This window comes from Hymenobacter sp. PAMC 26628 (assembly GCF_001562275.1).
Taxonomy (GTDB): domain Bacteria; phylum Bacteroidota; class Bacteroidia; order Cytophagales; family Hymenobacteraceae; genus Hymenobacter.
This window is the reverse complement of sequence record NZ_CP014304.1, coordinates 1,077,338-1,305,237: the sequence shown is the minus strand read 5'-3', so window position 1 is coordinate 1,305,237 and position 227,900 is coordinate 1,077,338. Positions and strand designations below refer to the sequence as shown.

General features: G+C 62.6%; 209 protein-coding genes, 3 tRNA genes and 1 pseudogene (2 of these 213 running past the window's edge). 117 read left to right on the top strand and 96 right to left on the bottom strand.

The genetic code is table 11. From position 1 onward, the window contains the following. From AXW84_RS06030 to AXW84_RS05940, 19 genes are all read right to left on the bottom strand, one after another. A protein-coding gene (locus tag AXW84_RS06030; RefSeq protein ID WP_068230057.1) for a DUF2961 domain-containing protein crosses the window boundary here: on the bottom strand, nt 1-396 show its start. 1,611 nt of this gene lie to the left of the window's left edge; the window shows 396 of its 2,007 coding nt (coding positions 1-396); its start codon is at nt 394-396; its stop codon lies off the left edge, out of view. 2 nt (nt 397-398) lie between these two features. Further along, on the bottom strand, nt 399-914 hold the full coding sequence (locus AXW84_RS06025) for a hypothetical protein (RefSeq protein WP_068230051.1): 516 nt from the start codon (nt 912-914) through the stop codon (nt 399-401). A 4-nt stretch (nt 915-918) separates the two neighbouring features. Then, a complete protein-coding gene (locus AXW84_RS06020) occupies nt 919-2,451 on the bottom strand; it encodes a hypothetical protein (protein WP_068230050.1) in 1,533 nt (510 codons plus the stop codon). Nucleotides 2,452-2,521: 70 nt separating this feature from the next. After that, entirely contained in the window at nt 2,522-3,190 is a 669-nt protein-coding gene (locus AXW84_RS06015) for a hypothetical protein (protein WP_068230048.1), read from the bottom strand. Between the two features lie 59 nt (nt 3,191-3,249). Beyond that, the gene (locus AXW84_RS06010) at nt 3,250-3,765 is read right to left on the bottom strand and encodes a hypothetical protein (protein ID WP_068230045.1); all 516 of its coding nucleotides are present in this window, start codon (nt 3,763-3,765) and stop codon (nt 3,250-3,252) included. Nucleotides 3,766-4,702: 937 nt separating this feature from the next. Continuing rightward, nucleotides 4,703-5,161, bottom strand: coding sequence for a hypothetical protein (locus AXW84_RS06005; protein ID WP_068230042.1), 459 nt, complete (start codon nt 5,159-5,161; stop codon nt 4,703-4,705). Nucleotides 5,162-5,322: 161 nt separating this feature from the next. Further along, nucleotides 5,323-7,713: a primase-helicase family protein gene (locus tag AXW84_RS06000; RefSeq protein ID WP_068230039.1), complete on the bottom strand. Its 2,391-nt coding sequence runs from the start codon at nt 7,711-7,713 to the stop codon at nt 5,323-5,325. A 12-nt stretch (nt 7,714-7,725) separates the two neighbouring features. Then, the gene (locus AXW84_RS05995) at nt 7,726-8,097 is read right to left on the bottom strand and encodes a hypothetical protein (RefSeq protein ID WP_068230037.1); all 372 of its coding nucleotides are present in this window, start codon (nt 8,095-8,097) and stop codon (nt 7,726-7,728) included. A 3-nt stretch (nt 8,098-8,100) separates the two neighbouring features. Next, the gene (locus tag AXW84_RS05990; protein ID WP_157886843.1) at nt 8,101-8,310 is read right to left on the bottom strand and encodes a hypothetical protein; all 210 of its coding nucleotides are present in this window, start codon (nt 8,308-8,310) and stop codon (nt 8,101-8,103) included. An 11-nt stretch (nt 8,311-8,321) separates the two neighbouring features. Next, the gene (locus AXW84_RS05985) at nt 8,322-8,711 is read right to left on the bottom strand and encodes a hypothetical protein (protein ID WP_068230031.1); all 390 of its coding nucleotides are present in this window, start codon (nt 8,709-8,711) and stop codon (nt 8,322-8,324) included. Continuing rightward, complete coding sequence (locus AXW84_RS05980; RefSeq protein WP_068230028.1) at nt 8,708-9,139, bottom strand: hypothetical protein; 432 nt, start codon at nt 9,137-9,139, stop codon at nt 8,708-8,710. Before AXW84_RS05980 ends, AXW84_RS05985 begins: the two co-directional genes overlap by 4 nt. Nucleotides 9,140-9,141: 2 nt before the next feature. Beyond that, nucleotides 9,142-9,366 (bottom strand): hypothetical protein, encoded by a 225-nt coding sequence (locus AXW84_RS05975; RefSeq protein WP_068230026.1) that lies wholly within the window; start codon nt 9,364-9,366, stop codon nt 9,142-9,144. Then, nucleotides 9,363-9,671 (bottom strand): hypothetical protein, encoded by a 309-nt coding sequence (locus tag AXW84_RS05970; RefSeq protein WP_068230024.1) that lies wholly within the window; start codon nt 9,669-9,671, stop codon nt 9,363-9,365. Before AXW84_RS05970 ends, AXW84_RS05975 begins: the two co-directional genes overlap by 4 nt. Next, nucleotides 9,664-10,140, bottom strand: coding sequence for a hypothetical protein (locus AXW84_RS05965; RefSeq protein WP_068230021.1), 477 nt, complete (start codon nt 10,138-10,140; stop codon nt 9,664-9,666). The genes AXW84_RS05970 and AXW84_RS05965 overlap by 8 nt, the downstream gene beginning before the upstream one ends. Nucleotides 10,141-10,251: 111 nt before the next feature. Then, entirely contained in the window at nt 10,252-10,518 is a 267-nt protein-coding gene (locus tag AXW84_RS05960) for a hypothetical protein (protein WP_068230019.1), read from the bottom strand. Between the two features lie 35 nt (nt 10,519-10,553). After that, nucleotides 10,554-10,817 (bottom strand): hypothetical protein, encoded by a 264-nt coding sequence (locus AXW84_RS05955; protein ID WP_068230016.1) that lies wholly within the window; start codon nt 10,815-10,817, stop codon nt 10,554-10,556. Continuing rightward, entirely contained in the window at nt 10,814-11,140 is a 327-nt protein-coding gene (locus AXW84_RS05950; protein ID WP_068230015.1) for a hypothetical protein, read from the bottom strand. The genes AXW84_RS05955 and AXW84_RS05950 overlap by 4 nt, the downstream gene beginning before the upstream one ends. 67 nt (nt 11,141-11,207) lie before the next feature. Then, on the bottom strand, nt 11,208-11,498 hold the full coding sequence (locus tag AXW84_RS05945) for a hypothetical protein (RefSeq protein ID WP_157886842.1): 291 nt from the start codon (nt 11,496-11,498) through the stop codon (nt 11,208-11,210). 5 nt (nt 11,499-11,503) lie between these two features. Beyond that, nucleotides 11,504-11,755: a helix-turn-helix domain-containing protein gene (locus AXW84_RS05940; RefSeq protein ID WP_157886841.1), complete on the bottom strand. Its 252-nt coding sequence runs from the start codon at nt 11,753-11,755 to the stop codon at nt 11,504-11,506. Nucleotides 11,756-11,989: 234 nt separating this feature from the next. Between AXW84_RS05940 and AXW84_RS05935 the strand changes: the two genes are divergently transcribed. The 6 genes and pseudogenes from AXW84_RS05935 to AXW84_RS23905 form a co-directional block, all read left to right on the top strand. Beyond that, nucleotides 11,990-12,298, top strand: coding sequence for a hypothetical protein (locus AXW84_RS05935; RefSeq protein ID WP_236943263.1), 309 nt, complete (start codon nt 11,990-11,992; stop codon nt 12,296-12,298). Continuing rightward, nucleotides 12,295-12,771 carry a hypothetical protein gene (locus AXW84_RS05930; RefSeq protein ID WP_068230003.1) on the top strand — a complete coding sequence of 159 codons (477 nt, stop codon included), beginning with the start codon at nt 12,295-12,297 and terminating at the stop codon, nt 12,769-12,771. Before AXW84_RS05935 ends, AXW84_RS05930 begins: the two co-directional genes overlap by 4 nt. A gap of 939 nt (nt 12,772-13,710) precedes the next feature. Next, nucleotides 13,711-17,487 (top strand): ATP-binding protein, encoded by a 3,777-nt coding sequence (locus tag AXW84_RS05925; RefSeq protein ID WP_068230000.1) that lies wholly within the window; start codon nt 13,711-13,713, stop codon nt 17,485-17,487. 69 nt (nt 17,488-17,556) lie between these two features. Continuing rightward, on the top strand, nt 17,557-17,976 hold the full coding sequence (locus AXW84_RS05920) for a response regulator (RefSeq protein WP_068229998.1): 420 nt from the start codon (nt 17,557-17,559) through the stop codon (nt 17,974-17,976). Between the two features lie 204 nt (nt 17,977-18,180). Continuing rightward, the gene (locus AXW84_RS05915; protein WP_157886840.1) at nt 18,181-18,612 is read left to right on the top strand and encodes a hypothetical protein; all 432 of its coding nucleotides are present in this window, start codon (nt 18,181-18,183) and stop codon (nt 18,610-18,612) included. A gap of 541 nt (nt 18,613-19,153) precedes the next feature. Next, nucleotides 19,154-20,108, top strand: a pseudogene (locus AXW84_RS23905) (integrase core domain-containing protein); the annotation flags it as partial. A gap of 309 nt (nt 20,109-20,417) precedes the next feature. Here the strand turns inward: AXW84_RS23905 and AXW84_RS23900 are convergent. The 3 genes from AXW84_RS23900 to AXW84_RS23890 all read right to left on the bottom strand — a co-directional run bounded on the left by AXW84_RS23900 (nt 20,418) and on the right by AXW84_RS23890 (nt 21,352). Beyond that, entirely contained in the window at nt 20,418-20,840 is a 423-nt protein-coding gene (locus AXW84_RS23900; protein WP_157886839.1) for a transposase, read from the bottom strand. An 80-nt stretch (nt 20,841-20,920) separates the two neighbouring features. Further along, nucleotides 20,921-21,043, bottom strand: a complete 123-nt coding sequence (locus AXW84_RS23895; RefSeq protein WP_082773727.1) for a helix-turn-helix domain-containing protein — start codon at nt 21,041-21,043, stop codon at nt 20,921-20,923. Nucleotides 21,044-21,079: 36 nt separating this feature from the next. Beyond that, nucleotides 21,080-21,352: a helix-turn-helix domain-containing protein gene (locus tag AXW84_RS23890; protein ID WP_157886838.1), complete on the bottom strand. Its 273-nt coding sequence runs from the start codon at nt 21,350-21,352 to the stop codon at nt 21,080-21,082. Nucleotides 21,353-21,420: 68 nt separating this feature from the next. On the opposite strand from AXW84_RS23890, the gene AXW84_RS05895 reads away from it, so the two are divergent. The 3 genes from AXW84_RS05895 (at nt 21,421) to AXW84_RS05890 (ending at nt 24,327) form a co-directional block, all read left to right on the top strand. Further along, nucleotides 21,421-22,752, top strand: coding sequence for a Zn-dependent hydrolase (locus AXW84_RS05895; protein ID WP_236943262.1), 1,332 nt, complete (start codon nt 21,421-21,423; stop codon nt 22,750-22,752). A gap of 577 nt (nt 22,753-23,329) precedes the next feature. Next, the gene (locus AXW84_RS26185; RefSeq protein ID WP_257722078.1) at nt 23,330-23,455 is read left to right on the top strand and encodes a hypothetical protein; all 126 of its coding nucleotides are present in this window, start codon (nt 23,330-23,332) and stop codon (nt 23,453-23,455) included. After that, nucleotides 23,452-24,327 carry an IS3 family transposase gene (locus AXW84_RS05890; RefSeq protein WP_071891040.1) on the top strand — a complete coding sequence of 292 codons (876 nt, stop codon included), beginning with the start codon at nt 23,452-23,454 and terminating at the stop codon, nt 24,325-24,327. The genes AXW84_RS26185 and AXW84_RS05890 overlap by 4 nt, the downstream gene beginning before the upstream one ends. Nucleotides 24,328-24,826: 499 nt before the next feature. Here AXW84_RS05890 and AXW84_RS24555 read toward each other — a convergent pair whose 3' ends face one another. Next, a complete protein-coding gene (locus tag AXW84_RS24555) occupies nt 24,827-24,967 on the bottom strand; it encodes a hypothetical protein (RefSeq protein ID WP_157886837.1) in 141 nt (46 codons plus the stop codon). Nucleotides 24,968-25,059: 92 nt separating this feature from the next. On the opposite strand from AXW84_RS24555, the gene AXW84_RS25740 reads away from it, so the two are divergent. Next, nucleotides 25,060-26,394, top strand: coding sequence for a DNA/RNA non-specific endonuclease (locus tag AXW84_RS25740; RefSeq protein ID WP_236943261.1), 1,335 nt, complete (start codon nt 25,060-25,062; stop codon nt 26,392-26,394). 1,156 nt (nt 26,395-27,550) lie between these two features. Next, entirely contained in the window at nt 27,551-30,991 is a 3,441-nt protein-coding gene (locus AXW84_RS26290) for a cellulose binding domain-containing protein (protein ID WP_442905608.1), read from the top strand. An 821-nt stretch (nt 30,992-31,812) separates the two neighbouring features. Here the strand turns inward: AXW84_RS26290 and AXW84_RS05875 are convergent. Next, entirely contained in the window at nt 31,813-32,148 is a 336-nt protein-coding gene (locus AXW84_RS05875; RefSeq protein WP_157886835.1) for a hypothetical protein, read from the bottom strand. 726 nt (nt 32,149-32,874) lie between these two features. Here AXW84_RS05875 and AXW84_RS05870 point away from each other — a divergent pair. Then, nucleotides 32,875-34,017 (top strand): AI-2E family transporter, encoded by a 1,143-nt coding sequence (locus AXW84_RS05870; RefSeq protein WP_068229975.1) that lies wholly within the window; start codon nt 32,875-32,877, stop codon nt 34,015-34,017. A gap of 6 nt (nt 34,018-34,023) precedes the next feature. Here AXW84_RS05870 and AXW84_RS05865 read toward each other — a convergent pair whose 3' ends face one another. After that, complete coding sequence (locus AXW84_RS05865; RefSeq protein ID WP_157886834.1) at nt 34,024-34,437, bottom strand: hypothetical protein; 414 nt, start codon at nt 34,435-34,437, stop codon at nt 34,024-34,026. Nucleotides 34,438-34,587: 150 nt separating this feature from the next. On the opposite strand from AXW84_RS05865, the gene AXW84_RS05860 reads away from it, so the two are divergent. From AXW84_RS05860 to AXW84_RS05805, 12 genes are all read left to right on the top strand, one after another. Further along, on the top strand, nt 34,588-34,944 hold the full coding sequence (locus AXW84_RS05860; RefSeq protein ID WP_068229969.1) for an S-adenosylmethionine decarboxylase family protein: 357 nt from the start codon (nt 34,588-34,590) through the stop codon (nt 34,942-34,944). A 203-nt stretch (nt 34,945-35,147) separates the two neighbouring features. Next, nucleotides 35,148-36,248, top strand: coding sequence for a DUF4178 domain-containing protein (locus AXW84_RS05855; protein ID WP_157886833.1), 1,101 nt, complete (start codon nt 35,148-35,150; stop codon nt 36,246-36,248). 10 nt (nt 36,249-36,258) lie between these two features. Further along, nucleotides 36,259-36,462 (top strand): hypothetical protein, encoded by a 204-nt coding sequence (locus AXW84_RS05850; RefSeq protein ID WP_068229964.1) that lies wholly within the window; start codon nt 36,259-36,261, stop codon nt 36,460-36,462. Nucleotides 36,463-36,472: 10 nt separating this feature from the next. Continuing rightward, complete coding sequence (locus tag AXW84_RS05845; RefSeq protein ID WP_068229961.1) at nt 36,473-36,688, top strand: DUF350 domain-containing protein; 216 nt, start codon at nt 36,473-36,475, stop codon at nt 36,686-36,688. Next, nucleotides 36,681-38,249, top strand: a complete 1,569-nt coding sequence (locus AXW84_RS05840) for a polyamine aminopropyltransferase (RefSeq protein ID WP_082773725.1) — start codon at nt 36,681-36,683, stop codon at nt 38,247-38,249. Before AXW84_RS05845 ends, AXW84_RS05840 begins: the two co-directional genes overlap by 8 nt. A gap of 186 nt (nt 38,250-38,435) precedes the next feature. Continuing rightward, entirely contained in the window at nt 38,436-40,055 is a 1,620-nt protein-coding gene (locus AXW84_RS05835; RefSeq protein WP_068229958.1) for a glycerol-3-phosphate dehydrogenase/oxidase, read from the top strand. Nucleotides 40,056-40,154: 99 nt separating this feature from the next. Continuing rightward, on the top strand, nt 40,155-41,687 hold the full coding sequence (glpK, locus tag AXW84_RS05830) for a glycerol kinase GlpK (protein ID WP_068229956.1): 1,533 nt from the start codon (nt 40,155-40,157) through the stop codon (nt 41,685-41,687). Further along, nucleotides 41,684-42,427 (top strand): MIP/aquaporin family protein, encoded by a 744-nt coding sequence (locus AXW84_RS05825; protein WP_068229953.1) that lies wholly within the window; start codon nt 41,684-41,686, stop codon nt 42,425-42,427. The genes glpK and AXW84_RS05825 overlap by 4 nt, the downstream gene beginning before the upstream one ends. 237 nt (nt 42,428-42,664) lie before the next feature. Continuing rightward, entirely contained in the window at nt 42,665-44,302 is a 1,638-nt protein-coding gene (locus AXW84_RS05820) for an NAD(P)-binding protein (protein ID WP_068229950.1), read from the top strand. Nucleotides 44,303-44,556: 254 nt separating this feature from the next. Then, nucleotides 44,557-45,663 (top strand): hypothetical protein, encoded by a 1,107-nt coding sequence (locus AXW84_RS05815; RefSeq protein ID WP_071891037.1) that lies wholly within the window; start codon nt 44,557-44,559, stop codon nt 45,661-45,663. A gap of 104 nt (nt 45,664-45,767) precedes the next feature. Then, complete coding sequence (locus tag AXW84_RS05810) at nt 45,768-46,871, top strand: tetratricopeptide repeat protein (protein WP_068229948.1); 1,104 nt, start codon at nt 45,768-45,770, stop codon at nt 46,869-46,871. Between the two features lie 34 nt (nt 46,872-46,905). Further along, on the top strand, nt 46,906-48,972 hold the full coding sequence (locus AXW84_RS05805; RefSeq protein WP_082773724.1) for an OmpA family protein: 2,067 nt from the start codon (nt 46,906-46,908) through the stop codon (nt 48,970-48,972). 160 nt (nt 48,973-49,132) lie between these two features. On the opposite strand, the gene AXW84_RS05800 is transcribed toward AXW84_RS05805, so the two are convergent. The 3 genes from AXW84_RS05800 to AXW84_RS05790 form a co-directional block, all read right to left on the bottom strand. Next, on the bottom strand, nt 49,133-51,160 hold the full coding sequence (locus AXW84_RS05800; RefSeq protein WP_162268247.1) for an RICIN domain-containing protein: 2,028 nt from the start codon (nt 51,158-51,160) through the stop codon (nt 49,133-49,135). Between the two features lie 303 nt (nt 51,161-51,463). Next, nucleotides 51,464-52,768, bottom strand: coding sequence for an amidohydrolase family protein (locus AXW84_RS05795; protein ID WP_068229939.1), 1,305 nt, complete (start codon nt 52,766-52,768; stop codon nt 51,464-51,466). Nucleotides 52,769-52,892: 124 nt separating this feature from the next. Beyond that, a complete protein-coding gene (locus AXW84_RS05790; protein WP_068229936.1) occupies nt 52,893-56,033 on the bottom strand; it encodes an amidohydrolase family protein in 3,141 nt (1,046 codons plus the stop codon). Nucleotides 56,034-56,192: 159 nt separating this feature from the next. On the opposite strand from AXW84_RS05790, the gene AXW84_RS05785 reads away from it, so the two are divergent. After that, on the top strand, nt 56,193-56,405 hold the full coding sequence (locus AXW84_RS05785) for a DUF2945 domain-containing protein (RefSeq protein ID WP_068229935.1): 213 nt from the start codon (nt 56,193-56,195) through the stop codon (nt 56,403-56,405). A 47-nt stretch (nt 56,406-56,452) separates the two neighbouring features. Beyond that, nucleotides 56,453-56,890, top strand: a complete 438-nt coding sequence (locus tag AXW84_RS05780; RefSeq protein WP_068229931.1) for a hypothetical protein — start codon at nt 56,453-56,455, stop codon at nt 56,888-56,890. Nucleotides 56,891-56,968: 78 nt separating this feature from the next. Here AXW84_RS05780 and AXW84_RS05775 read toward each other — a convergent pair whose 3' ends face one another. After that, nucleotides 56,969-58,549, bottom strand: coding sequence for an amino acid permease (locus tag AXW84_RS05775; RefSeq protein ID WP_068229930.1), 1,581 nt, complete (start codon nt 58,547-58,549; stop codon nt 56,969-56,971). Nucleotides 58,550-58,753: 204 nt separating this feature from the next. Between AXW84_RS05775 and AXW84_RS05770 the strand changes: the two genes are divergently transcribed. From AXW84_RS05770 to AXW84_RS05745, 7 genes are all read left to right on the top strand, one after another. Beyond that, nucleotides 58,754-59,191, top strand: a complete 438-nt coding sequence (locus AXW84_RS05770; RefSeq protein WP_068229929.1) for a hypothetical protein — start codon at nt 58,754-58,756, stop codon at nt 59,189-59,191. A gap of 204 nt (nt 59,192-59,395) precedes the next feature. Beyond that, complete coding sequence (locus AXW84_RS05765; protein ID WP_082773722.1) at nt 59,396-60,757, top strand: MBL fold metallo-hydrolase; 1,362 nt, start codon at nt 59,396-59,398, stop codon at nt 60,755-60,757. A 48-nt stretch (nt 60,758-60,805) separates the two neighbouring features. After that, the gene (locus tag AXW84_RS23885; RefSeq protein ID WP_082773721.1) at nt 60,806-61,495 is read left to right on the top strand and encodes a homing endonuclease associated repeat-containing protein; all 690 of its coding nucleotides are present in this window, start codon (nt 60,806-60,808) and stop codon (nt 61,493-61,495) included. Nucleotides 61,496-61,525: 30 nt separating this feature from the next. After that, nucleotides 61,526-61,750: a hypothetical protein gene (locus AXW84_RS05760; protein ID WP_068229927.1), complete on the top strand. Its 225-nt coding sequence runs from the start codon at nt 61,526-61,528 to the stop codon at nt 61,748-61,750. 112 nt (nt 61,751-61,862) lie between these two features. Beyond that, nucleotides 61,863-62,144 (top strand): putative toxin-antitoxin system toxin component, PIN family, encoded by a 282-nt coding sequence (locus tag AXW84_RS05755; protein ID WP_236943260.1) that lies wholly within the window; start codon nt 61,863-61,865, stop codon nt 62,142-62,144. A 35-nt stretch (nt 62,145-62,179) separates the two neighbouring features. After that, nucleotides 62,180-63,445 carry an exonuclease SbcCD subunit D C-terminal domain-containing protein gene (locus AXW84_RS05750; protein ID WP_068229924.1) on the top strand — a complete coding sequence of 422 codons (1,266 nt, stop codon included), beginning with the start codon at nt 62,180-62,182 and terminating at the stop codon, nt 63,443-63,445. Nucleotides 63,446-63,518: 73 nt separating this feature from the next. Beyond that, on the top strand, nt 63,519-64,028 hold the full coding sequence (locus tag AXW84_RS05745; RefSeq protein WP_157886832.1) for a hypothetical protein: 510 nt from the start codon (nt 63,519-63,521) through the stop codon (nt 64,026-64,028). Between the two features lie 108 nt (nt 64,029-64,136). Here AXW84_RS05745 and AXW84_RS05740 read toward each other — a convergent pair whose 3' ends face one another. After that, nucleotides 64,137-65,066: an alpha/beta fold hydrolase gene (locus AXW84_RS05740; RefSeq protein ID WP_068229921.1), complete on the bottom strand. Its 930-nt coding sequence runs from the start codon at nt 65,064-65,066 to the stop codon at nt 64,137-64,139. Nucleotides 65,067-65,298: 232 nt separating this feature from the next. Between AXW84_RS05740 and AXW84_RS05735 the strand changes: the two genes are divergently transcribed. Then, nucleotides 65,299-69,012, top strand: coding sequence for an AAA family ATPase (locus AXW84_RS05735; protein ID WP_068229919.1), 3,714 nt, complete (start codon nt 65,299-65,301; stop codon nt 69,010-69,012). A gap of 69 nt (nt 69,013-69,081) precedes the next feature. Here AXW84_RS05735 and AXW84_RS05730 read toward each other — a convergent pair whose 3' ends face one another. Together AXW84_RS05730 and AXW84_RS05725 are read right to left on the bottom strand one after the other, a co-directional pair. Beyond that, nucleotides 69,082-70,143 carry a DUF6687 family protein gene (locus AXW84_RS05730; RefSeq protein WP_068229916.1) on the bottom strand — a complete coding sequence of 354 codons (1,062 nt, stop codon included), beginning with the start codon at nt 70,141-70,143 and terminating at the stop codon, nt 69,082-69,084. 17 nt (nt 70,144-70,160) lie between these two features. Next, a complete protein-coding gene (locus AXW84_RS05725) occupies nt 70,161-70,487 on the bottom strand; it encodes a restriction endonuclease (protein WP_068238960.1) in 327 nt (108 codons plus the stop codon). 177 nt (nt 70,488-70,664) lie between these two features. Between AXW84_RS05725 and AXW84_RS05720 the strand changes: the two genes are divergently transcribed. The 6 genes from AXW84_RS05720 to AXW84_RS05695 all read left to right on the top strand — a co-directional run bounded on the left by AXW84_RS05720 (nt 70,665) and on the right by AXW84_RS05695 (nt 76,078). Continuing rightward, entirely contained in the window at nt 70,665-71,120 is a 456-nt protein-coding gene (locus AXW84_RS05720) for a hypothetical protein (RefSeq protein ID WP_068229914.1), read from the top strand. 287 nt (nt 71,121-71,407) lie between these two features. Then, on the top strand, nt 71,408-71,719 hold the full coding sequence (gene trxA / locus AXW84_RS05715; RefSeq protein WP_068229911.1) for a thioredoxin: 312 nt from the start codon (nt 71,408-71,410) through the stop codon (nt 71,717-71,719). A gap of 127 nt (nt 71,720-71,846) precedes the next feature. Further along, complete coding sequence (locus tag AXW84_RS05710) at nt 71,847-74,246, top strand: TonB-dependent receptor (protein WP_068229909.1); 2,400 nt, start codon at nt 71,847-71,849, stop codon at nt 74,244-74,246. 179 nt (nt 74,247-74,425) lie between these two features. Further along, nucleotides 74,426-75,259, top strand: a complete 834-nt coding sequence (locus tag AXW84_RS05705) for a DUF4249 domain-containing protein (protein ID WP_068229908.1) — start codon at nt 74,426-74,428, stop codon at nt 75,257-75,259. Nucleotides 75,260-75,284: 25 nt separating this feature from the next. Continuing rightward, a complete protein-coding gene (locus tag AXW84_RS05700; RefSeq protein ID WP_068229905.1) occupies nt 75,285-75,542 on the top strand; it encodes an antitoxin family protein in 258 nt (85 codons plus the stop codon). Nucleotides 75,543-75,619: 77 nt separating this feature from the next. Beyond that, nucleotides 75,620-76,078, top strand: a complete 459-nt coding sequence (locus AXW84_RS05695; protein WP_068229902.1) for a type II toxin-antitoxin system VapC family toxin — start codon at nt 75,620-75,622, stop codon at nt 76,076-76,078. Here AXW84_RS05695 and AXW84_RS05690 read toward each other — a convergent pair. Next, nucleotides 76,041-76,859, bottom strand: a complete 819-nt coding sequence (locus tag AXW84_RS05690) for a purine-nucleoside phosphorylase (RefSeq protein WP_068229900.1) — start codon at nt 76,857-76,859, stop codon at nt 76,041-76,043. The two genes, AXW84_RS05695 and AXW84_RS05690, sit on opposite strands and share 38 nt — an antisense overlap. Before the next feature lie 90 nt (nt 76,860-76,949). Here AXW84_RS05690 and AXW84_RS05685 point away from each other — a divergent pair, with 90 nt between their 5' ends. After that, nucleotides 76,950-77,504: a DUF3575 domain-containing protein gene (locus AXW84_RS05685; protein ID WP_068229897.1), complete on the top strand. Its 555-nt coding sequence runs from the start codon at nt 76,950-76,952 to the stop codon at nt 77,502-77,504. A gap of 38 nt (nt 77,505-77,542) precedes the next feature. Here the strand turns inward: AXW84_RS05685 and AXW84_RS05680 are convergent, their stop codons facing one another. From AXW84_RS05680 to AXW84_RS05670, 3 genes are all read right to left on the bottom strand, one after another. Beyond that, the gene (locus AXW84_RS05680) at nt 77,543-79,420 is read right to left on the bottom strand and encodes a M1 family metallopeptidase (RefSeq protein ID WP_068229894.1); all 1,878 of its coding nucleotides are present in this window, start codon (nt 79,418-79,420) and stop codon (nt 77,543-77,545) included. Between the two features lie 137 nt (nt 79,421-79,557). Next, nucleotides 79,558-81,348: a signal peptide peptidase SppA gene (gene sppA, locus AXW84_RS05675; protein ID WP_068229890.1), complete on the bottom strand. Its 1,791-nt coding sequence runs from the start codon at nt 81,346-81,348 to the stop codon at nt 79,558-79,560. Nucleotides 81,349-81,535: 187 nt separating this feature from the next. Beyond that, nucleotides 81,536-82,864 carry a replication-associated recombination protein A gene (locus AXW84_RS05670; protein ID WP_068229887.1) on the bottom strand — a complete coding sequence of 443 codons (1,329 nt, stop codon included), beginning with the start codon at nt 82,862-82,864 and terminating at the stop codon, nt 81,536-81,538. 96 nt (nt 82,865-82,960) lie between these two features. On the opposite strand from AXW84_RS05670, the gene AXW84_RS05665 reads away from it, so the two are divergent. Both AXW84_RS05665 and AXW84_RS05660 read left to right on the top strand, forming a co-directional pair. Beyond that, nucleotides 82,961-83,890: a DMT family transporter gene (locus AXW84_RS05665; protein ID WP_068229886.1), complete on the top strand. Its 930-nt coding sequence runs from the start codon at nt 82,961-82,963 to the stop codon at nt 83,888-83,890. Between the two features lie 161 nt (nt 83,891-84,051). Continuing rightward, nucleotides 84,052-84,936: an energy transducer TonB gene (locus AXW84_RS05660; protein WP_157886831.1), complete on the top strand. Its 885-nt coding sequence runs from the start codon at nt 84,052-84,054 to the stop codon at nt 84,934-84,936. Nucleotides 84,937-84,942: 6 nt separating this feature from the next. Here the strand turns inward: AXW84_RS05660 and AXW84_RS25730 are convergent, their stop codons facing one another. The 3 genes from AXW84_RS25730 to lpdA all read right to left on the bottom strand — a co-directional run bounded on the left by AXW84_RS25730 (nt 84,943) and on the right by lpdA (nt 87,443). Next, nucleotides 84,943-85,197: a Fic family protein gene (locus tag AXW84_RS25730; protein ID WP_335339485.1), complete on the bottom strand. Its 255-nt coding sequence runs from the start codon at nt 85,195-85,197 to the stop codon at nt 84,943-84,945. Then, nucleotides 85,130-85,933, bottom strand: a complete 804-nt coding sequence (locus tag AXW84_RS05655) for a virulence RhuM family protein (protein ID WP_236943258.1) — start codon at nt 85,931-85,933, stop codon at nt 85,130-85,132. The genes AXW84_RS25730 and AXW84_RS05655 overlap by 68 nt, the downstream gene beginning before the upstream one ends. Before the next feature lie 115 nt (nt 85,934-86,048). Further along, nucleotides 86,049-87,443, bottom strand: coding sequence for a dihydrolipoyl dehydrogenase (gene lpdA, locus AXW84_RS05650; RefSeq protein ID WP_068229879.1), 1,395 nt, complete (start codon nt 87,441-87,443; stop codon nt 86,049-86,051). Nucleotides 87,444-87,653: 210 nt separating this feature from the next. Between lpdA and AXW84_RS05645 the strand changes: the two genes are divergently transcribed. Next, nucleotides 87,654-88,487: a tetratricopeptide repeat protein gene (locus tag AXW84_RS05645; RefSeq protein ID WP_068229873.1), complete on the top strand. Its 834-nt coding sequence runs from the start codon at nt 87,654-87,656 to the stop codon at nt 88,485-88,487. A gap of 453 nt (nt 88,488-88,940) precedes the next feature. Here AXW84_RS05645 and AXW84_RS05640 read toward each other — a convergent pair whose 3' ends face one another. From AXW84_RS05640 to AXW84_RS25720, 3 genes are all read right to left on the bottom strand, one after another. Then, the gene (locus tag AXW84_RS05640; RefSeq protein ID WP_162268246.1) at nt 88,941-89,507 is read right to left on the bottom strand and encodes an FkbM family methyltransferase; all 567 of its coding nucleotides are present in this window, start codon (nt 89,505-89,507) and stop codon (nt 88,941-88,943) included. A gap of 458 nt (nt 89,508-89,965) precedes the next feature. Next, entirely contained in the window at nt 89,966-90,448 is a 483-nt protein-coding gene (locus AXW84_RS25725) for an NAD(P)/FAD-dependent oxidoreductase (RefSeq protein ID WP_236943257.1), read from the bottom strand. A gap of 26 nt (nt 90,449-90,474) precedes the next feature. Then, nucleotides 90,475-91,209: an NAD(P)/FAD-dependent oxidoreductase gene (locus tag AXW84_RS25720; RefSeq protein ID WP_236943256.1), complete on the bottom strand. Its 735-nt coding sequence runs from the start codon at nt 91,207-91,209 to the stop codon at nt 90,475-90,477. A 109-nt stretch (nt 91,210-91,318) separates the two neighbouring features. On the opposite strand from AXW84_RS25720, the gene fabG reads away from it, so the two are divergent. Continuing rightward, nucleotides 91,319-92,068: a 3-oxoacyl-[acyl-carrier-protein] reductase gene (gene fabG, locus AXW84_RS05630; RefSeq protein WP_068229864.1), complete on the top strand. Its 750-nt coding sequence runs from the start codon at nt 91,319-91,321 to the stop codon at nt 92,066-92,068. 441 nt (nt 92,069-92,509) lie between these two features. Here fabG and AXW84_RS24550 read toward each other — a convergent pair whose 3' ends face one another. Together AXW84_RS24550 and AXW84_RS05625 are read right to left on the bottom strand one after the other, a co-directional pair. Beyond that, entirely contained in the window at nt 92,510-93,187 is a 678-nt protein-coding gene (locus AXW84_RS24550; RefSeq protein ID WP_157886830.1) for a hypothetical protein, read from the bottom strand. A gap of 195 nt (nt 93,188-93,382) precedes the next feature. Next, nucleotides 93,383-94,048, bottom strand: coding sequence for an HAD family hydrolase (locus AXW84_RS05625; RefSeq protein WP_068229860.1), 666 nt, complete (start codon nt 94,046-94,048; stop codon nt 93,383-93,385). Nucleotides 94,049-94,209: 161 nt separating this feature from the next. On the opposite strand from AXW84_RS05625, the gene AXW84_RS05620 reads away from it, so the two are divergent. The 5 genes from AXW84_RS05620 to AXW84_RS05600 all read left to right on the top strand — a co-directional run bounded on the left by AXW84_RS05620 (nt 94,210) and on the right by AXW84_RS05600 (nt 100,285). Then, complete coding sequence (locus tag AXW84_RS05620) at nt 94,210-96,285, top strand: VWA domain-containing protein (protein ID WP_236943255.1); 2,076 nt, start codon at nt 94,210-94,212, stop codon at nt 96,283-96,285. Nucleotides 96,286-96,488: 203 nt separating this feature from the next. Continuing rightward, nucleotides 96,489-97,172, top strand: coding sequence for an NAD-dependent epimerase/dehydratase family protein (locus AXW84_RS05615; RefSeq protein WP_068229856.1), 684 nt, complete (start codon nt 96,489-96,491; stop codon nt 97,170-97,172). Nucleotides 97,173-97,379: 207 nt separating this feature from the next. Continuing rightward, complete coding sequence (locus AXW84_RS05610) at nt 97,380-98,477, top strand: MBL fold metallo-hydrolase (RefSeq protein ID WP_068229853.1); 1,098 nt, start codon at nt 97,380-97,382, stop codon at nt 98,475-98,477. A 182-nt stretch (nt 98,478-98,659) separates the two neighbouring features. Further along, nucleotides 98,660-99,316, top strand: a complete 657-nt coding sequence (locus tag AXW84_RS05605; protein ID WP_082773718.1) for a pseudouridine synthase — start codon at nt 98,660-98,662, stop codon at nt 99,314-99,316. 30 nt (nt 99,317-99,346) lie between these two features. Further along, a complete protein-coding gene (locus tag AXW84_RS05600; protein WP_157886829.1) occupies nt 99,347-100,285 on the top strand; it encodes an alpha/beta hydrolase in 939 nt (312 codons plus the stop codon). A 24-nt stretch (nt 100,286-100,309) separates the two neighbouring features. Here the strand turns inward: AXW84_RS05600 and AXW84_RS24545 are convergent, their stop codons facing one another. Beyond that, on the bottom strand, nt 100,310-100,729 hold the full coding sequence (locus AXW84_RS24545) for a tetratricopeptide repeat protein (RefSeq protein ID WP_157886828.1): 420 nt from the start codon (nt 100,727-100,729) through the stop codon (nt 100,310-100,312). A 344-nt stretch (nt 100,730-101,073) separates the two neighbouring features. Between AXW84_RS24545 and dnaK the strand changes: the two genes are divergently transcribed. Both dnaK and AXW84_RS05590 read left to right on the top strand, forming a co-directional pair. Beyond that, nucleotides 101,074-103,008: a molecular chaperone DnaK gene (gene dnaK, locus AXW84_RS05595; RefSeq protein WP_068229848.1), complete on the top strand. Its 1,935-nt coding sequence runs from the start codon at nt 101,074-101,076 to the stop codon at nt 103,006-103,008. A 307-nt stretch (nt 103,009-103,315) separates the two neighbouring features. Further along, entirely contained in the window at nt 103,316-103,966 is a 651-nt protein-coding gene (locus AXW84_RS05590) for a hypothetical protein (protein ID WP_068229846.1), read from the top strand. Nucleotides 103,967-104,098: 132 nt separating this feature from the next. On the opposite strand, the gene AXW84_RS05585 is transcribed toward AXW84_RS05590, so the two are convergent. Beyond that, nucleotides 104,099-105,205: an endonuclease/exonuclease/phosphatase family protein gene (locus AXW84_RS05585; protein WP_068229840.1), complete on the bottom strand. Its 1,107-nt coding sequence runs from the start codon at nt 105,203-105,205 to the stop codon at nt 104,099-104,101. 99 nt (nt 105,206-105,304) lie between these two features. Here AXW84_RS05585 and AXW84_RS05580 point away from each other — a divergent pair, with 99 nt between their 5' ends. The 5 genes from AXW84_RS05580 (at nt 105,305) to AXW84_RS05560 (ending at nt 108,370) form a co-directional block, all read left to right on the top strand. Further along, nucleotides 105,305-105,925 (top strand): MarC family protein, encoded by a 621-nt coding sequence (locus AXW84_RS05580; protein WP_068229838.1) that lies wholly within the window; start codon nt 105,305-105,307, stop codon nt 105,923-105,925. A gap of 64 nt (nt 105,926-105,989) precedes the next feature. After that, nucleotides 105,990-106,376, top strand: a complete 387-nt coding sequence (locus tag AXW84_RS05575) for a GxxExxY protein (protein WP_068229835.1) — start codon at nt 105,990-105,992, stop codon at nt 106,374-106,376. Between the two features lie 114 nt (nt 106,377-106,490). Continuing rightward, nucleotides 106,491-107,516, top strand: coding sequence for a uroporphyrinogen decarboxylase (gene hemE / locus AXW84_RS05570; RefSeq protein ID WP_068229833.1), 1,026 nt, complete (start codon nt 106,491-106,493; stop codon nt 107,514-107,516). Nucleotides 107,517-107,585: 69 nt separating this feature from the next. Next, nucleotides 107,586-107,795, top strand: a complete 210-nt coding sequence (locus tag AXW84_RS05565) for an alkylphosphonate utilization protein (protein ID WP_068229831.1) — start codon at nt 107,586-107,588, stop codon at nt 107,793-107,795. Nucleotides 107,796-107,806: 11 nt separating this feature from the next. After that, the gene (locus tag AXW84_RS05560) at nt 107,807-108,370 is read left to right on the top strand and encodes a sugar O-acetyltransferase (protein WP_068229828.1); all 564 of its coding nucleotides are present in this window, start codon (nt 107,807-107,809) and stop codon (nt 108,368-108,370) included. A 10-nt stretch (nt 108,371-108,380) separates the two neighbouring features. On the opposite strand, the gene AXW84_RS05555 is transcribed toward AXW84_RS05560, so the two are convergent. The 5 genes from AXW84_RS05555 to AXW84_RS05535 form a co-directional block, all read right to left on the bottom strand. Next, on the bottom strand, nt 108,381-109,376 hold the full coding sequence (locus tag AXW84_RS05555; RefSeq protein ID WP_068229824.1) for a bifunctional heptose 7-phosphate kinase/heptose 1-phosphate adenyltransferase: 996 nt from the start codon (nt 109,374-109,376) through the stop codon (nt 108,381-108,383). Nucleotides 109,377-109,545: 169 nt separating this feature from the next. Then, a complete protein-coding gene (locus tag AXW84_RS05550) occupies nt 109,546-110,760 on the bottom strand; it encodes a pyridoxal phosphate-dependent aminotransferase (RefSeq protein ID WP_068229823.1) in 1,215 nt (404 codons plus the stop codon). Nucleotides 110,761-110,825: 65 nt separating this feature from the next. Continuing rightward, nucleotides 110,826-112,847 (bottom strand): glycosyltransferase family 2 protein, encoded by a 2,022-nt coding sequence (locus AXW84_RS05545; RefSeq protein WP_068229821.1) that lies wholly within the window; start codon nt 112,845-112,847, stop codon nt 110,826-110,828. Between the two features lie 123 nt (nt 112,848-112,970). Then, nucleotides 112,971-113,585 carry a recombination mediator RecR gene (gene recR / locus AXW84_RS05540; protein WP_068229819.1) on the bottom strand — a complete coding sequence of 205 codons (615 nt, stop codon included), beginning with the start codon at nt 113,583-113,585 and terminating at the stop codon, nt 112,971-112,973. 110 nt (nt 113,586-113,695) lie between these two features. Then, complete coding sequence (locus tag AXW84_RS05535) at nt 113,696-113,977, bottom strand: ATP-dependent Clp protease adaptor ClpS (RefSeq protein WP_068229815.1); 282 nt, start codon at nt 113,975-113,977, stop codon at nt 113,696-113,698. 250 nt (nt 113,978-114,227) lie between these two features. On the opposite strand from AXW84_RS05535, the gene AXW84_RS05530 reads away from it, so the two are divergent. Together AXW84_RS05530 and AXW84_RS05525 are read left to right on the top strand one after the other, a co-directional pair. Beyond that, complete coding sequence (locus tag AXW84_RS05530; protein ID WP_068229811.1) at nt 114,228-114,785, top strand: hypothetical protein; 558 nt, start codon at nt 114,228-114,230, stop codon at nt 114,783-114,785. 69 nt (nt 114,786-114,854) lie between these two features. Continuing rightward, nucleotides 114,855-115,541 (top strand): hypothetical protein, encoded by a 687-nt coding sequence (locus tag AXW84_RS05525; RefSeq protein ID WP_068229808.1) that lies wholly within the window; start codon nt 114,855-114,857, stop codon nt 115,539-115,541. Between the two features lie 92 nt (nt 115,542-115,633). On the opposite strand, the gene AXW84_RS05520 is transcribed toward AXW84_RS05525, so the two are convergent. Beyond that, entirely contained in the window at nt 115,634-116,242 is a 609-nt protein-coding gene (locus tag AXW84_RS05520) for a YceI family protein (RefSeq protein ID WP_068229806.1), read from the bottom strand. A gap of 78 nt (nt 116,243-116,320) precedes the next feature. Continuing rightward, the gene (locus AXW84_RS05515; protein ID WP_068229803.1) at nt 116,321-116,782 is read right to left on the bottom strand and encodes a MarR family winged helix-turn-helix transcriptional regulator; all 462 of its coding nucleotides are present in this window, start codon (nt 116,780-116,782) and stop codon (nt 116,321-116,323) included. A 155-nt stretch (nt 116,783-116,937) separates the two neighbouring features. On the opposite strand from AXW84_RS05515, the gene AXW84_RS05510 reads away from it, so the two are divergent. Continuing rightward, nucleotides 116,938-117,510 carry a DUF6799 domain-containing protein gene (locus AXW84_RS05510; protein WP_157886827.1) on the top strand — a complete coding sequence of 191 codons (573 nt, stop codon included), beginning with the start codon at nt 116,938-116,940 and terminating at the stop codon, nt 117,508-117,510. A gap of 121 nt (nt 117,511-117,631) precedes the next feature. Here the strand turns inward: AXW84_RS05510 and AXW84_RS05505 are convergent, their stop codons facing one another. Beyond that, on the bottom strand, nt 117,632-118,636 hold the full coding sequence (locus tag AXW84_RS05505; RefSeq protein ID WP_157886826.1) for an enolase C-terminal domain-like protein: 1,005 nt from the start codon (nt 118,634-118,636) through the stop codon (nt 117,632-117,634). A 170-nt stretch (nt 118,637-118,806) separates the two neighbouring features. On the opposite strand from AXW84_RS05505, the gene AXW84_RS05500 reads away from it, so the two are divergent. From AXW84_RS05500 to AXW84_RS05485, 4 genes are all read left to right on the top strand, one after another. Further along, a complete protein-coding gene (locus tag AXW84_RS05500) occupies nt 118,807-120,219 on the top strand; it encodes a dicarboxylate/amino acid:cation symporter (RefSeq protein WP_068229796.1) in 1,413 nt (470 codons plus the stop codon). 181 nt (nt 120,220-120,400) lie between these two features. Then, a complete protein-coding gene (locus tag AXW84_RS05495; RefSeq protein WP_068229792.1) occupies nt 120,401-121,024 on the top strand; it encodes a hypothetical protein in 624 nt (207 codons plus the stop codon). Between the two features lie 23 nt (nt 121,025-121,047). Then, nucleotides 121,048-121,689, top strand: coding sequence for a hypothetical protein (locus AXW84_RS05490; RefSeq protein WP_157886825.1), 642 nt, complete (start codon nt 121,048-121,050; stop codon nt 121,687-121,689). A 69-nt stretch (nt 121,690-121,758) separates the two neighbouring features. Next, a complete protein-coding gene (locus AXW84_RS05485) occupies nt 121,759-124,134 on the top strand; it encodes a GAF domain-containing protein (RefSeq protein WP_068229783.1) in 2,376 nt (791 codons plus the stop codon). A gap of 94 nt (nt 124,135-124,228) precedes the next feature. Here AXW84_RS05485 and AXW84_RS05480 read toward each other — a convergent pair whose 3' ends face one another. Together AXW84_RS05480 and AXW84_RS05475 are read right to left on the bottom strand one after the other, a co-directional pair. Further along, complete coding sequence (locus AXW84_RS05480; RefSeq protein ID WP_068229782.1) at nt 124,229-124,918, bottom strand: phosphatase PAP2 family protein; 690 nt, start codon at nt 124,916-124,918, stop codon at nt 124,229-124,231. Between the two features lie 127 nt (nt 124,919-125,045). Continuing rightward, a tRNA-Leu gene (locus AXW84_RS05475) sits at nt 125,046-125,127 on the bottom strand. Nucleotides 125,128-125,297: 170 nt separating this feature from the next. Here AXW84_RS05475 and AXW84_RS05470 point away from each other — a divergent pair. The 3 genes from AXW84_RS05470 to AXW84_RS05460 all read left to right on the top strand — a co-directional run bounded on the left by AXW84_RS05470 (nt 125,298) and on the right by AXW84_RS05460 (nt 129,210). Further along, nucleotides 125,298-126,014: a class I SAM-dependent methyltransferase gene (locus tag AXW84_RS05470; protein ID WP_068229779.1), complete on the top strand. Its 717-nt coding sequence runs from the start codon at nt 125,298-125,300 to the stop codon at nt 126,012-126,014. 136 nt (nt 126,015-126,150) lie between these two features. Further along, nucleotides 126,151-128,124, top strand: a complete 1,974-nt coding sequence (locus AXW84_RS05465; RefSeq protein WP_068229774.1) for a M61 family metallopeptidase — start codon at nt 126,151-126,153, stop codon at nt 128,122-128,124. 69 nt (nt 128,125-128,193) lie between these two features. Further along, nucleotides 128,194-129,210 (top strand): MBL fold metallo-hydrolase, encoded by a 1,017-nt coding sequence (locus tag AXW84_RS05460; protein WP_068238956.1) that lies wholly within the window; start codon nt 128,194-128,196, stop codon nt 129,208-129,210. A 1-nt stretch (nt 129,211) separates the two neighbouring features. Here the strand turns inward: AXW84_RS05460 and AXW84_RS05455 are convergent, their stop codons facing one another. Next, nucleotides 129,212-129,523, bottom strand: coding sequence for a hypothetical protein (locus AXW84_RS05455; protein ID WP_068229771.1), 312 nt, complete (start codon nt 129,521-129,523; stop codon nt 129,212-129,214). A gap of 7 nt (nt 129,524-129,530) precedes the next feature. Continuing rightward, nucleotides 129,531-130,409: a thioredoxin family protein gene (locus AXW84_RS05450; protein WP_157886824.1), complete on the bottom strand. Its 879-nt coding sequence runs from the start codon at nt 130,407-130,409 to the stop codon at nt 129,531-129,533. A 163-nt stretch (nt 130,410-130,572) separates the two neighbouring features. On the opposite strand from AXW84_RS05450, the gene AXW84_RS05445 reads away from it, so the two are divergent. From AXW84_RS05445 to rpiA, 8 genes are all read left to right on the top strand, one after another. Beyond that, nucleotides 130,573-132,075, top strand: a complete 1,503-nt coding sequence (locus tag AXW84_RS05445) for a sodium:solute symporter (RefSeq protein ID WP_068229761.1) — start codon at nt 130,573-130,575, stop codon at nt 132,073-132,075. A 38-nt stretch (nt 132,076-132,113) separates the two neighbouring features. Next, nucleotides 132,114-132,563 carry an energy transducer TonB gene (locus tag AXW84_RS05440; RefSeq protein WP_082773717.1) on the top strand — a complete coding sequence of 150 codons (450 nt, stop codon included), beginning with the start codon at nt 132,114-132,116 and terminating at the stop codon, nt 132,561-132,563. A 188-nt stretch (nt 132,564-132,751) separates the two neighbouring features. Further along, nucleotides 132,752-134,590 (top strand): ABC transporter ATP-binding protein, encoded by a 1,839-nt coding sequence (locus tag AXW84_RS05435; RefSeq protein ID WP_068229750.1) that lies wholly within the window; start codon nt 132,752-132,754, stop codon nt 134,588-134,590. Between the two features lie 31 nt (nt 134,591-134,621). Further along, nucleotides 134,622-134,834: a type II toxin-antitoxin system HicB family antitoxin gene (locus AXW84_RS05430; RefSeq protein ID WP_068229746.1), complete on the top strand. Its 213-nt coding sequence runs from the start codon at nt 134,622-134,624 to the stop codon at nt 134,832-134,834. Continuing rightward, nucleotides 134,835-135,023 (top strand): type II toxin-antitoxin system HicA family toxin, encoded by a 189-nt coding sequence (locus AXW84_RS05425; RefSeq protein WP_068229743.1) that lies wholly within the window; start codon nt 134,835-134,837, stop codon nt 135,021-135,023. 33 nt (nt 135,024-135,056) lie between these two features. After that, nucleotides 135,057-135,731, top strand: a complete 675-nt coding sequence (locus tag AXW84_RS24540; RefSeq protein WP_162268245.1) for a hypothetical protein — start codon at nt 135,057-135,059, stop codon at nt 135,729-135,731. 77 nt (nt 135,732-135,808) lie between these two features. Then, nucleotides 135,809-136,693, top strand: coding sequence for a DUF2911 domain-containing protein (locus tag AXW84_RS05420; RefSeq protein ID WP_068229740.1), 885 nt, complete (start codon nt 135,809-135,811; stop codon nt 136,691-136,693). Between the two features lie 202 nt (nt 136,694-136,895). Then, on the top strand, nt 136,896-137,696 hold the full coding sequence (rpiA, locus tag AXW84_RS05415; RefSeq protein ID WP_204248425.1) for a ribose-5-phosphate isomerase RpiA: 801 nt from the start codon (nt 136,896-136,898) through the stop codon (nt 137,694-137,696). A 170-nt stretch (nt 137,697-137,866) separates the two neighbouring features. Here rpiA and pgl read toward each other — a convergent pair whose 3' ends face one another. The 6 genes from pgl to AXW84_RS05385 form a co-directional block, all read right to left on the bottom strand. Then, a complete protein-coding gene (gene pgl / locus AXW84_RS05410; protein ID WP_068229737.1) occupies nt 137,867-138,589 on the bottom strand; it encodes a 6-phosphogluconolactonase in 723 nt (240 codons plus the stop codon). Between the two features lie 3 nt (nt 138,590-138,592). Then, nucleotides 138,593-140,107, bottom strand: a complete 1,515-nt coding sequence (gene zwf, locus AXW84_RS05405) for a glucose-6-phosphate dehydrogenase (RefSeq protein WP_068229734.1) — start codon at nt 140,105-140,107, stop codon at nt 138,593-138,595. Beyond that, nucleotides 140,108-141,637 (bottom strand): NADP-dependent phosphogluconate dehydrogenase, encoded by a 1,530-nt coding sequence (gndA, locus tag AXW84_RS05400; protein WP_236943254.1) that lies wholly within the window; start codon nt 141,635-141,637, stop codon nt 140,108-140,110. It lies immediately after the preceding gene. Nucleotides 141,638-141,817: 180 nt separating this feature from the next. Further along, nucleotides 141,818-143,785, bottom strand: coding sequence for a CocE/NonD family hydrolase (locus AXW84_RS05395; RefSeq protein ID WP_068229732.1), 1,968 nt, complete (start codon nt 143,783-143,785; stop codon nt 141,818-141,820). A 66-nt stretch (nt 143,786-143,851) separates the two neighbouring features. Continuing rightward, nucleotides 143,852-145,234, bottom strand: a complete 1,383-nt coding sequence (locus AXW84_RS05390) for an aspartate kinase (RefSeq protein WP_068229729.1) — start codon at nt 145,232-145,234, stop codon at nt 143,852-143,854. A gap of 226 nt (nt 145,235-145,460) precedes the next feature. Then, nucleotides 145,461-148,103, bottom strand: coding sequence for a PIG-L family deacetylase (locus AXW84_RS05385; protein WP_068229726.1), 2,643 nt, complete (start codon nt 148,101-148,103; stop codon nt 145,461-145,463). 146 nt (nt 148,104-148,249) lie between these two features. Between AXW84_RS05385 and AXW84_RS05380 the strand changes: the two genes are divergently transcribed. The 4 genes from AXW84_RS05380 to AXW84_RS05365 all read left to right on the top strand — a co-directional run bounded on the left by AXW84_RS05380 (nt 148,250) and on the right by AXW84_RS05365 (nt 152,377). Then, complete coding sequence (locus AXW84_RS05380) at nt 148,250-150,007, top strand: S8 family peptidase (RefSeq protein ID WP_236943253.1); 1,758 nt, start codon at nt 148,250-148,252, stop codon at nt 150,005-150,007. 112 nt (nt 150,008-150,119) lie between these two features. After that, nucleotides 150,120-150,602, top strand: a complete 483-nt coding sequence (locus AXW84_RS05375; RefSeq protein ID WP_157886822.1) for a hypothetical protein — start codon at nt 150,120-150,122, stop codon at nt 150,600-150,602. 87 nt (nt 150,603-150,689) lie between these two features. Continuing rightward, nucleotides 150,690-151,517 (top strand): MOSC domain-containing protein, encoded by an 828-nt coding sequence (locus tag AXW84_RS05370; protein WP_071891028.1) that lies wholly within the window; start codon nt 150,690-150,692, stop codon nt 151,515-151,517. Nucleotides 151,518-151,696: 179 nt separating this feature from the next. Beyond that, on the top strand, nt 151,697-152,377 hold the full coding sequence (locus AXW84_RS05365) for a DUF2461 domain-containing protein (protein ID WP_068229715.1): 681 nt from the start codon (nt 151,697-151,699) through the stop codon (nt 152,375-152,377). A 125-nt stretch (nt 152,378-152,502) separates the two neighbouring features. Here AXW84_RS05365 and AXW84_RS05360 read toward each other — a convergent pair whose 3' ends face one another. Continuing rightward, the gene (locus AXW84_RS05360) at nt 152,503-153,123 is read right to left on the bottom strand and encodes a deoxynucleoside kinase (RefSeq protein ID WP_068229710.1); all 621 of its coding nucleotides are present in this window, start codon (nt 153,121-153,123) and stop codon (nt 152,503-152,505) included. Nucleotides 153,124-153,323: 200 nt separating this feature from the next. Here AXW84_RS05360 and AXW84_RS05355 point away from each other — a divergent pair, with 200 nt between their 5' ends. Beyond that, complete coding sequence (locus AXW84_RS05355) at nt 153,324-153,776, top strand: hypothetical protein (RefSeq protein WP_068229708.1); 453 nt, start codon at nt 153,324-153,326, stop codon at nt 153,774-153,776. On the opposite strand, the gene AXW84_RS05350 is transcribed toward AXW84_RS05355, so the two are convergent. After that, on the bottom strand, nt 153,773-154,216 hold the full coding sequence (locus tag AXW84_RS05350) for a hypothetical protein (RefSeq protein ID WP_068229705.1): 444 nt from the start codon (nt 154,214-154,216) through the stop codon (nt 153,773-153,775). The genes AXW84_RS05355 and AXW84_RS05350 overlap by 4 nt on opposite strands. Before the next feature lie 126 nt (nt 154,217-154,342). On the opposite strand from AXW84_RS05350, the gene AXW84_RS05345 reads away from it, so the two are divergent. Both AXW84_RS05345 and AXW84_RS05340 read left to right on the top strand, forming a co-directional pair. After that, nucleotides 154,343-154,879 carry a GNAT family N-acetyltransferase gene (locus AXW84_RS05345; protein WP_068229698.1) on the top strand — a complete coding sequence of 179 codons (537 nt, stop codon included), beginning with the start codon at nt 154,343-154,345 and terminating at the stop codon, nt 154,877-154,879. A gap of 46 nt (nt 154,880-154,925) precedes the next feature. Then, a complete protein-coding gene (locus AXW84_RS05340; RefSeq protein WP_068229695.1) occupies nt 154,926-155,150 on the top strand; it encodes a CDGSH iron-sulfur domain-containing protein in 225 nt (74 codons plus the stop codon). 159 nt (nt 155,151-155,309) lie between these two features. Here the strand turns inward: AXW84_RS05340 and AXW84_RS05335 are convergent, their stop codons facing one another. From AXW84_RS05335 to AXW84_RS05325, 3 genes are all read right to left on the bottom strand, one after another. Continuing rightward, a complete protein-coding gene (locus AXW84_RS05335; protein ID WP_068229691.1) occupies nt 155,310-155,678 on the bottom strand; it encodes a hypothetical protein in 369 nt (122 codons plus the stop codon). Between the two features lie 62 nt (nt 155,679-155,740). Next, nucleotides 155,741-156,787, bottom strand: coding sequence for a hypothetical protein (locus AXW84_RS05330; RefSeq protein ID WP_068229689.1), 1,047 nt, complete (start codon nt 156,785-156,787; stop codon nt 155,741-155,743). Nucleotides 156,788-156,906: 119 nt separating this feature from the next. Then, nucleotides 156,907-157,161, bottom strand: coding sequence for an acyl-CoA-binding protein (locus tag AXW84_RS05325; RefSeq protein WP_068229685.1), 255 nt, complete (start codon nt 157,159-157,161; stop codon nt 156,907-156,909). Nucleotides 157,162-157,267: 106 nt separating this feature from the next. Between AXW84_RS05325 and AXW84_RS05320 the strand changes: the two genes are divergently transcribed. The 4 genes from AXW84_RS05320 to AXW84_RS05305 all read left to right on the top strand — a co-directional run bounded on the left by AXW84_RS05320 (nt 157,268) and on the right by AXW84_RS05305 (nt 162,211). Beyond that, nucleotides 157,268-158,566, top strand: a complete 1,299-nt coding sequence (locus tag AXW84_RS05320; protein ID WP_068229682.1) for a metal-dependent hydrolase family protein — start codon at nt 157,268-157,270, stop codon at nt 158,564-158,566. A gap of 407 nt (nt 158,567-158,973) precedes the next feature. Then, on the top strand, nt 158,974-160,188 hold the full coding sequence (locus tag AXW84_RS05315; protein WP_068229680.1) for a zinc dependent phospholipase C family protein: 1,215 nt from the start codon (nt 158,974-158,976) through the stop codon (nt 160,186-160,188). A 224-nt stretch (nt 160,189-160,412) separates the two neighbouring features. Continuing rightward, nucleotides 160,413-161,336, top strand: coding sequence for a manganese catalase family protein (locus AXW84_RS05310; RefSeq protein ID WP_068229677.1), 924 nt, complete (start codon nt 160,413-160,415; stop codon nt 161,334-161,336). Between the two features lie 131 nt (nt 161,337-161,467). Continuing rightward, the gene (locus AXW84_RS05305) at nt 161,468-162,211 is read left to right on the top strand and encodes a peptidylprolyl isomerase (protein ID WP_068229674.1); all 744 of its coding nucleotides are present in this window, start codon (nt 161,468-161,470) and stop codon (nt 162,209-162,211) included. Nucleotides 162,212-162,267: 56 nt separating this feature from the next. Here the strand turns inward: AXW84_RS05305 and AXW84_RS05300 are convergent, their stop codons facing one another. Further along, entirely contained in the window at nt 162,268-162,663 is a 396-nt protein-coding gene (locus AXW84_RS05300; protein WP_068229671.1) for a BLUF domain-containing protein, read from the bottom strand. A gap of 195 nt (nt 162,664-162,858) precedes the next feature. Beyond that, the gene (locus tag AXW84_RS05295) at nt 162,859-164,928 is read right to left on the bottom strand and encodes a M13 family metallopeptidase (RefSeq protein ID WP_068229668.1); all 2,070 of its coding nucleotides are present in this window, start codon (nt 164,926-164,928) and stop codon (nt 162,859-162,861) included. Nucleotides 164,929-165,132: 204 nt separating this feature from the next. Between AXW84_RS05295 and AXW84_RS05290 the strand changes: the two genes are divergently transcribed. Continuing rightward, entirely contained in the window at nt 165,133-166,209 is a 1,077-nt protein-coding gene (locus AXW84_RS05290; RefSeq protein WP_068229665.1) for an acyltransferase family protein, read from the top strand. Between the two features lie 132 nt (nt 166,210-166,341). Here the strand turns inward: AXW84_RS05290 and AXW84_RS05285 are convergent, their stop codons facing one another. After that, nucleotides 166,342-168,456, bottom strand: a complete 2,115-nt coding sequence (locus AXW84_RS05285; RefSeq protein WP_068229662.1) for a M13 family metallopeptidase — start codon at nt 168,454-168,456, stop codon at nt 166,342-166,344. 157 nt (nt 168,457-168,613) lie between these two features. On the opposite strand from AXW84_RS05285, the gene xseA reads away from it, so the two are divergent. The 5 genes from xseA to AXW84_RS05260 all read left to right on the top strand — a co-directional run bounded on the left by xseA (nt 168,614) and on the right by AXW84_RS05260 (nt 174,578). Continuing rightward, nucleotides 168,614-169,945: an exodeoxyribonuclease VII large subunit gene (gene xseA / locus AXW84_RS05280; protein ID WP_068229659.1), complete on the top strand. Its 1,332-nt coding sequence runs from the start codon at nt 168,614-168,616 to the stop codon at nt 169,943-169,945. Nucleotides 169,946-169,987: 42 nt separating this feature from the next. After that, nucleotides 169,988-170,347, top strand: a complete 360-nt coding sequence (gene xseB / locus AXW84_RS23060; RefSeq protein ID WP_071891025.1) for an exodeoxyribonuclease VII small subunit — start codon at nt 169,988-169,990, stop codon at nt 170,345-170,347. A gap of 873 nt (nt 170,348-171,220) precedes the next feature. Then, nucleotides 171,221-173,260: a S9 family peptidase gene (locus tag AXW84_RS05270; RefSeq protein WP_068229655.1), complete on the top strand. Its 2,040-nt coding sequence runs from the start codon at nt 171,221-171,223 to the stop codon at nt 173,258-173,260. A 113-nt stretch (nt 173,261-173,373) separates the two neighbouring features. After that, a complete protein-coding gene (locus AXW84_RS05265; RefSeq protein ID WP_071891022.1) occupies nt 173,374-173,895 on the top strand; it encodes a YybH family protein in 522 nt (173 codons plus the stop codon). Nucleotides 173,896-174,083: 188 nt separating this feature from the next. Continuing rightward, on the top strand, nt 174,084-174,578 hold the full coding sequence (locus tag AXW84_RS05260; protein ID WP_068229649.1) for a hypothetical protein: 495 nt from the start codon (nt 174,084-174,086) through the stop codon (nt 174,576-174,578). A 64-nt stretch (nt 174,579-174,642) separates the two neighbouring features. On the opposite strand, the gene AXW84_RS05255 is transcribed toward AXW84_RS05260, so the two are convergent. From AXW84_RS05255 to AXW84_RS05245, 3 genes are all read right to left on the bottom strand, one after another. Next, nucleotides 174,643-175,053, bottom strand: a complete 411-nt coding sequence (locus AXW84_RS05255) for a DUF983 domain-containing protein (protein WP_071891020.1) — start codon at nt 175,051-175,053, stop codon at nt 174,643-174,645. 91 nt (nt 175,054-175,144) lie between these two features. Then, a complete protein-coding gene (locus tag AXW84_RS05250) occupies nt 175,145-176,017 on the bottom strand; it encodes a helix-turn-helix transcriptional regulator (protein WP_068229645.1) in 873 nt (290 codons plus the stop codon). Nucleotides 176,018-176,085: 68 nt separating this feature from the next. After that, complete coding sequence (locus tag AXW84_RS05245; protein ID WP_068229641.1) at nt 176,086-176,469, bottom strand: MGMT family protein; 384 nt, start codon at nt 176,467-176,469, stop codon at nt 176,086-176,088. A gap of 213 nt (nt 176,470-176,682) precedes the next feature. Here AXW84_RS05245 and AXW84_RS05240 point away from each other — a divergent pair, with 213 nt between their 5' ends. The 3 genes from AXW84_RS05240 to AXW84_RS05230 all read left to right on the top strand — a co-directional run bounded on the left by AXW84_RS05240 (nt 176,683) and on the right by AXW84_RS05230 (nt 182,466). Then, complete coding sequence (locus AXW84_RS05240) at nt 176,683-177,747, top strand: efflux RND transporter periplasmic adaptor subunit (protein WP_082773715.1); 1,065 nt, start codon at nt 176,683-176,685, stop codon at nt 177,745-177,747. A 149-nt stretch (nt 177,748-177,896) separates the two neighbouring features. Next, the gene (locus AXW84_RS05235) at nt 177,897-181,013 is read left to right on the top strand and encodes an efflux RND transporter permease subunit (RefSeq protein ID WP_068229638.1); all 3,117 of its coding nucleotides are present in this window, start codon (nt 177,897-177,899) and stop codon (nt 181,011-181,013) included. Between the two features lie 88 nt (nt 181,014-181,101). Beyond that, nucleotides 181,102-182,466 carry a TolC family protein gene (locus tag AXW84_RS05230; RefSeq protein ID WP_068229634.1) on the top strand — a complete coding sequence of 455 codons (1,365 nt, stop codon included), beginning with the start codon at nt 181,102-181,104 and terminating at the stop codon, nt 182,464-182,466. Nucleotides 182,467-182,573: 107 nt separating this feature from the next. Here the strand turns inward: AXW84_RS05230 and AXW84_RS05225 are convergent, their stop codons facing one another. The 10 genes from AXW84_RS05225 to mltG form a co-directional block, all read right to left on the bottom strand. Then, on the bottom strand, nt 182,574-184,910 hold the full coding sequence (locus AXW84_RS05225) for a xanthine dehydrogenase family protein molybdopterin-binding subunit (RefSeq protein ID WP_068229631.1): 2,337 nt from the start codon (nt 184,908-184,910) through the stop codon (nt 182,574-182,576). Nucleotides 184,911-184,939: 29 nt separating this feature from the next. Beyond that, nucleotides 184,940-185,923 carry an FAD binding domain-containing protein gene (locus AXW84_RS05220; RefSeq protein ID WP_068229628.1) on the bottom strand — a complete coding sequence of 328 codons (984 nt, stop codon included), beginning with the start codon at nt 185,921-185,923 and terminating at the stop codon, nt 184,940-184,942. A gap of 126 nt (nt 185,924-186,049) precedes the next feature. Next, on the bottom strand, nt 186,050-186,670 hold the full coding sequence (locus tag AXW84_RS05215) for a (2Fe-2S)-binding protein (RefSeq protein WP_068229626.1): 621 nt from the start codon (nt 186,668-186,670) through the stop codon (nt 186,050-186,052). 151 nt (nt 186,671-186,821) lie between these two features. Further along, nucleotides 186,822-188,093, bottom strand: a complete 1,272-nt coding sequence (locus tag AXW84_RS05210) for a zinc dependent phospholipase C family protein (protein WP_068229623.1) — start codon at nt 188,091-188,093, stop codon at nt 186,822-186,824. Nucleotides 188,094-188,316: 223 nt separating this feature from the next. After that, nucleotides 188,317-188,401, bottom strand: a tRNA-Ser gene (locus AXW84_RS05205). A gap of 73 nt (nt 188,402-188,474) precedes the next feature. Next, nucleotides 188,475-188,561: transfer RNA gene (locus tag AXW84_RS05200), tRNA-Ser, on the bottom strand. 104 nt (nt 188,562-188,665) lie between these two features. Next, nucleotides 188,666-189,640: a YihY/virulence factor BrkB family protein gene (locus tag AXW84_RS05195; protein WP_068229620.1), complete on the bottom strand. Its 975-nt coding sequence runs from the start codon at nt 189,638-189,640 to the stop codon at nt 188,666-188,668. 10 nt (nt 189,641-189,650) lie between these two features. Further along, on the bottom strand, nt 189,651-190,139 hold the full coding sequence (locus AXW84_RS05190) for an acyl-CoA thioesterase (RefSeq protein ID WP_068229617.1): 489 nt from the start codon (nt 190,137-190,139) through the stop codon (nt 189,651-189,653). Nucleotides 190,140-190,454: 315 nt separating this feature from the next. Continuing rightward, nucleotides 190,455-190,649, bottom strand: a complete 195-nt coding sequence (locus AXW84_RS24535) for a hypothetical protein (protein ID WP_157886821.1) — start codon at nt 190,647-190,649, stop codon at nt 190,455-190,457. Then, nucleotides 190,649-191,737 carry an endolytic transglycosylase MltG gene (gene mltG, locus AXW84_RS05185; RefSeq protein WP_082773714.1) on the bottom strand — a complete coding sequence of 363 codons (1,089 nt, stop codon included), beginning with the start codon at nt 191,735-191,737 and terminating at the stop codon, nt 190,649-190,651. Before mltG ends, AXW84_RS24535 begins: the two co-directional genes overlap by 1 nt. A 183-nt stretch (nt 191,738-191,920) precedes the next feature. Between mltG and AXW84_RS05180 the strand changes: the two genes are divergently transcribed. After that, nucleotides 191,921-192,553: an L-threonylcarbamoyladenylate synthase gene (locus tag AXW84_RS05180; RefSeq protein ID WP_068229615.1), complete on the top strand. Its 633-nt coding sequence runs from the start codon at nt 191,921-191,923 to the stop codon at nt 192,551-192,553. A 98-nt stretch (nt 192,554-192,651) separates the two neighbouring features. Here the strand turns inward: AXW84_RS05180 and AXW84_RS05175 are convergent, their stop codons facing one another. Together AXW84_RS05175 and AXW84_RS05170 are read right to left on the bottom strand one after the other, a co-directional pair. Continuing rightward, nucleotides 192,652-193,554 (bottom strand): lysophospholipid acyltransferase family protein, encoded by a 903-nt coding sequence (locus tag AXW84_RS05175; protein WP_236943252.1) that lies wholly within the window; start codon nt 193,552-193,554, stop codon nt 192,652-192,654. Continuing rightward, on the bottom strand, nt 193,551-194,411 hold the full coding sequence (locus tag AXW84_RS05170) for a hypothetical protein (protein WP_068229612.1): 861 nt from the start codon (nt 194,409-194,411) through the stop codon (nt 193,551-193,553). The genes AXW84_RS05175 and AXW84_RS05170 overlap by 4 nt, the downstream gene beginning before the upstream one ends. A 33-nt stretch (nt 194,412-194,444) precedes the next feature. Between AXW84_RS05170 and AXW84_RS05165 the strand changes: the two genes are divergently transcribed. The 7 genes from AXW84_RS05165 (at nt 194,445) to AXW84_RS05140 (ending at nt 203,932) form a co-directional block, all read left to right on the top strand. Next, complete coding sequence (locus AXW84_RS05165; RefSeq protein ID WP_068229610.1) at nt 194,445-195,023, top strand: WbqC family protein; 579 nt, start codon at nt 194,445-194,447, stop codon at nt 195,021-195,023. Then, complete coding sequence (locus AXW84_RS26495) at nt 194,975-195,079, top strand: WbqC family protein (protein ID WP_157886820.1); 105 nt, start codon at nt 194,975-194,977, stop codon at nt 195,077-195,079. Before AXW84_RS05165 ends, AXW84_RS26495 begins: the two co-directional genes overlap by 49 nt. A 157-nt stretch (nt 195,080-195,236) precedes the next feature. Then, on the top strand, nt 195,237-197,840 hold the full coding sequence (locus tag AXW84_RS05160) for an ATP-dependent Clp protease ATP-binding subunit (protein ID WP_068229607.1): 2,604 nt from the start codon (nt 195,237-195,239) through the stop codon (nt 197,838-197,840). Between the two features lie 127 nt (nt 197,841-197,967). Continuing rightward, nucleotides 197,968-200,106: a S9 family peptidase gene (locus AXW84_RS05155; protein WP_082773713.1), complete on the top strand. Its 2,139-nt coding sequence runs from the start codon at nt 197,968-197,970 to the stop codon at nt 200,104-200,106. Between the two features lie 77 nt (nt 200,107-200,183). Next, nucleotides 200,184-201,752, top strand: coding sequence for an acyl-CoA carboxylase subunit beta (locus AXW84_RS05150; protein ID WP_068229604.1), 1,569 nt, complete (start codon nt 200,184-200,186; stop codon nt 201,750-201,752). A gap of 121 nt (nt 201,753-201,873) precedes the next feature. After that, the gene (locus tag AXW84_RS05145) at nt 201,874-202,944 is read left to right on the top strand and encodes a M42 family metallopeptidase (protein ID WP_068229601.1); all 1,071 of its coding nucleotides are present in this window, start codon (nt 201,874-201,876) and stop codon (nt 202,942-202,944) included. A 175-nt stretch (nt 202,945-203,119) separates the two neighbouring features. Continuing rightward, nucleotides 203,120-203,932 carry a helical backbone metal receptor gene (locus AXW84_RS05140; protein ID WP_236943251.1) on the top strand — a complete coding sequence of 271 codons (813 nt, stop codon included), beginning with the start codon at nt 203,120-203,122 and terminating at the stop codon, nt 203,930-203,932. On the opposite strand, the gene AXW84_RS05135 is transcribed toward AXW84_RS05140, so the two are convergent. Together AXW84_RS05135 and AXW84_RS05130 are read right to left on the bottom strand one after the other, a co-directional pair. Beyond that, nucleotides 203,916-205,166, bottom strand: a complete 1,251-nt coding sequence (locus AXW84_RS05135; RefSeq protein ID WP_236943250.1) for a 3-phosphoshikimate 1-carboxyvinyltransferase — start codon at nt 205,164-205,166, stop codon at nt 203,916-203,918. The genes AXW84_RS05140 and AXW84_RS05135 overlap by 17 nt on opposite strands. Before the next feature lie 59 nt (nt 205,167-205,225). Then, nucleotides 205,226-206,266, bottom strand: a complete 1,041-nt coding sequence (locus tag AXW84_RS05130; RefSeq protein ID WP_068229594.1) for a 3-dehydroquinate synthase — start codon at nt 206,264-206,266, stop codon at nt 205,226-205,228. A gap of 277 nt (nt 206,267-206,543) precedes the next feature. Between AXW84_RS05130 and AXW84_RS05125 the strand changes: the two genes are divergently transcribed. Both AXW84_RS05125 and AXW84_RS23055 read left to right on the top strand, forming a co-directional pair. Further along, nucleotides 206,544-209,546 carry a SusC/RagA family TonB-linked outer membrane protein gene (locus tag AXW84_RS05125; protein WP_068229591.1) on the top strand — a complete coding sequence of 1,001 codons (3,003 nt, stop codon included), beginning with the start codon at nt 206,544-206,546 and terminating at the stop codon, nt 209,544-209,546. A gap of 27 nt (nt 209,547-209,573) precedes the next feature. Beyond that, nucleotides 209,574-210,995 carry a RagB/SusD family nutrient uptake outer membrane protein gene (locus AXW84_RS23055; protein WP_162268244.1) on the top strand — a complete coding sequence of 474 codons (1,422 nt, stop codon included), beginning with the start codon at nt 209,574-209,576 and terminating at the stop codon, nt 210,993-210,995. 81 nt (nt 210,996-211,076) lie between these two features. Here AXW84_RS23055 and AXW84_RS05120 read toward each other — a convergent pair whose 3' ends face one another. The 4 genes from AXW84_RS05120 to AXW84_RS05105 all read right to left on the bottom strand — a co-directional run bounded on the left by AXW84_RS05120 (nt 211,077) and on the right by AXW84_RS05105 (nt 213,434). Beyond that, nucleotides 211,077-211,307 carry a chorismate mutase gene (locus AXW84_RS05120; RefSeq protein WP_068229588.1) on the bottom strand — a complete coding sequence of 77 codons (231 nt, stop codon included), beginning with the start codon at nt 211,305-211,307 and terminating at the stop codon, nt 211,077-211,079. A gap of 6 nt (nt 211,308-211,313) precedes the next feature. Next, the gene (locus tag AXW84_RS26490) at nt 211,314-212,012 is read right to left on the bottom strand and encodes an IS630 family transposase (RefSeq protein ID WP_082773711.1); all 699 of its coding nucleotides are present in this window, start codon (nt 212,010-212,012) and stop codon (nt 211,314-211,316) included. Beyond that, nucleotides 212,009-212,371 (bottom strand): helix-turn-helix domain-containing protein, encoded by a 363-nt coding sequence (locus AXW84_RS26485; RefSeq protein ID WP_442905548.1) that lies wholly within the window; start codon nt 212,369-212,371, stop codon nt 212,009-212,011. The genes AXW84_RS26490 and AXW84_RS26485 overlap by 4 nt, the downstream gene beginning before the upstream one ends. Nucleotides 212,372-212,438: 67 nt before the next feature. After that, nucleotides 212,439-213,434, bottom strand: a complete 996-nt coding sequence (locus AXW84_RS05105) for a hypothetical protein (RefSeq protein ID WP_082773710.1) — start codon at nt 213,432-213,434, stop codon at nt 212,439-212,441. A 112-nt stretch (nt 213,435-213,546) separates the two neighbouring features. On the opposite strand from AXW84_RS05105, the gene AXW84_RS05100 reads away from it, so the two are divergent. From AXW84_RS05100 to lysS, 6 genes are all read left to right on the top strand, one after another. Then, nucleotides 213,547-214,740 carry a proline dehydrogenase family protein gene (locus AXW84_RS05100; protein ID WP_068229578.1) on the top strand — a complete coding sequence of 398 codons (1,194 nt, stop codon included), beginning with the start codon at nt 213,547-213,549 and terminating at the stop codon, nt 214,738-214,740. Between the two features lie 202 nt (nt 214,741-214,942). Further along, nucleotides 214,943-215,311: a hypothetical protein gene (locus AXW84_RS05095; RefSeq protein WP_068229576.1), complete on the top strand. Its 369-nt coding sequence runs from the start codon at nt 214,943-214,945 to the stop codon at nt 215,309-215,311. Nucleotides 215,312-215,454: 143 nt separating this feature from the next. Further along, nucleotides 215,455-216,291, top strand: a complete 837-nt coding sequence (locus AXW84_RS26380) for a hypothetical protein (protein WP_335339484.1) — start codon at nt 215,455-215,457, stop codon at nt 216,289-216,291. Nucleotides 216,292-216,568: 277 nt separating this feature from the next. Next, nucleotides 216,569-218,686, top strand: a complete 2,118-nt coding sequence (locus tag AXW84_RS05085) for a carboxy terminal-processing peptidase (RefSeq protein WP_236943249.1) — start codon at nt 216,569-216,571, stop codon at nt 218,684-218,686. Between the two features lie 232 nt (nt 218,687-218,918). Further along, nucleotides 218,919-220,010 carry a hypothetical protein gene (locus AXW84_RS05080; protein WP_204248424.1) on the top strand — a complete coding sequence of 364 codons (1,092 nt, stop codon included), beginning with the start codon at nt 218,919-218,921 and terminating at the stop codon, nt 220,008-220,010. A gap of 245 nt (nt 220,011-220,255) precedes the next feature. Then, complete coding sequence (gene lysS / locus AXW84_RS05075; protein WP_236943248.1) at nt 220,256-221,785, top strand: lysine--tRNA ligase; 1,530 nt, start codon at nt 220,256-220,258, stop codon at nt 221,783-221,785. Between the two features lie 196 nt (nt 221,786-221,981). Here the strand turns inward: lysS and AXW84_RS05070 are convergent, their stop codons facing one another. Together AXW84_RS05070 and AXW84_RS26375 are read right to left on the bottom strand one after the other, a co-directional pair. Continuing rightward, nucleotides 221,982-222,251: a YtxH domain-containing protein gene (locus AXW84_RS05070; RefSeq protein WP_068229568.1), complete on the bottom strand. Its 270-nt coding sequence runs from the start codon at nt 222,249-222,251 to the stop codon at nt 221,982-221,984. An 83-nt stretch (nt 222,252-222,334) separates the two neighbouring features. After that, nucleotides 222,335-222,769 carry a CsbD family protein gene (locus tag AXW84_RS26375; RefSeq protein WP_071891015.1) on the bottom strand — a complete coding sequence of 145 codons (435 nt, stop codon included), beginning with the start codon at nt 222,767-222,769 and terminating at the stop codon, nt 222,335-222,337. A 170-nt stretch (nt 222,770-222,939) separates the two neighbouring features. On the opposite strand from AXW84_RS26375, the gene AXW84_RS05060 reads away from it, so the two are divergent. Genes AXW84_RS05060 through AXW84_RS05045 form a run of 4 tightly spaced genes read left to right on the top strand, consistent with a single transcriptional unit; the run spans nt 222,940 to nt 226,023 of the window. Next, the gene (locus AXW84_RS05060) at nt 222,940-223,878 is read left to right on the top strand and encodes a GNAT family N-acetyltransferase (protein WP_068229566.1); all 939 of its coding nucleotides are present in this window, start codon (nt 222,940-222,942) and stop codon (nt 223,876-223,878) included. Nucleotides 223,879-223,898: 20 nt separating this feature from the next. Then, nucleotides 223,899-224,273, top strand: a complete 375-nt coding sequence (locus AXW84_RS05055; RefSeq protein ID WP_068229564.1) for a cupin domain-containing protein — start codon at nt 223,899-223,901, stop codon at nt 224,271-224,273. After that, on the top strand, nt 224,273-224,701 hold the full coding sequence (locus AXW84_RS05050) for an ACT domain-containing protein (protein WP_068229562.1): 429 nt from the start codon (nt 224,273-224,275) through the stop codon (nt 224,699-224,701). Before AXW84_RS05055 ends, AXW84_RS05050 begins: the two co-directional genes overlap by 1 nt. After that, nucleotides 224,698-226,023, top strand: coding sequence for a Xaa-Pro dipeptidase (locus tag AXW84_RS05045; protein ID WP_068229560.1), 1,326 nt, complete (start codon nt 224,698-224,700; stop codon nt 226,021-226,023). The genes AXW84_RS05050 and AXW84_RS05045 overlap by 4 nt, the downstream gene beginning before the upstream one ends. Here the strand turns inward: AXW84_RS05045 and AXW84_RS05040 are convergent. Then, entirely contained in the window at nt 226,020-226,790 is a 771-nt protein-coding gene (locus AXW84_RS05040) for a DUF1223 domain-containing protein (RefSeq protein ID WP_082773708.1), read from the bottom strand. The two genes, AXW84_RS05045 and AXW84_RS05040, sit on opposite strands and share 4 nt — an antisense overlap. Nucleotides 226,791-227,005: 215 nt before the next feature. On the opposite strand from AXW84_RS05040, the gene AXW84_RS05035 reads away from it, so the two are divergent. Next, nucleotides 227,006-227,728 (top strand): cytochrome b/b6 domain-containing protein, encoded by a 723-nt coding sequence (locus AXW84_RS05035; protein ID WP_068229555.1) that lies wholly within the window; start codon nt 227,006-227,008, stop codon nt 227,726-227,728. Nucleotides 227,729-227,740: 12 nt separating this feature from the next. After that, nucleotides 227,741-227,900 carry the beginning of a molybdopterin-dependent oxidoreductase gene (locus tag AXW84_RS05030; protein WP_071891012.1) on the top strand. It continues 653 nt past the right edge of the window, so the window shows 160 of its 813 coding nt (coding positions 1-160); the start codon lies at nt 227,741-227,743; its stop codon lies off the right edge, out of view.

The window sequence follows — 227,900 nt, the reverse complement described above, 5'->3', positions numbered from 1 at the left end:
AAAGTTGGCGGCGCTGTTGGCCGACACGTTCATGAAGTCGTTCTCGTAGCGAATGCCAGTGGTCGCGCTCAGCTCCGGCAGGCAGTACCACTCGCGCATGGTGGCCCCGCCGGCCCCGAACACGCTGGCCGTGCTTTCGCCGTCCACGCGCACCCGCATGCGGCAGTTGCTCACCTCGCCGCCGGCCACGGCCTGGCTGGCGTCGGTACGGCCACCATAAATAGCTATCCAATATTTCGTGATAACTCCGGCTCCGCTGTACGTGCCGATGCTGGTCCAGACGCCTGGCTGAATCACAAACCGCTGGGTGGGCTTGCAGAGCAGTTTGTCGGGGGTGATGATGCCGGCTGGCGCACTGCTAACGACCGTCGTATCCTTTTTAATTAAGGCAATCATTATTACTGAGGAGTTAGGGTTAAAATACCGGTGAAGGGGGCCGCGTTAACGATTCTGAATTGTGCCGTGATGTTGACGCCCACCACGGCGGCCGGCACCCAGGTGCCGGAGCCGTCCAGTTGCATTTCCAACGTGCCGGTGCCGGCGGTGAAGGCGAAGCTGGGCAGGTAGGCTTGCGAGCTATTCACCTCGCCGGCAATCTCTGTGGTGGGTCCGTTGCCGGTGTCACCGAAGGGCGGCCAGCTGATGGCCCCGCCGCCGGCGCCGGCCGTCTGCACCGGAAAATCCATCGGCAGTGCCTTGGCGTTGACCAGTACCACGTCGCCCGGGTTGAGCACTTTTTTTGTGTTCAGATAATCGGCCTTGGTGGGGTCAAACAGCTTCCAGCCCCGCGCCGCGCCGCTGCCTTCGCGCACCAGCAGGGACTTGAGGTTATTGCCCAGGTCGGAGCCGAGCAAGGTGAGCACGGGGCCGCGGTAGGGCACCAACTGGCCAATTTCGGTGATTTCGTTTGCCATTGCCTTAGAGGTCGATGCGCCCGGGGGCGAAGTTTTTGGTGTATTTCTGGCCGCTGTGCGTGAAGCGGAAAGGCTTGCCGGTATAATAATTTTCGTAGGGCACGGCGGCCACCTGCGAACCGCTCAGCCACAGCTCCATCGTGATGGGGCTGTTGTCGGTGCCGCTGGCGTTGTTGAACTCCAGCTGATCGGCCGCTTCCGCGCCGAGCGTCACGCCCTTGTAGCTGTTGCCGCCCGTCACGGTGTTGTCGTAGCTGACCGGGGCCGTGACCACGTTGCACGTGATGGCGGCCAGGGCCGCGGTGCGGGCCGCGGTGTCGGCGGCGTTTTGGTTGTCGGTGCTGGTGCGGGTGGTCAGCTGGCCGTTGCCCCCAGCGCTGCCGCAGGCGGCGGCGATGTCGTTGGCCGTGGGCGTGTAGTTGCCGGTGTAGGGCGTCGTGGCGGGGGGCGGTGTCACTACCGCGCTGCCAGTGAAGGCCTCGGGGTTGGTGGCGCTGGCCCCGGCGGGGCGGTTGCCGCTGGCGGCCACGCGGGCCCCCACGGTGCCCACCAGATGTGAGCCCGTCAGCCCGCGCATAACGAGCCGCCCACTTTGAATATTCGCCCCGGCGGTACTGGCCGGCACGGTGCCCGGGAAGCCCGTCACGCCAAATACTTCGTAGTCGGCCAGGCTTAGGAAGCCGGGCACCAGCACCATGCTCATCGTGTCGGCCGTGTCGTCCACGAGCACGCCGGTGGGCGCCGGTGGGGCTTTCACCACCTGCCCGTTCTGTACCGCAGCCACCGCTTTCAGCAGCCAGATCAACAGCCCATCCTGCTTGTACGCCGATTTAAATTCCGGGTGAACTCCGTAAGCATTGGCGGCAATGCTGAGCTTGTCCACCAGGCCCAGCTGGGCGGCGGCCGAGGCGGCCGTGAGCATGGCCCGGCCGGCATCGGTGGCGTCCTGGATGCTGGTGGCGTTGATGGTCGGATTGCTGGCCAGTTGGCCCGTGAAGCTGGCCACGGGCTGCCAGTCGGCCCCGGTGGTGGGGCTCACCGTCGCGGCGAAATCGTGCTGGGCCTCCCAAATACCGTCGCCAGTCAAGTACCACTGCCCGCCGTGCACGGCCATTGGCAGTGCCAATTTGCTGAGCGGGTGCCCAGCGGCATCGGCCAGGCCGGCGAAAGTGCCAGCGGCCACACTCACGCTCACCTGGCTCACCTGGCCGCCCGCGGCCAGCACGCCCCGCGTGTCGAAGGCCGCGGGGCCCAGGCCGCGCACATACACGGTTTGCGGGTGGCCAGCACTGTCAGCCCCGAAATCGATAGCGTAGTACAGCGGCTGCACCGTGCCGGCGGTGAGCAAGGCTTTGGCTGCCCCCAGCGCGATGCTCTGCTGGAGCGCGGGCACGTTGGCCAGGGCGGCGAACGACGCGTCGATGTCGGCCGCAAACTCCCGGAATGTGCCCTCGTTGATGATTTCAAACGAGTTGTCGTCGAACCGCACGGTCCACTTGCTCAAAAAGTCGGGAGCCGAAAGCGGGGTGCTGGGCATGGATTGGCGGGATATTCAGCCAAAATTCCCCGTTGCCGAACCCCGGAAAAAGGACAGTACCGGGCCGGAATTACCGAATGTCCAGCGCTACCCGGAAGCCGCTGGTGAGCGTGACGCGCTGGCCCACGCGGGCCACGCCGGCCAGGCGGCCGTCGCGGTGGTAGATTTCCACCTGGCCGGCGCCGGCGGCTGGGGCCCCGGATTGGGGGCCCGCGCCGGCCACGTCGAACGCGCCGGTGTAGAACAGGGCCGGCCGCAGCGTGCGGCCGGTTAGCTCCAGGCTGTAGCCGGCGCGGCCGGCCGTGGTTTGGTCGGTGGCCAGGCCGTAGCCCAACGTGTACCAACTCACGGTGTCGCCGGCCAGCTTCAGCCGGTCGTTGCCGTCGCGGTATAGCAGCACCAGGCGCACGTTGCGGTAGGTGAGCAGCGCCGCGGCCAGCGCGGGCGTGTCTTCCGCCACGAAGCCGGCCAGCTTGCCGGCGTAGAGGCCTTGTTGCCGGTCTTGCGCAAAACTCTGGTCGAAGCCCGCGGTGTCGAGCACGGCCCGCACCGGTTGCCAGCGGGCCCCCGGCCGCAGGGCCAGGTCGCCGACAATGGCCGGGCCCCGGCGCACCGGGTCGCGCAGCAGCGCCGCCTGGGGCAACAGGTAAATCTCCTGCACGCCGCCCAGGTTGTCGCCCACGGGCTGGCCGATGGGGGCCAGCGGCGGCAACGGGTCGGTGGGGTTCAGGAACGGCACGGGCTAAGGAGGTTAGGGGACAAACGGCAACAGGATTTAGGCGAAATCAGCGGGGTTTTTCAGGCCGCCAGGTGCGTCCGGAGTGGGGGACAAATGGCAACAAGTTTCCGTCCTATTCCCGGCGCGGCCGGCTCCTGCTTGTGGCGCTGCCACGACTTCTTCAGCGTGTCGAAGGAAATGTCCTCGTCCTGGAAATCGTACTTGGCGCGGAAGCGCTGGATGGCGCCGTACTCGCTCATGCCGAACTCGCAGCCGGCGGCCACGAACCCGTGGAACTCGGTTTTGATGACGGCTTCCACGAAGTTGTTGAAGTCGATGACGTCTTTCGAGCTGAGCGAACGGAACCGCTTCTCTAACAGCAAGCTACCCTTCACCAGCAAGGCAAATTTGGCGGTGTAGCGGGCGGTGTAGGCGTCCAGCTCCTTTTTCACCCGGGGCTGTTGCAGCAGCATGCGCAGGTGCCGCCCCAGCGGGTCGAGGGTGCTCAGCTTGTACGCCGCCCCCAGGTGGTGGAGCATGTACTTCTGGACGTGGGGCTTGACGGGGATTTCAAACTTGCGTAGCGGAGAGGGCATGCAGGAAAACGGACGGGTGAGTGATGGAAGGTAGCCCGTGCCTGCCCTGCCCTTCAAGGACGTGAAAAGGCCGGCCGGGGGCCCCAGCGGGACCGTTGTACTCCGCAATTTAATCCCCAAAATCACACTAGTGTTCAGCTTATTAAGGCAAAATATGACGATTATTCACAAAATCCACAGATTCCACAACATGATACTATCCCAAGAAATAAAAAGTGTAATTATGGGTGCTCAACCCTGGCAAATCTTCCCCGTCGTTGCCACCAAGGGCGATTTCTGCGCTGCCTGTCCAGGGTGAAGTTTTGGTATTCCGGCGCCCCGGGCCCGAAAAAAGGGCGGCGCACTGCGCCGCCCTTCCCACCAGGCTGCCCGCCCGGCTCGGTTCCGCTGCTGAGAGGAAGCCAGCAACAAATTTCCACCCGGCCGGGGGCCCCTACAACCGCGACCGCGCATTATTTGCCGCGCCTATGGGCGATAATAGTATTATGCGGAGAATTTACCGCATTCAGGCCCGCTAGACGGCCCAAAAGGACCGGATTTGGGGCGCTATTTCCCCGTGATTTGCCGGGATTTTCATTTTTGTGACACATTTGTAACAAACGCGACACTACCGTTTTTACGCGCTCGTATTCAATGTTATATCTATCAAAATACGGTTACAAAGCCCTTGTAATCGATGTATTTTTTGTAACCAAAATGTGTCGCTACGGTCGAGCTTGGCTACAAATGCTTCGGAGCGCTATTTTTTGTAACCGACCTGTAACCGGCCAAAAACCGTCTCCACGTGCTCTATTCTTATTTTTTAATAAATGTTATAAATGTTACAAAAGTTACTGAGTTTTTTTGCAGCAGCCCATCCCTACCCCCACTGCACAAAAAAAGCGGGCCGAAGCCCGCTTTGTAATATTTGTAGATTAATTCTTTGGGTGCTGAAGTGCTATAGCTGATCGAGCCGGGGAATAGGCCAGGTGGTATCACTGATTTCCACGAGCAGTTTCTTCACTTCCTGCTGCTCCAGGTCTTCCAGCGTGCGCTCCTCGCCCTCCCACTGGTCGAGGGCGTAGCTGGCGTTGCGGCGCATGCCGGCAGCCACCACGCGCAGGTCGGTCCAGCCGGCTTCCGCGGCCGCCAGCTGCTGCTGGGCCAGGCCCGCCTCCAGCGTCATGTCGTTGATGATGTCGGCGCCGTAGGCACGCCGGGCTTCCAGCGTCTGATTTTCCTTCACCAGGCGCTTCACCGCATCGAGCAGCACCGGCACGTCGACCTCGCTACAGTCGGCCCAGGCCCCGCCGTGGGTGTCATCCTCGTCGGCATATAGCACGGCTTCAATCGCCGCAATGGCTTTTTGCTCCCGTTCGACAAGTGGCGTGGGGGCCCGAAGCTGAGCCTGTGCCATGCGGATTAAAATTAGCGTTCCCAGTGGATTGGGCATTGCCTCATCAAGAATTTCAACGAGGGCATCCCGCTCTTTTTCAGAACCAATAATTTCAGCACGACGCGCTATCTGGCCATCTGCTTTGAGATTGACATTCAGTTTCAGTTTCATAGTTGAAAAAATTAAAAAGGTAATTTTTCTTCATTGCCGTCATCCTCGACTGGCTCGGGAATTAGGCCGAACTCCGCCAGCTGCTCGCCGCTCAGCCAGTCCTGCACCTTAAAAAGATAAGGGCGGCTCGTGCTCTCGGTCAGGTACACCACGTCCGGGCGGCCCAGCTTGTCGAGGCGGTCCATGTCCAGGCCGATGGGGATGCGGTTGCGCATGGGCACGGGGTGGGGGTCCATCGCCCGCTTTTCCTTCAGGTAGGTGCGCACCTCCAATTCATCTGTGCGGTACTTGCCCTCCTCGTTGAGCTGCTTGGTGAGCCACTTGATGGGCAGCCGGAACTGCTCCAGGCGGTAGGTCAGGAACATGTCCTTGATGAAGTGCTCGATGCTGCGGTCGAGGCGGGTTTTGGTGGCCTCGCGCACGATGTGGAACTGCTCGGTGATGAAATCTTCGGGCCGGAACCAGAGGCGGCTCACCCGTTCGTGGTGGGGCTTGCGGTGGTGCAAAAAGTGCAGCCAGGCCGGGATTTCGGCAATCAGCTTGGCCTGCATGTCGGCGTCCTCGGTCCCCAGCGGCGGCACTTTCACCACGAACCAGCGGGTGTCCTCCTCGTCGATTTTCATCACCTTCTCCGCGTCGTTGCTGGTGAAGGCCAGCTTGGCGTAGAACGGCACCGGCTTGAGGTCCACGCCCTTGCGCTCGATCATGATTTCGTCCGACGTGACCATGTGCTTGAGGCGGTCCTTCTCGGTCGACTTGTCCGAGTTCTGCATGGCCTCGTCCAGGCCGATGAAGAATTTGCTGGCGTAGTGGTTGTTGAACTTCATCTGGAACTGGGACTGGTTGAGGATGGTGGCGTTGCTGCCGTATATCCAGGTCATCCACTTCAGGAAGGTCGATTTGCCGGTCTTGTTCTCCTTGCTCACCAGGATGACGACGGGCAGCTGGTGCTTGGGGTGGTTGTGGGCGATGGTGAGCCAGTCCAGGGCCACGGTGAAGGTGTCGGCCGTGACGCCGGTCTCCAGCGTGCCCTCGCCCCCGAAGATGTGCTTGAGGAAGGCCGCCGTGTTGGGGAAGGGCCCCTCCTTCAGCTCCCAGGGCAGCGGGGTGATGAGGTTGAGGTTGTTCTTCACCACGCGCTGGTACTCGCCGTTGAAGTTGGGCTCCACCGTGAAGCCGTCGTACTTGGGGCACTCGTCGAGGAAGTTGGGAAACTTCTTGTAGTCGCGCTGGATTTCGCCCACCTTGAAGTTCTCCAGCACCTCGCGCATGCCGCCGATGCCGTTGGGCTGGTAAATCCACTTGTACCAGTCGGAGCCGATGCGGGCGAAGCGGGCCGCGTCCTGGTGCTTGACGTAGCTCACCTCGTCGCCGTCGGGGTAGTAGCAGCGGCCGCGGTACACGAACTCGCGGTGGCCGATGTAGTCGGCGTAGAGCTTGTAGAAGACGGTTTCGGCGTTGAGCACCCGCCCCACGCCGAAGTAGTTGCGCACCAGGTCGTAGTGGGGCGTGGTGATGTTGCGGCCGGCGAAGTACTTGGTGGCCTCGGTGTGCAGGGCCAGGTCGTCGAGGATGGCCTGCTGCTGGTCGGGAAAGGCCTGGAACAGGTCGTCGAGGCCCTTGGCATTCTTCTCGCACAGCTCGCGCTTGCCGTGCAGGTAGAAGGCCCGCTTCAACGCGCACGCCTCGTCGTCGAGCAGCGGCTGGAGCATTTCCCGGAAGCCGATGACGGCCTGGGCGAACGAGGACGGCCGCAGGGCCAGGTCTTTGTCGGGGGCCCACTTCACGGTCAGCGCGTCGGCGTCGTGCAGCAGCACGATGGTTTCGACTTTGCAGGTGCGCAGGAAGGCCGTGAGGCTGCCTTCGAGCACGCGCACGTCGTTGTGCTTGTCGCTCACCACGGCGTTGGATGGCATGCCCACCACGGCCAGGCCCCGGGCGAAGGCGGCGGCGGCCTTCAGCTCGCCCTCCACCAGGTAGAGCACCGGCACCACCTCCGCGGCCTGGAACTTGGCCACCATGCCGGGCATCCAGAACGGCCGCGGCCGGGTGCCCTTGGTTTGGGCGTACTTCTGGGTTTGCTGGTGGCCCTCCAGGTCGGTGTAGGTGCGTGGCACCTTCAGGCGCACGCGCTCAAAAATGCTATCGGGGTTGTTCTTAGTGCCGTTGTCGTAGGTTTCCACCTCGCCGCTGAGCGTCGGGTAAATAATCACCAGGTTGTCGTCGGCGTCGCCGTACATCACGCTGAACGACTGCTTCATGTGCTGGTCGGGGCTGCGCGGGTTGGGGGCGCTGAACTGGAGCAGGCCGGCCGGCACGCCGGCAGCGGCCAGGCGCTGCTCGGCGTAGGAAATCGCAGCGGGTGGGGCGGGTGGGGCGGTATCGGTAGCAGCGGAAGGCATATCGCGGGAGGGCTAGGACAGGAAGGGCAGCGTAGCGGTGGCGGCCGCGCCGGGGTATTTGTGGGTGTAGGCGGCCTGCCGGGCCGTGATGGGCTTGTCGTAGCGGGCGTGGCAGCGCTGGCACATCAGGCCCAGGTTGTGGTCGCCGTGGTCGACCAGGGCATGGTCGAGATGCACCACGTTGAGCAGGATGCGGAAGGCGCGGAAGCCCGGCGGCGCGGGCTTCCGCTGGGGCAGCGAGCGGAACTTGCCGCCGGCGTCGCGGTAGCCCCAGAGGTGGTTGCCCAGGCCGCAGCACCGGCACTGGTGGCCGTCGCGGGCCAGGATGCGCGGCCGCACCTCCTTATGCCAGCCCTTGGGATAGTTGGAGTAGTCGATGGGCATGGCTTATTCCTTCCACTCCTTTAGCTCCTGGTAGCAATGCAGCATGGCCACCACGTCGCGCCGGCCGGCGGCGGCTTTGGCCAGGTTGAGCTGGATGCGCATCAGCATCGCCGCAACAAAGCCGGCGTTACCATCCAGGCCACAATAGAGTTGCTCCAATCTTTCGACGCGAACAATCTCATCTAACAGGCCTTCGGCGAGGTTCTGACTCATAGCGATGCGCATTAGTAGCGTAAATCGGTCCAGCCCACCAGCTGGCCCACGAACGGCAGGCTGTGCATCCGGTGCAGGAACTGCACCAGCTCCACCACGTCCTGAAAGCCGTCGCGGCGGCTCAGCTCCTGGCACTCCAGGGGCGTCAGCTCACGGCCGTCGACGCGGACGATGGGCTGCACCGGGGGCCCCAGGTAGCGTTCCCGGGGCCGCGGCACTTCGATCACCTGCACCACGCGCACCACGGCATCGGGCCGAATCTTGGTCATGTCGCGTTGGCGCACGTTGCGGTAGAACTGGATGGGCAGGCCCACGCGCCAGCGGGTGCCGCGGCGGATGGTGTGGGGCTTGGTGCCGTTGGCTACGGCCGCCACGAAGGCGGATTGAAAACCGAGGATCATAGCGCCGACACCTCCTCCCCCATCAGCTCGCGCAGCACCGACTCCAGCATCGCCTGCCCCGCCGGGTTGAGGGTGGCCAGCTCGGCTTCGTTCTTGCGCAGGTAGAGCATGTGCGTTTGGATCTGCTTTTTCACGCTTTCCACTTCCTTGCGGATGCCGGCCTCCAGCAAGCGGCGCTTGGGGTTGGTGAGCGCCGTCCAGGCCCCCGGCGAGAAGTACTGCTGCACCGTGTCGAGCCGGATGCCGGCGGTGTCCAGCGCGTCGTAGTAAGCCTGGTAGAGCGGATGGATGAGCTTCAGCAAGGCCCCAATTTTCATCAGGTCGCGGGCCCCGGCAGGCCCCAGGATGCGCGTGACTTCCTTGCTGACGATGATTTCCGCTATTTGGCCCACGGCGTCGTTGTTGGGCGTTTTGGGGGTTGGGCTCATGCTCACAGGATCAGGCGCAAAGGGTACACTTCCAGCGCGGCAGAAGGCGTGCGCTGGGCTCGCAACTCCCGCTCAAATTCATCGATGCGGGTTTCATTCTGGTCAATGGCCACGCGGGTGATGAAGCAGTGCACCACGATGCCAGAATCCGTTTTCCCTTCCCAAATGCGGGCCGGCACGCCGTTTAGTTCGACGGTTTTAGAGGTGCTTTCGACGGTGATTATCATGCTAGCCCGTCAATTGTGTTCTCAGTAAGGAATTCGGCCACCTTGGCCAGGGCGGCGGGCGTGCAGGCCACCACCTCGAAGGCCTGCTCGTCGCCCCCGACGTCGCGGATGTCGAATTCGACCCAGCCGCCGCACGCCATTCTCACCCAGTACCAGTACATCAGCCCGACTCCATTTTTGTGGCCGTGCGCGACAACAGTTTCCCGGCCGCTGGGCAGTTGCACGGCGGCGGTTTCGCAGCCCCTGGTGTACTTGTCGCCGCCCGCCTTATAGCCACAACCCAGGCTTTTTGCTTGCTTAGCCATTGTCCTGCCCTCCTTCCTGCCCTCTACTTACATCCAAAACCCACTCCAGGGCCTGAATGCGCACGTCGTAATCTTCGGCCCGACGCTTCATACCCAACCACTCATCATTCAACTCCTGCCACCTTTCTTCGCTGGTACGAAGCGCACCCATTTTCTCCAGCAGTGCCTGTCTTCCAAGTTCATTGCGCCGCTTGTTGTCCAGCAGTCGGGAAATATCGGCTTTTATTTCCACGGCCGATTTGCGCCGCCATTCGGCGCGCTGGGTGGGCGTGGACTGGTACAACTCCTCCGGCCAACCCAGCAGCTTTTTGAGCTTGTTGCCGTACTGGCATGCCTCGTGCGCCTGCTGCTCCGATTCGCCGTGCGTGGCCACGTTCTGGCCGCCTTCGCTATCGGCCGTAAACATGATGAGGTGGGTGGCCTTCAGTTCCTTCCGGATACTCTTGGCTTGTTCGATGGTAACGTCCATTGTATGAATGAATTGAACGACTTAAAAAATCAACTCAGCAGCTTCACCCGGCCACCTTTCACTTGGTCGTAAAAGGTGGCGTCGGCACCGTGGAGGTGTAGTTGTTGATGTTCACTTGCCAAAGCGGCCAACGGCCCCGCGGAACGCCCCGACGAGCATCTCAAATTGGTTGGCGGTGCACTCGCCCACCACCGCTTTACCGTGGGCGTCCTGGAGGATGAACATGAGCGAGGTAGCCCCGCTGACGGTGCCGGCTTCCAGGATGCCAACCGTGATGGCGGTGGCGTGGCGCATGTTGTCCACGTCCACGTCGGCCGCAATGGGCTTGCCGGCGGCTACGTCTTGTAAACTCTGAATGGTAACGGAAAGGGCTGCCATGTTGTGGGTAAAGGCTTGGGTGGGAAGGATAAAGACTAGGCGCTGGGCCCGAAGGCGGCGAAAAACTTGGGGAACAGCTCCTGCGCTGGGGCCCACACGGCCGTGACGCCTTCGCCCTGGCAGGTGCGGCACGGCACGAGCAGCGGCGGGTGCGCCTCGCCGGGCACGTAGCCCAGGTCGAAGAAGTACTCGGTGGGCGTGTAGCTCAGGCGCACGGCGTGGTAGTTGTCCCAGAAGCGGTGCAGCTGCTGGCGCTGGCCGTCGCAGGCCGGGCAGGGGCGTTGGGTGTAGAGCATCATGCCGCTTGCCCTCCTTCCGGCTGCTCGGCGTAGTAGGTGCGCACCATGGTGCGGGCCACCTCGAACAGGTCGTTGGCCTCGGCCAGCGAAAGGGTGAAGTAGGCCAGGCGGTTGGCCCCGGCGGCGGGCCACTGGCTCAGCACCTGGCCGCCCCATTCGGCTAGGGCCCGGCGCAGCGCCGGCTGCATGTCGTCGAACACCCAGACGTCGGTGGTGCAGCGGGCCCGGGGGCCCACGGCGGCGGGCGTGGGTAAGAGGTAGGGGGCGTGGCCGAGGTGGTGCAAATCGTGCACCAGCTGGGCGGCCGGTTGGGGGTGGTTCATGGCAGCAGCGAAAAGAAAAAGGGTGGAAAACGAGCGGTCGGGCGGGCAGCACCGGCCGCGGAAAAAGTCAGGCGGGGCGCTCCAACTCGGCCAGCGCGGCGGCGGCCTGGTCGTGGTTGTACTGCCAGGCGTCGGCCTGCCCGGTTTCGTGGGCAGCCAGCTTCCAGCGGTTCAGGTCGCGGCCCAGGCGTTCGATGGTTTGCTTGACCTGGGCGATCTGGGCGAGCAGGGCATCCTTGCGGGCCGCGTAGCCGGGGCCCTGCACCAGCCGGTCGAGGTCGGCCTTCAGGCCCACGAGGGCGGCTTCGGTGGCCTTGAGGTCCGCTTTTTTCACCCCGATTTTGTCGTAGGTCGTCACGGCCACTAGTAGTTGAGCAGCTCTTCCATGGGCACCTCCAGCACCTGGGCAATGACGGCCAATTCCTTCACCGAGGGCCAGGAGTTGTTGTTGAGCATCTGGGTGTAGCCCTTGCCGCTCATGCCCAGCGCTTCACAAATGCGCTGGCGGTACACCTCGACCAAACGCATGTCACGGGCCTCGCCCACGCGCCGGGCGATGACGGTTTCGATGGCGTTGCTGACCGGGGCCCGCAAGGCAGTTGTGGCATTTGTCATAGAAAAATTGTGTTGATTCTGTGATAATGTCACAGACATTTTGTGTTATTTGTGATTCTTGGTACGCGAAGATACCAACTATAACAATAAAACCAAACACATTATAAAAACCCGCACAAGGGATTGTGCACTTTCACAGGGAATTTTGCCCGCATGATTCACCACGGTGATGCGCTGCGCCTGCTGCTGAAAAGCGAGAAGTTGACCAATAGAGCGTTAGCGTCGCTACTGTATGTGCATCCCAACACCATCAGCAACTATATCCAGTCGTCCGAAATCAAGCTCGATGTGTGGCGGCAGATAGCCACTGCGCTGAAGAAGGACCTTAACGACCTGGTGCCGGGGCTACAGTTGTTCCGCACGCCCAACCCCGCGGCCGAACCGGCAACCCTTTACAGCTCGCCGCCCGTGCCGCCCGTGGCCGAAACCCTGAGTGCCTGCCAGAAAGAGCTGATGAGTCTCCAAGCCGCCTACATCACGCTGATGCAGGAGCATTTAGCACTGCTGCGGTCACTCTCCTCCAATCCCCAACCGACTTCATGAAAAAACTCTTACCGCTGCTGGCCTTGCTGGCCGGTTGCGGCGGCACCCCACCGCCCGTTGCCACCACCGTGCCCGCCCCGTCCGAACCGGCCGAACTCGCTCACTTGCCCAACCACGCAGTATTCGACGTGCCGGCATTGCGGCATAAAAGCCTAAATCAAATACGCGCGAAGCTGGGTGTTCCGAACGAGGACGATTCACAGCCAACTGCGGAACAACGCCGTGACTTGCGAGAGTGGGATAACGCCTATAAAAAGGAAGGCATGCAGTTGCGCATCAGCTATAACCCTCGAAACAATAAGGTGAAAGACTTTTTCATCAGCCCGCTAGACGGGGTGACCAATGACTTGAATGCTTTACTGGCGGCTGGCCACCTGACGCCCACCACACCAGGGTTTGAGATCCAGCCAGTTTTCCTGCACTTGAATCCCAGTACTCACCAGTACACGGGTGTGACGCTGGTACCCAACTAACCCCAGCCAGTTGGGACGGCTCGGCGCTTACCAACTGCTTACCAACCGAGGCAAAACAGGCTGATTTTCAGCTCTATTTGCGACTCCGGCTCCGGGTACGACACATTGCTACAGGAACCCCCGAAAAGCCGCCTCTCGCGTAGTAGAAGGCACTTTTCGGGGGTTCTTTCGTTTGGGCCACTACGCGAGCTATACCGACTTACTACAGGAAAAACGTCCCCAGTTACGCCCCTACTCACGGTCCTACTTCTCCCCTACCATGACGATTAAATTTGAACGGGGTACCGACTAGTCCGACGCCGCGGGCCGCTGCCAAGTGCACTTGTGGGCGTATTTCGACGAGCAGCCCTTCTGGATGAGCACGGGGGAGCGGTGCGCCGCCGCCGACTAGACCACCTCAAAAAGACCCGTTCCGCAAAGGATTTGACGGGTCACAGGAGGCAAATGATGTGCTCGATGCGTTATGGGAACGGGTGGCCGAGGCGTATCGGGACCTGCGCATAACGAGCGTGGCCGTTACCCCGGCCCCGTTGAAAGAGGCGTTGGCCCTGAACGTGGCGGTGGACTTACTGCCCGCGCCACTGCTTACGGACTACGGACTTATTCGAGGCATACACCGAGGTGCTACGGGCGCGAGGGTTCCGATTCCACACCCTAAAAGGCTACAAGACGGCGCACAACGCGCTGCGGGGGTTTGCGGCGACGTACCTAACGCATCCTGGCCAATTGTTTGGCCCCGGTGCGAAAGTTCAGGAAAAAGCCCTGCATGCACTACGAAGTTCGGACACTAGCGAAGTCAAGTGGATGCCGCGGCGCTTGGGCGCTTGTGGGTAAGTTTGGCCTTTCGTGGAAACTTGGCTCAGCCAGTCACCCGTATTAGCCAAATTCACTTGCTGCCAAGGGCGCCGAGCTTCTCCCAACGCCCGCCTACGATTCCTTATGCCTCACTCCTTTTCGGCTTCGGCCACGCCCGAGCCGGCGCCGGGTTTGCTGGCCGCTAACGGCAAGATGGCCGCGCTGGTGGACGCCAAAGACTGGTCGACCACCCCGCTGGGGCCCCTTGCGCAGTGGCCGCAGAGCCTGCGCACGACGGTGAGCCTGTGCCTGGCCTCTAACTTCCCCATCAACATTGCCTGGGGCCCCGGGCGGGTGCAGATTTACAACGACGGCTACTGGCCGCTGTGCGGCGACAAGCACCCCACCTCCCTGGGCCAGGACTACAAGGAGTGCTGGGCCTCGGCCTGGGAGGTGCTGGGCGAAGCCTTCGAGCAGGCGTCGGCCGGGCAGACGCGCTTTCTGGAAAACCAGCGCATGTTTCTGGACCGCTACGGCTACCTGGAAGAGACGTTTTTTACCTTCTCCTTCAGCCCTATCCTGGACGAGTCGGGCGGGGTGGGCGGCTTGTTTCACCCCGTAACGGAGCTCACGCAGCAAACCCTGGCCGAGCGGCGCCTCAACATCCTGCGCACGGTAGCCGAGCGCACGGCGGGGGCCCCCACCGAGCCTGAAACCGCCGTCCTGCTGCTGGAAACCTTTGGGGAGTCGGCGTTGGATGTGCCGTTTGTGGTGCTTTACTCGTTAGCGCCCGGGGCGGAGCAGGCCCGGCTGGAAGGCCAGGTGGGGCTAGACCAAGCGGCGGCGCTGGTGCCGAGTGCCATTGCCCTGGCCGAGGGAATGGGCGAGGGAATGGGCGAGGGAATGGGCGAGGGGATGGCCGGTTCCTGGCCGCTGGCCGAAGCCGCGCGCACGGGTACCGCCCAACGAGTGGAACAACTGGCTACCGGCTTCGGCCCATTTGCCGGCGGCCCCTACCCAGAAGCTCCGCACACGGCCCTGGTTTACCCGCTGCAACTAGGCGGCGCGGCGCAACCCGCCTATTTTCTGGTGCTGGGCGTGAGTGCCCGCCGGGCCCTAGACGCCGAATACGCCCTCTTTTTTGACCTGTTGGCAGGGGCCACGACCACGGCCCTGGCGAAGGCCCGCACGCTGGCCGAAGAGCGCCAGCGGGCCGAAGCGCTGGCTGAGCTGGACCGCGCCAAGACGGCTTTTTTCAGCAACATCAGCCACGAGTTTCGCACGCCGCTGACGCTCATGCTCGGCCCGCTGGACGACGCGCTAACGGATTGCACCCACCCGCTGCCCGCCCCGCAGCAGGAGCGCCTGGTGCTGGTGCAGCGCAACACCCTGCGCCTGCAGCGGCTGGTGAACAGCCTGCTGGATTTCTCGCGCATCGAGGCGGGCCGCCTGCAGGCGAATTATGCGCCCCTCGACCTGGCGGCCTACACGGCCGAGCTGGCCGGCGTGTTTCGCGCGGCCCTGGAAAAAGCCGGGCTGGCCCTGGAAGTGGACTGCGCCCCGCTGAGCGCGCCCGTGTACGTGGACGCGGGGATGTGGGAAAAAGTCGTATTCAACCTGCTGTCCAATGCCTTGAAGTTCACCTTTGCGGGGAGCATTCGGGTGAGTTTGCGCGAAGAAGACGGGCACGCCGTGCTGCGGGTGGCGGACACCGGCGAGGGCATGGCGGCGGCCGAGCTGCCGAAGCTGTTCACCCGCTTTTACCGGGCGGAGGGCACCCGGTCCCGCTCGCACGAGGGTTCGGGCATCGGGCTGGCGTTCGTGCAGGAGCTGGTGCAGCTCCACGGCGGGGTGATAACGGCCGACAGCCGGGCGGGGCAGGGCAGCACGTTTACCGTGCGCTTGCCACTGGGCGCGGCGCACTTGCCGGCGGAGCAGGTGCGGGACGCCCGCCCAGCCGCCCCACAACCAGCCCACGGGGCGGCGTTTGTGGAAGAGGCACAGCAGTGGCTCGCGGAGATGCCCGCGTGGCCGGCGGGCCCCGGTGCCACTCCGGAGGCGCGGCTGGCGGACGAGGCCGCGGCGACCATCCTGGTGGTGGACGACAATGCCGACATGCGCGGCTACGTGCAGCGCATCCTGGCCCGGCGGCCGCAGTGGACTGTGCGCACGGCGTCCGACGGGCTGAAAGCGCTGGAAGCCGTGACGCAGCAGCGGCCCGATTTGGTGCTCTCCGACGTAATGATGCCACACCTCGACGGCTTCGGCCTGCTGCAGGCGCTGAAAGAGAACCCCGACACGGCCCGCATTCCGGTGGTGCTGCTCTCGGCCCGCGCCGGCGAGGAGGCCACCGTGGAAGGCTTGGATAAAGGCGCCGACGATTACCTGGTAAAGCCCTTCGCGGCCCGGGAGCTGCTGGCCCGCGTGCACACCCAGCTCGACATCACCCGCACCCGCCAGGACAACACCCGGCTGCGGGCCGCCGAAGAAGAGCTGCGCAAATTTAAGGTACTGAGCGACCATGCGTTTGACGCCTTCATCCTGATGCGCGCCGACGGCTCGTTTGCCTACCTCAACGCCCTGGCCCGGCAGCGCTGGGGCTACACCGCCGAAGAAGTGGAGCAGCTGCGGGTGCCGGACGTGGACCCCATTTACCAGGAGGACAAGTTTCGGGCGGCGTTTGCGCAGGCGCAGCAGCGGGGGGCCCTGCCGCCCTTCGAAACCCGGCACCGCCGCAAAGACGGCAGCACGTACCCCGTCGAAGTGAGCATGGGCGGCATCACCCTGGATGGGCAGCCGCACATGTTCGCCATTGCCCGCGACATCACCGCGCAGAAAACCCACACCGAGGCGCTGCACGAGAGCGAGCAGCGCTTCCGCATCCTGGCCGACGCGACGCCCAACCTGGTGTGGGCGGTGAATCCGGATTCCACCATTCGCTACATCAACCAGGCGTTTATCGACTTTGTGGGGGCGACGCCGGCGCAGTACGAGGCGACGGGCTGGGGCCCCTACATGCACCCCGACGAGCTGGACAACGCCCAACGCCTGCTTACGGAGGCCATAGCCACGCGCACCCGCTACACGCTGGAGCACCGCATGCGGCGCCACGACGGGCAGTACCGCTGGCTGCTGGCGCAGGGGGCCCCGAGCTACTTCCCCAACGGGGAGCTGTACGGCTACGTGGGCTCGGCCATCGACATTACCGAGTTGAAAGAAACCAACGAGCAGCTGGTGCGCACCAACCGCGACCTGGACAATTTTGTGTACACGGCGTCGCACGACCTTAAAGCGCCCATCAGCAACATTGAAGGGCTGCTGCGGCTGCTGGAAGACCTGCTGCCCGCCGAGCTGCGCACCGACGACACGCTGCTGCCCGTGCTCACGCGCATGCAGGACGCGGTGGAGCGCTTCACCCGCACCATTGGCCACCTCACCGACGTGAGCAAGCTGCAGCTGGAATTTGCCCACCCGGCGGCGCCCACCGCCCTGGCCCCCCTCATCGAGGACGTGCGCCAAGACTTGCAGCCGCTGCTGGCCGAAACCGGCGGCCGGCTGGCCGTGAACGTGGTGGAATGCCCCACACTGGTGATAGCAGAGAAAAACCTGCGCAGCATGCTGTACAACCTGGTGAGCAACGCGCTGAAGTACCATCATTTAGACCGGCCGCCGGTGGTGCGCATCAGTTGCCGCCTCGAAGGCGGCCACCGCGTACTGCGGGTGCAGGATAATGGCCTGGGCCTGTCCGAGGGGCAACAGGCCAAGCTGTTCGGGTTGTTTGAGCGCCTGCACACGCACGTGGAGGGCACGGGCGTGGGTTTGTACATGGTGAAGAAGATGGTCGAAAACGCGGGCGGCACCATCTCGGTGCAGAGCCGGGAGGGCGAAGGCTCCACGTTTGCCGTGTGGTTTCCGGCTTAGCGGGCGTAACCACCAGTGACCTCGGCCGTACCATTGCATGGCCAGCTTACCGCGGCTGCCCCTCCCGCCATGCCCCAACTTTCCAGCATTCTGCTGGTGGACGACGACACGACCACCAACTTCCTAAACCAAACGCTCATCAAACGCATGGGCGTGGCCGAGCACCTGCACATTGCCGAAAATGGCGCCGAGGCCCTACAGGTCCTGCACCAGTCCTGCGTGCCCATGAGCGCCAGCTGCCCCGACCTGATCCTACTGGACATGAAAATGCCCATCATGAACGGCATTGAGTTTCTGGAGGCCTACGCCCAGCTGCCCCCAGTCAGGCAGCAGGGCGTCGTCATCGTGGTGCTCACCACGTCCCTGTTGCCGAGCGACATGGAGCGGGTGCAGCAGCTGCCCGTGGCGGGGGTGCTGAACAAGCCGCTGACCAAGGAGAAGCTAGGGGCCGTAGTGGCAGAGCATTTTGGGGCAGGGTCGGGGGGCTAACGCAAGCGGGCCTTATGGCCCCAACACCTTCTCTGTGCATGCCGTCAACCCCACACATGGCTTACGCGCAAGCGGCTCCCGCTCCTTGCGCTTACCGCTGACTTTTTTTGGCAACACGCGAGCAGTTTGGCTAGTAGTGCCTGCGTAGGGGTGCGAAAGCGATTGAGGGGGACTGAGTGGGTAGGCCAAAGCTACCTTTGGGCCATGCCTGACGCCATTGTACTTACCTCCCGCACCCTTTATTTTCGTCCCGATCTGCGCGTATTGGTAGTGCGCTGGCACACGAAAGCCCCGCTAGAGGCGGTGAAAGCCGAGTACTGGCAGATGCTGGAGGCGGCTGTGGCGCAGGGGCTGAACGACTGGCTGCTGGATATACGCCGGCGGGACAAAGTGCCCGCTGAGCTAAGTACCTGGGTGAACAGCACGTTTTACCCGGAAGCGGTGGCGCAGATGGCCCCTCGGCGCCTACGAATGGCAGTGCTGAACTCGCCGTTTATGACGCAGCTGTACACCACTGACCCGGTGCAGCAACGGGAGGTGGCCTATGCGCTGGACCGGGCCCGCCCGTTTGACATTGCCTTGTTTGAGGACGAGGGCAAGGCCATGGAATGGCTGCGGCCGGTGCAGGAACGGTAGCGCCGGCAGCAGCAGAGCCCAATTGCACAGCTGACGAAGGCGGATGCGCGGGTGCATTTGCCCCGGAGGGGGCCCCAGCAAGTGGCTGCGTTTAAAGAACCGTCTGCACGTTGAGGGGTAGCGTGGAAATGGAACGAGCGGGTCAGCTGGCCCGCTCGTTCTGGTTTGGGGTTTGTGATTCGTTAGTTTTAGAACGGGTGGTGGCCGTTGCAGAAGTAGGAGGTGGCTGACCCGCAGTATCTTGGGTCTATGCAGGGCCACAAGCAGTTCACCGACACGGTCGTCACGCGCTTTCGCTTGTCCGAGCGCGTACCACGCCACAACCTCTAACGCCGGTTAAGCGGGCTGCTGGACTGGGAGTTTCTGCGCTCGCAGACCCGCTCCGTCTACAGCCACACCGGGCTGCCCTCCTTGGACCCCGTCGTCTTTTTCAAGCTGGTGCTGGTGGGGCGCCTGGAAAACATCTTCAGCGACCGCCGCTTAGGTGTATAGTCCCAGCATGTAGTGGAGGCATTTTCAGTACCGAACTTCGCCAGTACTTATGGGACAAGTACTTCACGGCAGCGCCCGTACAACGCCGGCAGTGCGACGCCGCATCCAGCAAAGTCCAGAAAGCGCGCAAAGCTTAGCGAAACGCCACGGGGTCAATGTGAAAACGGTGACTAAGTGGCGCAACCGCAGCACGACTACAGACGCGCCGACGGGGCCAAAGCCGGTTTCCACCGTGCTTACCGCCGAGCGGGAAGCGGGCGCGGGCGCTTTTCGCCAGCAGACCCAACTGCCGCTCGATGACGGCCGCTACGCCTTGCAGGAAACCATCCCACCGCGCGCGCTCGGCCCTGCACCGCCTGTTTCAGCGCCACGGCCTCAGCCGCCTGCCGGCTCCGGAGCCCGCGGAGAAGCAAAAGAAATTTAAGGATTACCCGATTGGCTACCTGCGCGTCGACTTCGCCGAAGTGCCTACCGAAGCGGGTACAGTGTACCGCTTCGCCGCCCTTGACCGCACCAGCAAGCCGGCCTTTGCCGCATGGCACCCCCGGGCCACGAAAATGCTGGCCGCTGACTTTTTGCGGCGGGTGCTGGCCGCCATTCCCTACCCAGTGCCTAAAGTGTTGACCGACAACGGTACCCAATCCGGCACCCTGCCCCGCCGGGCCTACGCCTGGCGGCACATTTTTGACCGTGTCTGCGACGAGCGCGGCATCGAGCACGGCATCGAGCACCGCTTCACCAAGCCCGCCCATCCGTGGACGAACGGGCAGGTCGAGCGCTTCAACCGCACCTGGAAAGAGGCCACGGTGCGCCAGTACCAGTACCAGTACCAAACCACGGCCCAACTCAATGAGCACCTGCAAGCCTTTTTACTGGCTTACAACTACGGTAAACGGCTTGAGCGGCTACGAGGCAAACCCCCACACGAATTGGTTTGCCAACAATGGCACTTAACCCCTACTATCTTCATGCGTGGCCCCACCCACCTCATGCTGGGACTATACAGCTTTCAGGGTGGTCAGGTTGTCATCGTGCACGATAGCAAACGAAGCCTTGGTTTTGGCTACGATCTTCTCGATGTTTTCCTGGGTTTCGGGCGTCACCACCACGACCTACGCGCCTTTGGAGTACAGCAAAAGGGGTGGGGCAGTCGCTATCACCAAACATTTTACTGCTACCGACGGAACGTCTACCGCTACCGGTTATGCTTGTCACAAAGTGAGCTGCGCATCAAAAATATGATGGTTTCGGGTTGGCAGGGACGCAAGGTCGTATTCAAACTCGGGGAGCCGGGTGAAAAAGTCTTGCACGGCTCAGCGAAACTCACCCTTGGTGCGGTAAAAGGTGGTGTTGATAATCTTCTGCCGCAAATACTTCCACAGCCGCTCCATCAGGTTCAGATTAGGCGAGTAGAATGGTAAAAATACCTGCACAATCGGCGTATCGGCCAGCCATTGCCGCAGTTCCTTATTGTTGTAGTAGCGGGCGTTGTCGCAGACCACGAAAATCCGCTCTTTATCGGGGTGGGCGGTCAGTAGTTGCTCGTATAAGCGTAGCGTGCTCTGTGCGTTCATGCAATCGGTTTCAACGAGCAGCACCTGTGTCGGCTCGCAGGCGTTCAGACCCGCGTTTAGGTTTACCCGCTCCCAGCCGCTGACGGTGGGGCCGTTCTTCGCCCACGGCGCACCAGGCTCTGGTGCAGCGCATGTTGTGGGTGCGGTGGGCCGCGTCGGCATAGTAGAGTACCGCTTCACCCCGCTACACGTGGGCTTCGAGCACGGACAGCTCCTGCAAAAAGTCCTGTTGGGCCTCCGCATTAGCCTGGCAGGGGCGTGGTGAGCTTATAAGTAAAGCCCAGCCGGTGCAGGAACTCCGTCAGGCCGGAGACCGAATACGCGACCCCGTAGGTGGCGGCCACCCAGGCTTGCAAGGCTTTCACGTCCGTATAGAGTAGAGCAGCGAGTTGACTTCGTGGCTAGAGGCCCGCGAGTTGAGCACTGCTCAGCAGGCCCCAGTAGCCGGGGCGCTCGTGGAGCAGGTACCTGGCTAGGCCCAGGTAGGTGAAGGCGCGCACGCAGCAGTACACCGTGGCCTCATCCAGGCCCAGGTCGTCGGCAATACTGGGCAGCAGGCGGCCCTTAACTACCAGCAGAATGACCGTCACTTTCACACACCCGTCGTCGTCGCGCCGTTGCTTTTGCAACTGCCGCAATTCACGCCGTTCTAAGGCTGTCAGGTTGACATCCATAAGGCAATGTTGGCACTTTTTAACCACTACTTTAGCACCTCACTTCGTGACGAGTATAAGTAAAACCGATGAAAAGAAGAATTTTTGTTAAAAACTCATCTTTAACAGCTTTAGGCGTAAGTGCCTTTGGGCTAATGGACTCCTATAGTAAAAGTTTTAAAGGTGGGAACATGTTGAAAGTAAACGAACAGCGTGTGGCAAGCCGCATTGCCGAGTTAGCCAAATTTGGCATGGACGATAAAGGCCATGGCTATCGAGTGGCTTACACCAAAGGCGACATTGACGGAAGGGCTTGGTTTATTGGGCAGCTGAAAAGGGCTGGGCTTGACCCAATTATTGATGCAGCAGGAAATATTATCGGTAAACGAAAAGGAAAAAATCAAGCGCTCAAACCCATTGCCTTTGGTTCGCATATTGACATGGTCCCAGATGGCGGAAACTATGATGGTCCGTTGGGTTCAATCAGTGCGTTGGAAGTAATTGACGTGCTGAACGAAAATAAGCTACTAACCGAGCATCCGCTGGAAATAATCATTTTTGCCAATGAAGAAGGGGGCACTATTGGCAGTATGGCGATGGCGGGCGGACTAACCAAAGCGGGGTTGCAGCAAAAAAGCCAAAATGGTTTAACCATGGCGGACGGAATTAAAGCAATTGGCGGCAATCCCGATAACATTCAATCATGTATCCGGAAAAAAGGGGACATCCATGCTTGGTTGGAATTGCATATCGAACAAGGTGGCATTTTAGAGCGGGAGAATGTACAGATTGGGGTGGTAGAAGGCATTGTAGGAATTGTGCATTGGGAAGTAACCGTAGAAGGTTTTGCCAACCATGCGGGTACAACACCCATGGCTATGCGGCAAGATGCCTTACTGGCTTCAGCAAGAGTGATCCTAGCGGTCAATGAAGTCATCAACTCTGTGAAAGGAAATCAGGTTGGGACTATTGGCAGAATTGCCGCAACGCCCAATGCGTACAATGTAATTCCAGGTAAAGTGGTATTGGGGTTAGAGATCCGAGATTTGTCAGCCGATAAAATTGAAATACTCTTTCGGGAAATAGAAAAGCGGGCAGCCGCGATAGCCACAGAAAGCAACACAACAATTAGGTTTGAAAGGCAGGCAAACGCATCAAAACCAGCCCTAACGGATAAGAAATTGCAGGAAACCATCAACACAGCTGCTAAAGCCTTAGGGTTTAGTACAAAATTTATGCAAAGCGGCGCTGGCCATGATTCACAAGAAATCGCCTCGATTGCCCCTGTTGCCATGATTTTCGTGCCAAGTGTTGGGGGCATCAGCCATTCGCACAAAGAATTTACCAGAACGGTAGACATGGCCAATGGCGCTAATGTGCTTTTACAAACGATAATGTCTATTGACAAGGATAAAGAATAATGAACACCTAGTACTTAGTCAGAGGAATTAGTTACCCTAATTTTCTGATAGTATCGGCCGAGTTTGGTCCGGGCCTGCTCCACGGTGAATTGCCAGTGCACCACGCCGGGCGCGATGGCCACCGTGCCGCCGGGGCACTCAGCTGGGCGGGCTGGCCTTTTTCCTGGTAGTAGCCGGCGCCGTCGGTGGCAATCAGCATCTGGCCGGCCGGATGCGAGTGCCAGCTGTTGCGGGCGCCGGGTTCGAAAGTCACGCTGCCCACCACGCAGCCGGTAGGGTTAACGGGCTGGGTAAACAGGGTTACCCCAGGCAGTGCCCTTGAAGTACTCGGCGGGGCCCTTATTGGTGGCCGCAATGGCGGTGTTTTTTGAGGTGGTCGGGTTAATCAGGAGAGAATTGGGTGGTAATTTCCCAATTCCATGGAAAAAGCCTCTTCCTCCAAACGGCCGCGCTATGATGCGGCCTTTCGGGCCGAAGCCCTGCGGCTGGCCAGCGAAAGCCGCTCGACGCTAGCAGTCGCGCCCTGAACCTCAACGCCAAATTGCTCTGTCAATGGCAAAAAGCGGCTCAGCAGCCCTTGCCCGCTGACCCGGCCGAGGCCGCTGAAGTGCGGGCCCTGCGCCTGGCCAACAAACGGCTGGCGCAGGAGCTGGAGATTTTAAAAAAAGCCATCGCTATCTTCTCGCATCCCCCGACCCCGTGAGCCAGTTGCAGTTTATTGACCAGCAACGCGTTCACTATTCGGTGCACCTGCTCTGCCAGGTCTTACACGTCGTGCCCAGCCGCTACTACGCTTGGTGCCAGCGCGCTGTGCCGAAAACGGAGCCAGCCTGGGAAACGGTGATGGTCGACGTGTTTGACGACCACCAGCGGCGCTACGGCACGCGCCGGCTGCAGGTCGAGCTGCGCGAATTGGGCCACCGCGTGGGCCGGCAGGCGCTGCGGACAGCCCTGCGCCGCCATGGACGTAAGGCCTTACAGCCCAAAGCTTTCACGCCCCGTACGACCGATTCGACCCATGGCAAGCGCTGCGCCCCCAATTTGCTGCTCGACCAGCCCAAGCCCAGCCAGGCCAATCGGGTGTGGGTCAGCGATATCACCTACCTGCCCCTGGCTAACGGCAACTGGGTTTACTGCTGCGCCTTCCAAGACGTGTGCACCAAGCAGGTCGTGGGCTGGCAGGTGCGGGCCGACATGCCCGAAGCCCTGGTGACCACGGCCTTGCAGCGGGCCCTGCTCGCGCAACGGCCCGCTCCCGGCCTCATCGTCCACTCCGACCGGGGCGGCCAATATGTAGGCAATGCCTACAAAACCCTCCTGCGCGATGCCAAGGCCCAACGCTCGCATAGCCGCCGCGGCGAGTGCTACGACAATGCCCAGGCCGAGAGTCTCTGGTCGCGCCTCAAAACCGAACTGCTCGAACTTCGCGAGTGGCCCGTTTTTAGGGACTTGGCCGATGCGCAAGCCAGCGTGGCCGCGTATTTTGACTACTACAATCACAAGCGCCGCCACTCCAGCATTGGCTATTTAAAGCCTTATCTCTTTCATCAACAACAACTTGCCAATATCACCTAATTCTCTCCTGCTCAACTAGGCCACCTCAATATTGCTTGGTCGCTCATGGATTGGAAAAAGTCAGGAGTACAGGGGTTACGGGTTGGTCTACGCATCACAAAGTTCCTAAGCCCATGAACGGGTCAAAAGCAAGACTCAAAAAGCTTTGTATAAAATTCAAGCAGTAGAGGTGACGCTGAGTGAGTTGATAGCAATACACACGGCGCGCAACGCCTTTGCGATGCAGGGACTGCGGCGGGGAATACCGGCGACGGTATTGCGGCGGGTGGTGGGTATTGCCAAATTTAAGAACGCTACGCGCTACGCTTAAATCCCTACCAATAAGGTCCAATTCGTACTACTACAATGGTTTGTAAAACGCAGGCCGGTTATCACTCCCACCTGTATAGCTTGACATGCAGGCAAGGGGCTAACCCGAGCATTCAGTAAAGGCGCCTGTGCTCGGTTCATGCTTCACCTGTGCCCGACGTGCCTCGGAGGTGAAAGGAAATTATGCTGGCTAACTGCTGAGCACCTCGGAGACCTCGGCGGGGTCGAGGCCGGTGAGGCCGCAAAAGCCCTGCACGGTGAACAGGGCCCCGGCGGGCTCGCCAGCGCCAAGCGGATAAATAATTGTACGCAGGTAATACTCCCCTAACATTCAGGGTATAAATTTGCTAGTAAATATTGGGGTAACCATGTTCGCTGGCGTAAGCCGGAGCCGGGGCCCAAATTCACTTCTCTACTGCCTGGATGAAACAACACTTACTTCGCCTCGGGGGGCCCCTGTTGCTCTGCCTGATGGGCTTTACTGGACCGGCGCGCGTGGCGCGCCAGCTGCTGGCTCCGCTACGCGCGGCCGCGGTGGCTCCGGAAACCTTCGAAACCGGCACCAAGCCAGACTACCCCACCGGCACCGTCGCGTTTGCCACCGGCAGCTGGACGCTGGCCGATGCCCTGGTGGGCACCGACGCCGCCGACCACAAGAACGGGGCCCAGGCCGTGCGCTTGCAGCAGGCCGGCACGCTCACGATGAACTTCTACCTGCCCGACGGGGCGGCCACCGTGACGGTGCAGCACGCCACCTACGGCACCGACGGCAGCAGCAGCTGGGAGCTGTGGGCGCAGTCGCAGGGCTGCGACTGCACCAAGTGGACGAAGGTGGGCGCCACGGTAATCACCTCCTCGCCCGCGTTGCAGGCGGCGTCGTTTGTGGTGAATATTCCGGGGCCCGTCAAGTTTGAAATCCGCAAGACCTCCGGGGGCCGGGCGCGGCTCGACATCGACGACTTTGCCGCGACGGACTACGGCGTGGCCCTGCCCGCCGCCGACAACAGCAACCTGGCCCTGGGCAACCCGAGCGGGGCCCAAACGGACGTGGCAATGCCCAACAACTACTTGCTGCTCAAGTCGCAGTACGCGGTGTCGTACAGCCGCGACCAGGGCAAGCCCAACTGGGTGAGCTGGCACCTGGACCTGTCGGACCGCGGCGGCATTGACCGGCAGGACGACTTCCGGGCCGACGCCACGCTGCCCGCCGAGTGGTACCACGTCACGGAGTTCAGCTACGTGGGCTCGGGCTTCGACCGGGGCCACAACTGCCCCTCGGCCGACCGCACCTCGAGTGTGGAGAACAACTCGGCCACGTTCCTCATGACCAATATGATGCCCCAGGCCCCCCAGAACAACCAGCAAACCTGGGCCAACCTGGAGAACTACACCCGCACCTTTTTGGCCGGCGGCAACGAGGTGTACATCGTCTGCGGCTCGTACGGGGTGGGCGGCACGGGCTCGGCCGGGGGCCTCACGACGACCCTCGACCAGGGCCGCGTGACCGTGCCCAACCGCTGCTGGAAAGTGGTGGTGATTTTGCCGGTGGGCGACAACGACGTGGCCCGCGTGAACGCCGGCACCCGCATCATCGCCATCGACACGCCCAACATCAACTCCATCAACACGGACTGGGGCGTGTACCGCACCACCGTGGACGCCATCGAGGCCGCCACCGGGCTGGACCTGCTCTCCAACCTGCCGGTGGAAGTGCAGGCTGCCGTGGAGGCAAAAATCGACGCTGGCCCGGTGAGCTAAGGCGGCCCGGGGCCCTGTTTGTTTCATTCTTCTGGATTTCTCGCGGTTACGCCGCCTTTCTATGTTATTGACTTCTAATTTTTTGCGCGGAATGCGCCGGGGATTGGCACTGGCCGCGGCCGGTGCGCTGCCCCTGGCCGCCGGGGCCCAGGCGCTGCTGCCCAGCGCCGCCCCGGTCACCGAAACCTTCGACGGGCTGGGCACCGCCGCCGCGGCCGCGGTGCCCACCGGCTTCTTACTATCGGCCGAAGCCGTGCCAACCTACGGCAGCGCCGCCAACTATGCGGCCACGACCGTGGCCACCACGGGCAACAACTTCACCGCGGGCGGCACCTACAACTTTGGGGCCGTGGCTGGCTCGGCGGATAGGGCCCTGGGCTTTCTGAACAGCGGCTCTTACACCTCGCCGCGCCACATCCTGTTGGCGGTGAAGAACACCTCGGGCGCGGTAGTGCAGGACCTAGCCGTGCAGTTCGACATTGAAAAATACCGCTCCGGCAGCCGGGCCTACGACTGGAAGTTTTACGTGAGCACCGACGGGGTGACGTGGGCCGCCCAAACGGCTGGCGACCAGAACTTCACAGCCGACGCCAACAACACCGTTTACAGCTACCCGCCGCTCACCACCACCAAGCAAGTGGCGCTCACTGGCCTGAACCTGGCCGCCGACGCCACCTATTACCTGCGCTGGAGCGACGTGGGCGCCGGCGGCAGCACCAACGGCCAGGGCCTGGCCCTCGACAACCTGGTGCTGACGCCCACGCTGGGCACCGGGACCGGCACGCCCACCGCCAGCATCACCACCGCGGCTACGGCCTACGGCAGCCCGTACTGCCTGAGCAGCAGCGCCGGCAGTGCTAGCTTCGCGGTGGCTTATGACGCCACTGGCTTTGCGGCGGGCGCCACGTTCAAGGCGCAGCTTTCGAGCGCGGCGGGCGTGTTTCCGGCCAATGCGACGGACAACATTATTGGCAGCGGCGCGGCCTCGCCGCTCGCGGCCACCTTGCCGGCGGGCACGCTGAGCGGCAGCGGCTACCGCATCCGGGTGGTGAGCGACGCGCCGCTCACCTTTGGCACCGACAACGGGCAGAACCTTGCCATTAACCTAGCCCCGGCCACCAACCCGGTGACGGTAACGCCCATAGCCAGCCAATCGGTGACGAGCACCGGCACGGGCGTGGCCCTCACAGCCACCGCTGGGGCCCCATCGGCCTTTGCTTGGTACTACGGCACGGCCGCGGCGGGGCCCTACGCCACGGCGCTGGCGGGTGCCACGGCGGCTACGTATCAGGTCAGCGGCGCTAATTTTCCGGCCGCGGGCACCTATTACGTGGTGGCCCAGGCCACCTCTGTCTGCGGGGCTGTGGTGGGCCTGAGCGCCCCGGTGGCGGTGACCGTGACGGCCCCGGTGGTAGTAACGAAACCCACCCTGACGGCTTCGCTCACTACGTTGGCCGACTTTGGCAGCACCGCCAGCGGCGCGGCCAGCTTGTCGAAAAGCTTCACCCTGAGCAGCGCTAACCTCACCGGCCCGGTGACGGTGACGCCCGCGGCCGGCTTCGAAATCCGCGTGGGGGCCCAGGCCTTTGCCTGCTGCGCCATCCAAGTAACGCCTGTTGATGGCGCGGTGAACGCCACCGTGGACGTGCGCTTCGTACCCACAGCAGCGCAGGCCTTCGCGGCTAGCCTCGCGGTGCAGGGCCCCGGCGTACCGGCCCTGGCCGTGGCCGTGAGCGGCACCGGCGTAGCACCGGTGTACCCGGCCTCGGTGAGCAGCGTGGCCGTGACGGCCCTCGCGCCTACCACCGCCACGGCCGGCGGCACTGTGGATGCCGACGGCGGCAGCGCCGTGACGGCCCGGGGCGTGGTGTGGAGCAAAACCGCCAACCCCACCCTGACGGCCACCAAAACCACCGACGGCGCGGGCTCCGGCACCTTCGCCAGCGCCCTCACCGGCTTGCTGCCCGGCACCGCCTACTTCGTGCGGGCCTACGCCACCAACGCCGCGGGCACCGCCTACGGCGACGAGTTGACCTTCACCACGGCCAACATACCGCTGGCCGCCGAGCCCACCGCTTCGGCCTCCCTCACGGCCAGCGCCGTGACCAGCAACTCGCTGCACCTGACCGTGGCGGGCGGCAACGGGGCCAAGCGGCTCATCCTGGCCCGCCTCACCACCGCCGTAAACGCCGCGCCCGTTGACGCGACGACTTACGCCGCTGACGCCACCTTTGGCGTGGGGCCCCAAATCGGTACTGGCAACTACGTGGTGTACAACGGCACCGGCACCGGCGTGACCGTGACCGGCCTGCGGGCCGGCAATACCTACACGTTCGCCGTGTTTGAGTACAACGACAACGACACGCCTTTCGCCGAGAACTACCGCACCACTGCGCCTGGCACACTAACGCAGGGAACAACGGCCGCCTCGGCTGCGCTGCTGCTCGAAGAAAACTTCGCCTACCCCGCCGGGGCCCTGCTGACCGCCAACGACTGGACGGCTCACAGCGGCGCCGGCACTAACGCCGTCGGCGTGGTGGCCCCCGGCCTGAGCTACGCCGGCTACGGCGCCAGCGGCATCGGCAACGCGGCGGCCATCGTGGCCAGCGGCGAGGACGTGGGCCGCGGCTTCGCGCCCGTGGCGCCCCGCACGCCGGTGTACGTGTCGTACCTCGTGAACGTGGCCAGCGCCACCACGGCGGGCGACTACTACTTCCATCTGGGGCCCGCGCCCCTGAGCACCAACTTCCGCAGCCGGGTATTCGTGCGCCGCAACGCCGCCACTGGCAAGGTACAGTTCGGCATCAGCGGCAGCGCCGCGGCCACGTATGGCACCACCGACTACGAGCTGAACACCACCTACCTGCTGGTGGTGAAGTACAGCTTCGACGAAACCGGCAACCTGGCCCAGCTCTTCGTGAACCCGCCCGCCGACGCCGAGCCCGCCACGGCCGACGTGAGCGCGGCCGAAGCGGCCAGCACCTCGCCGGCCAACATCGGCACCGTGGCCCTGCGCCAGGGCGCCAGCTCGCCCAACCTGGTGGTGGACGGCCTGCGCGTCGGTACCGCCTACCAGGTGGTGCGCGCGGGCGCCGCGTGCACGACGCCGGTAATTACGGCGCCGGTGGTACCGGTGGCAACGGCCCAGGCCGGTTTGCGCGGGGCCCCGGTGGCCTTTGCGGCCACTGCTACCGGCTCGTCGGTGCTCACGTATTCGGTTGTGGTGAACGGCACGACGACGGCCATCACGTCACCCTACGTGTTTCCGCTGGGCACCACGGTGGTAACGGCCACGGCCACCAACGACTGCGGCACCGCCTCGCTGCCCTTCTCCGTAACAGTGCAGAGCCCGACGGTGGTGAGCGTGCTGCACCAGAACGCCGATTACCTGCCCAACGACGACACGGTGCGCCCCAACCTGGACCTGGTGAACAACAGCGCCGAGGCTATTCCCTACCAAGAATTGACCGTGCGCTACTGGCTGACGCCGGAGGACTTCGCGCCCATCCTGACGTCGGTGGACTACGCCCAGCTCGGCACCAGCGACGTGAAGATGCGCTACGTGCCGCTGGCCCAGCCCGTGCAGGGCGCCTTCGGCTACGTGGAGTACAGCTTCACCTCGCCCAACAGCCTGCCCGCCGGGGGCAATTCCGGCCAGATTCGCTCGCGCATTTACAAGGAAACCTACACGCGCTTCGACCAGACGGACGACTACTCGTACTCCTACAGCCGCGCCTACGCCCCGAACGACCACCTGACCGTGTACCGCAACGGCGTGCTGATTGGCGGCGTGGAGCCGGCCCCAGTGGCCCTTGTTACAAGCCTGCAAGTGTTGTCGCAAACCCAGACCACGGTGCTCTCGACCCAAACCATCAGCACCTACGTGCAGCTGAAGAACGTGGGCAACCAGCCCGTGCCGTACCAGGACCTGGCCGTGCGCTACTGGTTCAGCCCCGAAGGCGCGGCGGCCCTGAGGTCTTCCGTTGACTACGCGGTGCTGGGCAGCAGCAACGTGAACGTCACCTTCGGCCAGTCCGGCACCGAGACGTTCGCCGAAATCCGGTTCAACCCGGCTTTGGGCAGCCTCGCGCCGCGCAGCACCACCGGCAACGTGCAGTACCGCCTCTATAAGGACGATTGGTCGTTCTTCGACCAGGCCAACGACTTTTCCTACATGCCGTTCAGCCTCCAGTTTGCCGCCAACGACCACCTGAGCGTGTACCAGCAGGGCCGCCTCGTGTACGGCCAGGAGCCAGCCGGCGCCGCTGGGGCCAGTGCTACCATGAGCCGGGGCCCCCAGGCCACGGCCGCCACTGGTGCACCAGTTGGCTCTGCTGTGGTGCAAGCCGTGCGCAGCTACCCCAACCCCTTCACGGGCAGCACCACGCTTGCCTTTGCCCTGGCGCAGGGTGCTGCTTATCAGCTGGATGTGTACGACGGCACCGGCCGCCTGGTGCAGCACCTGGCCACTGGCCAGGCCGCGGCCGGTGAGCTGGTCCGCACCGAGTGGCAGGCCACGGGCCTGGCCCCGGGCCTCTACCTGGCCCGCCTCACCACCGGTGGCACCGTGCAGAACCTCAAGCTAGTGAAGCAATAGGCCGCGCAGCTTATTGCCAATCGGTTGCAAAAAAAGCCGGACCCTATAGGGCCCGGCTTTTTTATGGTGCAAGCGGCGGCTACTGGTGATATTCAGCCAGTATCTGGCACAAATCGTTCAGGCGCTGCGCCACAGGGTCGAGCACAGCTTCGGGCACAGGAACCTGAGTGCTACAGGGGCCAATGAGGTGGCGCACCGGGGCCCCAGGTAGGCGACATTCTTCCACCGCTTTGCCCTGCGTCACCAGCGCGGATCATCTAGCGCGGTGCTGGTGAGGCAGTGGTGGCGCGGCAATAGTTCGGGCCACTAACTGGGCCGACTGACCGAGCACGTGCTGCTCTTCGGCACCGAAGGTGCGCAGGGCGTGGTCAACGACGCACAGCACGCCGGCACTGCGCTAGTCGGGCACCGCAGCGGGCCATCCACGTAAACCGCTGGCCCTTGGCCCGGGCCGTTGCGTCGGCCGCAGTAGTCAGGCACAAGGCTTCGCTCTGGGTCAGCTCAGTGAACACTACGGCTTTGTTTTGCTGCGTCACCGACAAGCACAGGGCTTCGACGCGCGGCGGCTGGGCCCGGTAGGCTCTGGCTGGCAGGGTAATATAATTCGTTAACGAGGCTAATGAGCGAAACGGGCAGGCTGAATAGGTACGCCATTAGGGCCACAAACTCGTCGAACATCGCTTCGCGCAAGATGTCTAGAATATCGTAGTAGCGCAGTATAGGCAGGCGTTAGGCACCGCTTGGGGGCAGAAGCGAGGCGAGGACCAAGGGCATAGCGGGCCACGAGCAGACGACTGGCGCTGGGGGTAGGGCAAGCAAAGCTATTGGAAATGCTTTCTTCTGCGTCCTTCAAGAAGCGTCATAGGCCACTTGCGAGCACTCGGCATGCGCCTCGTCCGAAACGATGAGCCACTGCTTTTGCCGGCCACCGCCTTGCCCAGCCACTCCCGCGACGCGTACAGTTCGCCGATTTGCAAGTGGGCAAATGTGGTGGGCCCCACCTCCACGTAGGTGCCATCGTCGGCCACCAAGTAGTAGCGCGGGTTGTCGAGGCTGCGGGGCCCCGCGGCGGCCATTGGGACAGGTTTCTCGGCCACGCACTTGGCTATTAAGGACGGCACCGGCACCCATTCGTACCAAAAAATGAAGCAACTCATAAAGCTACTGCACAGCAAAAAAATTAGTAAAATTTGCATTTTATCAATTTAATAAATTTCGAATTATAAACCGGCCTTCGCTAAAATACACAAGGCTTTATTCTTATTTGCTATTTTTGACCAGCCCCTCTTGGTCGCATGCTGGAACAACTTTTTTTATAATTTTCAAGACAAATTGAAGCATCCATCTTGCGCTAAAAACCAGGATTCAGGCTTACGGCGACCCTTACTTATGCGCATACAATGCATTGTATTACAGGTATAATAATAATTTTGCAGACTAATCAGTATCCTTTCACCCATTGCTAGCCAGTTTGATTTTTTCCAACCGCATTCGCTCCGCAAAATAGCAAACTGGTTGGTTAATTCAAAAAAAATTTTCTATCCCTTATTTCATCCGTTTATATCGACTCACCAATTATTATCTTTTTGTCTTTTTCCAGTACCATATTCATAATTTAATTTTAACCTTCGCTGGCTGATTGATGGTACCCACCGCACAGGTGGGCAGCGGGCCGGTAGCGCCCCGGCGCAACGGGCCCAATACCCACCCCAGCGCCCCGAGTTAACGGTGCAATGCACCCGGGGCACTGGGAATGGGGATCAGTGCAACCAATTGATCCGCAGCGCACTTGGCCCGGATTTAGTTTATAATAAATTCGTTTTCAGACACTTTTTATCAGCGGCCGTAAATGCGCGCATCGACCATCCGGTTTCCTCTGCACCATGCCCGACGACCAAAAAGAACTGCAATTTCCGCTCTATGTGAAGGCGCCGCTGGTGCTGCTGGGGCTGGCCCTGCTGGTATTCACGCTGCACATCGCTTCGGACCTTGTTTTTCCTCTTTTTTTCGCTGCCATCTTCGCCATCATGCTGCACCCCGTGGAGCAGTGGCTGCTGCGGCGCAAGGTGCCGCCGCTGCTGGCCATTGCCCTCACCGTGGTGCTGGGGGTGGCGGCACTGTTGGCACTGCTTTACTTTATCTATTTGGAGGCCACGCAATTATCGGGTCAGCTACCCATGTTCAAGGCGAAGTTCTTCCACACGGCTCAGGTAGTAGAGCAGTGGCTCAACGCCCGCTTCGGCATCACTAACCAGAAGCTGATGGGCTACCTCAACGAGACGGGCAGCCGGGCGGCAGGCCTGGCCGGGGGCACGCTCACGGCCGTGTCGGGCTTGTTGGTGACGGCCACGCTGCTGCCGGTGTACATCTTTCTACTGTTTCTGTACCAGAAACGCCTGGTGACCTTCCTCACCCAAGTGTTTTCGGGGCGGAAGCCGGGCACTGGCGTGGCCGAGGTGCTGCACGAGAGTAAGGCTGCTATTCAGAGCTACATGATTGGCCTGCTCGTTGAGGGTAGCATCGTGGCCGTTCTCAACGTGGGGGCCCTGCTGGTGCTGGGCATTCCGTACGCGCTGCTGCTGGGCGTGCTGGGGGCCCTGCTCAACTTCATCCCGTACGTGGGCGGGCTGGCAGCCATTGCCCTCCCAGTACTCATGGCCTTCGTCACGAAGGAGGGGTTGGGCTACCCGGCGGGCGTGGTGGCAGTGTACCTGGCCATCCAGTTCGTTGACAATCACTTTCTTATTCCGCGCATTGTGGCCTCCAAAATAAAGGTCAACGCCCTGGTAGCCATTGTGGGGGTGCTGGTGGGCAACGCCGTGGGCGGGGTGGCGGGTATGTTCCTGGCTTTGCCCGTCATCGCCATCCTAAAGATTATTTTCGACCGCATCGAGTCGCTTCGGCCTTGGGGCCTGCTGCTCGGCGACGAGGAAGCCACCGAGAAGCCCGCTGCTGACGGGGCCGCCCTACGGCGCCGGCCGCTGCTGCGCAATGGCGGGGACCGCCCGGCGGCCGTAGTTGGGTAATGCCGCTTAGAGCGATAGGCTCACCAGCCAGGTTTCGGCCGTCGCTGCGTTAAAAAAGCGCTTGAATACAAAATCTTTAGGGGCTGAGGTCACTACCGATTCGGTAGACAGACGGTGTACGGGGTCGGCGCCTTCTACGATGGCGCAGTGGCGGGTACAGGCCTGCCCTATAGCCCGCGGAATCCAGTTTTGGGTGAGCCACTGCTGAGCCGCGGGCAGCAAGGGGGCACGCTGCCCGTGGTCGGACAGAATTTTGCGGGCGCCGGTGGTAAGCAGCACGGCCAGCGCCTTTTCGTAGTACGCCTGCACTTCGTCGAGTGGCACACGGCCGGGGCCCCACGCCAAACGCACGTGGCCCGCGGAATGATAATAGAGCTGGCCCGCGGCGCTAGTGAATGATAATATTTCTTGATCAAGCATTAACGAAACCATAAAGCGGAGGCTTACAATGTAATATAACGTGGAATGGGTTAAAGATAGGGGCAGCCGCGGCGCATTACCAAATGCTACCCGCATGAAGCACCGCGGCCGCCGCTATCTTGCGGGCCACAACCCCGCTTTCCGTTGCCCATGCCTGCCTACCTGCCCGGCCTGCACATTTTGGCCACCTTCGGGGCCCCCGCCCCGGCCCTGCGCGATGCTGTGGCCTGCCGCGCGTTTTTCGACGAGCAGATCCGGCGCTTTGGGCTGGAGAAGGTGGGCGAAACCTACTACGCCTTCCCCGCCGATGGCGGCTTTACGGCGGTGCTGGCCCTCACCGAATCGCACCTGAGCCTGCACACCTGGCCCGAGCACGGCCTGGCTACGTTCGACGTGTTTCTATCGAATTTCCGGCGCGACAACTCGGCCACGGTGCGGGGAATTTATGCAGCCACGCTGGCCTTTTTCGAAGGCACTGAGCAGGCCAAAACCGAGGTGTGCCGATGAGCGAGCCCGCCCAACCCAGTGCCGCGCCGTCCGCCCAGCTTGCGTGCCCCGACTGCCAGCAGAGCATCACCTACTATGACGTGGCGGGCAGCGAATACTACGCCTGCCCGCACTGCCACAGCTACTTCCAGTACCGCGGCGAGGGCCCCCCCAAGATATTTGGCAACTACAAAAAGGTGCCTACGGACCTGGGGGTACTACCCGTGGGTACGCCGGGCGTGCTGGCCGGGCACGCTTGCCGGGTGGTGGGCTACGTGCGCCGCGCCGAAGCTCAAAACCCGCAATATGAATGGACGGAGTACCAGCTATTTCGGCCCGCCACCGGCGACTACGTGCAGCTTGCGCAGTACCATGGGCACTGGATGGTGATTTGGGCCGCTCAAGACAAGGAATGGGCCCACGACGGCGAAACGGATTTCCAGCTGGCCAAATTTCGGCTTTACAACCGCTATCAAGCCCGGGTGTGCTTTGCCGAAGGCGAATTTGATTGGGACATTGAAGGCGATGACTACCTGATCGTGAGCGAGTTGATCAATCCTCCTCTAATGCTGGTAAAAGAGCAATTAGGCAAGCAGGTGAGTTGGCACCGCGCCGAGCATGTTGAGCCAGCCGACGTGGCGGCGGCTTTTGGCAGGGGCGAATTCACGATGCCCGAACCTCAGGGCATAGGCGCAGTGCAGCCCAACCCAACGCGACACACATTGCCTGCCCTATGGCACCTCACGCTGTGGGTAGTGGGGTTACTCGTGTTGGCGCAAATTGGGTTAGCGGTGCAGCCAAGCACTGTTTTGTTGAATACGAACTTAGCGGTAGAAGCTGATCCAGCCGCGGCAGTGGGCACGAATAAAGTCATCGTGTCACCCTCGTTTATGCTTGATTACCCCTCTGCCGTGGAGGTTGACCTGACCGCTTCGCTAACCAACCAATGGCTGGAGTTGCCCGTGAGCTTGGTGAACGAGCGAACCGGCCAGGGTTTTGAGTTTACCAAAAATATCGAGTTTTACAACGGCGTGGAAGACGGCGAAAGCTGGAGCGAAGGGGAGCGCGACGCCAGCGCGCTACTATCGCGGGTGCCGGCTGGGCGTTATCACCTCAACCTGTATCCCTTTACCGAAACCGGTACCGCCCCTACAATTTCAGTGGCTGTTCGGACGGACCGGACGCTGCCGTCCAATTTTTTTATTGTGCTGCTGCTAGTACTTATTTACCCTGCGTGGATAGGATTCCGTGGGGCAAATTTTGAAACCGAGCGCTGGAACGAGAGTGATTACAACCCTTACGCAGTAGAAACAGGAACAGAATAATGCTGTACCCATGCTAAATGATTTCCTGAACTTCCTGCGCCCCGTGCGCTACTACGCGCTGCTGCTGCTTTTGCCGCTGGGCTGGTTTGCCTGGGGCACCGCCACCGGCACGCGCCTGCTCGGCGACGACAACGAGAGCACCGAAACCCTGGGGGCCCCGGGCACTCGCGGCAGTCACGGGTCGGCGGGCCACGGCCTGTATTTCCACAAGTAATCCTTTGGCCATGAACCTTCTCCAATACCACCCGCTGCTGGCGTCCATCGTTTATTCGGTGGTGGGCATCGTCATTCTGGTCATCAGCTTTTTCCTGTTCGACAAGCTGACGCCGGGTACCCTGCGCAAGGAAATTCTGGAAGACCAAAACACGGCGCTGGCCATTCTGGGCGCGGCGTTTATGCTGTCGGTGGCCCTCATCATCAGCGGCGCCGTGCATGGCTGAGCTGCTGGACGAGCCCGCGCCTGTGGCCGCCCCGGGGGCCCCGGCGGCTGACGCCCGCCTGCCCGGCCTGCTGCTGGTGGCGGTGGCCGTGATTGCCACCTGCGGGCTGATTTACGAGCTGATTGCCGGCACGCTGGCCTCGTACCTGCTCGGCGATTCGGTGACGCAGTTTTCGACCATCATCGGGGCCTACCTGTTTGCGATGGGCATCGGCTCGTGGCTGTCGAAGTTCCTCGACGGGCCCCTGCTGAAGTGGTTCATCCGGCTCGAAATCTTGGTGGGCCTGGTGGGCGGGTGCATGGCGCCGCTGCTGTTTTTGCTGTTCGAGTACGTCACCTCGTTTCGGCTGCTGCTCTACGCGCTGGTGGGCCTCACGGGCGTGCTGGTGGGCCTGGAAATCCCGCTGCTGATGCGCATTCTGGAGCACCGGTTTCCGTTTAAAGACCTGGTGGCGCGGGTGTTCACCTTCGATTACGTGGGGGCCCTGTTGGCCTCGCTCATCTTCCCACTGGTGCTGGTGCCGCACCTGGGGCTGATTCGCACCTCGCTTCTGTTCGGGGCCCTCAACCTGGTGGTGGCCAGCGTGGTGCTGGCCCGCTTCGCGGAAACGCGGCCGTACCGGCGGCGGTTTGCCGGGGGCATCGCGGCGGCGTTGGCGGGGCTGGGCACGCTGTTTTACTTCGCCAACGACCTGCTGGCCCACACCGAAACCCTGGCGTTTCAGGACCAGGTGATTTACTCGAAATCAACGCCTTACCAGCGCATCGTCCTCACCCGCAACCCGCGCGAGCTGCGCCTGTTCCTCAACGGTAACCTCCAGTTCAGCTCGCTCGACGAATACCGCTACCACGAGGCCCTGGTGCACCCGCTGATGCAGGCCCTGCCCCGCGCCCGCCGCGTGCTGGTGCTGGGCGGCGGCGACGGCCTGGCCGTGCGCGAGCTACTGAAGTACAAGCAGTTGCAAAACATCCGCCTGGTGGACCTAGACCCGGGCATGACGCAGCTGTTTCGCCACAGCCCCCTGCTGCTGGCCCTGAACAAGGGGGCCCTGAACGATCCCAAAGTACAGGTTATCAGCGCCGACGCCTACCGGTGGGTGCGGGCCGACACCGCGCGCTACGACGCCGTTATCGTCGATTTCCCCGACCCCTCGAACTACTCCATCGGCAAGCTGTACTCGGCCGCCTTCTACTCGGCCCTGACCAAGCGGCTGGCTGCCGGCGGGCGGCTGGTGGTGCAAAGCACCTCGCCGTACCTGGCGCGGCAGTCGTTTTGGTGCGTGGCGCACACGCTGCAAGCCGCTGGCCTGCACGTGGTTCCGTACCACCTCTATGTGCCCTCGTTTGGCGAGTGGGGCTACGTGCTGGCGGGCCCCGACGCCCAGTGGCGCGGCGACGCGGGGCCCCTGCCGGCGGGCCTGCGCTACGTCACGGCCGGCACTATCCACGACATGCTGCGCTTCCCGCCCGACATGGCCGAAGTACCCACGGAGGTTAACCAGCTGAACAACCAGGCGTTGGTGCGCTACTTCGAGGAAGACTGGGGGCCCTACGTGCACTAAGGAGCGGCGCGGGCTGGAGGTTGTTTGAGTTATTGAAATTCTTTTCCGGCCGTCATGCTGAGCGCAGCCGAAGCATCTCAACTGCTCAACTAATTAGAATTACTGCTGCGGTAGAGATGCTTCGGCTGCGCTCAGCATGACCGTTTTTGTTAATCTCAAATATTTTAAAGGGTTGTTGGCAAGCACATGGAAAGCAAAACGAAGGCGGCGGACTTTGCGCGGGCGACGCTCGTGGCCCAGTTAGCCGCGCAGCCGGTCTGGGATTTGATTGTGATTGGCGGCGGGGCCACGGGCCTGGGCGTGGCCCTGGACGGCCTCAGCCGGGGCTACAAAACCCTGCTGCTGGAGCAGGACGACTACGCCAAGGGCACTTCAAGCCGCAGCACCAAGCTGGTGCACGGCGGCGTGCGCTACCTGGCCCAGGGCGACATTGGCCTGGTGCGGGAAGCATTATACGAGCGGGGCCTGCTCCTGAAAAACGCGCCCCACCTCGTCAAAAATCAGGCTTTCATTATCCCAAATTACGAGTGGTGGGGCGGCGCTTTCTACATAATTGGGCTGACGCTGTACGATTGGCTGGCTGGCAAGCGCAGCCTGGGGCCCTCGGTGCACCTGAGCAAAGCCGAGACGCTGCGGCGGCTCGGCAACCTGCAACCCATCGGGCTGCGGGGCGGCGTGCTGTACCACGACGGGCAGTTCGACGACGCCCGCCTGGCCATCAACCTGGCCCAAACGGCCGTGGAGCTGGGCGGCACCTTGCTCAACCACTTCGGCGTGCACGGCTTGCTGAAAGACGCCCGCGGCAACCTGACGGGCGTGCGCGCCACCGACCACGAAACCGGCCGCCCATACGGGCTGCACGCCCGGGCGGTGGTGAATGCCACCGGCATTTTCGTGGACGAAGTGCTGCAAATGGATACGCCCGGGGCCCCCAAGCTGGTGCGGCCCAGCCAGGGCGTGCACCTCGTGCTCGACAAGTCGTTTTTGCCGGGCGACGACGCGCTGATGATTCCGAAAACCGACGATGGGCGCGTGCTCTTCGCCGTGCCCTGGCACGGACGCGTGGTGCTGGGCACCACCGACACGCCGCTGGACGATTACAGCGCCGAGCCCCAGGCCCTGGAAGCGGAAATTGACTTCATCCTGCGCACGGCCGCGCACTACCTCGCCCGGGCCCCTACGCGCCGCGACGCGCTGAGCGTATTTGCGGGCCTGCGGCCGCTGGCAGCGCCGCAAAACGGCTCGGCGAAGACCAAGGAAATCTCGCGCAGCCACAAAATCCTGGTGTCAGCGGCGGGCCTGATTACCATCACGGGCGGCAAGTGGACGACTTACCGCCGCATGGGCCAAGACACGGTGGACAAGGCCATTGCCTTGGGCAAACTGCCAGCGGCGGCCAGCCAAACCGCCCACCTCGCCATTCACGGGGCCCTGCCCACCCCCGACCGCAGCAGCCACCTTTACGTGTACGGCAGCGACCAGCCGGCCCTGCGCGCCCTCATTGCGCACGACCCAGCGCTGGGCGAAAAGCTGGACGACACGCTCGAATTCCTAAAAGCCGAAGTGGTGTGGGCGGCGCGCTGCGAAATGGCCCGCACCGTGGAAGACGTGCTGGCCCGCCGGGTGCGGGTACTGTTTTTGGACGCGGCGGCTGCCCTCCGCATGGCCCCCGCGGTGGCCGCGCTGCTGGCCCAGGAGCTGGGCCACGGCCCCGCCTGGCAGCGGCAGCAGGTAGCGGCGTTTGCCGACGTGGCCCGGCATTATTTGCTGCAAGCGCGGCCCGCACCGCTGGCCACGCCGGCGTGAACGGTCCGCACATAGGGCCCCAGCGGCGTGCGGCGCGTGCTTCTTTTGCTGATTCCAAGTTAATTGCCTTCTGATTCTCCCACCCACTCCCGGCCGCCCATGCAGCAATACATCCTCGCCCTCGACCAGGGCACGACCAGTTCCCGCGCCATTTTGTTCGACCAAAAGGGGCACATCGTGGCGCAGGCGCAGAAGGAGTTCACCCAGATCTTCCCGAAGCCGGGCTGGGTGGAGCACGACCCGCTGGAAATCTGGTCGACGCAGGCGGGGGTGGCGGCCGAAGCCACGGTGAAGGCCGGCCAGAACGGCAAGAGCATCGCGGCCATCGGCATCACCAACCAGCGCGAAACCGTGGTGGTGTGGAACCGCAAAACCGGCAAGCCGGTCTACAACGCTATTGTGTGGCAAGACCGGCGCACGGCCGAATACTGCGACCAGCTGCGCGCCGACGGGCACGAGAACCTGATCCGCAGCAAGACGGGCCTGGTGCTCGACGCCTATTTCTCAGCCAGCAAGGTGCGCTGGATTTTGGACCACGTGCAGGGGGCCCGCCAGCAGGCCGCGGCCGGCGAGCTGGCCTTCGGCACCGTGGACAGCTGGCTGGTGTGGAACTTCACGCAGGGCGAGCTGCACGTGACGGACATGTCGAACGCCTCGCGCACGATGCTGTTCAACATTCACACCCTGGCCTGGGACGACGAATTGCTGGCCCTGTTCGACATTCCGGGGGCTATGCTGCCCGTGGTGCGGCCGTCGAGCGCGGTGTACGGCACGACCAAAACCACGCTCTTCGCCAGCAAAATCCCGATTGCCGGCATCGCCGGCGACCAGCAGGCGGCCCTGTTTGGGCAGCAGTGCACCGCGCCGGGCATGGTGAAGAGCACCTACGGCACCGGCTGCTTCCTGCTGATGAACATCGGCGCCACGCCCCGGGCCTCGCAGCACAACCTGCTGACCACCATTGCCTGGCAAATTGACGGGCAGGTGTGCTACGCCCTGGAAGGCAGCATTTTCATTGCCGGCGCGGTGGTGCAGTGGCTGCGCGACAACCTGGGCCTGGTCAAGACATCGGCCGAAATCGAGCAACTGGCCCAGCAAGTCAGCAGCACCGACGGCGTGTACTTCGTGCCGGCCTTCGCCGGGCTGGGGGCCCCGTACTGGGACCCCTACGCGCGGGGCACTCTCTTCGGCGTGTCGCGGGCCACGAAGGCCGCCCACATTGCCCGCGCCGCCTTGGAGGCCATTGCCTACCAGACCATGGACGTGCTCCGGGCGATGGAAGCCGACGCGGGCCTGACCATTGCCGAGCTGCGCGTAGACGGCGGGGCCACGGTGAACGAGCTGCTGATGCAATTCCAGGCCGACCTGCTGAACGCCAAAGTGGTGCGACCCAAGATGGCCGAAGCCACCGCCCTTGGCGCCGCCTACCTCGCCGGCCTAGCGGTGGGTTATTGGCAGAACGTATCCGAAATCCGAGCCCTGGCGCAGGCCGACAGCACCTACACGCCCACGGCCAACCGCGCCAGCCTGGACGCCGGCATTGCCGAATGGCACCGCGCCGTGCACGCCCTGCGCGTGTGGGCCCAGGGCCCCCGGGCAGCAGCTCCCACCGAAAAAACGGCCGCCGCATGAGTCCTTTCGCGGCGGAATTCATCGGCACCGCGGTGCTCATTGTGCTAGGCAACGGCGTGGTGGCCAACGTGGTGCTGGCCGACACCAAAGGCCACAACGGCGGCTGGATGGTCATCACCACGGCCTGGGCCCTGGCCGTGTACGTGGGGGTGGTAATAGCCGGGCCGGTGAGCGGCGCGCACCTCAACCCGGCCGTAACGCTGGGCCTGGCTTTGGCTGGCAAGTTCGCCTGGGCCCTGGTGGGGCCCTACGTGCTGGCGCAGCTGCTGGTGTGGGCGCTCTACAAAGACCACTTCGACCGCACCCCGGAGCCGGGGCTGAAGCTGGCCGTGTTCTGCACCGGGCCGGCCATCCGCAACCACCCGCTCAATTTTGCCAGCGAAGTGGCGGGCACGCTGGTGCTGGTTTTCACCATTTTGTACATCACCGGGGCCGAGGTCACGGGCACGCACGCGGCCATTGGGCTGGGCTCGGTGGGCGCGCTACCGGTGGCGCTGCTGGTGTGGGTCGTCGGGCTGGGGCTGGGCGGCACCACCGGCTACGCCATCAACCCCGCCCGCGACCTGGCCCCGCGCCTGGTGCACGCCCTGCTGCCGCTGCGCGGAAAGGGGCCCAGCGAATGGTCCTACGCCTGGATTCCGGTGCTGGGGCCCCTGGCTGGCGCGGCGCTGGCGGCGGGCCTCTTCCTGTGGCTGGCCTGGGTTAGCCGCGGGGCAGGTACAGGGCCGCTCCGTTGTTAGTTTGCGGGCCCCTGTTGCTGGCGAGGGCGGCAGTGAACATTGAGGTTGTTCCTGAATTAGAAAAAAGGATAGAACGTCATGCAGAGCGCAGCGAAGCATCTTTCTCGCGTAACTAATCCTGATTACTGGCGCCGAAAAGATGCTTCGCTGCGCTCTGCATGACGTTCTTTTTTGTGCGGCTTCTAATTTGGCAACGAATATTACCTATGCCACGTGAAGCGCCCCTTTTCTGCCCCGATGGACTTTAGCCGGCGTTCGTTTTTGGTGCGGGGCGGGGCGGCGCTGTCGGGGGTCGCGCTGGCGGGGCCCCTGCTGCCGGGCTGCGCGCCCGCTGCGGCCAGCCTGGCGCACATCCAGGGCCAGCTGCTGGGGCCCAACGCGGCGGCCGGCCACCTGCTGCGCGACCCCGGCAAGATTCCGGCCCCCACGCGCACCGTCGATGCCGACGTACTCATCGTCGGCGGGGGCGTGGCGGGGCTCTCGGCGCGGCGCTGGCTGCACCGCCAGGGCCTGACGGACACGCTGTTGGTGGAGCTGGACGGCCACGCCGGCGGCAACGCGGCGGCCGGCCACAACCCCGTTTCGGCCTACCCCTGGGGGGCCCACTACCTGCCCGTGCCCGATGTGCGCAACCGCGAGCTGCTCGATTTCTTGCAGGAAACCGGCACGCTGACCGGCTACGCGCCCGATGGGCTGCCCATTTACAGCGACTATCACCTCTGCGCCGCCCCCGACGAGCGCCTCAGCATCAGCGGGCACTGGCAGGACGGGCTGGTGCCGGCCGTGGGCCTTTCGGCCGACGAGCAGGCCCAGACGGCCCGGTTTTTCCAGCTGATCGAGCGCCTGAAAACCGCCGTGGGCCGCGACGGCCGCGACGCCTTCCGCATCCCGCTCGATGCGTCGTCGGCCGACGAAACCTACCGGCAGCTTGACCGGATTTCCTTCGCCGATTACCTGAGCCAGGAGGGTTACTCGGCCGCGCCGCTGCGCTGGTACCTCAACTACGCCTGCCGCGACGACTACGGGGCCCCGGCCGCGCAGGTATCGGCCTGGGCCGGGCTGCACTACTTCGCCTGCCGCAAGGGCCGCGCCCACAACGCCACCGGCGGCGACGTGCTGACCTGGCCCGAGGGCAACCACTTCCTGGCCGAGCACCTGCGCCGCCAGGCCCCTACTCCGCTGCAAACCAACACGCTGGCCTACGGCCTGCGCGAAACCGCGGCCGGCGTCGAGGTGCTCACCTACGACACCGCCGCTCGCCAAAGCACCCGCGTGCGGGCCCGGCGCGTGCTGCTGGCCGCCCCGGCGCACGTGGCGCGCCGGCTGCTGGCGGCCGTGCCGGGCCACGCGCTGCCGCCGGCCGCGGCGTTTCACCACGCGCCCTGGCTGGTGGCCAACCTCACCGTGGCCGGCCTGCCGCAGGGCCCCGGCCGCCCGCTGAGCTGGGACAACGTGCGCTACGGCAGCGCCTCGCTGGGCTACATCAACGCCAACCAGCAGGACCTGACCCAGGACACCGGGGGGCCCAAAGTCATCACCCTCTACTGGCCCCTCACCGACGAAGCGCCCGACCTGGCCCGCCGCCGCGCTCACCAAACTACTTATGCCCAATGGCTCCCGCGCGTGGTGGCCGAGCTCGAAACCTACCACCCCGGCGTGACGCCCTACCTCCAGCGGGCCGACCTCTGGGTGTGGGGCCACGGCATGGTGGCGCCCACGCCCGGCCTGCTGTGGGGCCCCGGGCGGGCCGCCGCACAGCGGCCGGTGCGCGGCCGCATCTACTTCGCCCACACCGATTTCAGCGGCATCTCTATTTTCGAGGAAGCCTTTTACCAAGGCATCCGAGCCGCGCAGGAAATAGCAGGAGCCGCCTGAATGTAGCGTGGACTCTCGCTTCGTCCTGCCCGTTCTGTAGCGCGGACTTTAGCTTCGCTGACCTTCGGTTGTGGTTCGCGGTTTTCGCTTCGTCCTGCTGGCAATCGTGCAGCAACCGTTCAACCGCGCGGACTCGCAGAGTCCACGCTACGGAACGGGCAGCGACTGGGCAGCGTCGCGGACTACAACCGAAGGTCAGCGAAGCTAAAGTTCGCGCTACAGAACGGGCGGCCATTTTTGCGCAATTTTTCTTCGTGAACGCCCCCGCTCCTTCCCAGCCCTGGATTCGCTCGGCCCGCTACGACGGGGCCCTGATTCTGGCGCCGCCGTTTGTGGCGCTGCTGGCGGTGCTGGCGCTGCCCACCCGCTACCGCGCCACCGGCGAGCTGCCGCTGCTGGCCTGGGTGGGCCTGGTGCTGCTCATCGACGTGGCGCACGTGTACGGTACGCTCTTCCAAACCTACTTCGACCCCGTGCGGCGGCGCGAACGGCGCACGCTGCTGTGGGCGGCGCCGCTGGCCTGCTACGCGGCGGGCGTGGCGCTGCACAGCGCGGGCGGGCTGTGGTTTTGGCGGGCGCTGGCCTACCTGGCAGTGTTCCACTTCATTCGGCAGCAGTACGGGTTTTTGCGGCTGTACGCCCGGCGCGAGGGCCCCGCGCCGGGTGTGTGGCTGGCCACGGCTAGCATCTACGCGGCCACGTTGTACCCGCTGGTGTACTGGCACTTGTCGCCGCCGCGCAACTTCAACTGGTTTGTGGACGGCGACTTTGTGCAGCGCAACTGGCCCCTGGGGCGGTACCTGGCCACGGCCCTTTACGGGGCCCTATTAACAGCCTACGCGGGGCGCGAGCTGTGGCGGTGGCGCCGCACCCGCGCCTTCAACGTGCCGCGCAATTTGCTACTGGCGGGCACCGCCGTTTCGTGGTACGCCGGCATCGTGTGGTGCAACGGCGACCTGGCCTTTACGCTACTGAACGTGGTGTCGCACGGGGTGCCGTACCTGGCGCTGGTGTGGCAGGGGCGGCCGGCGGGGGCCCCGGGGGCCCCAGTGCCGCGCCGGGGCCCCTGGGCGGGCAAGTACGGCTGGCTGGCGTTCCTGGGGCTGATTGCGGTGTTCGCCTACCTCGAAGAAGGACTGTGGGACGGGCTGGTGTGGCGCGAGCACGCGGCGGCGTTCAGCTGGTTTCAGGCGCTGCCCGACGTGTCGCGCGCCGCGTGGCTGGCCTGGCTAGTGCCGCTGCTGGCCCTGCCCCAGAGCACCCACTACGTACTCGACGGCTTCATCTGGCGGCGCGGGGCCAGCGGCCGCATTGCCCCGGAAGCTCACACTGGCAGGGTGGCATCAGTTAAATACCAATAAAAATCTTGTAAAAAGTCAATTAATATTTAAAATGTACAATTAACAAAACTCCCTTACCTTCGCAGCAACGCTAGCAGTCAGTTTCCACTTATCCTCTGCTTTTTATGCCGCGCAATTCTACCTTCCTCATTTGGGGCCTCGGCGCGGCGGCGCTGCTGGCCGCCGCCCCGGCCCGGGCCCAGGTCGATAGCGTGCGCGCCAGCACGCTGCCCGGCCGGCAACTGGCCGAAAAAGCTTACAACGCCGGCCTGGCCAATTACTCGGCCCAGAACTATTCGGCGGCGCTGGCCAGCTTCAACCAGGCCCTGACGGCCAAGCCCGACTTTGCGCCCGCCTACGCCAACCGCGCCGCTACGCGCGTGGCTCTCAAGAACTACCCCGCCGCCGTGGCCGACTACGACCAGGCCCTGAAGCTGGAGCCGGGGGCCTACGCCCACTACTTCGGCCGGGCCCAGGCCCACGAGGCGGCCGGCGAGGGCCCCGCGGCCGAGGCCGACTACGGCGCGGCACTCCAGGCCAATGCCGCCTACGCCCCAGCCTGGTACAACCGCGGCGTGCTGCGCTTCGAGAAGGGCGAGTACCAGGCCGCCCGCGACGATTTTGACGGCGCCGTGAAGGCCGACCCCGCCTACGCCTACGCCTACCACGACCGCGCCAGCGCCAACCTGGAGCTGACCAACTGGCCCGCCGCCATAATGGATTACACCAAAGCCCTGGCCTTGCAGCCCACCCTCCTGCCGGCCCTGCTGAACCGCGCCGCCGCCGAGCGCCGCACCGGCCAGCTGCCCGAGGCCCTGCGCGACTACGACGCCTACCTCGCCCAAAAGACCGACAACCCGCTGGCCTTCACCAACCGCGGCAACGCCCGGTTCGAGAACAAGGACTACGCCGGGGCCCTGGCCGACTTTGACCGCGCCATCGCCCTCGACGCCAAGTACGCCTACGCCTGGAACAACCGCGCCGCCGCCGAGCTGAAGCTGGAGCACTACGCCAAGGCCAACGCCGACGCCACCGAGGCCCTGCGCCTCAACCCCAAGTACGCCGAGGCCTACCTCAACCGCGGCCACGCCCGCGAAATGCTGCGCCAGGCCGACGAAGCCTGCCAGGACTGGCACCAGGCCGCCGCCCTGGGCCTGGCCGTGGGCAACGACTACGCCGCGGCCGCCGGCTGCGCCGGCAACGCGGCCGAAGTACCGGCTGGCAAGTAGCCGCCAGCCCTCGCAATCCTATTCCTAATTTTATATGATACGTGCTTTTACCCGGTCCGTGCTGCTGCTGAGTGGCTTGGCCGCCACCGCAGCCCACGCCCAGAGCATGGAGTTTACGAAGGAGAAATTTGGCAGTAACAAGGACGCGCTGAAAGACGCGCTGCGCGAATTGCGGGCCGGCGACGATGCCTACGCCGCCGACCCAGCCAACTACGGCGTGGCCCTGCCCCACTTCCTGCAAGCCCAGCGGCTCAACCCCGACAACGCGGCGCTCAACGGTAAGATTGGCGATTGCTACTTGCATTCGGGCACCAAAGCCCTGGCCCTGCCCTACTTGCAGCACGCCCAGGCCCTGGCCCCGGCCGACGATTCGCGCACGCATTACCTGCTGGCTCGCGCCCTGCACCTGAACGCCAAGTGGGCCGAGGCCAGCAAGGAGTACCAGCGCACTACGCCGATGGGCGGCGGCAAGCGCGCTGCCGACGGGGCCCTCACCGTGACGGCCGACGACCTGGCCCGCCGCCTGCGCGAGTGCCGCAACGGCCAGGAGCTGCAACAGCATCCCGTGCGCGTATTCGTCGACAACGCCGGGCCCGAGGTGAACTCGACCTTTTCCGACTACGGCCCTGTGGTGTCGGCCGACGAGGCCACGCTGCTTTTCACCTCGCGCCGCCCCGGGGGCCCCAATGCCAAACAGGACCCCGACGGCGACAGCTATTACGAAGACATTTACCAGACCGCCTGGCAGGGCACGCGCTGGCGCCCAGCCGCCAGCCTGGGGGCACCGGTGGACACCGAAGGCCACGACGCCACCGTGGCCCTGGCTCCCGACGGCCAGCGCCTGCTGGTGTACGCCGACGAAAACGGCGGCGACCTCAACGAATCGAACCTCAGGGGTGCCGCCTGGGGCAAGCCCCTGCACCTGGGCAACCGCGTGAACACGCGCTACCACGAGTCGTCGGCGTCGTACTCGCCCGACGGGCGCTACCTGTACTTTGTGAGCGACAAGCCCGAGGGCGGGCGCGGCGGGCGCGACATCTACAAGATTGAGCTGGAGGGTAAGGGGCCCGCCGAAAACCTGGGCGCGGCCATCAACACGCCCTACGGCGAGGAAGGCGTATTCATGATGCCCGACGGCCGGACGATGTACTTTTCCTCGGAAGGGCACAACTCGATGGGCGGCTACGACATTTTCAAGTCGACGCTGACCAACGGCCAGTGGAGCACGCCCGAAAACCTGGGCTGGCCCATCAACACGCCCGACGACGACGTATTTTTTGTGACCTCGGCCTCGGGCCGGCACGGATATTATTCGTCGGACCGGCCAGGCGGGCAGGGCGGCAAGGACATCTACCGCGTCACGTTTTTGGGCCCCGAGAAGGCGCCCGTGCTCAGCGAGGAAAGCCAGCTGCTGGCCTCGCGCCTCGCGCCGGTAACCCAAACCCTGCTCGCGCCGCCGGTGGCCGTGGCCACGGCCCGCGTCACCATCCTCAAGGGCACCGTGACGGACGACGCTACCCACCAGCCCTTGGAAGCCATCATCGACCTGGTGGACAATAAGTTGAACCAGGTGATTGCCACCTTCCACAGCAACGCCACTTCGGGCAAGTACCTCGTGAGCCTGCCCTCGGGCACCAACTACGGCATCGTGGTGCGGCAGGACGGCTACCTGTTCCATTCCGAGAACTTCGACCTGCCCGCCGAGGCTACCTACGCCGAAGTCATCAAGGACGTGCCGCTGAAAAAACTGGAAGTGGGCGTGGTCATCGTGCTCAACAACATCTTCTTCGACACCGGTAAGGCCATTCTGCGCCCCGAAAGCACCGCCGAACTGGAGCGCCTGCAAAAGCTACTCACCGAGCAGCCCACCCTGCGCCTCGAAATGGCCGGCCACACCGACAACGTGGGCAAGCCCGCCGCCAACCAGGACCTGAGCCAGCGCCGCGCCCAGGCCGTGGTAACCTACCTCACCCAGCACGGCGTGGCCGCCGCCCGCCTGGCCGCCGCCGGCTACGGCGATACCCGTCCCGTGGCCCCCAACGCCACCAAAGCCGGCCGCCAGCTCAACCGCCGCACCGAGTTCAAGGTGACAGGCAAGTAGGGCCCACCCAGCATTAGGTAAATCGTTAGACCGTCATGCTGAGCGCAGTCGAAGCATCTCTACCGCAGCAGTAAATCAGTTACTCAGCGGTAGAGATGCTTCACTGCGTTCAGCATGACGGTCTAACGATTTACCTAAATAAGCGCAAGTGCTTAGCTATCTACTTCACAATCACCAATTCCACGCGGCGGTTGAGGCGGCGAGTTTCTTCGCGGTCGTTGCCAAAGCGGGGGCGCGACCCGCCGAAGCCCACGGTGCTGATGCGATTTTCGTCGATGCCGCGCTTCACGAGGTAGCGCTTCACCTCGGCCACCCGGTCTTCGGATAGCTGCTGGTTTTTGTCGGCGGGGCCCACGTTGTCGGTGTGGCCTTCGAGGCGCACTTCCGTTTTGGGTTCGGCCTGCAGGGCAATGGCTAAGCGGTTAAGTTCGGCGAAGGAGGGGCCCAGCAGCGTGGCCTTACCCTGGGCGAAGATGATGGTGGGCAGGTCGACCTTGGTGCCAGCAGCAGCGGGGCGCAGCAGCAAGTCGCGGCCCGAGTTGCCGGCGAAGGCCACCGTATCAACGCTGGAAAGCAGGCCGCTGGCCCCGGCCACCCGGTAGCGACCAGCCAGCAGCGAGAGCACGAAGCTGCCTGCGGCGTCGGTGCGGGCCGTGGCTTCGAACTGCACGCCCTGGGCATTGGGCAGCAGCACAGCTTTCACAGTGGCCCCGGGCACGGGCTGGCGGCTGCGGGCGTCGAGCACCCGCCCGCTCACGAAAGCGCGGTTGGCCTCCGACACCGGGGCGGGGCCGGCGGCCACCACGGCGGTATCGGGGGCGGCGCGGCCGGCGCGAAACAAGTCGGCCGAGGCGTTGGCCGTGGCCGACGAGGCGAAGTAGGCCGTTTCGCCGTCGGTGGCCAAGCTGAAGTAGGCGTCGAAGCCAAGGCCGTTCAGGGCGGGGCCCAGGTTCTGGGGCTCACTCCAGCGCGTCCACGAGTCGTCGAGGCGCTGGCTCACGAACACGTCGGCTCCGCCGTAGCCCATGTGGCCGTACGAACTGAAATACAACGTTTTGCCGTCTGGCGTAAGCCATGGGGCGAAGTCAAAGCCCGGCGAGTTCAGCACGGGGCCCAGGCTTTGGGGGGCTGAGTAGCCGCCCGCGCCGGCGGGCCGGCTAAAGTAGAGGTCGTTGCCGCCCTCCGAGTCGCCGCGCTCCAGGGAAAGTAGCAGGATTTTCTCGTCGGCCGTCATGAAAAAGCCTGTGGCCGGCACAGCGGTGTAGTAGTTGGCCACGTCCACGTCCTCCGTGCGCAGGCCCTTGGCGGGGCCCCCGGGGGGGCCGGCAGCCACGCGGCTCACCCGGCTCACACCCTCGTCGCGGAAGCCCTCGCGGTTGTAGGTACCGCGCACGAGCAGCGTCTGGCCCTGGGTTCCCACCACGGCCAGCACGCCGTTGTTTTGGGTCGTATTCAGGGCGTCAAGGCGCTGCGGGGGGCCCCAGGTCTTGCCCTTGTTGGGGCTTTGGGCGGCCCAGGCGTCGCCAGTGTCGGTGTTGCCCTCGGTATTGCCCGCAAATTTGGTACGGCCGAAGTACAGCGTTTGCCCGTCGGGGGCCAGCACCGGGCCGATTTCGTTGCCCGCCGAGTTAAGCGCCGTGAGCGGCTCGCGGGTCCCAAAACCGGGGCCCGGGGCCACGTTCAGGCGCAGTTTGAACAGGTGCCACTGTTGGCTGGCCCGGCCGTTCGCCTTCTGGGCCTGCATGGGCGTGCCGTTGAACTTGTCGGCGGCGGCCAAGCCAGCCACGCGGCCCTCCAAGCGGTTTTCAAACAAAAAGTTGCCCAGGGGCCCCGCCGGAACCAGCCGCCACTGCTGCCCCAGCCCGCCCTGAAACGGCTGCTGCACCAGCGGCACGGCCTCGCCGGGCTTGGGCACCGTCAGGCACAAGGTGCTGTGCTTGGCCTCGATGCGGAAGTATTCGCTGCCCGCCGCCACCGGCACGAAGCGCCACTGCTGGCTGTTGGAATGCGTGAATTCCCACTGCACGGCCGCGTCGCCGGCGTTGGTGCCGGCGCCCACCACGTCGAGGCAGCGCCCGCTGCCCCGGTCAATCAGGCCGTAGTAGGCCCGCTCGTCGGGTTGGAAGGAGCCCTGGGCCAGGGTCCCCAGCGAACAAAACAACAGCAGCAGCGGCAGCAAACGAAGCATGGCAGGAGCGCACGGCCGGGCCGCACGCATTAGTTAAAGTAGGCGCAAAAGACGCTATGAACGACTGAAACGCCCGCTTGGCTGCATTTCGCTTGAACAGGGCTGTTTTAATTTGAAGAAAAGCCGCGGCGCCGACTGCTCCCAAGACGGGCCCACACTGCAGTTTAGGGGCTATCTGAATAATAGAACGGTCATGCTGTGCACAGTCGAAGCATCTCTCCCACAGCAGTAAATCAGTTACTTAGCGGTAGTGATGCTTCGACTGCGCTCAGCATGAGCGTTTTTACTCATTCAAACAAGATTTTAGTTCAGGCCGTATTTGCCCAAAAACTTGCGATTAAGGGCCGTCTGCTTGGTTTCGAGGCTGACGCGGCGGCCGTCGATGAAGGCGTAGGTGACGTCGTTGGTGCGCATGTCGAGCAGGTCGCCTTTGCTGAGTACGAGCGTGGCGCTCTTGCCGGCTTCGAGCGAGCCGTAGGCCTTGTCGATGCCCATGAGCTGGGCCGGGGCCAGCGTCACGGCCGTTAAGGCCTGCTCTTTCGTGAGGCCATAAGCGGCGGCCGTGCCGGCGATGAAGGCCAGGTTGCGTCCACCGGGGGCCTCCTGGCTGCCCTCGTAATCGAGGCAGTAGCGGATGCCCGCGGCTTGCAGCTGGGCGGGCAGTTTGTAGGGTTGGTCGTAATCGTCGGCGTCGCGGCGGGGCAGCGCGTGCAGGCGGCTCACTACCACCGACACGTCGTTTTGCTTGAGGAAATCAAGCACCATCCAGGCGTCGCGCCCGCCCACCACGGCCACCTTCTGCACGCCCAGCCGCTTGGCGAAGCGCACCGACTCGATAATTTCCTTGCCGTAGTCGGCGTGCAGATACAGCGTTTTGCTGCCGTCGAACAAGCCGGCCAGGGCCGTCAGGCGCAGGTTTTCGCGGCGGCCGGCGGGCAGCTGGCGGTAAGCGGCGGCCTCACCAAACAGCTGCTCCAGGTCGCGCAGGTTCGTTTCACGGGCTTTCTGGCGGCGCTCCAGGGCAGCAGCGTCCTCGGCGGGGTTAGTGCGGATGATGAGCTGGGGCCAGCTCAGGTGCTGGCCTTCGTCGGCGCGCACCACGGCGTCCTGCCAGTTCCAGGCGTCGAGTTGCACTACGCTGCTCTGGCCCGTCAGCAGGCCGCCGCGGGGCGTGGGCTGGGCCAGCAGCACGCCGTTCACGCGCAGCGTCGGCAGCACATCGGAGTCCGTATTATAGGCAATGAGGCTGCGCACGTTGGGGTTCAAGATGCCCACTTCCTGCTCGTCCACGGTGGCCCGGATGGATTCTACATCGGTGAGGCCCAGGGTGGTATTGGGCAAGATCAGGCCCGGGTACAGGTCCTGGCCGGTGGCGTCCACGGTTTCGTAGCCGCCCTTATCGGCCGTGAATCCGCTGGCCGGACCGGCGTAGGTCAGCTTGCCCTGGGCAAAGGCCACGGTGGCGTTGGGCACCACCGTGCCGTTGCCAACGTGCAGCGTGGCCCCGGTGATGAGCACGGGTTTAGCCTGGGGCCCCGCCGGGGCGGGCACCTGGGCCAGGGCCGGGGCCCCTAGCAAGGCTAGGAGGAAAGTGAATTGGAAACGCATGGCGTTGATTTTTAAGGGATTTAAGTGGGCAAGCCGTAGCGCGAAATCTGCGTTCCTGCGCGATTAAACGGTCACCAAACGATTATCGGTAGAATGAAGCGAGAGCCGCGGTCCACGCTAAAGCTTATTCCGCCAAGTCTTTTTCCTCGCCCAGGGTGTCGCAGTGCCAGGCGCTGTTGGCCTTGGCCACGGGCGGGCGCGTGGGGGCCCCGGCTTTCTTCTCGGTCAGCAGGCGCTGCACGAGGCGCTCCCGCTCGCGGGCGATGTCGGCGCGCAGGGCCAGGTCGCTTTCTAGGCTGAACAGCTCGCGGCCATCCACGAAGGTGTAGGCAGCTTTGGCATAAATGCTCAGCGGGTTATCGGTCCAGAGCACCACGTCGGCGTCCTTGCCCTCCTTGATGGAGCCCATGTGCTGGTCGAGGTGCAGCATTTTGGCGGGGTTGATGGTGACCAGGCGCAGGGCTTGCTCCTCGCTCAGGCCGCCGTACTTCACCGATTTAGCGGCTTCTTGGTTGAGGCGGCGGCTCATTTCGGCGTCGTCCGAGTTGATGGCCACGTTCAGGCCCTCCTTCGTCATGATGGCCGCGTTGAAGGGAATGGCGTCCTTCACCTCGTTCTTGTAAGCCCACCAGTCCGAGAACGTGCTGGCGTTTATGCCGCGGGCCTTCATCTTGTCGGCCACTTTGTAGCCTTCCAGGATGTGGGTGAAGGTGTTGACCTTGAAGTTCATGCGGTCGGCCACGTTCATCAGCATGTTGATTTCCGACTGCACGTAGCTGTGGCAGGTGATGTGGCGCGTGTCGTGCAATATTTCCACCAGCGCCTCCAGTTCCAGGTCGCGGCGCGGGGCCTCGGCTGTGGCCTGCGCTTTCTTGGATAACTTGCTGTAGGCCAGCATTTCCTTCTCGTATTCCTTGGCCCGGGTGAAGGCGTCGATGAACACCTGCTCGGTGCCCATGCGCGTTTGCGGGAAGCGCAGCACGTTCTGCTCGCCCCAGTTGCTCTGCTTCACGTTTTCGCCCAGCGCAAACTTGATGAAGCCCGGGGCCCCCGCAATTTTCATGGCTTCGGCCGGGGCCCCCCAGCGCATTTTTATCAGCGCCGACTGCCCGCCAATGGGGTTAGCCGAGCCGTGCAGCAGCTGGGCCGCCACCACGCCGCCCGCCAGGTCGCGGTAGATGCCCACGTCCTCGGGGTCAATGACGTCCCCAATCCGTACCTCGCTCGTCACCGACTGCGTGCCCTCGTTCACACCCTCCGAAATGGCCAGGTGCGAGTGCTCGTCAATGATGCCCGGGGCCAGGTGCTTGCCCGTGCCGTCGATGCTGCGGCCACCTTTCGGCAGCGCCAAGTTCTTGCCCACGCGGCTGATTTTACCGTTTTCGAGCAGCACGTCGGTATTTTCGAGCTTGCCGGCGGCGTCGCTGGTCCACACCGTGGCGTTTTTGATGAGCGTGGTGGTTTGGGCCGGCAGGGCGGCGCGGCCGTAAGCGGCGAAGGGGTACATTAGGCCCCCCAGCGCGGGCGCCGGCTTGGCCTTGGCCGTGTCGAGGCGGGCGGCGCGGGTGGCCTCGTCCTGGCGGCGGGCGGTCCACTTCACCGGCGTGCCGTCGGCCAGCAGCCCCTCGCCCTGGAAGGTGCGCCCCTCCTGCGCGTAGTAGCCGCTGAGGCGCGTCGCGCCCTCGCCGGGCGCAGGGGCCCCGGGCGCGGTGCTGGGCTTCTTGCCCTTGCCGATCTTGTCCTTCGGGTTGAAGACGATGGTAGTCAAGTCGCTGGTCACGGCCAGGGTGGCCCGAATGGTGTCGCCGGCGGCGGGAACCACCTTCAGTTCCGGCGCCTCGGGCTTGCCCTGAATAAGCATCCGCATGTCCGTGCTGATACGGGCTTGGTCTTTCAGAATTTTATCGACGGTAACGATTTGCAGCGTGTACACGCCGCGGTAGTCGGCCGGCACGGTGCTGAGCTGGTACCGCTCGCCCTGCACCCAGTTGTCGAGCAGCACGTTGTCGTCGGCCAGCAGGTGGGCCGAGCACACCACGAAGTTGGCTACCAGGCCCGGGCGTAGGGCCCCCACCTGGTCCTGGGCGCGCAGCAAGCGGGCGGGCGTGTCGGTGAGGGCGCGCAGGGCGGCAGTTTCGCTCAGGCCGTACTGGCCGGCCTTGCGCAGGTTGGGCAAGAACTTCTTTTTGTCCTTGAGGTCGGCGGCGGTGAGGGCGAAGGGCACGCCGGCCTGGGCCAGGCGGGCGGCGTTGGCGGGAGCCAACTCCCAGTGCTTCAGGTCTTCGAGCGGGATGCGGCGGGCGTCGTACACGTCCTCCACGTTGTAGGCCTCGGGGAAATCGAGCGGCACCACGAAGGTGGCGCCCGTGGCCTTCAGCTCGTCGAGGCGCTGGTATTCGTCGCCGCGCCCTTTGATGATGTACTGCACGCCGGCTTCGTCGCCTACTTTATCGGCGCGGACGGCCGACAATTTATCCCGCACCTGGAAGATGGCGGGCAGGCTTTTTTGCTGCGACAGCGCTTGCAGCGACAGGTTTTGCTCGCGGCGCGGGTTGCGCTTGTTCCAGGCGGCGTCGAGGTAGGTTTGGCGCAGCAGCGCGATGCTGCCCATCAGCGAGGCTGGGTAATCCTGCGTTGAGCTGCCCTTGTCGAACGAAAGTGCCGCGGCGGCCTTGTCGAGCAGAATCACCTCGTTCTCTTTGCGTTCGGTGTTGAGGCTTACCAGGGCCCCGGTGCCGCGCATGATGCCGTCGGCCTGCTGCGTGAGCACCGCCCCGAAGCCCAGGGCCCGGTAGATGGCGGCCGCCTCGGCGTTCACTTTGAACAGGTCGGCGGCGTTCACTTCGGGGTGCACGGCCTGGTTCCAGTCGTAGGCGCCGGCCTTTTGCGAGTCGAACTGGGGCCCCGCGTCGCGGCGGCCGCGGCGCTCGGGGGCCTTAGTTTCGGGCACGCCGTAGGCCGTGTACACATCCACGAAGCCGGGGTACACAAACTTGCCCTTGAGGTCTTGCACCACGGCCCCGGCCGGGATTTTCACCTTCGCGCCGGGCCCCACGGCCTCCACTTTGCCGTCGCGGATGACGAGCGTGGCGTCCTCCACGCGGGTTTGGTAGTCGGCGTACAGCGTGGCGTGGGTGAAGGCGTACAAGCCGGGGCGCTGGTCGTACACGCCGTTGCGCGGATAGGTGCTGGGCTGGGCCAGGGCGGTGCCACCGGCCAGCAGCAACCCGGCCAGCACGGGCAAGGAAGTAGTGGTTTTTTTCATGCAGTGCGGAAAAAGGAAAACGCCCGACGGGGGCCCCGGGGGCCCGGTGCGCGCTTGGGCCCGGCCTAAAAGTAACTGCCTGGGGCCCCGGATTGCAACGGCGGGGCGGCATTGGCAGTAAGTAATTATTCAATCCACTCCTTTTTCCCTCCTACTCCCATGCGCAAAGGCACCGCAGTTACCTGGAAATACGGCACTGGCACGGCCACCGGCAAAATTGAATCGGTGCACAAAGAACCCATCAAGCGTACCATCAAAGGGAGCGAAATTCACCGCAATGGCTCGGCCGACGACCCAGCCCTGGTCATCGTGCAAGACAACGGCGACCGGGTGCTCAAGCTGCAAAGCGAGGTGAAGGCGACGGCCAAATAACTACCTCGCCCGTAGAGGTATTATTTGGGGCCCTGTGCCCCGTGCCCATGCCTCTTTCCCTTGCCTATTACACCGCGCACTACCAGGCCTCCCCGCCGCTGATACGCGGCCAAGTGCTCCGCCCGCTGTCGGTAACGGAGTTTACCGAGGCTTGCGAGCTGCTGCTAGCCACGGCCCGCCCCCACGGCTGCCCGTACTGGCTGCTCGACGGCCGTGCCGATAGCGCCGACCGCCCGGGCGACGTGTACGAGTGGCTGGTGGAAGAATTTTTGCCGCGTGCGCGCAAAGTACTGGGCCACATGCTGTGCGTAGCGTTTATGGCCGAGCCCGATTTCTGGGCGGCGCTGCAGGCGCGCAGCTTCGCGCAGCCGGCGCCGAAGGTGACTGCCACCTTCCGCGCCGGCTGGTTCACCGATGAGACGGCGGCCCTGGCGTGGCTCGACCAGCAGCGGCGGGGGCCCGAGGGACTGCACGAACTGGCGTAAGTCATTCCAACAAAAAGGGCCCCGCTACCAAGTAGCGGGGCCCTTTTTGTTGGAGTCAATCCGAAGCCGGCGAGCTGGTTAGCGGTTGTGGGGGTCGGGCTTGATGAAGGCTTCCTTCTCCATCTCCTCCGGCACCACCACAATGCCCTGCTGGAGCTTGGAGTTGCGCTTGCCGTAGAGGAAGTACACCACGAAGCCCACTAGCATCCAGCCCACGGCCACTTCCAGCGTGAAGAGGTCGAGGCCGACGATGAGCAGCGTGCACACCACGGCGCCCATGATGGGCACCAGCGGTAAGCTGGGCGTGGAGAGCGGCGCGCGGAACGGCCGCGGCTGCTCGGGGTCCGACTTGCGCATGATCCACACGCCCAGGCTCACGAGCACGAAGGCCAGCAGCGTGCCAAACGAGGTAAGGTCGCCGGCCAGTGAGCCGGGCACGAAGGCCGCGAACAGGCCCACGAACACCATCAGCATCAGGTTGGACTTGTAGGGCGTGTTGAACTTGGGGTGCAGCTCGGAGAAGGCGTTGGGCATGAGGCCGTCTTTGGCCATCGAGAAAAACACCCGGCTCTGGCCCATGAGCATCACCAGGATAACCGACGTGAAGCCGAGCAGAATGCCCACCGTTACGGCCGTGGCCAGCCACTCGTAGCCGGGCATGTGGGCCCGGATGGCGTAGGCCACCGAGGCCTCGCCGCCCAGGGCCGGGTCGGCAAATTCACGCCAGTTGGCCACGCCCGTCAGCACGTGGCCGAACAGGATGTAGAGCACCGTGCAAATAGCCAACGAGCCCAAAATGCCGATGGGCATGTCGCGCTTGGGGTTTTTGGCTTCCTGCGCGGCCGTGCTCACGGCGTCGAAGCCGATGAAGGCGAAGAACACAATGCCCGCGCCCCCGATGATGCCGCCCAGGCCGTGCTTAAAAAATCCTCCGTAGGTGCGCACCACTTCGCCGGCCGTGTTTTTCACCACGGCGTCGGCCGGAATGAGGTAGGGCGTGTGGTTGGCGGGGTTGATGAACTGCCAGCCGATGGCAATGAACACGATGACGATCAGCACCTTCAGCACCACCACCACGGCGTTGAACAGCGCCGACTCCTGGGTGCCTTTCACCAGCAGCAGGCTCAGGGCCACGATGATGAGCAGCGCGGGCAGGTTGATGAGGCCGTGCTGGGTGACGCCGTTCACCACGGCGTGCTCGAAGGGCGAGTGGCTGAGATTGTACGGGATACTGGTGCCAAAGACCTCCAAGAGCTTGTTCAGGTACTCGCTCCAGGCAATGCTGACAGTGGCCGCACCCAGGGCGTATTCCATGATGAGGGCCCAGCCGATGACCCAGGCCACGAACTCGCCCATGGTGGTGTAAGCGTAGGTGTAGGCCGAGCCCGCAATGGGAATCATGGCCGCAAACTCGGCGTAGCACAGGCCCGCAAACACGCAGCCGAAGGCCGCCAGGATGAAGGCCAGCGTCACGCCCGGGCCCGAGGCCTGCGCGGCGGCGGCGGCGGTGCGCACAAACAGGCCCGCCCCGATGATGGCGCCCACGCCCAAGGCCACGAGGTTGCCCGCGCCCAGCGTGCGCTTCAGGGCCCCGTGGCCGGTAGAGTTGGCCTCGCCCAGCAGCACCGCCAGGGGTTTTTTGGCGAAAATATTGGCCATATTTTAGAAAAAAATGAGAATTGTGGAGAGGTGCATTACCAAAGCACCCGCGCCGCACCACGGCACAGGGCCCGAAATATAGGCAGCTTTTTCGGCCTCTGGCCCAATTTCTGGCACCCTGCTTGCAAAGTATTGGACGAAGCCACTTAAACCGGATGAGCTGGCCGCCCTCCAATTTACTCGCACTCATTTTCTTTATTCGCCATGAAAAAGTCCTTCGCCCTGCTGGCCGCCCTGGCCCTGGCCACCACCAGCGCCTTTGCCCAAACCACCCCGCCGGCGGCCCCCACGGCCCCGCCGATGGCCCGCAAGGGCCCCCACAAAATGAAATCGCCGGAGCAAATGGCCGCCCGGCGCTCCCAAAAAATGGCCCAGCAGCTAAGCCTCAACCCCGATCAGCAAAGCCGCCTCCAGGCTGCCCTGCTGGCCGAACGCCAGGGCATGACCGCCGTCGCCCCGGCCCCCGCCGACCGCAAGGCCCTGCACCAAGCCATGCAGGCCAACCACGCCCAGTACGAAGCCCAGGTGCAGGCCATCCTCACCCCCGCCCAGTTCACGCAGTACACGGCCATGCAGCAGCAAAAGCGTACCGAAATGAAAGCCAGGCGCCAGCAGCGCACGGGCTTGGCCCCCAACAACTAACGCCGACGTTATTCCACCGCGCGTTGTGTAAAAGCCCCGGCCGCCTGGCCGGGGCTTTTTTGCGTTTGGGGCCGGGCGGGGGCCCCGGCGGTGGGCCAGCGTTGGGCTGGGCGGTTTATATTTGACTAAACCGATAGGGCCCCGACGGGGTTACTTCGGCTTTGCCGGGGCCCTCCCGCGGCGCTTCCACGCAAAACCTTTCCCATGCCCCCCCTCCCCAGCAGCGCGGCCCCGGCCGTGCAAATTCAGCAGTTCTACGACAAGGGCCTCGCCCACGCCAGCTACGCCGTACGCAGCGGCCGCCAGGTGGCCCTCATCGACCCGGCCCGCGACCCGCAGGTGTACTATGATTTTGCCGACGAGCACGAGGCTAAAATTGTGGCCGTCATTGAGACGCATTCGCACGCCGATTTTGTGTCGTCGCACCTGGAAATTGCCGAAGAAACTGGGGCCCGCATCTATTGCAGCAAACTGCTGGGGGCCTGGTACCCGCACCAAAACTTCGACGACGGCGACCGGATAACTCTTGGCACCGTGGAGCTGCACGCCGTGAACACGCCCGGCCACTCGCCCGACAGCATCAGCGTGGTGCTGATGGACGACCTGGCCCAAACGCGCGCCGTGTTCACCGGCGACGCCTTGTTTGTGGGCGACGTGGGCCGGCCCGACCTGCGCGAGGACGCCGCCGTGGGCGGCCACACCCGCGAGGCCCTCGCCACCCAGCTCTACCACAGCACCCGCCGCAAGCTGATGACGCTGCCCGGCACCACCCGCGTGTACCCCGCCCACGGCCCCGGTAGCCTGTGCGGCAAAACCACCAGCCCCGACCTCGACAGCACCATTGCCCGCGAGCTGGCCACTAACTACGCCCTCCAGCCCATGTCGGAGCCCGAGTTTGTGGCGGCATTGCTCAAAGACCAGCCGTTCGCACCCAAATACTTTGGCCACAACGTGCGTCTCAACAAGTTGGGCGCCAAGGCCTACGAGGCCAGCGTGCGCGCCGTGCCGCACCTGCTACCCGGTACCGCCCCGGTCCCAGGCGTGCTGCTGATCGACACACGGCCCGCCGCCAAGTTTCGCGCCGGCCACCTGCCCGGGGCCCTAAATTTGATGGACGGCGGCAAGTTTGAAACCTGGCTGGGCTCCATCGTGGGGCCCCAGGAGCCGTTTTATTTAATGGCCGATTCCAACATTACGCTGGACGTCGTGATCCGCAAAGCCGCCAAAATCGGCTACGAAACCAACATTAAAGGGGCCCTGCTGGCCGCCGCCGCCCTGCCCGCCACCTCCCCGGAAGTAGACCTAGCCGCCGTGCGCCAGCACCCCGAGCGCTTCACCATCGTCGACATTCGCAACCCCACCGAGGCCCAGCCACCCCTCTTCCCCGGGGCCTTCAACATCCCGCTGCCCGAGTTGCGCGAACGCGCCCATGAAGTTCCCACCGACAAGCCCATTCTGGTGCATTGCGCCGGCGGCTACCGCTCGGCCGCCGGCGCCAGCATCCTGTCCGCCGCGTTGCCCGGCGCGGAGGTGCTGGATTTGGGGGAGGCAGTGGAAGGGTTTTAGGAATAATTTAGTGGTATACTGAAATCTGTAATATATCCAGCAGCAGTTATGAAATATCAGTTAAAGGATTTTAATAGAAATATTTCAGAAGCCGAACTTCTCAGTAATTTAAATGAAATAGCTAATAGCCTTGGTATTAACCGACTTTCTTCTAGACAATATGATGACAACGGAGGCAAATACACCTCTGGGACAATTGGTTTGCGATTCGGAAGTTGGAATAATGCCTTGGTGAAAGCCGGTCTTAAACCAGTACTTACCCATAATCCTTCGAAGGTAGAACTATTAGAAAATATTGAAATGGTATGGGTAAAGTTAGGTCGACAGCCGGTGTCAAGAGACATGAAACGTCCGATTTCGGAATTCTCATCAAGCCCATATATAAAAACATTTGGTTCGTTCAGAAATTCTCTTGAATCTTTTATAGAATATATAAATTTATATGATAAAAGTCAAGTATCTGATATAATCGAGAATATTCCAGACCATATTCAGGAAAGCAAAAATTTAATTAAACACAAAACAAAACGATTTCCAAGCGAAAGATTAAAAGTACAAGTATTGATGAGGGATGGAAATAAATGCCGGCTCTGCGGTATTACACTCACTGGTGACAATATTCATTTTGACCATATATTTCCTTGGTCGAAAGGTGGGGAAACGGTTTTAGATAATCTTCAGGTGCTTTGCAAAATTCACAACCTTGCCAAAGGCAATTTAACAATCGAGAGCAAATAAGCTACTTATCCATTTATAATCACTGGTACTATGACAACTTACCAAGTAGACATCCTGAACCCTAAGGCCGACAAGTTGCTGCAAGACCTTGCCGACCTTGACCTTATCTCCATTCGGCAAACGCCGGCGGACGGCTTTATTGACGTAGTGAATCGGCTTCGGGCCAAGGCGACGCCCCAGGCCCCAACTTTAGACGAGATAACCAAAGAAGTAGAGGCTGTTCGGACGAAGCGCTATGCCAAGAAGAAAGCATAGAATTATTGTTGACACGAATCTTTGGATTAGTTTTCTACTGACAAAAGGCACTTCTAAACTAGACCAACTTTTCGCCTAAGATGGGTTAACACTGCTTTTCAGCCAGGAATTATTGGAGGAATTCGTCGCAGTGGCACAACGACCAAAATTCAAAAAGTATTTTTCGCTGGTGGATTTGCAAGAATTACTGGTGCAAATCGAGGCGAAAGCTGAGTTCATTTCGTTAACCTCAGCAGTTGACATTTGCCGCGATGCGAAGGACAACTTTTTGCTTGCACTTGCAACGGATGGCAAGACAACCCATTTACTAACTGGGGACAAAGATTTATTGGTGTTGAACCCCTTGGGTAAAACCCAGATTTTAACCATCGCCGAATACGTTTCTCATTGCTAGCGAGCCGCCCCGGTTCCTTTCCACCTACTATTTAAATGCGCGTACTGCACACCGCCGATTGGCACCTGGGCCAGCACTTCCTCACCGGGCAGGAGCGCCTGACCGAGCAGCGGGCCTTTCTGACGTGGCTGCTGGGGGCCGTGCAAGCGCACGGCGTGGACGCGCTGGTGGTGGCCGGCGACGTGTTCGACACCACTACGCCCTCGCACGCGGCCCAGGAGCTGTACTACAACTTCCTGGTGCAGATGCAGGGCACCAATTGCCGCGACATCGTGGTGGTGGGCGGCAACCACGACTCCCCCACCCTGCTCAACGCCTCGCGGCAACTGCTGCGGCGGCTGCGCATCCACGTGGTGGGCGGCGTGCCGGCCGACCCCGCCGAGCAGGTGGTGGCCCTGGCCGAAACCAGCGGCCGGCCCGCGCTGGTGGTCTGCGCCGTGCCGTTTCTGCGCGACCGCGACATTCGCCTCGCCGTGGCCGGCGAAACGCCCGACGAGCGCCAACTCCGCGTGCGCCAGAGCATTGCCGCCCACTACGGGGCCCTGGCCGACGCCGACGCCGTGCGGCGCCTGCGCGAGCAGGACGTGCCCGTGCTGGCCACCGGCCACCTCTACGCGGCCGGCGGCGAGGCCCGCGAGGGGGCCGAGCGCGACGTGCACATCGGCGGGCTGGGCTCGGTGGGGGCCCCCGATTTTCCGGCGGCGTTCGACTACGTGGCCCTGGGGCACCTGCACCGGCCGCAGGTGGTGGGCGGGCAGGCACACATCCGCTACTCGGGCTCGCCGGTGCCGCTCTCCTTCACCGAGGCCGACGACCGCCAGCAGGTGTTGCTGCTGGATTTTGCCGGCGCGGGGGCCCCGGAAATCACCGCCCTGCCGGTGCCGGTGCTGCGCCGCTTGCAGCGCTTCCACGGCACGCTGGACGAGGTAGAGGCCAGCCTGTTGGCCTACGACAACGCCGCCTTCGAGCTGGTGGCCTGGGCCGACGTACAGGTGCGCTCCGACGAGGCCCCCGCCGAGGTGCAGCGCCGCGTGCAGGCCGTGCTGAAGGAGCGCGCCGCCCACGTGCAGGCCCCCCGCGGCGCCCGCCACCAACGCGCCACCGAAGCGCCCGATGTGGCCGCCGCCGCCGCCGCCGGGCCCCTGGCTTTCCTACACGATTTGACGGTGGACGAAGTATTTGGCCGGCGCGTGGCGGGCCTACCGCCCGAGCGGGCCGCCGCCCTCACCGCCACCTTCGGCGAGCTGCGCCAGCTGCTGGCCGAAGCCGACCCGCAGGCCTGGGGCGGCGACGAAGGCTAAGCGGTTGGAAGAGGGCTTGTTTTTGTGAGGGCCCCGCGTAATTTTCCGCACCAAAAACCCTATCTCCTTCATAATGAAAAGATTCTTATTCGCCGTTGTCTTATTATCAGGCTCAGGCGCCGTGCAGACGGCCCGGGCGCAAGCGAGCCTCATCAACCTCGTGGTCACGGGCACCCGGCTGGGCGTCCAAGCCCTTGCGAAAAATAAGCAGCCGGTGCCTGCCAAACCCATCGACCAGGCCACGGCCGATAAAAACGCTGCTGCCAACACCGCCGCCACCATTGCAGCGCAGCCCAAGGAGCTGGTGCTGCACCGCACCCCCGCCGACCAGCTGCCCAAGAAAGGTGCCGAGCAAATCACCGCCTTGGAGGCCCAGCTTGAGCAGTGCCACGCCGCCATGCTGGCCAACCCCAGCGGCGTCATCTGCACGCCCGAGCAGCGCGCCGCCATCCAAAGCGCCGCCGTGAGCGTGGCCCGCGCCCAGTCCAGTTGGAATTTACAGCCCTACCAGCAGGAAATGGCTTATTACCAGGCCGAAGACGCCCGGCGCCAACAGGCCGCCGCGCCCGTACCCGCCAAGTAGCGCCGGGATGGCGCACCCGCCAGCGGGGCCCCGCCCCAAGCGAAAGCCCCCGCCGGGCCGCATTGCGCGGCCTGGCGGGGGCTTTTTTAATACAATGGAGCTCAGCGCTTACCGGCGTTTTTTCAGCAGCAGCCACGCGCCGCCGGCCACCAGGGCGGCCACGCCGGCCACCACGGCTGCGGTGGGCACTTTCTTCTGGTCCGCGGCGGGGGCCGGGGCGCGCTGGGCAATGTCGGCGTCGCGGAAGGACTGGCCGCTGGTGGCGGCCAGGATGAGGCGCACGGCTTCGGCGGGCTGGTCCCACTGCGGGAAGTGGCCGCAGTGCTCGAACCAATACAGGCGGGCGTCGGGGAATTTGGCCAGCGCCCGCGCCGACTGGTGGGGCAAGCACACGTAGTCCTGCCGGCCCCAGCCGATAACCAGCGGGCCCGGAATGCTGCCCTTGGGGGCCCCTTGCTGCTGGGCTCCTTCGACCAAATCTTTCAGCAGCTCATCGAACGACGGGGAGTTGGCGAAGGTGCGCATCTCGTCCAGGGCCACGTGGGGGGCCAGTTTCCACGGGCGGTGCGAGAATTGGGCAAACAGCGCCGTGCGCCCCACCGCGCTGCCGGTGAGGGCCGGCATCACGGGCTGCAGGGCCTTCACCAGCTTGACGGACAGGGCCACGCTGTGGTAAAAAACCGGCTTCTCCCAGCCCTCCCAGAACCCGCCGGGGTCGAGCGACACCACTGCGCCCAGCACGCCGCCGCGCCGGGCCAGCTCCAGCACCAGCCGGGCCCCCAGCGAGCTGCCCACGGCATCGGTGCCGGTCAGGTCGTGGGCCTTCAGGAACGCCGTCACCGCATCGGCCAGCGCGGCGATGGTGACGGGGCCCGCCAGGGGCGGCGTGGCGCCGAAGCCGGGCAAGTCGACGGCGATGACGTCGCGCGCCAGCGCTAAGTCGTCGAGGATGGTTTGCCAGGAGCGCCAGCTGCCGCCGATGCCGTGCAGCAGCAGCAACGGCTTGCCGGCGCCGCGCCGGACGTAATGCATGTTCATTATTTTCAGTGAGTAAGCAAATAGAAAATACACCCCGAGCTCCGGCGCGCTGCCCGTGGCGCGGCGCCGGGGCCCAGGGTGTCAACGGCCTGCCCGCCCGCCGGGTTATGGGCCCACGGGCACGGCAGGCCCCCCGCTGCGGAACCCAACGCCAGCCGTTTTCCATATTCGGGGCGCGCTAGGGCCCCGCGCTGGCCGTACCTTCGGGGTATCTTGTGGGATCTTTGTTAGCATGAAAATTATTAGCGTCCGCTTCGCCAACCTCAATTCGCTGCCGGGCCCCTACCTCATCCGTTTCGACGCCGCGCCGCTGGCCGACACGGGATTATTTGCCATCACGGGGCCCACCGGGGCGGGCAAAAGCACGCTGCTCGACGCCATTGCCGTGGGCCTCTACGGCCGCGTGCCGCGCCACGACCGCCAGGTGGGCGAGATGGTGAGCCGCCACGCGCCGTTCGCGTTTTCGGAGGTGGAGTTTGAGGTGCACGAAACCGACGCCGACACGGGCGCCGTGGCCCGCGTGCGCTACCGCTCGCGCTGGGAAGTGAAGCGCAAGGTGCGCGGCGACGACAAGGGCGGCCTTGGCCAGGACGCCATGTCGCTGGTGATGAGCGCTTCCAACGCAGCCATCGTCAGCGGCAAGGAGGCCGTGCCGGCGAAAGTGGGCGAGCTGTCGGGGCTCGATTTCGGGCAGTTTGAGCAATCGGTGCTGCTGAGCCAGGGCAAGTTTGCACGCTTCCTGCACGCGCCGGAAAAGGAGCGCAGCGCGTTGCTCGAAAAGATGACCAACGTGGGCATCTACTCGCGGCTGTCGGTGGCGGCGTTTGAAAAAGCCAAAGAGGAAGAGCTGAAAACCAAGCTCCTGCGCGCCCAGCTCGAAGCTACCCGCCTGCTGCCCGACGAGGAGCGCGGGGCCCTGGAAGCCCGGCTTGACCGCCTGCACCACGCCGCCGAGGGCCACCACCTGGAGCAACAGGAGCTGCACGTGTTCCAGACCTGGCGCACGATTCTCGACCAGCTCGACCGCCAAACCGCCGACGCTGACCGCCAGGCCGGGGCCCTGCACCAGGCCGACGCGGCCCTGCAACCCGAGTTTGCGCGCCTGGCCGGTCACCTGCGCGCCAAGGATTTGGCGGCGCCCCTGGCCCTGGCCGCCGAGGCTGAGAAGGCCTTGAGCAGCGACGCTGCGCAGCACCAAAAGCAGGAGGAAGCCCTGCCCCGCCTCGCCCAGGCCGCGGCCACCGCGGCCGAGCGCCTGGCCGCCGCTGCCGAAGCCCACGCCGCCGCGCTGGCCGAAGAAAACCACCGCCGCCCCCAGCTCGAGGAAGCCGGCAAGCAAGACGCCGCCATTGCCGTGGCGCAGCAGGAGCTAGCCAAGAAAACCGCCGCCCACGCCCAGGCGCAGCGCGCCCACGAGCAGGCGCGCACCGACCTGGCCCGGCAGGCGCGGGAAATCGAAGCCGTGGCCACCGAAACCGCCGCCCTCGACCGCTGGCTCATCGACCACAGCCCCGAGGCTGATTTGAAGAGCCAGCTCATCGCCCTCGACCGCGAAATCATCGATTTGCAGGGCGCGCAGAAGGAAACGGCCGTACGCGAGGCCCGGCGCGACGAGCTGCGCATTGCCCAGCGCACCACCGGCGCCGACCTCTTCCGCCAGCGCGGCCTCGAAACCGATGCCCTTGACCGCCAGCAGGCCATCAAGGAGGAAGGCCAGCCGTGCCGTACCGAGCGCGACGCGCTGTTGGCGGACACCACCGCCCCCGCCCTGGCCCAGCGCGCCGACGACCTCACCGCGCACTGGCAAGGCTTGCAGGTGCTGTTGCCCAAAGCAGAGGCCGCCCACGAGCACCACGCCCGCGCTGGGGCCCTGGCCGCCCAAGCCGCCCAGGAAGTCCCGGTTCTGGCCGCGGCCGAAGCAGCGCTGGGCCACCTCGAAGCCCGCCGCGCCGACGGCCTGCGCCTGCTCGACAGTTACCGGCGCGAGCTGCGCGCTCAGCAGGCCCTGGCCGACCTCAACGCCCACCGCCTGCACTTGCAGCCCGGCCAGCCCTGCGCCCTGTGCGGGGCCTTGGAGCACGTATTTGCACCCGACTTTGCGGCCGAAGCCGACGAGCAAGAGCTATGCGTGGCGCAGCAGCAGCAGGCCTTGGCCGCGCTGGACGATGAGTTGCGCCGCGCCGCCCACGACCTCACCCGCCGCCAGGCCGCCCAGCAGCAACGCCAGCAGTTGCACGAAGAAGCCGCCGCTGCCGCCGCCACGGCCCGCCAGCAGGCCGCTGCCTTGGCGGGGGCCCTAACTCCGCCCCCTGCCCAACCCGCCGACCCGGCCGCCGTGCGCGCCCTGCTCGATGCCGCCGCCACGGCGCAAGCCGCCGCCGTGGCCGACCGCCGTCAGCTCGCCGTGCTGGACGACAAGCTGGCCGCGCTGCGCGAGAAATACCTGAAAGCCGGCGAGGCCGCCACCGCCGCCCAGCGGGAGATTCCGCGGCTGCTGGACCGGCAAACTACCACCGAGGCCGAATTAGCAAAGCTTGAAAACGAGTTGGTTGACTGGTACGAGCAGGCCGATATTTTCCAAAACGCCATCCGCGACCTGCTGCGGCCGCACCAGCTAACGTTGCCCGCCCGGCCGCCCTACGACGGCCTGCTGGCCACGCTGGCCGAGCGGGCGGGCTTTTACGAAACGCAGGCTGGCAGCCTGAAAAACGTGAGCGAGGGCCTGAAGGAGCGCAGGTTTCAGCACAAAGTCCACGCGGAAAAGCTGGGCGGCCGGGCCGGCGAACTGGCCGCAGAGGCCGACGCGCTGGCCGCTGACCAGCTCGCCATTGAGCAGCGCCAGGCCGCCCGCCAGGCCCACTACGCTGGCCCCGACTCAACCGCCGCCGCTGGGCAGCTGCGCCGCATCACCCAGCAGCTGGCCGATGCGCTGCAACAGGCGCAAAACCAATTAACCAGCCAGCAGCAGGCGCTGGCTATCGAACAAAGCGCGCACGCCGCGCTGCAAGTCCGGCTGGCCGAGCACCGCACAGCCTTGGAAGTCCGGCAGGCTGAGTTAGCCGCTGCTCTAGCCGCCGCCGGCTTTGCGAATGCGGCCGAAGCGGGGGCCCTGTTGCTACCCGCCGCCGAGGCCGAGCGCCTGGCCCAACGCCGGCAAGACCACCTCACGGCCCAGGCGGCCACGCGCACGCTGCAAGCCCGGCTGGGGACGGAACTGGCCCAGCACCAGGCCGATGCGTTGACGCCGCTCTCGGCCGGGGCCCTATCGGCGCAGCTGGCGGAGCTGAATAAAGCCGACGATATTTTGCAGCAGCAGCTGGGGGCCATTAGCAACCAGCTGGCCCAAGACGACGCGGCGCGCTTGCTGCTGGCCGACGGCCTGCGCGCCTTGCAGCAGCGCCAGCGGGAGGAGCAGCGCTGGCAGGATTTGAGCGAGCAGATTGGCTCGGCCAAGGGCGACAAGTTCAGCCAGTTTGCCCAGGGCCTCACGCTGAGCCACTTGGCGCGGCTGGCCAACCTGCGCCTGCGCCAGCTCACGGGCCGCTACACCATCCTCAAAACGCCGAACCGCAACCTGGAGCTGCAAATCATCGACCACGACCAGGCCGATACGGTGCGCCCGATGGCCTCGCTCTCGGGCGGCGAGAGCTTCCTGGTGAGCCTAGCCCTGGCCCTGGGCCTGAGCGAGTTGGCCGGCCACAAGGCGCGCATCGAGTCACTATTCATCGACGAAGGCTTTGGCACGCTCGACCCTGACGCACTGAACACGGCCCTCGACGCATTGGAGCGCCTCCAGCACTCGGGCAAAATGATTGGCATCATCTCGCACGTGGCCGATTTGAAGGACCGCATCGGCACCCAAATCCGCGTTCAGCCCGGGGCCGGCGGCACCAGCACCGTGCGCGTGGTGGACGTGATGGGCACCGAAACCTCGTGCGAGGTGTAGCGCGGACGTTACGAATCCGCGCGTGGGGCCCTAGCTGGCCGTTTCCCGCGCGGACTTGCGGCGCACATGCTACGCCCCAACGGCCTTCACCTCAGCCCAGGTCCAGTATTTCTTGGGCTGAACACCAGTGTAGCCGGCGCGCAGAAACGCCAGCACTTCCCGCTCCAGCGCCGCTGGGGCGAGCGACGAGGCGTAGATCGGGCGGCCGTCGGGATCGGCGTAGCGCTGGGCTTTGCTGAGCTTGCGGGGGCCCGCCAGACGCAGCAGGGGGCCGGTATCGGTAGGCCCGTCGGCGGCCCAGGTGCGACCGCTGGTTTCCAGCGCGTTGAGGCGGGCCGCTAGGGGCCCCAGCGCTAGGCGCGGCAGCGTGGGACGGCTTTCGAGGTCAATCCAAGTGGTGTACTTGCACTCCAGCTCGTAGCGCTGGCCGTCGTAAAGGCTCAGCACCCAATCGAACCCCGCCGTGGGCCCGAACAGCGCGTAGTACGGCAGCGGCCCGGGCGTGCGGACGACGGCCAGGCCCACGTCGGCATATCCAACACGCTGATTGTCATGGCCCTGGTCCGTGGCCATTGCTGCTTTAACGCGGGCGTACTCGGGGCCCCAGGCGGCGCGGCCGGCGTCGGGACTTTCCAGGATTTCGGCGAAGCGCGGCAAAAACCAGGCGAACTTCTCGGCCGAAGCCTCGTCTTCGCGCCGCTTCCGGGCGGGGGCCCCGAAGGGCTCGTAGAAGCGCGCTTTTTCCTCGGCGTTCAGCCAACACACCAGCTGCAACGCCGAATCGGCCAGCGGGTGGGCCCAGTCCAGCTCCCGGAAATCGCCCAGCGTGGCCACCAAGCGCAGCAGAGCTTCGTGGCGCAAGGCCAGCGCGGGGTGCAGCAGGGCCCACACGCCCACGAAGCCGTCGACGTCGAAGTGGTTGGCCGTCACGGCTTGGGCCGCCAGGCCGGGCGTTTCGGGGTGGTGCAGGGCGCGCAGGGCCGAGCCGGCACTGGTATCGTCGCGCAGGGCCTCCGGGGTGGCCGCGCCGCGCCAGTGCGCCAGGGTGAGGGCCGCGCCCAGGCCCACGCTGTCGACCACAATGGTGGGTTGCTGCCGCACGGCGGCGAAGGGCACGAAATACCGGTTCATGGGCCCAAAGAAAGCGGCTACGCCCGCCCCCGGCGGTTGGTGATGCGCTCGACGCGTTGCTTTTTTACCCAGCGCAGGTAGGTTTGGAGCTCCTCGGCGGCACGTAGGGCCTCCACCGTGGCGTATTCGCGGGCCAGGGCCCGGTTACTAAGAAAGCGGTGCACGCTGCTGTGGCAAGGCTGGCACAAATCGACGGTGGGGCCGTAGCGGCCGCCTTCCTCGCGGGGCACCAGGTGGTGGCGCGAGGTGGCCTGCACCTCCCGCTCGCACAGGCCACAGCACAAAGCGGAGGGCCCCGGGGCCGGGGGCCAGGAAGCGGGCAACGAAGCGCGGCGGCGGGGCATGGGCACGGGCCGGCGCAAGGGCAGCCAGCGAAAAATAAACCCCGCCAGCCGCAGTCGAGTTGCCGCGCTTCTAAGAATTTTCGGTAAAATTCTTACCTTGGCCCAGAACTGCCAGAATCCAATTTTTAGCAAAATCTGCTTTCATTACTTCTTACAATTTTTTCTTATTTAACCTCTATGAAATCCATACATTACTCGCAATCAAGCTTTTCTGCCGTGCGTTGGGGCCGGGTGCTGGGGGCCCTGGTGCTGCTATGGATGGCCGCTCCGGCGCCGGCCCGTGCCCAAACCTGGATGGTGAGCACCACCGCCCACGTCACGCTCGGCGTGCTCGACAAGTTTGGCCAGCTGGGGCCCTACACGGCCACATTTGTGGTGCACAGCGAGCGCACCGGCAAAGACTACCAGCTGGTGCGGACCATTGAAAAGGGCCAGAATGGGGTCGATGTGCTGTTCCCGAGTGATGCCTCTTCGACTGATTATTTCAAGGCCACCACCGGCGAATCAGCCCCCGCCACGCCCGGCCGCTACACCTGGGAGTGCCTGGTGAAGGGCAAGCGGGCCGTGAGCGGCCACTTTTCCCTGCCCGAGGTGGGCAATGATGTAACCGTGGTGCAACAAGAGCGGCCTTAGCAACTGTTCTGGTCAATTAAAGGCCCTTAGTTGGCGCTCATGCTGAGCTTGTCGAAGCACCTCCCCCGTTTTGTTGAACTGCCCAAATGAAGTAGAAGAGGTGCTTTACCGCGTGGACGCCAGGTAAGTATGACCATTTTTATTAACTTGAATAGCTTCTAAGCGCTCAGCTTGCCGCGCCGTTCTTTTAGTTATAGCTCCCAAAAGCCCGGCCGGCCGCCGGGCTTTTTCGTTGAAAGCCCAGTGCCCCGCGGCTGGGGCCCTACTCACTGCTAATCTTTTCCGCCATGCCCCGCAAGTCCTTCGCCGAACTAATCGACAGCCCCGGAATGCCCGTGCTGGTTGACTTTTTTGCCGACTGGTGCGGCCCGTGCAAAACGATGGCTCCCATCCTCCAGCAGTTTGCCGCCCAGCACCAGGGCAAGCTGCGCGTCATCAAAATCGACGTGGACAAGAACCCCGCCGTGGCCCAGCAGTACCGCGTGCAGAGCATCCCGACGCTGATTTTGTTCCGCCAGGGGCAGCCGGTGTGGCGGCAGGCCGGGGCCGTGCCCGCCACCGAGCTGGCCCGCGCCGTGGGGCCCTTCGTGGCGCAATAGCCGGGCGGCTGGTGCGGGCGAGTGTGCTCCGGCCGAATGGTCGCCGCAAAACACGGGGCCCCGGCGCACTAGATGGGGCCGGCGGGTGTTGGGCCGGCGTACCTTTGCTGCATCTTACCCGTGGTCTATGCAATTAATTACTCCAGACACGCGGCGCTGGCAAGCGCTGCTGTTAGTTATTGTTTTACTGTTACTTAGCACAGCGGCTAATGCGCAGGCTAGCTTCACGCTGAGCGGCACGGTGCGCGCCGCCAGCGGTGAGGCGTTGCCCGGGGCCAGCGTGGCCGTGCCCACCCTGAACACGGGCACGGCCGCCGATTCGCTGGGCCACTTCCGCCTGACGCTGCCGGCCGGGCGCTACCAGGTGGTGGTGGCGTTTGTGGGCTACGAATCGCTGACGAGCGACGTGAACCTGACCCGCAACCAGCGCTTTGTGTACCCGCTCACGCCGAGCGAAAACGCGCTGGACGAGGTGGTGGTGCAGGGCACTCAAACGCTGGAGCAGAAGCTCAAAACCCCGCAAATGGGCGTCGAGCACCTCAGCATCCGCGAGGCCAAGCTGCTGCCGGCGCTGTTCGGCGAGGTCGATATTTTGAAAACCTTACAGCTCAAGCCCGGCGTGCAGCCCGGCGGCGAGGGCACCAGCGGCCTGTTTGTGCGCGGCGGTTCGGCCGATCAGAACCTGTTTTTGGTCGACAACGCCACGGTGTATAACCCCAGCCACTTATTCGGCCTGTTTTCGGTGTTTAATTCCGATGCCGTGCAGAGCGTGGACTTGTACAAGGCCGGTTTCCCAGCGCAGTTCGGGGGCCGCTTGTCGTCGGTGGTAGACGTGAAGCTGCGCGAAGGCGACCGCCAGAACTACCACGTGACGGGCGGCCTGGGGCTGATTTCGTCGCGCCTCACCTTCGAGGGGCCCATCAACAAGGGCAAGGGCTCGTTCATTGTGTCGGGGCGACGCACGTATTTCGACATCTTCACCCGCGCCTACAACCGGGCCAACGTGAACAAGGTGGACTTCACGCCCATCCCCGACTACTACTTCTACGACCTCAACTTTAAGGCCAACTACACCCTGGGGCCCCAGGACAACCTGTACCTGAGCGCCTACCTGGGGCGCGACATATTTGGCTACTCGGGGGCCACCAGCGGCTTCAATTTCAACTTCAACTGGGGCAACACGCTGGCCACGCTGCGCTGGAACCACGTGTTCAACCCGCGGCTGCTGGTGAACACCACGGCCACCGTGACCGACTACCAGTACAACCTGACCAACAAGCTCGACCAGTTCTCGTTCAACCTGGGCTCGTCCATCCGCGACTACAACCTGCGCACCGACTTCGAGTACACGCCCAACGACCGCCACGCCCTCAAGTTTGGGGCGGCGGCCACGGCGCACCGCTTCGGGGTGGGCCGCTTGCAGGCCGGCTCGGGCGACGGCTCGGTGAACTTCGGGGCCGACGTGGCCTACACCGCCAACGAGGGGGCCCTGTACGTGGGCGACAACTTCCGGGCCACCGACAAGCTGCAGATCGACGCCGGCCTGCGCCTCTCGGCCTGGCACAGCGGCACCAACAACTACGCCGGCCTGGAGCCGCGCCTCTCCACGCGCTATTCCCTCAGCGACAACATTTCGCTGAAGGCCAGCTACGCGCTGATGTACCAGTACGTGCACCTCGTGACCAACTCGGGGGCCACCCTGCCGACGGATATCTGGTACCCGTCGCGGCTATCGGTGCAGCCGCAGCGCTCGCAGCAGGTGAGCAGTGGGGTGAGCTTTTTGCTGGGCGGCGGCAAGTTTTTGCTGACCGACGAGCTGTACTACAAGTGGGGCAAAAACCAGATTGACTTCAAGGACGGGGCCCAGCTGTTTGTGAACCCCGAGCTCGACACCGAGTTCCTGTTTGGCAAGAGCTGGAGCTACGGCAACGAGCTGTACCTGGAGAAGAAAACCGGCAAAACCACCGGCTGGGTGGGCTACACCCTGGCCTGGGCGTGGCTGAACATTGGGCCCCAGCGCGGCACCACCGGCGTGAACAACGGCCAGGACTACCACCCCAATTACGACCGCCGCCACAACCTAACGGTGGTGGTAATGCACCAGCTCAACACGCGCATCACCCTCACGGCCAGCTACATCTTCACCAGCGGCAACCTCACCACGCTGCCGCTGGGCCGCTTCGGCTTTCAGGACATCAGCGGGGCCAACATCAACACCAACGCGGGCAACACCACCGGCGGCACCGACCCGCGCCCCATCCCCATCTACCCCGACCGCAACACGTTCCGCCTCATCCCCTACTCGCGCCTCGACCTAGGCCTGGTGTACAAGCTGCGGCCCACGCAGCGCGGCGGCGAGCGCGACTTCACCTTCAGCGTGTACAACGCCACCAACCGCCGCAACGCCTACTTCGACTACTTTGAGACCGTGCGCGATAAGACCAGTGACCGCATCACCGGCTTCCGGGCCCAGCAGGTATCCCTGTTCCCGTTCATCCCGTCGGTGACGTACAACTTTAAGTTTTGACCACGGATTTATCGGATTTATCGGATTGCGCAGATTTTGGGGACGGCCCTGGCCAGCCGGCTTTTCGCTGGCTACCCGGTAATCGCCGGGGCCCCTTGGCGCAACCAGCACGATTCAACGATTCAGGGGCGGCCGGCTTTGGCTGGCGGCCTGCCGCACTAGCAACTACTTAATTTATTATGAAGCCGATTCACTTTCGCTATTTTGCCGCTGTGGGGGCCCTGGCGCTGGCCGGCTGCGGCAAGTTTTCGAACGACCTCGCCGTGGTGCTGCCCGAGTACAGCTCGCAGCTGGTGGCCGAATGTTACTTGGAGCCGGGCGTAGTGCCGCGCCTCACCGTCACCGAGTCGCAGGCGTACCTGTCGGCGGTGCTGCCCATGGTGCCCACTGATGTAACCGTGAACCTAAAGCTGCCCGGCGGGGCCCTGGTGCCGCTGTACTACCGGCCGGGCCAAGACCCGATTACCAAGAAATTGTACACCCACATCGGCACCGCGCCACTGGTGGCCAAGCCCGGCGATACCTTCGGCCTCGACGTGCAGGACACCAAAGGCCGCCACCTCACCGGCACGGCCACCATGCCCACCACGGTGCCCATCGACTCGGTAAACTACAAGTTCAATGACGGGACTGGCAGCGCCCGCAAGGCCTACTTCCTCACCTACTTCAAGGACCCGGCCACGCCCGACGACGACTACCGCCTGCAATTGCACAAGGGCCTGCGCATTTACAGCAGCCCCGAAAACGACCTGACCGTGCAGGACCGCCTGCTCAACGGCCAGCTCTTTACGTTGGGCACCAGCTACCGCTTCAACCCCGGCGACACCGTCACGGCCACCCTCTACCACCTCGACCCCGCCTTCTACCGCTTCCGCCAATCGGTGAACGACGCGCGCAGCGCCAACGGCAACCCCTTCGGCCAACCATCGGCCATCTACAGCACCGTGCAGGGCGGCGTGGGCGTGTTCACGGTGCTCAATTCGACCAGCCGAACCGTGTTTTTGTCGAAGTAACCCGGCGATTTTGTAATTTAGGTTTATGCTAGTCGTCGAAGGAGTTTACGAGAACGGGGAATTGCGCCTCGATACGCCGGTAGATTACCGCACGCCGGTGCGGGTCCGCGTGGAATTTCTGGACGAATTAAGCGCCGCGGTGCACCCGCCTGCTAACCCCGACCCGGCCGACCGGATGCGCCGGCTGCAAGCTTCCTGGGCGGCGGCCCGGCTCATCACCGCTGGCATGACGGGGCCTTCCTTGAGCGAAGAAGTACTGGCCGAGCGTGAAGAGGAAGATTAGTAGGGGTTTCACTAACGCCTGCCCGGTTGAGGCCGTTATGGCGGTTGAATGCCAAGCCAAATCTTTTAGCCGCCCCAATGAGTATTTTTCTGGATACGTCCTCCCTGATTAAACTTTACGACGACAGCGAAACGGATGCCGCCGGTCTACGGCAATACCTCGGTTCCCGGGAGGACATCTACCTTTCTGCCCTCACGCAGGTAGAATTTATCAGCGCACTCGGGCGCAAGCAACGGCGCAACGACTTGACTACCGCACAAGCCAGCGCCTTGCAGCAGACATTTGAGGTCAACCACTCGACCTACGGCTGGATCGATTTGGCCCCCGCAGTGCTCAGATTAGCGGCTCAGTTGCTGAATAAGCACGCCAAACTGGCCCTGCGCTCACTGGATGCAGTTCAATTGGCCAGTGCCATGGCTATTCCCAATCTGCAAGTATTTATCACCCACGACCGCCGCCTGCACGAGGCCGCTACCGTCGAAGGATTTATGTGCTGGCCTATAACGATGCCACCACGGCCCGTAGCAGCGCCGTGAGCCGCGGCTCGGCGGCAGCAGCGGCGGCGAAGATATCGGCCAGCACCACCGGCTTGAGGTGGCCGGGCGCACACAAATCGGTGATGACCGAGGCAGCCAGCACCGGCAGGCCCATGTGCCGGGCGGCAATGACCTCGGGCACCGTGCTCATGCCCACCGCATCGGCCCCGATGGTGCGCAGGTAGCGGTACTCGGCGGGGGTTTCGAGCATGGGGCCCGGCAGGGCGGCGTACACGCCGCGGCGCGTGGTGGGGCCCTGGCCGAGGGCCTGGGCGGCGGCTTCGGCGCGGGCCAGCAGGCCGGCGTCGTAGGGCGCAAACATGTCGGGGAAGCGGGGCCCCAGCTCGTCGAGGTTGGCCCCTACCAGCGGGTTGCCGGGCAGCAGGTTGAGGTGGTCGTCAATCAGCATGATGTCGGCCAGCTGGAAGTCCGGATTCAGGCCGCCGGCCGCGTTGCTCACCAGCAGCTGCCCGATGCCCAGCAGCTTCAGCACCCGCACCGGAAATACCACCTGGGCCATGCTGTAGCCCTCGTAGTAGTGAAACCGGCCTTGCAGCACAGCCACGCGCCGGCCGCCCAGGGTGCCCAGCACCAGCCGCCCGGCGTGGCTCTCGACGGTAGAGAGCGGAAAGTGCGGAATGTCTTCGTAATCGAGCGTGTACGCCACGTCCACTTCCCGCACCAGAGCCCCCAACCCGGTGCCGAGGATGATGCCCGTGGCGGGCTGAAAATTATTGGACTGCGCCCGGATGTAAGCGGCGGCTTCGTGTAGGTTCTGCAACGGTCTGGGTGGATTAAGTATCTGTTGGTGGTAAATAATTGAACTTGCGCGCGGCCGCCTTTAATCGGCTACTTTATGCTTACATAATCTATGAAAAACTTTTTACTGCTTTGCGCCCTGGCCGGTTGGGTGCGGGTGGCTTCGGCCCAAGATGCCCCGCGGCCTAACACGCAAGTGGTCAGCGTGGGTGCCTTTGGCCTCGCTCCGAACGCCGGGCTCCAATACGAATTCCGCCTTACGAAGCACTTTTCGTTGGGTGTGCAAGGCGCCCGGTACTTCAGCAGCGACTACCCCGGCTACCAAGCCGCCCTTTTTGGACGCTACTATTTCCGCCCCGCGGCCCCAGCGGGCTTCTACGCGCAGGGCCAGCTCGGGGCATTTTGGCACGACGGGCAAATTCGGGCGGAAATGCCGGGCTACTCCGGTCAGTCGGCCACCCGCCTCAAGGGCCCTGGTTTCGGCCTGGGCCTGGGGTACCAACTGCTGCTGGGGCAGCACCTGGCCCTGAACGCGGGGCTGGGGCTAAAATTTTACTTTATCAAGAACCTGGGGTACTGCGACTGCGGCTACGTCGGCGACTGGTACACCACCGGCCAACCCGGCTCAGTGCTCGACGGGCAGCTGAACATCGGCTATGCTTTTTAGTCGCCGGGGCCCCGCCAACACCTGCCAGCAACGCCGCGCTACTTCACCGTCAGGCGGTCGTTGCTCGGGTCGGCATCCATGTAGATGCCGTTCACCAATTCGACCGTTTTGATGGCCTTTGTGCCGGGAAGGGCAATGGTGGCCTGCCGCTCGTTGGCGCGCCACACGGCCGGTGACTGGTGCACGGCGGCCGTACTGCCGTCGGCGTAAGTCACCTTTAGGTTCACGGGCACCGCGAAGCCGCCCACGTTGCGCACCGCCACGGTGGGGCCCTGGGCGGTGGCCGCCGCCGGCTCCAGGGCCAGGTCAATGTAGTTATTGGTGAAGAACCAGTTGTTGAAAAACCAGTTCAAATCCTGGCCCGAGGCGCTGTTCATCGAGTTAAAGTAATCCCACGGAATGGGGTGCTTGCCGTGCCAGCGGGCCATGTATTCGTGCAGGCTTTTCTTGAACAGCTCCTCGCCCAGCATATCCTGCAAGGCCAGGTAGCTCAGCGAAGCCTTGCCGTAGGAGTTGTTGCCGTAGCCGGCGCGCAGCTCGCTGCTGGGCGTGATAATGGGCAAATCCTCGGCCGTGGCCGGGTCGTGAATCCAGCGGTTCACCCGGAATTGCTTGTAGAACGCGTCGGCCTGCTCCGCCCCGTTTTCGGCGCGGCCGATGAACAACTCCAGCGTCGTGGCCCAGCCCTCGTCCATGAAGGCGTAGCGGCTCTCGTTGATGCCCATGTAGAACGGGAAGTAGGTGTGGGCAATCTCGTGGTCGGCCACGAGTTGCGCAAATTTCAGGTCCTTCTCCGGGCTGTCGTTCACCATCATTGGGTATTCCATGTCGGCAAAGCCCTGGAACACCGTCATTTTCGGGAATGGGTAGGGCACGCCGGGCAGGTTGCGCGAGAACCAGCCCAACGCGTTCTGCCCGTTTTTCACGGCGTAGTGGAAATCCGCCGTCGAGTCGGCGAAGGCGGCTTGCACACTGGCGCGGCGCTTGGTGGCGGGGTCCACCACCACGCTGGCGGCGTCCCACACGTAGTGGTCGCTCAGGCCCAGGGTCACGTCCGAAATGTCCTTGGCCGTCCACACCCAGGTGTTCTGGGGGCCCTGGGCGGTAATGTTTTTCTTGGCCAAATCGGCGGCCGTGGCAATGTGCATGACCGCGTCGCTGGTCATGGATTTCTCCAGCTTTTTGGCGAAAGCCGGCTGCAATACCTGCTTGGGGTTTTGCAGCGTGCCGGTGGCCCATACCAGGTAATTGGCCGGCACCTGCACCCGCAAGGTGTAGTCGTTGAAGTCGTTATAGAACTCCTTACTGTCCACGAAGTTCAGCCGGTCCCAGCCGTTGTAGTCATCGTACACCGCGATGCGCGGGTAGAAGTAGGCCAGGAAAAACGTGGTTTTGTCGATCATGCCCTCCCGGCCGCTTTCCAGCGAAATGGGAAAGTGCCAGGCAAAGGCCAGCCGCACCGAGTCGTGCGGGGCCAGCGGCTTGGGCAGGCGCACGGTTTTCCAGGTGGCGGGGCCCTGGCCGGCAAACGGCCGCGCCTGCCCCGCCACCGCGAAGGAGTCAATCGTCACGCCCGCCGTGAGGTAGTCGGGCGACGCATCGCCCTCGCGGGCCGCGCCGGGCTGGTGAATATTCTGAATCAGCCGAATGGTCACGCTCTTGAGCGTGTCGGGGCTGTTGTTGAAGTAGGTAATTTTCTCGCGGCCCCGGATGTCGCGCGCCGGCGGCGCGGCCTGCACCGTGATGTCGTAGCGGGCCGTGTTCTGCCAGTATCTGGGCCCCGGGCGGCCATCAGCGGCCCGCGTCTGCTTAGCAAACGCCTGCTTAATGTCGCGCGGCTGGTAGAGCGCCTGGGCGTGAGCGGTTTGCTGGGCGAGGGCCCCCAGCGCGAGGGCACCTAACAAGATTTGACGCATTCTCTTTTGGCTATAGTTTTTAATTGCCTATCATGCTGACGAAGGAAGCATCTTTTCACCGCTGCACGAACCGCTCTAACTTGAGAAGATGCTTCCTTCGTCAGCATGACAGATGCCACGTTATTTAGCAGAAGCTGCTATTTGATTTCCAATTCATACGGCAAGCGCGCCTGCACGCCGCTCATCGTCAGCAGCTTCTGGTACTGGGCGTACACCGGATACAGGGGCCCCAGTTTGGTTTTGAGGGTGGCTTGCACGCGGGCATCGGCAGCGGCCTCGGCGTCGTCGCCTACTCCGAAGCGGGCCAGCAGCGCCTCCAGGCCCGCTTTGCGGCGCGGCAGGCGCTGCACCCGGTAGTCGTCGGCCTTGAGGTGGGCGCGGGCGGCGGCGATTTTCAGGGCGGCTTCGTAGTCACCGAGCACGTCCACGAGGCCGTTGGCTTTGGCTTCGGCGCCGCTCCAGACGCGGCCCGAGGCCAGGCGGCGCAGGCGCTCCACGGGCATGTGGCGGCCCAGGGCGGCCTTGCTCGTGAAGTCGGCGTAAATCAAATCCACGCTGTGCTGCATGGTCTTTTTCTCGTAGTCCGACAGGGCCCGGGTGATGGTGGGCAGGTCCGAAAACTTGCCCGTCGTCACGCGGTCCACCGTGATGCCGAGCTTGTCGGCCAGCAGCGGCTGAATGTTGGGCAGCACGCCAAACACGCCAATCGAGCCCGTAATCGAGTTCGGGTGGGCCACGATGGTGTCGCAGGCCATGGCAATGTAGTAGCCGCCCGAGGCCGCCACGTCGCTCATGCTGGCGATGATGGGCTTCACCTTCTTGGTCAGCAGCACCTCGCGGTAAATGACGTCGGAGGCCAGCGAGGAACCGCCCGGCGAGTTGATGCGCAGCACCACGGCCTTCACCTTATCGTCGAGCCGGGCCTTGCGGATGGCTTCGGCAAACTTGGTGCTGCCGATGTTGTCGTCCGAACCCTTGCCGGTCACGATATCACCCTCGGCGTAAATGACGGCGATGCGGTTGCCACTGGTCTTGCCTTCGTTTTCGTCGGCCTGGTTGCCGTCGTTGTAGTCGCTCAGGCTCACCAGGTTGGGCTTCTTGTCCTTGGCCAGGCCCAGCTTGCCGCGCATGTAGTCCTGCACCTCGTCAAAGTAGCCGAGCTTGGTCACCAGCTTCAGGCGCAGGGCGTCGTTGGCGTCGTGCACCAGCATCGAGTCGGAGATGACGTGCAGGCGGGCGGGCGCAATGCCCCGCGCGGCGGCCACCTGGCCTATCAGGTCGTCGTTGAGTGAGCGCAGGTACGATACGGTTTGCAAGCGGGCCGAATCGGAGAAGTTCTCGCGGAAAAACGGCTCCACGGCGCTCTTAAACGAACCCACCCGGAAGATGTAGGGCTCGATGCCGGCCTTGGCAAACAGCCGCTTGTAGAACATCACCTCCGAGCTTAAGCCGTTGAATTCCAACAGGCCCTGCGGGTGCAGGTAGATTTCGTTGGCCATTGAGGCCAGGTAATAGCTCTTCTCGGAGGCCGTTTCGTGGTAGGCCACCACGAATTTGCCCGACTTCTTAAAGTCGAGCAGCGCGTCGCGTACCTCCTCCAGCGAGGCCATGCCGCCCTGCACAATGTCCAGGTTCAGCAGGATGCCCTTGATGTCGTCGTCGGTTTTGGCCCGGCCGATGGCCTCCTTCAGCGCCACCAGGCCCGTGGAAGACTGCCGGCCGCCCAGCGGGTTGAAGTCGGTGGACTGGCCGCGCTCGGTCAGCGGCTCGTTCAGCTTCAGCTCCAGCACCGAGTTGGCGGCCACACTTTTCGTTTTGCTGGCGCTGCTGGCCACGCCTACGATGACGGCGAGCACGGCCAGGCCGAGGCCAAAAAACAGCACCAGCCCCACCAGCGTGGCTAGGGTGAATTTAAAGAATTGACGCATGGAACAGAATGGTTTTTGAACAGAGTAAAAGTAGCCCGGCCCGGCCGAAGCCCACGTTCCGTCGCCAGGTGGCCAGCCGCGGCAGGTTCATCGCCGCCGGGCTCGCATCGTTACAAACCGCGCGGCGTCAGCGCCTGTTCTGGGGCCCTAACGCCGCGCGGGTTTGCAGCACAGCTATACATAGATGTTAGTAGCCGTATTTCTCGCCCCACCAGCCGCGCAGCTTCTCGCGGATGCGTTGCTCGGCGGCGTTCTGGCCCGGCTCGTAATAGGCGGTGCCGCGGAGGGCATCGGGCAGAAACTCCTGGGCCGCAAAGTTGCCCGCGCCGTTGTGCGAGTACTCGTACTCCTTGCCGTAGCCAAGCTGCTTAAGCAGGCGGGTGGGCGCGTTGCGCAGCGGCACCGGCACCGGGTGCACACCCCGGGCCCGCACCTCGGCCTGCGCCGCCCGGATGGCCGTGTAGGCGGCGTTGCTTTTCTCCGACGTGGCCAGGTAGATAACCGTTTGGCTAAGAATCAAATCGGACTCGGGCAGGCCGATGACGGTGCAGGCCTGGAAGCAGCTGGTGGCCAGCAGCAGCGCGTTGGGGTTGGCGTTGCCGATGTCCTCGGAAGCCAGAATGAGCATGCGGCGGGCGATGAATTTCACGTCCTCGCCGCCCTCCAGCATCACGGCCAGGTAGTAGAGCGCGGCGTTGGGGTCGGAGCCGCGGATGCTTTTGATGAAGGCCGAAATCACGTCGTAGTGCATTTCGCCGCCCTTGTCGTAGCGCGCCAGTGGGCGCTGGGCCACTTGCTGCACCACGGCATCGGTGACGGTGACGACGCCTTTTTTGTCGGGCGGCGTGCTCTGCACCACAATTTCGAGCAGGTTGAGCAGCTTGCGGGCGTCGCCGCCGCTCAGGGCCAACAGGGCGTGGTCTTCCTTCAGCTTGACCTTGATTTGGCTGAGCGCCGGGTCCTCTGCCAGGGCCTTGGCAATGATGTCGCGCAGCGTGTCGGGCCCCAGCGGCTCCAGCACGTACACCTGGCAGCGCGAAAGCAAGGCCGGAATCACCTCGAACGACGGGTTTTCGGTGGTGGCGCCAATCAGGGTAATCGTCCCATTCTCCACGGCCCCCAGCAGCGCATCCTGCTGCGCCTTGCTGAAGCGGTGAATTTCGTCGATGAACAGCACCGTGCCGCGCTGCCGCTTGGCCCGCTCGATGACCTCGCGCACGTCCTTCACCCCCGCGTTGATGGCGCTGAGGGCGGCGAAGGGCTGCTTCAACTCGCTGGCCAGCAGCAGGGCCAGGGTGGTTTTGCCCACGCCCGGGGGGCCCCACAGCAGCAGGCTGGGCAGGCGGCCGGCGGCCAGGTAGCGCGTGAGCACGCCCTGGGGCCCCAGCAGGTGGGGCTGGCCGGCGTAGTCGGCCAGGCGGTGGGGGCGGCGGCGCTCGGCCAGGGGCGCGTCGGGGCCCGGGCCAGGCGGCGGGGCAAAGGCGGCGGGTTCGTCGTCGGGAAAGAGAGGGGACATAGCGAGAGGAGCGCGAACTTTGTGGCGTGCGCCGGGGCCCGGCTACTGGGCCCCGGCGCACGCCACAAAGTTCGCCCCGCGACGATTCAATCCCCCATGAAAAACCAATACCGCGTCCACGCGGCCCTGTTTCTGGTCACGCTCATCTACGCGGGCACTTACAGCCTGGCCAAAGACCTGATGCCCGTGTACATGGAGCCCTTCGGCATCGTGACGCTGCGGGTGCTGGGGGCTTCTATTTTCTTTGCGGTGGCCAAGCAACTGGCCGCCCCCCACGACAAAATTCGGGGCCGGGCCGACAACCTGCGGGCCTTGTTCTGCGGCATCAGCGGCATCGGGTTCAACCAACTGCTGTTTTTTTCGGGCCTGAACTACACGTCGCCCATTTCGGCCTCGCTGCTCCAAACCATCTCGCCCATTGTGGTGGTGGTGGCCTCGGCCGTGCTGCTACGCGAGAAAATAACCCTTTTCCGGCTGCTGGGCATCTTGGTGGGGGCGGGCGGCGCGGCGGCGCTCATCCTCAGCCGGCCGGCGCAGGCCGCCATCTACCCGCACGCCACGCTGGGCAACATCTACATCCTGCTCAACGCCACCTTTTTTGGGCTGTACCTAGTGCTGGTGGCCCCGCTCATGCGTAAGTACCACCCCTTCACGGTGCTGGGACGCATCTTTCTGGTGGGGGCCCTGGTGGCAGTGCCCTTCGGCTGGCGCGAGGCCCTGGCCACCGACTACGCCCACTTCCCCCCAAAAATCTGGGCCGAGGTGTTCTACATGGTGTTTTTCCTCACCATCCTGGCCTACTTGCTCAACAACTGGGCCCTGAAGTACGCCTCCCCTGCCCTGCTCGGTGTGTACATCTACCTCCAGCCGGTGCTAGCCGTGCTCATCGCCGTGGCGCTGGGCAAAGACACCCTCACCTGGGACAAGGCCGGGCAGGCCGTGCTCATCTTCGTGGGCGTGTGGCTGGTGAGCAAAAAGCCCAAGAGGGCCCCAGCGCGAGACGCGGTGCTGGAAGCGCAGGAGTAGGGCATAATGCCCCTGGTGGCCTACCTTAGGCCGTTATGCGCTATTCTTTTATTCTTTTGGGTGGTTTTTTAGCATCGTTATTGGTTGGCAACGCTTTTGGCCAGTCTGCCCCGGCCCAGGCCGATACTGCCAGGACCAAAAAATACGCTTATGTGGAACGCATGCCGCTGTTTCCAGGCCTCGAACCCGGCGACAGCACCCGCTCGAACAGCGAGCGAATTGTAAAATTTATTAACGACAGCCTGCGGTTCCCTCCCCAAGCCCTGCGGGACGGGGTACAGGGCCGAGTATTTTTCTCGTTTAACGTCAACGCCCTCGGCCGCGCAACCGACGTTAGGTTGGTGCAGGGCATCCGTGCCGATGTCGATGCCGAGGTACTGCACAACGCCCGCCGCCTGGAACGCATCCAGTGGCGGCCGGGCACGCAAAACGGGCGGCCCGTGAGCGTAAGTTTCACGGTGCCCATTAGCTTCGGCATTCGCCACAGCACCGCATCTGCGGGCGATTCGCTGGATCGGGGCCCCTACCAAAAGCTCGTGCTGCCCCTGGCGAGCTGGAACGGCAACCGGCCGCACCCGCCCACCGGAAAAGGCTTGGTGTACGGCCGTTTTCTGCAGCGGCTTAGCAGCAACACCTTGGGCCAGGGCCAGTACGTGCGCCTGGTAAACATGACCACCCACAAATCCTTCCGCATCAACGTCAAACCCGTCCTGAAAACTGTGCGGGAAAACACCTTCTGCTACGCGCTGCCGGCCGGGCGCTACGCCTTGTTCGTGTACGAGTTTCCCGACCCCGCGTGGAGCGGCCTGAGGATCCACTTGGAAAGCATCCTCAAGCCACCAAGCAACGCCACGGCCAGCACTTTGGGCACTACCCGCTACCAATTCACAGTAGCGGCCGATAAGCTTCATTACGTAGGCACCTGGAACTTAGCCACCGAAAATCAGCCGGAATTTCTCAACGAAAAAACGCTTCTCGACGGCTACCTACAGCCCGAATACGAATACCTAAAATTTGCAGAGGCCGATTTGAGTATCCCCAAGTAAGCCCGGCTAATTATCCTGGTTAATCAGGTTTACCACCAGCGTAACCATCGTGGCTTTGTCTTCAGGCTTGCTTTCAGCAATAAGCAATGTGAGGGCCACCAGCGCGTTATCGGCCAGCCGGCGCGAACCGTCGGGGTGGTAGAGGCAGCGGTTGCGGTCGAGAAACCACACGAATAGGAAGGCCGCAATGCGCTTATTGCCATCGGAAAACGAGTGGTTCTTCACCACGAAGTACAGCAGGTTGGCCGCCTTCTCTTCCACGCTCGGGTACAAGTCCTCGCCGCCGAAACTCTGGTAAATGGTACGCACCGAGCTTTGGAACGACGCATCCATCCTTCTCCCTCCCAAACAAGGCGCTGCCACCAAATTGCTTACGCAACCCTTCCACGGCCTCCAGGCCGGCTTCGTAAGTCAATTCAAACGGCTCATCCGAAGCCGTGCCGCGTACTTCCAGGCGCTGGTGGTCGTACTGGTCGAGCACGTCGAGGGCCCTGGCGTAGTCGCCCAGCACGCGCAATAAGGCGTCCGATTGGTCCGAAGTCAGCTCCTGATTGGCCGCTACTTCGCCTTGCAACTGCACCAGCCGCTTGAGGTCAGCCAGCTGGTGGGCGCTTTCGCGCAGGCGCTTGTCGTTCAGTGCATAGCCCTGCACCAAGTATTGCCGCAGTACGCCCATAGCCCACTGCCGGAAATGCGTACCGCGCAACGATTTTACCCGGTAGCCGATGGAAATGATGACGTCAAGGTTGTAATATTTGGTGCGGTACTGCTTGCCGTCGGCGGCAGTTAGTAAGGATTCCTTACCAACTGAAATCTGACCTAACTCACCATCCTTGAATACGTTGCGCAAGTGCAACGTTATGTTGGGGCGGGAAACAGCGAACAGTTCCGCCATCTGCGCTTGCGTCAGCCATACGGTTTCATTGTCAAGCTGTACTTCGAGCTGCGTTTGGCCGTCGGGGGCTTGGTAGAGGAGGATGTTTTCGGTGGTAGCCATCGAAACGAGGAAAAATAATTATCTGGCAAAACAACGCTTTAATTTCTAGCGCAAGCAAAAAGGGCCCCGGCTGCGCGATGCAACCGGGGCCCCAAAATCGTTGCAGCCGAAAACCTTACAGGTGAATCACTTCGCCGTAGGCAGCGGCGGCGGCTTCCATAATGGCCTCGCTCATGGTGGGGTGCGGGTGCACCGACTTGATGATTTCGTGGCCCGTGGTTTCGAGCTTGCGGGCTACCACTACTTCGGCAATCAGCTCGGTCACGTTGGCCCCGATCATGTGGGCCCCCAGCCACTCGCCGTACTTCTTGTCGAAGATGACTTTCACGAAGCCGTCTTTGGCACCGGCGGCACTGGCCTTGCCCGAGGCCGAGAACGGGAACTTGCCCACCAGAATGTCGTAGCCCTTGGCCTTGGCTTCGGCTTCGGTGTAGCCCACGCTGGCAATTTCGGGCGAAGCGTAGGTGCAGCCGGGGATGTTCTGGTAATTCAGCGGCTCGGGGTGGTGGCCGGCGATTTTCTCGACGCAAATAATGCCCTCGGCCGAGGCGACGTGGGCCAGCGCGGGGCCCGGCACGATGTCGCCAATGGCGTACACGCCGGGCACGTTGGTCTGGTAAAAGTCGTCCACCAACACGCGGCCGCGCTCGGTTTTAATGCCCAGCTCTTCGAGGCCAATGTTTTCAATATTGGTCTGGATGCCCACGGCGCTGAGCACCACGTCGCAGCTGATTTGCTCCTCGCCCTTGGCCGTTTTCACGGTCACCACGCAGCCGGGGCCGCTGGTATCCACCTTCGTTACTTCGGCGTTGGTGAGGACGTTGATGCCAATTTTCTTGTAGGATTTCTCCATCTGGCGCGAAATCTCTTCGTCCTCCACTGGCACGATGCGGGGCATGAACTCCACGATGGTGACCTCCGCGCCCATGGTGCGGTAGAAGTAGGCAAACTCGACGCCAATGGCCCCCGAGCCCACCACCACCATTTTCTTGGGCATTTGCTCCAGGGTCATGGCCTTGCGGTAGCCGATGATTTTCTTGTCGTCAATCGGCAGGTTGGGCAGCTGGCGGGCGCGGGTGCCGGTGGCCAGGATGATGCTCTTGGCTTCCACGGTTTCCTTGGTGCCGTCGGCCTTGGTGACCTCTACCTTGCCGGGGGCCACCAATTTGCCCACGCCCATCACGGCTTCAATCTTATTTTTTTTGAACAGGAAGTTGATACCCTTGCTCATGCCGTCGGCCACGCCGCGGCTGCGCTGCACCACCTTCGCAAAGTCGAAGCCCACGCCCTCGGCGCTCAGGCCGTAGTCGGCGGCGTGGTGGAAATACTCGAATACCTGCGCCGATTTCAGCAGCGCTTTGGTGGGAATGCAGCCCCAGTTGAGGCAGATGCCGCCGAGGCTTTCGCGCTCAATGACGCCCACTTTCAGCCCCAGCTGCGACGCCCGAATGGCCGCCACGTAGCCGCCCGGGCCGCTGCCCACCACCACCAAATCAAATTGCAATGCCATAAAGTCTTACGAAAGAATAGAAAGGAAAATCGCCGCCCGGCCACCGCCCCGGCCGGTGCGCAAAGATAGCCGCGCACCCCGGCACTGCCCCAAACCCCGCCGGGGCCCCGAACGTGCCCGCGCCGGCCGGGGCAGCCCCCGGGCGCGCCCGTCCGTATAAGGCGCGGTTTTGGCCACCCTGGCCGAAACGGTTCATTTTCCCTTTGCCCTATGCGTATTTCGAGCCTTTCCTTCCTAGCGGCCCTGGGCCTGCTGGGGGCCCTCAGCAACTGCGCCGCCACCACCGAAAAAGACCGGCCCACCTCCGTGGTGGCCCGCGTGCCGGCCGCCTCCGCCGTGCCGCCCGTCGACTCGGCTGGTGCTGCCCGCTCGGCCCCCGATGCCCGCGCCGGCGTACTGGCTACCGAGGGCGCCAGCGCCGGGGCTCCCTCGGCTCATGAGGTTTCGGCCGAGCGCACCCGCGAGAAGAAAATGAGCAACGCCGAGTACCGCCAAATGCTGGCCACGGCCGACGCCGCCCTCAAGGGCAACCCCAAGAACCCCGCCGCCCTGCTCCAGCGCGCCAAGGCCAAGAGCTACCTGCACGAGTACCCCGCCGCCCAACTCGACTACTCGGCCGCCCTGCGCTACCAGCGCAACAACCCCGATGCCTACTACAACCGCGGTGTGAACCACCTGATGATGAAGCAGTACAAGGCTGCCACCGCCGACTTCGCTGGGGCCCTCAAGTACCGGCCCGACGATAAAGAATCGTTCTTCGGCCGCGGCGTGGCCAAGATGCAGATGTACCAGTACAAGCCCGCCGTGGCCGATTTCACCCGCGCCATCCAGCTCGATTCGGCCTACGCCGACGCCTGGGAATACCGCGGCATTAGCTACGCCTCGTTCGACAAGCTGCCTGAGGCGCGCCGCGACCTGGAACGCGCCACCGACCTTAACCCCGACGCCGCCAAAAGCCTGCGCCGCTACGTGGGCCAAGACGGCAAGGAGCCGATAAAAACCGCGCCCATCCGGGCCACACGCCCCACGGCCGGCCGTCATTAGCGAAGTTTCGGGGGCTCGTGGCCAGTGGAGCAATCCAGGGGCGGGACTTGCCCCGCCCGACGTTTAGCGGCTTGCGGTTGCCCTGGCCCGCCGCGGGCGAGGGCAAACCCACCCCTACAGCTATACACCGGCTCCGGAACTACTCCAAGGCCCCAAGGGCCTTCCGGCGTTTCTCTCCAAGTAGCTTGCAGCAGAAGCTGGCGCTGAAACGGGTTAAGTATGCTCAGGGCACTTTTCCGGTATCGGCTCCGCGCTTCGCGGCACTCACGATCCGTTGGGCACTCAACAGGTTTTTCGGGTAGGAACGCGGACGTTATTTTAGCTTATGGGGTCGATAAGCGTTGGATTCGTCGTGCAGCTATTTAGAAATCAGCACGAGGTTCAGTGTTTAATTTCCAGGCTTCTTAAACAACTTCCATACCCCATAGCGAATAGCTATTTTGTTTAATTTATTTAGTTCGATGCTCTCCTGAGCATTTCGAAAACATCCTTTCTCACGAAGGTTTTTTTATAATAGCTGGAAGTATGCACTAATTTATAACCCGCATCCAATATTTTATCAGATGATTTTTTAATACGTCGCAGAGTAGCCAGGTTTTTGCCTTCGCGGTGATGGTATTCGTCGAATTCTACCAATATTATTTTTACGTCGATTTTCTCACCGATAACGTTGTCGATAACTGTATATTCAGCTCCCTCAATCTCTATCTTAAGCAAATCGATGTGCGAGTGACCGAGGGCCTGCATGATGTTTGATAAAGTATCGACATCGCCTTCTATGTATTTATCAGTATTTTGAAGGTTGGTAATCGAGTGGCCCGCATAATCTTCCTTGGCAGGGAAGTAGAACTTGATGGTTTTTTTTTCGTTCCACACCCCAATTTTTACGAACTCGATTTTGCTAAGCTGCGCACTACTGATGTCGTATACGTAAGGATAATCAAGCCTATCTGTTGTCAGCTTTTGGCCTTGATGGGTTTTAGTCACCAACTCGTCGAAGTGATCCAAGGCGTAGGGCATGGGGTCCAAGATAAACACCTGCGCCGCATACCTTGTAACCAACTCTACGTCCAAAGAAATATCTGATCCAGCCCCAATGCAATAGCAAATAGAGGAATTGTCTAAATAATTATCGGGCACGTAATACCCATTGTATTTAGAGCCCAAATACACCAAACGGTCCAACGGCGACACATTAACTTGTGCATAAAAATTGAACAGGTTTCTTAGTAGTTTTTTTATAATTTTCATCTTCAGTTATGATAATTTTTTGCGTATCCAAATATATAGCTTAAAGTTTACGTAGAGAAATACTAAAATATGAAAACAATGCGGCGGCTTTATTCAAAAAACGAACAGAAACTTATCCCGTACGCAATCAGCAACTTGTTTTGAATTTAAGCCATAAACTCGTACTTGTTGAGCAGCTGACCATTGGCATGACCTTGCCCCGCGCGGTACCGTGCGCCGCCTCGCATTCAGCGCCCCCCAAACAGCAGCTTGAAGTAGAAGCTGGGCTGGCGCAGCCGCTCGCGCAAGTCTAGGTCGAGGAACATGGCGGAGAGGGTTTCGGCCAGCGTGGGGTTGTTGGCGGCGCGGTTGGCCACGATGTTGAACAGGCTGGGGAAGTTGAGCAGGCGCTGCATGGCGCGGCTCAAGCGCAGCTCCTGCCAGAGGCGGTTGTACACGGCCTTGTCGTAGTGCTGGAGGAATTTCGAGCTAAAATCGCCGTTGGCCACGGCCTGGGCGGCCCACACAGCGGCGTGGCGCCCGCTCACCATGGCGTGCGAAATGCCCTCGCCCGAGAACGGGTCGATGAGCGAGCCGGCGTCGCCGAGCAGCAGGTACTGGGGCCCCGACAGCGCCCGGCGCTTCGAGCCCAGCGGCAGCCCGAAGCCGCGCACGGGGCCCAGCCGCTCGGCCTGCGCGAAGCGCGGGGCCAGGGCCGGGTGGGTGGCCAAAATCTCGTCGAGCCGCTGACGCAGGTTTATTTTTTGGCCGCCACGGTTTTCGAGAGCATGCCCACGCCCACGTTGGCCTGGCCGTTGGGCAGCGGGAACACCCACAGGTAGCCGGGCAGGAATTCCTTGATGAAGTGCAGCTCAATAAAATTGTCGGGGCTAAGGCCCGCCACGCCGCGGTAGTAGGTGCGCAGGCCGGCGCAGTGGTGGTCGGGCTCGAGGGCGTGGCCGGCTACCTGGCGCGCAAACGCCGACTGGGCCCCGTTGGCCACCAGCAGCAGGCGGCAGGTGGCAATTTCCTGGCCCACTTTGTCAAAAAGCTGCCAGCCGCCGGCCGGGGTGCGCTCGGTGCGGGCCACGTCCACATTTTCACGAAAGTCGATTTCCGGTCGCTGGCGCACTTCCTCCACCAAGAAATTATCGAAATCCATCCGCTTAGCCACGTGGCCGGCGGGGCGGTCGGTGGCCTTGTCGAACTTCGGCTTGAAGGGAATGGCCAAGCGGCGGCCATTGGGCGCAAAGAAGTCGATGCCCCAGCTCGGCACCTGCGTGGGCAGGGCCCCCAGCCGGGCGGGCAGCGCCTCGTCGATGCGCTTGAGTTCCATCAACACCTTACCGCTCAGCGCATCGCCGCACACTTTGTCGCGCGGAAACGCGGCGCGGTCAAGTAGCAGGCAGGGCTGGCCAGCGTTAGCCAGGTGCAGGGCGGCGGTGGCCCCGCCGGGCCCCGCGCCTAGGATGCAGATGTCGTGATGGGGCATAATCAGGGCGAAGTTAGCCCGGTGCGGCGTGGACTCTGCGAGTTTGCGAATCGAACGATGGCCGTCCGGCGCGCGGCCCTGCAGCGGCCGCGTTCCTTACTTTCGCCCCATGAATCAGACTCTCGCCGGAAAAGTAGCCCTCGTAACCGGGGCCTCGAAAGGAATTGGCCGCGCCATTGCCGCGCATTTTGCCCAGCTGGGGGCCCAGGTGGCCTTTACGTACTTGTCGTCGGTGGAAAAAGGCCAGGCCCTGGAGGCCGAGCTGGCCGCCCACGGCGCCAAGGCCAAGGGCTACCGCTCCGACGCCTCGGACTACGCCCAGGCCGAAAAATTGGTGGAAGACGTGCTGGCCGACTTCGGCAAATTGGACATCCTCGTCAACAACGCCGGCATCACCCAGGACGGCCTGCTGATGCGCATGAGCGAGCAGCAGTGGGACAACGTACTGACCGTGAACCTCAAGTCGGTCTTCAACCTCACCAAAGCCGCCACCAAGCCCATGATGCGCGCCAAAACCGGCTCCATCATCAACATGACCAGCGTGGTGGGCATCAAGGGCAACGCTGGGCAGGCCAACTACGCCGCCAGCAAGGCCGGCATCATCGGCTTCACCAAGTCGGTGGCCCTGGAGCTGGGCTCGCGCAACATCCGCTGCAACGCCGTGGCCCCGGGCTTCATCGAAACCGAAATGACCGACGCCCTCGACGCCAAGCAGGTAGACGAGTGGCGCAAGGCCATTCCCCTCAAGCGCGGCGGCTCGCCGGAGGACGTGGCGAAGGCCACCGCGTTCCTGGCCTCGGACGATTCAAGCTACATCACCGGCCAGGTGCTGCAAGTGGACGGCGGCATGCTGACGTAAGGAAGAATTATAGTGCTTATTATTAACTAGATAAAAGGTATTTTACGGATAAAAAAGTGCCTTCTAAATATTCTACTCAGCCAACCTGGCAATGCAACACTCTTGAACATTTAATCAACCAACCTTTTCGCACACAAATCATGTTACATAACTAAGTCCAGTTTATATATTTGCACATAAAAAAAGGCAGCCTGTAACGAATCGAATCGCTTTGGCTACCTTTTTTAGGGATTGTGTCACCTCCCCTAGTGCATCACCAACCGTCTGACTTAACGAAGCTTATAGGATTCTTGTAGGCTAATGAGACCTTCAGAAACTTTCTCTTCCGCATACACCGAGGATTAATCTCGCTAGTATCAGGGTTGGCATCATCCCTCTGCTGTAACAGAGGGCGATTATTTAGCGACCAGTAGCTTTCGAGTTGCTGGTCGTTTTTTTGTTTCAAGACCTTGACGATTGGGTAACCAAATCTAATTGTGACAATTTTGCTTGGTATTCGGGCTTTAATTTATCGTTATCAAACCAATCCGGACTTAAATAATGTATACGGGAAGGACGCCCATTTTCGACCCTTTTGACAATCTTGCCGTCTTGAGCCAAGCGTGATACCGCGGGCCCAATACGCCTCATCATAGTCGCATTACTTACGTTTTTCAGTTCTGGTTCTTCTTGCAATAGAGCATTAACAATGCTCTGTGCACCAACAAAAGTTACCTGGTTGTAAATTTCGGGATGACGCAGTATAAACAATAATTTGTCAGGCTGTAAAGCCTTTCTATTATACCGTTCTTCTGTTGATACAGATGACACTGAAGGTGTCAGCGCAGGTTGTTTAACATCAACAGGCACTTTAGTAGAGTCGGAAAAACTCACATCGTTATTGGGCAAATGGCTAAGAAAGAGTTTATATTTCTCAATCTTTTCAGCAATTGGTATACGGAGTAGTTCCAAGCGAGAAGCCTCTTGCGCCAATGCGTCATCTTCTTTTTCAGCATCAGCTAATTTTTGACGCAAAGCACCCAATAATTCCGTTTGATCTTCCGGAGGTAAATCAAAAATACTTGGATGATGATTCATATTCGTTTGCCTTGAGCACTGCCTTGGATCAAAGGTAAGCAAAGAATTGAGAAAGACAAACAAAATCCTCAAGCCCATCCAAGACAAAGCTTGGCAAGTTGCTTAATTGGATGCAGCAATTGTACAAAGCAAGAACTAAGTTTCAACTTTAATACTAATCAAAATACTGTATATCAATGATAAAACAAGCTCTTGCACAGAATCTGCTTGGCCCACTCACGAAGCATTTAATCCCATTCATTGTCCTGCTTGGATGGCGCGAATCTTCGCCGCCGACAGCTCGGCGAAGTGCTGGATAACTATATCCGCCTGGTGCAAGTCTTGGCCGGCCGAATGCGGGCTGGCGTAGCCGATGCAGTAGATGCCGGCCGCTTTGGCCGCCGCCACGCCGTTGGCCGAGTCCTCGATGACGACGCACTCCGACACCGGCGTGCCGGCCAGGGCGGCGGCGTGCTGGAAGATGGCGGGGTGGGGTTTGGACTGCGCAAAGTCTTCGCCGCTAACGATGTGCCCGAAGTAGGGCCCCAGGCCAAAGCGCGCAAACACCCGCCCGATGGTGGCCTTGGAGGCCGACGAAGCCACCACCAGCGGCACTTGGTGGGCCCGTAGGTCGTCGAGCAGCACACGCACATTGTCGAGCAAATCGAGGTTCGGATCAGTGTCGAAGGCTTGGTTGAACAGTTCGCGCTTGCGCATCAGCAGCGCTTCTACGTCTTGCGGAAGGCCGAACTGCTGCTTGAGTTTTTGGAACACGTTGCGCGTGGACGAGCCCAGAAACGAGGCGTATTCGGCGTCCGAAACGGTGATGCCCAGCTCGGCGAACTGGGTAAAAAAAGCGTGGCGGTGGATGGGTTCGGTGTCGATGAGGACGCCGTCCATGTCGAAAATCACGGTTTGAATCATGGGGCCGCTTACGGTAGTTGCGGGCAAAGATATTGGGGCGGCGGGGCGCAGCCCCTGCCACCGGGGCCCCAACGGCCGGCGCTCGGGCCCGCGGCGGGACTATTTTTGCTACGGGCCGCGTTTTGTAGTCCGCCCCGGGGCCCTCTTTTTTGCCGCTGCTTTTGCTCACGACCCAATATTCCGCCTGGTTTATCCCACTGTGCCTGTTGGTGGGCGCGGGTTACGCCGCCCTCCAGTATTCGGCCCGGGCTCCCTGGGGGCCCCGCCTGAACTACGCGCTGGCCGCGTTGCGCTTCTTGGTAGTCAGCGCGTTGTGCTTCCTGCTACTGGGGCCCCTGCTCACCACCGCCACTACGCGCACCGAAAAACCCACCGTGGTGCTGGCCGTCGACAACTCGCAATCGGTGGAGTTATTCACGCCCAAGCCCGTGCTGGGGCAGGCCACCGCCGGCTTGGCCCAGTTGGCCGCCACGCTGCGCAGCAAGGGCTTCGCCGTGGAAACCCGGGCCCTGACGCCCGGCCGCACGCCGGGGCCCGATTCGCTGCGCTTCACCGCCGCCAGCACCGACCTCGACCAGCTGCTGGCCGGCACCCGCGCCGCCTACGACGGCCGCAACCTGGCCGCCGTGGTGCTGCTCAGCGACGGCATCGCCAACCAGGGCCGGGGCCCCGCCACCGCCGACTACACGTTTCCGATTTACGCCGTGGCCGTGGGCGACACCGTACCCAAAAAGGATTTGCGCCTGACGGACCTGGCCTACAACCGGGTGGCGTTCAGCGGCAACCGGTTTCCGCTGGAGGCCGAGCTGGCCTTTGAGGGCTACGCCGGCGGCACGGCCACCGTGGAGCTGCGCGAGGGGCCCCGGGTGCTCGAAACCCGCCGCGTGGCCCTGCCCGCCGGGCGGCGGCGTGTGAAAGTGGCTTTCCAGATTACGGCTCCCGCGCCCGGCAAGCGCCGCTACGAGGTGCGCGTGGTGCCCCAGCCCGGCGAGTTCACGGCCCTCAACAACGCCCGCCCGGCCTTTGTGGAAGTGGTGAAGGGCAAGCTGCGCGTGCTCCTGGCCGGCGCCGCCCCCCACCCCGACCTCAAGGCCCTGCGCGCCGCGCTGCAAACCAACGACAACTTCGACCTGACGCTGGCCGTGCCCGGCGTGGCCCCGCTCAAGCCCGGGGCCGATTTCGACGTGGCCATCCTGCACCAAATCCCGGCCCAGGGCGGGCTGGGGGCCGACATTCTGGCCCAGGTGCAGGCCAAGGGCGTGCCGGCGCTCTACGTGGTGGGGGCCCAGTCGGACCTGGCGGCCTACAACCGGCTCGGCACGGGCCTCGCCATCCAGCCCCGCGGGGCCCAAACCGACGCCGTGACGCCCCTGCCCAACCCCGGCTTCACGCGCTTCGCCCTCGACGCGGAAGCGGCCCAGCGCTTCGCCCAGTACCCGCCCGTGGCCGTGCCCTTCGCCGACCTGCGCCTGGGCCCCGGCGCCGAAGCCGCGCTCTGGCAGCAGGTGGGCCGCGTGGCCACCCAGCGGCCGCTGCTGGTATTTGGGGGCCCCGCCGGCGCCCGCCGGGCCACCCTGCTCACCGACGGCGGCTGGCAGTGGCGCCTGAGCGAAGCCGTGGCCCACGACGACCGCCCCGAAGCCTACGACCGCCTAATAGTGCGCACCGTCCAGCTGCTCACCCAAAACGCCCGCAAAAAGCGCCTCGACGCCTACCCCACCCAAGACGCCTTCGGCACCCAGGACGCCGTGACGCTGGCCGCCGAAACCTACAACGCGGTGTTTGAGCGCATTTACGACCAGAAAATTGACCTCACCCTCACCAGCGACAGCCAACGCGTGCGCCGCTTCTCCTTCAGCAACGGCGCCGACGGGGCCCCGCTCCACCTGGGGGCCCTGCCCGCCGGCCGCTACCGCTACCAGGCCCGCGCCACCCTCGGCGGCCAGGCCCAGCAAGACGCCGGTGAGCTGCTCGTGCAAAACCAGCCCCTCGAAGCCCTCGAATCCAAGGCCAACCCCAACCTGCTGGCCCAGCTGGCCCGCCGCAGCGGCCAGCGCCTCTACTACCCCGCGCAGCTCGCGCAACTCACCCAGGACTTGCTGAAGGCCAATTACAAACCCATCATTTCCAGCGAAGAAGACCTAAAAAACCTGATTGACCAGAAGTGGATTTTCTTTCTGCTCTTGGCCTTCGTAACGGCCGAATGGGCCGTGCGCAAGTACTCGGGCAGCGTGTAGGTGGGTGGGTGGAAGGGTCAGGCGTTTCCTGATTTTAGGCCGTCATGCAGAGCGCAGCGAAGCATCTTTCTTGCGGCAATAATCATGATTAGTTGCGCCGGAAAGATGCTTCGCTACGCTCTGCATGACGGCCTTTTGTGAAATAGTCGTAAAGCAGAAGCACCACTTCTGCGTCTGTGCTGCCAACACCTTTTCTCATTGCCATGAAACTACGAGTCATCCTCACCGGCGCTACCGGGATGGTGGGCGAGGGCGTCCTGCTCGAATGCCTGGAAAACCCCGCCGTGGCGCACGTGCTGGTGCTCAGCCGCCGGCCCAGCGGCCGCAGCCACCCCAAAATGACCGAGCTGCTGCACGCCAACTTGCAGGACTTGGGCCCCATCGAAAGCCAGCTCATGGGCTACGACGCCTGTTTTTTCTGCGCCGGCATTTCGGCGGTAGGGGTGTCAAAGGAAGAATACGAGCGCATCACCCACGACCTAACGTTGGATTTTGCCCGCACCCTGGCGCGCCTCAACCCGGCCCTGACGTTCATCTACGTATCGGGCGCCGGCACCGACAGCACCGCGCAAAGCGGCCAGCACTGGGCGCGTGTGAAGGACCGCACCGAGAACGAGCTGCTGGCCCTGCCCTTCCGGCGGGCCTACATGTTCCGGCCGGGCTTTATGCAGGTGACACTCGGCCAGCGCAACGTGCTGAAATGGTACGGCCTAATTGCCTGGCTCTACCCGCTGGTGCGCCGGCTGGCCCCGGCCTACGTCAGCACCATGCAGGAAGTAGGCCGGGCCATGATTGACGCCGCCAGCGGTGGGGCCCCCAAGCCCGTACTCGAAGTACCCGACATCGTGGCGTTGGCCCGGGAATCAGTTAAAAACGAGGCTGCCTAATAATTTGTTAGGCGGTCATGCTCATCTGGCGTCCGCGCAGCCGAAGCATCTCTCCCGCAGTAGTAATCATAGAATAGTGGAGCAGTAGCGATGCTTCGGCTGCGCGGACGCCAGATGAGCATGACGTTCTACACGGTTCTAGTGTCTATTAAATATAAATATCCCCCGGCGCGAGACATCCGCCATTCACCCTTTAAAACCTTTCTCTTGACGACTGGCGGCATCCTCGGGGCCCTATTGCTGGCGGCGGTGGCCTTCACCGGCCTCAGCCCACAGCTGGGCGGCACGCCCACCAAGGCCGACCGGCAGCGCTTTGCGCAATCGGGCCACTACGCGGGCGGCGAATTCAAGAACCTGCTGCCCACGAAACAGCTGACGGAAGGCAACATGGGGTCGGTGCTCTGGAATTTTATTTTCCGTAAAAGCCCCAACACCGAGCCGCCGGGGCCCCTGCCCACGCAGCCACTCGACTCACTCACCATCGTGCAGAAATCGCCGGAGCTGGTGCGCGTGACCTGGTTTGGGCACTCGGCAAGCCTGGTGGAAATGGCCGGCCAAAACATTCTGCTCGACCCCATGCTGAGCGTAGAAATGGGGCCCCTGGCCCTGGTTACGCCCAAGCGCTACAACTCGCGCCTGGCCATCGCGCCCGAGCAGCTGCCGCCCATTGCCGCCGTGCTCATTTCGCACGACCACTACGACCACCTTGACTACCAAACCATCCGCAAAATCAAGGACAAAGTGGGGCATTTCTACGTGCCGTTGGGCATCGGGGCCCACCTGCGGGCCTGGGGCGTGCCCGCGGCCCGCATCACCGAAATGAACTGGGGCGACAGCGCCCGGGTGGCCGGCATCACGCTGCGCTGCACGCCGAGCCGCCACTTCTCGGGCCGCGGCCTCACCAACCGCAATTCTACGTTATGGTGCTCGTGGGTGATGCAGGGCCCCACGAAGCGCATTTTTTACACCGGCGACGGCGGCTACGGGCCCCACTTTGCCGCCATCGGGGCCCAGTACGGGCCATTCGATTTGGCGCTGGTGGAGTGCGGGCAGTACGACCGGCAGTGGGCCGAAATCCACATGCGGCCCGAGCAGAGCGTGCAGGCCGCCCGCGACGTGCGCGCCGCCGCCATGCTACCCGTGCACTGGGGCGCCTTCACCGAGGCCAACCACCCCTGGAACGAATCCGTGACGCGCGCCAGCGCCGAGGCCGCCCGCCTCGGCCAGCCCCTCACCACGCCGCGCCTCGGCGAGCCCGTAACTTTGGGCCCCGGGCCGCTGCCCGCCGCGCCGTGGTGGCGCTAAGGCAGCTACAGAAGTACAGTTTTGGAAGTCTGGAAATTCAAAATCGAATGTCATGCTGAGCGCAGCCGAAGCATCTCTCCCGCGCAAGTAAATAATCACTCAGCGGGAGAGATGCTTCGGCTGCGTTCAGCATGACGTTCTGATGATCCCCTAGACGGCTTTTACGCCAGGGCCCCCAGCTTATGCGCTACATTCTCCTCAACAAGCCCTACGAAGTCCTCACCCAGTTCACCGACGAGGCCGGCCGGGCCACGCTCAAGGATTTTGTGCCCGTGCCGCACATCTACCCCGTCGGCCGGCTCGATTTTGACTCCGAAGGCCTGCTGCTGCTCACCGACGATAAGGCCCTCCAGCACCGCCTCAGCGACCCGCGCTACAAGGTGTTCAAAACTTACTGGGCCCAGGTAGAAGGCGAGGTGACCACCGAGGCCCTCGAAAAGCTGCGCCGCGGCGTGGTCATCAAGGAAGGCCGCACCGCCCCCGCCCAGGCCACCGACATGCCCGAGCCCGAGGGCCTATGGTCCCGCAGCACGCCCATCCGCTACCGCGCCAGCATCCCCACCACCTGGCTCGAAATCCGCATTTCGCAGGGCATGAACCGCCAGGTGCGCAAGATGTGCGCCGCCGTGGGCCTGCCCTGCCTGCGCCTCGTCCGCGCCCGCATCGACGAGCTGGACCTCGGCGAGCTGGCCCCCGGCCAGTGGCGCGAGCTCACGCCCGAAGAGTCGCGCAAGCTTAAGGCCAAGTTCTCGGCCACCAAGCTCCCAGCCAACCGCCAGGTAGCCGTGAAACCCACGCCTGGGGCCCCAGCGGCACCTCCTACGCGCCGCCCGCGCTAGGGCCCCGGCGTTATGTCAAGCAAGCGCTTATTGCGTTGCCTGTTAAATACCGGCCTCGTGCTGTTTGGGCTGGCAAACGTTGTCGTTTTCTTGCACGCCTGGCGGCTCACGCACTTCAGCGCCAGCGCGGGGCCCCGCACGAAGTCACCTGAGCAGCTGTCGGCCGCTGCCAAGCTGGGCCTGGTGCTGACCGGCGTTAGCAATCCACGGCCCGTCACCGGTGCGCCGCCGGCGTTTCCCTACCAAAGCGTGTTTTTTGAGAGCCCCAATGGCCGGCTTGCCGCCTGGTACGGCCAGCCCGCGGGCCCGGCGCGCGGCACGGTGGCGCTGTTCCACGGCTACACCAGCGAAAAATCGCACCTGACGACCGAAGCTGCCTTTTTCCGCCGCCTGGGCTACGCCGTGCTGCTGGTCGATTTTGCCGGGGGCGGCGGCTCGGCGGGCAGCCGCGTGACGGTGGGCTACCGCGAGGCCGCCGACGTAGCGGCCGCCGCGCGCTGGCTGGGGGCCCGGCCGGGCGGCCCGGGCCCCCTGGTGCTCTACGGCGTGAGCATGGGCGCGGTGGCCATCCTGCGGGCCGAGGCTGAATTAGGGGTACGCCCGGCGGCCAACGTGCTCGAATGCCCCTTCGGCAGCCTCCGCCAAACGGCCCGCAACCGCTTCGCCGCCCTGCACGTGCCCGCTTGGCCCCTGGCCGATTTGCTGGTGTTCTGGGGCGGCCTGCAAAACGGCTTTTGGGGCCCCGGCCTCTCCGCCGAGCGCTACGCCGCGCAGGTAGCCACCCCCACCCTGCTCCTGTGGGGCACCGCCGACGCCCGCGTGACCCGCGCCGAAACCGACGCCGTTTTCCGCAACCTCCGGGGCCCCAAGCAGCGGCATGATTTCGTAGGCGCGGGCCACGAGCCCTACTGGCACCGCTACCCCGCCGCCTGGCAGGCGCAGGTTAGCGGGTTTTTATCAGCAGAGTAGCACCTTCAAATACACTCAGAGTGCTCACTTACCTACCGAATTCAACATGCGAAGCGCTGACTGGGCTATACCATTTTCAGGGTATGCCATTATCGTCTGATTATAGTATTCAGTAGCTCTTTGTCCTTCACCAGTTTGACTATAGCAAAAGGCAATGTTACACAAAGCCATTTCGCGGTAACACATTCTGGATGAACTCAATAAAGTCACGTATCGGTACTCATCTATCCAAGATTTTCTGGTAAAAAATGCGTAGCTAGCTTCAAAAAGCGGAATTGCACCGGTATAATCTTGTTTTTTAACAAGCTGCATCCCTTTCCGGTGGTGGCTAGGTACAGTGTAGCGCAGCAGTAGGCCAAGCCCGAGATAAATCCCACTCATGTAAAGCACTATACTATCTGTCTTTACTCCACTCAGGAAGCAAATTAGCCCAATCAAAATCATGACGATAACTTGGGGAAGGACCGAAATCCAGGCCACTTGTTTTACCACGGGTACGTTTGATGACATGTGTTTTCTAGTTCTATTTGTTAATGCTTTAAGCTACCCAGTCTTTCTAATCATCGAAAGTAGAATATAGATGAATTATTCACTCTGCACACCTGTCAGGAAAGCTTTCCTTAGGCAAACCAAACTCGGCCACCTCGGCGGATAGTGCGCCGGCTGGGGCCCAATCGGTGACAATCTGTCACCAAAATGGGGCTGGTACGTTGCTTGTAAAAGGAGCTATAGCTACCTAAGGGCGGCTTTCTATTGACAACATATCCACTTAACCTGAACACCCCAACATGGGCAAAATAATCGGCATCGACCTCGGCACCACCAACTCTTGCGTGGCCGTAATGGAAGGCAACGAACCCGTTGTTATCCCCAACTCCGAAGGCCGCCGCACCACGCCGTCCATCGTCGCATTCCTCGACAACGGCAAGGGCGAGCGCAAAGTGGGCGACCCGGCGAAGCGCCAGGCCGTTACCAATCCTAAAAACACCATCGCCAGCATCAAGCGTTTCATGGGCCGCCAGTTCTCGGAAGTATCCACCGAGAGCAAGTACGTAGCCTACGACCTGACGCCCGGCGCCAACAATACGGTGGCCGTGAAAATTGGCGACCGCAACTACACTCCGCAGGAAATTTCGGCCATGGTACTTCAGAAAATGAAGCAGACGGCGGAAGATTACCTCGGCCAGCCCGTGACGGAAGCCGTGATTACGGTGCCCGCGTACTTTAACGATGCCCAGCGCCAGGCTACCAAAGAAGCCGGCGCCATTGCCGGCCTCGACGTGAAGCGCATCATCAACGAGCCCACGGCCGCGGCCCTGGCTTACGGCCTGGATAAGAAGCACAAAGACCAGAAAATTGCCGTGTACGACCTCGGCGGCGGCACCTTCGACATCTCGGTGCTGGAGCTGGGCGACGGCGTATTTGAAGTGCTGAGCACCAACGGCGACACCCACCTCGGCGGCGACGACTTCGACCAGGTAATCATCGACTTCCTGGCCGAGCAGTTCAAAGCTGACAACGAAGGCCTCGACCTGCGCAACGACCCCATGGCCCTCCAGCGCTTGAAAGAAGCCGCCGAGAAAGCCAAAGTGGAGCTGTCGAGCTCGAACGAAACCGAAATTAACCTGCCCTACGTGACGGCCACCGCCAGCGGCCCCAAGCACTTGGTGGTGAAGCTGAGCCGCGCCAAGTTCGAGCAGCTCTCGGACGCGCTGGTGCGCCGCTCGATGGAGCCTTGCAAGAAGGCCCTGCAAGACGCTGGCCTCTCGGCCAGCGACATCGACGAGGTGATCCTCGTGGGTGGCTCGACCCGCATCCCCCGCATCCAGGAGGAAGTAGAGAAGTTCTTCGGCAAGAAGCCCAGCAAGGGCGTGAACCCCGACGAAGTGGTGGCCATCGGCGCCGCCATCCAAGGCGGTGTATTGACCGGTGAAGTGAAGGACGTGCTGTTGCTCGACGTGACCCCGCTTTCGCTGGGCATTGAGACGATGGGCGGCGTGATGACCAAGCTCATCGAGTCGAACACGACCATCCCGACCAAGAAATCGGAGACGTTCTCGACGGCTTCGGACTCGCAGCCTTCGGTGGAAATCCACGTGCTGCAAGGCGAGCGGCCCCTGGCCAGCCAGAACCGCACCATCGGCAAGTTTCACCTCGACAGCATCCCGCCCGCGCCCCGCGGCGTGCCACAGATTGAAGTAATCTTCGACATCGACGCCAACGGCATCCTGAACGTGACCGCCAAGGACAAAGGCACCGGCAAAGAGCAGAAAATCCGCATCGAAGCCAGCAGCGGCTTGTCTGACCAGGACATTGAGCGCATGCGCCAGGAAGCAGCTACCAACGCCGACGCCGACAAGGCCGAAGCCGAGCGCATCAAGAAGGTGAACGACGCCGACTCGATGATTTTCCAGACCGAGAAGCAGTTGAAGGAGTACGGCGACAAGCTGAGCGGCGGCAACAAAACCGCTGTGGAAGGGGCCCTCGCCGACCTCAAGAAAGCCCACGAGAGCAAAGACCTCGGCGCGATTGAAACTGCCATGACGGCCATCAACGCCGCCTGGCAGGCCGCCTCGCAGGAGATGTACGCCGCCGCGGGTGCCGATGGCGCCGGGGCCGGCCAAGGCTTCCCCGGGGGCGAAGGCCAGCCGCAGGACGGCAACGGCCAGCCCGCCGCCGACCACGTAACCGACGTGGATTATGAAGAAGTAGACGGTAAGTAGGACCGCAATTTCCGTTGATTTAACGGATAAAAACGGATTCGAATAGATGCTAAAAAGGCCGGAAGCGCATTGCTTCCGGCCTTTTTTTATGCACGTGGGGCCCCGGGCGTTAATAGTTAACCCAACCCCATCACGCCGGTCACGCTGAGCGTAGTTGAAGCATCTCTCCCACTGACTAACGAATAATCGTCGCACGGCACGCGGTGGGCAAGGCGTTTCATTTACGGTTGCAAAGGAAACCGGCCGGGGCGGGGCGTAAATTGCTCCTAGGTTTGGCCGTCGCGGCCCGCCGTTTGCCCCGCCCTGCATGGATTCCGTCGTTATTGCCTACCAGAAGTTTCCCACGCCCGACGCGGCCCAGTCACTGCTGGCCCTGCTCGACCAACAGCGCATTGCTTACGAAGCCCACCACACGCGGCCGCGCTTCAACGCCGTGCTGGGTACCACCTCAGCCGAGCAGTTCGTGGTGAGCTTGTTGCCCGAAGATTTCACGCGGGTGCGCCAACTTGAAGAAAGCCAGGCCGCCAGCATGCCCAGTAACTTTCCGTCGGACTACTACCTGTTCAAGTTTACCAACCAGGAACTGTGGGAGCTGCTGAGCCAGCCCGACTCCTGGAGCAGCCACGACGTGGCACTGGCCACCCAAGTGCTGCGCGAGCGCGGCGAGGACGTATCGGACCACATTTTGCAGAACCTCAGGGCCCTGCACACCGAAAACCTGGCCGCGCCTAACCCCCGCCCCACTGCCTGGATCGTGGCCGGCTACCTGCTGGCCCTGGCGGGCGGCGTATTTGGGTTGGGCATCGGCTGGTCGCTGTGGCGCTACCGCAAAACCCTGCCCGATGGCCGCCAGGTGCCCGGCTTCGCCCCCGCCGACCGGGCCCACGGCGTGCGCATCCTGTGGCTGGGCGTGGCCGGCGTGGTGTTTTGGGTAGCGGTGCGGATGCTGGTGGGGTAAGCCGGGCGGGGCCGTGTGCTTGCACCCCAAGCTTTGCTGGCACCGCAGAGGCCTTTCCTATGCTATTCTGGGGGCCCTAGGACAAGGCTAAGCACAGCTGGGCGGTACAGGTCCACGGATCCAACGCACTGGTTAAGCCGGGTTTTCGGCGGCGTCGGCCACGCCGTCGGCAATTTTTTCAGCGGCTTCTTGGTGGTCTTCGGCATTGGCCACTTCCAAGGCCTCGGTCTGCTCGCGCCAGCCGGTTGGCTCGTAACTGAGGCGGATGTAGATGGGGAAGTGGTCGGAGCCCATGTGGCTGAGGCGCTCCAAGTGCTGCAAGCGGAAGTGGGCCGAGTGAAACACGTGGTCGAGGGGCCAGCGCAGCAGCTTGTGGTCGGCGTGGAAAGTGGGCAACAGGCCCCGGCCAATGCGCGGGTCGAGCAGCTGCGAGAGCCGCCGGAACAGCTCGGAGGTGTGCGACCACGCTACGTCGTTCAGGTCGCCGGCCACCACCGTGGGGCCGTCGTGATGCTCAATTTCGCGGCCCACCACCAGTAGCTCGGCATCACGGCGCACGCTGCTTTTGGACTCGGCCGGGGCCGGCGGGCGCGGGTGCAGGAAGTGCAGCCGCACAGGCACGCCGTTGGGCAGCACCACCTGCCCATGAAACGAGGGAATGTCGGCCTCCAGCAAGAACCGAATTTCGGCTTGGCGCAGCGGCAGGCGCGAAAACACGAGCATGCCGTAAGTGTTGGGCAGCGGGGCGTGGCAGGTGTAGGGGTACGATTTCGCGAGCGGCTGCAGCTGCTCCAGCCACCAAGCGTCGGTTTCCACGGCCAGCACAATGTCGGGTTGCCGCAGGCGGATGTGGCCCAGGATGCGCGCCGCGTCGCGGTTGTGCATCAGCACGTTGGTTACCAGCAGGCTGAGGTGGTGGTCGAGGTCAGTGGCGGGGCGGCTGGCATCGGCCACTTGCTTGCCGTGCAGTGGCGTGTAGGGCCAGATGCGGTACCCCTGGTACCCGATGGCCACCGCCAAGCCCCCCACCAGCGCCAGCTGCCAGGGCCCCGGCAGCGGCGGCAACAACAGGGCCCCCACGAGGCTGGCGGCCAGGCCGGCCACGATTTGCAAGCGCGGAAAATCGCAGACGCGCACCCACCAGGCGGTTTGGCGAAGCAGTGGCAACACAGTGGCCAGCAAGGCCGATGCGCCCAGCAGCCACGTCAGCCACTGCGCCAGGGTAAGCAGTAAATTCATCAAAAACAAAGGTAGCAATCGGCCCCAGCTTGGCCGCATGCCTTAAATGCGCCGCCGCGGGCCGCGTCGGGGCACCGGGCCCGGCTGCTACCTTTGGGCATGGAAATCCTGCTGGCCACGTTCACCACCCTGTTTTCGCTCGTGAACCCCTTCGGGGCAATGCCGGTTTTCCTCACCCTCACCAGCGACGACAGCGGCACCGAGCGCCTGCGCATTGCCCTGCGCGCCTGCCTCTACATGGTGGCCATCCTGAGCGTCGCCTTTTTGGGCGGGCAATACATCCTCAACTTCTTCAACATCAGCATCCAGCACCTGCGCATTGCGGGCGGCATCCTGCTCATGCGCTCAGCCTTTGACCTGCTCACGCCCGGTGCCAACCGCGACCGGGTGGGCCCCGCCGCCCTCGAAGAAAGCAAGCTCAAGGACGACGTGAGCTTCACGCCGCTGGCCATGCCCATGCTCTCGGGCCCCGGCTCGATGGCCATTTGCATCGGCCTCATCCGCCCTTCTTATTCCGACAAGGCCCTCACGCTGGTGGGCTTCGCGCTGGTGGCACTGGCCAGCTTGGCGGTGCTGGCCTCGTCGCTGCGCCTCACGCGCCTGCTGGGCCGGCCGGGCATGGCGGCCTTGGCGCGCATCATGGGCTTCATCACGCTGGCCATCGGGGTGAATTTCTTCGCCACCGCCATCGGGGCCCTGTTCCCAGGCCTGAATCACTGATTTTGACTGATTAATCGTGATTTCGCTGTTTTTTATGCTCTGCTTGCGCTAGTAGTAACCGGTGATGGTTGATGAGAAATATTTACTTTCCAGCCTTTCCGAGCAGGTGATTGGGTGCGCCATGCGGGTGCACAGCACGTTGGGCAACGGATTTCCCGAAATCATTTACCAACGCGCATTGGCGATAGAGTTAGAACTTTGCGGAATCAGTTTTACCCGCGAATCCACGCAAGCCGTGTACTATCGCGACACCTGCATCGGCTCGAGAATTGTAGATTTTTTGGTCCAGGAAAAGCTGCTCATCGAACTGAAAGCCATCGCTGAACTGAACGACAGCCATTTCTCTCAAATCATTAATTACCTCACCGCCTTCAAGCTCGAAGTAGGCCTACTCATCAACTTCGGTCAGAAAAGCCTACAATACCGCCGTTTCATTAAAACCAAGGCGTAAAGCGCCGGCACCTAATAGAGCGCCGTAAATCCATCTAAAAATCAGTGAAATCACAATTAATCACACTCAATTAGTGATTGAATCAGTGAAATCACGGTTAATCAGTCAAAATCAGTGATCAAGAACGACCTCTACCTGCGCGCCGCCCGCGGCGAAACCACCGAGCGGACGCCCGTGTGGCTCATGCGCCAAGCCGGCCGCATCCTGCCAGAGTACCGCGCCCTGCGCGCCCGCCTCTCCGGCTTCAAAGAGCTGGTGGAAACCCCCGAGCTGGCCGCCGAGGTCACCATCCAGCCCATCGACGCGCTCGACGTGGACGCGGCCATCATCTTCTCCGACATCCTGGTGGTGCCCGACGCCATGGGCCTGCCCTACGAGATGGTCGAGGCCCGGGGCCCCCTGTTCCCCAACGTAATCAAAACCGCCGCCGATGTAGATAAACTGCGCGTGGCCGACCCCGAGGAGCACCTCGGCTACGTGCTCGAGGCGCTGCGCATCACCAAGCGCGCCCTGAACGGCCGGGTGCCGCTGATAGGTTTCGCCGGGGCCCCCTGGACGATTCTGGCCTACATGGTGGAGGGCCACGGCTCCAAAACTTTCAGCAAGGCCCGCGGCATGCTCTACCGCGAGCCCGCCCTGGCGCACCGGCTGCTCGAAAAAATCACCGCCACCACCATCGCCTACCTGCAAGCCCAGGTGGCGGCCGGGGCCCAAGTGGTGCAGGTGTTCGACTCATGGGCCGGCATCCTACCGCCAGCGCATTACGCCGAATTCTCAACCCGCTACATCGGCCAGATTTGCGCCGCGCTGTCGCCGCTGGTGCCCGTCACGGTGTTCGCCAAGGGCGCGTGGTGGGCTGTGGAGGATTTCGCCGCCCTGCCCTGCCGCACGATAGGCCTCGACTGGAACCAGGACCCCGCCGCCGTGCGCCGCGTGGCCGGCGACAAAACCCTGCAAGGCAACCTTGACCCCTGCGCCCTCTACGGTACCCGCGACCAGGTGCGCGCCGCCACCCAGGCCATGTTGCGCCAGTTTGCCGGGGGCCCCCACATCGCCAACCTCGGCCACGGCGTGTACCCCGACACCGACCCCGACAACGTGCGCGTGTTCGTGGACACGGTGAAGGAGTGGCGGGGGTAAGCCCGCGCGGGGGCCCTGCCCCCGGCGTAGGGGCCCCTTCTAAACCCCAATTCTCTCGCGATTTCCCGCATGGATAGCAAAGACAGCAACGGGGCCCTGCTCGCCGAAGGCGACTCGGTCACGCTCATCAAAGACCTGAAAGTGAAAGACTCGTCGCTGACGCTGAAGCGCGGCACGCTGGTCAAAAACATCCGCCTCACCGGCTCGCTCAGCGAGGTGGAAGGCCGGGCCGGCGGCAGCACGATGGTGCTGAAAACCGAATTTTTGAAGAAAGCCTAACCGCCCCGACCATGCGCAGCGAGGAAGAAAAAATGCTGGCCGGCGAACTCTACCTGGCCGCAGACCCCGCCCTGGTGAAGGCGCGCACCCACGCCAAGCAACTGCTGCACCGCCTGAACGTGACGGAGTACCTGGTTACGGACGCCGCCCGCGAGGTACTGGCCGAATTGGTGCTGCACGCGGGGCCCAATTTCTACGCGGAGCCGCCCTTCTACTGCGACTACGGCCGCAATATTTACTGTGGCAGCAACGTGTATTTCAACGTAAACTGCGTGGTGCTGGACGTGGCCAAGGTCACCATCGGCTCCAACGTCATGTTTGGGCCCGGCGTGCAGCTGTACGCGGCCACCCATCCGCTCGACGCCGTGGTGCGCCGCACGCTGGAGCTAGGGCGGCCCGTCACCATCGGCGACGACTGCTGGATCGGGGGCGGGGCCATCATCTGCCCGGGCGTCAGCATCGGCGCGGGCTGCGTCATCGGGGCCGGGTCGGTGGTGACGAAGGACGTGCCGGCGTATTCGCTGGCCGTCGGCAACCCGGCCCGGGTGATTAAAAAGTTGGAAGCAGCCGCTTAGGGCCCTGGCGCTACAGGCCGGCTTCCTGCGCTTCTTCTAGCAGCCGCTGCTTCTCGATGGGCACCACGCCCACTTGCTCGCACACCAGCCCGCCGCCTAAGTTGGCCAGCGCGGCGAGGAACGGCGCCGGCTGCCGCAGCGCCACGCACAAGGCCGCGATGCTGATGACCGTATCACCGGCGCCCGACACGTCGGAAATCGTGCGCAGGTGAGCCGGCAGGTAGGTTTTTTGGTCGGCCTGCTGGGCAAATACGCCGTGCTCGGAAAGTGTCACCAGCACGGTTTCAGGCCGTAATTCTTCGCGCAGGCGGGCCACGCCGGCCTCGAAGCCGGGGCGGTCGGTGGCGGGGTCGCCAAACTCCAGCTTTAGGCCCTCGCGCAGTTCTTTCAGGTTGGGCTTGAACAGTGTGCAGCCGCGGTAGGCCAGGAAGTTCTTCTTCTTGGGGTCTACCACCGTGGGGATGCCGCGCTCCCGGGCCCGCGCAATGCAGGTGGCAATGATGTCCTCGCGCAACACGCCCTTGTCGTAGTCTTCAAACACCACCACGTGGGCCTGGGCCAGCAGCTCGTCGTAGGCCCCCAGCAGCTGCGCCGTTTCGGCGGCGTTAAGGTCGGTTTCTACTTCCGAGTCGATGCGCAGCAGCTGCTGGCCTTGGGCCAGGATGCGCTGCTTCACCGTGGTGGGCCGGTGCGCGCTGCGGACGAGGCCGGCGGCGGGCAAGCCACGCTGCTGCAATAACTCCAGCAGCTGGCCGCCGCCGGCGTCGGTGCCAATCACGGCGCAGAGCAGCGGCGTGGCCCCCAGGGCCTGCACGTTCAGGGCCACGTTGGCAGCCCCGCCGAGGCGGTTTTCGGTGCGGGCCACGTGCACCACCGGCACGGGGGCCTCGGGCGAGAGGCGCGTGGCGCGGCCCCACACGTAGGCGTCCACCATCACGTCGCCGATGATGAGCACGCGCAGGCGGTTGAAATCGGCAAAGAGCTGGGAAAGCGTATCGGCGGGCATTGCGGCGAGAAGAATAGGGCCCCAAAGGTAAAGGCCCGCGGCAGGAGCGCGCCAAAGCGCGCCGCTACCGCGGGCCTTGTTAGTACCGTAGCGTGGAGGCTGCGAGTCCGCGCGTTCAACATTCAACACCCTTCTAACGCGCGGACTCGCAGCGTCCACGCTACAAATACTACAATTTGGCCAGGCTTTTCTTAATGCGCTGGAAGGCTTCCACCAGCTTGTCGTCGGCGGCGGCAGTGCTGAAACGCATGCACTGCGGGGCCCCAAAAGCCTCGCCCGACACGGCGGCTACGTGAGCGTCGCTGAGCAGGTAGAGGGCCAAATCGGCCGAATCTTTGATAACCTGGCCCTCGGCCGTGGTGCGGCCAAAGAACGCCGACACGTCGGGAAATACGTAGAACGCGCCGCTCGGCGTGGGCGTCACCAGGCCAGGAATGTCCTTGGCAATGTCCAATACCAGGTCGCGGCGGCGGTGGTAGGCGGTCACCATCTCGTCGGCACTGCTATGGCCGCCGAGCAGGGCAGCGGTGCCGGCCTTCTGGGCGATGGAGCAGGTGCCGGACGTGATTTGGCCCTGGAGCTTGTCGCAGGCCGAGGCAATGTCGGCGCGGGCGGCGAGGTAGCCCAAGCGCCAGCCGGTCATGGCGTAGCCCTTCGAGAAGCCGTTGACGGTGATTACCTGGTCCTTAACCTCTGGGAAACGAGCCAGGCTGTAGTGTTCGCCCACGAAGTTAATGTACTCGTAAATCTCGTCGGCCAGAGCGTATACCTGCGGGTGGCGGGCCAGCACGGCGGCCATTTCGCCCAGCTCCTCCTGGCTGAACACCGACCCCGTGGGGTTGCACGGCGAGGAGTACATGATAAGCTTGGTGCGCGGCGTGATGGCGGCTTCGAGCTGCGCGGCGGTGGCCTTGTAATCGTTTTCGAGGCTGCCCACCAGCGGCACGGGCACGCCCTCGGCCAGCTTCACCATCTCTTCGTAGCTTACCCAATAGGGCGAGTAGATGATGACCTCGTCGCCGGGATTCACCAAGCTGAGGATGGCATTGGCCAGGGCTTGCTTGGCGCCGGTGCTCACCACAATGTTGGTGGGCAGGTAATCCAAGTCGTTCTCCTTCTTCAGTTTGGCACAAATGGCCTGGCGTAGCTCCAGCGTGCCGGGCACTGGCGTGTAGAATGTAAAACCGTCATCGACGGCTTTCTTGGCGGCGTCCTTGATGTACTGGGGCGTCTGGAAATCAGGCTCGCCGAAGCTCAGGCTGATGACGTCGACGCCCTGCGCGGCCAGCTCGCGGGCTTTTTTGGCCATGGCAATGGTCGCCGATTCCGTCATCGCCAGCAGGCGGTTGGAGAGCGGCGACGCGGGGGCAAGTACTTCGGGCATAGCGGACAGCGGAAAAATTTGCCTTGCAAAGGTATTGGCTGCACCCAGCCAAACCGCGCGCCGCCCTATTTTTCCGCCGGGGGCCCCACGGCCTGCCCCAACCGCCGCCAGCAATACCACAGAATGCCCACGTCTTGCCCCGGGGCGTAGTTTTTGGCGTACAGCAATTCGAGGTGCCGCTTGGCGCTGGCCCCGAGCGGCCCGCCGGCCGCGTCGGCGGGCGAGAGTACGGCGGGCCGCGCCTGGGCCGGGCCGGGCGTGTGGCGCAGGCCCACCCACGTGGCCCGGCCCAGCAGCACGGCCACCGCGTTGTGCACAAAACCTTGCTGGTCAGTCTGAAACCAGACAAGCAGGGGCCCCAGCAAGAGCAGGGTGGCGGCGCTCAGCACGTCGAGCAGGCGCTTGGCGCGGGCGGGGCCCGGCTGGTGCAGGTTCAGTGCGCTGTGGAGGGCGTAGTAGTTGCCGGGCGCGTCTTTGCGGCTGCTGCCGATGATGTAGGCACTGGCCTCGGGCAGAATTTTATAGGCCACTGGCGGCGTGGCGGGCAGCGCCAGCATCAGGCCAATAATTTGGCTGGCTGGCAGGTCGCGACCGCAAAAAATCAACTCATCCAGCGCGTATAGGCGCACCAAATCGGGCAGTTGGCGCAGCTCGCCCAGGGCCTCGGCCGGTGCGTGCGCCGGGGAGCGCCCGGGCAACGGCGGCACCGGTACGCTGGCGGCCTGGGGCCCCACGGCCACGTAGCCAACAACGCGAGCCGGCACGGCGGCGGCTTCCAGTAGCTGGCACACGCGCTGGCTCTCGGCCGCCGAACCCACGATGGCGATGTTCTTTGGGCGGGGCTCGCCCAGGTGCAGGTTGTGGTATTTTATGAAATGCGTGGCCAGCTGCCGCCCCACCAGTGCCACCAGCGCCCAGGCCCCGCCCAGCACGATGAGCGCCTTGGAAAACCGCCAGGCGTCGAGGAAATTCGATACTGCCGAAATCAGTATTGTGCCCACCAGGATGCCCCGCGCCAGGGCCCCCACCCTTCCGGGCCGGCCGTAGCCGCCGCTCAGGTAGGCCGAGGCCAGCCACACGGCGATGTAGCCCGGCACGGCCACCCGCAAAAACCGCGGCGGATAGGGCCCCGGTGGGTATTTATTATGCGTTTCCCAGTATGCCTTCAGCAAAAACATGCCCCCGTACACCAGGCCAGCGTCGAGCAATACCGGCGCGGCGCGGCGGGCCAGCCGCTCAAAAATGGCAGCCCCCGCCCGCAGCCAAATGGCGGTATTGATGAGCAGCGACACCAGGCCGGCGGGCCCCGGGGCAAAGTGCTTGCGGGCAAAAATCACCATTGCCCGGTAAAACACGAGCACGTAGTTCACGCTCGTGCGCCGGGTGCTTTCGCCCTTGTAGTGGATGATCCGGGCCCCGGGGAAATAGTAATTTTTCCAGCCGCCCAGCGTGAGCCGGTACGAGAGGTCGATGTCCTCGCCGTACATGAAGTAGTCTTCGTCGAGTAGGCCCACCTGGGCCAGGGCCGTGCGGCGCAGCAGCATGAACGCCCCGCTAAGCACGTCAACCTCGTGGGTTTGGTTTTTGTCCAAGTACCCCAGGTGGTAGCGGCCAAAGATGCGCGAATTGGGCATTAGTCGGCTCAGGCCCAGCATTTTGCACAGGGCCACGGCGGGCGTGGGCAAGCCGCGCTTGCTTTCGGGCAGGAAGTGGCCCTGGCCGTCGAGCATGTGCACGCCCAGCCCCCCGCCGGCGGGGTGCGCGTCCATAAAATCGCAGCAGGCCCGGAAGGTGTCTTCCCCCACCACCGTGTCGGGGTTGAGCAGCAGCTGGTATTCGCCGGTGGCGCGGCGCAGGGCCTGGTTGTTGGCCTTGGCAAAGCCCGGGTTGTGCTTGTTTTCGATCAGAATGACCTCTGGGAACCGCGCCCGCACCATCGCCACCGAGTGGTCGGCCGAGTTGTTATCCACCACAAATACCTCCACCGGGGCCCCAAGCTTTTCGGCTGCCCGCCGCACCGACAGCAGCGCCTGCTCGAGGAAGTAGCTGACGTTGTAGCTGACGACGACGACGGAGAGTTTGACCACGGCAGGCGAAATTAGGGTGCGCCGGCCGCCGGCCGCGCCAAGCCTTGGTGCGGCCGCAGCAAAAAGCCCCGCGGCCGGTGCGGCCGCGGGGCTTTTACAGAAAACATTAGGCGGCCCGGGGCCCTAGTTTACTTGCCGCTGGCGGTCCACGATGCTGCGGCCGAGGGTAATTTCGTCGGCGTATTCCAACTCGCCGCCCATTGGAATGCCGCGGGCAATGGTGCTGATGTGCACGTTGGGCAGGTCGCGCAGGCGGCGCGAGAGGTAAAAAGCGGTGGTGTCGCCCTCCATGGTAGGGCTAATGGCGAGGATGACCTCGCGCACGTCTGAATCTTCGGCCGCCGCCCGCTCCACCAGCGAGTCGATGTGCAAGTCCGTGGGCCCCACGCCCTCGATGGGCGAAATGACGCCGCCCAGCACGTGGTACACGCCACGGTACTGGCCCGTGTTTTCGATGGCGATGACGTCGCGCACGTCGGCCACTACGCATACCTGGGCGTGGTCGCGGAGCTGGTTGGCGCAAATGCTGCACTCCTCGGCGTCGGAAATGCTGTGGCAAGTGCGGCAGTAGGTTATTTCGAAACGCATTTTGGCCAGCGCCTCGGCCAGCGAGGCCGTGGTGTCGGTATCCGCCTTCAACAGGTGCAGGGCCAGGCGCAGGGCCGTTTTCTTGCCAATGCCGGGTAGGCGGGCCAGCTCGCCCACGGCGTTTTCAATCAGCTTGGAAGGGAAATCCATTCAATTAATGTGCAGGATGTGGAAATGTGCCAGATGTGAAAATGCTGCTAGTGCGGAATTTCAGGAAATTTTAAAATTTCCACATCCCCACATTCCACTCATTTTCACACCTAAGAGATATCCGCCGAAATGCCCCGGTCATGAATGGCCGTGCACAGGGGCTCCAGCTCCTCGTACGAGCCATTTTTGACGCTGCACTTGCCTTTGTAGTGAATGAGCAGGGTGCACTGCTCGGCCTGCTCGGGTTGGTGCTGGCACACGTCGATCAGGGTTTTGGTGACGTGGGCGAAGGTGTTCACCTCGTCGTTGTACACCACGAGGCTGCGCGGCTCGGCGGTTTCTTCGAGCAGCAATACGTCCTCATCGAACTCAATTTGGGGGCGGGTCGTCATGGGGCAAATTTACGGCGGCGGGCCGGGTTGGCGGCACGTGTAAACGCCCGGGACGCACAAATCGTTTCGGGCAACGGGCCCCGGGGCGCGGGGCTGGCGTAATTTTCGGCGACCAAGGGCCCAGGGGGCCCACTGCCCGCCCGTGCTGCATCGAAAACAGCTGCCCGGGGCCCCAGCAGCCGGCAAAAAGCTGCCCGCTCGCGCCCGGGGCCCCGCCGGTGCCTTGCTAATTGCTTCTCGTTCCTTGCCCATGCCCGTTCCCGCGCCCGAATTCAAAAAAGCCCTCAAGCGCCTCGGCGAAGCCGAAAAGGAAGCCTTGCTGCTGCGCGCCGTGCGCCGCGACGCCGAGCTGTACGAAACCTTTCGCTTCGAGCTGCTGGCCGACGTATCGCTGGCTCAGATTCAAGAAGAAACGTCCGACCGCATCCACGAATTATTCAACTTGGCTGTGAGCGGGCGCCTGCTCAACCGCAGCCTCGTGAAGGCCCTGCGCGCCAGCGTGCAGGAGGCCGCCCGGGCCCGCCGCATCACCAAAAGCAAGCAACTCGAAATTGACCTTTTGGCCTACACCCTCCGCCTGTGCCTCGACCACTACTCGGGCCAGTTCGACAGCGTGTACGACGGCTTTTACAAGGCCGTGGCACGGCTGGCGGCCCGCCTCCCGGCCCTAATTCTGAAGCACCTGCACGAAGACTTATGGGTGGAATATAAGCCTGATTTAGACGATGTGTTGAAAGACTTGCACCGCCGCAAGAAAAGCGCAAATCTGACCTTCGAGCTGCCCCGGGAATTGACTATTCTGCAGTAGCTTGCGCCGTATTCATCCCCTTTTCACCCTATTTATATGCTAAAACGTTACCCTTCTCTTTGCGCGGGTTTGAGCTTGCTCGCGCTTACTACCGGCTGCGCCGGCTCGTACGCGCCCATCCGGCCCGACCGCATCGCCACTTACCAGGCCTCGGCCACCAATTCGCCCGTTGAGTTTGGCTACCAGTACGACGTGCTGCGGCTGCACGGCAATAAAAAATACGTTAAAAAAGAGGCCAAGCGCGGCTACCACGTAGCCGCCGTGCGCGTAACCAACCGCACGGAGCGCGATTTGAATTTCTCGCGCGACCTAAACTTGCTGTACGGCGACCGGCCCATTATGCCCGTGGGCGGCACCGCAGCGGCGCAAGACTTAAAGCAGGGCGTGGCCATCTACCTGCTGTACGTGCTGCTAAACTTCAACGTGGGCGGCACCGTCAACAACACTACGGGGGCCACCACCGGGGGCACGTTCGTGCCCACGGGGCCCTTCATTGCCGGCGGCAACATGCTGGGGGCGAGCCAGGCCAATAAAAACATGCGCAAAGAATTTGAGGACTTCGACCTCGCCAACCGCATCATCAAGCCCGGCGAAACCGTGTACGGCATCCTGAGCCTGCGCGAAAATTCGGTGGCCCCCATGCGCCTCGAACTGCGCCCCGGCACCGAATCGACCTACGTGCCGGCCACCGCGCCAGTGGTGTTGCCGGCCCCCATGCCCGCCCCACCGGCGGCCTCGCCCCGGCGCGACAATTAATTCCCCGGTGGGCACCAGGCCCGAAATTTTAACCCAAAAGGGCCCCGCCAATTGCTTGGCGGGGCCCTTTTGGGTTAAAGCGCGAGCGGCAATTATTGCTTAGCTACTACGTTAAAATCCAGCGTGAAATCGTCGTAGATGGCTTTATCGCCGATGCTGTCGAAAAACGACTTCGAACCGTACTTCAGGCCGAACTTGGTGCGGTCGATGGTCACCTTGCCGGTGGCCGCAGCCACGCCGTTTTTCACGCCCACTTTGGCGGGGAAGGTGAGGCGGTTGGTCACGCCCTTGATCATCATGTCGCCCACGATGGTGGCGTTGTTGGCCGTGGCAGCCGCCCCTTTGATGGGGGTAACGCTCACAATTTTGAACGTCGAGGTCGGGTTTTTTTCCGCGCCGAAGAAGTCGTCGCTGCTCATGTGGCCCACAAACTTGCCCTGCTGCTCAGCGTCTGTAATATCGGTGGCCTTCAGGGTTTTCATATCCACGGTGGTGGTACCGCCCACTACCATATTATCTTTCACCAGCAGGTCGCCGCTGGCAAACTGGATGGTGCCGTTGTGGCCGTGGGTCACGGCTTTGCCTTCCCAACCCAGGGTGCTTAGTTGGGGCTGGAGCTTGTAAACGGTTTGGGCTTGGGCGGCGGGAGCGGCTACGAGGCCGGCAAGGGCCAACAGGGCGGGGAAAAGAATTTTTTTCATGGTCGAAAAAAGGGTAAAAGAAGAAAGACAAAAAAGGTAAGAACGGGCCCCAGCGCGGGGCAAACAAAAACAAATTGACTAATCGGTCGCCCGCATTTTATCAAGTAACTCGTTGAACTGCTGCAACTCCTCCTCGGAAAATCGGCCCATGCCCAGGCGCATTGGTTCGAGCATGTTGTCGGTTTCGAGGTGGCTGAGTAGTGCCAAGCCTGCTTCCGTGATGCGGATGTCGACGGCGCGGCGGTTGGACGGGCACACAGTGCGGGTCACGAACTGCTTTTCCACCAGCCGATCCACAATGCGCGAGGCGTTGCTGGTTTTGTCCAGCATCCGGTCGATGAGCAAAGCCACGGTAGCCGGCCGCGGGTGCTGGCCGCGCAAAATGCGCAGCACGTTGAACTGCGGCAGCGTGAGGCCAAAGGGCTTGAAGACCGCCGCCTGCCGCACCTCTAGCCAGCCGGCCGTGTAAGTGAGGTTGATGATGGCCTTTTCGTAGGCATTGCGGAACACGGGTTGCTTGATTTCGTCTTCGATGCGCATAAACTAAGTGCGGTTGACGGCACAAATATAATGTACATACATTTAATGTCGCAACATTGTTCCGCCTAATCTTCCATTATTTTCTTGAACCTGCGCACAGTCGAGGCGCGCCGGGGGCCGTACTATTGCCCATGGACCCAACCCACTGGCTTAATATGAAGCGTTTTCTTTTGGTAGCTGGCACAGCCGGTGCATTGGCGGGGGCCCCGCGCCTAGCCGTGGCCCAACAGGGCGGCTACCCGGTGGCCACCACGGCCCAAACGCAATTTGTGTACCAAAATGGCGTGGTGGTGCGGCGCGAGGGCCCCACCACCACGCCCCTCACCCAGAATGTGCGCCTGGCCAACGGCACCAAAATCAACTACAAAAGCGGCATCGTGGAGTTTCCGGGCGGCAAGCTCACGACGCTCAAAGAGGGCGACTTTGTACGGCCCGATGGCGGGCTTGTGTTTGCCACGCCGAATAGCGCCGCTACAGCCCGCGGCGACGGCTCAGCGCCCTCCAGCGCTTCGTTCAATACCTACACGCTGCCCACCCGCGTTGTGCCCGGCAATGCCACGGCCGAAACCGGGGCCCTCCAGCTGCGCGTGCAGCTCTTGGAGCGCAAAGTAGAATTGCTCAACCGCAAAGTCGCGCTGCTCACCCAGGGCCAGGCCGCTTCGCCTGCCGCTCACCAAATTGACCTCGACCTGGCAGCGCTCGATGCCCAGCTGCAAGCTGGCAAATAGGTTTTGAGTACTCTCAACGGTGTTCGTACTACCAGTCTGCGCTCGTTAGCCCAGCCGCGCTGGCACGGCTGGGGCCCCAGAGCCGGGCCCTAGCCGTCCAGCCGCGCTGGAGCACCAGGCTTCAGGCTAGCACCAGAGCCCCATCGGCTTCGTGCACCAAGCCAAACGGTTCATCCTTGATAATAAGGATACCGTCGAGGTCGTGCACGTCGGCCAAGGCGCTGATTTGCAAGGCAGCGGCAATGCCCAGGCTGGTTTCGACCATGCAGCCCAGCATGGGACGCAGGCCGTGGGCACGGGTGCTGCGCAGCAGCTCAACGCCGCGCCGGTAGCCGCCGGCCTTCATCAGCTTCACGTTCACGCCGTGGAATTGCTGAGCGATTTCTTCAAAATCAGCCGTATCCGTCACCGATTCGTCGGCCAGCAGCGGCACACCGGCCCGAGAGCGCAGGTAGCGGTAGTCGGCGGCGCGGGCAGCAGGCAGGGGCTGCTCCAGCAGGGCCATGTGCAGGCCCCGCACAGCGCGGGTGTGCGCCAGGAACTCCAACAGGCCGTCGGCGTCGGCCCAGGCCTCGTTGCCGTCCACGAGCAGCGGGTGGCCGGGCAGTACCCGGGCCACTTCGCGTAGCAAGTCGAGGCCTCCAGCAGCGTCTACCTTCACTTTCAATAACTTAAACCGCGCCGCCCGCTGCACTGCCAAGAATGCGGCCACCTCGCCGGGCGGCATGATGGGCAGCGTGAAGGCCGTGGGCGTGGCGGCGGCCGGCGGCGGCACGCCCAGCCACTGCCACACCGGCTGCCCGGCGCGCGCGGCCAGCCACTGCACCAGCGCCGCCTCCAGGGCAAAACTCAGGGCGTGGGCCACGGGGTGGGCCCCCAGCAAAGCGTCGAACTCTTCCAGCGTTTCCACCCGCTCCAAACCGGCCGCTTGCAGGGCCCCAAACTGCGCTTCGAGCAGCGCCGGCGACTCGGCGTAGCGTACGTTGGGCGCTGCTTCGCCCCGGCCGGTGTGGCCGCGGCCGGCCACCTGCACTACCAAGTTGGTTTTGGCAGCGGAGGCGTTGCGGGAAATCTTCCAGACGAAGCGCAGCGGCAGGTCGAGGGCGGTAAGGGTCCAGGTGGGCATGGGCAAGGCAAAGGGCGCGGGCGCCCCGAAGATGCGGCAAAAATGGCGCCGGGCGCGGCGCTGGGGCCCTGGCAGAGGCGCATATGGCCGGCACACTGGGCGGGGGCCCCGACCCTTACCTTTGCCTAGCCCGGGTTTTCTTCACCTGGGCCACATTTTTCGTTGCCCTTATGAAGCTTTCGCGCGTTGCCGTTGCGGCCCTGGTTTTGCTCTTGCTGGCCGTTTTGCTCACCGTTTTGGTCCAAACCGGGCCACTGGCCCTGCCGGCCGCCGTGCCCGTGGCCGCCCGCTGGGCCGCGCTGGGGGCCCTGGCACTGGCCGTGTCCCCACGCCGCTCGCTCACGCTCTGGATTGTGCTGAGCATGCTGGTGGGCATCGAAATTGGGCACGACGCCCCCGCCGTGGCCCTGCCTTTGAAAGTGCTCAGCGACGCGTTTCTGCGGCTCGTGAAGACCATCATCGCCCCGCTGGTGTTTGCCACGCTGGTGGTGGGCATTGCCGGCCACGCCAACCTCAAGCAGGTGGGCCGCATGGGACTTAAAGCCTTGGTTTACTTCGAAGTAGTGACGACCTTCGCTCTGTTCATCGGGCTGGCGGCCATCAATTTCACCAAGGCCGGGGTGGGCATAAAGCACGTGGCAGTGGTCGAGAAAGCCGACGCCATTGCCGCCGCTGCGCCCCAAACCGCGGCCGATATCATCCTGCACATCTTCCCCGAGAACATTGCCAAATCGGTGGCCGAGGGCCAGGTGCTGCAAGTGGTGGTATTCGCCATCATCTTCGCCATCGGCCTCGCCCTCACCCCCGAAAAGCCCCGGCGCGTGATGCTGGAAATCTGCGAAAGCCTGTCGGAGGTGATGTTCAAGTTCACCAACGTGGTGATGTTTTTTGCGCCCCTGGGCGTGGGCGGCGCCATGGCCTACACGGTGGCCAAAATGGGTTTCGGGCCCCTGCTCAACGCATTTCAATTATTGCTCACGCTCTACGGGGCCCTCATCGGCTTCGTGCTGCTGGTGCTGCTGCCGGTGGCGCTGCTCATGCGCATTCCGCTGCGGCGCTTTGTGGCGGCGGTAGCCGAGCCGGTGAGCATCGCCTTCGCCACCACCAGCAGCGAGGCCGCCCTGCCGCGCGCCATGGAGGCCATGGAAAGCATCGGGGTGCCGCGCCGCATCGTGGCCTTCGTGATGCCGACGGGCTACTCGTTCAACCTCGACGGCACCACGCTCTACCTCTCGTTGGCGGCCGTGTTCGTGGCTCAGGCGGCGGGGGTCACGCTCTCGTTTAGCGACCAGATGCTGCTGGTGTTCACGCTCATGCTCACCAGCAAAGGCGTGGCCGGGGTGCCGCGCGCCTCGCTCGTGATATTGCTGGCCACGCTGCCGTCGTTCAACTTGCCGGCCTGGCCGGTGTTCATCATCCTGGGCATCGACGCGCTGATGGACATGGCCCGCACTGCCGTGAACGTGCTCGGCAACTGCCTGGCCTCGGCCGTGGTGGCCCGCTGGGAAGGCGAGTTCATCGACGACTACCAGGGCCCCGACCCAGCCGCGCTGCCCGAGCCCATGGCCGTCGTGGGGCACTAATTCCCCCAGATTTAATCTTTCCGTTATATCCGGCATTTCCCAGCGAATTATTACCTTAGACCTTACCAAGCCATAAAGGGCGTTTTTACTCTTACAAGACACTTCTATCCAGCAATTATCTATTAAATTCCAAGTCAATAGTATGCATGCTCCGAAAATAAATTTGTATTATATTTATATAATGTTAGTAATTGCCGGGCTCGTGGCCGGTGGCTGCAAATCGGCCAAGATACCGTTGGCAGCCACACCCTTCGCTTCGTTGCACGAGCGCCTGCCCCCACTCGAAACCGCCGCCGACCCGGGGCCCTTGGCCACGAGCGACGGCTTCTTTCCCGAAGACCCGCTGCGCCTGCTCACCAACGAGTTGCAGCGCAACCTGGCCGAGCCCACCGACTCGGCCACCTACGGCTACGTGCGCCTGGTGGTCACCCAGGCCGCCGGGCGCCGCCTCAACCGCGGCCTCCAGGCCCTGCAAATGGCGCTGCTGCTCACCCCCACCTTTCTGGGCGTGCCCCTGGAAACGTACCAGACCGACCTAACGGCCGAATTGCAGATTTCCGATGCTCAGGGCCGCCTGCTGGGCACCTACGCTGGCAAGGGCCGCGGCCGCGCCCGGGTAGCCATGTACCACGGCTACGCCCAGAAAAACGCCCCCCGCCTGGCTGACGTACTGGCCCTGCGCGATGCACTGGCCCACATCCGGCCCCAGATCGATACGGCCGCCGCCCGGCTCCGGCCGCTGCTGCTGGCCCACCCCGTCGACAACCCCACACTGCCCACCGCGGCGGCGCGTGGCCGCCGCTAGGGGCCCCGGCGTATCTTTGGGGCATGGCTGGGATGTTCCGATTGATTGCTATGCTGGGGGTGGCCGGCGCGTTGGCCGGCTGCTGCGCCAACAATGTGTGCGACTGCAACGACGCGCGGGCCGATGCGTTTTACTTCAAGTTTGACACCGGAACGGGCGGTTTTGTAGCCACCGAGTTGGATACCGTGGTGCTCAAGCGCTACGCCCTGCGCTTGGACGCCAAGGGCCTGCCCACGCTCATTAAAACCGTGCTGCCGACCTACACAGCTTACGCCGACTCGCTCGATAAAGCAGGTACGTTCGACCAGGTGAACGTGGTACGGAATGTGGGATTGTCGGCTACGGCCACCCGGCCCCGGGTCACGACCGACACGGTGGTTATCAATAATAACGCGCCGTTTACGCAGGCGGGGCCGCGCAAACTCAGCACATACTTGTACCGCATCGAGGTGCGCCGGGCCCCTGGGCAGTTGCTGCGTGACAACCCACGCCGTTATCAGGTGGATAGCTTGGCCCTGACTGGCGAGTTTTATGGCACCGGCTGCTGCACCTGCTATCGCAACCTCTCGAAAACGGGGCGGCTGACCAAACTCGACGATAAAAGCGTCACGCCCATCAACGCCACCGAAAACGGCCGGGTGATGCCAGTTCCCATCAAAAAGTAAGCGCCTACCCCGCTGGGGCCCTGGCGCTACCTAAGGCCCCGTTGCCGCCGTTTTCATTTCTTCGCTGCCATGCCCGTCTCTGCTGTTGATGCCGCCGCGGCGGCCCCTTTCGTGACTGGGGCCGCGCCGGGGGGCCCCGGCCCGGGGCCCTCGGCGTTTCCCTTTGCTACGGCCCTCAGCCTGGAGCCGCTGCTGGCCTACTGGCGTGCCCGCGAAACGGATACCAACCCCGGCCTGGCGCTGCTGGCCCGCGCCATTGCCCGGCAGGCGGCACGCACGCCCGCGCTGCGGGGCCCCTTGTCCGATCCGGCGGTGCTCGACCACGCGCACGACTTACTCGAAACGATGATGCTGGCGGTGTTTCCAACCGCGGCCATGGGCTCGGCCATCAGTGGGGCCGTTCCGCCGTTTGGGCGCACGAGCTTCTACTACACGCCGCGCTTTGCCGAGGTAATGCTGAATAAGGAGCACGCCATCAAGCAGCCCCTGAATTTGGATTTGGCGCAGACGGATGTGTACATGGCGCGCATGGCCTACCAGCTCGTGCTGCACCGCGTGTACGGGGTGCAGCTGCCGGCGGCGGGGGCCATCATTTTCACGGTGCCCGACTACAAAATTGGCCTCTACCGCCACTACGGCGTCAGCATCGATTCGTCGTTCATGCAGGTGCGGGTGGTGGGCGAGGCCCCCGTGCTCACGCCGGCGCAGTGCGAGCTGCTGGGCCACCAGCGCCACAACCTGGCCGTGTGGCGTGAGCTGCTGCCGCCCGAGCACTTCGCGCTCGAAGGCTTCAACGTGCTGCAACTGGTGGACGTGACGGACCAGGAAGTGCTGTCGGAGCTGAAGTATGACCTGCTGGAGCGCGACGTGCTGCAAGCCTCCGACCGGCTCGAGCAAATCCAGGAGAAGCTGCGGGTGCTGTTTGCACGGCCGGCGTTGCAGCTTGGCATTGCCGCTTACGACGAAAAAAAGAAGGATTTCGTGGACTTCGGCCGCAAAATCAACCACAGCTTCCTCACCAAGCAGGTGCAGCACAACCGGGCCGACAGCGGCTTCCGGCAGATTTACGAGCGGCTACTGCGCGAGCGCCGCCCGCTGGTGCTCTCCGACGTGGCGCGGGCCGACATTCCGGACGACCTGCGGGCCCAGATTCTGGAGCTCGGCATCCACTCGGCCATCCTGGCCCTGCTGCCCTACGGCGGCGACACGGTGGGCCTGCTCGAAATTGGCTCGCCCACCGCGGGCGACTTGGATGAGTTTGATTTGGAGAAGGTGGCGCAGTTCGTGCCGCTGTTTGCGGTGGCCGTGAAGCGCAACGCCGAGGACCTGCAAACCCGCATCCAAGCTGTGATGCAGGAGCGGTTCACGCCCATCCACCCCACCATGGAGTGGCGCTTCACCGACGCGGCCCGCCGCCTATTGGCCCGCCAGGACGAGGGCGAGCGCGGGGCGGAAATGGAGTCCATCGTGTTTGCCGACGTGTACCCGCTGCACGGCTCCTGTGACATTCGCGGCAGCAGCACGGCCCGCAACGCGGCCATCGAGGGCGACCTCATCGAGCACCTCACCCTGGCCAACCGGGTGCTGAAAAAAGCGTCGGAGCACCGGCAGCTGCCCATTCTGGACGAGCTGAAGTTCTACGTCAACAAAAACCTAAGCCGCCTGCGCCAGGGCATTATCAGCGGCGACGAACTGAGCATCTACGAGTCGCTGCGCCAGGAAGTGGAACCCCTTTTCGAGTACCTGGCCCAGCACACTCCCGAGCTGCGGCCGGTTATCACCGCTTATTGGGCCAACATCGACCCGCGCCTGGGCATTCTCTACAAGCGCCGGCAGGCGTTCGAGCAGAGCGTGATGGCCATCAACGACGCGGTGAGCACTTACCTCGACGACGAGGAAGCCAAGGCCCAGGCCATGTTCCCGCACTATTTTCAGCGCTTTCGCTCCGACGGCGTGGAGTACAACATTTACGTGGGCGAGGCCCTGGTGCAGGACAGGCCATTCGACCTGGTGTTTCTCAAGAACCTGCGGCTGTGGCAGTTGCTGACGATGGTGGAAATCACGCGGCTCACCCACGCGCTGGCGGCCACGCTGCCCGTGCCGCTCGAAACCACCCAGCTCATCTACATCCACGGCCAGCCGCTGAGTATCCGCTTCCGGCAGGACGAGCGCCAGTTCGACGTGGACGGGGCCTACAACATCCGCTACGAAATCATCAAGAAGCGCATCGACAAGGCCACCGTGCTCGGCACCGGCGAGCGCCTCACCCAACCCGGCCGCCTGGCCCTGGTGTACGCCCAAACCCGCGAGGCCACCGAGTACCGCGAATACATCGACTACCTCCAGGACCGCGGCCTGCTGGAGCCCGGTGTGGAAGAGCTGGAGCTGGAAGAGCTGCAAGGCGCAAAAGGCCTGCTGGCCCTGCGCGTGCAAGTGAAGCTCTGATCAAATACGAGCGAATGTGGAGATGTGGAGATGTGGAGATGTGAGAATGTGAACAGTCATCTCCACATTCTCACATTTCCACATCTTCACATTCTCACATCTTCTTTTCCTCTTTCCAGAACAGCCGCACGCCGGTGCGCAGCAGCACCAGCCACGCGGCCCCGCCGGCAAAACCAGCCACCACGTCGGTGGGGTAATGCACGTGCAAGTACATGCGGGTGAGGCCGATGAGTACCGCGAAGGCCACCAGCGCAATGCCCCAGCCCCAGCGACCGGTGTGCTGCACCACCAGCCAGGCCAGGCAGCCGTAGTAGGCCATGCTCATCATGGCGTGGCCGCTGGGGAAGCTCAGGCCGTACTGGTAGATGAGGGCCGTGGACGGGCGCGGCCGCTGGAAGTAGGCCTTCAGCAACTCGTTCAGGGCCAGGCCGCCGCCCATGGCTAGCAGCAGCTCGATGGCGTAGCGCACGAAGCCGCGGCGGTGCAACACCAGCGGCACCAGCAGGCTGGCCGGCACGAAAAACGCCACCGACCCGAAGAACGTGAACCGGAACACCCAGGCCGTCAGCCACGGGGCGGCGGCCCGCAAGCGGTCCATTTGGGCAAAGCCCCAATCGTCGAACACCGCCGATTTTTCGGCAAATACCTCGCGCGCCAGGTAAAAAAACACCCCAAACGCCAGCATGAACACCAAGGCCCCACCCACGGCTTCGGCGGTGAGCAGGCCGGCCAGGGCCCCCCAGCGGGACGGCGGCGGCGTGGGCGAAGTGGAAGTGTTGGGCATGAGCGGGCGGCAAACGAAAAGTACGTTGAACGGAATTACTCCAGAAGCGGCCACCGCGGATGGGCCCCCGCTTGGCTATGGCCCAACGAAAAAAGGCCAACCCTCGCGGATTGGCCTTTTTAAAACGTGCGCTCGGGGAGACTCGAACTCCCACACCTTGCGGAACTGCCGCCTGAAGACAGCGCGTCTACCAATTTCGCCACAAGCGCAGCGGTACCGCGGCGGCAAACATCCTGGGGGAGGTTGCCGTTTGGTGCTGCAAAGGTAAGCGGCCGGCGCGGCGCGGCACAAGCGGCGCGGCTTTTTTTTCAGCCGCAGCGGCCGTTGGGGCCCTAGGCTAGTTGTTTTTCAGTCGGTTGAAGCCGCACATTTTTTCAAATTGAACGCAAACTCGTCCAATTTTCATCCCGAACCGCCCGTTGAGGGCTCCGCAGTCCGCCTCAGCGGCAATTTTGACCGCATTGCCTGGTGCTACGACGCGCTGGCGGGCCTCGTGTTTGGCGGCAGCCTACGGGCGGCGCAGCGGGCCGCGCTGGCCGGGCTGCCCGCCGGGGCCCCGCGCGTGCTGATTTTGGGCGGCGGCACGGGCTGGGTGTTGGGGGAGGTGCTGCGCCGCCGCCCCGGCGCGTCGGTGCTCTACCTCGAAGTCTCGGGGCCCATGCTGACGCGGGCCGCCGCCCGCTTGCGCCGCGAGTGGCCGGGCGCGGCCGGGCAGGTCGAGTTCCGGCTGGGCACCGAAGCGGCGTTAAAACCCGGCGAGCAGTTCGACGCACTGGTGACGTTTTTCGTGCTCGACTGCTTTTCGCCGGCCGCGCTGGGGCCCGCCCTGGCCCGCCTGGCGGCGGCCCGGCGCCCCGCGGCGCCGTGGCTGCTGGCCGATTTCAGCCGGCCGCGGCGGGGGTGGCAGCGGGCGTTGCTGGGGGCCATGTACCGGTTTTTTGGGGCGGTGGCGGCCTTGCGCGCGCAGCGGCTGCCCGACTTGCACGGGGCCCTGGCCGGGCTGGGGCTGCACCCGGCCCCCCCGGCCTACTTTTTCGGCGGGGCAGTAGAAGGCACCGTGTTCCGGCCCGTGGGGCCAGCGGAAACGGACGCGTAAGAAGGGGGAATTATTTTCCTACATTTGAGGATTCGACAACGGAAAATACTTATTGCGGCGGCTTTGCGAACCGGTTTAGGCGTCCTACCCTTGTTATTGTACCAAAAATTGCCGCAATATTTCCCGTCCTTGCCGCATGAGTAATCTGAAGTACGTCCCGCGTTTGCTCGCCCTGGCCTTGTGCGCCGGCCTGGCCCCCGCCGCGCTGCGGGCCCAAACGGCGCCCCCGCGGCCGCGGCCCGCCCTAGCCAAGCCAGCGGCGATTAAGGCCAAGCCCACTACGCCGGCCAAACCCGCCGCTAAGGCCCCCAGGGCCCCGGCCAAGGCGGCCCCATTGGGCCCCGCGGTGCGCTACGCGGTGGCGTTTCCAAACGCGGCGCACCACGAGGCGCGCATCACGGCTACGTTTGCGGGGCTGCCGCCGGGGCCCCTGCGGGTGCGCATGGCGCGCAGCTCGCCGGGGCGCTACGCACTGCACGATTTCATTAAAAACGTGTACTACGTGGTGGCCACGGATGGCGCCGACCACCCGCTGCCCACGGCCCGCCCCGACGCCTACGGCTGGGACGTGACGCCGGGGCCCGACGGCACGGTGGTGTTTCACTACACGCTGTACGCCAACCGCAGCGACGGCACCTACGCCGGCATCGACTTGCAGCACGCGCACCTGAACGCGCCGGCCGTGTTTTGCTACGCGCTGGGGCTGGAAAGCCGCCCGGTGGAAGTGCAGTTCAACGCCCTGACCGACTGGAAAATAGCCACCCAGCTGCGGCCTGCGGGTGAAAAGAACACCTTTTATGCCCCCAACTGGGCCTACCTCATGGACAGCCCCACGATGCTGGGGGCCCAGCAGGTGCGCACCTGGGACGAGGGCGACCAAGCCATTACCCTAGCCGTGATGGGCCCCGACGCGCCCGCCGCCGTAGACGCCTACCAGCAGCGCGTGCAGCAGGTAGTGAAGGAAGAAAAGGCCATTTTTGGCGAACTGCCGACGTATGATTTTGGGCGCTACACCTTCCTGGCCAACTACTTGCCGCAGGCCAAGAGCGACGGCATGGAGCACCGCAACTCGACGTCGCTGACGGCCCCGCGCGATTTGCAGGGCGCCAACGCACTGCGCAACCTGGGCACGGTGGCGCACGAATTTTTCCACTCCTGGAACGTGAAGCGCCTCCGACCCAAAGACTTGGAGCCCTTCAACTTCCAGCGCACCAACATGAGCGACGCGCTGTGGCTGGCCGAGGGCTTCACGCAGTACTACGGCGAACTGACGCTGCGCCGCACCCGCAACTACGACGATGCGGCGTTTTTCGACAAGGTCAGCGCCTGGGTGAGCGAGCGCCTCAACAGTCCCGGGGCCCGCTATACCTCGGCCGTGGGCATGAGCCAGCAGGCCGTATTCACCGATTCGGGGGCGAGCATCGACCCCGTGAACACCGACAATACCTACCTTAGCTACTACTACTACGGCGCCGGCCTGGCCCTGGCCCTCGACCTGGAGCTGCGCCGCGACCACCGCGCCACCCTCGACCAGTACATGCAGGCGCTGTGGCAGCAGTACGGGAAAAAGCAGGCCAACTTCGCCCCCACCCACCCCTACACCCTGCCCGATTTGCAGCGGGTGCTGGGCGAGGTGGCCCACGACACGACCTACGCGGGCCAGTTTTTCCGGCGCTACGTGTACGGCCACGAGCAGCCGCGCTTCGCCGAAGATTTGCAGGCCGCGGGGCTGGACGCGGTGCCCACCCACCAGCTGGCCCTGGGCGAGCAAGTGGGCTTCGACCAGCAGGGCCGCTGCCTAGTGGCCGACAACGCCCTCATCGGCTCGGGCCTGTACAAGGCCGGCCTCGACGTGGGCGACCAGCTGGTGATGCTGGACGACAAGCCGTTGCGGGCCCCCGCCGACCTCGACGCCGTGCTGCGCCGCCACGCGCCCAACCAAATTGTAAGCGCTCAGGTGCGCACCCGCACCGGCGCCGAGCGCTCGTTGCAGCTGCTGCTCAACGAAACGGCCACCGTGCAGGTGCAGCGCTCGGAAGCCGGTGCCAAACCCCTCGCCCCCGCCCAGCAAGCCCTGCGCGACGCCTGGCTGGCCAGCCAGGTGCGCTAGGGGCCCTAAATTTTTCTGGTTCCACGGCCCCGCTGCCCTACGCAGCGGGGCCGTTTGCGTATGCCCCGCATGGCTTCTGTTTCGTACCTGAACAACCCCGCGCTGCCCACTGTGCGCCCCGGCTACCCGGGCAACAAGCGCATCGGCAACCAATTTGCCAACGGCGACGCCCTTTACGCCCCCACCGCGGCCGATGTGCTGAAGTGGCAGCTGGCCACCAACCCCCAAAAGGAAGAAAAAAAGCGCGACCACTGGGTGCCGCGCGTGGTGGACGCCGCCGGGGCCCTGGCTGGCACCGACGACGTGCTGCTGTGGCTGGGCCACGCTAGCTTCGTGCTGCGCATCGCGGGCCAAACGCTGCTCTTCGACCCCGTGCTGTTCAGCTCATTCGGGCTGCGGCGGCGCCACCCCCTGCCCTGCCGGCCCGAAGACCTGGTGGGCATTGACTGGCTGCTGCTCTCGCACGGCCACCGCGACCATCTGGATGAGGCCTCCGTCAAGCTGTTGGCCCAGCAAAACCCGCAGCTGCGGGCGCTGACGCCGCTGGGTATGGGGCCCCTGCTGCGCAGCATGGCCCCCAGCTTGCCCGTGCAGGAAGCCGGCTGGTGGCAGCAGTACGATTTGGGCCCCGGGGCCCCCTTTGAGGTGTACTACCTGCCGGCCAGCCACTGGCACCGCCGCGGGCTGTTCGACGTAAACACCGTGCTCTGGGGCAGCTTTCTGATTAAAGTCACGGCTACTGACAAGCTCATCTACTTCGCCGGCGACACTTCGTTCGGCAACCATTTCGAGCAGATTGAGCGGCAATTTGGGCCCCTGGACGTGGTGCTGATGCCCATCGGCGCCTACAAGCCGCCCTACATGATGACAAAGAGCCACGTGAACCCCCACGAAGCCGCCAAAGCCGCCAACGTGCTGCGCGCCGGCCACCTGGTGCCCATGCACTACGGCACCTTCGACCTGAGCGACGAGCCCGCCGCCGAGCCCCTGCGCCAGCTGACGGAAATTGCGGCCGGCGGCATGCTGCGCGGCGAGTTGCACGCCCCCGCCGTGGGCGAGGCGCTGCCCTGGCAAGATTGGGAATAGCCTAACAGGGCTTTTTCTGGCTGATTTCGGCCAGTACCTCGGTAGCTTCGTCGGAGTTTTTCTGGTCCTTAGCGGCCAGCGCCACAGCTTCCCGAGCGGCGCGGGCAGCCTCCGGGTCGTTACCTAGCTTATGCAGCAGCTTGGCCCGCGTGCACAGGTTGTAGTAGTTGCGGTCAACGGCCAGGGCCTGCTGGATGATTTGGTCGGCTTTGGTCAGCAGCACTTTGTCATTTTTAATGAGGCCTTCCATTTGAGCAGCAGCATCGTAGATGGTGCGGCTGTCGCGGGCAGCGTATTTTTTGCCATAAGCCAACGCTGCGTCAGCGAAGGCAGACCAGTTTCGCTGCGGCTGACCTATACAGGTAATACGTCCGAGCCAGCATATTCCACTGGGGGGCCCCGGCGGGGGTGGCCTTGGTGATGGTTTGTTGCAGCTTGGTTAGCGCAGCTTGATTATTAGATCCTCCCGCATGCGTCGCCCCCCAGCTGACAATTCTTCTGATTTTTTGGTCGACTGCCAGCCGGCCGAATTGGGCCACGAATGCCGACTGGTGCGCGAGAAAATATTGGGTCGTCGGGAAATAAAAGCTCGTACCCAATTCGAAGAGGTAGTCCAGGTTTTTCTTCGCGGCCAGCTCCGCCGCCGTTTGGCTTTTCAGGTAGTCGGCACTCACCTGGTCGTACAAAACCTCCTGCTGGGAAAGCGCCGGCGACGTGCCGAACGTGTACAGAAACGGGGCGCTTCGGTCGCCAGCTTCGTAGCGTTCCTTCAAAGTGAAAAAGGCTTTATCCGGGTCAAAGGCATCTTTGCCATCTTGCACAAAATCGGTGGGCGGCTTGTGGCCGCTGCTCATGTGCAGCAGCTTGCCTTCAGGACTGAAGTACAAGTACGTGGGCATGGCCCTGATTTCGTAGCGCTTGGCCAGCACTTCGCCCTCGCCTTCGTCGATGTTGATTTTGTAGCTCAGGAACGTGGCGTTGTAGTAGGCGCTGACGGCGGGGTCCGTGAACACCTCCTTTTCCATGGGCCTGCACCAGTGGCAGCCCAGCGACGACGCGTACAGGAAAATGCTTTTGTGGGCCTGCCGGGCCGCGGCCTGGGCATTGGCCCAGCTGCCACCGGCGAAGGCGATGGGTCCGCTTTGGGCTCGGGCCAGGGCACTGCCCAGCGAAAGGATGATGGTAAAAGCGTGGCGCATGTGCGGGCGAGGAAGGTGGGCGCCGTGCGCGGCGGTGCGGCCGGCGGCGGGGTGCTGCGCTAAAACCACTGCGGTGCGCCCCATAAAACCTTGGGCCGCACGTCAGTAGGTCCCCCAAGCGGCGGGGTGGCGCCCGCTGCCCGGGGGCCCTACCTTTGCGCTCATGTCCCCAACCCTCGTTTTGAGCCTCATTGCGGGCTACTTCACTGTTCTGATTGTCATTGCGGTCCTCACCTCGCGCAAGGTCACGAGCGAGAGCTTCTTCGTGGCCGACCGCAACGCGCCCTGGTACATGGTGGCGTTTGCCATGATCGGCACCTCGCTCTCGGGCGTCACGTTCATCTCGGTGCCGGGCAACGTGTACGGCAAAAGCTGGAGCTACCTAGCGGTGGCCCTGGGTTTTGTGGCCGGTTACTTGGTCATTGGCACGGTGCTACTGCCGCTCTACTACCGGCTCCGGCTGGTGTCCATCTACTCCTATTTGGAGCAGCGCTTCGGCTACTGGAGCTACAAAACGGGGGCCCTGTTCTTCCTGATTTCGCGCTCATTGGGCTCGGCGCTGCGGCTGTACCTGGTGGCGGGCGTACTCCAGCTGGCCGTTTTCGATGCTATGGGCGTGCCGTTTGCCGTCACGGTGGTGGTCAGCATCCTGTTCATCTACCTCTACACCTTCAAAGGGGGCCTCAAAACCATCCTCTGGACCGATACTTTCCAGACGCTGGCCATGCTGAGCTGCGTGGGCCTGAGCATCTACTTCATGGCCGACGCGCTGAACTATTCGTTCAAGCAGCTCGTCGGCGCGGTGCGCGAGAGCCCGATGTCGCAGGTGTATTTCTCCGATTTCCGCGACGACAAGTTCTTCTGGAAGCAGTTTGCCTCGGGCATGTTCATCACCATCGTGATGACCGGCCTCGACCAAGACCTGATGCAGAAAAACCTGAGCTGCCGCAGCCTCGGCGAGGCCCAGAAAAACCTGTTCTGGTTCACGCCCGTCATCGTGTGCGTCAACATCCTGTTCCTCACCCTGGGCGTGCTCATGTACCAGTACGCCGCCGCCCGGGGCCTGCACCTCAGCGAGTTGCCGCAGCTCCTCAACCTGAAGGGCGGCCTCGACACCGACAAAGTATTTCCGTACCTGGCCACCACGCAGTTCTCGCTCGTGGCCGGCGTCATCTTCATCCTGGGCATCATCGCCGTCACCTACGCCTCCGCCGATTCGGCCCTCACAGCCCTCACCACGTCGTTCTGCGTCGATTTTCTGGACATCAAAAAGTACCCCGAGGCCCGGCAGACGCGCCTGCGCCAGCTCACCCACCTGGGCTGGTCGGCGGTGCTCATCGTCATCATCCTCATCTTTCGGGCCCTCAACGAGCAGAGCCTGATTGACGCCGTGTACAAGGCGGCGGGCTTCACCTACGGGCCCCTGCTGGGCCTGTTTGCGTTCGGCATCTTCACCCAGCGCAGCCTGCGCGACCGGTTGGTGCTGCCCGTATGCGTGGCTGGGGTGGGCCTCACGCTGCTCATTGTGCAAAACTCGGTGGCGTGGCTGGGCGGATACAAGTTCGGCTTCGAGATTTTGCTCCTGAATGGGGCCCTGATCCTGCTGGGCCTGTTCGCTATTTCGCGCCCCGCCCCGCTGAACCCCGCGCCCGCGCCGGTGGTTTAGTCCGTGGGGCCCTGGTTTTGCCCGCTAATGTTCTGTTAATGAAATCCTCACTGTTGCTGCTGCTACTTACCGGACCCGCAGTGGTGCTGGCGCAAACGGCCCCGGCCCCCACCGTGCTGCGGCCCGGCCGCATGCGGGCCCAGGCCCGCGGCGGGGCCGCCAACCGGCCCGACAAAGCGCCGCAGTACCCCGGGGGCCCCCAGGCGTTGGGCACGTTTTTCCAGGACAACGTAAAGTATCCGGAGGCCGCGCGCGTCAAAAGCATCACGGGCAACGTGCTGCTGAATGCTACCGTGGGCCCCAATGGCCGCCTTGGCGACCTGAAAGTGGCCCAGTCGCTCTCGCCCGAGTGCGACGCCGAGGCGCTGCGCGTGGCGGCGCTGCTGCCGCCCTGGCAGCCGGCCACCCGCCTGGGCGTGCCGCTGCCGGTAGCCATCCAGTTGCCGGTGCCGTTTGGTAACGGCGCCACGCTTAAAGTTTTGAAGTAAAACCTTATAATAAATCAGGCCGTCATGCAGAGCGCAGCGAAGCATCTTTTCCGCGTAACTAATTCTGATTACTGCCGCAGTAAAGATGCTTCGCTGCGCTCTGCATGACGGCCTGATTTTTGTTAAAAACTCTTAGTTGAGTTACCTTATTCATCTTACGGCGCAACCCAATACCTGCGCCACCAGCTATGGCCCGAAGCGGACTTAATACCGGCGGCGACGACCTCACGGCCGACCTGCCCAAACCGAAAATAAACAAACAGTCGCTCCAACGCAGCCTGCGGATTTTCCGCTTTGTGCTGCCCTACCGCGCTAAGTTCATCGTGGGCCTGGTCATGTTGTTGCTCAGCAGCAGCACGTTCATGGCCTTTCCGTGGGTGGCGGGCAAGCTCGTGGACGCGGCCAACCACAAGCCCGTTACGCTGCCCGGCGGCCTGGTGCTCGACATCAACCACATTGCCCTGCTGCTGTTCGTGGTCATCGTGTGCCAGGGCATTTTCTCGTTCGGGCGCATCTGGTTTTTCACCCAGGTGAGCGAGTACACGGTGCGCGATATCCGGCAGGCACTCTACGCCAAGTTCGTGACGCTGCCGATTCCGTTCTTCGAGAAAAACCGCGTGGGAGCCATCACCTCGCGCATTACCTCCGACGTGGCCCAGATTCAGGACACGTTTTCGCTGACGCTGGCTGAGCTGTTCCGGCAGGTATTCACGCTGCTGGGTGGCATCACGTTCATCATGCTGGTATCACCGAGATTGTCGCTGTTTATGCTCGCCACCTTCCCGCCCATAGTGGTGGCCGCAGGGCTGTTCGGGCGCAAAATCCGCACCCTGGCCAAAACTACCCAGCAGGAGCTGGCCCACACCAACACCATCGTGGAGGAAACCTTGCAGGCCATCAATTCGGTGAAGGCCTTCACCAACGAGCGGTTCGAAATCAGCCGCTACACCGTCTCGCTGGGCAAAGTGGTGCGGGCGGCGCTGCAAAGCAACTTGTACCGCGGCGGCTTCGTGTCGTTTGTGATTATCGGCCTGTTCGGCGGCATCATCCTGGTGCTGTGGCGCGGGGCCACGCTGGTGTACACCGCCGGCCCGGGCCACCTCGAAATCGGCCAGTTGGTGTCGTTCATCATCTACACGGCCTTCATCGGGGCCTCGGTGGCGGGCCTGGGCGAACTCTATGGCAAGGTGCAAAGCACGCTGGGGGCCTCCGAGCGCATCCTCGAAATCCTGGACGAAGCCAGCGAGCCCACCCACCAGCCCAACCCCCAGGGGGCCCTAAATCTGCACGGCGATATCGAGTACCGCCACGTGGCGTTCAGCTACCCCACGCGGCCCGACCTACCGGTGCTGCAAGACATCAGCTTTCATATTACGGCGGGTGAGAAAATTGCCCTTGTGGGCCCCAGCGGCGCGGGCAAAAGTACCATCGCCGGCCTGCTGATGCAGTTCTACGGCCTCAGCGGCGGCGAGATTTTGGTCGATGGCCGGCCCGTGGGCAGCTACGACCTCACCGAGCTACGCCGCCACATTGGCATCGTGCCGCAGGAAACGCTGCTCTTCGGAGGCACCATCCGCGAGAACATCGCCTACGGCAAGCCCACGGCCACCGACGACGAAATCATCGCCGCCGCCCGCCAGGCCAACGCCTGGCAGTTCATCAGCTCCTTCCCCGAGGGCCTCGACGCCGTGGTGGGCGACCGCGGCATCAAGCTCTCGGGCGGGCAGCGCCAGCGCGTGGCCATCGCCCGCGCCATCCTGAAAAACCCCGCCATCCTCATCCTCGACGAGGCCACCTCGGCCCTCGACAGCGAAAGCGAAAAGCTCGTGCAAGGGGCCCTGGACGAGCTGCTCCAGCACCGTACTAGCATCATCATCGCCCACCGCCTCAGCACCATCCGCAAAGTCGATAAAATCCTGGTCATCGACGGCGGCCGCATCGTCGAATCCGGCTCGCACGACGAGTTGAGCGAGCGGGAAGGCGGGCTGTACGCGAACTTGCTACGGTTGCAGTTTGAGTTGAGCTAGGTAAGTTTGTTTCGTACCTAATCTATTTATTATGACCATTACCGCAATCATTGAGCAGGGCGAAGATGGCTGGCTCGTTGGCCAACTCAAGGAGTTTCCCGCGGTCATTGACCAAGGCAAAACGGTGGAAGAGCTAAAGCAGAACTTATTAGCGGGCCTACAATTTTATTTGGAAGTCCAGGCGGACCTCACCACACAGGAATACGCGGGCCGAACCTACACGCAGGAATCATTGGTTGCGTAGATGAAACGCCTGGAACTGGTGAAACACATTTTAGTCAACGGCTGCATCATTTTGCGCGAAGGTGGCAACCACACCGCCTTATTCAACCCTACCAACCAGAGGCAAACCATTCTCGCCCGGCACCGCGAGATTGACAACAACATGGCGCGTATTATTTGCAAGCAATTGGGCATTCCACCCATGCGCTAGTTGCTGATGTAACGCGGTTAGCACGGCTTGCTGATGAGACTACAACAGAATTTACGTCAACTTCCTACAGTCGCAATTTGGCACATTTCAGAAGCTATGAATACAACTGAAAGTGATGCGGACGAAAATGTGAAAACAAGAAAATATGAGATTTTAAATTCATTGCCTGCCTATGGACCGATGTACATTCCGGTAACCGAAAGAAACGAACCATTCTATTCGGAAGGCTTTCCAGTACGATTTTACAAATCGGATGGAAGTAGCTGGGTTGCAAATTTCCAACCAGGTTGGACAGGATTTAACGAAATACATGAACTAACAGATACCGAGAAACTGCTTGTAGTTGCTGGTGGAACTTGCTATGTAATGCATCCTGATAATACAAAACCAATTTCAGTTTTTGGAGTTGGATTTGTAAATATTTTCAAAACACAGGATGAGCGTTTTGTTTTAGAAGGCAGCGTTGATTTGACGATAGTAGAAGCAAATGGAGACTATTGGCATTGTGAACGGATTTCTTGGGACGGACTGAAAGACCTGAAATTAAATGGCAATCTTATAACTGGTTTCTCTTATGACCCTATGAATGATATTGACCAATTAGTGGAATTTACATATAATATTGATACAAAAATTCTGATGGGAGGAAGCTACAAGCAGTACGAAATACGCAGAACGAATAAGAAACCTTGGTGGAAAATATGGTAGTGAAAACTACAAAACCCGCGTCCCCAGCGCGGGTTTTGTAGTTTTGGGGCCTCAACCCAACCCATTTCCAAGTTTCGATGAATTTTCAACTGCTGACTTTCTCCGCCGCGGCCGCTACGGCTGTTACGCTGCTGGGGGCCCCCGCGGCTCAGGCTCAAATCAATACCCCGCAGCCCAGCCCTAAAAGCACCGTGATGCAGCGCGTGGGCCTCACCGACGTGACCATCGTGTACTCGCGGCCGGGCGTGAAGAACCGCGCCATTTTCGGCACCGTGGTGCCCTACGGCAAGCGCTGGCGCACGGGCGCCAACGCCACCACCAGCATCAAGTTTTCGGACGATGTGACCATTGAGGGCAAGAAAGTGCCCGCCGGCGAGTACGGCATCTACACCGTTCCCGCCGCGGCGGAGTGGACGGTGGTGCTGAACAAAAACCTCAAACTAGGCGCCGACGTGGACGGCTTCAAGGACGACCAGGACGTGGCCCGCTTCACCATCAAGCCCTACAAGCTGCCCGCCAAAGTCGAAACCTTCACCATCGACTTTACCGACATTACCCCGGCCACGGCCAACGTGGAGATGACCTGGGCCACGACGGGCGCCAAGTTCAAAATCACGGCCGATGTGGACAGCAAAATCGCTGCCCAAATCGACGAGAAAATCACCAAGAACGCCAACCCCGCCCCCGCCGACCTCGCCTCCGCGGCCGTGTACTACAACGACAGCAACAAGGACCCCAAGCAGGCCCTGGCCTGGATTCAGAAGGCCAACGTCGCCGAGCCCACCAAGTTCTGGAACTTGAACACGGAAGCCAAAATCCGCCTAAAAATGAAGGATTACAAAGGCGCCATCACCGCCGCCGAAGCGTCGAAAAAAGCCGCCCTCGCCGCCACCCCCGCCAACACCGAGTACGTGAAGATGGACGAGGAGCTGATTGCCGAAGCCAAGAAAATGGGTAAATAGGTTCGTACTTGGTTCGTTAGGCCGTCATGCTGAGTGTGGGCAAGTAGATTCCTATTTGCTTCGTTAGGCCGTCATGCTGAGCGCAGCCGAAGCATTTCTTCCGCGTAAGTAATCTAAATCGTTCGGCGATTGATGTACTCAGCGGTAGAGATGCTTCGGCTGCGCTCAGCATGACGGCCTATTTTTGTGCTGTATTTCTGCTTTGCATCATTCCAACTACCTCTACCCCCCCACGCCCGTGAACCCAGCCGCCGCCTCCCCCAGCCCCGCCGGGGCCCTAACCTTGGCCCAGGAAAAGCAAGTGGCGGCCGCCGCCGCCCTGCGGTGGGTGCGCGACGGCATGCTGCTGGGCCTGGGCACGGGCAGCACGTCGGCGCAGTTCATCATCCAGCTGGGCGCGGCGGTGCAGAACGGCCTGAAGGTGCAGGGCACGGCCACCTCGCTGGCCAGTGAGGCCCTGGCGCGGCAGCTGGGCATTCCGTTGGTGGAGCCCCGGCGCGGCCTGCGCTTCGACCTGGCCGTGGACGGCGCCGACGAGCTGGATGGCCAGCTGCGCCTGATAAAAGGCGGCGGCGGGGCCCTGCTGCGCGAAAAAGTACTGGAAACCGCCTCGGATTACCTGGTAGTTATCGGCGATTCGTCGAAGCTGGTGCCGGTGCTGGGCCGGTTCCCGCTGCCGCTGGAAGTGGTGCCGTTTGCCCTGCCCTGGGTGCTCGACGCGGTAGAAGCCCTCGGTGGGGCCCCGGTGGTGCGCATGGCCCAGCCGGGCGCGGCCGAACACTACTTTTCCGACCAGAAAAACCTGCTCGTGGACTGCCACTTCGGCCAGATTCTGGAGCCGGAGCGGCTGGCGGCGCAGCTCAAAACCATCCCCGGCATCGTGGAGCACGGCCTATTTTTGGGCCTGGCCAAGGCGGCCATCGTGGTGCGCGACGGCGCCGCCCTGGTGCTGCGGCCCGGAGAAACGGCGCGACCGGCGACGGAGTTTGCGGAGCTGCCGTAGCGGAACCTCACCCCCGGGGCCCTCTCCTGCGGAGAGGCGTGCCAGTACCTGAACGAGCAAATTGAACGCACCCCTCGGGGCCGGGGGTGAGGCTGCCCCGGGGCCCTAAAAGCAAAAAAAGGCCTTGCCGTAGTGGCAAGGCCTTTTTTCATGCTGTTTCCGCTCAACTCTTACTTCAAATCGGCAGCCGCGGCTTCGTCCAAAAACCAGTGCACGTTGCCGCCGGCGGGTGCGATGAGCTGGGCGGGGTACTGGTCCACGTCGCGGGGGCCCTGGAGGATTTGCTGCACGGCAATGGCCTTGCCCGCGCCGTACACGAGGAAGGCCGTGGCACGCGCCTGGTTGAGCAACGGCGCCGTGAGGGTGATGCGGGTCGTGTCCAGTTCGGCTACGAACACGTCCTTCACGCCCACGCTTTGGTCGTGCAGTACGGGTGTGTGCGGGAAGAGCGAGGCCGTGTGGGCGTTGTCGCCCAAGCCCAGCAGCACGAGGTCGAACCGGGCCGGCTCGTCGCCGAAAAACTCCTCGATGGCCACGCCGTACTGCGCCGCCGCTTCGGCCGGGGCCAGGGCAGTATCGATGGCGAAAACGTGGTCGGGCCGGATAGCCAGCGGGTCGAACAGGGCCTTTTTGGCCATCAGGTAGTTGCTGTCGGGCGAGGTTTTGGGCACGGTGCGCTCGTCGCCGAAAAAGAAGTACACCTGGCTCCAGGCCACCTGGGCGCGGTAGGCGTCGGAGGCCAGCAGCTCATAGAGCTTTTTGGGCGAGCTGCCGCCCGACAGCGCCACGGCAAAGCGCCCGCGGGCGGCAATGGCCTGGTCGGCCGTGGCCACGAAGTAGCCGGCCAGGGCCCCCAGCACGGCATCTTCGGATGAAAATATGTGGCGTTCCATGCGCTATTTCTTGCCGTTGAGCGGGAGCGTGAACCAGTGGTAGCCGTCCTTGGCCACGAGGGCTTCGGCATCTTCGGGGCCCCACGAGTCGGCCGAGTAGTTGGGGAAGTTCTGGCTGGTGCGGTTCTGCCACGAGGTCAGGATGGGCATCACCAAATCCCAGGCCTCCTCCACTTGGTCGCCACGCATAAACAGCGTCTGGTCGCCGAGCATCACGTCGAGCAGCAGGGTTTCGTAGGCCTCGGGGGCCTCGCTCACGTAAGTGCCTTTGTAGTCGAACACCATGTCCACGGTGTTCAGCATCATGTCGACGCCGGGGCGCTTGGCCTGCACTTGCAAGCGGATGCTCATCTCGGGCTGAATGCTGATAACCAACCGGTTCTGGCGCATCGTTTCCGCTGTTTCGGGCGAGAAGATGAGGTGCGGCACGTCTTTGAACTGGATGGTGATGACCGACGCCGAGCGGTGCAGGCGCTTGCCCGTGCGCAGGTAGAACGGCACGCCCTGCCAGCGCCAGTTGTCCACGAAGAACTTCACCGCGGCGAAGGTTTCGGTGTTCGACTGGGGGTTGGCGCCGGGCTCCTCGCGGTAGCCGGGCACCTGCTGGCCCTCCAGCCAGCCGGCGGCGTACTGGCCGCGCACGGCCTGCTCGCGCACGCTCTCGGGCGTGAAGCGGCGCATGGCGCGCAGCACGTCCACCTTGCGGTTGCGCACTTCCTCCGCCGAAAAGCTCACCGGCGGCTCCATGGCCACGATGCACAGCAGCTGCAACAGGTGGTTCTGAATCATGTCGCGCAGGGCCCCCGAGCCGTCGTAGTAGCCCGTGCGCTCGCCCACGCCGAGCTGCTCGGTCACCGAAATCTGCACATGCTCGATGCTGTTGCGGTTCCACAGCGGCTCCATGATGGCGTTCGCGAAGCGAAAAGCCATGATGTTCTGCACCGTTTCCTTGCCCAGGTAGTGGTCGATGCGGTAGATCTGCTTCTCCTGGAAGATGCGGCCCAGCAGCGCGTTCAGCTCCTTGGCCGACGCCAAATCGTGCCCAAACGGCTTCTCAATCACGATGCGCGTGCAGCCAGCGTCCTCGGTGAGGCCGGCCTTGGCTAGGTTTTCGGCGATGATGGGAAAGAAATTCGGGGCCACCGCCAGGTAGTAGATGACGTTGGCCGACGACTTCCACTCCTGCTCCAGGGCCTTTATTTTCTTGCCGAAGTCCTTGTACGTTTTGGCGTCCTGCACGTCGGCCGGCTGGTAGTAGATGTTGGGTGCGAAGCCCTGCCACTGCTCGTCCTTCACCTGGCCGCTGCGCGAAAACTTGTTCACATCGCCCAATACCCGGGCCCGGAAGTCGTCGTCGGTGAGCTTGGTGCGGCCCGTGCCGATGAAGGCAAAGTGCTCGGGCAGCCAGCCTTCCAGGTACAGGTTGTAGAGGGCCGGGGCCAGCTTGCGGGCGTTCAGGTCGCCGGTGCCGCCGAAGATGACGAACACCGTCGGCTGCGATTTCAGGAGGGCGTTCATTTACGATTGCGTTTTAGCGGGTTCCACGTTCGACTGCTTCGTGCTGGGCACGGGCGGCGTGGCGGGGGTTTGGTTGACCTGGGCCCCGGCGGGGGCCTCCACTTTGTTGCGCAGGCCAGTCCACTGGGTGTGGAACACGCCTTCCTTGCCCACCAGCTCGTAGGTGTGGGCCCCGAAGTAGTCGCGCTGGGCTTGAATGAGGTTCGAGGGCAGCCGCGCCGTGCGGAAAGCATCGAAGTAGCCCAGCGCCGAGGCGTAGGCCGGCACGGCCACACCCGCCGCCACGGCGGCGCCCACCACGGCGCGCATGCCGGGCACGGCGCCCTGCACCAGGCCGGCCACGCCGCCGTCGAGCAGCAAGTGCGCCAACTTGTTGTCGCGCTCGAAGGCGTTAAAAATATCGTTCAGGAACGTGGAGCGGATGATGCAGCCGCCGCGCCAGATTTTGGCGATGGTGGCCAGCTGCAAGTCGTACTTGTACTCGGCCGAGGCCTGCGCCAGCAGGTGCATGCCCTGGGCGTAGCTCATGATCATGCTGAAGTAGAAGGCTTGCTCCAACTGCTTGATTACTTCGTTCTTATCGCCGGCCAGGGCCCCGGCTACGGGGCCGTACTGCTGGGCCAGCTGCTCGCGCAGCTGCTTGTATTTTGAGAGGTCGCGCATCGACACGGCCGCGTCGATGGTCGGGATGGGGGCCTGCAAGTCCATGGCCACCTGGGAGGTCCACTTGCCGGTGCCCTTCGAGCGGGCCTCGTCCTTGATGTCGTCGAGCAGCAGGTGGTCGGTGTCGGGGGCGTCGAAAGCGAAAATGTCCTTCGTGATGTCGAGCAGGAACGACTGCAAGCGGCCCTCGTTCCACTGCGCAAACACCTGGCCGATGGCGGCATTGTCGAGGCCGAGGCCGGTTTTGAGCACGCCGTAGGTCTCGGCAATCAGTTCCATCAGGCCGTACTCGATGCCGTTGTGCACCATTTTCACGAAGTGGCCAGCCGCCCCGGGGCCCATGTAGGCCACGCAGGGGGCCCCGTCCACTTGGGCCGCAATGGCCTCAAACACGGGCTGCATCGTTTTGTAGGCATCCTTGTCGCCGCCGGGCATCATGCTGGGGCCAAATCGGGCCCCCTCTTCACCGCCCGACACGCCCATGCCGAAGAAGTGAAAGCCCTTGCTTTCCAAATCCTTGGCCCGGCGCTCGGTGTCGGTGAAGTGCGAGTTGCCGCCGTCCACGAGGATGTCGCCGGGGCTGAGCAGCGGCAGCATTTCGGCAATTACGCTGTCGACGATGGCGCCGGCGGGCACCAGCATCATGATGGCGCGCGGCGTTTTGATGCTGTGCACGAAGGCCGCGGGGTCGGTGAAGCCCTGCACGGGCTTGCCCTGGCCTTCCTGGGCCAGCAGGTCCACCTGCTTTTGGTTCTTGTCGTAGCCGGCAACGGCAAACTGGTGGTCGGCCATATTCAGCAGCAAGTTGCGGCCCATGGTGCCGAGACCAATCATGCCGAACGCAAATTCCGTGGGGTTGGGGCTCATCAGGTGTGGCGAAGGTTAGGGGTAAATACGTGCCCGGCAACCGGGCGTGAAAATCAAGCGGAACACAAACCCCGGTATACGCGCAATGAGGGCCCCGGGGCTGCCCGCCGGCCGCAATTATGGCGGGCGGTAACACAAAAAGGACCCCACCGTAGGTTGTGGGGCCCTAGTCAGGAAACGCTACGGCAGCACTTTTACCACCAGCTGCGAGGCTTGGCCCGGCGCGTGGTACAGGCGGTGGGTAGCGCTTTGAAAGTCGGTAGCATCGGCTTCGAAGATGTTGGGCACGTACTTCTGCGGGTTGCGGTCCACGAGCGGGAACCAGGTGCTTTGCACTTGCACCATCAGCCGGTGGCCCTTGCGGAAGGTGTGCATGAGGTCCTGCACCGTGAAGGGTACGGCCGTGACCTGGCCCGCCACAAACGGCTCGGGCCGCTCGAAGCTGTTGCGGAAGCGGCCGCGCATCACCTCCGAGCGCACCATTTGCTGGTAGCCGCCGAGGTGCACGTTGGGCAAATTGCGCGGGTTGTCGGGGGTGTCGTCGGGGTACACGTCGATGATTTTCACCACCCAGTCGGCGTCGGTGCCGGTGGTGGCCACTTGCAGCAGCGCCTGGATGGGGCCGGCCAGCGTGAGCGGACTCGTGAGCACGTCGGTCTGGTAGGTGAGCACGTCGGGGCGGCGGCTGGCGAAGCGCTGGTCGTCGGTCATGTACTCGCGGGTCATGGCCGGGGCGGTGGCTTCGGTGTAGGGCACGGGGTGAGCCGGGTCGCTCAGGAATTGGCGGAAGCCGAAGCCCGTGACGGTGCCTGGCTTCTCAAACCCAATTTTGCCGCCGGGCTGGAAGTAGAGCGTGCGCTCCTGCACGGCTTTGGGGGGCCAGGCATCAAAAGTGCGCCACTGGTTGGTGCCGCTCTCGAATACAATGGCTTCAGGCAACTGGGCAGCGGCCGTGGGCTTGTCGTCTTTCAGGTAAGCCTTGAAGAAGGGCGCTTCCACGTATTGCTGGTACCAGCGCGAGGGCGAGGGGCCATAATTCACGTTGCCCACCATCTCCCCGGTGTAGGCGTGGGCCCAGCCGCCGTGCACCCAGGGGCCCATCACGAGGCGGTTGGCCAGGCCGGGGTTTTGTTGCTCGATGGCGGCATAGGTGTGCAGGGCCCCAAACAAATCCTCCGCATCGTTGAAGCCGCCCACCGTCAGCACCGCCGTTTTCAGGTCGTGCAGGTGCGGGCGGGGGTTGCGCGCCTGCCAGAAGGCGTCGTAATTGGGGTGAGCCGTCAGGTCGTTCCAGTGCTTGACCCGGCCGTGGAAGAGTTGAGTATTCACATTCTTCAGCGGGCCCAGGCGCTGGTAGAACGCGTAGCCATCGTTGCCGATAATTTTCATGCCCTCATGCCACTTTGCGGTGAGCTGCGGCCGGGGCTGGCCAAAGAGCTCCCAAAAATATATCTGCTCCGCCAGAAAAAACGCGCCGTTGTGGTGGTCGTCGTCCCAGAACCAGTCGGTGACGGGCGCTTGCGGGCTAGCCGCCTTCAGAGCGGGGTGGCGGCTGAGCAAACCCACCGTGGTGTAGAAGCCGGGGTACGAAACGCCCCACTGCCCCACGCGGCCGTTGTTTTTGGGACCTTTCTTGAGCAGGTACTCAATCGTGTCGAAAGTGTCGGTGCTCTCGTCGATGTCCTGCTTGCCGCGGTACTGGTCCTTCTCGGGGCGCACGTCCTCAAACACGCCTTCCGACAGGAAGGCGCCGCGCACGTCCTGCAAAGCAAAAATATAGCCCTCGTGCAGCATGGTACTGTTCGGGCTGACGCTGTGGATGACGGTGGTGAGGCCCCGCCACGCGTAGGGCCCCGGCCCGTAGGGGCCCGCCGAATACGGCGTGCGGTTGAGCAGGATGGGGTAGTGCACTCGGTCGGCATCTTTGGGCACGTACACCACGGTGTGCAGCTTTACTCCGTCGCGCATCGGGATGCGATACTCCAGCTTGTTGTAGTGCGCGCGGGCGTAGAGCGTGTCGGCCAAAAACCGGGTCCGTGCCGCGGCGTCGCTCACGTGCACAGTATCAGGCGGCAGCGCGAGCGACTGGGCACGGGCGGCGGGGGCCCCCAGCACCAGCAGCGCGACGAGGTACAGGTGTTTTTTCATGAGCAAATTGGATTAAGCCAGCGCAAAAAAAGCAGGAGCGCGGACTCGCAACGTCCAGGCTACCAATCACCCGTCGGCCAGGCTCTGGTTCAGGGCGATGATGGCGGCTTGGTAGTCGTCGCGGTCGATGATGAACTGGATGTTGACCTTGCGCAGCGCAAAGCCCGCGCTCTTGATGTTGATGCCCTCGGCGGCCAGGGCCCCGGCGGCCTGCGCCAGTAGGCCGGGCCGGTCGATGTTGGAGCCGATGAGGCAGACCATGGCCGTATTTTCCACGGTCACCTTCTCGTACTTGGCTTCCAGCTGGTGCACCAGCTTCTTGTTCAGGTCCTTCTCCCAAATCAGCACCGAGATGCTGTTGGCGCTGGTGGCCTTGAAAGCGTAGCTGATGCCGAGGGCGTAGAAGATTTGCATGATGGCCAAATCGAAGCCCGCCGTGCCCACCATTTGCGGGTCGTACACGTCGATCATCGCCACCTTGTCGGTGCCCGTAATCACCTCCACCCGCGTTTGGGCCGACACGTAGTCTTTGGTAATCAGGGTGCCGGCGTGGGCGGGATCGAAGGTGTTCTTGATGCGCAGGTTGATGCCGTTGATTTCGAGCGGCTTCGAGGCTTTGGGGTGAATGGCCTCCATGCCCACGTCGGCCAGCTGGTCGGCCACGTCGTAGTTGGTGGCCCCCACCGGGTGGCAGTGGCCGAGGCCCACCAGGCCCGGGTCGGCCGAGCACAGGTGGTACTCCTTGTGGATGATGGCCTCCCGGGGCTTCACTGCCACGGCTATCTTACTGAACGTCACTTCCGAGTACCCGCGGTCGAACTCGCGCATGATGCCCTCCGTGCCCTTGGCGTAGCCGGTGGCGATGCAGATGGTTTCGTCGAACTTGATGTGCTTAAAGGCGTGCCGGATGCGCTGGTCGATGGTGTACGGCTTGTGGTCGTGGAAGCCGCTCAAATCGACCAGCGTGGCGTGTACGCCCCGGTTTTGCAGGATGTTAACGGAGTTGAACGCCGCGTGCGCCTCCCCAATGGAAGCCAGGATTTCGCGGGCCGCCTGCAGCACGTTTTCGCTGCTCACGTAGCCTGACGCCAGCACGTTCACGAGGCTGTCGAGGTAGGTTTTGGCGTCCTGCATCCGCTGCTCGATGAAGGCATCGGCCACGGCCAGGTCGAGGCCCAGGGGTGCGTACTGCTGGTTCAGGGCCTTGAGCTGGGCCGTCACGTCGCGCAGCGCCTCGTGGAACTTCTTAAACTCGCTGATGCGGTGGTACACGCCGGGCGCGCCGGTTTTCTTGTTCTCCAGCAGCCAGTTGGTGACGCCCGCGTAGGCCGACACCACGAAGATGCGGTTGTACAATTCGGGGCCCTGGCGGTTGTAAAAGATGATGTTGTTGAGCACGTCGCCAAAGGCGCTCATCGACGTGCCGCCGATTTTTTCTACTGTCAGCACTGGAATTTGCAGAATGGATGAGCAGCAAACTTAGCCACGGGGCCCCGGTAGCAGCATGAACAAGGCAGCCGTGCCAAAACCGGATAGGCCGTCATGCCCATCCGGCTTCCGCGCAGCCGAGGCATCTCTCCCGCAACAGTAAATAATTACTTGCGCGGGAAAGATGCTTCGGCTGCGCGGAAGCCAGATGGGCATAACGGCCCAACACGATGAAATTCTGGATTTTCTACTTCCCCAACGACACCATGTTGGTGAGCAGGCGGTAGGCGCCGGGCACGCCGGCGGGCAGCTCGCGGAACAGCGACAGGCCGGTGTAGATGTAGTGGCCCTTGCCGTAGTCGGCCACCAGGATGGCGCTTTGCTTGGGCGTTTCGCCGGGGTCGCTGCTGGCGATGACGGGCGTGTAGTGCGCGTCCCAGGCCGAGGGGTAATACAGGCCCTGTTCCTGCACCCAGCCCTGGAAGTCGGCGGCGGTGATTTTGTTGGGCGTGTTCAGCAGCGGGTTTTGTGGCTGGAGGAAGGTCACCGGGGCCCCTTCCACCGTTACCCGGTCGGCGGACAAGGTGAGCGGGTAGGGCCCGATTTGGGGCAGCACGGTGCCGCGGTTCACCACGTACTGCACCACCAGGTTGCCACCGTTTTCTACGTACTTCAGCAGCTCGGGCTGCTGGGTTTTGAGGCGGTCGAGCACGTTGTAGGCGCGCACGCCGAGCACCACGGCGTCGTAGCGGCGCAGGTGGTCGGCGGTGAGGTCGGTGGCGGGGTTGAGCAGCGTGACGGTGTAGCCGAGCTGCCGCAGGGCCTCGGGCACCTCGTCGCCGGCCCCCATCAGGTAGCCGATTTGCTGGCCGCGGCGCTGCACGTTCAGCTTCACCAGCGGGGCCACGGCCTCGGGGAACAGCGTTTGGGTGGGGATGTGCGGGTAGATGATCTGCTGGATGCCGCGGCTGTAGGCCTGGCCGTCGACGGTGGCCACGGCGCGCAGCTCGGCCTTGCCCTCGGGGGCCCCGGGGCCCGGACGTAGCGTGAAGTTCACGGTCTGCTCGTCGTCCTTATTCTTCAGGTCGAACGGCACGGTGGCCGGCTCGGCCTGCCAGCCGGCGGGCACCTGCAGGGCCAGGGCCCCGTGCACCCCGGCCCGGCCGGCGCGCAGCGTCACGGGCACTTGCTTGGGCTGCTGGTCGGCAAACACGTAGGCGCGGGCGGCGGGAATGTTTACCATCACGGCCGGCACCACGGCCAGCGGCTGGTACAGCTCGCCCAGCACGGGGTCGGTGTGCTTGTATTGGACGGGTATTTTGTAACTAAATCCTTGTCCATCAATCGTTCCGTTGAAATAGAGGTTAATAACAGCTTTGTTTTCTGGCGTGCCGATGACCTGTTCCCGATGGGTAGCCACCAACCGAAATGAACCAGCACTGATGTGTTCGTCAGGGAAAGAAGCAACAATTTCCGGCACTTTATACATGCCCACCGTCGGTTTTTCTACCAACCAGTAAGGCTGTGATACATCTTGAGGAGCGCTGAAACGGTCAGTTAATTTATTAGACGGTACATCTAATGTTGCAGTAGTGACAAGAGCAATGCCTTGTTTCAAAGGTCCTTGAAGACCTATTTCAGAAGTAGATAGGATTCCATTTAATACACCTGGAAGTGCTGAGCGATTAAGTGCTTCTATCTTAATTTCTACTTTTCCGCCCGGAGTGGTTGTAGGCTCAGCAGCAATTGCTTCAAAATGAAGTCCAACACACGCGGCCAATATATTTTCTAATTCTTTATTCTTTTCATTCCACCAAAAGGCAACATGATGAGCCTCCTGTTCGCTGAGTTTAGAACTACTGCTGCTTAAAGAACCTACTAGTCGCTCCATTCCTTTCTGCACTTCTATTAGCCCCGCCACACTGGCGCTTGGGTTACCCGCGTCGTACTTCCGAATCACCTCATCAATCAGCTTGCCCACCGCCGCGCCGCCCGGCACACGGTTCCAAGTCATATCTACGCCGTCGAATAAATCCTTTGTGGCCGGGGCCCCTTTCACGGGTTGGAAATACTCCAGTGCCTCGCCGCGGGTGGCGGCCGAGCCGAAGCCCTGGCTGCGGTGCTGCGAGCGGGAATGGGCCGCGATTTCGCCGTACGACTGCCCTAGCAAGGGATTGTAGCCGCCGGCGTCGAGGGTGAGGTAGCCGCTCATGTTTTCGCCGGGCTTCACGAAGAAGCTGCCCGTGTTCCAGAGCAGGCGCTTGGGCTGCCAGGCTTGCACGTATTTGAGCTGCTCGGGGAAGCGCTTGGGGTCGCCGGCGGCGTCGAAGGCTTCGGCGGCCAGGATGGCGCTGGCCTGGTGGTGGCCGTGGCCGGCGCGCGGGTCGGGCGGGAAGCGGGTGATGAGCACGTCGGGCCGCTGCCGGCGGATGGCCCACACCATGTCGGCCAGCACCTGCTCCTTGTCCCAAATGGTGAAGGTTTCGGCTGGCGTCTTGCTGAAACCGAAGTCGTTGGCGCGGGTGAAAAACTGCCGGGCCCCATCAATGCGGCGCGCCGCCAGCAGCTCCTGCGTGCGGATGACGCCGAGCTGCTCACGCAGCTCGGGGCCGATGAGGTCTTGGCCGCCGTCGCCGCGGGTGCAGCTCAGGTAGTTGGTTTCCACGAGGCGGCCGTTGGCGAGGTAGGCCAGCAGGCGGGTGTTTTCGTCGTCGGGGTGGGCGGCGATGTACATCACCGAGCCCACCACGTTGAGCTTTTTCAAGCCCAGCAAAATCTCGGACGACGTATAAGTTTTGGGGGCCTGAGCTTTGGTTTCGGTTAACAGGGCGCAGTTAACAGTGAGCAGGGCCAGGCAGAGGCGGGCAGCGGTGCGGAGCGAGAGGGGCATAGAAGGGCAAACCGGTTCGGGGCGCGAAGTTACCGGTGGAACCCCACCCCGGCCCACGCCGCAACGTTTAGGGCCCCGGGCACGTCTTTCGCGCGCTTGCCGTTCCTTTGCCTGTGGCCGCACCGTCGCGGCGTTTTCCCTTCCGCATGACTGTTTTCACCTTCCGCCCCTGGGCGTTTGCCCTGGCTGCCCTGGCCTTCTCCGGCTGCACCCGGGCCGTCCCCACCACCACCGCTCGGGGCAACCCGGGCCCGGCCACCGCCACCGGCGCGATGGTTGCGCCCACCCCGGAGGCACCGGCCGCTATGGCCCCGCCCGCCACGCCCCCGCCCGCCGCCGGGGCCCCCGCGGGGCCCACGGCCACCGAAGCCGCCGCCGCCCAATGGTACCTCAAAGACCCCAAGCTCGACGGCGTACCCGGCGTGGGCGACACCCGTGCCTACGCCGAGCTGCTGAAAAACCGCGTGCCCACCCCCGTGATTGTGGCCGTGATTGACGGCGGCATCGACACGGCCCACGTCGATTTAAAGCGCATTCTGTGGACCAACCCGAAGGAGATTCCCGGCAACGGCATCGACGACGACAAGAACGGCTACATCGACGACGTGCACGGTTGGAACTTCCTGGGCGGGGCCGACGGCCGCAGCGTAGGCGACGAATCGCTGGAGGTGACGCGCATCGTGGCCAAGTACCGGCCGCGCTTCAAAGGCAAGGTGCGCACGGCCATTCCAGTGGCCCAGCGCGCCGAGTTTGACCTGTACACCAAGGCCGAAAAGGCCTTCACCGCCCGCACCAAGCAGGAAACCGACCGCGCCGCCCAAGTGGAGGACATGGCCGGCCCGCTGAAAATGATGGTGGGGGCCCTGAAAAAAGACCTCAACGTGGAGCGCCTCGACACGGCCACGCTGCGCAAGGCCCAGGCCAGCAACGAGAACATGCGCAACCTCAGCCGGGCCCTCGACCAGAACCTGCGCCAGATGGGCCTGGCCGACACCGACGCCTTGGAAAAAGAGCTGGAAAGCGGCGCCAAAGAGGAGCGTAACCTGCTCGACAACTCGCTGAACCTGAAGTTTAACCCGCGGGCCGAAATCGTGAAGGACAACCCCGACGACGTGAACCAGCGCAACTACGGCAACAACGACCTGCACGGGCCCGACCCGCTGCACGGCACCCACGTGTCGGGCATCATCGCCGCCGTGCGCGACAACAACCTCGGCGTGCAGGGCGTGGCGGGGCCCCTGGTGCGCATCATGACGGTGCGGGCCGTACCCAACGGCGACGAGCGCGACAAGGACGTGGCCAACGGCATCCGCTACGCCGTCGACAACGGGGCGAAGGTCATCAACATGAGCTTCGGCAAGGAGTTTTCGCCCCAGCGCCCGGCCGTGGAAGCCGCCTTTAAGTACGCCGCCGCGCACGACGTGCTGCTGGTGCACGCCGCGGGCAACGAGAACGACAACCTCGACGTGAGCAACCACTACCCGGCCGCCCTCACCCTCGCCGGCCAGCCCTTCCCCAACCTGCTCACGGTGGGCGCCAGCAGCGCGAAGGACGACGCCAGCCTGCCCGCCGAGTTCTCGAACTACGGCAAAAAGCAAGTGGATGTGTTCGCGCCCGGCGTGGCCATCTACAGCACGCTGCCCGGCAACACCTACGGCATGGAAAGCGGCACCAGCATGGCCTCGCCCGTGACGGCCGGCGTGGCGGCGGTCCTCAAGTCGTACTTCCCCACCCTCACGGCCGTGCAGCTGAAGGACATCATCCGGCGCTCGGCCCAGGTGCACCACACGCTGGTGCGCGTGCCCGGCACCGAGAAAAAGGCCGACTTCACCACGCTCTCCATCACTGGCGGCGTAGTCGATTTGTACGAGGCCATCAAGCTGGCCGAGACAGTGGCGAAATAAGTATTAGTAGTTATTCAGGAATTCGTCAGACTGCCGCGCTTATTTAGGTGCCAGCTGGTGCACCGGCAGCGCAGCAACTCCGCTGCGCTGCCCGGACTGCACAGCAGCCCGCATGAATAAGTTAATGCGTTTAGCGAAACTCCCTGAAAAATTATTTTTTCTATTCGCCCTGCTGTGTCCTTTTTTGACGCAGGCCCAGGGGCCCGACACTGCCGTGAGAAGAGACAGTGCCATTAAAGTAGCTGTCCTTCAAAACGGCCGGTATTCCCATTTGCTGTACACCATCAACAACGAACCGCTCACGAACGCGACGCTGAAAGCCATACTGAAGTCCTATCCAAAGTCTGCTGAGGAACTGCGCAAGGGCCGCAGGCAACGTCGGTGGGCCATTGCCCTATTGCCCGTCTTTGTGGCGGCCACCATCGTGGGCGGCACCCAATCGGACAAGCAGCGAAACAGTCCCGGCTCTCCGTTCAGCAAAGCCCCGCTGCCTTTTTCGATTTCGCTCGGGGCATTTTTCGGGTCCATCGTTTTAGCAACGGCCAACAACCACTTTGACAAAGCGGTAGAGGCGTACAACCGCCGGTTTAAATAGAAAAGATCTTGGGCGCACAGCAATCGGCACGGCCTGCCTAGCCTGCACCTTTGGGCCCCAACGCGGCCCGCCGCCTAATTTTGCGCCATGCCCGACGCCATCCTCACGCTTTCGCAACTCCTGATTTACCCCATCAAGTCGCTCGGCGGCGTGGCCGTGGCCGAGGCCGACGTGACGCCCCGGGGCCTGCGCCACGACCGCCGCTGGCTGCTGGTAGACGCAAAAAACCAGTTCCTCACCCAGCGCCAGCACCCCGAGCTGGCCCTGCTGGCCGTGGCCCCGGCCCACAACGGCTGGCTGCTCACGCACCGCCAGCGCCCCGAGCTGCTACCGCTCTACATTCCGTTCGAGGCCACGCCCGAGCGCACGCTGTTCGTCACCATCTGGGACGACTTGGTGTGGGCCTGGCGGGGCGATGCGGTGGCCGATGCTTGGCTGAGCCGGGCCCTGGACCGCGAAATCCGGCTCGTGTACATGTCCGACATGGTGCGGCGCGACGTGGAGCCCGCGCGCAACCCCGAGGGCCAACTCGTGAGCTTCGCCGACGCCTACCCGTTCCTGCTCATCGGCGAAGCCGCCCTGGCCGACCTCAATCAGCGCCTGCCCACGCCCGTGCCCATGAACCGCTTCCGGCCCAGCCTGGTGTTCAGCGGGGGCCCCGCCTACGACGACGACCAGTGGGCCGAGTTCCGCGTGGGCGACGTGCCGTTTCGGGCCGTGAAGGGCTGCGCCCGCTGCGTGCTGACGACCATCGACCAGCAAACCGCCACCAAAACCCCACAGGGCGAGCCGCTGCGCACGCTGGCCGCTTACCGCAGCACCGGCAGCAAGGTGTTGTTCGGCCAGAACGTGACGGGCCCCGGCCGCGGCCACCTGCGCGTGGGCGACGCCGTAACGGTGCTCAGCCGCCGGTAAGTTTATTGGCTTTAATAAAAATAAAGTTGATTACGAAAGGCGGCCATGCTCATCTGGCGTCCGGGCAGTCGAAGCATCTCTACCCCACCAGTAATCAATGAGTTAGTCAGCGGGAGAGATGCTTCGACAAGCTCAGCATGACCGCCTTATTAATTCAAACAACTACTGGCTAAAACCCAATGGACCTCGCCTACCTGCTCGATTTCCTGCGCCGCCTGGCGGCCAACAACAACACGCCCTGGATGGCCGAGCACCGCCCCGACTACCAGCGGGCCCGCGCCGCCTTCGCCGAGCTCATCGGCCAGGTGCTGGCCGAAGTAGCCAAAACTGACCCGTCGCTGGCCGGCCTCACCCCCACCGAGGCCATGTTTCGGCTGCACAAAAACGACCGCGGCCACCGCGACCCCGAGCCTTACAAGCGGCGCATGGGCGCGGGCCTGTTGCACGGCGGCCGCCACGCGGCGCGCGCCGGCTACTACCTGGGCGTGCAGCCAGATGGCAAATCGTCGTTGCGGGTGGGCTTCTACCACACCACGCCGGCGCTGCTGGGGGCCCTGCGCCAGGAAATCCACTACAACGCCGACGAATTCCACCGCCAGCGGCAGGCGCCGGCGCTGCTGCGCCATTTCCCCGCCGGCCTCACCACCGACGGCGAGCAACTGGTGCGCCCGCCCAAAGGCTACCCCGCCGACCACCCCGACCTGGGCTGGCTGAAGCTCAAGAGCTTCGGCGCAGTGCGCACGTTTACCGACGAGGAAGTGGCCCAGGGCCCCAGCTTTGTGGCGTTGGCCGTGGCCGCCATCGCGGCGGCCCGCCCACTGGTCGATTTTTTCAACGAAGCCTTGGAACCAAACGGCTAAACGCCGTAGAGACGCGACACTTCGCGTCTCAATCGTTGAACGGTGCTATTAACAAACCGGGCAGCGATTGAGACGCCAAGTGTCGCGTCTCTACACATCAGGGGGCCCCAGACGGCGCCGGGGCCCTAAAACAGGCCGAAGAGCGTGGCGTTGATGCGCTCGATGATGGTACCCAGGTCTTCGGGGTTGCGCATGTAATCCAGCTCGCTCACGTCCACGATGAGCAGGCGGCCGGTGTAGCTGGCAATCCACTTCTCGTAGTGCTCGTTGAGGTTTTTGAGGTACTCGATGCTAATGCTGTTCTCGTAGTCGCGCCCGCGCTGCTCAATCTGACGAATCAGTTTTGACAAGTCGGCGCGCAAATAGAGCAGCAAATCGGGCGGCTCTACGAGGTTGACCATCGACTCGAACAGGCCGCGGTAGTTGTCATAGTCGCGCGTCGAGAGCAGGTCCGACTCGTGCAGGTTGGCGGCGAAGATGTGGGCGTCTTCGTAGATGGTGCGGTCCTGCACCACGCCCTTGCCGGCCTTGGTAAGCGCCTTGATGCGCTGGGTTTGGCGGAAGCGCCCATTCAGAAAATACACCTGCAAGTGGAAGGCCCACCGCGGCATGTCGTGGTAAAAATCCTTGAGGTACGGGTTGTCGTCCACGTCCTCCAGGAACACTTCCCAGCGAAAATGGTGGGCCAGCTTGTGGGCCAGGGTGGTTTTGCCGGCCCCAATGTTGCCGACGATGGCAATGTGCATACGTGCTTGCGCTGATAATTTGGGCAAAAATTGCGAACCCCAAAGGTAGGCCGGGGCCCGCGCCCGCCCGAAGTCCAGCAGCGCCAGCCCCGAACAATTCGACCAATAATATTTATATTTATACGTATTGTTCTTCGATGCACAACCACTCGCATAGAACTGGTGTGGCGGCACCGGTTTTTTCCCTGCCCACCCCCTCCATGCAGCCCGCTCCCTTCGTTTTGTTGCACAAGCTGGTCGACGGCCGCGGCGCGTTGGTGGCCGAGTACTACCACTGCCCGTCCGACGCCCTGCTTTACGTGCGTTGGCACGGCTACCTCACTGCCGCCGCGGTGGTGGAGGGGTTCCGCAACGTGCTGACGTGGCAGCAACAGCTGGCCCCGCGCCGCCTGCTGCTCGACCGCAGCCACACCACCGGCGAGTGGGCCGATGCCCTGCCGTGGTTGGCGCTCAAGTGGCTGCCTGCGGCGTTGGCCACTGGCCTGCAAGCCGTAAGCTACGTGTGCCCGGCTGATTTGCCGGGCCACCATGACGGCGAAGCGTTTTTGCAGAGCGTGCACGGCAACTTGCCCGTCGAGCTGTGTGGCAGCAGCCACGAGGCCCTGGCCTGGCTGTGCCACCCAGGCCAGCCCAAAAGCGCGCTACCAGCTTAGTTTGCGAGGCTATTTTTCACCCTGCGGGCTCCCTGCAAGGTGTGGAACTCAGCCTGAGCCGAGCGGATATTTAGTCGGTCCTGGAGCGGCAGCGATGTGCGCACTTGGTCGTAGCGCTGGTTGAGGCGCGCCAAGGCATTGGCGGCGGCGTCCCAATCGTTTTCGCTCCAGCTGCGGCGCTGCTCCTGGCACGTTTCGATGAAGCGCTCGTAGAGGCCGGGCAAGTCGGCGGCGCTGGCACGGGACGGATCGGTAGCAGTGGCGGCGGCCGCGGGGCGGGCCCGGGCTCCGGCCGGGCGGCGGGCACTGGGGCGGCTGCCCACCAGCTCGCCGGCGCGGCGCAGGCTATCGGGTACGTTGGCAATTTGGGCGCGGGCGGGGGCCCCGGCGGCCAGCAGCAGCGCGGCCAAGGGCAGGGTCAGTTTCAGCGAATGTGGCATAAGAAAAGCGGCGCTGTGAAAGGGACGCCGGGCCCGGTGAACGTTGGAACCGGCCATCTCGTACAAAAAGCGGGCAGTTTTTGCTTTTTTTCGCCCCAATTTTGCGTTTTGCTCCGCCGTACTGTTATGCATACCCCGCCCGCGCCGCCGCGCATCGTACCCGCTACCCTCCGCGACATTCCCGCCATTATCCAGCTGGCCGAGGGTACCTGGGAGCCCACTTACCGCTTTATCCTCTCGCGCGAGCAGATAGAGTACATGTACCGCGTCATCTACACGCCCGCTGCCCTCAAGCGGCAGATGGTCGAGCAGCACCACACGTTTCTGCTGGCGCACGTGGACGGGCAGCCGGCCGGTTTTGCCTCTTTTGGGCCCCAGCCGCCCGCTGAGGGGGCCCCGGCCGAAGCTGTGCCCACCGAATACAAGCTTCACAAAATCTACGTGCTGCCCACGCAGCAGGGCCAGGGCCTGGGCTTGCACCTCATCGAAGCCGTGGAGGAAGCCGTGCGCCGCGCCGGGGGCCACACCCTCGACCTGAACGTGAACCGCTACAACCCCGCCCTCAGCTTCTACGAGCGGCGCGGCTTCGTGCAGCAGCGCGAAGAAGACGTGCCCATCGGGCCGTACTTTATGAACGACTACATTATGCGTAAAACGCTGTAGCAATGGCCTTTTTTCTCATCATTCACCCGCATTTTTAAATCATTTCATGGCCACCAAACTCACGGTACTTTCCAACGGCTCGCTGCGCGTAGAAGGCGAAGATTTTGAACTCGTTGACGCCCAGGGCCAGCCCTATGGCCTCGGCGGCCGCCAGCGCATCAGCATCTGTCGCTGCGGCCTCTCCAGCCAAAAGCCGTTCTGCGACGGCTCGCACAAGGGCCACTTCGAGCACGACGCCACGGCGTTTGACTTGCCCGCGCCCAAGGCGTAGCTCGGCTACGTTTGCCAGTTGAGTTGATTCGATGCTTGGTAGAAATAGCGCTAGAGCGTCAGGTTTCGACCGGCTTCATCCGGCGCTCTGGCGTAATTTTCCAACCAGCTAAAACCACAAAGGCAGTTGCCCCAGGACGGGGCAACTGCCTTTGTGGTTTTAACTGGCCGGGGTAGCCAAGCGGGTGAGCAGGGCCAAGGCCGTATCGGGGTCTTCTACCTCAATGATGAGGCGGTTGAACTGCTCGTCGGCCAGGTCCACTACGATGGTATTTTCGTCGTGCCGCACATCAATAAACGAAGGCTTGGCACCAAAAAAGCCGTCTAAGTAGAACGTGCCCGCCTTTAGGAAACCTGGAACGTGGGTGCCTGGCATGCGCAAGCCAAAGGCGTGCGAGGCTTCTGCGCCGCGCCGGGCCCCTTTGATGTTGGCTTGCGGAATGCGCAATTCACTGCGCAGCGCCCAGAGCTTGTGCCAGCCCTCGACGGTGAATACTACGGCATCCCCCTGTTGTTCAATCTTGACCATCTTTAAAGTGGTGTGGCCGCAGCCGTTAAATGCGCGTGTTGAAGTACGTATCGCTGGCGAGCTTAAGACATTACAGTAGCCAGCATTTGGGGGCCCAGCATCAGCCACAGGTTGAGGCGCACCACGTCGCCCATCGAGTCGCAGGAGTCGAATTTCTGGGTGCGGTGGTGGCGGTTGAGGGCCGCTTTGAGCTCGTTTACTTTATCGGGCGGCGCCAGTTCCTGGCCTCGCATCACGTCGAGCAGGGCCTTGAGGCGGTAGCGCTCGGCGCGGGCGCGGCGCGCCATGAGGGTGCGCTCCTCGGCTTGGTACTGGTGTATCGTAGAGGGCTTGAGCAAGCGGGCGCACAGCTCCACCACGGGGCCGTTGTCTTTGAAAAACTGCGGCACATACATGGCCCGTCGGCCCTCGTAGCTCTGCTGGTCGAAGTCGATGGCCCGCACCCGGTACTGTTCGTCCTCGAAGTCAGGCGTCACGCCGATGACGTAATTGTAGGCCCGCATATCGCCAAGCAGCCGGGCAAAGCAGCGCTCGTTGAACTTCACGAACTCCTTGGCAATGCGCACTTGGTTGAGGTGGGGAAGGTTGAGGCGCAGCCGGATGAAATCATCGCCCGGAATGCCCACAATGTGCTCCTCAATGAGCGTATTGCCGCTGCCGACGAGGTAGTTCATCGAGTTGGGCGATAGCAAGTGCTCCAGCTCCAGGCCATAAAGGCGCGAGGCGTCGGCCTGCTTCACGTAGAAGTAGTCGTAGTTGTCGTTGAGCTGGTTGAGGATGCGCACCCGAAACGGGTGTGAGTTGCCGAAGTGGCAGTAATCGATGCGGTCGGCCAGCAGGTCATTGGCAAAAGACAAGTCGCCGGCCGTTTTGAGCAGCGCGTACACCTGCACAAGGCCCTGGTTGAGCTCGACCAGGACGCTGGGCTCATAAAATACCGTTTGCCAGAGCGTATCCTTGCCCGCCCGGTCGCGCAGCGGAAACGAGTTGCTGTAGCGCAGCAGCTCGGCGTAGCTCACCGGCAGCGGGGCGTCGCGGTCGTAGTCGCGCAGGTACTGCCGCAGGGCGTGCGTGATGGGATACGCAGGCTTTTTGCGGGAAATGTACACGGATTTTAAAGTGAAATATCTGGAGACGTGGAAGATGCGGAGATGAATCGACTATATTGCTTTATTCATTAAAGCCCATTTTCACATTTTCTCATCCGCCACATTTTCACATTTAAACGCTACCCTACCAGTTCGCTCACCAGCTCCACGTACTGCTGGCGAGCAGCGTCTTTGCTGAGGCCATTCAGGCCGTGCCAGGCGTTGTACTTGGCAATGGCTTTGAAATCAAAGCCGCCGGGTTGCGGACCGGTGGCATCGCCCTCGCTGGCTTGCTTGAAGAGGGCGTAGAGCTGCAGTAGCACCGTATTGGACGGCTTGCTGGGCAGTTGCTGGGCGCGCTGGGCAGCGGTTTCAAATTCTTCCTGGGTCGTCATGGAGCAAGAATAAAAGTTAAGTAAGAAAAAGTGGTAGGGAACCCCGAAAACGCGGGGCAGCAACCCGGCAATTCTTGTACCTTCCGGCCCCACTTTCAGTAAACCTATGACGCGCAATTTTATTCCTTGTTTGGTCGCTGCCCTCCTGCTGGGGGCCCCGGCGGCGTTCGCCCAAAAAACCTACCTGCACTGCGGCCACCTGCTCGACGTGCGCAGCGGCCGGCTCCTGGCCCAGCAAACGGTGGTGGTCGAGAAGGACCGCATCGTGGCCGTGCAAGCCGGCTACGCCGCCGGGGGGCCCCAGGACAAGGTCATCGACCTTGAGAGCCGTACCGTGCTGCCTGGCCTCATCGACTGCCACGTGCACCTGGAAACGGTGCCCAGCCGCAACTCCTTCGCCGAGCGCTTCACCCTAAACCCGGCCGATGTGGCCTACCGGGCCCAGGGCAACGCGCTGACCACGCTGCGGGCCGGCTTCACCACGGTGCGCGACTGCGGCGGCTCGGGCGTGAACATTGCCTTGCGCAAGGCCGTGGCGCGTGGGCTGGTACCGGGGCCCCGCATCTACACGGCGGGCTCGGCCATTTCGAGTACGGGCGGGCACATGGATGAAACCGACGGCCTCAGCGATTTCATGATCGAGAAGCTGCACGTGGGCACGGCCGAAGGCGTTGCCAACGGCCCCGACCAGTGCCGGCAAGCCGTGCGCGAGCAGTTCCGGCGCGGCGCCGACCTCATTAAAATTGCCAGCACCGGCGGGGTGCTCGACCTCAGCAAAGACGGCAGCGGCGCCCAGTACAGCGAAGAAGAAATCCGGGCCGTGGTGGAAACAGCCCGCGATTTGGGGATGCGCGTGGCCTGCCACGCCCACGGCCCCGAGGGCATCAAGCGGGCGGTGCGGGCCGGCGTCACCAGCATCGAACACGGCTCGTTGATGGACGCCGAAACCATGAAGCTGATGGCCAAAAGCCGCACCTGGTACGTGCCCACCATCATCGCCGGCAAGTCAGTGGCCGACACCGCACGCAAGCACCCCGATTATTTTCCGCCCGTCATCGCCGCCAAGGCGCTCAGCATCGGCTCGCAACTGCAAGCCACCTTCGGGCGGGCCATCAAGCAGGGCTTACGGGTGGCCTTTGGCACGGACGCAGGCGTGTACCAGCACGGCAAAAACGCGCTCGAATTTGGGTACATGACCGAGGCCGGGATGGCACCCATCGAAGCCATTCGCAGCGCCACGCTCAATGCCGCTGAACTGCTCGACGAGTCGGACAACCTGGGGACTTTGGAGGCCGGCAAGCTTGCCGACATGGTAGCCCTGGATGGCAATCCGCTTCAAGACATTACCACCCTCCTCCGCCCCAGCTTCGTAATGAAAGCCGGCGTAGTGTATGTAGGTAAATAATTGGTAATCAATTTTTAATGACACATACCACACCGGCTGAAAACTAAAATGCCCGGCTTCCTTGGTAGGAAGCCGGGTATTTTGGTAGCCGCTTGCGCAGCAAATGCTGGGTGGGAAAGAGGATTCGATAGACAAATGTAGTACAATTGCGCAATCCATTGCGCAAGCGACAAAATTATTTTCAATCGATTGATAAAAATGTTTTCTTCGAATAAGCTCGTAATCGCGGAATATTACCGGGCTGGGGCCCCCGTGCGGAGGCGCGCAGCGGCCAGCGGGCGAATGGTATTTGCGTAGCCTAGCCATTGTTTACTACTTTTTGGGCCCCAGTACCCTACAAATGCCGGCTTCTGCCGACCTTCGCCAGCAAACTACCTTTGGTGGCATTTATCCTATTTCGCTTCTTTATGAAAAAATTATTTTTACCGGTTGTACTGGCGCTGCTGGCGGTGGGTTCGGCCGGAGCCTGGGGCTTTTTTGGCCACCGCCTTATCACGCAGGTGGCCGTGTACCGGCTACCCGGCAACCTCCAGGCGTTTTATTTCCGCCACATGGCCGAGCTGGTGCGCCAGAGCACGGTCCCCGATGAGCGCCGCGCCACCGACCCCGACGAAGCCAGCCGCCACTTCATCGACATGGACCACTACTCGGAGGACAACCCCTTCGGCAAAGTGCCGCAGGACTACGCGGCGGCGGTGGAAAAATTCTCGGCCGACACGCTGAAAAAGTACGGCACCGTGCCGTGGGTCATTGCTGAAAATACCGAGAAGCTCACCAACGCCTTTCGGGAGCGCGACACGGTGGCCATCATTAAGTACTCGGCCGAGCTGGGGCACTACGTGAGCGATGCCTTTGTGCCGTTGCACACCACCATCAACTACGACGGGCAGCTGACCAACCAAGCCGGCCTGCACAGCCTTTGGGAAAGCGCCCTGCCCGAGAAGTATATCGGCGAGTACAACATCACGTACGAGCCGGCTTCTTACGTAAAGGACCCGCTGGCCGAGGCCTGGGGCACAATTCAGCGCAGCTACGGCTTCCTGACCGAGACGTTTGACCGGGCCGGCAAGGTGGAAAAAGCCATGCCGGGGCCCGAGCGCTACACGTTTTCGCACCGCTACGGCAAAACCCAGCGCCGCTACTCCGACGCCTTCGCGGCCGAGTACGAGAAGCTGGTGGGCGGCATGGTGGCCAACCGCCTCAAGCTGGCCCCCACGGCGGTGGCCTCGCTCTGGCTCACGGCTTGGCAAAACGGCGGCAAGCCCGACCTCAACCAGCTCATGACGCCCAACCGCTTCAGCAAGGACGAAAAAGCGCGCCTGGAAACCGAGCTGGCCGCCGCCAAGAAAAACACCCTCGCGCAAGACCACCTGCTGCTGGCCCAGCGCACCGAAAAGCGCGTGGAAAACCCCGACGAGATAAAGGCCGCCCAGGAGGCCCCCGCCGTGCAGGCCGAGGAAGTGCCCGAAACCCCGGCTGCTCCCGACCCCGGCGCCACCCCGGCCGGGGCCCCCGCCAAAGCCGCGGCCAAAACTGCCGCCTCGGTCAAGGTCAAAACCAAGAGCAAGGGCCCCAGCGGCAGCACCAAAAGCAAAACCACCAGCACTTCTATTCCTTGGTAGCGCGGGCAGGGGCCCTGAGGCTGGCGGCACTAAAAAAAAGTAAGCAGAAGCACGCCGCGGCTCACAGCACAAGTAGCTTGGATATTAGCTGCTAAACAGGGACTTACTACGGTTGAGCAACCAAATTATGTTGTGGCAGTAGCAGCAACGGCTGCGTAGGAAAAACCGGTTCTGCCTTGGGGCGGGGCCGGTTTGCCTTTTTTCCACCCCTCTACCCCTACCGTATGATCCTGCGCCTCGACGAACTATCGCTCGAACTTCCTAAGCCCAAAAACCCGTCGGCCAACGACGCGGCCGCCGTGCAAGAGCTGCTGGGCGGCAAGTTTGGGGAGATGAGCACGCTAATGAACTACACGTTCCAGTCGTTCAACTTCCGGGGCCGCGACCGGCTCCGCCCCTTCTACGCCCTCACCTCGGCCATTGCGGCCGAAGAGTACTCGCACATCGAGGCCGTGAGCTACGCCATCAACCTGCTGCTGACCGGCACCACCAAGCGCGGCACCGACCCCGTGCCGGGTCCCCTGGCGGGCGCCGCCGATGCGCGCAACACGCACCACTTCATCGCCAGCGGCCAAGCGTCCTTGCCCATGGATTCGATGGGCCGCCCCTGGACCGGCGACAACGTGTTTAGCTCGGGCAACTTGCGCCTCGATTTGCTGCACAACTTCTTTTTGGAGTGCGGGGCCCGGGCCAATAAGATGCGGGTGTACGAAATGGTAACCGACCCCTGCGCCCGCACCATGGTGGGCTACCTGCTGGTGCGCGGCGGCCTGCACGTGTACGCCTACGCCCTGGCCCTGGAAAAACTGACCGGCGTGGACGTGAAGAAGCTCATGCCCGTGCCGAACCTGAGCAACGCGGCCTTCCCCGAGGCGCGCGAGTTCATGAAGCACGGCCTGCACCGCGAGCTGTACACCTTCTCGCCCAACGCCTATATGGAGGCCGGCGTGATTTGGAACGGCAAGCACCCGGAGGACGGCTCGGAGCTGGAGGTTATCCAGGGCGCCAAAAAAGGCGTACCGTACCCCGTGTTGGAAGAAGAACCCCAGCTCAACTCACCCGGCGAGGACAACTTCGACCCCACCATGTTTGCCGACATTGCCAAGAAACTGGGCCTGGACAAAGACCTGAAAATGTACCAGGGCTAAGCCCAGCGCCTTGCCCAGCGGAAGAGCCCGTGCCCTTTGGCGCGGGCTTTTTTTGTGGCCGGACGGGAGCCCCGGGGCCCCGCCCGGCCGTAGTATCTTGCCCGCCGTTGCCGCCCCGTTTCCCTTCCCGTATGCTTCCTTCCCTCCGTTTCGCGCCCACGGCGCTGGCCGTGGCGCTGCTGGCCGCTGCTTGTAACCAGGCCCCGCCACCTGCTGCTGTACCCGCCGCCCGGCCCGCGGTGCCGGGCCCCGACATCGCCACCCTCACCGACGAAACGGCGCCGGCCGCCCTGCTCGCCTACGGCCAGCAGTACCCCGGCTCGGAGGTGCTGTTCACCACGCGCTTCGGTAAAATCCGGGTGCATTTGTACGACGACACTCCCCTCCACAAGGCAAACTTCCTGCTGCTCACGCGCAAGGGTGTGTTCAGCGAAACCATGTTCAACCGCGTGGTGAAGGGTTTTGCCGTGCAGGGCGGCCAAACGGCGGGGCCCCGCACCATCCGGTTGCACCGCTACCGCCTGCCGCCCGAGTTTCGGCCCGGCCACTTCCACCACCAGGGGGCCCTGGGCATGGCCCGCTACGACGACGACGAGAACCCCGGCCGCCTTTCGTCGAACACCGATTTCTTCTTTGTGGTGGGCGAAAAGCTCGACGCCCGTCAAGCCCAGGCCATGACGCCCCGCCGCCTGACGCCCGCGCAGCTGCGCGCCTACGCCACGGTGGGCGGCACGCCCTCGCTCGACGGCCAGTATACGGTGTTCGGCGAAATAACCGAGGGCCAGGACGTGGTGAACAAGATTTCCCAAGTGCCCGTGGAGCCCGACAAGTGGCCCGTGCAGGACATCACCATGCGGGTGGAAGTCGTGAAGTAAGCGCCCGACGCCGGGGCCCTACAACTCCTCGGCCAGCCCCAAGCGCCGGAGCTTTTTTAGAGCTGCTCCGAGGACATAAAGCTTTCCAGCAGGGGGGCTAGCCGACGAGCGGGGTCAGAGGCTAGGTTCATTTCCTGCACGAAGCGCGCGAAATCGCTGAGATCTACGGTACGGAGCTGCATCGACCATTCGGTGAAAGTGCGGCCGGAGACGGGGCCGTCGGCCAGCTTGACCACGTTGTGGTGCCGTGGATCGACGCTGATTGTGGCAAAGAGGTTGTGCAGCGCGTTGGCGTCGCCTTCCAGTACTTGCAGGATGTTTCCTTCGCTGTAGAGCAACACCCCCGTGACATTCAGGCGGGCGTTTTTCGCGCGCCAGGGTGCCAATAAGCGCTGCAAATCGGTTTCAATAAATAGAGAACTAGCGGTGCTTGTGTAAACCAAATGGTACATAACGGGGAATAACGGATAAAGGAAACGACCAAATTTATTGGTTGTCCCTGATGCTTGCAACCTCAACCATAAGGGTCAATAAAACCAAAAAAGGCCCGTCGCTTACGCAACGGGCCTTTTTAAGCGGTAATGGCACTAGTGCCCTGCGCACAATACAAGCATATTCATGCTTTATCTGAACAGGGTGCTAGAAAATTACCAGATTCTGGAGCGGTCGGCGGTGGCGCGCACCATTTTGGTGCCGTCTTTGCAGCCGAAGGCTTCGTAAAACTCGGGCATATTGGAGAGCGGACCGTTGGTGCGGAACTGCTCGGGCGAGTGCGGGTCGGTTTGCACCTGCTGGCGCACGTACTCGGGGCGCGAGTTGGCGCGCCAGATCTGGGCCCAGCCTAGGAAGAAGCGCTGCTCGGGCGTGAAACCGTCAATTTTCTGGCCGCCTTTGGCCTGCTGCGTTTTCTGGAAGGCTTGGTGGGCGATGGTGAGCCCCCCAATATCGGCCAGGTTCTCGCCCATGGTCAGCTTGCCGTTCACGTGCACCGAGTCAATCGGCATGAAGGCGTCGTACTGCTTGCCCACCATGTCGGCCTTGGCCGTGAACTTCTCGTTGTCCTCCTTGGTCCACCAGTCGCGCAGGTTGCCTTTGGCGTCCGAGCGGCGGCCCTGGTCATCGAAGCCATGGGTCATCTCGTGGCCAATCACGGCGCCTACGCCGCCATAGTTCACGGCGTCGTCAGCCTTGGGGTCGTAGAACGGCGGCTGCAAAATGCCGGCCGGGAACACGATTTCGTTCAGGCTCGAGTTGTAGTAGGCGTTCACCGTGGGCGGCGTCATGCCCCATTCCATGCGGTCGATGGGCTTGCCAAATTTGCCCAGGTTATCCTGGCGGCGCCACTCGGAGGTGGCGAACAGGTTTTGCAGCGCGCTCTCGCGAACAATTTTCAGCTTCGAGTAGTCCTTCCACTTGTCGGGGTAACCGATTTTAACGGCGAAGCCGTTCAGCTTCTGGATGGCTTCTTTCTTGGTATCGGCACTCATCCAGTCGGTGGCCATGATGCGCTCGGCGTAGGCGACGCGCAGGTTTTCCACCATCTGCTTGGCGCGGGCCTTGGCGGCGGGCGAGAAGGCTTCGTCGACGTAGAGTTGGCCAAAGGCTTCGCCCAGAGCGCCGTCGGTGGCGCGCAACGAGCGTTTCCAGCGGGGCTGCTGCTGCTTGGCGCCCGTCAGCACCTGCTGGAAGCGGAAGGCGGCGTCACCGTAGGCCTTGGGCAGGGCCGGCGTCACGTCCGACACCAGGTTCCAGCGCAGGTACTGCTGCTGATCGGCAATCGGCGTGCTGGCCAGCAGTGTGTTCACGGCCGCCAGAAACTCGGGCTGGCCGATGATGACGTCCTGGGCTCCACTCAGGCCAGCGTCTTTGAGGCGCAGGGGCAGGTTCAAGTTCGGGTAGTCCTTCACGGCCTGGGCCACGGGTACCTTGTTGTAGTTTTTGATGCGGTCACGCAAGTCCACGCGGCCCCGGCTGGCCTGGGCCAATTTGGTTTCGAGTCCGATGACGGCCTCAGCGTTGGTGGCGGCCAGAGCCGGCGCATCGCCCAGCAGCTGGAAGATGCTGGTCATGTACGTTTTATAGCCTGCGCGCACGGCTTTCGAGCGCGCATCGTCCTTCAGATAGTAGTCGCGGTCGCCGAGGCCCAGGCCACCCTGGCGCAGCTGCACCGCGTACACCGAGCTGTTTTTGCTGTCCTGCCCCACGCCCATGCCGTACCAGCCGGTCGAAATTGACTTCGGGCTGGCCATGTACTGCTGAATGGCAGCCAGGCTTTTGAGGCCGGCAATCTGCGTTAGGCGCGGCTGCAAGTACTTCAGGCCCGCAGCTTCGATAGCGGCTGAGTCCATGGCGGCGGCGTAGAAGTCGCCCACTTTTTGCTCGTTTGAGCCCGGCTTGGCGGTGCGGGCCCCGGCGGCGGCTTTCATTAGAATGCGCTTCTCGATGGCCTGGTTGCGGTCGCCCAGCTCGTTGAACGAACCCCAGCGCGACTCCGCAGCGGGCACCGGGTTGTTTTTCAACCAATTGCCGTTGGCGTAGTGGAAGAAATCGTCGCAGGGCTGCACCGAATTGTCGATGTTGGCCAGGTTGATGCCGATGCCCTGCTGGGGCGGAACGGGCTTAGACTTGGCGGGCGGGCCGGCCGCCACGGCCGCGGCCACGCCGCTCAGGCCCAACGCGGCCAGGCTCAGCCGGCGCACAATAGCAGTTGAAAACATAGAAGAAAAAGTTGGCTTTGAAAAAGAGAACACGGTGAAGTAACGACAAAGACATCGTTTCTTAACTGGCGTTGCAGGGGCGAGCGGCCCAGGGCCCTACACAATTATGGCATTGACGCAATCCTTTGTCCCCGGCGGGCGCCCGGGGGACGGGCTAGCCCAACGCGCTACCTTGCGGCCGTTCCCATTCGATACGACGGCTTGATGAAGCGGCACTTTGAGGTTTTGGACGGCTTGCGCGGCACGGCGGCGTTGCTCTTGGTGGCGTTTCACCTATTGGGCAGCTTTTTCCATAACTACAACGACAACCCATTGCGGCACGGGTACCTAGCAGTAGATTTCTTCTTTCTGCTGTCGGGCTTCGTGGTGGGCTACGCCTACGACGACCGCTGGCCGGCCCTTACCGTCCGCGATTTTTTGCGCCTGCGCCTCGTGCGCCTGCACCCGCTGGTGGTGCTGGGCATTGTGGTGGCGGCCCTTTGCTACTGGTTCGACCCGTACGTGGAGGGCCTGCAGCGCGGCGCAGGGCTACAGCTTGTGCTGAGCATGGCCCTGGGGGCCCTGCTGCTGCCCTCCCCGCCCCTGCCCAACCGCATCGCCCTGACGCACTCGCTCAACAGCCCAAGCTGGTCGTTGCTGCAAGAATACTTGGCCAACTTGGCCTATGCGCTCGTGGGGCGGCGCCTGGGGCCCCGGGCGCTGCTGGCCGTGGTGGCGCTGGCGGGCACAGTGCTGGTATTCTTTGCCGTGCACCACGGCCACCTGCACGGCGGCTGGCGCTGGGACAACCTGCGGATGGCACCGGTGCGGATGGCGTTCCCATTTGCCGCCGGGCTGTTGCTGCACCGCCGCGGCATTCGCATCCGCTTGCCCGGGGCCTATTGGGTATTGTCGGTGCTGCTGGGGGCCGTGTTGGCGGCGCCGGCGTTTCAGCCGGCGGGGCCCTACGAGGCATTTTGCGTGGTGGTGGTGTTTCCGTTCATCGTGGCGGCGGGGGCGGGCACCTACACCGCGGGGCGGCTGAGCGGGCTGTGCCGGGTGGCCGGCCGGCTGTCCTACCCGCTTTATCTGCTGCACTTTCCGTTTGTCGAAATCTTCTCGCACTGGGTGAATGCCACCAACCCGTCCTTCCTGCGGGCGGCGGCGGTAATGGGCGCGCTCTTCGGCTTTTTTCTGGTGCTGGCCTGGGCCGCTCTGCGGTTTTACGACGAACCGGTGCGGGCCTGGCTGAGCGCCCGGGCCCAGCGGCAACCACCCGCGCCCCAGCTGCGCAACGGCTGAACGAGCCGCTGGGGCCCCGCGGCCGCAGAACGCGCCGCGGAATGCAGCTACCAGAAAACCCCAGCCCAACGCAAAAGCCCCCGCTGCCAGCGTGGCAACGGGGGCTTTTTGCTGCAAGCAGCGCAGAAACTTCTACCAGATTTTGGCGCGGTCGGCTTGGGCGCGCACCATTTTGGCGTTGTCCTGGCAGCCAAAGGCTTTGTAAAACTCGGGCATGTTTTGCAGGGGCCCGATGGTGCGGAACTGGTTGGGCGCGTGCGGGTCGGTGAGGATGCGCATGCGGGTGGCCTCGGGGCGCATGTTGCTGCGCCACACCTGGGCCCAGCTCAGGAAGAAGCGCTGCTCGGGCGTGAAGCCGTCGAGCTTGGCCTGCTCCTTGGCCTGGGGCGTTTTCTCGAAGGCCTGGTAGGCGATGGTGAGGCCCCCGAGGTCGGCCAGGTTTTCGCCCATCGTCAGCTTGCCGTTCACGTGCACCGAATCCAACGGCGAGTAAGCGTCAAACTGCTTGCCCACTACGGCGGCGCGGGCCGTAAATTTCTCGCCGTCCTCCTTAGTCCACCAATCCTTCAGGTTGCCCTGGGCGTCGTACTGGCGGCCCTGGTCGTCGAAGCCGTGGGTCATCTCGTGGCCAATCACGGCGCCGATGCCGCCGTAGTTCACCGCGTCGTCGGCCTTGGGGTCATAAAACGGGGGCTGGAGGATGCCGGCCGGGAACACGATTTCGTTCATGCCCGGGTTGTAATAAGCATTCACCGTGGGCGGCGTCATGCCCCACTCGGTGCGGTCAATCGGCTTGCCGAATTTCTTCAGGTTGTCTTTGGTGGACCAGGCGCGGGCGGCCAGCACGTCGTTCAGGTAGCTGGTGCGGGTGATGGTGAGGGCCGAGTAGTCCTTCCACTTATCCGGGTAGCCAATCTTCACGGCGAAGGCGTTCAACTTCTTGATGGCCTCCACCTTGGTGGCGGCGCTCATCCAATCCGTGGCGTTGATACGCTCGGCGTAGGCGGTGCGCAGGTTCTCAATCATCTCCTTGGCGCGGGCCTTGGCGGCGGGCGAAAAGGCCTTCTCCACGTAAATCTGGCCGAAGGCTTCGCCCAGGGCCCCATCGGTGCTGCGCAGCATGCGCTTCCAGCGCGGCTGCTGCTGCTTGGCACCGCTCAGCACTTGGCTGTAGCGGAACTGCTCGTCGCCGAACTGCTGCGGCAAGGCCCCCATCAGGCTACTGGTGAGGTGCCAGCGCAGGTAAGTTTTCTGGTCGAGCAGCGGCTCCGCTTTCAGCATGGCGCTCACTTCCTTGAAGAATGCGGGCTGGCCCACAATCACTTCCTTGGCCGTGCCCAGGCCCTCGGCCTTCAGCATCAGCGGCAGGTTGAGGTTCGGGAAGGCCTTGTTGGCCTGGGCCACCGTCAGCTTGTTGTAGTTGGCGTAGGGGTCGCGCAGGTCCACGGGCTTTTTGCTGGCCTTGGCTAAGCGCGTTTCCATGCGCATCACCGTGGCGGCGTGGGCCTTGGCGGCGGCGTCGAACTCGCCGAGCAGCTTGAAGGTGTTCACCAAATACGTCTGGTACGCAGCGCGGATGGACTTCGAGCGCGCGTCGCCGTCGAGGTAATAGTCGCGGTTGGGCAGCGTGAGGCCGCCCTGCCCAAACTGCACCGCGTACTGCGAGCTGATTTTATCGTCGGGCGATACGTACGAGTTGAACCACGCGCCGCCGAGCGACACGGTAGGGTCGGCGAGCAGGCGCTGCATCCCGGCCAGGTCCTTCACGGCGTCGATGCGCGCGAGGTGCGGCTGGAGGTATTTCAGCCCGGCTTTGTTGATGGCGGCCGAGTCCATGGCGGCGGCGTAAAAGTCGCCCACCTTCTGCAGGTTCGAGCCCTTGGCGGCCGTGGAGGCCTGCTGGGCCGACTCGTCGAGGATGGTGCGCAGCGTGGCGTTGTTGTGCTCGGCGAGGATGTTGAACGAGCCCCAGCCGCTTTCGGCGGCCGGAATGGGCGTGTTCTTCATCCAGCTACCCGACGTGTAGTGGTAGAAGTCGTCGCACGGGTTCACCGACGTGTCCATGCCGGTCAGGTCGAGGCCCACGCCCTTCACCACCGGGTCGGGGACTGGGGCGGCGGGCGTGGTGAGAACGGGCGGCGCCGGCGGTGCGGCAGCCATAGCGGCGGGCTTGCTGCCGGCGCAGCCAGCCAGGGCCAGCGCGGCAGCGGCCACGGCCGCCAGGGGCAGGTGGGATGCTTTTGACATGGGTAAGGAAGAGAAAAGGATGAGGCGCTGCGGCCAGTGCCTGCACCGGAATTAGACAGGTGCAAAGTAAAGGCCCAAAGCACATAAGCCGCACACTGCCCGGCCAGGGTCCTGGGGCCCCAAAACCCGCGGGGGGCCCCGCCTGTATCTTGCGGCCATGCCGCTCTACAACCGCCGTTCCGAAGCCCCTGTGCCCGCGCCGCCCGCCCCGCTGGGGCTGGCCGAGCTGCTGGGCCGCGTGCGCCTGGCCCTGCACCGCCAGTTCCCCGAATCGTACTGGGTGGTGGCTGAGGTGGCCGACCTCACGCGGCCACGCTTCGCCGGGGGCCACTGCTACCTTACCCTCACCGAGCAGGCCACCGACGAGCGCGGCCAGCCCGCCAAGGCCCAGGCCCGCGCCACGCTTTGGAGCCAGCGCTACCAGCAGGTGGTGCCGGCCTTCGAGGCCCACACCGGCCAGGCCCTGCGCCCGGGCCTGCGGCTGCTGCTGCGGGTGCAGCTGCGCTTCCACGAGCAATACGGCCTGAGCCTCGACGTGCTGGCCCTCGACCCCAGCTACACCGTGGGCGAGCTGGCCCGCCAGCGCCTGCTGGCCCTGCAAACCCTCGGAATCAAGGGCTTGCTGGAGCGGCAAAAGCGGCTGGCCCTGCCCCTGGCCCCGCAGCGGCTGGCGGTCATCTCCTCCCCCACCGCCGCGGGCTTCCAGGATTTTGTGCGCCAATTGGAAGAAGCGCCCTACGACTTCGCCCTCACCCTGTTTCCGGCCATGATGCAGGGCGACGAGGCCCCCGCCAGCATCCGGGGGGCCCTGGACGCGGTGCGGGCCCGGCGCGGGCAGTTCGAGGCCGTGGTAATTATCCGCGGCGGGGGCAGCAAAACCGATTTGCTGGCCTTCGACGACTACGGCCTGGCCGCCGCCGTGGGCGCCTTCCCGCTGCCCGTGCTCACGGGCATCGGCCACGAGCGCGACGAAGCCCTGGCCGACCTCACCGCCCATAGGGCCCTGAAAACCCCCACTGCTGTAGCTGCCTTTCTGGTCGAGCGCCTGGCCCGGGTCGATGGCTTGCTGCACCACCTGGCCACCGAAATCCGCGCCGCCGCCGGCCACCACCTGCGCCAGCACCAGACACACCTGGGCCGCCTCGCGGCCCGGGGCCGCGCCGCCGGGCAGCGCCACCTGGCCGCCGCCCGCGCCGCCCTGCACCAGCGCGCCCGCCAGGCCGCCCAGGGCCCCCGCGAGCAGCTGCGGCAGCAGGCCCAGCGCCTCGAACGCTTCCGCTACCAGGTGCCGCGCGCGGCCCGCCGGGCCCTGGCCCACGAGCAGCAGCAACTGCGCCAGCGGGCCCGGGCCTTGCAGCAGCGCTTCGCCCGCCACCACCGGCGGCGGCGCGAGCACCTGCTGCGCCTGCGCTACCAGCTGGAGCTGGCCAGCACCCGCCACCTGCACCGCGCCGAACGCCGCCTTTGGGCCCTGCAAGCCAAGCGCTAGCATGGCCCGCCAACTTTTTAATTCTGCCTTTTTGCCTGCCCCATGCCCACCTACGCCGAATCTTTAGCCGAACTCGAAACCATCCTACGCGCCCTCGAAACCGACGCCGTGGACGTGGACGACCTCACGGCCCGCGTCGAGCGCTCGGCCGAGCTTATCCGCCTCTGCCGCCACAAGCTCCGCCACGCCGAAGCCTCGCTCGACCGCGTATTCGACAACCTCGACAACGACGAAGAAGGCCCCGATCCCGACGAGGAAGAAGACGAAACAGACGACGAGGAAATCCCAGAGGACGACACCGATGAGGAAGAGGAGGAAGAAGACGGTGGCGACAGCGAAGACGACGACCGCGACCAGGCGGGCGGCGCCGGCCGCCCCGCTCCCCCAGCCTGGAAATTTTAGCCCAACCCGCAGCGTGGACTTTGTATGCTGCGGCGCGTGCTACTTGCGGTGCAGCAGGCATTTGGTTTGCTTAAAGCTACAGCCCACGGCCAGTACCAGACGGCCGGCGCTGGCGGGGTGGTCGATGATCTTGGGCAACTGCACATTGGTATTCACCGAGAAGTTTTGTCGCCGCGGCGCGCGCAGCCGTTGTCGGAATTAAGGGAAGACGGCACGAAGGTGTTGGCCCCGCTGGGTCGGACACGCGCCGGCTACCTCAGCAGCGGGTAGTCGTTGAGAATGCGGTAGCGGTACAGCAGCGCAAAGCTGTTCTGGCTATGCAGGGCATAATGCCCATGAGGCAGCCCAACTAGAAGCACGTATTTTTTGAAATTTCCAGCCTTGATATTCAGCGGTAAAATCTTGGTTTATTGCCTCATGGCTATCCGACCAGGTGCCCATCGCGGAAAATTTCCTCGTCGGTGAGCGTGCCGGGAAAGGCCATGAGGTCGGCCTGCTCTCACGCCGTGAGGGCAATGCCCGATGGGGCCCCGGCAGTTGCAGCGCCGAGCCGAGGGGGGCCCGGTTCAGCGCAAAATCCATCATCGGCCGCTCGCGGCTGAAAGCTTGCAGCATCAGGGCTGCGAGGAAATAGGTAAAAAAGCTTTCAAAGCGGGGCCGAACGGTGGAGGCGTAAAAGTTAGGGCCCCGGGGCTACAAGCAAGGGCGGAACTGGGGCCCCGGGGTACCCAAAGCAGGTAGCGTGTTTTTTTCTAGGCAAAGGCTCTGGGCCCATACCCGGGGCCCCAGTGCAGCCATGCGGCATGATATATTATTATATGACTATTAATTAGTAACTAGCGGTCAGTACTTCACCTTGTTACTTTCACAACCATGCGTAAGCTCCTACCCGTACTGCTGCTGGCCTGGGTGCTGGCCGTACCCGCGCGCCCGGCGGCGGCCCAGGCCACTTTGCCGCCCATCATCGACCGCGAACTGCTGTTTGGCGACCCCGAGATTTCGGGGGCCCAGCTCTCGCCCGACGGCAAGTTCCTGTCCTTCATCAAGCCCTACCACGGCACCCGCAACTTGTGGGTGAAGGAATTGCGGGCCCCCTTTGCCAGCGCCCGGCCCCTGACCAACGACCAGGCCCGGCCGGTGCGCAACTACTTCTGGAGCCGCGACGGCAAGTACCTGCTGTACGCGCAGGACAAGGGCGGCGACGAAAACTTCAACATCTACGCCGTGGACCCGGCGGGGGCCCCGGCGGCCGGCCAAGCCGTGCCCGCCGCCCGCGACCTCACGGGCCTGAAGGGCGTGCAGGTGCAAATTCTCAACGTACCCCTGACCGACCCCAACACACTTTACGTTGGCCTGAACGACCGCGACAAGGCCTGGCACGACCTCTACAAGCTGAACCTAACCACCGGCGAGAAAACGTTGGTGCGCCAGAACACCGACCGCCTCGGCAGCTGGGTTTTCGACTGGAACGACCAGCTGCGGCTGGCCGCCCGCGCCAACCCCGACGGCAGCACCGAATGGCTGCGCGTGGAAGGCAACCAGCTGGCGCCCTTCTACAAAACGTCGATTGACGAGGCGAGTAGCATCGAAGGCTTTGCCAAAGACAACCAGCACGTGTACCTGGCCACCAACCGCGGCGCGGCCCGCAACCTGGCCGAAATTGTGCTGCTCGACCCCGCCACAGGCCAGGAGCAACCCTACCAGGCCGACCCGCTGAAGCGCGTGGACGTGGGCGAGTTCGTGCTGTCGGAGAAAACGCACGAGCCGGTGTACGTGGCCTTTGAGGACGACCGCCTGCGCCGGGTGTGGAAGGACAAGTCCTTCGAGCAGGATTTCGCGGTCGTGAACCGGCAGCTGCCGGGGCTGGACGTGCGCCCGGTGTCGAACACCACCGACGAGCGGCTGTGGCTGCTCGCGGCCACCTCGGCCACGCAGCCCAGCGTGGCCTACCTGTTCGACCACCAGACCAAGCTGCTCACCAAGCAGTACGAAACCTGCCCCAAGCTGCACGCCGCCGACCTGGCCGACATGAAAGTGGTGCGCTACCAGTCGTCGGACGGCCTGGAAATCCCGGCGTACCTGACCTTACCCAAGGGCGTGCCGGCCAAGAACCTGCCCGTTATCGTGGTGCCCCACGGCGGGCCCTGGTCGCGCAGTACTTACGGCTTCAATGCTTTGCACCAGTTTTTGGCCAACCGGGGCTACGCCGTGCTCTCGCCCAACTTCCGGGCCAGCACCGGCTACGGCAAAAAGTTCCTAGAAGCCGGCAACGGCGAGTGGGGCCGCAGAATGCAGGACGACTTGACCTGGGGCGTGAAGTACTTGGTGGCCCAGGGCCTGGCCGACCCGCAGCGCGTGGGCATCCTGGGCGGCTCGTACGGCGGCTACGCCACGCTGGCGGGGGTGGCCTTCACGCCCGATTTGTACCACGCAGCCGTGGCCATTGTGGCCCCGTCCAACCTGACGACCCTGCTCAACGCCATTCCGCCCTACTGGGAGGCCGGGCGCAAGCAGATGTACGCCCGCATGGCCGACCCCGGCACGGCGGAAGGCCGGGCGGTCCTGGCCCGGATGTCGCCGCTGGGCTCGGCCGATAAAATCAAAACCCCGCTGATGATCGTGCAGGGCGCCAACGACCCGCGCGTGAACAAGTCCGAAGCCGACCAGATTGTGGTGGCCCTGCGCGACCGCAACTACCCCGTGCAGTACCTCTGCGCCCCCGACGAAGGCCACGGCTTTGCCCGCCCTGTGAACAACATGGCCATGTACGCGGCCGCCGAAAAATTCCTGGCCGGCCACCTGCACGGCCGCTACCAGGCCAGCATGACGCCCGCCGTGGCCCAGCGCCTCCAGGAAATTACCGTGGACCCCAAAACCGTGGCGCTGGCCGCACCAAGCGTAGTAAGTAAGTAGCACGGCATAACCAGGTATTTTTACTCGTTTTCAATTAGTTACTGCTAATTTATACGGATCAAGTGCACTATTTTTATATATATTTGTCACGCACCTGAATTTCTCTCACTCTTATGAAAAGTCACTTACTTCTCCCCGGCCTGGCCGTGCTGTTAGGCACTTGCTTTAGCAGCGCGGGCACTCCACCAATCAAAGCGCCGAAGCCTACTAAGGGCCCCACCGCTGCCCGCCCCGCCGCGGCCGGCCCGACCACTATAGCCGCTTTAGCGCAACTGTGGAGCGAAGCTATGCAGCAGCAGGACATGGCCAAAGCCACGGCCTGCATGTCGAAAAATGTGCGTTTCCTCGTCAACGGGGAGCCAGTGATGAGCGGCCGGGATTCGGTAACCACGTACTGGCTGAAGCGGTCGTTCAGCAACACCAGCAATTTAAAACCCACTCCCCTGCAAATGAACAGCGACGCTACGATGGGTTACGGTACCGGTTATTATACCTACGATATTAAGCCGATGGCCAACCTTCCGAAAGGCGCCACCGGACGCGGCTCCTATATGATAGCAAGCCGCAAGGAAGGAGCCATCTGGCAGTTTGCTTACATACACCTGGCCGAAGACCCCATCAAGCCCAACAAGTAACGGCTGCCTTCTTACCTACAAAAAGCTGCTGGGGCCCCATTCCTCAGCAGCTTTTTTAAGGCCCCTGCGGCGGGCGGGCACCGGCCGCGCGGCAACTCAGCTACTGCTCGCTTCGGGCATTTGCAGTCTTGCTAGCAATGACAATTTCCTAACGACAAGCACTTTCTCTGTTCGCCCAATTTTCATCCATGAAAAACCTCCTACTCTTTCCAGCGCTGGCTGCGCTGCTAGGCGCTTGCTCCGGCAACGCCACCACGCCGCCGGCCGCCGCCACCGCTCCTGCCAGCACCATGGCTACTACCGATATTGGGGAGAGGTTTATGGAGGCCGCGATGAAATACGACTCCGTTAAAGTTCGGAGTATGCTGGCCGACCACATCGTGGTGCTTGGCGCCACGCCAAAACAGCGGATGACCGGCATTGACTCGGCGGCTACTATTGCCTTTACGTCGAATGATGGCACCGCCGATATGAAATTTATGCCGCTGGCCAAAGGCGGTGACGCCAACATGGTCTATTACTCGGGCTTTTACTCCCAAAAAGTATTGCCTTCGGCCAAACACAAGTTCAAGGGAGGCACTGATACTGGCTCCTACTTGATGATAGCCAGCAAAGACAGCAAGAATGACTGGAAGATTAGTTACTGCCACTTCGCCCAGGCTCCTTTGCAGGAAAATAAGTAATGCTGCCGCCAGCCCCAACGGCCGGGGCCCTAACCACAGGTAGTTAGGGCCCCGGCCGTTGGCGTTAGGCGCGGGCGGCGGGCTCGGGCCGGTGGGCCCGCCCGGGTTGGTAGTGCACGCCGCCGAACCAGTACAGCATCAGGGCCCGGGAGTAGCGCAGGGCCAGCGGCGTGCAAGCGGTAGCGGCAGCGCCCACCCCCACGATGTACACCCACAGCGCCGGGTCGCCGGCCAAGAAGTAGAGCGCCACCGTGGTGATGGCGAAAATGGCCACCGAAAAGGCGTAGCTCACGAACATGGCGCCGAAGTAGAAGCCGGGCTCGGGCTCGTAGGCCTGGCCGCACACGGGGCAGGCGGCGGGCATGTCGGCAAACTTGGTGAGGCGGTAGGCGGGGTGCGAAAACAGCGGGCCCTCGTGGCAGCGGGGGCAGCGCAGGGCCAGCAGGGCCGCGGCATCGGAGGCAGTGGGGGCCATAATTGACAGGACTTTTGTACCCCACAAAGGTCCGGCGGCCCGCCCCGGGGCCCCCAGCCCAATTGCGGGCACCTACCGGACAAATCAACGATTACGCGGGCGGGTGCTGCCGGAAGTCCTCCGGCGTTTGGCCCACGTACTTTTTGAAGTAGCGCGTGAAGTACGACGCGTCGTCGAAGCCCAGCGCGTCGGCCACCGCGGCCACTGGTTGCGCCGAGTGCACCAGCCGCCGCTGCGCCTCGGCCACCACCCGCTCGTGAATCAGGGCGCTGGCCGTTTTGTTGAGCACGCGCCGGCACAGGGCGTTCAGGTGGTTGGCCGTGAGGGCCAGGCGGCCGGCGTAGAAGCCCACCGTTTTCTCGGCGCGGAAGTGCGCATCGAGCAGCTGGCCGAAGGTGCGCACCTGCTGCGCGGCCAGCGCCGTTGGGTGTGGCACGGCCTGCGCGGCGTAGTGGCGCGCGGCCAGCTCCAGCACCAGGTACAGGTAGGCCCCCACCACCTCGTATTGATTGTCGGCCGGCGCCGCTTTCTCCGCCAAAATGCTGGCGAACAGGGCCCGGATGGCGGTTTCGTTGGGCGGCAGGTACAGCACGGGGGCCCGGGCGGGGTCAAAAAACGGGTAGGCCCCCAGGTGCTCGGCCGGGTACTGGCGCAGGTAGAAGGCGGCGCTGAAGAAGAAGATGTAGCCCCGCGCCTCGGCCGGCAGGGCCCAGCTGTGGGCCTGCCCGGGCGTGAGGAAAAATAGGCTGCCCGGCCGCAAGTCGTGGGTTACCAGGTCGATGGTGTGCGTGCCGCGGCCGTGCGTGACGTACAGTAGCAGGTAGAAATTATGGGCGTGCGGCGTGCTCACGATGGGGTAGCGCACGAGGTGGTCTTCGAGCCGCTCCACGTAGTAGAAGTGTGCCCGGTGCGAATCGGCCGGAAACTGGTCGAGGCCCAGCACGGGCAGCGCGGTTTTTTTCATAGCGTGGCGAGTAAGGACAGGGCCCCGGCGGCCAGCCGCCGGGGCCCTAAACAAGCAGCACTGGGGCCCTAGGCCAGCTCCGTGGCCGGGTTCCAGAACAGCTTTTCGAAGTCCACCACCGCGTCGTCTTCCACGCGCACGCCTTCGGCTTCGAGGCGCTCCTGCATGGCGGTGGGCGTGGGGAAGTGGCCGCGCCCGGTGAGCTGCCCCAGCCGGTTGACGACGCGGTGGGCGGGCACGGCTTCTTCGCGGCGCAGGGTGGCGGCGTCGAGGTTAGCGGCCATCAGGGCGTAGCCCACGGTGCGGGCCCCGCGGGCGGCCCCCAGGTAGTGGGCAATGGCGCCGTAGCTGGTGACGCGGCCCGGCGGCACGAGGCGCGTCACCTCGTGCACGTCGGCGAAGAAATTGCGCTCCGGAGCGGGCGCATCGGGCGGCGAGGCAGGCGTTTTCATGGCCTGAAAGTAGGCAGCGGCCGCCACGTGCGCCGTGCAACCCTGGCGGGGGGCCCCCGTCTTTACCTTTCGCTGAACCCAATTAGCGAACTACCCGTTACCGGAACTTGCCGCCAGCCACCTTTTGGCTACTAAGTAGTTCATCTTCATAGGTATTTTTTCATTACCTCCACCCTTACTGCCTTAGCCTACCGCTTGCATTACTTTTCCTTTATGCGCTTTTTGATTTCGGCTCGGCCCTTCGTGGCTTGCGGAACCCTGGCCCTGCTGGCCGCCTGTAGCTCCAAAACCGACGAAAAAGGCGGTAAAGACGCCAAGAAGAACAGCGGCCCCGCCCTGGTCGACGTGCTGGTGGCCCGTCCCTCGGCCGTCACCGATTCCATCGAGGCCAACGGCGCGGTGGTGGCCAACGACTACGTGGAGCTGCACCCCGAGGTGAGCGGCCGCCTCACCTTTCTGCAAGTGAACGAGGGCCGGCGCGTGAGCAAAGGCAGCGTCATCGCCCGCATCAACGACGCCGATTTGCAGGCCACGTTGCAGAAAACCAGGGCCCTGCTGCAAGTCTCGCGCCTCTCGCAAGACCGGCTGGAGAAGCTGCTGAAAATACAAGGCGTGAACCAGGCCGACTACGACTTGGCCGTGAGCCAGGTGCGCAGCAACGAAGCCGACGCTGCTTACACCCAGGCCATGCTGGCCAAAACCGTGATTCGGGCCCCCTTCACCGGGGTGCTGGGCCTGCGCCAGGTGAGCCCCGGGGCCTACGTGACGCCTGCTACCATCATCGCCACGCTCCAGGCCGACACCAAGCTCAAGGTCGATTTCACGCTGCCTGAGGCCAACGGCGGCGTGGTGCACTTAGGCGCCGTGGTCACGGTGCAACTGGCCGGCAACCCACCGCGCCGCTACCCCGCCACTGTGCTGGCCCAGGAAAGCCAGTTGAACCAAACCACGCGCAACCTCACCGTGCGGGCCCAACTGCCGGCCGGTGCGCAGGCCAGCCCCGGCGCCTTCGCCAAGGTGAGCGTGAGCACCGGCGCGGCCCGCCGCAGCGTGCTACTGCCCACCAACGCCATCATGCCCGGCGATAAATCGGACCAGGTGGTGCTGATAAAAAACGGCAAGGCGACGCTGCAAAATGTGCGCACCGGCGACCGCAAAGACGACCAAATCGCCGTCGTCAGCGGCCTGGCCGCCGGCGATTCGGTGGTGACCAACGGCGTGCTCTTCACCCAGCCCGGCAAGCCGGTGAAGGTGCGCAAGGCCACGGCCCAGAAATGATAAGTTCAGTGCTCGGTTTGTGCTGCCAAGCGGCGCTTGGCCCTGCCTTGGGGGCCCTGGCAACGTAGGCGAGGCCAAGCGCCGCTTGGCGGCACAAACCGGGCACTGATTTTAACCCGTAGCACACCGGCTAGATTATCCCTTCCGCTATGAACATCTCCGAACTATCCCTGAAGCGGCCCGTGCTCGCCACGGTCTTCAATTTGCTGCTGCTGCTGTTCGGCGGGGTGGGCTTCTCGTTTCTGGCCCTGCGCGATTACCCGGCCATCGACCCGCCCATTATCAGCGTCAACACGTCGTACACGGGGGCCAACGCCGACGTGATTGAGAACCAGATAACGGAGCCGCTGGAAAAGCAGATTAACGGCATTCCGGGCATCAAGTCCATCAACAGCAGCTCGTCGCTGGGCTCCAGCAACATTACGGTGGAGTTCAACCTGGGCGTCGATTTGGAGGCCGCTGCCTCCGACGTGCGCGACAAGGTGGGCCAGGGCGTGCGCTCCCTGCCGCAGGACATTGATGCCCCGCCGGTGGTGTCGAAGTCGGACGCCAACTCCGACAACATCCTCATCCTGGCCGTGCAGAGCCGCACCAAGAGCCTGATGGACCTAAGCGACTTTGCCGAGAACAACCTCCAGCAGCGCTTCCAGACCATCAATGGGGTGTCGGCCATCAACATCTTCGGGCAGCAGCGCTACGCCATGCGCTTGTGGCTCGACCCGGCCAAGATGGACGCCTACCAGGTCTCGTTCACCAACGTGCAGCAGGCCCTCAACGCCGAAAACGTGGAGGTGCCGGTGGGCAAAATCTACGGCGGCAATACCGAGCTGACCATCCGCACGATGGCCCGCTTCTCGACGGAGGAGCAGTTCCGTAACCTCATTTTGCGCGAAGACAAAAGCGGCATTGTGCGCCTCGGCGACGTGGCGCGCGTGGTGCTGGGCCCCGAAACGTACGAGCAGAGCTGGAAGCTGAACGGCGCCTACGCCGTGGGCCTGGCCATCACCCCCCAGCCGGGCTCGAACTACGTGGAGATTGCCGACGAGTTCAACAAGCGCCTGGCCCAGGTGCAGAAGGAGAATAAGTCCGACATCGAGATGCGGGTGATTGTGGACAACACCAAGATTGTGCGCGGCTCGATTGAGGAAGTGGAAGAGACCCTGGCCATTTCGTTCGGGCTGGTGGTGCTGGTTATCTTCTTCTTTTTCCGCAACTGGCTCACGGCCCTGCGCCCGCTCATCGACATTCCGATTTCGCTGATTGCCACGTTCTTCATCATGTACCTGGCGGGCTTCACCATCAACATCCTTACGCTGCTGGGCATCGTGCTGGCCACCGGCCTGGTGGTGGACGACGGCATTGTGGTGACGGAGAACATCTTCCGCAAGCTCGAAGAGGGCATGAACATCCGGGACGCGGCGCGCGAGGGCAGCAAGGAGATTTTCTTTGCCGTTATCGCCACATCGCTCACGCTGGCGGTGGTGTTTTTGCCGGTAATATTTCTCGAAGGCTTCACCGGGCGCTTGTTCCGCGAGTTTGGGGTGGTGGTGGCCGGCGCAGTGCTGATTTCGGCCTTCGTATCGCTCACCATCACGCCGGTGCTCAACGTGGTGCTGCACCGCGAAAATAAGGACGGCGGCAGCGGCCATGGCAAGCTCTACGACCGCACCGAACCTTTTTTCCAAGGCATGGAAAGCTGGTACGGGCGCATCGTGGGCAAGTTTCTGCGGGTGCGCTCCTTGGCCTGGGTGGTAGTGGCGGCCTGTGCCGGCATCATCTACTTCATTGGCAAGGGCTTGCCTACCGAGCTGGCCCCGCTCGAAGACCGCAGCAGCGTGCGCCTGGTCCTGACCGGGCCGGAGGGCACGAGCTTCGGGGCAATGGAGAAAATTAGCGACCAGGTGGCGGCGTTCGTCAACGATTCGGTGCCCGAAAACGACTTCGTGTTTGCCCGCACGCCCGCCGGCGGTAGCGCCAACACCTCGCAGGTCCGCGCCGGTCTGGTGCCGCCCGACCAGCGCAAGCGCACCCAGGAGCAGATAGCCAAGTACCTCACCCGCAACACCAAGCGCTTCAACGACGCCCGCATCTTTGTGGTGCAGGAGCAGACCATTGCCGTGGGCTCGGGGGCCAAGAGCAGCGTGCCGGTGCAGTTTGTGCTGCAAACCACCGACCTCGAACGCATTCGGGAGGCGCTGCCCAAGTTCCTGGCCGCCGCCCAGCAAGATCCCACCTTTCAAAACGTGGACGCCAATCTCAAGTTTAACAAGCCTGAGGTGCAGCTCACGTTTGATCGCCTGAAAATCAGGGACCTGGGCCTCACTACGCAGGACGTGGCCGCCGCCGTGCAGGGGGCCTTTGGGGGCCGGCGCATGGCCTACTTCCTGCGCGATGGCCGCCAGTACCAGGTGATTGGGCAGGTGGACCGCGACGCCCGCAGCGCGCCCAACGACATCAGCCGCCTCTACGTCACCAACAGCCGGGGCGAAAGCATTCCCCTGTCGGCGGTGGTGCACCAAACGGAAAACTCCAATCCATCCACGCTCTTCCACTTCAACCGCTTCAAGGCGGCCACCATTTCGGCGCAGCTGGCCGAGGGCAAAACCGTGGGCGACGGCGTGCGCGCCATGCAGGCCATCGCCGATAAAACCCTGGACCCCGACGTGTTCCAAACGGCCCTCACCGGCTCGTCGCGCGACTTTGCCGAAAGCGCAGGCAACACAATGTTCGCTTTTTTGCTGGCGCTGGTGCTGATTTACCTGCTGCTGGCGGCGCAGTTCGAAAGCTTCCGCGACCCGCTCATCATCCTGCTCACGGTGCCGCTGGCACTGGCGGGGGCCCTGCTCAGCCTGTGGGCTTTTGGGCAGACCATCAACATCTTCTCGCAAATCGGGATGATTATGCTGATTGGCTTGGTGACTAAAAACGGCATCCTCATCGTGGAGTTTGCCAACCACCAGCGCGCGGCGGGCCTGCCCCTGCGCGAGGCCGTGCAACTGGCGGCCCAGCAGCGCCTGCGCCCCATTTTGATGACGTCGCTGGCCACCGCGCTCGGGGCCCTGCCCATTGCCATGAGCCTGGGCGCGGCCAGCACCAGCCGCAAGCCGCTGGGCACCGTTATCGTGGGCGGTATTCTGTTCTCGCTGGTCCTCACGCTGTTGGTAATTCCGGCCATCTACACGTTTATTGCCAAGGAGCCCAAGCCGGCGGCTGAGGGCGAAAACGAAGCCGTAGTGGCGCACGAGCCGGCCGAGGTGGTGGCGTAGCGCCGCCTGGTAATCGCCGGGGCCCCGGCGTAGTTAAAACGATTCCCTAAGCAGCGGGCGGCGTTCATCCACCCGCCCACCCGATTCGATGAAAGTATTTATTACCTGGCTCCTCTTCTTTACTGGCGGCGTGCTGAGCCCCGCCGGGGCCCAAACGCAGCCCAAACTGCCCCCTGCCCTGCCGCCGGCCGACAGCGTGGCGCGCCCCCAGGCACCTACCCTTACCCTGCGCGAGGCGCTCCAAACGGCCCTCAAGAACAGCCTCGACATCCAAGTGAGCCAAACCAACGTGGCGGTGCAGGATTTGTACAACTCGGCGGGCTTCGCTGGGGGCCTGCCCACGGTGGGCATCGCGGCCAGCAACAACGTGGTGGTGAACAACACGCAGCAGGAATTCAACACCGGCCTGGGGGTGACGCGCGTGGGGGCCCGCTCTTCGCAGTACAACGTGGGCCTCACGGGCTCGTACCTCCTCTACAACGGTGGGCTGGTGGTGGCTACCCGCGCCCGCTTGGGCGAGTTGGAGCAAATCAGCCAGCTCCAGCTAAACTCGACGGTGCAGAACGTGCTGGCCGATGTGAGCCTGAAGTACTACGCCGTGGTGCAGCAGCAGCGTTACATCCGCACCCTGGAGGCGTCGGCCGAAGTGTCGCGGCAAAAGCTGGCCCTCATCAAGGCGCGCCAGAGCGTGGGCCTGGCCAACAACGCCGACCTGTTCCAGGCCCAACTGGACCTGAACGCGCAGCTGGAAACCAAGCAGCAGCAGGCCTTGGCTGCCCAGCAGGCCACCGCCGATTTGCTCCGCTCCCTGACCCTGGACCTAAACACGCGCGTGGCCGTGGAGGACACTATTCCGGTGAACCGGGCCCTGCGCTGGGAAGACATCGACGCTTCGCTCACCAAAAACCCCGACCTGCTGGCCGCCGAGCGCCAGGTGCGCGTGAACGAGTTGCTCGAACGCGTGGCCCGTGCCAACCGCTACCCGTCGTTGTCCATTAACTCGGGCTCCAACTTCGCTCGCAACCAGAATGCGGTGGGCACCACGCTCTTCAACCAGAGCTACGGGCCCTACGCCGGCCTCAGCCTGGGCGTGCCCATATACACGGGCGGCACCAACAAGCGCTTGGTAAAAATTGCCCAGCTCAACACCCAAACCGCCCAACTGCAACGCACTGCATTAGAGCGCAACTACCGCACCAACGCCCTCAAAGCCTGGGAGGCCTACCAGCAAACCCTGGCCCTGGTGAACACCGCCCAGGAAAGCTACACCACCGCCAAAAAGCTCCTCAACCTAGTGCAGTTACGCCTCAGCGCCGGCCTCTCGACTCTAGTAGATGTGAAACTGGCCCAACAGAGTTTCGAGGACGCCGGCTACCGCCTAGTAAACTACCGCTACAACGCCAAATCGGCCGAAATCACTTTGCAGCAGCTCGCCGCGCTGCTCACACCGTAGCGGCGCGGCCCCTAGGGGCCCCCACTGGGGCCCCACCACTGCCCAACAAAAAGGCCGACCCATTCCTGAGGTCGGCCTTTTTTTATTACTCCTATTCAAAACGCTTTCTACGACACTGCCTTGGCGCCCAGCACTTTGTCGGGCGTGATGGGCAGGTCACGCACGCGGCGGCCGGTGGCGTGGGCCACGGCGTTAGCCACGGCGGCGGCTACGCCCACCATCGAAATTTCGCCGATGCCTTTCACCCCCATCGCATTGATGTACGGGTCGTGCTCGTCCACAAATTCCACGGTCATTTCCGGGATGTCGGCGTTGGTGGGGATGTGGTAGTCGGCGAGGTTGGAATTGGTGTAGCGGGCCAGGTTTTGGTCGCGCACGGTGCCCTCCATCAGCGCGCAGCCGATGCCAAAAATGCTGCCACCAATGATTTGGCTGCGGGCCGTTTTGGCGTTCAGGATGCGGCCAGCGGCGTGTACGCTCACCCAGCGGGTCACGCGCACGGTGCCCAGCTCGGGGTCTACTTTAACTTCACAGAAGTGGGCCCCAAAGGAGTGCATGGAGTGGTGGCCTACCTCGTCCTTCTTGGTGGGGTCGGCGTTGGCGGCGGCTTGGGCGTCTTCGTATCCACTGCCGTAGCGGCCCTGGCCGTTGCCTTCAATGTCGCTCAGGTCGGCCCGCTTCATCACGTCGGCGAAGCCTTCGCCTTTGCTGGGGTTAGCCTTCAGCTGCAAGCGGCCCATTTTGGCCTCCACGTCGGCAATCTTGGCCTTGAATAAGGGCGACTTCTTGTCGAGCACCGCTACTTTAATGAGCTTCTGCCACACGTCCTGCACGGCCATGTACACCGACGATGACACCGTACCGGCAGCCACCGAGCCGCCTGAGTTGGGGGCCGTGGGCAGCTTGGTATCGCCCAGCTCGAAGCGGATTTTCTCCATCGGCAGGCCCAGGCCATCGGCGGCTACTTGGGTCATCACGGTGTAGGTACCAGTGCCCAGGTCGGTAGCGCCGGACTGCACTACGGCGTGGCCGTCGGCGTAGAGGCGGGCGCGGGCAGTGCCCTGCGAATTGTGCACCGGGTAGCTGGCCGTGGCCATGCCCCAACCTACCAGCAGTTTACCGTCGCGGGTAGCACCAGCCTTGGGGTTGCGCTTGCTCCAGCCAAAGAGCTCGGCGCCGCGGGCATAGCACTGCTTCAGGCCCTTGCTCGACCATTGCTGGCCGGTGCTGGGGTCTTTCTCAGCGTAGTTGCGCAGGCGAATTTCTAGCGGGTCGATGCCCAGCTTTTCCGCCAAGTCGTCCATCGAGCACTCGATGGCAAACGAGCCGGGGGCCTCGCCCGGGGCCCGCATGAAGGTGGACGTCATCACATCGGCCCGGGCCAACTGGTACGACGATTCAAAAGTCGGGCACTCGTACAGCAGGTTGATGATTTTGCTGTTGGACTCGGCGTAGTTGTCCCAAGGTGAAGTCGTGGACGTTTTCTCGTGGATGAGGGCCGTGAGCTTGCCGTCCTTCGTAGCCCCAATTTTCAGGGTTTGCTCCTGGTCCTCGCGGTGGCCCATGCTCGTAAACATCTGGGGCCGCGTGAGCGAGAGCTTCACCGGCCGCCCCACCGCCTTGGCGGCTTGCACCGTGAGGATGGTGTGGGGCCAGCACGAGCCCTTGCAGCCGAAGCCGCCGCCGAGGTACTTCGTCACCACCCGCACCTGCTCGGCCGAGAGGCCCAGCATGGCACTCAGCGACTTTTGGGTGCGCGTTACGCCCTGCGTCGATTCGTACACCGTCAGCCGGTCGGGGGCCTCCCAGTGCGCCGTGGTGGCGCCAGGCTCCATCGGGTTGTGGTGATTGATGGCGTGGGTGTATTTGTGAGTGAGCTGCACCGGCGCCGCTGCGAAGGCCGCCCGCGCGTCGCCGCGCCGGGTGTGGCCGTCGGCTTTGCCGTCCTGTATCTTCTCAGGATCAAACAGCTTGGCTTTCGGGTCTTCGTAAGAAGCCATCGGCTTCTCCGCCTGCACCTGCACTTTCAGCAGCGCGGCGGCGTACTGGGCGTGCTCCAGGGTGTCGGCCACCACCACGGCCACGGGCTGGCCGGCGTAGTAAATCTGGTCGCCAGTGAGCGGCAAAAAGCCCATGGGGGCCCCAATGGCCTTCTTGCCCTCGGCGTCGTTGGGGGTTTTGGCCAGCTTGGGGATGTTCTGGTGGGTGAGAATGGCCAGCACACCCGGCTGCTTCTGGGCCGCGCTGGTATCGAAACCCATAATGCGGCCCTTGGTCACGTCGCTGGTTTTGAGCACGGCGTGCACGGTGCCGGGCAGGTTGTTGTACTCGGCCGAGTACTTGGCCGCACCCGTCACCTTGGCGCGGCCGTCGATGCGGCTCAGTGGCTGGCCCACCACGCCGGCGGCGGGGTTAGTTTCAAAAAATTTCGGTTCGGTATCCATCGGAAGGTAAGGCTAAGGGCACAGTGGAATTAGCCGGCGACTTTCGTCAGGGCCTGCACGAGGGTATTCTGGGCCAGCTCCACCTTGAAGCGGTTATCGTCGCGGGGCTGGGCCCCGCGCAGCGCGGCGGCGGCGGCGGCGCGGAAGGTGGCCTCGGTGGCCGGGGCCCCCGTTAGCACTTTTTCGGCCTCGGGGCTGCGCCAGGGCTTGGTGCCCACCCCACCCAGGGCCACGCGGGCCGAGCGGATGGTACCGCCCTGCACATCAAGCCCCACCGCGGCCGAGGCCAGGGCGTAGGCGTAGCTGGCGCGCTCGCGCACCTTCAGGTAGGTCGAGCGGCGGGCGTGGGCGGCGGCTGGGATGGTCACGGCCACAATAAGTTCGCCGGGTTCCAACACAGTTTCGCGCTGCGGAGTCTTACCAGGCAGCACGTAGAATTCCGTGACGGGCACGCGGCGCTGCTTGCCTTTGGCGTTTTCCAAGGTCAGCACAGCGTCGAAGGCCGCCAGGGCCACCGATAAGTCGCCGGGGTAAGCCGTGGCAATGCACGCGTTGCTGGTGCCGAGGATAGCCAAGTTGTGGTTGTCGCCGTCGAGGGCCGGGCAGCCCGAGCCCGGCACCCGCTTGTTGCACGGAAACGCCGCATCGCGAAAATATCCGCAGCGCGTACGTTGCAAAATATTGCCGCCAATGCTGGCCATGTTGCGCAGCTGCGGCGAGGCCGCCAGCAGCAGCGACTCCGACACGGCCGGGTACTGCTGCAACACCAGCGGGTTTTCGCCCACGTCGCTCATGCGCTCCATGGCGCCAATGCGCAGCCCGTCGCTGGTTTGCTCAATGCCTTTAAAAGGCAAGAGGTTGATGTCTACCAGTTGGGAATGCTCCTCCAAGTTGGCCTTCATCAAGTCCAACAGCGTGGTGCCGCCAGCAATGTAGGCGGCCTGGGGGGCCCCCTGGCGAAGGCCGGTGGCCTCCTTGGCCGTTTTGGCCTGGGTGTAGCTAAAGTTATTCATCGGATCGGTAGTTGAGATGCGGTGAGGCAGCAAGGGCGGGCGGCCCCTGCGCAAGCAAGCGCAACGCGCGGCTGGAGCCCCACGTGGTCCGCCAAAGGCGCACCCGCGGGGGCCCCAGCGTTGGGGTTAGGCCTTGCCGGCCACCTCCCGCACGGCGGCCACAATGTTGGGGTAGGCACCGCAACGGCACAGGTTGCCGCTCATCCACTCGCGGCACTGGTCGTCGGAAGTGGCGTGGCCTTCCTTCACGCAGGCCACGCCCGACATGATTTGGCCCGGCGTGCAGTAGCCGCACTGAAAGCCGTCGTGCTTAAGGAACGCTTCCTGCATGGGGTGCAGGTCATCGCCCTTCGCCAAGCCTTCAATTGTCGTCACCTCCTTGCCCTGAGTCATCACGGCCAGCGTGAGGCAGGAGTTCACGCGGCGGCCGTCCACCAACACGGTGCAAGCGCCGCACTGGCCGTGGTCGCAGCCTTTCTTGGTACCGGTTAGGTCGAGGTACTCGCGCAGGGCGTCGAGCAGCGTTACGCGGGGTTCGGCGCGCAGAGTCCGGGCCGTGCCGTTGATGCGCAACGTAAGGTCGGTGGGGCCCTCTAAGGTGGTAGCGGGACCAGCTAGGCGGTCGGCGAAACCGGTGAGCGGGGGGGCCAGGGCCAGGCCCAGCAGGCCACCGGCTTGCTTCACAAAGCTGCGCCGTGATCCGTCGGCCAGGGGCCCCTCAGGAGCCGGGGTTTGGTCGTGGTTCATCAGGATTAACGTAGGACTGAAAAAGGAATGTCGGCCGCCAAAGGCGTAGCATTCTATACGCAGGCCGGGCTAGTTCTGACAATTCAAAACCCGAAAAGTTATCGTTTTGCCTTAATTTAGAATACGTCTTAGTATTCAATAAAGCAGGGGCTTATTTATTGGCCGGTACCGTGGCCAGGGCCCGCAGTTCCGTCAGGGCCTCATCGGTTTCGCGGCGGTTTTTGGATTCCTGCTCCTCCGCATCGGCCGGCTTAGTTTTGCTGGAATTAAAGAACGTCAGGATGTTGGACCGCATAGGCGGCGTGACGCCCTCGAACTTTTCCTTGGCCAGCTTGCGCACCCATTCGCCGTAGGTTTTGTCGGCCAGCGAGTACTCACCGAAGCGAGTGTCGTGGCCCGTATCAAAATCCTGGTTCGCTAGCACTGGCGGCGGGGCCGCTGCGCCTTGTTCGCTCAGCAGGCTGCAGTAACTTTTCATGACGTTGGCAAAGCTAGCCCGGAAGATTTTCAGGGCTTCCTTGGTGGGCGGGCGAAAAGCAAACGGCTTGAGCGGACCAACTTTGGGCAGAATGCCAATGAGCCCTGACATCATGCGGGCCGCCAAGCCGGGGCGCTTGTAGCCGCTGCCGTACAGCTGGTGGTATTCTTTTTTGCTTTGCTTGTACACAAACTCGCGCCGCTTGATGCGCGGGTTTGCCTGTTGGATTTCCTTTTTTTGGTAGTGCCACGCCGAGCGCGAGGCAAACGGGATGATGCGCTGCACCGAGAACCGGAACGTGGCAATGCTCACGTCGGTGTTTAGAAACACCTTGCCCAGCGGCAGGCCATAGGTTTTTTCAAACGCCCGCTCCAGCAGTTCCTTCGAAACTTCGAAGCCGATGGCGCGGTGGTACTCTTGGGTGCGGTAGTGGCCGGCCGCTACCTGCGACACGTCAAAGGCAAATTCTAACTGGGTGTGCTGCTTGGGGCCCTCGGCGTAGGTAATGACGTCGCCGTACTTGGCTTTTAGCTCGGGGTACACCAGGGGCATAGCAAGGTTGGTGCCTTTGGAGTGGCCGCTCAGGTCGGCGGCGTAGTGGGCCAGGGCCCCCAGGGCAAAAGCGTACTCGTTGCGGTCGTGGGCACCGTCGAGCAGGTTGCGCACAAAGTCGCCCGAGCGCACGTAGTGGGTGAGGTTGGTGAACAGCATGGCCCCCAGCGGGTAGTAGCCCATATCCTGGATGATGGCGCCGCCGTAGGCGTAGGCCCGGGCTTTTTCAAGGTCTTCGGCTGTCGCCCCGGGGTAGCGGCGCTCCAGGGCAGGCACCAGGCAGCGCTTCCAGCACGAATCAACGTTGGCCTGGTGGGTGAGCACAGAGTACGCGGCGGCGGGCCGCAGGCTCAAGGCGCCCAGTGCCAGCAACAAGGTGAAAAACCGGAGCATGTAGAATAAGAAATAAGGGGAAAGAGACAATAGCGCAACTGGGGATAGAACCTACTAAATTAAGTATAGAAGCTTAGCAATGTATAGAAGCTTAGCAATAAATGGCCCAAACGGCAAAGCACCACCCCGCGTTGCTCTGGAACGCCGGGCGGAATAAAAGGGCAACAAAAATCCCCGCCTCCATGACGGAAACGGGGACAAAGGCTGCCAGCAAGCGACGGTGCAGAGAAGGAGGGATTCGAACCCCCGGACCTGTTACAGTCAGCGGTTTTCAAGACCGCCGCAATCGACCACTCTGCCACTTCTCTGGGTAAGAAAAGACTGCAAAGCCGGTTGCTGACAACAAAAAAAGGCTCTTCCTGCACTAGAAAAAGCCTTTTGTAGAGAAGGGGGGATTCGAACCCCCGATACCGTTGCCGGTATAACGGTTTTCGAAACCGTCGCATTCGACCACTCTGCCACCTCTCTATCGGGCCCCCGAGTGGTTCGGGGACCGCAAAAGTAAGAACCAAGGCGCAGCGAACAATAAGGCGCGCGCATTTATTTATCAGTAGGGCCCCGGCAGGATGCGCTTACCGGTTCATTTTCAACGGCTCATTGGGCGTATTTTTTTTGAGGCGGCCCGTCACCACGTCCACGCTCACGTTCACCTCGAAGCCGATGATGAGCGTCATGCACACGAATTCGAGCCACACCATAAAGCCCACCAGGGCCCCGATGGAGCCATAGAAGTGGTTGTATGAGTCGAAAATGCGCACGTAGAGCGTGAACAGGAACGACACCAGAAAGATGAGCAGCGTGGCCACCACGGCCCCCGCCGAAAGCAGCGGCCATTTGTCGTGCACGGGCGGCACGAAATAATAAATCACGCACGTCGTGCTCAGAAACAGCGCCAGTAGCGAGCCGTAGCGCACCGCCGTCAGCACGAGGTCGGTGTAGCGCTCGGGCACAATCTCGTAGAATACCAGCCCGTCGATGAGGTAGGTGCCGAAGAAAATACCGGCAATGGCCAGCCCGAGAATAGACGCCAACACAAAAGTCAGCGCCGTGGCAATCATCCGTTTGCGGATGTAGCTGCGGTGCTTGAAGTTGGGGTACTTCTTCTCGAACGCGTCGAGCAGCGCCATGATGCCGTTGGAGCTGAGCACCAGGGCCGTCCCAAACCCGAACGAGAGCAGGCCCCCGTGCGGAATGTTCACGATGTCCTCAATGGTAGAGGCCGTGGCGGCGTACAGCTCGGGCGGCATGAAGTCGCCCAGGAACTGCAAAATGTCCACGTTCAGGTTCGGCACCGGAATGTAGGGGATGAGCGTAAACAGGAAAATAATGGTCGGGAACAGGGCCACCGTGAGGTTGAAGGCCATGTAGGCGGCGCGCTTTTCCAGGCTATCCAGGCGCAGCTCCAGCAGTACGCGGTCCAGCACGTCGTACAGCGACGCCTGGCCGCCAAACAGCCGGAACCGCTTAAGTCCCACAATGGCGCGCCGGTAGGACCGCTGCTGGCGCAGGTCGGGCAGGCGGGCGCGGCGGAGGACGGGCGAGTGCATGGGCGGGGCGCTATTTACCAAAGGCCGCCGGCGCGGGCGCGTCCGTCGGCACGGGCAGAACACCACCCAGGGGCCCCGCCGTTTCGTCGTCGCTAAAATACGGCGCCAGCTTGTCGGCAATGTTGGCCGGCACCGGCACGGGCCGCCCGGTGGCCGTGCTCACGAACACCATCAGCGTGTGGCCCTCGGTGAGCAACTCGCGGGCTTCGTTGTACACCTCGTACTCGAACAGCACTCGCGAGCCCTCGGCGGGCTGCTTCAGCAGCAGCCGGATGGTGAGCAGGTCGTCGTAGCGGGCCGGGCGGCGGAAGCGCGTGCGCAGCTCGCCCACCGGCATCCCCACGCCGTCGGCCTCCAAGTCCTTGTAGCGAATGCCCAGCTGCCGAAACGCCTCGGTGCGCGCCACCTCAAAAAACGCCGCGTAGTTGCCGTGGTACACATAGCCCATCTGGTCAGTCTCGGCGTAGCGCACGCGGATTTGGATGTCGGAACTGTACATAAGGTTGATTTTATTCTGATAGTCCGTATTCCTTGGGCAGATTCAACAAATGGTAACCATATATTTCCACGTTGAATAAGTCTACCACAATTACTAAAAAAATATCAGCTTTTACAGTTGATACTAACACGTGCTCAAACCGTCCGCTTGCACTTCGCCATACATAAGACTTGTTCCCTAATTGACTGAATTAAAAAAAGTCCGTCATGCTGAGCTTGTCGAAGCATCTCTACCGCTTCGTTGCAACGGCATTGATTACTTATGCGGTAGAGATGCTTCGACAAGCTCAGCATGACGACCAAGTTTTATCTTCTTCTAATTCTCTAATTCAGGAACAAGTCTATATTCTACTACTTCTTCTAGTAGCTTATGGCTTCCCAAGTCGGCGAATGGAACCGCTTCTACATACGGCCAGATATCCAATGGTGGCTCCGCTGTTTCAGTAACATTCAGCATCGGCGCTTGGAATGTTTGCTGAAAATCCTCAGCACTCAGCTTGTTGGTATTCATTACTTAATCCCCGCCCGGTTCAGGGCCGCTTGGTAGCGGCGGGCGTTCAGGATGTGGTCGCGCTCGTTGGTGGCGAAGGCGTGGTAGCCGCTGAAATCCTCCTTGGCGCAGAAGTAGAGGTAGTCGTTGTCCTCGGGGTGCAGCACGGCGTCGATGCTGGCGATGCTAGGCAAGTCGATGGGCCCCGGGGGCAGGCCGGCGTACTTATAGGTGTTGTAGGGCGAGTCTTTTTGCAGGTGCACATTCAGCACGCGCTTGATGGTAAAGTCGCGGTTAGCGTACACCACGGTGGGGTCGGCTTGCAGCTTCATGCCTTTTTTGAGACGGTTGAGGTACACGGCCGCGATGCGGGGGCGCTCGTCGGCGTGCTGCTGCTGCTCGGCCTCCACGATGCTGGCCAGGGTGCTCACCTGGGCCCGGCTGAGGTGCTCCTTCTCGCGGGCCGCGTCGCGGGCGGGTGTCCAAAACTTCTCGTATTCCTTCTTCATGCGCTGCATCAAGTTCTCGGCCGACGTGTTCCAGTAAATCTGGTACGTATTGGGAATGAACATGGTGAGCACCGTGGTGGTGTCGAAGCCCAGGCTGTGGGTGTAGGCCGGGCTGGCCAGCAGCGAGTCGATGTGGGCGGGGCGGGCGTCGATCTGGCGGGCCAGCTTGGCGGCCAGCTCCTGGCGCAAGCGCACGTTGGCAAACGTGAGCTTGAGCGGCGACTGGATGCCGGCCCGCAGCACGCCGATGAGCTGGCGGTTGGTGTAGCCGTCCTTCAGCTCGTAGCGGCCGGGCTTCACGGCGCCGGGGCGGTCGTACTTCATCAGCTTAGCCACGAAGTGCAGCGAAAGCCGGTCGACCACGGTGTTGGTTTTATCCACCGAGTCGAGCACAGCTTTCCAGCTTTCGCCCCGGTGGACGAGCACGTAGGTGGGCGTACCCTTGGTTTCGATGTTGGCCGTGAAAAAAATCTGATAGAAATAATACGAGAAGCACACCAGGCCCAGGCCCAGGATGGAGACGACGGCAGCGTTGCGGTTGCGGCGGCGCACCGACAGGTCGCGGCGCTCAACGCTTGACAGTTTGGCAGGTTCGGGCATGGAAGAAACGGGGGTCAGCGAAAGTGCAATCCCAAAAGTACGCACCCGCTGGCCGGGGCCCCGGCGGGCGGCGGGGCCCCGGGCCGGAATTTTATGCGGGGATGAAACGGAGTTGTTGCTTACTTTTCCGCCCATTTTGGGCCTTCGCGGTCCGCCCCTCTTCTACTCACCACCCCTAACCATATGTCTGCCACGCTCCTTCGCATCCACCCCGACAACCCGCCCCTCAACCGCATCCAGCAGGCCGTGGACGTTCTCCGCAAGGGCGGCGTGATCATTTACCCTACCGACACGGTGTACGGCATCGGCTGCGACGTGACCAATGCCAAGGCCGTCGAGAAAGTGTGCCGCATCAAGGGCCTGAACCCCGAAAAAGCCAACCTGAGCTTCATTTGCCACGATTTGTCGCACATCAGCGACTATGCCCACGGCATCAGCACTACTACTTATAAGGTCATCAAAAAAGCCCTCCCGGGGCCTTTCACCTTCCTCTTTGAGGCCAGCGCCAGTGCCCCGCGCCACGGCGGCGTGAAGCGCAAAACGGTGGGCATCCGGGTGCCCGACAACCAAATTATCCTGAGCCTAGTGAAGGAATTGGGTAACCCCATCGTGAGCACCTCGGTGCGCAGCGACGAAAACACGCTCGAAGAATACGTGACCGACCCGGACCTGATTTTCGAAAAATACCGGGCCCTGGTGGACCTAGTTATCGACGGCGGCTTCGGTGGCAACGTGCCCAGCACCATCATCGATTGCACCAACGACGACTTCGAACTAGTGCGCCAGGGCGCCGGCGACATCGAGCAGTATTTGTAAGGCCCCACGCTGGCCTTCCGGCCACAATAGAAAGCGTCCCCGCTGCGCCAGCTTCTGCTGGAACGGCGGGGACGCTTTCTATTGTGGCCCGGGCATCCTTACGGCCGTTTGTGTTTCCAGCGGCGGTGCGTCCAGAGGTACTGCTCGGGCGAGGCCTGAATGTCGCACTCCAGCTGCCGGGCGAAGGCCTCGGTGATGGGCGACGTGCCCTCGGGGGCCCCGGCCACGGCGGGGCCCCAGGGCATTTCGGTGAACTTAATTTCGTAGTGGCCGCGCCGCACCCGCCGGATGCCCACGTACAGCACGGCGCAATCGAACTGCGCCGCCAGCCGCTCGGCGCTGCTGTAAAAGCCAGTGTCTTGGTGAAGGAAATTGGTCCAATAGGGCCGGTCTTCGGGGCCCGCGGCTTGGTCGGTGAGCAGGCTGATGTTGCGGCCGCCGCGGCGGTGCTGCACCAAGTAGCGCAGCGTGCCCAGCATGGGCACGGCCTCGGCCCCGGTGCGGGTGCGCACCCGCCGCATGAAGGCTTCCACAAACGGGTTTTTGAACGGCTTGTACACGCCGGCCATCACGCCGGGCAGCGCCAAGGCCCCGCTGCCCAGTATCCACTCCCAGTTGCCCATGTGCGAGCCCAGGGTAATGACGGGCCGCTGCCGCGCCAGGGCCCCGGCCATCAGCTCGGGGTTCACCCAAGTGGCCCGGCGCGCCAGCTCGGCCGGGCTGATGGCCGCCAGCTTCAGAATTTCAACGATGAGCTGCGTGAAATGGCGGTAAAAATTTTCGGTAATGCGCCGGATTTCCGCCTCGCTCTTATCGGGGAATGAGTTGCGCAGGTTGTTCTGCACTACCCGGCCCCGGTAGCGCAGCCCGTAGGCCAGCAAGTAATACAGCCCGTCGGCCACCACGTACAGGGCCCCCAGCGGCAGGTGGGCCAGGCCCAGCAGCAGCCAGTTCAGGGGGGCGTAGTACCACGGGTATGGCCGGGCAGCGGGTGCCTTCACCGCGACGCGGCCCCGGCGGGGGCGTACTCGGTGCTGCTGCGCTGGCCGGTGGCGCGGTGGCTGGTGAGGAGCTTTTTGCCGCTGTACACGTCCACGAGCAGCGTGAATTCGCCCTCGGGCAGGGGCCCAAACGGCAGTTGCCCAATCACGGTGGTGGGCCGCCCGGCCTGGGGCGTAAGGGGCGCGTCGGCGTCGGCCGCCGTGCCGTCGGCTGCGGCCAAGTGGTAGTGCAGGCGCAGGGACTGGCCGGCGGGGGCCCCTTGCAGCTCGGTGTAGAAGTACAGATTATCAGCCCCCCGGCCAAAGAAGCCGCTGGGGGCCCTGGTCAGTAGGTAGCCGCCGCGCAGGAAGGCGTCGTCGCCGTTGCTTTTCACGGCGGGGCGGGCCAGCAGCAGCACGTCGCTCAGCGTGGGACCCGCGGGGGCCTCCAGCACCAGCGGGCGCTCCACCACGGCCTCGCCGTTGGCGGCGCGGTACTGGTCGCGCACGGTGCCGCGCAGCGTGTAGCGGCCGTCGGGCAGCGGGATGCGCTTGAGGAAGCTAACCGGGTTTTTCAGGGCCAGCGTGGTGTCGTTGATGACCGGCGGCTTCAGAATGACCGTTTCCTTATACGCCGGTTTGCCGTCGGCCCGGAGGATTTCGAGCGTAACGGTGGCCGCCGACTGAAACGCCCGCGGGGCCCGCTGCCGGTAGGTGAGCGACTGGGTGGGCACCGTGACGTACACCTCCACTTCGGCGCCTTTTTCCACCTGGTTCGGGTTGCGGAAGCGGGCCACATCGAGCAGTAGGCGCGGCGGACCCGCCTGGGCGGCCAGCGCCGGGGCGAGGCAGGCCCATAAAATTAGGAGGAAACGCATGGTGCAAAAATAGCGTTGCCGTTACTTCGCCCCATGCTCATCCTTTCTGAACTGCCGTACCACCCGCCAGCGGCATTTTTTGCGGCCCTGCTCCAGGCCGATGGCCTCGTGCTGGAAGCCCAGGAAAACTACCGCAAGCAAACCTACCGCAACCGCTGCCTCATCCGCACAGCGCAGGGCGTGCAGGCCCTCACGGTGCCGGTGGTGGACGGCAACCGCGCCGAAAAAGTCAAAACGTCCGATATTGACATTGATTACCGCCAAAACTGGGTGCACCGCCACTGGCGCACCTTGCAAACCGCCTACGGCAACAGCCCGTACTTCGAGTATTACGCCGATTACCTGCACGACATCTACCGCACCAAACCCACCCGGCTTTTTGAGCTGAACCTGGCCTTCTTACGCCTGGAACTGCGCTGCTTCCGCCTCACGCTGCCCGTTACGTTTAGCACCGATTACCGCCTCCCCGGGCAGCCGGGGGCCCCGGGCTGCCTCGACCGGCGCGACTGGCTGGGCCCCAAGGCGGGGGGGGCGGGCCTGACAGTCCGGCAGCTTTGGGCCTGGTGCAGCCCTATCCGCAGGTGTTTGGCCCAGGTTTTGAGCCTGGGCTGAGCGTCCTGGATTTGCTGTTTGCGCAGGGACCAGCGGCGGGCGCGTATTTAGGTTGAAGGTTTAGCAAACTTCGCTCGCCCGTTTTCGTTTCTCTTTTGCCCGAACCTTCGCCTGAATTGGCTTGTTTTCAAGCTACCCCGGCTCAACCCGTTTTCGTCAATTATTTCTATTCCCGACGCGGGGCTATCCATTTTTTTCATTACGTTTATCTGCATGGAAGCTAAATTCTCAAACCGCGTCAAGGAAGTCATCTCCCTGAGCCGGGAGGAGGCCATTCGCCTCGGCCACGATTACATCGGCACGGAACATCTGCTGCTGGGCATGATCCGCGAGGCCGAAGGCACGGCCCTCGGCTTGCTGCGCAAGCTGGGCGTGGCCCTCGACGAGCTAAAGTTCTCGCTCGAGCAAGCCACCCGCAACACCGCTACGCAGGGCAATAGCATTACCGGCTCAATTCCGCTCACCAAGCAGACGGAGAAAGTCCTAAAAATCACCTACCTCGAAGCCAAGATTTTCAAGTCGGAAGTCATTGGCACCGAGCACCTGCTCCTCTCGATTCTGCGCGACGAGGACAATATTTCTTCTCAAATTCTCAGCAAATTCAACGTGAACTACGAAACCGTCCGCGATTCGCTGGATTACCACGGTAACGCCACGCCCGCCGCGAAGGCCCCGGATACCGACGACGACGACAACGACCGCCTCTTTGGTGGCCAGCAAGGCCGCGGCCAGGGTACCGGCAATGCCCCCGGCGGCGCTAAAAAAGCCGGCGAGAAGTCGCGTACCCCGGTGCTCGACAACTTCGGCCGTGACCTCACTAAACTGGCGGAAGACGACAAGCTCGACCCCATCGTGGGCCGCGAAAAGGAAATTGAGCGCGTAGCCCAAATCCTGAGCCGCCGCAAAAAGAACAACCCCATTCTCATCGGTGAGCCCGGCGTGGGCAAAACGGCCATTGCCGAGGGCCTTGCCCTGCGCATCATTCAGAAAAAAGTAAGCCGCGTGCTGTTCAATAAGCGCGTCGTGACCCTGGATTTGGCTTCGCTGGTGGCCGGCACCAAGTACCGTGGCCAATTTGAGGAGCGCATGAAGGCCGTGATGAACGAGCTGGAGAAGTCGCCCGACGTGATTCTGTTCATCGACGAGCTGCACACCATTGTGGGCGCCGGTGGTGCTTCGGGTTCGCTCGACGCTTCGAACATGTTCAAGCCGGCCTTAGCCCGCGGCGAAATTCAATGCATCGGCGCTACCACGCTGGATGAGTACCGTCAGTATATTGAAAAGGATGGGGCCCTGGCCCGCCGCTTCCAGATGGTGATGGTGGACCCCACCACGCCCGAGGAGACGATTGAAATCCTACACAACATTAAGGACAAGTACCAGGACCACCACCACGTGGTGTACACGGACAAGGCCATTGAGCAGTGCGTGATGCTGAGCGACCGCTACATGAGCGACCGTTTCCTGCCGGACAAAGCCATCGACATTTTGGACGAAGCCGGGGCCCGCGTGCACATCAACAACATCGTGGTGCCCGAGGACATTCTCACGCTCGAAGAGCAGATTGAGAACATCAAGGGCGAGAAAAACCGCGTGGTGAAATCGCAGAAATACGAGGAAGCCGCCAAGCTCCGCGATACCGAAAAGAAACTTCTGGACCAACTCGAAACGGCTAAGAAGAGCTGGGAAGAGGAGACCAAGAAGAAGCGCTACACGGTGAAAGAGGAAAACGTGGCCGAGGTAATCGCCATGATGACCGGCATCCCTGTTTCGCGCGTGGCCCAGAACGAAAGCCAGAAGCTGCTCAACATGGGCGAAGAGCTGCAAGGCAAAGTAATCGGCCAGGAGAAAGCCATCAAGCAGTTGGTGAAAGCCATCCAACGCACCCGCGTGGGCCTAAAGGACCCCAAGAAGCCGATTGGTTCGTTCGTGTTCCTGGGCCCCACGGGCGTAGGTAAGACAGAACTGGCTAAGGTGCTGGCCACGTATTTGTTCGATAAGGAAGACTCGCTGGTGCGCGTCGACATGTCGGAATACATGGAGAAATTCAGCGTGTCGCGCCTGGTGGGCGCGCCTCCCGGCTACGTGGGCTACGAAGAGGGCGGCCAGTTGACGGAGAAAATCCGCCGCAAGCCGTACTCGGTGATTCTGCTCGATGAGATTGAGAAGGCCCACCCCGACGTGTATAACCTGCTACTGCAAGTGCTGGACGACGGCATCCTGACCGACGGCCTCGGCCGTAAGGTGGACTTCCGCAACACCATCATCATCATGACCTCGAACATCGGGGCTCGTGACTTGCAGGATTTTGGTGCCGGCATCGGCTTTGGTACCAAGGCCCGGCAGGACAACATGGACGAGATTACGAAGGGCACAATTACTAATGCCCTGAAGAAGACTTTCTCGCCGGAGTTCCTCAACCGCTTGGATGACGTGATTGTCTTCAACTCGCTGGAGAAGAGTGACATTCACAAGATCATCGAAATTAGCCTGCGCAAGCTGCTCTCGCGCGTCAGCGCGCTGGGCTACCGCGTAGAATTAACTGACAAGGCCAAGGATTTCGTGGCGGAAAAAGGCTACGACCCCAAGTACGGGGCCCGGCCGCTGAACCGCGCAATCCAGAAATACATCGAAGACCCGATTGCCGAGGAAATCCTTAAAGCCCAAGTGTTGCACGGTGACATCATCACCGCCGACTACGAGGACGGAAAAGAAGAACTCAACTTCTCGGTAAGCAAGAGCGATGAGAAGCCCAACCTGGCCAGCGACGAGCGGCCGGCGGAGGCCCCCGAGTCGCCCGATACGGACAAGAAGTAAGCGCTAAGCGCCACTATAAGAAGCCGGTTTCCGCAAGGAGGCCGGCTTTTTTGTTACGCGCTTGTTACCTTGACCAGGCGTTACCCAGCGGCGGTTGAATAGCCTACCTCCTACTTTTTCTTGTTTTATGCGAATTCTACAACGAGCTGCCGTGGCCGGTGCGGGCGCGGCCCTCGCCACAGGGGCCCTTGCCCAAACGGCCCCCGTAGCGGCCATCAAGCCCAAGATGTTCACCAACTTTGGCATTACCCGGACAGACAACTACTACTGGCTCAACCAGCCGGAGAGCCCGGAAGTGCTGGCCTACCTGAATGCCGAAAACACTTATTACGACCAGCAGATGGCCGGCACCAAAGCATTGCAGCAGAAGCTAGTGGATGAAATCAAGGGCCGCATCAAGGAAGACGACGCCTCGGTGCCCTACCGCGACAACGGCTACTACTACTACACCCGCTTCGAGCAGGGCGGCGAGTACCCCATCTACTGCCGCAAAAAAGGCAGCTTGGGGGCCCCTGAGGAAGTGCTGCTGAACGCTAACCAGCTGGGCCAGGGAAAAACGTATTTCCAAATTGGCGGCTGGGCTGTGAGCGACAACAACCAAGTGCTGGCCTATTCCGACGATGTGGTAAGCAGGCGGCTTTATTCGCTGCGCTTCAAGGACTTGACCACCGGTAAGCTGTATCCCGAAAGTATTGCCAACACTGGCGGCGAAGCAGTGTGGGCCGCCGATAATAAAACGGTATTCTACACTAAGAAGGACGTCACCACACTGCTGCCCTACCAGGTGTACCGCCACACGCTGGGCACCGACCCCAAGCAGGATGCCTTGGTGTACGAGGAAAAAGACAACACCTTCCACGTGGGGGTGAGCCGCACGAAGTCGAAGAGGTACATTGGCATTGAACTGGCCAGTTCGTTGTCGTCGGAGTACCGCTACCTCGACGCGGGGGTCCCAGCGGCCGCATTTAAAATGCTGGCGCCCCGCGAGCCCGACCACCTGTACGAGGTGGAAAACATGGGTGACAAGTTCTACATCCGCACCAACTGGCAGGCCCCTAACTACCGGCTGGTAATGGCGCCCGTGGCCAACCCCGCCAAGGCCGGATGGCAGGATGCGCTGCCGCGCCAGCCCGAAGTTTTCCTGGCCGGCTTTGATTTATTTAAGGACTACCTGGTGCTGAATGAGCGCAAGGACGGCTTGCTGCAATTGCGCACCGTCCGCTGGAAAGACAAGCAGGAGCAGAAAATTAGCTTCGACGAAGTGGCGTACACGGCCACCGTCGGCGTCAACCCGGAATTTGATGCGCCGACGCTGCGCTACAACTACACGTCGCTCACCACGCCTTCGTCGGTGTACGACTACGATTTTGCGACGCACAAGCGCACGCTGCGCAAGGAGCAGGCCGTGCTCGGTGGCTTCAACCGGGCGGATTACGTGACGGACCGGGTGTTTGTGAAGAGCCGCGACAAGGTGATGATTCCCATGTCCATCGTGTACAAAAAGGGCACGAAGCTCGACGGCAGCGCGCCGCTGCTGCAATACGCTTACGGCTCTTACGGCATCTCGATGGACCCCACCTTCAGCGCGGCGCGCCTAAGCTTGCTCGACCGCGGGTTCGTGTACGCCATTTGCAACATCCGGGGCGGACAGGAAATGGGGCGGCAGTGGTTTGAAAATGGGCGGATGCTGCATAAAATGAACAGCTTCGCCGACTTTATCGACTGCTCGGAGTACCTCACGAAGCCCCACGTTTCGCCCAGCGACGCTGGCCAGGTCCAGTACTCGTCCACGGCCAAGCTCTTCGCCATGGGCGGCAGCGCCGGGGGCCTGCTTATGGGCGGCATCGTGAACCTGCGGCCCGACCTGTACAAAGGCGTCATCGCCGCTGTGCCCTTTGTAGACGTGGTGACCACCATGTCGGACCCCAGCATCCCGCTCACCACCGGCGAGTACGACCAGTGGGGCAACCCCGCCGACGAGCCTTACTTTAAGTACATGCTCTCGTATTCGCCCTACGACAACGTGAAAGCCCAAGTCTACCCCAACCTACTGGTAACCACCGGCTTGCACGACTCCCAGGTGCAGTACTACGAGCCGGCCAAGTGGGTGGCTAAGCTACGCGCCACCAAAACCGACCACAACTTGCTGCTGCTGCACACCGACATGGCCGCCGGCCACGGCGGGGCCTCCGGCCGGTTCAAATCCATCGACGACACGGCGCGGCAGTTCGCGTTCATGCTGCTGGTACTGGGCCTGAATTCCTAAGCTGAATTTCCGGCGCTTTTGCCTGGCCTGCCGCCTATCTTTGGGGCCCTACTTTTCTCGCTTCGCTCCCACCCGCAATGCCCGACCCACACGTTCACGACGCCCTTACCAAAACCGATTTATTAGCCCGCAAAAACGAGGAAGCCCTGCTCGGCGGCGGCCAGGCCCGCATCGACTCGCAGCACAAAAAAGGCAAGCTCACAGCCCGCGAGCGGCTGGATTTGCTGCTCGACGAAGGCTCGTTTGAGGAAATTGGCAAATTCGTGATGCACCGGGCCCGTGATTTTGGCCTTGATAAGGAGCACTACTTGGGCGACGGCGTAGTGACGGGCTACGGCACAGTGCACGGCCGGCTGGTGTACGTTTTCTCGCAGGATTTCACGGTATTCGGTGGTTCGCTGAGCGAAACCCACGCCGAGAAAATCGTGAAAATTATGGACCTGGCCCTGAAGAACGGGGCCCCCGTGATTGGGCTAAACGACTCCGGCGGGGCCCGCATCCAGGAAGGCGTGGTGAGCCTGGGCGGCTACGCCGATATTTTCTATAAGAATACGCTGGCCAGCGGCGTGGTGCCGCAGTTCTCGGCCATCATGGGGCCCTGCGCGGGCGGCGCGGTGTATTCGCCGGCCATCACCGACTTCATTCTGATGGTGGAGGACACGAGCTACATGTTCGTGACGGGCCCCAGCGTGGTGAAAACCGTGACCCACGAGAACGTGACCAGCGAAGAGCTGGGCGGCGCCAGCACCCACAGCACCAAGAGCGGCGTCACGCACTTCACGGCCGCCAATGAGGTGGTGTGCATCCAGCAGCTCAAGCAGCTGCTGAGCTACATGCCCCAAAACTGCGAGGAAACGGCCCCGGCCCAGCCCTATGCAGTACTGGGCGACGAAAGCCGGCCGGCACTCGACACCATCATCCCGGACAACGCCAACCAGCCCTACGACATCCGCGAAGTAATTGAGGGCCTGGTGGATGCGGGCTCGTTCATGGAAGTGCACCAGCGCTTTGCCGAGAACATCGTGGTCGGTTTTGCGCGATTGGCGGGCCGCAGCCTGGGCATTGTGGGCAACCAGCCGGCGGTGCTGGCCGGCGTGCTCGACATCAACGCCAGCACCAAGGCCGCGCGCTTCGTGCGCTTCTGCGACTCGTTCAACATCCCGCTGCTGGTGCTGGAGGACGTGCCCGGCTTCCTGCCCGGCACCGACCAGGAGTGGCGCGGCATCATCACCAACGGCGCCAAGCTGCTCTACGCTTTCTGCGAGGCCACCGTGCCGCGCATCACCGTCATCACCCGCAAGGCTTACGGCGGGGCCTACGATGTGATGAACTCCAAGCACATCGGCGCCGACCTGAACTTTGCCTGGCCCACCGCCGAAATCGCCGTGATGGGCGCCAAGGGCGCGGCCGAAATCATCTTCAAGCGCGAAATTGCCGCCGCTGACGACCCCGCCGCCAAGCTCCAGGAAAAAGTGGCCGACTACCAGGAAAAATTTGCCACGCCCTACCGCGCCGCGCACCGTGGCTTCGTAGATGAAGTAATTCTACCTTCCCAAACCCGCCAGAAGCTCATCCGTGCTTTTAAAATGCTGGAGAACAAAGTAGATACCCTACCACGTAAGAAGCATGGAAACATTCCATTGTAGCTTGGCATCTGCTATTCCCCTGCGTAGTCCGTTCCAATGAATGGTTTTTACGCGAATCTTTTCGCTCTTCAATTAGTTTCGCTGGCTAATTTTTTCGTTAGCAATTGACAACCTGTTTCTTATGCGTCCCGAATCGTTCGATTTTCTCCAGAAATACCTTAATAATCCCTCCCCAACTGGTTTCGAGCAAGAAGGCCAAAAGCTGTGGTTGGAATACTTGAAACCTTACATCGACAGCTACTTCGTCGACACGTACGGCACGGTGGTGGGCGTCATCAACCCCGAGGCGAAGTATAAAGTCGTCATTGAGGCCCACGCCGACGAAATTTCTTATTTCGTCAACTACATCACCAAGGAAGGCTACTTGTACCTGCGCCGCAACGGCGGCTCTGATCCGCTGGTAGCCCCTAGCAAGCGCGTCAACATCTTCGGCACCAAGGGCATCGTGAAGGCCGTGTTTGGCTGGCCGGCCATCCACGTGCGCAAAGCGGAGCAGGACAAAGCCCCCACCATTGAAACGGTATTCCTGGACTGCGGAGCCGCTAGCGCCGATGAAGTCGAAGAGATGGGCATTCACGTGGGCTCGGTCGTCACGTTCGAGGACGAGTTTACCGTGCTGAACGACAAATTTTACGTGGGCCGGGCCCTGGATAACCGCGTGGGCGGCTTCATGATTGCCGAAGTAGCCCGCTTGCTGAAGGAAAACGGCAAAACCTTGCCCTTTGGCCTGTACGTGGTAAACGCCGTGCAGGAGGAAATTGGCCTGCGCGGCGCCGAAATGGTGGCCCACCGCATCAACCCCGACGTGGCCATCGTGACGGACGTGACCCACGACAGCCAATCGCCGATGTACGACAAGAAGACGGCCGGCGACATTTCCTGCGGCAAGGGCCCCGTCATCACCTACGGCCCAGCGGTGCAAAACAACCTGCGCGACCTCATTACGGCCACGGCCCAGGACCAAAACATTGCCTTCCAGCGCGCCGCCGCCACCCGCTCGACCGGCACCGATACCGACGCGTTTGCCTACTCGGGTATGGGCGTAGCTTCGGCTCTCATCTCTCTACCGCTCAAATACATGCACACCACCGTAGAAACGGTGCACAAGGACGACGTGGAAGCGGTAATTCAGTTGATCTACGAAACCTTGCTGCGGATTGAGGACGGCCACGATTTCCGTTATTTTGCCTGAACAACGGATTTATCGGATTGGCCGGATTGGTCGGATTTTGAGGACGATTCGAAGTAATCGGTTATAGAGAAGGCCGCTTTTTTAGCGGCCTTTTTGTTGTTGTATTTAGCCTTAAAAACTACGGAGAGCCGAGGCTCAAGAAAATTGTATATCCCGTCAATCGTCCCCAGAATCCGTGGCATCCGACCAATCCGATAAATCCGTGGTTCAGACACCGCTCACCGTTACCGACCAGCTGGGCCGGCGGGTGGCTGTGCCGTTTCCGCCGCAGCGCATTGTGTCGTTGGTACCGTCCCAGACGGAATTATTGTTCGATCTGGGGCTGGGCCCGCGGGTGGTGGGCGTCACCAAGTTTTGCATTCACCCGCCGGAGGCCCGCCAGCAAGCAACGGTCATCGGCGGCACCAAAAACTTTGATTTTGCTAAAATTGCCGCTTGCCAGCCCGACCTCATCATTGGCAACAAAGAGGAAAATTACCAGGAAGGCATTGAGCAGCTGGCCGCGCAATACCCGGTGTGGCTGAGCGACGTGGCCGACCTGCCCGGGGCCCTGCGCATGATCAAGCAAGTAGGCTTCATAACCGGCAGGGCCCTGGTGGCAGATACTATGGCCGCTACTGTGGCCGAGCGGTTCGGGGCCCTGTCGGCGGCGGCGGCCCCGGAGTCGGCGGCCTACCTCATCTGGCGCAAGCCTTATCTGGCGGCCGCCACCGGCACGTTCATCGACGACCTGCTGGCACGGGCCGGCTTCACCAACGTGTTTGGGGCCTTGGGGCGCTACCCCGAAGTCACGTCGGAGCAGTTGGCCCGCGCCGCGCCCCAGCGCATTCTGCTATCTTCGGAGCCTTACCCCTTTAAAGAAAAACACGTGGCTGAACTTCAGAAAATTTGCCCATTAGCTCACGTTCAGCTGGTTGATGGCGAAATGTTTAGCTGGTACGGCAGTCGGCTACTGCACGCAGCGGATTACCTCAGCCAGCTTCGCTAACGGCAAAGCCAGCCTTAGCCAGCTCGCTCCAGAACTGCGGGTACGACTTGCGCACCACCTGCGGCGCGGCCACCACCAGGGGGCCCCGCAGGGCCAGCGGCGCGAAGGCCATGGCCATGCGGTGGTCGTGGTAAGTGGCCACGGTTTGGCCCGCCACTCGGAAGCCAGTAGACACGGCCCGGAACACGCCGGCCTCTACCTCTTGCAAATCGCCGCCAAACTTGGCCAACTCGGTTTGCAGTGCGGCAATGCGGTCGGTTTCCTTGATGCGGAGGCTTTCCAGACCAGTCATGTCGACGGGCAGGGCCAAGGCGGCGGCCACTACGGCCACGGTTTGGGCCAGATCGGGGCAATCGGTGAAATCCAGGCGGAGTATCTCCGAGCCACCCGGCCGGGGCCCCTGGCGCAGCTGCACGCCTCCCTCGGCGGGTAGGTAAGTGGTTTCGACGCCGAAGTGCGCCATGATGCCCGCAATGGCCTGGTCGCCCTGCAGCGAGTGCTGCCGCAGGCCGGGCAGCGTAATCTCGGAGCCGACGGGGCCCAGCGCCACCAGTGCATACCAGTAACTGGCTGCTGACCAGTCGCTTTCCACGGCGTAATTGGCGGCTTGGTAGCGGCCCGCGGGCACGGTTAATTGGGTGGCGTCGGCGTTGGCTTGGCAATGGACTCCGAAACGAGCCATTAGCGCCACCGTCATCTCTATGTAAGGGCGCGAGCCGACGGGACCGGTCAGGGTCAGCTTCAACCCACCGGGCAGGTAGGGCCCCACCATCAGCAGCGCCGAGATATACTGGCTGCTGATATCGCCGCGCACGCTCAGGCGTGTAGGCCCGGCACTAGCCGTACCTGGCACGAACCCGCCCAGCCGCAGCGGCGGGTACCCGTCGTTTGTCACGTAGGCAATCTCGGCCCCGGCCTGGCGCAGGGCCCCCACCAGCACGGCGATGGGCCGCTCCTGCATCCGCGGCGTGCCGGTCAGCTCGCCGCGCCAGCCAGTTACGGCCAGGTAAGCCGTCAGGAACCGCATGACGGTGCCTGCGTCTTCGGCGCTGAGCTGGTCCGTGCCTGGCGCAGCGGCCAGCAAGGCCAGCATCAGCTGGGTGTCGTGGGCGTCGGACAGGTTACTAAGCTGGCCGCCGCCAGCCAAAGCGTGCAGGATGAGGGCGCGGTTGGCCTCACTTTTAGAAGCGGGCAGGTGGGCCAGGCCGCGCAGGGGGCCCCCGGGCCAGCGCAAGGAAACGGAAGCTTCGATGGGATTCGTATATATAAGGTTAACGATGAGCCGCGGGGGCCCTACAATTTGTGGTAGTAGCGCAGGGCGGCCACGATATCGGCTTCGGTTACGGGCTGGTCGTACACGCCGTGGCCAATGCCCTGCAGCAGCGTGCAGTTGATGACGCCGGCGGCGTTCTTCTTGTCTTGCCGCGCAAAGTCAGCAATTGCTTCGGTTTCGAGTAGCACGAACTGAATTTTGTCGAACACCAAGAATACGAAGGTTTCGATGCGGTCCAGCTCCTCGGGGCTCAGCAGGCCACGCTGCACCGAGAGCCAGCTTTCGCAAACGAGGCCGGCGGCCACGGCCTCGCCGTGCAGCACTTCGCGGCCGGGCTGGGTGAGGAGGTAGCTCTCGAGGGCGTGCCCCACGGTGTGGCCGAAGTTGAGCAGCTTGCGGGGCCCCGACTCGAGCGGGTCGCTGGCCACCACGCGCTGCTTCAGCGCTACTGACTCCTGGATGATGGGCGTCCAGTCGTCGGTGAGCCAGCCCAGGCGGCGCTGCCGCTCGAAGGCATCGGCGTCGGCAATCAGCCAGTGCTTCAACACCTCAGCGTAGCCGGCCTTCAGCTGGCGCGGGTCGAGGGTGTTGAGCAACACTGGGGCAATGAACACCGCCAGCGGCTCTTGGAACACTCCCAAATGGTTCTTAAAACCCTGGTAGTCGACCCCAGTCTTACCCCCCACACTGGCATCTACCTGGGCCAGCAGCGTGGTGGGCACCTGCACAAAAGCCAGGCCCCGCTTGTACAGGGCCCCGCAAAACCCGCCTAGGTCCGTCACCACGCCGCCACCCACGTTCACCAGCAGGGCGTGGCGGTCGGCTTGCCGCTGGGTAAGCGCATCCCATACTAAGCCGCAGGTAGCCAAGGTCTTAAACTCTTCACCGGCGGGAATTTCGATGATGTGGTGGCCCGGTGGCAGCTGGGCTTCTAGCGCCGGCAGGCACAGCCGGGCAGTGTTGGCATCAACCAGCACAAACACTTGGCTAAACGCCGGGCGGCGCAAGTAAGCGGCCAGCTCGGCCAGGGCGGCGGAGCCAATGGTGACGGGGGCGTTCATGCGGCAAAAGTCAGCACAAAACCCGGCAGTTTGCGGCAATAGTTGCTCACTATAAACCAGGACGAGCCAAAACCCATCGTCGGAACCATTTTAAGCACGGCATTTCTACCAGTATGTATAAGCCTGATATTCTGATTTCTATCGTTGAAACCAATTTTGAATTACGGAAATTTACCTTGCTTAAAAAAAGCCTTCCCGCCTTGAATGGAAAACATATGATAATTTGCCCTCAGGTTTCATAACCATAGTCTTCATTTTTTAAATTTTTCCCATCAGTATGAAGCAGTTTTCCATTCTATTGTTCTTGATGCTTACGTGCCTTTTGCAGCAGGCCTTTGCCCAGGACAAGACATTATCGGGTCGGGTCACCGACTCCAATAGCCAAGGCATTCCCGGAGTAACGGTACTTGCCAAGGGCACGCGGGCCGGTACGGCCACCAATGCCAACGGCGATTTTTCGTTCAGCGCACCCGCTGGTACCACCACGCTGTCGTTCAGCTTCGTGGGCTACAAAACCGTAGAGCGCGACGTAACGTCGACCAACTCGGTAACGGTGGCATTGGAAGTGGCCCCCCGCGACCTTGACGAAGTGGTAGTGAACGGCTTGGCTTCTACAGTCAAACGTTCCAATCTTGCTAATGCAGTGACTACTGTGTCGGCGCAAGAGCTGTACGGAAGCACTCGGCCAGTAACTGTGGATGCGGCTTTGAGCGGCAAAGTTGTGGGAGCTAACATCAACGCTACTAGTGGCGCTCCCGGTGGTGGGGTATCGGTGCAATTGCGGGGTATTTCAACCCTCACGGGCAACGTGCAACCACTTTATGTAATCGACGGGGTATATGCAGTAAGCCAAGAAATTGGTAACGGCGCAGGCTCGTTGGCGTTCTCGGGGGCGTCAGGAGGCACCGGCCGTACTACCCAAGACAACGGCACCAACCGCATCTCAGACTTGAACCCAGCAGATATCGAATCTATTGAGATCTTGAAAGGCCCAAGCGCTGCGGCTATTTACGGCCAGCGTGCCAACGCTGGGGTAATTATCATCAAGACAAAGCGGGGCGTGGCTGGCCAAACTAAAGTCAACGTCAGCCAAGATTTGGGATTGCAATTTATTCAGCGCTACATCGGACATGAAGCCTTTAATGCGGATAAAATTACCCTCTTAGATGGTACGGGAGCGGGCGGCCAAGCTGAGCAAGCGAACTTCGCAGCTGCTCAAGCCAGCGGGAAAATCTACGATTACGAGAAAGAAGTGTTTGGTAACAAAGCTTTCATGCGCAACACCAACGTGAGCATATCGGGGGGCAACGACCGGACGAAGTTCTACGCTTCCGGTTCCAATACCCGCGAAGATGGCATCGTTAAAAATACGAACTATCAGCGCAGTTCCGTACGATTGAACTTAGACCAAAAGATTGGGTCATTCATTGATTTGAGCGTTAACAGCGGTTACTACAACTCTACTAACCGCCGCAGCTTCTTTGGCAACGACAACAACGGGGTATCGGTTGGCTACAACCTGCTTTCCATTCGGGATTATGATGAACTGCACCCTGACCCGATAACGGGCCTCTACCCTAATTCCCCCCGTACCGGCGATAACCCGCTCGCCATCATCGACCGCGCCATTAACCAAGAGACTACTAACCGCGTGACTTCGGCTAGTACCGCAACGGCGCATCTTTTTGAAAAAGAAAGCTCATCGTTGCGCTTAAGTGCCCAGGGTGGTATTGACTATGCAGGGTCGAACGCTTTATTGGCCCTCCCGTCCGACTTGCAATCACAGATAAGTGCTGCTTATCACGGTGTAGTTCGAGTGGCTAAAAACCAATTTTTCAACTATAACCTCAGCACCTTTCTTATTTACGACTGGAAGCTGGGTCCGTTGGCCTTGACCTCACAAGTAGGCGCTACTCGATTGGGTCTGAACGCGCAATTGCAGTATAGCCAGGGACAAAATCTGGCCCCTGGCCCACTGCAGCCTGACCGTGGAACTGTCATCACGCAGTTGACGACCATCCAGGATGAAACGGACGTAGGATATGTGGCTCAGCAGGAAGTAAATTTTAAGGACATTATTTTCGCCACGGGCGGTATTCGCCTCGATAAATCGAGCCGCAACTCTGACCCTACCAAACTTTACGCTTTTCCCAAGGCTTCATTAGCCGTCAACCTTGCCAAACTTGATGCATTCACGTTCAATAACGTAAACCTCATTAAACTGCGCGGTGCTTACGGCGAGACTGGTAACCCTCCCTTTTTCGGTTCTACTTTTTCGCCGCTGAGTACGATCAGCACAGGCGGTAACGTTGGCGTTGCTCCTTCAACGGTTGTGGGCAATTCTAGTATTGGTCCCGAGCGGGCAACTGAATTAGAACTCGGCATCGACCTGGGTTTCTTCAATAACCGAGTAACGCTTGAAGCGAGTGTTTACAACAAGAAAATTTTGAATTTCATCCAGCCTTACACGCTGGCTCCCGGCACTGGTGTAACCCAGATTCGTGCTTTTCCAGTGGGCGACCTGCGCAACCGGGGTCTCGAGTTATCGCTGGGCTTGATACCTGTGCAATCGGAAAATTTCCGTTGGACTTCCAGTACGCAGTTCTGGCTCAACCGGAGTCTTGTCACCCGCCTTACTGTACCAGTTACCAACCTAAATACTGGTTTCGGCAGCCGCTATGGCACGAACTTCCTAGCGCAAGGTGAATCGCCTACTCAGTGGTATGGTCGTCCAGCCGTGACGGACAATCCCGAACTATTGACCCGCTACGGTGACGCCCAACCTACTTTCCAGATGTCTTACTTGAACTCGTTCAATATATTCAAAAACTTTGACATCTCTTTCTTGCTGAACTGGAAGCAAAACAGCTATACCAGTAACCTGACGGTTACTAACCAAGATGGTTACGGTACCAGCCCCGACTGGAGCCAGCCCTACACCTCAACCAACGCTGCGGGTGTTACGACGACGCAACCCGTAGGCTTGGTACGCCCGGCGTTTAACGCTGACTATTATGTGCAAAATAGCGGCTACGTTCGCCTGCGTGAAGTATCGATTTATTACTCGCTACCCGCTGCTTTGCGCAGTAGCTTGTTCAAAGAATATGTCAATCGCTTGCAAATAGGTGTTTCGGGTAACAATTTGGTTACTTGGACAAAGTATAAAGGCTACGACCCAGAAGTTTCGAACTTTGGCTCGACCAACACCCAAGCACAAGTGGACGTGGTTGGTTACCCTTCAACGCGCCGCCTCTGGTTCCACATCAACTTGGGTTTCTAGTCAATCTTTTTCTCTTTGTATTATCTCATGCAAATTTCACTTAATATTAAGCCGCGCATTCTCATGCTAGCCGGAGCCATAACCGCGCTGATGGGTGCTTCAGGCTGTAGCCCGACCACAATTGACCCTATTACCGACCCCAATAACCCTAGCTTGGAAAGCGTTGCGAGCAACGCGTCACAGTCGCAGTTGGCAGCACTGGTAACCGGCACGGAAGCCCTTTTTCGTTTAGGTCACACTAATACCGGTCCTTACAACCAAATAACAGGTACCCTAGGGCGCGAAGTCATTATCTTGGCCAGTAATGAGCAGCGTTGGTACGGCGAAATTCTAGGTACTGGCTCGACCCTGGACAATTCTGCTTTTTACTCCGTAGGATCTTATAATACCTTCGCCCGCCTGAACCGCGCCGCAAATATCTTGCGTCAGTCCACTCAGGCTACTTCGGTCGTTACCGACGCACAGAAGCAAGGTATTCTAGGGTTTGCTGATACCTACGAAGCTTTAGGCAAGTTGCATTTAATCAATTTGATGGGTGAAAATGGCATTCGCATCGACGTAGCTGATTTCCAGCACCCTGGTAAATTTACTGCCGGTTCGGCTCCAGCATTGGCCAATATCCGCCAGCTTCTTGACCAAGGAGCAACTGAATTGGGGAAAGCGGGAACTTCCTTCGCCTTTATTTTATCCGCTGGGTACACGGGATTTAATACTCCCGCTACATTTTTGCAGTTCAACCGGGCCTTAGCCGCCCGGGTAGCATTATACCAAGGTGATAATGCCGGAGCATTAACGGCCTTAGGTGCCTCCTTTTATTCCCAAACTGGTTCGCTGTCGGTGGGCCCCCTACTTACTTTCAGCCCCGGTACCGGCGGTGACGAAGCTAATTTATACTACCAAGCCCTTAACCAAGGACCTTCGACTTTGGTAACGGTACCGGATAATTTCGTGAACGAAGCCGAAGCTGGTGATTTACGCCTTAGCAAAGTATCTAAACGAATTGTGGATCCAGCCGTCGCAGGCACGGGACCACGTACCCTTGGTGGCATCACAGGCACCTACGAGCCCACTATATACACGTCGCCAGCAGCTCCGCTGAGTATCATTCGCAATGAAGAGTTAATTCTCATCTCAGCGGAAGCGAAAGCGAAAACCAACAATTTGGCAGGTGCGGTGGCCGACATCAATGTTATTCGTACCAAAGCCGGTGGACTGCAAGCTTACTCCGGGGCCGTGACGCAAGACGACCTGATAAACGAAATTTTGCGCCAACGTCGGTACTCACTCTTTTACGAGGGACAATTCTGGGTCGACTTACGTCGATTGGGTAAATTAAATCCTACCCCTACACCTAACATTACGCTAGCTTTTTCGACCGGTAAGTTCAAGTTATTCGACCGCTTGGCAAAACCATTCGCCGAAGTTGCTTGGGACCAAGCCAATCCGTAAACCGCGGTTTGACAACAAACAAAAGGGCTGCTCATAGAGCAGCCCTTTTGTTTGTTGTCAAACCGCGATAGTAGCGGTATGCTACAGTCCCGGCCCGAGATGTAAGTCCCCATCCACGGCCCCCCCATTAAGTACTTCCGTCTGCTTGCGGATGCTTTCCAAGTGAATTAACTTGTATAGTTCCCCCACAAAATCCTTGTTAACGTGCAGCGTTTCGGCCCAAGCCGAGCGGGTGGCGAAGATTTCCTTCCAGCGGTCGAACTGGAGGATTTTAACGTCGTTGGCTTTTTTGTATTCAGCTAGTTCTTCCACTAGTGCCTAGTCAGGGGAATTATTTGCACAAACCTTTTGATAATGGCGGGAGAGTTTCTGTCGGGCCTTGTCAAGCGAAAATTGCCAGTTGACGGTTGCTCGCCGGGCATTGCGCTCCGCCACGCAGGCGTCGACGTGCGCGCGCAGTTCGTCTTGGGTGGGAATGCGCTGGTGCAGGCACTGGCGGGCAATGGCCGATAGTTCGAGTTCGACCATGTTAAGCCAGGAGGCATTTTTGGGTGTGTAGTGGACCTCGAAGCGGGCGGCTAGGGCGCGGGCCTGGGCGGCGGGCAGATGCTGGTAGAAGACGGCATCGGTGTGGGTGTTGAGGTTGTCCTGGACTAGCACGATTTTCTGGGCCTGGGGGTAAGCAGCGTCCAGCGCTTGCATAAAGCGGCAATAGTCGGCCCCGGTGCGGCGGGCCGACACCTCGACCAGGCGCTGCCCCGTGCCCGGCTCGAAGGCCGCCAGTAGGCAGGCCGTACCCTGACGCACATACGTGCTGCTTTCGCGCCGGGGACGGCCGACTTTGGCGGGTCGCTCGCCCACTGCGGGCTGGGCCGGCACAGGCGGCAGCGGTTCGACGGGCTGGCCGTGCAGCACGCAAGGGCGTTCATCGAAACAGACCACCGGAAACTGCGGGTCGTGGACCCGCTCATAGACGGCCAGTACGTCTTCCATACGGGCCAGGAAGGCGGCGTTCATTTCGCCCAGGCACCAGTGTTGCTGGCGGTGGGGCTGTAGCTCGTTTTTTTGAGCACCTGGCTCACGGTTTCGTGCGAAATGGTGTCCACCAGGCACGATTCTACGGCTTTGTCGGCCAGCAGGCGCAGGGTCCAGCGACTGTGCCCTATCGGAGCCGGGGTGCAGGCCAGGGCCGTGAGCGCGGCGCGGGCCGCCCCGTCAAAGCGCCGCGGACCGCCGCTGCGCGGGGCCTCGCCGAGCGCCGTGGCCAGCCCCTGCTCGACGTAGCGGCGGCGCACCTGATATACCGTCTGCACGCAGCAACCCAACTCAGCCCCGACAGGGTAGCCGCTCACCCCATCAGCCAGCCGCAACAGCATCCGCCCGCGTTGGACTGTGCGCCCGGCGTGCCGGCCTTTGCGCGTTAAGCTTTCAATAGTCAGGCGATCAGCCGATGACAGGATAAATGGTGTGAGTGGTCTTCCCATTCAACGGCAACGACCTGCCTCTCTTTTTGTTCGAAAAACTCCCCTGACTAAGCACTAGGGCCATGCGACGGGCCAGGGCCTCCACAATTTCGCGGTCGGCCACGTCCATTTTTTGGCGCAACTCTTCGGCTTTGGCTTGGTAGTCCTCGTTGCTGGAGGAACGGCGGCGGTACTTCAGCTCGCTGAATATTTCGCCCAGCCGCGCGGGCGTCACCTGCTGCTCAGCGTCGCTGAGGGCATGATCGGGGTCGGGGTGGGTTTCGATGATGAGGCCGTCGTAGTCTAGGTCCAGCGCCTTTTGGGCGATGGGCAGCAGCAAATCGCGCCGGCCGGCCATGTGGCTGGGGTCGCAGATGAGCGGGATGTGGGGGAAGCGGGTTTTCAGCTCGATGGCCAGCATCCAAGTGGGCGGGTTACGGTACTTGCTGGGCGCAAACGTGCTGAACCCGCGGTGGATTGCTGCCAAATCGGTGATGTCGGCGCGCGCCAGCCGCTCCAGGGCCCCCGCCCACAGCGACACGTCGGGATTCACAGGGTTTTTTACCATCACCGGCACGCCGGTTCCGGCCAGGGCGTCGGCCAGTTCCTGCACCGCGAAAGGATTGACGGTGGTGCGGGCCCCAATCCAAAGCACTTGGATGCCGTGAGCCAAGGCTTCTTCCACGTGGCGCGGGGTGGCCACTTCAATGGCTACGGGCAGGCCAGTTTCCTGCGTTACGCGTTGCAACCACGGCAAAGCTGCCGACCCGGCGCCTTCAAATGAGCCCGGGCGGGTGCGCGGCTTCCACACCCCAGCCCGGAATAAATCGACGTTGCCCAGCGCTTGCACGCCGCGGGCGGTGGCCAGGGTTTGGGCCTCGGTTTCGGCCGAACAGGGCCCGGCGATGAGAAGCGGCCGGCTCTTGCGGGCCAGCAAACGGGTAAAAAAAGTAGCAGGGGACGTCGTAATTTCCATGTTATCGCAAAGATGGGGACCTGCTTGCGAAACGTTCGGTTCCCAGGCTGTTGTTTAGCGGCTAACTTCGCACCTGCTGGGGCCCCTCGGTACCAGACGTAACCACTACTGTATGACCGCTCCCACCCTGGCCCCCCCCATTTCGTTCGACAATACCCAAATTGCCTTCGCGGCCAAGTCGGATACCCAGCTGCGCAAAATATATGGCCTGTTTGCGGCCATGAACAACAACGGCCTCGTGAAAACTGGCAGCAGCCTCATGCAAGCCGCGCTAAAATGGGGATTCCCAGGCACTAAGTTTCTCATCAAGCATTCCATTTTTGAACAGTTTTGCGGGGGCGAAACCATTGCCGAATGCCGCCCGGTGGTGGCCGCCCTGGGGCGCTACGGCATTGGCACCATCCTCGATTATTCGGTGGAAGGCGAAGGCAACGACGCCAGCTACGACCGCACCCGCGACGAGCTGCTGGCCACCATTGAAGAAGCGCACCGTTCGGCGCACATTCCGTTCTCAGTGTTCAAAGTAACGGGTGTAGCCAGCGCGGCCATCCTGGAGAAAATTCAGGCTGGGCAAGCCCTAACGGCCGTAGAGCAAGCAGCCCACGCGCGCGCCGTAGCGCGCGTGGAGGCGCTTTGCGCCCGATCTCATCAATATGGCATCCGGTTGTTTGTTGACGCCGAGGAAAGCTGGTTCCAGCACACCATCGACGCACTGGCCGACGAGATGATGGCCAAGTACAACCACGAACAGGCCATTGTATGGAACACCTACCAGCTTTACCGGCACGACCGCTTGGAGGCGCTGCAAGCTGCCCACGACGCGGGGGCCCAGGCGGGATACTACGTAGGCGCCAAGCTAGTACGCGGGGCCTACATGGAAAAAGAGGCCCGCGTGGCCCAGCAACGCGGCTATCCTACGCCTATCAATCCCAGCAAGCAGGTCACCGACGACCTTTACGACGAGGCCCTGCGCTACTGCGTGCAGCATGTGGCCCGCATCAGCTTTTGCGCCGGCACCCACAACGAGGCCAGCTCACTGTTGCTCACCCAGCTGATGCAGGAGGCAGGCTTAGCCCCGGGCGATACGCGCGTTTGGTTTGCCCAGCTCTACGGCATGAGCGACAACCTTAGCTACAACTTGGCCCACGCCGGCTACCACGTAGCCAAGTACTTACCCTACGGCCCTGTCGAATCCGTGATGCCGTACCTGCTGCGCCGCGCCAACGAAAACACGGCCATTGCCGGCCAAAGCAGCCGCGAATTTTTGCTGGTGCAGCGCGAGTTGCGCCGCCGCCGGAGCCGGTAATGGGGCCCCAGCGCGCAGCTTGGCATTACAATTGCCTGCGATAAGGCGCCGGTCGCGGCCGGAATTGTCCGGCCGCTCCGTTTCCGAACCGTGGTGCCATATCCCTGCTGGGGGTGGCACCACCCGGTTCGGCTATTTTTATGGGGTCGGCGCGCCGGACCATCTATTTTTTTTCGCACAGGCTGCCCCCTTTTCGTTTATTATGACTGGTCGCATCCGCACCTACCTCATCCGCTACGCCCGCCAACAGACCGGCACCGTTAGTTACCTTACCCTGGTTCAGGAAGCTGAGTTAGGCTTGAACCTCGATATTTCGCACGAAAAATCGCGCCTGAACGAAATGCTCGCGGAAATATCCGCCACCGAGCACACTGAAGGCAGGCCCCCGCTGAGTTGCTTAGTAAAAGTGCCCGGCTCGAAAGGCCAGGGCGACAATTTTTATAAATTATGCGAGAAGCTCGGCATGGGTGAATGGCGCACCCTCAAGCAGGACGAGGACTTCCTAAAATACCTGGTGCGCACATGCCGAGACTTTTGGCTTGACGATGCCAACTTTCAAAAGTTTTCGTGAGACCAACAGTTGAGTGCTAGCGACCCGTTTTCGTAGCAAGTGATGAAAGATAACGCAACCCCCCGCGGGGCTACCCCGTTACAAACGCAGCCCGCGGCTCGCCGGGGCCCCTGTTTTCTTTCATTCACAATTCCCACGCTACCATGAACACCAACGATCCTAACAACCCGCAAAATTCAGGCACTGGTGCCGGCTCTAACTACGGCTCGGCCACTACAGGTACGGGCGTAGGCAACAGCAGCGGCCTCAGCAACGAGGTCACTAGCTACAATGCCGGCACGGGCGCTTCTACTACAAATGCTGCCAATACTGACCACGATTACAGCGCAACCCAGAAAGGTGCAGTTGTAGCTGGTTCGGCTGGAGCAGCTGTTGGTGCTGGCATCGACGCTGTGCAAAACACCGCTTCTGATGCTACTAACGCAGTAGGAAACGCCTTTACGGGCGACAACGCTGGGTATAAAGAGGGCAGCACGATGAGCGGCATTTTCCGTGACCGTGACAGTGCTGAAAAAACCTATAACTCGCTGCATTCGCGCGGTTACGGCAAGGACGATGTGAACTTGCTCATGTCGGATGAAACCCGCAAAACCCACTTCGGCGACGACACTGCCCACACGGACCTGGGCGACAAAGCCATGGAAGGTGCGGGCGTAGGCTCGGCTATCGGTGGTACAGCTGGCGCCATCATCGGGGCCATTGCGGCCATTGGCACATCAGTGGCGTTGCCCGGTTTGGGCTTGATCATCGCCGGTCCGCTGGCTGCAGCCTTGGCCGGTGCCGGTGCAGGGGGCCTCACCGGCGGTTTGGTGGGCGCACTCGTTGGCTCGGGCATCCCCGAGGAGCACGCTGCTGAATACGAAGAAGGCGTCAACAATGGCGGGATTGTGATGGGCGTGAAACCCCGGAACGCTGAAGACGCTAAATACTTTGAAGACGAGTTCCGCCGCAACAACGGCGATAAGATCTACAAGTACTAATTTTCTGGCAGTACTGCCATAATAAAAAGGCCGCTCCCACTGGGAGGGGCCTTTTTTATTGCGCCATGGCATCCGCAAAAATTGACTTTACGTAGAACTAACGGAGATTTTTAGTTGGCTGGGGCAGGGCACTTATTCGCCTACTGAGGGCGTTTATGAAGCAGACAGCTGCACTGCAAGGCCGCTGATGATTTCGCGTATATTTGATTTTTCTATCGTTTTCTCTTCGCTGATGTCATTTCCTCGCCTAAAAATTGGACTATATGCCTTCCTAGTGATGGCTGTATTTGTCCTGGCTTCGTACCGACTATTTCGCCGCAACACGGCAGCGGGCCCCACCAAGGAGCAAGTTCTCATTGGCACCATGGTGCAGGGCCTCAACAGTGCGCATTACCAACCCGAAAAACTGGACGACACGTTTTCTAAGCGGGTATTCGACTTGTCGCTGAAGCGCGACGACTACCGCAAAACTTTTTTGCTGGCCAGCGACATCGAGAACCTGCGCCGCTACCAGAACGACATCGACGACGAAGTAAAAACCGGCCGGCGCGACTTCTTCGACCTTAGCACCAAGCTGATGACCCAGCGGGTGAAGGAGATGCAGACGCTCTACCGCGAAATCTTGGCCAAACCCTTTGATTTCACCATAAGCGAGACTTTTCAAACGGACTTCGAGAAGGCCACTTGGCCTACCGATAAGGCCATTCAGCGCGAGCTGTGGCGCAAAATGCTGAAGTTTGAAACTTTGAGCCGGGTATCGGAGATGATGGAGGCCCAGGAAAAAGCCAAAACGGCGAAGCCCTCGGCCGCTACCACGGCCCCCGCGGCGGCCAACGCCAAGGCTCCCACGGCCCCCGAGCCGGTGCGCACGCCCGCCCAGATGGAAGCCGAAGCCCGCAAGCGCGTGCTAAAAACCTACGACGACCAGTTTGCTGATCTGTTGGACGTTGATGCCAATGAGCAATTAGCTAATTATGCCAACGTCATTGCGAACACTTATGACCCGCACACCGACTACTTTGCGCCCAAGGCCAAGGAAGATTTTGACTACCAGCTCACCGGCCGCTTCGAGGGCATTGGGGCCCAACTGCGGGAGAAGGACGGGTTGATTTACATCGAGGATATTCTACCCGGTTCGGCTTCGGCCCGGCAAGGCGAATTGAAAAAGGGCGACGCCATTTTGCGCGTGGCCCAGGGTGCCGCCGAGCCGGTGAGCATCGAGGGCTGGCGCATTACGAAGGCCGTGACGCTCATTAAGGGCAAGAAAGGCTCGGAAGTACGCCTTACGGTGCGCAAGGCCGATGGTACGACTAAAGTGGTGCCTATTATCCGCGACGTGGTAATCAACGACGAAGCCTACGCCCGTTCGGCGGCCATTACTGATAAAAACCAGAAGTTTGGCTACTTGGATTTGCGCACGTTCTACGCCGATTTTAATAACGACGGTAGCCCCAACTCGTCGCAAGACGTGAAAAAAGAACTGGCCAAGATGAATCAGGAAGGTGTGAAAGGCGTCATCCTGGACTTGCGCTACAACGGCGGCGGTTCGCTGAACGACGCCGTGGATATGGGTGGCTTATTCATCGACAGTGGCCCCATTGTGCAGATTCGCGACGGCCGCGGCCGCACCACCGTGCTGGAGGACAAAGACCCACAAGTGCAGTACAGCGGGCCCCTGGTGATTCTGGTGAACAAGTACAGTGCCTCGGCTTCGGAAATCCTGGCTGCGGCCATGCAGGACTACAAGCGCGCCGTGATTGTGGGTTCGGCTAGCACTTACGGTAAGGGCACCGTGCAGCGCATTGTGGACTTGGATGAGAGCCTACCGAATGAATTGAACAGCCTCAAGCCTTTCGGCTCCTTGAAGTTTACCACTTCAAAGTTTTACCGCGTGAATGGAGGCTCAACTCAGTTCAAAGGCGTGGTGCCCGACATTGTGCTCCCCGACATGTATTCATACTTGGAGGAAGGCGAGAAGGGCTCGGACTACCCGCTGAAGTGGGATGAAATTGCTCCTGCTCGCTACCGCCCCTGGAATACTCAGCCGGCCTACGACAAGTTGCGCGCTGCTAGCAAAGCCCGCGTGGCCACCAGCCCCGGCTTCAACGTGATGACCGAAACCAGCCAGATGATGCTGGCCCGCAAGAAGGAATCGATTGAATCGCTGAACCTAGTAACGTACCGCGCCAAGCAGCGCCAGAACAAGGTGGAAGCCGATAAGTACGACGCTGCCCAAAAGGCTACCACTGCCCTAGCTTTCTCGCCCCTACGCGCCGACGTGCAAGCCGCCAACGGCGATACGATAAAGATTAATCGTGATCAGCGGTTCACTAAGAATCTCAAGAAGGACATCATCATCGGTGAAGCTGTTTCTATCATCGAAGACCAGTTGTAGGGCCCCAGGCTCCTGACGTTTTCAAAGCCCTCAACCTTGCGGTTGAGGGCTTTTTTTATGCTTTTCTTTAGCTACTATACCTGTTAGTAAATCGCCTGTTAAAAATTATTTTCAATACCCTTAAAATATTTTTTTCAACTTACTAATAATCAACATTATACTAATAATAATAGATTGTTAAAATAATTAGTAAACAGGCAACTAAAAAGCCGATTGAAAGTGTTTATCCGGTATGACGACGACGCACGAAGAAACCCGCATCATCCCGCTCATCCCGCAGGCCGACCTGGGGGCCCCTGAGCCGCAGCAACTGGTAGCCGATGAGGCTTGGCGCAAGTCCATTCCGGCGCAGGTATTCCTGAACTACTTTTTCGCCATCAACTACCACATCCAAGAAAGCGACGACGTGCTGGGTGGTTTGCAGCACCTGCCGTTTTTCCGCAACCACGCGGCCGAGTTGGGCGACGCCGACGTGGCGGCTCTGACGAAGCTGTTGCACACGTGCTGGAGCACGGAGTACGCCCTGCGCGCCACGGCCGAGTTGGGCGACGATAACTTCCTACGCAACGCCTTGCACTGGACGTTTCCGCAGGCTTACCACGCCATTCTTTCGGGCCTTCAGGCCTTTTTGTACACCACTGGCGTGCGTAGCAATAACAACCAGCTGGTGCGCCGCGAGGTAGGCCGGTTGGTGGTGAAGAACGCCTACCCGCGCCCGGTGTCGTTCTATGCCGCGGGGGCCTATGGCGACTTTAGCATCCACCGGTTGCCGCTGGCGGGCTATAAGGCCGGGCTGCACATTGCCAGCAAGGAGATTGACGCCCAGGCCCAGATCGGCCAGTTCCTGCGCACCACGCGCAAGATGAAGGCCCAGTGGACCCGCACCCAGGTGCAAGCCAATCCCAACACGGCCATCCGCAGCCAGAAAACCGGACGGCCCCTTGATAAGTGGACCGCCGCGCACTGGCAGCAGATTACCTGGCGGCTGGGCTACACTACCATCTTCGACTTGCTGGGCCGCCTGCGCATCTCGCAGAGCAGCCGCGAGATTGAGCGCTACGTGGAAGCCGATATTGATTTCAAACTCTTCCACGCCTCGCTGCTCAACATTGTGAGCTACCTCAACGGCATTCACGAAACCTACGTGGCCAAGGCCTTAGGCCTGGAGCGCTACCGGAAACTGGTAGCCGATTTGCCGGCGCACCTCCAGGCCGGCTTTGTGCAGGAGCGTTTGCGCACCCGCGTCGAGCCTGTATTGGCCCCCACGCCGCCCACTGCCCCGGCCGTGGCCGTGGAGGCGCCCAACTACCGCATGGCCGCCTAAATTGCGGATTTTGGGAATGACCGTTAGCAATATTGTTGTTGACGGCCGAACCAGTAGCGCTTGCTGGAGTTTTATTACTGAAAAGCCGCTCCCTTTTAGGAGCGGCTTTTTCATTGGCTACTTTTGCGGCGGCCTTGCCTCGCCGTCTGCTCGCTCAATGGAGCACCGGGCGCAGGGCCCCACGGGTGCACAACCCCAGCAGCCGTCCCCAAAATCTGAAAAATCCGCCCTAATCCGCAAAATCCGTGATTCATTTAAGCGAACAAGAACTCCAGCGCCGCCACAAACTCGAAGAGCTGGAAAAGCTGGGCGTGGAAGCCTACCCGTCGGAGTTGTTCGACGTGACGTTCTACGCCAAGGAAATCCACGACAACTACCACCCCGAGCTGAACAACTTCCAGGAAGTGAGCCTGGCGGGCCGGCTAATGTCGCAGCGCGTGATGGGCAAGGCCTCGTTTGCAGAGCTGATGGACACCTCGGGCCGCATCCAGCTTTACATCAACCGCGACGAAATTTGCCCCGGCGAGGACAAGACGTTGTACAACAACGTGTTCAAGAAGCTGCTCGACCTGGGCGACTTCATCGGCGTGAAGGGCCACGTGTTTGTGACGCAGGTGGGCGAAACGTCCATCCACGTGAAGGAGCTGAAACTGCTGGCCAAGGCTCTGCGCCCGCTGCCCGTAGTGAAGGAGAAAGTGGACGAGGCGACCGGCGAAAAAGTCGTTTACGATGCCTTCACCGACCCCGAACAGCGCTACCGCCAGCGCTATGTAGACTTGGTGGTGAACCCGCACGTGCGCGACACCTTCATCAAGCGGACGCAGCTGGTGCAATCCATGCGCAACTTCTTGAACGACAAAGGTTACCTGGAAGTAGAAACGCCGATTTTGCAGCCGCTGTACGGCGGCGCGGCGGCGCGGCCCTTCAAAACGCACCACAACACGCTGGACATGGCGCTGTACCTGCGCATTGCCAACGAACTGTACCTGAAGCGCCTGATTGTGGGCGGGTTCGACGGCGTATACGAGTTTAGCAAGGACTTCCGCAACGAGGGCATGTCGCGGTTTCACAACCCCGAGTTCACCCAGATGGAACTGTACGTGGCTTACAAAGACTACCACTGGATGATGGACCTGGTGGAGGAAATGGTGGAGCGCGTGGCCATGACGCTGCACGGCAAAACCGAGGTGCAGGTGGGCGAAAACGTCATCAACTTCCAGCGCCCTTGGCAGCGCCTGACGATGTTTGAGGCCATTGAGAAGTTCACCGGCCACGCCATTGGGGCCCTGGACGAGGCGGCCCTGCGCACCGTGGCCGACGCGCTGCACGTGAAGCTGGACCCCAGCATGGGCAAGTCCAAAATCATCGATGAGATTTTTGGGGAATACGTGGAGCCCAAGCTCATCCAGCCCACGTTCATCACCGATTATCCGGTGGAGATGTCGCCGCTGGCCAAAAAGCACCGCGACCACCCGGGCCTGGTGGAGCGGTTCGAAGCCATTTGCAACGGCAAGGAAATCTGCAACGCCTTCTCCGAGCTAAACGACCCGATTGACCAGCGCAAGCGCTTCGAGGGCCAGTTGGAACTGGGCAAGCGCGGCGACGTGGAGGCCATGGTGCTCGACGAGGACTTCCTCCGGGCCCTGGAGTACGGCATGCCGCCCACGGCCGGCCTGGGCATCGGCATCGACCGCCTGAGCATGATCATGACCAACTCCAATTCCATCCAGGATGTGTTGTTCTTCCCACAGATGAAGGCCGAAAAGCTGGATTAACTCGAAGGTCTAAAACGTAAAAAGGCCCGCACGATGAATCGTGCGGGCCTTTTTACGTTTTAGAGCTGAGTCAACGGCCACTTGGTGTAGAGACGCATCTTTGCGTCTGCTCGCGGCCCGGTTTCGGCCTAACGGAAGACGCAAGGATGCATTTCTACCCCGTGCCGGGGCCCTGATTATTGGCTGGAAGCCCTTATTAGTCGAGGGCTTGGGCTGACTCATCGCTCATCGAGCGCAGGAGGGCGTCGGCGGCTTGGTCGTCGGTGCCGGGCGCGGGGGCCGCAGGGGTTTTGCCCAAGGCCCGCTGGGCGCGCTTTTTCAGGTCGTCGGCCCATTTCGTGGCCGATTCGCGGAGCTGGGAGCGGGCCTCGTCGCCGGTTTCGGGGGCCAGCAGCAGGCCGGCTACGATGCCAGCCGTAGCGCCGGCCAGCAACGAAAAAATTACTTTGCCTTTGTCGTCGTTCATGGCGGTAAAAATTAAATAATCAGCTATGAAAAAGCCCCGTGCCGAATGGCACAGGGCTTTTTAAAGTAACTAACTTGGGAGCACTAGGCTTTCAAGTCGTTCAACATCTTGGTGATTTCGGCTTTGCCTTTGCCGAGCTTGTCTTGCAGCTTGCCGACGAGTTCGTCGCCTTTGCCTTCAGCATAGGTCAGGTCTTCGTCGGTGAGCTGGGCGTACTGCTGCTTCAGTTTGCCTTTCAGGTCGTCCCAGTTGCCTTGCAGGCGCAGGCTGCCGGCACCGGTCAGGTCTTCGAGCTTGCCCGAATACTCTTTGAATTTAGCTTCGAGGTCCGTGCTGATTTTGGTGGCTTGCTCGCCCAACTGGCCGCTGTACTTAGTGGCAGCGCCTTTCCAGTTTTCAAGGGTGTTCGAGCCTTTATCGGGGGCCAGCAGGATACCGGCGATGATGCCAGCGCCAGCACCGGCGAGGGCGGCGAGGAGAATTTTGCCGGCGTTATTGTCTTCTTCTTGGTACGACATGGGGAAGGGGTAAGAGAAAGTGAAAGAATCGTGAAAGAGCTGCGGGCCAGGGCCCGCAGCAGGGCATCTTTGAGCCTAATACGCTACGGCGCGGCGAGGGTTGAGGTACGGCCCCAAATTTTATGGCTCCACGCCCGGGGGCGCGTATTTTCGCCCCCTTGCCCTGCTCCATGCCCGCCCACGCCGACTACCGCGCCTTCTGCCGCACCGCGCCCGAGCTGCCAGTATTTGCCCAGCCGTGGTACCTTGATGCCTGCGCCGCGGGTGGCGCCTGGGACGTTGTACTGGCCCGCGAAAACGGCTATATCGTGGCCGCTTGGCCTTATTTCCACAAGCGGCGGGGGCCCTGGCGCTACGCCACCGTGCCGCCCTTTGTGAAGTGGCTGGGGCCCTACGTACTGCCCGAGCTGCGCACCGACCCGCGCCGCGAAGCGGCCGCGCTGGCGGCGCTGCTGGCCCAGTTGCCGCCGCTAGCCGCGTTTAAGCAGAACTGCTACCCCACGCTCGCCGACGGGCAGCTGCTGCGCGGGCGGGGCTTCGGCCTAACCACGGCCTATACCTACCGCTTGGGGCCCCTGCGCGACCTGGCGCGGGTGGAGGCTGGGCTGCACAAGGGCATCCGGCGCGACATCCGGCAGGCGCGGCGCAAAGTGCGCGTGGTGCACGACCTGAGCCTGGCTACTTTCTGGGCGGTGAACCGGCTGAGCTTTGCGCGCCAAGGCCTGGCAGTGCCGTACTCGGAGGCGCAGTTCCGGAGGCTCGACGGGGCCCTGGCGGCGCAGGGGGGCCGGCAGCTGTTTTTCGCCGTCGATGCCCAGGGCCGGGTGCACTCGGTGGCCTACCTGATTTGGGACGCCACCACGGCCTACTACCACCTGGCCGGCGACGACCCCGCGCTGCGGGCCAGCGGCGCGGGCATTTTGCTGGCCTGGGAGTGCATCCGCTACACTAGCGAAGTGCTGGGGCTCAACTGCTTCGATTTTGAAGGCAGCATGCTGCCGGGCGTCGCGCGGGTGCGGGTGCGGTTCGGGGCCGTTCAAACGCCGTACTTTTTCATCTGGAAATACCATTCCCGCCTCTTCGAATGGCTGGATAAATTAAAAAACTAACCTCCCTACCAACGCCCGCCATGCCCACCGAAAAACGCTACGTGCTCAACCCCGCGCCCTTCGTGGTGCCCACCACCGACGGCAAGCTCATCGAGGAGCACGTGGGCCAGGCAAGCACCGGCACGGCCGCCTACAGCCTGGCCCACATGGTGGCCCCGCCCCACTGGAGCGAGCCGCACCAGACGCCCACGTTCGACGAAATCACCATTGTGGTGCGCGGCCGCAAGCGGTTCGAAATCGACGGCGACACCGTGGAACTGCACGCCGGGCAGGCGCTGCTCATCAAGGGCGGGGCCCGGGTGCGCTACGCCAACCCCTTCGACGAGGAGTGCGAATACTGGTCGATTTGCGTGCCGGCGTTCAGCCCCGACACGGTGAACCGCGAGGACGATTGATGCGGGCCCCCGGCGAAACCGACCTGGCGCGCTTGCTGGCCACCATGCAGCCCGCGCTGCACCCTGGCGACTACGTGTTTTGCGTGGCGGGGGCCGGCGCGCCCGTGCCGGCGGGGGCCCTGGGTTGGTTTCGGGAGGCGGAAGGCGTCACCCTCATTTTACCCCGCGCCGACGCTGACGCTTATGGCTTTGCCTACGAATACGTGGCCGCTTGGCTGACCCTGACGGTGCACTCGTCGCTGGCCGCCGTGGGGCTGACGGCCGCCGTGGCCGAGGCCCTGACCCGGGAAAACATCAGCTGCAACGTGGTAGCGACCTATTACCACGACCATTTATTCGTGGCCCGCGCCGACGCCGACCGGGCCCTGGGGGCCCTACGCGCGCTGTCGGCCGCCGCCACGGCTTCCCTTATTAATTCCAATCAATGATAAAATTCCTACTCGCCCTAGGCCTGGCTTTTACTGGAGCCGCTGCCGCTCAAACCCCCACCGCCCCAGCGCCAGCCTCCACCGCGCCCACCGTCACGGCCATCCGGGCCGGGCGGCTGGTGGACGTAGTGGGCGGCAAGCTGCTCACCAACCAGATTATTCTGGTCAGTGGCGATAAAATCACGGCCGTGGGGCCCAATTTGGCCATTCCGGCCGGCGCCACGGTTGTGGACTTGAGCAACGCCACGGTGCTGCCGGGCCTCATGGACTGCCACACCCACCTCAGCGGCGAGCCGGGCGACAACTACTACGAAGACATGTTCCGCAAGTCGCCCATTGACCGGGCGTTGGTGGCGCCGGTGTACGCGGCGCGCACTTTGCAGGCGGGCTTCACGATGGTGCGCGACCTGGGCGGCAGCAGCCTCATCGACGTGAGCCTGCGCAACGCCATCAACGCCGGCACCCTGCCGGGGCCCCGGATGCTGGTGGCCACCTTCGCCCTGAGCGCCACCGGCGGCCACGGCGACCCCACCACCGGCTTCGTGCCGGGCCTGAAATTTGGCGAGAACCCCGATTTCACGGGCATTGCCGACGGGCCCGAGGAAATCCGCAAGCGCGTGCGGACCAACGTGAAGTTCGGAGCCGACTGGATTAAGGTGCTGGCCACGGCTGGCGTGCTTTCGGAGGAAGGCAGCGCGGGCGCGGCCCTGTACTCGTTCGAAGAGCTAAAGGCCGCCGTGGAAGAGGCCCACCGCTGGGGCCGCCAGGTGGCCGCCCATGCCCACGGGGCCGAGGGCATCAAGCTGGCCGTGCGCGCCGGCGTCACCAGCATCGAGCACGGCTCGCTGCTCGACGACGAGGGCATCCAGCTGATGAAGAAAAACGGTACCTGGCTGGTGTCGGATATTTACGACGACGATTACATCCTGAGCGAATACGCCAAGAAGGGTTTCCCCGAGAAAATCATCGAAAAGGAGCGCAGCGTGGGCAAGTTGCAGCGCGAGAACTTCCAAAAAGCGGTGCGGGCCGGTGTGAAAGTGGCCTTCGGCACCGATGCCGCGGTGTACCCGCACGGCGGCAACGGCAAGCAGTTTTTCTACATGGTGAAGTTCGGCCTCACGCCCATGCAGGCCATTCAGTCGGCCACCATCCGGGCCGCCGAGCTGCTGCAGTGGCAGGACCGCACCGGCTCGCTCACCGCCGGCAAACTAGCTGATATCGTGGCCGTGCCCGGTAACCCCCTCGCCGACGTGCGGGCCCTGGAAACGGTGCAATTCGTGATGAAAGAAGGCAAAGTGTACCGCAACGAGCCGAAGCCTTAATTAGCAGCCCCCAGCGGCAGGCTGGCCGCGCCCACAATGCGGTGCGTGGCGGGCTCTTGCACCAGCACCACGGCGTGCAGGTTTTCCGTTTTCCACTCCGGCCGCAGGGCCAGCGGGGCGTTGAACGCGGCGCGGCCGCTGGCGGGCCCCAAGGAACGCAGCGCCCGCACCACGGCGGCGTGGCGCAGCAGGCGGCCGGCGTTTTCGCCCCGGCCCACCTGGGTGGCCAAGCCGGTTTCGGTGATGACCAGGAATACGTCGGCCGTGGGGGCCCCAGCGGTCAGGGCCGCTACTTGCACGGCTAGGGCCCCGGGGCCCTGGCGCGCGAGGTGCACGGCGGTGCGGGGACCCTGGGCAGCGTTGGCAATGGCGGCCACCAGCGCGGCCCGGTTGCTGCCCACCAGCTCCACCTGGCCGTTCACCACGGCCTGGGGCGTGTAGGAACCGGTGCCGAAGCCCGCTGCGTAGGCCCGCTGGCGGTCGGTGAACTGGGCCGCCGAAAACGGGTCTTTCCAGCCCAAGCGGTTCCAATAATCGACGTGCTGGCCGAGGACAATGACCTCCGCTCCGGGCACTGATTGGGCCACCTCCAGCTCGCGCAGCGCCGCATCGGCGGCCGGGCAGCTCGAGCAGCCTTCCGAAGTGAACAGCTCGACCACTACCGGCACCCGGGCGGCGGCCGGCGGGATGAGCGGGGCCGGGCGGTGAGCGGCGAGGGCCCCGGCCACGGCCAGCATGGGCAATCCAACGAGCACGAAACGTTTCATGGCGAACGGGGCTTAAAGGGGAACGGTTGGGTTTTGGGCGGGCAGACGCCGCCCGGGGCCCGGCCTTACAACCGCGGTTCGAAAAAAAATATTCTTCTCAGCTGTAAGGGCCACGGCCTGCGGGCGTCTGCCCGCTGGCTGGCCTAGCCGCCGCCGGGATTGCCGGGGCCCCGGTATCTTTCCTGTTCATTCCTTCGCCTCCTTTTTCGCCGCCCATGAAACGCCTCGTCGAAAAGCACCCGCTGGCCATCCGCTGGTTCCACTGGCTGAACTTCCCCATCCTCGCGCTCATGATCTGGAGCGGGCTGCTCATCTACTGGGCCAACGACGTGTACCGCATCGGCTGGGGCCCCACCACGCTGTTTAAGTTTTTCCCCGACGGCTTTTACAAGGCCTTGGGCATGCCCCAAAAGCTCGCCCAGGGCATGAACTGGCACTTTGCTTTGATGTGGCTGTTCGTAATCAACGGCCTGCTGTACGTGGGCTACACGCTGGTTTCGGGCGAGTGGCGCCACCTGCTGCCCGACCGTAACTCCTTCAGGGAAGCTATTTTGGTGACGCTCCACGACCTGGGCCTGCGCAAGGGCGAGCCGCCGGTGGTGAAGTACAACGGGGCCCAGAAAATTGCCTACACCGCCGTGGTGCTCATGGGCGCGGGCTCGCTGCTCACGGGCCTGGCCATCTACAAGCCGGTGCAATTTGCCTGGCTCATGGGCCTGCTCGGCGGCTACGAGTGGGCCCGCGCCGAGCACTTCATCCTCACCGTCGGCTACGTGCTGTTCTTCGTGGTGCACATCGCGCAAGTGGTGCGGGCCGGCTGGAACAACTTCCGCTCGATGGTGGCCGGCTTCCAAATGGTGGACGCGCAGCACCCAGCGGCCGGCGAGCCGGTGGCCGGGGCCCCGGCCCGCTCCACCACTCCTACCCTGCCCGCTTAGCTCGTTTTTGTAATGGAAACCCGTCCCGATTATTCCGCCCCGCCGCTGCCCGAGTCACCAGCCGGCCTGCTCGAAGCCGACGTAGCCCGGCAAGCAGCTGGCCGCTCGCGCCGCGCCTTCATTGTAGGGGGCCTGGCGGCCCTGGCCGGCGTCGGCGGCTGGCGCTGGCTGC

Bases quoted from the DNA above. Each gene is read 5' to 3' on its own strand.
- AXW84_RS05575 (WP_068229835.1), top strand. From the start codon at position 105,990: ATGGTTGATGAGAAATATTTACTTTCCAGCCTTTCCGAGCAGGTGATT.
- gndA (WP_236943254.1), bottom strand. From the start codon at position 141,637: ATGAGCCCCAACCCCACGGAATTTGCGTTCGGCATGATTGGTCTCGGC.
- AXW84_RS05040 (WP_082773708.1), bottom strand. From the start codon at position 226,790: ATGAAACGTTTCGTGCTCGTTGGATTGCCCATGCTGGCCGTGGCCGGG.
- AXW84_RS05950 (WP_068230015.1), bottom strand. From the start codon at position 11,140: ATGAACCACCCCCAACCGGCCGCCCAGCTGGTGCACGATTTGCACCAC.
- AXW84_RS05705 (WP_068229908.1), top strand. From the start codon at position 74,426: ATGAAGCCGATTCACTTTCGCTATTTTGCCGCTGTGGGGGCCCTGGCG.
- AXW84_RS05655 (WP_236943258.1), bottom strand. From the start codon at position 85,933: ATGGCTACCACCGAAAACATCCTCCTCTACCAAGCCCCCGACGGCCAA.
- AXW84_RS05445 (WP_068229761.1), top strand. From the start codon at position 130,573: ATGTCCCCAACCCTCGTTTTGAGCCTCATTGCGGGCTACTTCACTGTT.
- AXW84_RS05645 (WP_068229873.1), top strand. From the start codon at position 87,654: ATGCGTATTTCGAGCCTTTCCTTCCTAGCGGCCCTGGGCCTGCTGGGG.
- AXW84_RS05255 (WP_071891020.1), bottom strand. From the start codon at position 175,053: ATGGCCCCCACTGCCTCCGATGCCGCGGCCCTGCTGGCCCTGCGCTGC.
- AXW84_RS05625 (WP_068229860.1), bottom strand. From the start codon at position 94,048: ATGATTCAAACCGTGATTTTCGACATGGACGGCGTCCTCATCGACACC.
- AXW84_RS05990 (WP_157886843.1), bottom strand. From the start codon at position 8,310: ATGAGTCAGAACCTCGCCGAAGGCCTGTTAGATGAGATTGTTCGCGTC.
- AXW84_RS05345 (WP_068229698.1), top strand. From the start codon at position 154,343: ATGCATACCCCGCCCGCGCCGCCGCGCATCGTACCCGCTACCCTCCGC.
- AXW84_RS05710 (WP_068229909.1), top strand. From the start codon at position 71,847: ATGCAATTAATTACTCCAGACACGCGGCGCTGGCAAGCGCTGCTGTTA.
- AXW84_RS05080 (WP_204248424.1), top strand. From the start codon at position 218,919: ATGACGACGACGCACGAAGAAACCCGCATCATCCCGCTCATCCCGCAG.
- AXW84_RS05790 (WP_068229936.1), bottom strand. From the start codon at position 56,033: ATGAAAAAAACCACTACTTCCTTGCCCGTGCTGGCCGGGTTGCTGCTG.
- AXW84_RS05055 (WP_068229564.1), top strand. From the start codon at position 223,899: ATGCCCACCGAAAAACGCTACGTGCTCAACCCCGCGCCCTTCGTGGTG.
- AXW84_RS05725 (WP_068238960.1), bottom strand. From the start codon at position 70,487: ATGCCCCGCCGCCGCGCTTCGTTGCCCGCTTCCTGGCCCCCGGCCCCG.
- AXW84_RS05580 (WP_068229838.1), top strand. From the start codon at position 105,305: ATGGAAATCCTGCTGGCCACGTTCACCACCCTGTTTTCGCTCGTGAAC.
- AXW84_RS05060 (WP_068229566.1), top strand. From the start codon at position 222,940: ATGCCCGCCCACGCCGACTACCGCGCCTTCTGCCGCACCGCGCCCGAG.
- AXW84_RS05290 (WP_068229665.1), top strand. From the start codon at position 165,133: ATGAAGCGGCACTTTGAGGTTTTGGACGGCTTGCGCGGCACGGCGGCG.
- AXW84_RS23900 (WP_157886839.1), bottom strand. From the start codon at position 20,840: ATGCCGACGCGGCCCACCGCACCCACAACATGCGCTGCACCAGAGCCT.
- AXW84_RS05685 (WP_068229897.1), top strand. From the start codon at position 76,950: ATGAAAAACTTTTTACTGCTTTGCGCCCTGGCCGGTTGGGTGCGGGTG.
- AXW84_RS05320 (WP_068229682.1), top strand. From the start codon at position 157,268: ATGACGCGCAATTTTATTCCTTGTTTGGTCGCTGCCCTCCTGCTGGGG.
- fabG (WP_068229864.1), top strand. From the start codon at position 91,319: ATGAATCAGACTCTCGCCGGAAAAGTAGCCCTCGTAACCGGGGCCTCG.
- AXW84_RS05730 (WP_068229916.1), bottom strand. From the start codon at position 70,143: ATGAACCGGTATTTCGTGCCCTTCGCCGCCGTGCGGCAGCAACCCACC.
- AXW84_RS05240 (WP_082773715.1), top strand. From the start codon at position 176,683: ATGCGCTTTTTGATTTCGGCTCGGCCCTTCGTGGCTTGCGGAACCCTG.
- zwf (WP_068229734.1), bottom strand. From the start codon at position 140,107: ATGAACGCCCTCCTGAAATCGCAGCCGACGGTGTTCGTCATCTTCGGC.
- AXW84_RS05835 (WP_068229958.1), top strand. From the start codon at position 38,436: ATGGAAAGCAAAACGAAGGCGGCGGACTTTGCGCGGGCGACGCTCGTG.
- AXW84_RS05960 (WP_068230019.1), bottom strand. From the start codon at position 10,518: ATGGCAGCCCTTTCCGTTACCATTCAGAGTTTACAAGACGTAGCCGCC.
- AXW84_RS05800 (WP_162268247.1), bottom strand. From the start codon at position 51,160: ATGCTTCGTTTGCTGCCGCTGCTGCTGTTGTTTTGTTCGCTGGGGACC.
- AXW84_RS05785 (WP_068229935.1), top strand. From the start codon at position 56,193: ATGCGCAAAGGCACCGCAGTTACCTGGAAATACGGCACTGGCACGGCC.
- AXW84_RS05170 (WP_068229612.1), bottom strand. From the start codon at position 194,411: ATGCGTTTCCTCCTAATTTTATGGGCCTGCCTCGCCCCGGCGCTGGCC.
- glpK (WP_068229956.1), top strand. From the start codon at position 40,155: ATGCAGCAATACATCCTCGCCCTCGACCAGGGCACGACCAGTTCCCGC.
- AXW84_RS05130 (WP_068229594.1), bottom strand. From the start codon at position 206,266: ATGAACGCCCCCGTCACCATTGGCTCCGCCGCCCTGGCCGAGCTGGCC.
- AXW84_RS05435 (WP_068229750.1), top strand. From the start codon at position 132,752: ATGGCCCGAAGCGGACTTAATACCGGCGGCGACGACCTCACGGCCGAC.
- AXW84_RS05225 (WP_068229631.1), bottom strand. From the start codon at position 184,910: ATGGATACCGAACCGAAATTTTTTGAAACTAACCCCGCCGCCGGCGTG.
- AXW84_RS05165 (WP_068229610.1), top strand. From the start codon at position 194,445: ATGCTCATCCTTTCTGAACTGCCGTACCACCCGCCAGCGGCATTTTTT.
- AXW84_RS05640 (WP_162268246.1), bottom strand. From the start codon at position 89,507: ATGCCCTACGCCTTGGATCACTTCGACGAGTTGGTGACTAAAACCCAT.
- AXW84_RS05985 (WP_068230031.1), bottom strand. From the start codon at position 8,711: ATGATCCTCGGTTTTCAATCCGCCTTCGTGGCGGCCGTAGCCAACGGC.
- AXW84_RS05285 (WP_068229662.1), bottom strand. From the start codon at position 168,456: ATGTCAAAAGCATCCCACCTGCCCCTGGCGGCCGTGGCCGCTGCCGCG.
- AXW84_RS05440 (WP_082773717.1), top strand. From the start codon at position 132,114: ATGAAATCCTCACTGTTGCTGCTGCTACTTACCGGACCCGCAGTGGTG.
- AXW84_RS05510 (WP_157886827.1), top strand. From the start codon at position 116,938: ATGAAGCGTTTTCTTTTGGTAGCTGGCACAGCCGGTGCATTGGCGGGG.
- AXW84_RS05775 (WP_068229930.1), bottom strand. From the start codon at position 58,549: ATGGCCAATATTTTCGCCAAAAAACCCCTGGCGGTGCTGCTGGGCGAG.
- AXW84_RS05695 (WP_068229902.1), top strand. From the start codon at position 75,620: ATGAGTATTTTTCTGGATACGTCCTCCCTGATTAAACTTTACGACGAC.
- AXW84_RS05520 (WP_068229806.1), bottom strand. From the start codon at position 116,242: ATGAAAAAAATTCTTTTCCCCGCCCTGTTGGCCCTTGCCGGCCTCGTA.
- AXW84_RS05605 (WP_082773718.1), top strand. From the start codon at position 98,660: ATGCGCTACATTCTCCTCAACAAGCCCTACGAAGTCCTCACCCAGTTC.
- AXW84_RS05325 (WP_068229685.1), bottom strand. From the start codon at position 157,161: ATGACGACCCAGGAAGAATTTGAAACCGCTGCCCAGCGCGCCCAGCAA.
- AXW84_RS06025 (WP_068230051.1), bottom strand. From the start codon at position 914: ATGGCAAACGAAATCACCGAAATTGGCCAGTTGGTGCCCTACCGCGGC.
- AXW84_RS05805 (WP_082773724.1), top strand. From the start codon at position 46,906: ATGATACGTGCTTTTACCCGGTCCGTGCTGCTGCTGAGTGGCTTGGCC.
- AXW84_RS05230 (WP_068229634.1), top strand. From the start codon at position 181,102: ATGAAAGTATTTATTACCTGGCTCCTCTTCTTTACTGGCGGCGTGCTG.
- dnaK (WP_068229848.1), top strand. From the start codon at position 101,074: ATGGGCAAAATAATCGGCATCGACCTCGGCACCACCAACTCTTGCGTG.
- AXW84_RS05480 (WP_068229782.1), bottom strand. From the start codon at position 124,918: ATGCCCAACACTTCCACTTCGCCCACGCCGCCGCCGTCCCGCTGGGGG.
- AXW84_RS05515 (WP_068229803.1), bottom strand. From the start codon at position 116,782: ATGCGCATCGAAGACGAAATCAAGCAACCCGTGTTCCGCAATGCCTAC.
- AXW84_RS05245 (WP_068229641.1), bottom strand. From the start codon at position 176,469: ATGAAAACGCCTGCCTCGCCGCCCGATGCGCCCGCTCCGGAGCGCAAT.
- AXW84_RS05670 (WP_068229887.1), bottom strand. From the start codon at position 82,864: ATGTCCCCTCTCTTTCCCGACGACGAACCCGCCGCCTTTGCCCCGCCG.
- xseA (WP_068229659.1), top strand. From the start codon at position 168,614: ATGCCGCTCTACAACCGCCGTTCCGAAGCCCCTGTGCCCGCGCCGCCC.
- AXW84_RS05485 (WP_068229783.1), top strand. From the start codon at position 121,759: ATGCCCGTCTCTGCTGTTGATGCCGCCGCGGCGGCCCCTTTCGTGACT.
- AXW84_RS05370 (WP_071891028.1), top strand. From the start codon at position 150,690: ATGCCCGACGCCATCCTCACGCTTTCGCAACTCCTGATTTACCCCATC.
- mltG (WP_082773714.1), bottom strand. From the start codon at position 191,737: ATGCCCGAACCTGCCAAACTGTCAAGCGTTGAGCGCCGCGACCTGTCG.
- AXW84_RS05930 (WP_068230003.1), top strand. From the start codon at position 12,295: ATGAAAAAACTCTTACCGCTGCTGGCCTTGCTGGCCGGTTGCGGCGGC.
- AXW84_RS05920 (WP_068229998.1), top strand. From the start codon at position 17,557: ATGCCCCAACTTTCCAGCATTCTGCTGGTGGACGACGACACGACCACC.
- AXW84_RS05585 (WP_068229840.1), bottom strand. From the start codon at position 105,205: ATGAATTTACTGCTTACCCTGGCGCAGTGGCTGACGTGGCTGCTGGGC.
- AXW84_RS05150 (WP_068229604.1), top strand. From the start codon at position 200,184: ATGCCCGACCCACACGTTCACGACGCCCTTACCAAAACCGATTTATTA.
- AXW84_RS05220 (WP_068229628.1), bottom strand. From the start codon at position 185,923: ATGAATAACTTTAGCTACACCCAGGCCAAAACGGCCAAGGAGGCCACC.
- AXW84_RS05270 (WP_068229655.1), top strand. From the start codon at position 171,221: ATGCGTAAGCTCCTACCCGTACTGCTGCTGGCCTGGGTGCTGGCCGTA.
- AXW84_RS05155 (WP_082773713.1), top strand. From the start codon at position 197,968: ATGCGAATTCTACAACGAGCTGCCGTGGCCGGTGCGGGCGCGGCCCTC.
- AXW84_RS05340 (WP_068229695.1), top strand. From the start codon at position 154,926: ATGGCCACCAAACTCACGGTACTTTCCAACGGCTCGCTGCGCGTAGAA.
- AXW84_RS24545 (WP_157886828.1), bottom strand. From the start codon at position 100,729: ATGATTTTGATTGGGCTAATTTGCTTCCTGAGTGGAGTAAAGACAGAT.
- AXW84_RS06020 (WP_068230050.1), bottom strand. From the start codon at position 2,451: ATGCCCAGCACCCCGCTTTCGGCTCCCGACTTTTTGAGCAAGTGGACC.
- AXW84_RS05395 (WP_068229732.1), bottom strand. From the start codon at position 143,785: ATGAAAAAACACCTGTACCTCGTCGCGCTGCTGGTGCTGGGGGCCCCC.
- AXW84_RS05310 (WP_068229677.1), top strand. From the start codon at position 160,413: ATGATCCTGCGCCTCGACGAACTATCGCTCGAACTTCCTAAGCCCAAA.
- AXW84_RS06005 (WP_068230042.1), bottom strand. From the start codon at position 5,161: ATGGCACAGGCTCAGCTTCGGGCCCCCACGCCACTTGTCGAACGGGAG.
- AXW84_RS05820 (WP_068229950.1), top strand. From the start codon at position 42,665: ATGGACTTTAGCCGGCGTTCGTTTTTGGTGCGGGGCGGGGCGGCGCTG.
- trxA (WP_068229911.1), top strand. From the start codon at position 71,408: ATGCCCCGCAAGTCCTTCGCCGAACTAATCGACAGCCCCGGAATGCCC.
- AXW84_RS05085 (WP_236943249.1), top strand. From the start codon at position 216,569: ATGGCTGTATTTGTCCTGGCTTCGTACCGACTATTTCGCCGCAACACG.
- AXW84_RS05195 (WP_068229620.1), bottom strand. From the start codon at position 189,640: ATGCACTCGCCCGTCCTCCGCCGCGCCCGCCTGCCCGACCTGCGCCAG.
- AXW84_RS05840 (WP_082773725.1), top strand. From the start codon at position 36,681: ATGGCTGAGCTGCTGGACGAGCCCGCGCCTGTGGCCGCCCCGGGGGCC.
- AXW84_RS05565 (WP_068229831.1), top strand. From the start codon at position 107,586: ATGGATAGCAAAGACAGCAACGGGGCCCTGCTCGCCGAAGGCGACTCG.
- AXW84_RS05590 (WP_068229846.1), top strand. From the start codon at position 103,316: ATGGATTCCGTCGTTATTGCCTACCAGAAGTTTCCCACGCCCGACGCG.
- AXW84_RS05850 (WP_068229964.1), top strand. From the start codon at position 36,259: ATGCTAAATGATTTCCTGAACTTCCTGCGCCCCGTGCGCTACTACGCG.
- AXW84_RS05305 (WP_068229674.1), top strand. From the start codon at position 161,468: ATGCTTCCTTCCCTCCGTTTCGCGCCCACGGCGCTGGCCGTGGCGCTG.
- AXW84_RS05975 (WP_068230026.1), bottom strand. From the start codon at position 9,366: ATGATAATCACCGTCGAAAGCACCTCTAAAACCGTCGAACTAAACGGC.
- AXW84_RS05375 (WP_157886822.1), top strand. From the start codon at position 150,120: ATGAATAAGTTAATGCGTTTAGCGAAACTCCCTGAAAAATTATTTTTT.
- AXW84_RS05700 (WP_068229905.1), top strand. From the start codon at position 75,285: ATGCTAGTCGTCGAAGGAGTTTACGAGAACGGGGAATTGCGCCTCGAT.
- AXW84_RS05750 (WP_068229924.1), top strand. From the start codon at position 62,180: ATGCGCGTACTGCACACCGCCGATTGGCACCTGGGCCAGCACTTCCTC.
- AXW84_RS05665 (WP_068229886.1), top strand. From the start codon at position 82,961: ATGAAAAACCAATACCGCGTCCACGCGGCCCTGTTTCTGGTCACGCTC.
- AXW84_RS05740 (WP_068229921.1), bottom strand. From the start codon at position 65,066: ATGAACATGCATTACGTCCGGCGCGGCGCCGGCAAGCCGTTGCTGCTG.
- AXW84_RS05955 (WP_068230016.1), bottom strand. From the start codon at position 10,817: ATGATGCTCTACACCCAACGCCCCTGCCCGGCCTGCGACGGCCAGCGC.
- AXW84_RS05735 (WP_068229919.1), top strand. From the start codon at position 65,299: ATGAAAATTATTAGCGTCCGCTTCGCCAACCTCAATTCGCTGCCGGGC.
- AXW84_RS05765 (WP_082773722.1), top strand. From the start codon at position 59,396: ATGCCCCCCCTCCCCAGCAGCGCGGCCCCGGCCGTGCAAATTCAGCAG.
- AXW84_RS05875 (WP_157886835.1), bottom strand. From the start codon at position 32,148: ATGAGTTGCTTCATTTTTTGGTACGAATGGGTGCCGGTGCCGTCCTTA.
- AXW84_RS05495 (WP_068229792.1), top strand. From the start codon at position 120,401: ATGTTAGTAATTGCCGGGCTCGTGGCCGGTGGCTGCAAATCGGCCAAG.
- AXW84_RS05615 (WP_068229856.1), top strand. From the start codon at position 96,489: ATGAAACTACGAGTCATCCTCACCGGCGCTACCGGGATGGTGGGCGAG.
- AXW84_RS05215 (WP_068229626.1), bottom strand. From the start codon at position 186,670: ATGAACCACGACCAAACCCCGGCTCCTGAGGGGCCCCTGGCCGACGGA.
- AXW84_RS05430 (WP_068229746.1), top strand. From the start codon at position 134,622: ATGACCATTACCGCAATCATTGAGCAGGGCGAAGATGGCTGGCTCGTT.
- AXW84_RS05095 (WP_068229576.1), top strand. From the start codon at position 214,943: ATGACTGGTCGCATCCGCACCTACCTCATCCGCTACGCCCGCCAACAG.
- AXW84_RS24555 (WP_157886837.1), bottom strand. From the start codon at position 24,967: ATGTTAGGGGAGTATTACCTGCGTACAATTATTTATCCGCTTGGCGCT.
- AXW84_RS26375 (WP_071891015.1), bottom strand. From the start codon at position 222,769: ATGTCGTACCAAGAAGAAGACAATAACGCCGGCAAAATTCTCCTCGCC.
- AXW84_RS05465 (WP_068229774.1), top strand. From the start codon at position 126,151: ATGAGTAATCTGAAGTACGTCCCGCGTTTGCTCGCCCTGGCCTTGTGC.
- AXW84_RS05425 (WP_068229743.1), top strand. From the start codon at position 134,835: ATGAAACGCCTGGAACTGGTGAAACACATTTTAGTCAACGGCTGCATC.
- AXW84_RS23055 (WP_162268244.1), top strand. From the start codon at position 209,574: ATGCAAATTTCACTTAATATTAAGCCGCGCATTCTCATGCTAGCCGGA.
- AXW84_RS05265 (WP_071891022.1), top strand. From the start codon at position 173,374: ATGAAAAGTCACTTACTTCTCCCCGGCCTGGCCGTGCTGTTAGGCACT.
- AXW84_RS05250 (WP_068229645.1), bottom strand. From the start codon at position 176,017: ATGAAAAAAACCGCGCTGCCCGTGCTGGGCCTCGACCAGTTTCCGGCC.
- AXW84_RS05380 (WP_236943253.1), top strand. From the start codon at position 148,250: ATGACTGTTTTCACCTTCCGCCCCTGGGCGTTTGCCCTGGCTGCCCTG.
- recR (WP_068229819.1), bottom strand. From the start codon at position 113,585: ATGGATTTCCCTTCCAAGCTGATTGAAAACGCCGTGGGCGAGCTGGCC.
- AXW84_RS05500 (WP_068229796.1), top strand. From the start codon at position 118,807: ATGAAGCTTTCGCGCGTTGCCGTTGCGGCCCTGGTTTTGCTCTTGCTG.
- AXW84_RS05295 (WP_068229668.1), bottom strand. From the start codon at position 164,928: ATGTTTTCAACTGCTATTGTGCGCCGGCTGAGCCTGGCCGCGTTGGGC.
- AXW84_RS26485 (WP_442905548.1), bottom strand. From the start codon at position 212,371: ATGCTGTTGCGGCTGGCTGATGGGGTGAGCGGCTACCCTGTCGGGGCT.
- AXW84_RS05865 (WP_157886834.1), bottom strand. From the start codon at position 34,437: ATGCTTGATCAAGAAATATTATCATTCACTAGCGCCGCGGGCCAGCTC.
- AXW84_RS05560 (WP_068229828.1), top strand. From the start codon at position 107,807: ATGCGCAGCGAGGAAGAAAAAATGCTGGCCGGCGAACTCTACCTGGCC.
- AXW84_RS05105 (WP_082773710.1), bottom strand. From the start codon at position 213,434: ATGGAAATTACGACGTCCCCTGCTACTTTTTTTACCCGTTTGCTGGCC.
- AXW84_RS05550 (WP_068229823.1), bottom strand. From the start codon at position 110,760: ATGCCCGAAGTACTTGCCCCCGCGTCGCCGCTCTCCAACCGCCTGCTG.
- AXW84_RS25740 (WP_236943261.1), top strand. From the start codon at position 25,060: ATGAAACAACACTTACTTCGCCTCGGGGGGCCCCTGTTGCTCTGCCTG.
- AXW84_RS05160 (WP_068229607.1), top strand. From the start codon at position 195,237: ATGGAAGCTAAATTCTCAAACCGCGTCAAGGAAGTCATCTCCCTGAGC.
- AXW84_RS05720 (WP_068229914.1), top strand. From the start codon at position 70,665: ATGAAATCCATACATTACTCGCAATCAAGCTTTTCTGCCGTGCGTTGG.
- AXW84_RS05995 (WP_068230037.1), bottom strand. From the start codon at position 8,097: ATGCCCATCGACTACTCCAACTATCCCAAGGGCTGGCATAAGGAGGTG.
- AXW84_RS05235 (WP_068229638.1), top strand. From the start codon at position 177,897: ATGAACATCTCCGAACTATCCCTGAAGCGGCCCGTGCTCGCCACGGTC.
- AXW84_RS05780 (WP_068229931.1), top strand. From the start codon at position 56,453: ATGCCTCTTTCCCTTGCCTATTACACCGCGCACTACCAGGCCTCCCCG.
- AXW84_RS23885 (WP_082773721.1), top strand. From the start codon at position 60,806: ATGAAATATCAGTTAAAGGATTTTAATAGAAATATTTCAGAAGCCGAA.
- AXW84_RS05760 (WP_068229927.1), top strand. From the start codon at position 61,526: ATGACAACTTACCAAGTAGACATCCTGAACCCTAAGGCCGACAAGTTG.
- pgl (WP_068229737.1), bottom strand. From the start codon at position 138,589: ATGGAACGCCACATATTTTCATCCGAAGATGCCGTGCTGGGGGCCCTG.
- AXW84_RS05660 (WP_157886831.1), top strand. From the start codon at position 84,052: ATGCCGCTGTTTCCAGGCCTCGAACCCGGCGACAGCACCCGCTCGAAC.
- AXW84_RS06010 (WP_068230045.1), bottom strand. From the start codon at position 3,765: ATGCCCTCTCCGCTACGCAAGTTTGAAATCCCCGTCAAGCCCCACGTC.
- AXW84_RS05050 (WP_068229562.1), top strand. From the start codon at position 224,273: ATGCGGGCCCCCGGCGAAACCGACCTGGCGCGCTTGCTGGCCACCATG.
- AXW84_RS05965 (WP_068230021.1), bottom strand. From the start codon at position 10,140: ATGGACGTTACCATCGAACAAGCCAAGAGTATCCGGAAGGAACTGAAG.
- AXW84_RS05180 (WP_068229615.1), top strand. From the start codon at position 191,921: ATGTCTGCCACGCTCCTTCGCATCCACCCCGACAACCCGCCCCTCAAC.
- AXW84_RS05555 (WP_068229824.1), bottom strand. From the start codon at position 109,376: ATGCCCGCCGATACGCTTTCCCAGCTCTTTGCCGATTTCAACCGCCTG.
- AXW84_RS05145 (WP_068229601.1), top strand. From the start codon at position 201,874: ATGCGTCCCGAATCGTTCGATTTTCTCCAGAAATACCTTAATAATCCC.
- AXW84_RS05825 (WP_068229953.1), top strand. From the start codon at position 41,684: ATGAGTCCTTTCGCGGCGGAATTCATCGGCACCGCGGTGCTCATTGTG.
- AXW84_RS05385 (WP_068229726.1), bottom strand. From the start codon at position 148,103: ATGCCCCTCTCGCTCCGCACCGCTGCCCGCCTCTGCCTGGCCCTGCTC.
- AXW84_RS05845 (WP_068229961.1), top strand. From the start codon at position 36,473: ATGAACCTTCTCCAATACCACCCGCTGCTGGCGTCCATCGTTTATTCG.
- AXW84_RS25720 (WP_236943256.1), bottom strand. From the start codon at position 91,209: ATGCCCCATCACGACATCTGCATCCTAGGCGCGGGGCCCGGCGGGGCC.
- AXW84_RS05745 (WP_157886832.1), top strand. From the start codon at position 63,519: ATGAAAAGATTCTTATTCGCCGTTGTCTTATTATCAGGCTCAGGCGCC.
- AXW84_RS05940 (WP_157886841.1), bottom strand. From the start codon at position 11,755: ATGACAAATGCCACAACTGCCTTGCGGGCCCCGGTCAGCAACGCCATC.
- AXW84_RS05980 (WP_068230028.1), bottom strand. From the start codon at position 9,139: ATGAGCCCAACCCCCAAAACGCCCAACAACGACGCCGTGGGCCAAATA.
- AXW84_RS06000 (WP_068230039.1), bottom strand. From the start codon at position 7,713: ATGCCTTCCGCTGCTACCGATACCGCCCCACCCGCCCCACCCGCTGCG.
- AXW84_RS05530 (WP_068229811.1), top strand. From the start codon at position 114,228: ATGCCCGTTCCCGCGCCCGAATTCAAAAAAGCCCTCAAGCGCCTCGGC.
- AXW84_RS05350 (WP_068229705.1), bottom strand. From the start codon at position 154,216: ATGCCACATTCGCTGAAACTGACCCTGCCCTTGGCCGCGCTGCTGCTG.
- AXW84_RS05315 (WP_068229680.1), top strand. From the start codon at position 158,974: ATGAAAAAATTATTTTTACCGGTTGTACTGGCGCTGCTGGCGGTGGGT.
- AXW84_RS05300 (WP_068229671.1), bottom strand. From the start codon at position 162,663: ATGTACCATTTGGTTTACACAAGCACCGCTAGTTCTCTATTTATTGAA.
- AXW84_RS05795 (WP_068229939.1), bottom strand. From the start codon at position 52,768: ATGCGTTTCCAATTCACTTTCCTCCTAGCCTTGCTAGGGGCCCCGGCC.
- lpdA (WP_068229879.1), bottom strand. From the start codon at position 87,443: ATGGCATTGCAATTTGATTTGGTGGTGGTGGGCAGCGGCCCGGGCGGC.
- AXW84_RS05355 (WP_068229708.1), top strand. From the start codon at position 153,324: ATGCAGCCCGCTCCCTTCGTTTTGTTGCACAAGCTGGTCGACGGCCGC.
- AXW84_RS05895 (WP_236943262.1), top strand. From the start codon at position 21,421: ATGAAAAGAAGAATTTTTGTTAAAAACTCATCTTTAACAGCTTTAGGC.
- AXW84_RS05870 (WP_068229975.1), top strand. From the start codon at position 32,875: ATGCCCGACGACCAAAAAGAACTGCAATTTCCGCTCTATGTGAAGGCG.
- AXW84_RS26490 (WP_082773711.1), bottom strand. From the start codon at position 212,012: ATGAACGCCGCCTTCCTGGCCCGTATGGAAGACGTACTGGCCGTCTAT.
- AXW84_RS05420 (WP_068229740.1), top strand. From the start codon at position 135,809: ATGAATTTTCAACTGCTGACTTTCTCCGCCGCGGCCGCTACGGCTGTT.
- xseB (WP_071891025.1), top strand. From the start codon at position 169,988: ATGCCCACCTACGCCGAATCTTTAGCCGAACTCGAAACCATCCTACGC.
- AXW84_RS05365 (WP_068229715.1), top strand. From the start codon at position 151,697: ATGGACCTCGCCTACCTGCTCGATTTCCTGCGCCGCCTGGCGGCCAAC.
- AXW84_RS05925 (WP_068230000.1), top strand. From the start codon at position 13,711: ATGCCTCACTCCTTTTCGGCTTCGGCCACGCCCGAGCCGGCGCCGGGT.
- AXW84_RS05460 (WP_068238956.1), top strand. From the start codon at position 128,194: ATGGCTTCTGTTTCGTACCTGAACAACCCCGCGCTGCCCACTGTGCGC.
- AXW84_RS05505 (WP_157886826.1), bottom strand. From the start codon at position 118,636: ATGCCCACCTGGACCCTTACCGCCCTCGACCTGCCGCTGCGCTTCGTC.
- AXW84_RS05450 (WP_157886824.1), bottom strand. From the start codon at position 130,409: ATGCGCCACGCTTTTACCATCATCCTTTCGCTGGGCAGTGCCCTGGCC.
- AXW84_RS05360 (WP_068229710.1), bottom strand. From the start codon at position 153,123: ATGCACATTGCCATCGTCGGCAACATTGGGGCCGGCAAAACCACCCTG.
- AXW84_RS05860 (WP_068229969.1), top strand. From the start codon at position 34,588: ATGCCTGCCTACCTGCCCGGCCTGCACATTTTGGCCACCTTCGGGGCC.
- AXW84_RS05915 (WP_157886840.1), top strand. From the start codon at position 18,181: ATGCCTGACGCCATTGTACTTACCTCCCGCACCCTTTATTTTCGTCCC.
- AXW84_RS05210 (WP_068229623.1), bottom strand. From the start codon at position 188,093: ATGCTCCGGTTTTTCACCTTGTTGCTGGCACTGGGCGCCTTGAGCCTG.
- AXW84_RS05035 (WP_068229555.1), top strand. From the start codon at position 227,006: ATGAAACGCCTCGTCGAAAAGCACCCGCTGGCCATCCGCTGGTTCCAC.
- AXW84_RS05335 (WP_068229691.1), bottom strand. From the start codon at position 155,678: ATGGTCAAGATTGAACAACAGGGGGATGCCGTAGTATTCACCGTCGAG.
- AXW84_RS05260 (WP_068229649.1), top strand. From the start codon at position 174,084: ATGAAAAACCTCCTACTCTTTCCAGCGCTGGCTGCGCTGCTAGGCGCT.
- AXW84_RS05100 (WP_068229578.1), top strand. From the start codon at position 213,547: ATGACCGCTCCCACCCTGGCCCCCCCCATTTCGTTCGACAATACCCAA.
- AXW84_RS05125 (WP_068229591.1), top strand. From the start codon at position 206,544: ATGAAGCAGTTTTCCATTCTATTGTTCTTGATGCTTACGTGCCTTTTG.
- AXW84_RS23890 (WP_157886838.1), bottom strand. From the start codon at position 21,352: ATGGATGTCAACCTGACAGCCTTAGAACGGCGTGAATTGCGGCAGTTG.
- AXW84_RS24535 (WP_157886821.1), bottom strand. From the start codon at position 190,649: ATGAATACCAACAAGCTGAGTGCTGAGGATTTTCAGCAAACATTCCAA.
- sppA (WP_068229890.1), bottom strand. From the start codon at position 81,348: ATGCGTCAATTCTTTAAATTCACCCTAGCCACGCTGGTGGGGCTGGTG.
- AXW84_RS05970 (WP_068230024.1), bottom strand. From the start codon at position 9,671: ATGGCTAAGCAAGCAAAAAGCCTGGGTTGTGGCTATAAGGCGGGCGGC.
- AXW84_RS24540 (WP_162268245.1), top strand. From the start codon at position 135,057: ATGAGACTACAACAGAATTTACGTCAACTTCCTACAGTCGCAATTTGG.
- AXW84_RS05490 (WP_157886825.1), top strand. From the start codon at position 121,048: ATGGCTGGGATGTTCCGATTGATTGCTATGCTGGGGGTGGCCGGCGCG.
- AXW84_RS26380 (WP_335339484.1), top strand. From the start codon at position 215,455: ATGAACACCAACGATCCTAACAACCCGCAAAATTCAGGCACTGGTGCC.
- AXW84_RS05770 (WP_068229929.1), top strand. From the start codon at position 58,754: ATGAAAAAGTCCTTCGCCCTGCTGGCCGCCCTGGCCCTGGCCACCACC.
- AXW84_RS05045 (WP_068229560.1), top strand. From the start codon at position 224,698: ATGATAAAATTCCTACTCGCCCTAGGCCTGGCTTTTACTGGAGCCGCT.
- AXW84_RS05190 (WP_068229617.1), bottom strand. From the start codon at position 190,139: ATGTACAGTTCCGACATCCAAATCCGCGTGCGCTACGCCGAGACTGAC.
- AXW84_RS05070 (WP_068229568.1), bottom strand. From the start codon at position 222,251: ATGAACGACGACAAAGGCAAAGTAATTTTTTCGTTGCTGGCCGGCGCT.
- AXW84_RS05535 (WP_068229815.1), bottom strand. From the start codon at position 113,977: ATGACGACCCGCCCCCAAATTGAGTTCGATGAGGACGTATTGCTGCTC.
- AXW84_RS05810 (WP_068229948.1), top strand. From the start codon at position 45,768: ATGCCGCGCAATTCTACCTTCCTCATTTGGGGCCTCGGCGCGGCGGCG.
- AXW84_RS05680 (WP_068229894.1), bottom strand. From the start codon at position 79,420: ATGCGTCAAATCTTGTTAGGTGCCCTCGCGCTGGGGGCCCTCGCCCAG.